The sequence below is a fragment of the Betaproteobacteria bacterium genome (assembly GCA_016713305.1).
Lineage (GTDB): Bacteria > Pseudomonadota > Gammaproteobacteria > Burkholderiales.
Genome location: JADJPK010000005.1, coordinates 53,665 through 284,350, shown reverse-complemented (window position 1 = coordinate 284,350; position 230,686 = coordinate 53,665). Strand labels below are relative to the sequence as shown.

At 66.9% G+C, this 230,686-nt stretch carries 171 protein-coding genes, 1 tRNA gene and 19 pseudogenes (1 of these 191 cut by a window edge); 83 read left to right on the top strand and 108 right to left on the bottom strand.

All coding sequences use genetic code 11. From position 1 onward, the window contains the following. From dusB to IPK20_06240, 6 genes and pseudogenes are all read left to right on the top strand, one after another. Nucleotides 1–185, top strand: partial view of a tRNA dihydrouridine synthase DusB gene (gene dusB, locus IPK20_06265; protein ID MBK8016355.1) — the 3' portion only. 823 nt of this gene lie to the left of the window's left edge; the window shows 185 of its 1,008 coding nt (coding positions 824–1,008); the start codon falls outside the window, past its left edge; the stop codon is at nucleotides 183–185. Further along, on the top strand, nucleotides 158–418 hold the full coding sequence (locus IPK20_06260; GenBank protein ID MBK8016354.1) for a Fis family transcriptional regulator: 261 nt from the start codon (nucleotides 158–160) through the stop codon (nucleotides 416–418). Before dusB ends, IPK20_06260 begins: the two co-directional genes overlap by 28 nt. Before the next feature lie 38 nt (nucleotides 419–456). Further along, entirely contained in the window at nucleotides 457–2,022 is a 1,566-nt protein-coding gene (gene purH / locus IPK20_06255; GenBank protein MBK8016353.1) for a bifunctional phosphoribosylaminoimidazolecarboxamide formyltransferase/IMP cyclohydrolase, read from the top strand. Between the two features lie 84 nt (nucleotides 2,023–2,106). After that, nucleotides 2,107–3,390, top strand: a pseudogene (purD, locus tag IPK20_06250) (phosphoribosylamine--glycine ligase). Then, nucleotides 3,387–4,307 carry an oxygen-dependent coproporphyrinogen oxidase gene (gene hemF, locus IPK20_06245; GenBank protein MBK8016352.1) on the top strand — a complete coding sequence of 307 codons (921 nt, stop codon included), beginning with the start codon at nucleotides 3,387–3,389 and terminating at the stop codon, nucleotides 4,305–4,307. Before purD ends, hemF begins: the two are co-directional and overlap by 4 nt. A gap of 207 nt (nucleotides 4,308–4,514) precedes the next feature. Then, the gene (locus IPK20_06240; GenBank protein MBK8016351.1) at nucleotides 4,515–4,988 is read left to right on the top strand and encodes a hypothetical protein; all 474 of its coding nucleotides are present in this window, start codon (nucleotides 4,515–4,517) and stop codon (nucleotides 4,986–4,988) included. A 39-nt stretch (nucleotides 4,989–5,027) separates the two neighbouring features. On the opposite strand, the gene IPK20_06235 is transcribed toward IPK20_06240, so the two are convergent. The 21 genes and pseudogenes from IPK20_06235 to IPK20_06135 all read right to left on the bottom strand — a co-directional run bounded on the left by IPK20_06235 (nucleotide 5,028) and on the right by IPK20_06135 (nucleotide 26,265). Continuing rightward, nucleotides 5,028–5,738: an ABC transporter ATP-binding protein gene (locus tag IPK20_06235; protein MBK8016350.1), complete on the bottom strand. Its 711-nt coding sequence runs from the start codon at nucleotides 5,736–5,738 to the stop codon at nucleotides 5,028–5,030. Continuing rightward, nucleotides 5,735–6,553 (bottom strand): ABC transporter ATP-binding protein, encoded by an 819-nt coding sequence (locus tag IPK20_06230; GenBank protein MBK8016349.1) that lies wholly within the window; start codon nucleotides 6,551–6,553, stop codon nucleotides 5,735–5,737. The genes IPK20_06235 and IPK20_06230 overlap by 4 nt, the downstream gene beginning before the upstream one ends. Beyond that, a complete protein-coding gene (locus IPK20_06225) occupies nucleotides 6,550–7,620 on the bottom strand; it encodes an ABC transporter ATP-binding protein (GenBank protein MBK8016348.1) in 1,071 nt (356 codons plus the stop codon). The genes IPK20_06230 and IPK20_06225 overlap by 4 nt, the downstream gene beginning before the upstream one ends. Before the next feature lie 21 nt (nucleotides 7,621–7,641). Then, nucleotides 7,642–8,634 (bottom strand): branched-chain amino acid ABC transporter permease, encoded by a 993-nt coding sequence (locus IPK20_06220; protein MBK8016347.1) that lies wholly within the window; start codon nucleotides 8,632–8,634, stop codon nucleotides 7,642–7,644. 103 nt (nucleotides 8,635–8,737) lie between these two features. After that, nucleotides 8,738–9,991: a branched-chain amino acid ABC transporter substrate-binding protein gene (locus tag IPK20_06215; protein MBK8016346.1), complete on the bottom strand. Its 1,254-nt coding sequence runs from the start codon at nucleotides 9,989–9,991 to the stop codon at nucleotides 8,738–8,740. Nucleotides 9,992–10,101: 110 nt separating this feature from the next. Then, complete coding sequence (locus tag IPK20_06210) at nucleotides 10,102–10,425, bottom strand: c-type cytochrome (protein MBK8016345.1); 324 nt, start codon at nucleotides 10,423–10,425, stop codon at nucleotides 10,102–10,104. Nucleotides 10,426–10,812: 387 nt separating this feature from the next. Beyond that, entirely contained in the window at nucleotides 10,813–11,715 is a 903-nt protein-coding gene (locus IPK20_06205; GenBank protein ID MBK8016344.1) for a hypothetical protein, read from the bottom strand. Between the two features lie 76 nt (nucleotides 11,716–11,791). Beyond that, the gene (locus IPK20_06200; protein MBK8016343.1) at nucleotides 11,792–12,154 is read right to left on the bottom strand and encodes a hypothetical protein; all 363 of its coding nucleotides are present in this window, start codon (nucleotides 12,152–12,154) and stop codon (nucleotides 11,792–11,794) included. A 152-nt stretch (nucleotides 12,155–12,306) separates the two neighbouring features. Continuing rightward, nucleotides 12,307–13,095, bottom strand: a complete 789-nt coding sequence (locus IPK20_06195) for an aldolase (protein MBK8016342.1) — start codon at nucleotides 13,093–13,095, stop codon at nucleotides 12,307–12,309. Between the two features lie 171 nt (nucleotides 13,096–13,266). Further along, complete coding sequence (locus tag IPK20_06190) at nucleotides 13,267–14,118, bottom strand: 3-hydroxybutyryl-CoA dehydrogenase (GenBank protein MBK8016341.1); 852 nt, start codon at nucleotides 14,116–14,118, stop codon at nucleotides 13,267–13,269. A gap of 133 nt (nucleotides 14,119–14,251) precedes the next feature. Further along, nucleotides 14,252–15,097, bottom strand: a complete 846-nt coding sequence (locus IPK20_06185; protein ID MBK8016340.1) for a caspase family protein — start codon at nucleotides 15,095–15,097, stop codon at nucleotides 14,252–14,254. 234 nt (nucleotides 15,098–15,331) lie between these two features. Further along, complete coding sequence (locus tag IPK20_06180) at nucleotides 15,332–16,336, bottom strand: toll/interleukin-1 receptor domain-containing protein (protein MBK8016339.1); 1,005 nt, start codon at nucleotides 16,334–16,336, stop codon at nucleotides 15,332–15,334. 280 nt (nucleotides 16,337–16,616) lie between these two features. Beyond that, nucleotides 16,617–17,819 carry a 3-oxoadipyl-CoA thiolase gene (gene pcaF, locus IPK20_06175; protein ID MBK8016338.1) on the bottom strand — a complete coding sequence of 401 codons (1,203 nt, stop codon included), beginning with the start codon at nucleotides 17,817–17,819 and terminating at the stop codon, nucleotides 16,617–16,619. An 81-nt stretch (nucleotides 17,820–17,900) separates the two neighbouring features. Further along, nucleotides 17,901–18,550 (bottom strand): annotated as a pseudogene (locus tag IPK20_06170) (CoA transferase subunit B). Then, entirely contained in the window at nucleotides 18,547–19,263 is a 717-nt protein-coding gene (locus IPK20_06165) for a 3-oxoacid CoA-transferase subunit A (protein MBK8016337.1), read from the bottom strand. Before IPK20_06165 ends, IPK20_06170 begins: the two are co-directional and overlap by 4 nt. Before the next feature lie 50 nt (nucleotides 19,264–19,313). Next, nucleotides 19,314–19,991, bottom strand: coding sequence for an OmpA family protein (locus tag IPK20_06160; protein ID MBK8016336.1), 678 nt, complete (start codon nucleotides 19,989–19,991; stop codon nucleotides 19,314–19,316). Nucleotides 19,992–20,050: 59 nt separating this feature from the next. Continuing rightward, nucleotides 20,051–21,267 (bottom strand): annotated as a pseudogene (locus IPK20_06155) (AmpG family muropeptide MFS transporter). A 61-nt stretch (nucleotides 21,268–21,328) separates the two neighbouring features. Continuing rightward, the gene (gene metW, locus IPK20_06150) at nucleotides 21,329–21,976 is read right to left on the bottom strand and encodes a methionine biosynthesis protein MetW (protein MBK8016335.1); all 648 of its coding nucleotides are present in this window, start codon (nucleotides 21,974–21,976) and stop codon (nucleotides 21,329–21,331) included. Beyond that, the gene (locus IPK20_06145) at nucleotides 21,973–23,112 is read right to left on the bottom strand and encodes a homoserine O-acetyltransferase (GenBank protein MBK8016334.1); all 1,140 of its coding nucleotides are present in this window, start codon (nucleotides 23,110–23,112) and stop codon (nucleotides 21,973–21,975) included. Before IPK20_06145 ends, metW begins: the two co-directional genes overlap by 4 nt. Next, nucleotides 23,109–23,621, bottom strand: coding sequence for a hypothetical protein (locus IPK20_06140; GenBank protein MBK8016333.1), 513 nt, complete (start codon nucleotides 23,619–23,621; stop codon nucleotides 23,109–23,111). Before IPK20_06140 ends, IPK20_06145 begins: the two co-directional genes overlap by 4 nt. A gap of 28 nt (nucleotides 23,622–23,649) precedes the next feature. Further along, nucleotides 23,650–26,265, bottom strand: coding sequence for a leucine--tRNA ligase (locus IPK20_06135; GenBank protein MBK8016332.1), 2,616 nt, complete (start codon nucleotides 26,263–26,265; stop codon nucleotides 23,650–23,652). 179 nt (nucleotides 26,266–26,444) lie between these two features. On the opposite strand from IPK20_06135, the gene IPK20_06130 reads away from it, so the two are divergent. Further along, nucleotides 26,445–27,323 carry a FecR domain-containing protein gene (locus IPK20_06130; GenBank protein MBK8016331.1) on the top strand — a complete coding sequence of 293 codons (879 nt, stop codon included), beginning with the start codon at nucleotides 26,445–26,447 and terminating at the stop codon, nucleotides 27,321–27,323. A gap of 22 nt (nucleotides 27,324–27,345) precedes the next feature. Here the strand turns inward: IPK20_06130 and xth are convergent, their stop codons facing one another. Further along, complete coding sequence (xth, locus tag IPK20_06125) at nucleotides 27,346–28,116, bottom strand: exodeoxyribonuclease III (GenBank protein ID MBK8016330.1); 771 nt, start codon at nucleotides 28,114–28,116, stop codon at nucleotides 27,346–27,348. 6 nt (nucleotides 28,117–28,122) lie between these two features. On the opposite strand from xth, the gene pyrE reads away from it, so the two are divergent. The 3 genes from pyrE to vanZ all read left to right on the top strand — a co-directional run bounded on the left by pyrE (nucleotide 28,123) and on the right by vanZ (nucleotide 33,415). Further along, nucleotides 28,123–28,779 (top strand): orotate phosphoribosyltransferase, encoded by a 657-nt coding sequence (pyrE, locus tag IPK20_06120; GenBank protein MBK8016329.1) that lies wholly within the window; start codon nucleotides 28,123–28,125, stop codon nucleotides 28,777–28,779. Further along, nucleotides 28,776–29,405, top strand: coding sequence for a DUF4124 domain-containing protein (locus IPK20_06115; protein MBK8016328.1), 630 nt, complete (start codon nucleotides 28,776–28,778; stop codon nucleotides 29,403–29,405). The genes pyrE and IPK20_06115 overlap by 4 nt, the downstream gene beginning before the upstream one ends. A 122-nt stretch (nucleotides 29,406–29,527) precedes the next feature. Continuing rightward, nucleotides 29,528–33,415, top strand: a complete 3,888-nt coding sequence (gene vanZ / locus IPK20_06110; GenBank protein MBK8016327.1) for a VanZ family protein — start codon at nucleotides 29,528–29,530, stop codon at nucleotides 33,413–33,415. A 21-nt stretch (nucleotides 33,416–33,436) separates the two neighbouring features. On the opposite strand, the pseudogene gatB reads toward vanZ, so the two are convergent. From gatB to gatC, 3 genes and pseudogenes are all read right to left on the bottom strand, one after another. After that, a pseudogene (gene gatB, locus IPK20_06105) lies at nucleotides 33,437–34,873 on the bottom strand (Asp-tRNA(Asn)/Glu-tRNA(Gln) amidotransferase subunit GatB). Nucleotide 34,874: 1 nt separating this feature from the next. Beyond that, nucleotides 34,875–36,344, bottom strand: coding sequence for an Asp-tRNA(Asn)/Glu-tRNA(Gln) amidotransferase subunit GatA (gene gatA / locus IPK20_06100; GenBank protein MBK8016326.1), 1,470 nt, complete (start codon nucleotides 36,342–36,344; stop codon nucleotides 34,875–34,877). 38 nt (nucleotides 36,345–36,382) lie between these two features. Then, nucleotides 36,383–36,670 carry an Asp-tRNA(Asn)/Glu-tRNA(Gln) amidotransferase subunit GatC gene (gatC, locus tag IPK20_06095; GenBank protein MBK8016325.1) on the bottom strand — a complete coding sequence of 96 codons (288 nt, stop codon included), beginning with the start codon at nucleotides 36,668–36,670 and terminating at the stop codon, nucleotides 36,383–36,385. Nucleotides 36,671–36,812: 142 nt separating this feature from the next. On the opposite strand from gatC, the gene IPK20_06090 reads away from it, so the two are divergent. The 9 genes and pseudogenes from IPK20_06090 (at nucleotide 36,813) to IPK20_06050 (ending at nucleotide 46,318) form a co-directional block, all read left to right on the top strand. Beyond that, nucleotides 36,813–37,853, top strand: a complete 1,041-nt coding sequence (locus IPK20_06090) for a rod shape-determining protein (protein MBK8016324.1) — start codon at nucleotides 36,813–36,815, stop codon at nucleotides 37,851–37,853. A gap of 115 nt (nucleotides 37,854–37,968) precedes the next feature. Continuing rightward, complete coding sequence (mreC, locus tag IPK20_06085) at nucleotides 37,969–38,901, top strand: rod shape-determining protein MreC (protein MBK8016323.1); 933 nt, start codon at nucleotides 37,969–37,971, stop codon at nucleotides 38,899–38,901. Next, nucleotides 38,898–39,434, top strand: coding sequence for a rod shape-determining protein MreD (gene mreD / locus IPK20_06080; GenBank protein ID MBK8016322.1), 537 nt, complete (start codon nucleotides 38,898–38,900; stop codon nucleotides 39,432–39,434). The genes mreC and mreD overlap by 4 nt, the downstream gene beginning before the upstream one ends. A 202-nt stretch (nucleotides 39,435–39,636) precedes the next feature. Then, a pseudogene (gene mrdA / locus IPK20_06075) lies at nucleotides 39,637–41,554 on the top strand (penicillin-binding protein 2). Next, on the top strand, nucleotides 41,547–42,641 hold the full coding sequence (gene rodA, locus IPK20_06070) for a rod shape-determining protein RodA (GenBank protein MBK8016321.1): 1,095 nt from the start codon (nucleotides 41,547–41,549) through the stop codon (nucleotides 42,639–42,641). Before mrdA ends, rodA begins: the two are co-directional and overlap by 8 nt. An 11-nt stretch (nucleotides 42,642–42,652) precedes the next feature. After that, on the top strand, nucleotides 42,653–43,606 hold the full coding sequence (locus IPK20_06065; protein ID MBK8016320.1) for a septal ring lytic transglycosylase RlpA family protein: 954 nt from the start codon (nucleotides 42,653–42,655) through the stop codon (nucleotides 43,604–43,606). A 36-nt stretch (nucleotides 43,607–43,642) separates the two neighbouring features. Then, nucleotides 43,643–44,578, top strand: a complete 936-nt coding sequence (locus IPK20_06060) for a carbohydrate kinase family protein (GenBank protein MBK8016319.1) — start codon at nucleotides 43,643–43,645, stop codon at nucleotides 44,576–44,578. Between the two features lie 185 nt (nucleotides 44,579–44,763). Beyond that, nucleotides 44,764–45,528, top strand: coding sequence for a GNAT family N-acetyltransferase (locus IPK20_06055; GenBank protein ID MBK8016318.1), 765 nt, complete (start codon nucleotides 44,764–44,766; stop codon nucleotides 45,526–45,528). Next, the gene (locus IPK20_06050; GenBank protein MBK8016317.1) at nucleotides 45,512–46,318 is read left to right on the top strand and encodes a 1-acyl-sn-glycerol-3-phosphate acyltransferase; all 807 of its coding nucleotides are present in this window, start codon (nucleotides 45,512–45,514) and stop codon (nucleotides 46,316–46,318) included. The genes IPK20_06055 and IPK20_06050 overlap by 17 nt, the downstream gene beginning before the upstream one ends. Here IPK20_06050 and IPK20_06045 read toward each other — a convergent pair. Together IPK20_06045 and IPK20_06040 are read right to left on the bottom strand one after the other, a co-directional pair. Next, nucleotides 46,254–47,065, bottom strand: a pseudogene (locus IPK20_06045) (symmetrical bis(5'-nucleosyl)-tetraphosphatase). The gene IPK20_06050 and the pseudogene IPK20_06045 overlap by 65 nt on opposite strands. Nucleotides 47,066–47,170: 105 nt before the next feature. After that, nucleotides 47,171–47,650 carry a cytochrome c5 family protein gene (locus tag IPK20_06040; GenBank protein MBK8016316.1) on the bottom strand — a complete coding sequence of 160 codons (480 nt, stop codon included), beginning with the start codon at nucleotides 47,648–47,650 and terminating at the stop codon, nucleotides 47,171–47,173. A gap of 486 nt (nucleotides 47,651–48,136) precedes the next feature. Here IPK20_06040 and IPK20_06035 point away from each other — a divergent pair, with 486 nt between their 5' ends. The 6 genes and pseudogenes from IPK20_06035 (at nucleotide 48,137) to IPK20_06010 (ending at nucleotide 58,438) form a co-directional block, all read left to right on the top strand. Continuing rightward, nucleotides 48,137–48,925 (top strand): NYN domain-containing protein, encoded by a 789-nt coding sequence (locus IPK20_06035; GenBank protein ID MBK8016315.1) that lies wholly within the window; start codon nucleotides 48,137–48,139, stop codon nucleotides 48,923–48,925. Continuing rightward, a pseudogene (locus IPK20_06030) lies at nucleotides 48,922–50,767 on the top strand (SAM-dependent DNA methyltransferase). Before IPK20_06035 ends, IPK20_06030 begins: the two are co-directional and overlap by 4 nt. A gap of 8 nt (nucleotides 50,768–50,775) precedes the next feature. Then, nucleotides 50,776–52,143: a restriction endonuclease subunit S gene (locus IPK20_06025; GenBank protein MBK8016314.1), complete on the top strand. Its 1,368-nt coding sequence runs from the start codon at nucleotides 50,776–50,778 to the stop codon at nucleotides 52,141–52,143. Then, nucleotides 52,140–53,995 (top strand): annotated as a pseudogene (locus tag IPK20_06020) (DUF262 domain-containing protein). The gene IPK20_06025 and the pseudogene IPK20_06020 overlap by 4 nt, the downstream one beginning before the upstream one ends. A 151-nt stretch (nucleotides 53,996–54,146) precedes the next feature. Next, nucleotides 54,147–55,323 (top strand): annotated as a pseudogene (locus tag IPK20_06015) (Fic family protein). Beyond that, nucleotides 55,320–58,438, top strand: a pseudogene (locus tag IPK20_06010) (type I restriction endonuclease subunit R). The pseudogenes IPK20_06015 and IPK20_06010 overlap by 4 nt, the downstream one beginning before the upstream one ends. Nucleotides 58,439–58,588: 150 nt before the next feature. On the opposite strand, the pseudogene IPK20_06005 reads toward IPK20_06010, so the two are convergent. Both IPK20_06005 and glgC read right to left on the bottom strand, forming a co-directional pair. Beyond that, nucleotides 58,589–60,324 (bottom strand): annotated as a pseudogene (locus IPK20_06005) (glycoside hydrolase). A 7-nt stretch (nucleotides 60,325–60,331) separates the two neighbouring features. After that, nucleotides 60,332–61,606 carry a glucose-1-phosphate adenylyltransferase gene (glgC, locus tag IPK20_06000; GenBank protein MBK8016313.1) on the bottom strand — a complete coding sequence of 425 codons (1,275 nt, stop codon included), beginning with the start codon at nucleotides 61,604–61,606 and terminating at the stop codon, nucleotides 60,332–60,334. Nucleotides 61,607–61,834: 228 nt separating this feature from the next. Here glgC and glgB point away from each other — a divergent pair, with 228 nt between their 5' ends. From glgB to larB, 6 genes are all read left to right on the top strand, one after another. Further along, nucleotides 61,835–63,997: a 1,4-alpha-glucan branching protein GlgB gene (glgB, locus tag IPK20_05995; protein ID MBK8016312.1), complete on the top strand. Its 2,163-nt coding sequence runs from the start codon at nucleotides 61,835–61,837 to the stop codon at nucleotides 63,995–63,997. After that, on the top strand, nucleotides 63,922–65,433 hold the full coding sequence (gene glgA / locus IPK20_05990; GenBank protein MBK8016311.1) for a glycogen synthase GlgA: 1,512 nt from the start codon (nucleotides 63,922–63,924) through the stop codon (nucleotides 65,431–65,433). The genes glgB and glgA overlap by 76 nt, the downstream gene beginning before the upstream one ends. 308 nt (nucleotides 65,434–65,741) lie before the next feature. Beyond that, nucleotides 65,742–67,067, top strand: a complete 1,326-nt coding sequence (locus IPK20_05985) for a DUF2088 domain-containing protein (GenBank protein ID MBK8016310.1) — start codon at nucleotides 65,742–65,744, stop codon at nucleotides 67,065–67,067. A gap of 135 nt (nucleotides 67,068–67,202) precedes the next feature. After that, entirely contained in the window at nucleotides 67,203–68,468 is a 1,266-nt protein-coding gene (locus IPK20_05980; GenBank protein ID MBK8016309.1) for a LarC family nickel insertion protein, read from the top strand. Next, nucleotides 68,465–69,289 carry an adenine nucleotide alpha hydrolase gene (locus IPK20_05975; GenBank protein ID MBK8016308.1) on the top strand — a complete coding sequence of 275 codons (825 nt, stop codon included), beginning with the start codon at nucleotides 68,465–68,467 and terminating at the stop codon, nucleotides 69,287–69,289. The genes IPK20_05980 and IPK20_05975 overlap by 4 nt, the downstream gene beginning before the upstream one ends. Beyond that, the gene (gene larB / locus IPK20_05970; protein MBK8016307.1) at nucleotides 69,286–69,993 is read left to right on the top strand and encodes a nickel pincer cofactor biosynthesis protein LarB; all 708 of its coding nucleotides are present in this window, start codon (nucleotides 69,286–69,288) and stop codon (nucleotides 69,991–69,993) included. Before IPK20_05975 ends, larB begins: the two co-directional genes overlap by 4 nt. A 10-nt stretch (nucleotides 69,994–70,003) precedes the next feature. Here the strand turns inward: larB and IPK20_05965 are convergent, their stop codons facing one another. After that, nucleotides 70,004–72,634: an EAL domain-containing protein gene (locus IPK20_05965; GenBank protein MBK8016306.1), complete on the bottom strand. Its 2,631-nt coding sequence runs from the start codon at nucleotides 72,632–72,634 to the stop codon at nucleotides 70,004–70,006. A gap of 274 nt (nucleotides 72,635–72,908) precedes the next feature. Between IPK20_05965 and IPK20_05960 the strand changes: the two genes are divergently transcribed. After that, nucleotides 72,909–73,787 (top strand): MBL fold metallo-hydrolase, encoded by an 879-nt coding sequence (locus IPK20_05960; protein MBK8016305.1) that lies wholly within the window; start codon nucleotides 72,909–72,911, stop codon nucleotides 73,785–73,787. A 169-nt stretch (nucleotides 73,788–73,956) separates the two neighbouring features. Here the strand turns inward: IPK20_05960 and IPK20_05955 are convergent, their stop codons facing one another. The 4 genes from IPK20_05955 to IPK20_05940 form a co-directional block, all read right to left on the bottom strand. Next, nucleotides 73,957–74,682 (bottom strand): ABC transporter ATP-binding protein, encoded by a 726-nt coding sequence (locus tag IPK20_05955; protein ID MBK8016304.1) that lies wholly within the window; start codon nucleotides 74,680–74,682, stop codon nucleotides 73,957–73,959. Between the two features lies 1 nt (nucleotide 74,683). Beyond that, nucleotides 74,684–76,453, bottom strand: coding sequence for a branched-chain amino acid ABC transporter ATP-binding protein/permease (locus tag IPK20_05950; protein ID MBK8016303.1), 1,770 nt, complete (start codon nucleotides 76,451–76,453; stop codon nucleotides 74,684–74,686). A 79-nt stretch (nucleotides 76,454–76,532) separates the two neighbouring features. Next, nucleotides 76,533–77,408, bottom strand: a complete 876-nt coding sequence (locus IPK20_05945; protein ID MBK8016302.1) for a branched-chain amino acid ABC transporter permease — start codon at nucleotides 77,406–77,408, stop codon at nucleotides 76,533–76,535. Nucleotides 77,409–77,629: 221 nt separating this feature from the next. Further along, a complete protein-coding gene (locus IPK20_05940; protein MBK8016301.1) occupies nucleotides 77,630–78,757 on the bottom strand; it encodes an ABC transporter substrate-binding protein in 1,128 nt (375 codons plus the stop codon). 112 nt (nucleotides 78,758–78,869) lie between these two features. Here IPK20_05940 and IPK20_05935 point away from each other — a divergent pair, with 112 nt between their 5' ends. The 4 genes from IPK20_05935 to IPK20_05920 all read left to right on the top strand — a co-directional run bounded on the left by IPK20_05935 (nucleotide 78,870) and on the right by IPK20_05920 (nucleotide 82,132). Further along, the gene (locus IPK20_05935) at nucleotides 78,870–79,667 is read left to right on the top strand and encodes a class I SAM-dependent methyltransferase (protein ID MBK8016300.1); all 798 of its coding nucleotides are present in this window, start codon (nucleotides 78,870–78,872) and stop codon (nucleotides 79,665–79,667) included. A gap of 302 nt (nucleotides 79,668–79,969) precedes the next feature. Continuing rightward, nucleotides 79,970–80,440: an EF-hand domain-containing protein gene (locus IPK20_05930; protein ID MBK8016299.1), complete on the top strand. Its 471-nt coding sequence runs from the start codon at nucleotides 79,970–79,972 to the stop codon at nucleotides 80,438–80,440. Between the two features lie 148 nt (nucleotides 80,441–80,588). Further along, nucleotides 80,589–81,284, top strand: coding sequence for a GntR family transcriptional regulator (locus IPK20_05925; GenBank protein MBK8016298.1), 696 nt, complete (start codon nucleotides 80,589–80,591; stop codon nucleotides 81,282–81,284). 77 nt (nucleotides 81,285–81,361) lie between these two features. Then, nucleotides 81,362–82,132 carry a sterol desaturase family protein gene (locus tag IPK20_05920; protein ID MBK8016297.1) on the top strand — a complete coding sequence of 257 codons (771 nt, stop codon included), beginning with the start codon at nucleotides 81,362–81,364 and terminating at the stop codon, nucleotides 82,130–82,132. A 46-nt stretch (nucleotides 82,133–82,178) separates the two neighbouring features. Here IPK20_05920 and IPK20_05915 read toward each other — a convergent pair whose 3' ends face one another. Continuing rightward, nucleotides 82,179–82,559 (bottom strand): GFA family protein, encoded by a 381-nt coding sequence (locus tag IPK20_05915; protein ID MBK8016296.1) that lies wholly within the window; start codon nucleotides 82,557–82,559, stop codon nucleotides 82,179–82,181. Between the two features lie 215 nt (nucleotides 82,560–82,774). Here IPK20_05915 and IPK20_05910 point away from each other — a divergent pair, with 215 nt between their 5' ends. From IPK20_05910 to IPK20_05890, 5 genes are read left to right on the top strand one after another with little or no spacing between them, the layout of a single operon-like run. Further along, nucleotides 82,775–83,986 carry an efflux RND transporter periplasmic adaptor subunit gene (locus tag IPK20_05910; protein MBK8016295.1) on the top strand — a complete coding sequence of 404 codons (1,212 nt, stop codon included), beginning with the start codon at nucleotides 82,775–82,777 and terminating at the stop codon, nucleotides 83,984–83,986. Continuing rightward, on the top strand, nucleotides 83,983–85,209 hold the full coding sequence (locus IPK20_05905) for an ABC transporter permease (protein ID MBK8016294.1): 1,227 nt from the start codon (nucleotides 83,983–83,985) through the stop codon (nucleotides 85,207–85,209). The genes IPK20_05910 and IPK20_05905 overlap by 4 nt, the downstream gene beginning before the upstream one ends. Then, the gene (locus IPK20_05900; protein MBK8016293.1) at nucleotides 85,202–85,912 is read left to right on the top strand and encodes an ABC transporter ATP-binding protein; all 711 of its coding nucleotides are present in this window, start codon (nucleotides 85,202–85,204) and stop codon (nucleotides 85,910–85,912) included. The genes IPK20_05905 and IPK20_05900 overlap by 8 nt, the downstream gene beginning before the upstream one ends. Next, entirely contained in the window at nucleotides 85,909–86,925 is a 1,017-nt protein-coding gene (locus tag IPK20_05895) for a DUF481 domain-containing protein (protein MBK8016292.1), read from the top strand. The genes IPK20_05900 and IPK20_05895 overlap by 4 nt, the downstream gene beginning before the upstream one ends. Beyond that, nucleotides 86,925–87,482: an acyloxyacyl hydrolase gene (locus tag IPK20_05890; protein ID MBK8016291.1), complete on the top strand. Its 558-nt coding sequence runs from the start codon at nucleotides 86,925–86,927 to the stop codon at nucleotides 87,480–87,482. The genes IPK20_05895 and IPK20_05890 overlap by 1 nt, the downstream gene beginning before the upstream one ends. A gap of 28 nt (nucleotides 87,483–87,510) precedes the next feature. Here the strand turns inward: IPK20_05890 and IPK20_05885 are convergent, their stop codons facing one another. From IPK20_05885 to IPK20_05835, 11 genes are all read right to left on the bottom strand, one after another. Beyond that, nucleotides 87,511–87,834, bottom strand: coding sequence for a helix-turn-helix domain-containing protein (locus IPK20_05885; protein MBK8016290.1), 324 nt, complete (start codon nucleotides 87,832–87,834; stop codon nucleotides 87,511–87,513). Nucleotides 87,835–88,120: 286 nt separating this feature from the next. After that, nucleotides 88,121–88,444: a 4Fe-4S dicluster domain-containing protein gene (locus tag IPK20_05880; protein MBK8016289.1), complete on the bottom strand. Its 324-nt coding sequence runs from the start codon at nucleotides 88,442–88,444 to the stop codon at nucleotides 88,121–88,123. After that, nucleotides 88,441–89,313 carry a UbiA family prenyltransferase gene (locus tag IPK20_05875; protein MBK8016288.1) on the bottom strand — a complete coding sequence of 291 codons (873 nt, stop codon included), beginning with the start codon at nucleotides 89,311–89,313 and terminating at the stop codon, nucleotides 88,441–88,443. The genes IPK20_05880 and IPK20_05875 overlap by 4 nt, the downstream gene beginning before the upstream one ends. Then, on the bottom strand, nucleotides 89,310–90,512 hold the full coding sequence (eboE, locus tag IPK20_05870) for a metabolite traffic protein EboE (GenBank protein ID MBK8016287.1): 1,203 nt from the start codon (nucleotides 90,510–90,512) through the stop codon (nucleotides 89,310–89,312). The genes IPK20_05875 and eboE overlap by 4 nt, the downstream gene beginning before the upstream one ends. Continuing rightward, a complete protein-coding gene (locus IPK20_05865; protein MBK8016286.1) occupies nucleotides 90,509–91,753 on the bottom strand; it encodes a 3-dehydroquinate synthase in 1,245 nt (414 codons plus the stop codon). The genes eboE and IPK20_05865 overlap by 4 nt, the downstream gene beginning before the upstream one ends. After that, nucleotides 91,750–92,676: a TatD family hydrolase gene (locus IPK20_05860; protein ID MBK8016285.1), complete on the bottom strand. Its 927-nt coding sequence runs from the start codon at nucleotides 92,674–92,676 to the stop codon at nucleotides 91,750–91,752. The genes IPK20_05865 and IPK20_05860 overlap by 4 nt, the downstream gene beginning before the upstream one ends. A gap of 22 nt (nucleotides 92,677–92,698) precedes the next feature. Then, nucleotides 92,699–93,559 carry an EboA domain-containing protein gene (locus tag IPK20_05855; GenBank protein MBK8016284.1) on the bottom strand — a complete coding sequence of 287 codons (861 nt, stop codon included), beginning with the start codon at nucleotides 93,557–93,559 and terminating at the stop codon, nucleotides 92,699–92,701. Further along, nucleotides 93,556–94,962, bottom strand: a complete 1,407-nt coding sequence (locus tag IPK20_05850) for an alkaline phosphatase family protein (protein ID MBK8016283.1) — start codon at nucleotides 94,960–94,962, stop codon at nucleotides 93,556–93,558. Before IPK20_05850 ends, IPK20_05855 begins: the two co-directional genes overlap by 4 nt. After that, nucleotides 94,959–95,960, bottom strand: coding sequence for a type 2 isopentenyl-diphosphate Delta-isomerase (locus IPK20_05845; protein ID MBK8016282.1), 1,002 nt, complete (start codon nucleotides 95,958–95,960; stop codon nucleotides 94,959–94,961). The genes IPK20_05850 and IPK20_05845 overlap by 4 nt, the downstream gene beginning before the upstream one ends. Before the next feature lie 168 nt (nucleotides 95,961–96,128). Next, nucleotides 96,129–96,491 carry a cytochrome c gene (locus tag IPK20_05840; protein ID MBK8016281.1) on the bottom strand — a complete coding sequence of 121 codons (363 nt, stop codon included), beginning with the start codon at nucleotides 96,489–96,491 and terminating at the stop codon, nucleotides 96,129–96,131. A 91-nt stretch (nucleotides 96,492–96,582) separates the two neighbouring features. Then, nucleotides 96,583–97,872, bottom strand: coding sequence for a PQQ-dependent sugar dehydrogenase (locus IPK20_05835; protein ID MBK8016280.1), 1,290 nt, complete (start codon nucleotides 97,870–97,872; stop codon nucleotides 96,583–96,585). A gap of 475 nt (nucleotides 97,873–98,347) precedes the next feature. On the opposite strand from IPK20_05835, the gene IPK20_05830 reads away from it, so the two are divergent. Both IPK20_05830 and IPK20_05825 read left to right on the top strand, forming a co-directional pair. Then, nucleotides 98,348–99,766, top strand: coding sequence for a PQQ-dependent sugar dehydrogenase (locus tag IPK20_05830; GenBank protein MBK8016279.1), 1,419 nt, complete (start codon nucleotides 98,348–98,350; stop codon nucleotides 99,764–99,766). Nucleotides 99,767–99,830: 64 nt separating this feature from the next. Then, nucleotides 99,831–100,316: a c-type cytochrome gene (locus IPK20_05825; GenBank protein ID MBK8016278.1), complete on the top strand. Its 486-nt coding sequence runs from the start codon at nucleotides 99,831–99,833 to the stop codon at nucleotides 100,314–100,316. Nucleotides 100,317–100,367: 51 nt separating this feature from the next. On the opposite strand, the gene IPK20_05820 is transcribed toward IPK20_05825, so the two are convergent. The 3 genes and pseudogenes from IPK20_05820 to IPK20_05810 all read right to left on the bottom strand — a co-directional run bounded on the left by IPK20_05820 (nucleotide 100,368) and on the right by IPK20_05810 (nucleotide 102,842). Continuing rightward, a complete protein-coding gene (locus IPK20_05820) occupies nucleotides 100,368–101,159 on the bottom strand; it encodes an SDR family oxidoreductase (protein ID MBK8016277.1) in 792 nt (263 codons plus the stop codon). A 71-nt stretch (nucleotides 101,160–101,230) separates the two neighbouring features. Further along, nucleotides 101,231–102,441, bottom strand: a pseudogene (locus tag IPK20_05815) (MFS transporter). Beyond that, on the bottom strand, nucleotides 102,438–102,842 hold the full coding sequence (locus IPK20_05810; protein MBK8016276.1) for a PaaI family thioesterase: 405 nt from the start codon (nucleotides 102,840–102,842) through the stop codon (nucleotides 102,438–102,440). The pseudogene IPK20_05815 and the gene IPK20_05810 overlap by 4 nt, the downstream one beginning before the upstream one ends. Before the next feature lie 191 nt (nucleotides 102,843–103,033). Between IPK20_05810 and IPK20_05805 the strand changes: the two genes are divergently transcribed. Both IPK20_05805 and IPK20_05800 read left to right on the top strand, forming a co-directional pair. After that, nucleotides 103,034–103,639 (top strand): TetR/AcrR family transcriptional regulator, encoded by a 606-nt coding sequence (locus IPK20_05805; GenBank protein ID MBK8016275.1) that lies wholly within the window; start codon nucleotides 103,034–103,036, stop codon nucleotides 103,637–103,639. 79 nt (nucleotides 103,640–103,718) lie between these two features. Continuing rightward, a complete protein-coding gene (locus IPK20_05800; GenBank protein ID MBK8016274.1) occupies nucleotides 103,719–104,648 on the top strand; it encodes a glyoxylate/hydroxypyruvate reductase A in 930 nt (309 codons plus the stop codon). A 52-nt stretch (nucleotides 104,649–104,700) separates the two neighbouring features. On the opposite strand, the gene IPK20_05795 is transcribed toward IPK20_05800, so the two are convergent. The 7 genes from IPK20_05795 to IPK20_05765 all read right to left on the bottom strand — a co-directional run bounded on the left by IPK20_05795 (nucleotide 104,701) and on the right by IPK20_05765 (nucleotide 121,752). After that, nucleotides 104,701–106,308: an FHA domain-containing protein gene (locus IPK20_05795; protein MBK8016273.1), complete on the bottom strand. Its 1,608-nt coding sequence runs from the start codon at nucleotides 106,306–106,308 to the stop codon at nucleotides 104,701–104,703. Between the two features lie 324 nt (nucleotides 106,309–106,632). Further along, nucleotides 106,633–107,964, bottom strand: coding sequence for an HlyD family type I secretion periplasmic adaptor subunit (locus tag IPK20_05790; GenBank protein ID MBK8016272.1), 1,332 nt, complete (start codon nucleotides 107,962–107,964; stop codon nucleotides 106,633–106,635). Between the two features lie 4 nt (nucleotides 107,965–107,968). Next, nucleotides 107,969–109,678, bottom strand: coding sequence for a type I secretion system permease/ATPase (locus IPK20_05785; protein MBK8016271.1), 1,710 nt, complete (start codon nucleotides 109,676–109,678; stop codon nucleotides 107,969–107,971). Between the two features lie 3 nt (nucleotides 109,679–109,681). Next, nucleotides 109,682–111,766 (bottom strand): class I SAM-dependent methyltransferase, encoded by a 2,085-nt coding sequence (locus tag IPK20_05780; GenBank protein ID MBK8016270.1) that lies wholly within the window; start codon nucleotides 111,764–111,766, stop codon nucleotides 109,682–109,684. Between the two features lie 15 nt (nucleotides 111,767–111,781). Next, a complete protein-coding gene (locus tag IPK20_05775) occupies nucleotides 111,782–112,447 on the bottom strand; it encodes a methyltransferase domain-containing protein (GenBank protein ID MBK8016269.1) in 666 nt (221 codons plus the stop codon). Further along, the gene (locus tag IPK20_05770; GenBank protein ID MBK8016268.1) at nucleotides 112,444–117,588 is read right to left on the bottom strand and encodes a tetratricopeptide repeat protein; all 5,145 of its coding nucleotides are present in this window, start codon (nucleotides 117,586–117,588) and stop codon (nucleotides 112,444–112,446) included. The genes IPK20_05775 and IPK20_05770 overlap by 4 nt, the downstream gene beginning before the upstream one ends. 165 nt (nucleotides 117,589–117,753) lie before the next feature. Further along, complete coding sequence (locus IPK20_05765) at nucleotides 117,754–121,752, bottom strand: hypothetical protein (protein ID MBK8016267.1); 3,999 nt, start codon at nucleotides 121,750–121,752, stop codon at nucleotides 117,754–117,756. A 32-nt stretch (nucleotides 121,753–121,784) separates the two neighbouring features. Between IPK20_05765 and IPK20_05760 the strand changes: the two genes are divergently transcribed. Then, nucleotides 121,785–123,164, top strand: a complete 1,380-nt coding sequence (locus tag IPK20_05760) for a hypothetical protein (GenBank protein ID MBK8016266.1) — start codon at nucleotides 121,785–121,787, stop codon at nucleotides 123,162–123,164. Here IPK20_05760 and IPK20_05755 read toward each other — a convergent pair. Beyond that, on the bottom strand, nucleotides 123,070–133,347 hold the full coding sequence (locus IPK20_05755) for a hypothetical protein (protein MBK8016265.1): 10,278 nt from the start codon (nucleotides 133,345–133,347) through the stop codon (nucleotides 123,070–123,072). The genes IPK20_05760 and IPK20_05755 overlap by 95 nt on opposite strands. Before the next feature lie 405 nt (nucleotides 133,348–133,752). On the opposite strand from IPK20_05755, the gene IPK20_05750 reads away from it, so the two are divergent. Together IPK20_05750 and IPK20_05745 are read left to right on the top strand one after the other, a co-directional pair. After that, nucleotides 133,753–133,828, top strand: a tRNA-Ala gene (locus IPK20_05750). A 193-nt stretch (nucleotides 133,829–134,021) separates the two neighbouring features. After that, a pseudogene (locus tag IPK20_05745) lies at nucleotides 134,022–135,348 on the top strand (tyrosine-type recombinase/integrase). Nucleotides 135,349–135,919: 571 nt separating this feature from the next. On the opposite strand, the gene IPK20_05740 reads toward IPK20_05745, so the two are convergent. The 26 genes and pseudogenes from IPK20_05740 to IPK20_05615 all read right to left on the bottom strand — a co-directional run bounded on the left by IPK20_05740 (nucleotide 135,920) and on the right by IPK20_05615 (nucleotide 165,298). Then, nucleotides 135,920–136,327, bottom strand: coding sequence for a hypothetical protein (locus IPK20_05740; GenBank protein ID MBK8016264.1), 408 nt, complete (start codon nucleotides 136,325–136,327; stop codon nucleotides 135,920–135,922). A gap of 1 nt (nucleotide 136,328) precedes the next feature. Further along, entirely contained in the window at nucleotides 136,329–137,036 is a 708-nt protein-coding gene (locus IPK20_05735; GenBank protein MBK8016263.1) for an ABC transporter ATP-binding protein, read from the bottom strand. Further along, nucleotides 137,029–137,796 (bottom strand): ABC transporter ATP-binding protein, encoded by a 768-nt coding sequence (locus IPK20_05730; GenBank protein ID MBK8016262.1) that lies wholly within the window; start codon nucleotides 137,794–137,796, stop codon nucleotides 137,029–137,031. Before IPK20_05730 ends, IPK20_05735 begins: the two co-directional genes overlap by 8 nt. Further along, nucleotides 137,793–138,806 carry a branched-chain amino acid ABC transporter permease gene (locus tag IPK20_05725; protein MBK8016261.1) on the bottom strand — a complete coding sequence of 338 codons (1,014 nt, stop codon included), beginning with the start codon at nucleotides 138,804–138,806 and terminating at the stop codon, nucleotides 137,793–137,795. Before IPK20_05725 ends, IPK20_05730 begins: the two co-directional genes overlap by 4 nt. Next, the gene (locus tag IPK20_05720; protein MBK8016260.1) at nucleotides 138,799–139,683 is read right to left on the bottom strand and encodes a branched-chain amino acid ABC transporter permease; all 885 of its coding nucleotides are present in this window, start codon (nucleotides 139,681–139,683) and stop codon (nucleotides 138,799–138,801) included. The genes IPK20_05725 and IPK20_05720 overlap by 8 nt, the downstream gene beginning before the upstream one ends. A gap of 10 nt (nucleotides 139,684–139,693) precedes the next feature. Then, on the bottom strand, nucleotides 139,694–140,869 hold the full coding sequence (locus tag IPK20_05715; protein MBK8016259.1) for an ABC transporter substrate-binding protein: 1,176 nt from the start codon (nucleotides 140,867–140,869) through the stop codon (nucleotides 139,694–139,696). A 28-nt stretch (nucleotides 140,870–140,897) separates the two neighbouring features. After that, the gene (locus IPK20_05710) at nucleotides 140,898–141,887 is read right to left on the bottom strand and encodes a tripartite tricarboxylate transporter substrate binding protein (GenBank protein ID MBK8016258.1); all 990 of its coding nucleotides are present in this window, start codon (nucleotides 141,885–141,887) and stop codon (nucleotides 140,898–140,900) included. 32 nt (nucleotides 141,888–141,919) lie between these two features. After that, nucleotides 141,920–142,732: an enoyl-CoA hydratase/isomerase family protein gene (locus IPK20_05705; GenBank protein ID MBK8016257.1), complete on the bottom strand. Its 813-nt coding sequence runs from the start codon at nucleotides 142,730–142,732 to the stop codon at nucleotides 141,920–141,922. A gap of 22 nt (nucleotides 142,733–142,754) precedes the next feature. Further along, a pseudogene (locus IPK20_05700) lies at nucleotides 142,755–144,225 on the bottom strand (aldehyde dehydrogenase family protein). Between the two features lie 10 nt (nucleotides 144,226–144,235). Then, nucleotides 144,236–145,009 (bottom strand): SDR family oxidoreductase, encoded by a 774-nt coding sequence (locus IPK20_05695; protein ID MBK8016256.1) that lies wholly within the window; start codon nucleotides 145,007–145,009, stop codon nucleotides 144,236–144,238. Then, nucleotides 145,009–145,791 carry a fatty acid hydroxylase family protein gene (locus IPK20_05690; protein MBK8016255.1) on the bottom strand — a complete coding sequence of 261 codons (783 nt, stop codon included), beginning with the start codon at nucleotides 145,789–145,791 and terminating at the stop codon, nucleotides 145,009–145,011. The genes IPK20_05695 and IPK20_05690 overlap by 1 nt, the downstream gene beginning before the upstream one ends. A gap of 16 nt (nucleotides 145,792–145,807) precedes the next feature. Continuing rightward, a complete protein-coding gene (locus tag IPK20_05685) occupies nucleotides 145,808–146,515 on the bottom strand; it encodes an ABC transporter ATP-binding protein (protein MBK8016254.1) in 708 nt (235 codons plus the stop codon). Next, nucleotides 146,515–148,263, bottom strand: a complete 1,749-nt coding sequence (locus IPK20_05680; protein ID MBK8016253.1) for a branched-chain amino acid ABC transporter ATP-binding protein/permease — start codon at nucleotides 148,261–148,263, stop codon at nucleotides 146,515–146,517. The genes IPK20_05685 and IPK20_05680 overlap by 1 nt, the downstream gene beginning before the upstream one ends. A 47-nt stretch (nucleotides 148,264–148,310) precedes the next feature. Continuing rightward, nucleotides 148,311–149,177, bottom strand: coding sequence for a branched-chain amino acid ABC transporter permease (locus tag IPK20_05675; protein ID MBK8016252.1), 867 nt, complete (start codon nucleotides 149,175–149,177; stop codon nucleotides 148,311–148,313). Between the two features lie 22 nt (nucleotides 149,178–149,199). Then, nucleotides 149,200–150,402, bottom strand: a complete 1,203-nt coding sequence (locus IPK20_05670; protein MBK8016251.1) for an amino acid ABC transporter substrate-binding protein — start codon at nucleotides 150,400–150,402, stop codon at nucleotides 149,200–149,202. A gap of 38 nt (nucleotides 150,403–150,440) precedes the next feature. Then, nucleotides 150,441–151,043 (bottom strand): UbiX family flavin prenyltransferase, encoded by a 603-nt coding sequence (locus IPK20_05665; protein MBK8016250.1) that lies wholly within the window; start codon nucleotides 151,041–151,043, stop codon nucleotides 150,441–150,443. Then, on the bottom strand, nucleotides 151,040–152,485 hold the full coding sequence (locus tag IPK20_05660) for a UbiD family decarboxylase (protein MBK8016249.1): 1,446 nt from the start codon (nucleotides 152,483–152,485) through the stop codon (nucleotides 151,040–151,042). The genes IPK20_05665 and IPK20_05660 overlap by 4 nt, the downstream gene beginning before the upstream one ends. Nucleotides 152,486–152,500: 15 nt before the next feature. Then, nucleotides 152,501–154,048, bottom strand: a complete 1,548-nt coding sequence (locus IPK20_05655; GenBank protein MBK8016248.1) for an AMP-binding protein — start codon at nucleotides 154,046–154,048, stop codon at nucleotides 152,501–152,503. Continuing rightward, a complete protein-coding gene (locus IPK20_05650) occupies nucleotides 154,041–154,562 on the bottom strand; it encodes a (2Fe-2S)-binding protein (GenBank protein ID MBK8016247.1) in 522 nt (173 codons plus the stop codon). Before IPK20_05650 ends, IPK20_05655 begins: the two co-directional genes overlap by 8 nt. Beyond that, a complete protein-coding gene (locus IPK20_05645) occupies nucleotides 154,559–155,392 on the bottom strand; it encodes an FAD binding domain-containing protein (protein MBK8016246.1) in 834 nt (277 codons plus the stop codon). The genes IPK20_05650 and IPK20_05645 overlap by 4 nt, the downstream gene beginning before the upstream one ends. Then, a complete protein-coding gene (locus tag IPK20_05640; protein ID MBK8016245.1) occupies nucleotides 155,389–158,538 on the bottom strand; it encodes a molybdopterin-dependent oxidoreductase in 3,150 nt (1,049 codons plus the stop codon). Before IPK20_05640 ends, IPK20_05645 begins: the two co-directional genes overlap by 4 nt. A gap of 67 nt (nucleotides 158,539–158,605) precedes the next feature. After that, nucleotides 158,606–159,493, bottom strand: a complete 888-nt coding sequence (locus IPK20_05635) for a helix-turn-helix transcriptional regulator (protein ID MBK8016244.1) — start codon at nucleotides 159,491–159,493, stop codon at nucleotides 158,606–158,608. 329 nt (nucleotides 159,494–159,822) lie between these two features. Then, nucleotides 159,823–161,352, bottom strand: a pseudogene (locus tag IPK20_05630) (IS3 family transposase). 81 nt (nucleotides 161,353–161,433) lie between these two features. After that, nucleotides 161,434–163,152, bottom strand: a complete 1,719-nt coding sequence (locus IPK20_05625) for a dihydroxy-acid dehydratase (GenBank protein ID MBK8016243.1) — start codon at nucleotides 163,150–163,152, stop codon at nucleotides 161,434–161,436. A gap of 294 nt (nucleotides 163,153–163,446) precedes the next feature. Continuing rightward, nucleotides 163,447–164,506 (bottom strand): annotated as a pseudogene (locus IPK20_05620) (EamA family transporter). A gap of 327 nt (nucleotides 164,507–164,833) precedes the next feature. Beyond that, nucleotides 164,834–165,298 (bottom strand): CBS domain-containing protein, encoded by a 465-nt coding sequence (locus IPK20_05615; GenBank protein MBK8016242.1) that lies wholly within the window; start codon nucleotides 165,296–165,298, stop codon nucleotides 164,834–164,836. A 148-nt stretch (nucleotides 165,299–165,446) separates the two neighbouring features. On the opposite strand from IPK20_05615, the gene IPK20_05610 reads away from it, so the two are divergent. From IPK20_05610 to IPK20_05600, 3 genes are all read left to right on the top strand, one after another. After that, nucleotides 165,447–166,415, top strand: a complete 969-nt coding sequence (locus IPK20_05610) for a glycosyltransferase family 2 protein (protein ID MBK8016241.1) — start codon at nucleotides 165,447–165,449, stop codon at nucleotides 166,413–166,415. After that, the gene (locus IPK20_05605; GenBank protein MBK8016240.1) at nucleotides 166,412–167,152 is read left to right on the top strand and encodes a hypothetical protein; all 741 of its coding nucleotides are present in this window, start codon (nucleotides 166,412–166,414) and stop codon (nucleotides 167,150–167,152) included. The genes IPK20_05610 and IPK20_05605 overlap by 4 nt, the downstream gene beginning before the upstream one ends. Before the next feature lie 109 nt (nucleotides 167,153–167,261). Further along, nucleotides 167,262–169,034, top strand: a complete 1,773-nt coding sequence (locus tag IPK20_05600) for a B12-binding domain-containing radical SAM protein (GenBank protein ID MBK8016239.1) — start codon at nucleotides 167,262–167,264, stop codon at nucleotides 169,032–169,034. On the opposite strand, the gene IPK20_05595 is transcribed toward IPK20_05600, so the two are convergent. After that, nucleotides 169,021–169,677 (bottom strand): acetyltransferase, encoded by a 657-nt coding sequence (locus IPK20_05595; GenBank protein ID MBK8016238.1) that lies wholly within the window; start codon nucleotides 169,675–169,677, stop codon nucleotides 169,021–169,023. The genes IPK20_05600 and IPK20_05595 overlap by 14 nt on opposite strands. A 288-nt stretch (nucleotides 169,678–169,965) precedes the next feature. Between IPK20_05595 and IPK20_05590 the strand changes: the two genes are divergently transcribed. Together IPK20_05590 and IPK20_05585 are read left to right on the top strand one after the other, a co-directional pair. After that, nucleotides 169,966–171,096 (top strand): trypsin-like peptidase domain-containing protein, encoded by a 1,131-nt coding sequence (locus IPK20_05590; GenBank protein MBK8016237.1) that lies wholly within the window; start codon nucleotides 169,966–169,968, stop codon nucleotides 171,094–171,096. Nucleotides 171,097–171,250: 154 nt separating this feature from the next. Beyond that, nucleotides 171,251–172,465, top strand: a complete 1,215-nt coding sequence (locus IPK20_05585; GenBank protein ID MBK8016236.1) for a hypothetical protein — start codon at nucleotides 171,251–171,253, stop codon at nucleotides 172,463–172,465. Nucleotides 172,466–172,484: 19 nt separating this feature from the next. On the opposite strand, the gene IPK20_05580 is transcribed toward IPK20_05585, so the two are convergent. Then, nucleotides 172,485–172,787, bottom strand: coding sequence for a tetratricopeptide repeat protein (locus tag IPK20_05580; protein ID MBK8016235.1), 303 nt, complete (start codon nucleotides 172,785–172,787; stop codon nucleotides 172,485–172,487). Nucleotides 172,788–172,832: 45 nt separating this feature from the next. Continuing rightward, nucleotides 172,833–174,782 carry a potassium transporter Kup gene (locus IPK20_05575; protein ID MBK8016234.1) on the bottom strand — a complete coding sequence of 650 codons (1,950 nt, stop codon included), beginning with the start codon at nucleotides 174,780–174,782 and terminating at the stop codon, nucleotides 172,833–172,835. Between the two features lie 135 nt (nucleotides 174,783–174,917). Here IPK20_05575 and IPK20_05570 point away from each other — a divergent pair, with 135 nt between their 5' ends. Both IPK20_05570 and recG read left to right on the top strand, forming a co-directional pair. After that, nucleotides 174,918–175,295 carry a RidA family protein gene (locus IPK20_05570; protein ID MBK8016233.1) on the top strand — a complete coding sequence of 126 codons (378 nt, stop codon included), beginning with the start codon at nucleotides 174,918–174,920 and terminating at the stop codon, nucleotides 175,293–175,295. A 27-nt stretch (nucleotides 175,296–175,322) separates the two neighbouring features. Beyond that, complete coding sequence (gene recG, locus IPK20_05565) at nucleotides 175,323–177,389, top strand: ATP-dependent DNA helicase RecG (GenBank protein ID MBK8016232.1); 2,067 nt, start codon at nucleotides 175,323–175,325, stop codon at nucleotides 177,387–177,389. A gap of 89 nt (nucleotides 177,390–177,478) precedes the next feature. Here the strand turns inward: recG and IPK20_05560 are convergent, their stop codons facing one another. Together IPK20_05560 and IPK20_05555 are read right to left on the bottom strand one after the other, a co-directional pair. After that, nucleotides 177,479–177,811 carry a PEP-CTERM sorting domain-containing protein gene (locus IPK20_05560; protein ID MBK8016231.1) on the bottom strand — a complete coding sequence of 111 codons (333 nt, stop codon included), beginning with the start codon at nucleotides 177,809–177,811 and terminating at the stop codon, nucleotides 177,479–177,481. 216 nt (nucleotides 177,812–178,027) lie between these two features. Then, on the bottom strand, nucleotides 178,028–178,273 hold the full coding sequence (locus tag IPK20_05555) for a hypothetical protein (GenBank protein ID MBK8016230.1): 246 nt from the start codon (nucleotides 178,271–178,273) through the stop codon (nucleotides 178,028–178,030). Nucleotides 178,274–178,723: 450 nt separating this feature from the next. Here IPK20_05555 and IPK20_05550 point away from each other — a divergent pair, with 450 nt between their 5' ends. The 4 genes and pseudogenes from IPK20_05550 to IPK20_05535 all read left to right on the top strand — a co-directional run bounded on the left by IPK20_05550 (nucleotide 178,724) and on the right by IPK20_05535 (nucleotide 182,882). Further along, the gene (locus tag IPK20_05550) at nucleotides 178,724–179,137 is read left to right on the top strand and encodes a hypothetical protein (protein MBK8016229.1); all 414 of its coding nucleotides are present in this window, start codon (nucleotides 178,724–178,726) and stop codon (nucleotides 179,135–179,137) included. Further along, the gene (locus tag IPK20_05545) at nucleotides 179,068–179,898 is read left to right on the top strand and encodes a hypothetical protein (protein ID MBK8016228.1); all 831 of its coding nucleotides are present in this window, start codon (nucleotides 179,068–179,070) and stop codon (nucleotides 179,896–179,898) included. Before IPK20_05550 ends, IPK20_05545 begins: the two co-directional genes overlap by 70 nt. Before the next feature lie 31 nt (nucleotides 179,899–179,929). Then, a pseudogene (gene hyfB / locus IPK20_05540) lies at nucleotides 179,930–181,935 on the top strand (hydrogenase 4 subunit B). After that, nucleotides 181,932–182,882, top strand: coding sequence for an NADH-quinone oxidoreductase subunit H (locus IPK20_05535; protein ID MBK8016227.1), 951 nt, complete (start codon nucleotides 181,932–181,934; stop codon nucleotides 182,880–182,882). The pseudogene hyfB and the gene IPK20_05535 overlap by 4 nt, the downstream one beginning before the upstream one ends. A 177-nt stretch (nucleotides 182,883–183,059) precedes the next feature. On the opposite strand, the gene IPK20_05530 is transcribed toward IPK20_05535, so the two are convergent. Then, a complete protein-coding gene (locus tag IPK20_05530) occupies nucleotides 183,060–183,386 on the bottom strand; it encodes a hypothetical protein (GenBank protein MBK8016226.1) in 327 nt (108 codons plus the stop codon). A gap of 152 nt (nucleotides 183,387–183,538) precedes the next feature. On the opposite strand from IPK20_05530, the gene IPK20_05525 reads away from it, so the two are divergent. The 8 genes from IPK20_05525 to IPK20_05490 all read left to right on the top strand — a co-directional run bounded on the left by IPK20_05525 (nucleotide 183,539) and on the right by IPK20_05490 (nucleotide 192,976). Further along, nucleotides 183,539–184,990, top strand: coding sequence for a hydrogenase 4 subunit F (locus tag IPK20_05525; GenBank protein MBK8016225.1), 1,452 nt, complete (start codon nucleotides 183,539–183,541; stop codon nucleotides 184,988–184,990). A 2-nt stretch (nucleotides 184,991–184,992) separates the two neighbouring features. After that, complete coding sequence (locus IPK20_05520; protein ID MBK8016224.1) at nucleotides 184,993–186,540, top strand: NADH-quinone oxidoreductase subunit C; 1,548 nt, start codon at nucleotides 184,993–184,995, stop codon at nucleotides 186,538–186,540. Nucleotides 186,541–186,542: 2 nt separating this feature from the next. Then, nucleotides 186,543–187,055 carry an NADH-quinone oxidoreductase subunit B family protein gene (locus IPK20_05515; GenBank protein MBK8016223.1) on the top strand — a complete coding sequence of 171 codons (513 nt, stop codon included), beginning with the start codon at nucleotides 186,543–186,545 and terminating at the stop codon, nucleotides 187,053–187,055. A gap of 37 nt (nucleotides 187,056–187,092) precedes the next feature. Further along, nucleotides 187,093–187,956 (top strand): 4-hydroxybenzoate octaprenyltransferase, encoded by an 864-nt coding sequence (gene ubiA / locus IPK20_05510; protein ID MBK8016222.1) that lies wholly within the window; start codon nucleotides 187,093–187,095, stop codon nucleotides 187,954–187,956. 14 nt (nucleotides 187,957–187,970) lie between these two features. Then, nucleotides 187,971–188,759 (top strand): SDR family oxidoreductase, encoded by a 789-nt coding sequence (locus tag IPK20_05505; protein MBK8016221.1) that lies wholly within the window; start codon nucleotides 187,971–187,973, stop codon nucleotides 188,757–188,759. Nucleotides 188,760–188,763: 4 nt separating this feature from the next. Then, the gene (gene ubiD, locus IPK20_05500; protein MBK8016220.1) at nucleotides 188,764–190,227 is read left to right on the top strand and encodes a 4-hydroxy-3-polyprenylbenzoate decarboxylase; all 1,464 of its coding nucleotides are present in this window, start codon (nucleotides 188,764–188,766) and stop codon (nucleotides 190,225–190,227) included. A 185-nt stretch (nucleotides 190,228–190,412) separates the two neighbouring features. Next, nucleotides 190,413–191,957, top strand: coding sequence for an acetolactate synthase large subunit (locus IPK20_05495; protein ID MBK8016219.1), 1,545 nt, complete (start codon nucleotides 190,413–190,415; stop codon nucleotides 191,955–191,957). Between the two features lie 245 nt (nucleotides 191,958–192,202). Beyond that, a complete protein-coding gene (locus IPK20_05490) occupies nucleotides 192,203–192,976 on the top strand; it encodes a hypothetical protein (GenBank protein ID MBK8016218.1) in 774 nt (257 codons plus the stop codon). 54 nt (nucleotides 192,977–193,030) lie between these two features. On the opposite strand, the gene IPK20_05485 is transcribed toward IPK20_05490, so the two are convergent. Next, complete coding sequence (locus IPK20_05485; protein ID MBK8016217.1) at nucleotides 193,031–193,957, bottom strand: alpha/beta hydrolase; 927 nt, start codon at nucleotides 193,955–193,957, stop codon at nucleotides 193,031–193,033. A 309-nt stretch (nucleotides 193,958–194,266) separates the two neighbouring features. On the opposite strand from IPK20_05485, the gene mpl reads away from it, so the two are divergent. From mpl to IPK20_05455, 6 genes are all read left to right on the top strand, one after another. Then, nucleotides 194,267–195,616, top strand: a complete 1,350-nt coding sequence (mpl, locus tag IPK20_05480) for a UDP-N-acetylmuramate:L-alanyl-gamma-D-glutamyl-meso-diaminopimelate ligase (protein ID MBK8016216.1) — start codon at nucleotides 194,267–194,269, stop codon at nucleotides 195,614–195,616. After that, a complete protein-coding gene (locus tag IPK20_05475) occupies nucleotides 195,609–196,460 on the top strand; it encodes a PhzF family phenazine biosynthesis protein (protein ID MBK8016215.1) in 852 nt (283 codons plus the stop codon). The genes mpl and IPK20_05475 overlap by 8 nt, the downstream gene beginning before the upstream one ends. Then, on the top strand, nucleotides 196,384–197,415 hold the full coding sequence (gene rarD, locus IPK20_05470) for an EamA family transporter RarD (protein MBK8016214.1): 1,032 nt from the start codon (nucleotides 196,384–196,386) through the stop codon (nucleotides 197,413–197,415). Before IPK20_05475 ends, rarD begins: the two co-directional genes overlap by 77 nt. A gap of 70 nt (nucleotides 197,416–197,485) precedes the next feature. Continuing rightward, the gene (locus tag IPK20_05465; GenBank protein MBK8016213.1) at nucleotides 197,486–198,493 is read left to right on the top strand and encodes a DUF3617 family protein; all 1,008 of its coding nucleotides are present in this window, start codon (nucleotides 197,486–197,488) and stop codon (nucleotides 198,491–198,493) included. Nucleotides 198,494–198,495: 2 nt separating this feature from the next. Further along, complete coding sequence (locus tag IPK20_05460) at nucleotides 198,496–199,344, top strand: D-alanyl-D-alanine carboxypeptidase (GenBank protein ID MBK8016212.1); 849 nt, start codon at nucleotides 198,496–198,498, stop codon at nucleotides 199,342–199,344. 8 nt (nucleotides 199,345–199,352) lie between these two features. Beyond that, nucleotides 199,353–200,717, top strand: a complete 1,365-nt coding sequence (locus tag IPK20_05455) for a tetratricopeptide repeat protein (GenBank protein MBK8016211.1) — start codon at nucleotides 199,353–199,355, stop codon at nucleotides 200,715–200,717. 21 nt (nucleotides 200,718–200,738) lie between these two features. Here the strand turns inward: IPK20_05455 and IPK20_05450 are convergent, their stop codons facing one another. The 3 genes from IPK20_05450 to IPK20_05440 all read right to left on the bottom strand — a co-directional run bounded on the left by IPK20_05450 (nucleotide 200,739) and on the right by IPK20_05440 (nucleotide 203,827). Beyond that, nucleotides 200,739–201,896 carry a twin-arginine translocation pathway signal protein gene (locus tag IPK20_05450; protein ID MBK8016210.1) on the bottom strand — a complete coding sequence of 386 codons (1,158 nt, stop codon included), beginning with the start codon at nucleotides 201,894–201,896 and terminating at the stop codon, nucleotides 200,739–200,741. A gap of 283 nt (nucleotides 201,897–202,179) precedes the next feature. Then, nucleotides 202,180–202,416, bottom strand: coding sequence for a hypothetical protein (locus IPK20_05445; GenBank protein MBK8016209.1), 237 nt, complete (start codon nucleotides 202,414–202,416; stop codon nucleotides 202,180–202,182). An 85-nt stretch (nucleotides 202,417–202,501) separates the two neighbouring features. Beyond that, on the bottom strand, nucleotides 202,502–203,827 hold the full coding sequence (locus tag IPK20_05440) for an acetamidase/formamidase family protein (protein ID MBK8016208.1): 1,326 nt from the start codon (nucleotides 203,825–203,827) through the stop codon (nucleotides 202,502–202,504). 207 nt (nucleotides 203,828–204,034) lie between these two features. Here IPK20_05440 and IPK20_05435 point away from each other — a divergent pair, with 207 nt between their 5' ends. The 8 genes and pseudogenes from IPK20_05435 to IPK20_05400 all read left to right on the top strand — a co-directional run bounded on the left by IPK20_05435 (nucleotide 204,035) and on the right by IPK20_05400 (nucleotide 213,341). Continuing rightward, nucleotides 204,035–204,625, top strand: a complete 591-nt coding sequence (locus IPK20_05435) for an esterase (protein ID MBK8016207.1) — start codon at nucleotides 204,035–204,037, stop codon at nucleotides 204,623–204,625. A gap of 77 nt (nucleotides 204,626–204,702) precedes the next feature. Then, the gene (locus tag IPK20_05430) at nucleotides 204,703–206,541 is read left to right on the top strand and encodes an RNB domain-containing ribonuclease (GenBank protein ID MBK8016206.1); all 1,839 of its coding nucleotides are present in this window, start codon (nucleotides 204,703–204,705) and stop codon (nucleotides 206,539–206,541) included. 63 nt (nucleotides 206,542–206,604) lie between these two features. Continuing rightward, nucleotides 206,605–207,525, top strand: coding sequence for an energy transducer TonB (locus IPK20_05425; GenBank protein ID MBK8016205.1), 921 nt, complete (start codon nucleotides 206,605–206,607; stop codon nucleotides 207,523–207,525). Continuing rightward, nucleotides 207,522–208,337: a shikimate dehydrogenase gene (gene aroE, locus IPK20_05420; protein ID MBK8016204.1), complete on the top strand. Its 816-nt coding sequence runs from the start codon at nucleotides 207,522–207,524 to the stop codon at nucleotides 208,335–208,337. The genes IPK20_05425 and aroE overlap by 4 nt, the downstream gene beginning before the upstream one ends. 4 nt (nucleotides 208,338–208,341) lie before the next feature. Next, entirely contained in the window at nucleotides 208,342–209,037 is a 696-nt protein-coding gene (mtgA, locus tag IPK20_05415; protein ID MBK8016203.1) for a monofunctional biosynthetic peptidoglycan transglycosylase, read from the top strand. 83 nt (nucleotides 209,038–209,120) lie between these two features. Further along, nucleotides 209,121–209,920, top strand: a pseudogene (locus tag IPK20_05410) (prolipoprotein diacylglyceryl transferase). Nucleotides 209,921–210,094: 174 nt separating this feature from the next. Continuing rightward, entirely contained in the window at nucleotides 210,095–211,519 is a 1,425-nt protein-coding gene (locus tag IPK20_05405; GenBank protein ID MBK8016202.1) for a methyltransferase domain-containing protein, read from the top strand. Nucleotides 211,520–211,556: 37 nt separating this feature from the next. Then, nucleotides 211,557–213,341, top strand: coding sequence for a tetratricopeptide repeat protein (locus IPK20_05400; GenBank protein MBK8016201.1), 1,785 nt, complete (start codon nucleotides 211,557–211,559; stop codon nucleotides 213,339–213,341). Nucleotides 213,342–213,535: 194 nt separating this feature from the next. On the opposite strand, the gene IPK20_05395 is transcribed toward IPK20_05400, so the two are convergent. The 14 genes and pseudogenes from IPK20_05395 to IPK20_05330 all read right to left on the bottom strand — a co-directional run bounded on the left by IPK20_05395 (nucleotide 213,536) and on the right by IPK20_05330 (nucleotide 229,197). Next, the gene (locus IPK20_05395) at nucleotides 213,536–214,213 is read right to left on the bottom strand and encodes an FHA domain-containing protein (GenBank protein MBK8016200.1); all 678 of its coding nucleotides are present in this window, start codon (nucleotides 214,211–214,213) and stop codon (nucleotides 213,536–213,538) included. 240 nt (nucleotides 214,214–214,453) lie between these two features. Then, nucleotides 214,454–217,012 (bottom strand): alpha-glucan family phosphorylase, encoded by a 2,559-nt coding sequence (glgP, locus tag IPK20_05390; protein MBK8016199.1) that lies wholly within the window; start codon nucleotides 217,010–217,012, stop codon nucleotides 214,454–214,456. 406 nt (nucleotides 217,013–217,418) lie between these two features. Then, nucleotides 217,419–218,756 (bottom strand): ATP-dependent protease ATPase subunit HslU, encoded by a 1,338-nt coding sequence (gene hslU, locus IPK20_05385; GenBank protein MBK8016198.1) that lies wholly within the window; start codon nucleotides 218,754–218,756, stop codon nucleotides 217,419–217,421. 58 nt (nucleotides 218,757–218,814) lie between these two features. Next, the gene (hslV, locus tag IPK20_05380; GenBank protein MBK8016197.1) at nucleotides 218,815–219,354 is read right to left on the bottom strand and encodes an ATP-dependent protease subunit HslV; all 540 of its coding nucleotides are present in this window, start codon (nucleotides 219,352–219,354) and stop codon (nucleotides 218,815–218,817) included. 115 nt (nucleotides 219,355–219,469) lie between these two features. Continuing rightward, complete coding sequence (locus IPK20_05375; GenBank protein MBK8016196.1) at nucleotides 219,470–220,501, bottom strand: STAS domain-containing protein; 1,032 nt, start codon at nucleotides 220,499–220,501, stop codon at nucleotides 219,470–219,472. A 127-nt stretch (nucleotides 220,502–220,628) separates the two neighbouring features. Further along, nucleotides 220,629–221,261, bottom strand: coding sequence for a histidine phosphatase family protein (locus IPK20_05370; GenBank protein MBK8016195.1), 633 nt, complete (start codon nucleotides 221,259–221,261; stop codon nucleotides 220,629–220,631). A 13-nt stretch (nucleotides 221,262–221,274) separates the two neighbouring features. Continuing rightward, complete coding sequence (locus IPK20_05365) at nucleotides 221,275–222,588, bottom strand: class I SAM-dependent methyltransferase (GenBank protein ID MBK8016194.1); 1,314 nt, start codon at nucleotides 222,586–222,588, stop codon at nucleotides 221,275–221,277. Nucleotides 222,589–222,730: 142 nt separating this feature from the next. Continuing rightward, a complete protein-coding gene (gene boxA / locus IPK20_05360) occupies nucleotides 222,731–224,011 on the bottom strand; it encodes a benzoyl-CoA 2,3-epoxidase subunit BoxA (protein MBK8016193.1) in 1,281 nt (426 codons plus the stop codon). A 1-nt stretch (nucleotide 224,012) separates the two neighbouring features. Continuing rightward, nucleotides 224,013–225,440 (bottom strand): benzoyl-CoA 2,3-epoxidase subunit BoxB, encoded by a 1,428-nt coding sequence (boxB, locus tag IPK20_05355; GenBank protein ID MBK8016192.1) that lies wholly within the window; start codon nucleotides 225,438–225,440, stop codon nucleotides 224,013–224,015. Between the two features lie 61 nt (nucleotides 225,441–225,501). Further along, a pseudogene (locus IPK20_05350) lies at nucleotides 225,502–227,159 on the bottom strand (benzoyl-CoA-dihydrodiol lyase). 199 nt (nucleotides 227,160–227,358) lie between these two features. Next, entirely contained in the window at nucleotides 227,359–227,841 is a 483-nt protein-coding gene (locus IPK20_05345) for a hypothetical protein (GenBank protein MBK8016191.1), read from the bottom strand. A 70-nt stretch (nucleotides 227,842–227,911) separates the two neighbouring features. Then, nucleotides 227,912–228,295: a VOC family protein gene (locus IPK20_05340; protein ID MBK8016190.1), complete on the bottom strand. Its 384-nt coding sequence runs from the start codon at nucleotides 228,293–228,295 to the stop codon at nucleotides 227,912–227,914. Between the two features lie 50 nt (nucleotides 228,296–228,345). Further along, entirely contained in the window at nucleotides 228,346–228,753 is a 408-nt protein-coding gene (locus IPK20_05335) for a DUF1801 domain-containing protein (protein MBK8016189.1), read from the bottom strand. Between the two features lie 3 nt (nucleotides 228,754–228,756). Then, complete coding sequence (locus IPK20_05330) at nucleotides 228,757–229,197, bottom strand: helix-turn-helix domain-containing protein (protein MBK8016188.1); 441 nt, start codon at nucleotides 229,195–229,197, stop codon at nucleotides 228,757–228,759. A 75-nt stretch (nucleotides 229,198–229,272) separates the two neighbouring features. Here IPK20_05330 and IPK20_05325 point away from each other — a divergent pair, with 75 nt between their 5' ends. Further along, nucleotides 229,273–229,764, top strand: coding sequence for a DUF2938 domain-containing protein (locus IPK20_05325; protein ID MBK8016187.1), 492 nt, complete (start codon nucleotides 229,273–229,275; stop codon nucleotides 229,762–229,764). A 54-nt stretch (nucleotides 229,765–229,818) separates the two neighbouring features. Further along, nucleotides 229,819–230,043 carry a DUF2798 domain-containing protein gene (locus tag IPK20_05320; protein MBK8016186.1) on the top strand — a complete coding sequence of 75 codons (225 nt, stop codon included), beginning with the start codon at nucleotides 229,819–229,821 and terminating at the stop codon, nucleotides 230,041–230,043. A gap of 10 nt (nucleotides 230,044–230,053) precedes the next feature. Here IPK20_05320 and IPK20_05315 read toward each other — a convergent pair whose 3' ends face one another. After that, nucleotides 230,054–230,620, bottom strand: coding sequence for a hypothetical protein (locus tag IPK20_05315; GenBank protein MBK8016185.1), 567 nt, complete (start codon nucleotides 230,618–230,620; stop codon nucleotides 230,054–230,056). Nucleotides 230,621–230,686 lie beyond the last annotated feature (66 nt).

The following is a 230,686-nucleotide window of genomic DNA, read 5'->3' as shown; positions in this document are numbered from 1 at the left end:
GCTGCCGTGTGGCCCGCAAGCACATCGGATGGTACTCACGGTCCCTCGCTGGCGGAGACGCCCTGCGGCGCAGCATGAATCAGCTCGAGGACCCTGTGGCGCAGCTCTCCACGGTGGACACTTTCTTCAACCAGCAAACCACGCTCGCCGGAAAATCATGGCCAACAGACCAGCGCGCCGCGTAGAGAACGAGAACGACATCGGGCGCTGCGTTCGCAGGGCCCTCGACGCGTATTTCCGCGATCTTGACGGAGAACGTCCCGCACCGCTGCACGACATGGTGATGGCGTGTGTCGAGATGCCACTGCTGGAGTACGTCATGGCGCAGGTCGAAGGCAACCAGACGCTGGCCGCGGAGATCCTCGGCATGAACCGCAACACCTTGCGCAAGAAGCTCAAGTTCTATGGCCTGATCTGAACCCTCGGGCCGCAATCACCATTCAACGAAGCGTTCCCATGACTCAACTGCGACAAGCCCTCATCAGCGTTTCCGACAAGACCGGTATCGTGGATTTCGCCCGAGATCTTCACCGTCTCGGAGTGGCGATCCTTTCCACGGGCGGCACCGCCAAGCTCCTGTCGGATGCGGGCATACCGGTGACGGAGGTCGCGTCCTACACCGGATTTCCGGAAATGCTGGACGGTCGGGTGAAAACGCTGCATCCGCGCGTACACGCCGGAATATTGGCGCGCCGTGATCTTCCCTCCCATGTCGATGCCATGACCCGGGAGGGAATGGGCTACATCGATTTCGTGGTGGTCAATCTGTACCCGTTCCAGCAGACGGTCGCCAACCCCGATTGCACGCTGGAAGACGCCGTCGAGAACATCGACATCGGCGGCCCGACCATGGTGCGTGCAGCCGCGAAGAACCATCGCCACGTCGCGGTCGTCACCGATCCGGCAGACTACCCTGCGGTCCTCGCGGAGATGAAATCCACGGGGGGACGCGTGGGGCTGGAGATGCGTTTCGATCTCGCGAAGAAAGCCTTCTCGCACACCGCCCGGTACGATGGCGCGATCAGCAATTACCTCACGGCGCTGGGCAAGGACGGGGTGCGGCACGAGTTCCCCGACCAGCTGAATCTGTCGTATTCGAAAGTGCAGGATCTTCGCTACGGCGAGAATCCTCACCAGAAAGGTGCGTTCTACCGCGATGCTGCGGCTCCTGCGGGAAGCCTGGCCGGGTACCGTCAGATCCAAGGGAAGGAACTCTCGTACAACAACATCGCCGACGCCGATGCCGCCTGGGAATGCGTGAAGACGCTCGAGCGCTCGGGTTGCGTGATCGTGAAGCATGCCAATCCGTGCGGCGTCGCCGAGGCGGCGAGCGCGATCGAGGCGTACCGGCTCGCCTATGCAACGGACCCCACGTCAGCGTTCGGCGGGATCATCGCCTTCAACGGCAAGGTCGACACGGAGACGGCCAAGCAGATCGTCGCGAATCAGTTCGTGGAAGTGGTGGTCGCCCCCGGCTACTCCGACGAAGCGGTGCAGGTATTCGCTGCGAAGGCAAACGTGCGGCTGCTGGAAGTGGCGCTCGCCAGGGAACCCAACGCCCAGGACATAAAGCGGGTGGGCGGAGGCGTGCTTGTGCAAAGTCCGGATGCCCGGAACGTATCGCTGGCCGAACTGCGTGTCGTCACCAGACTGGCGCCGACGCAGGAGCAGCTGCACGATCTTCTCTTCGCCTGGCGTGTCGCGAAATTCGTGAAGTCCAACGCCATCGTGTTCTGCGGTCGCGGAAGAACGCTGGGCGTGGGAGCCGGCCAGATGAGCAGGATCGATTCAGCACGCATCGCCTCGATCAAGGCCCAGAATGCAGGACTTTCACTCCAGGGGTCCATGGTGGCGTCGGACGCCTTCTTCCCCTTCCGCGACGGACTCGACGTGGTCGTGGACGCAGGGGCCGTCGCGGTCATCCAACCGGGTGGAAGCATGCGGGACGACGAAGTGATCGCCGCCGCGGACGAGCGCGGCATCGCGATGGTCTTCACCGGCACCCGCCATTTCCGGCACTGAGGTTCTCACCATGGACTCGCCCAGACTGCAATCGCTCCGAGAATCAACCATCACGGTGTCCCGGTCACGGAGCGGGAGGAAAGCATGAATCTCCTTGTCATCGGTTCGGGCGGACGGGAGCACGCCATCGCGTGGCGCCTGGTGCAGTCTGCGCGTGTCGCGCGGGTCTACATCGCGCCCGGCAATGCCGGAACTTCGCGTGAAGACGGCCTGTTCAATGTCGATGTCTCCTAGGTGGAAGACCTGGTGGAATTCGCCAAGAGGGAATCCATCGCGCTCACGGTGGTGGGCCCCGAGGCCCCCCTAGCCGCCGGCGTCGTCGATGCCTTCCGCGCTGCCGGACTCAAGATATTCGGCCCCGTGCGGGCAGCCGCCCGGCTGGAATCATCGAAGGACTTCGCCAAGGAGTTCATGGTCCGGCATCGCATTCCCACCGCGAAGCACCGCACTTTTTCAGACGCCCGGGAAGCGCACGCCTACATCGATGCGGAAGGTGCGCCCATCGTCATCAAGGCTGACGGGCTCGCAGCCGGCAAGGGCGTGGTCGTGGCGATGGAGGCACAACAGGCACATGCCGCAGTGGATTCCATGCTCGTGGACAATCGCATGGGCGATGCGGGTGCGCGCGTCGTGATCGAGGAATTCCTGGAAGGCGAGGAAGCAAGCTTCATCGTCATGGTGGACGGCAGGCATGTCCTGCCCCTGGCATCGAGCCAGGACCACAAGCGTCTGCTGGACGCCGATCAGGGCCCCAACACCGGCGGAATGGGCGCCTATTCGCCGGCGCCCGTCATCACACCGGAGGTCCACGCCCGGGTGATGCGCGAGGTGATCCAGCCCGTCATCCTGGGCATGGAGGCGGAAGGCACGCCCTACACGGGTTTTCTGTACGCGGGTCTCATGATCTCCCCCAAGGGCGAGCTTCGTGTGCTTGAGTTCAATTGCAGGCTGGGGGACCCGGAGACGCAACCGATCCTCATGCGTCTCAAGAGCGACCTGCACACTCTGGTGGAACACGGCGTGAACGGAACCCTGGACCGGGCCGATGCCCAGTGGGATCGCCGCTTCGCGCTGGGAGTCGTGCTCGCCGCTGCCGGTTACCCCGATGCCCCGCGCAAAGGAGATGTGATCACCGGTTGGCCGCGCAACGCCGAAGACGTCCACGTCTTTCATGCCGGCACCGCGGCACGCGACGGCGCGGTCGTCACCTCGGGAGGAAGGGTTCTCTGTGTGACCGCGCTTGGCGACACGGTTCGAGTGGCGCAGCGACGCGCGTACGAGGTGGCTGACCAGATCCAGTTCGATGGAAGGCAGATGCGCCGCGACATCGGCTATCGCGCCATCGGTGCGCGCCGGAGTCCGCTTTGACATCCACCTTGCCGGACCTGGCGGAGGCCAAAGGCTTCTTCCTCGACCTTCAGACCCGTATCGTGGCGGGCCTGGAATCGGAGGATGGCACCCCGTTCCGTCGTGACGACTGGGAACGGCCGGAAGGCGGGGGCGGCCGCTCCTGCCTCGTCGAGGAGGGCGGTCTTTTCGAACGGGCCGGCGTGCTCTTCTCCCATGTGCATGGCAAGAGCCTGCCGCCTTCCGCCTCCGCGAGCCGCCCCGAACTGGCAGGCCGCGGATTCGAAGCCATGGGGGTATCGCTGGTACTCCACCCGCGCAATCCCTATGTCCCGACAGTTCACCTCAACGTGCGCCTGTTCGCTGCCCTCAAGACCGGGGAAACGCCCGTGTGGTGGTTCGGTGGCGGGATGGATCTCACGCCCTATTACGGCTTTGCCGAGGATGCCCGGCACTTCCACGAAACCTGCAATCGTGCACTTGCACCGTTTGGTCCCGATTGCCATCCCCGTTTCAAGGACTGGTGCGACCGGTATTTCTTCCTGAAGCACCGGAACGAGCCGCGGGGCATCGGAGGCATCTTCTTCGACGACCTCTCGGCTCCGGACTATTCCACCTGCTTCGCCCTGACGCGCAGCGTCGGCGATCACTTCCTGGACGCCTATGTGCCCATCGTCCAGAGGCGGCGCATGTTGCCGTTCGGCGACCGGGAACGTGACTTTCAGGCCTATCGCCGTGGTCGCTACGTGGAATTCAACCTCGTCTTCGATCGCGGCACGCTATTCGGCCTGCAGTCCGGCGGTCGTACCGAATCCATCCTCCTTTCCATGCCGCCCCTCGTCCGGTGGCGCTACGACTGGCATCCCGAGCCGGGAAGCCCCGAAGCGGCGCTGTACTCGGAGTTTCTGAAGCCCAAGGACTGGCTCGCTGCCTCCTGACCGGCCAGCGGTCCGGGTATGCACTTTTGCATATACCCGGCTTCTGGCATGGACTTGGCTATTTCGTCAGAACAATTCACGCAATAAATTCTCAATCTCTTGGCGGCCGAGCCGTCACTGAGAGTTCGACACAACAGTATTGGATTGATCATGGGCGACCCATCGATGCTCAACTGGATGAAAGCCCCGGAAGATCACCGGCAGACGATGAGCAACGAATCAGAAGAGCAGAAACGGATCATCGAGAAGTTGCGCGCCCGGGTCGCGCGGCTCGAGTACCTGCTCGGCACCCATCACATTCCGGTCCCTCCGGAGGACGAAGCCGGCGGGATCCCCGTGGACTCTCATCTCGCATTTCCCGAACTGGACTTCTCCGAGCCGGAAAGAAAACCCGCGGAGAAGATCGAAACCCGCGCTGCCCTGGAGGAGTTCCCCCATATCGCAGCGGCTCTGACCGGGCTATGGGGACGTGACGGTTTCGAAGAGTATCTTGGCAAGCTGATCGTGGACGAACGGGGAAACCGCAAGGGATTCAGCATGGACGCCATGGAAGAACTGCTGCTGCTCGCCCGGGTGGCACGGCAGCGCAAGGCATATTTCGGCTTCGGCGCCGACGGAAAGCCCGGCGACGTCTGGACCGAGATCCGCGAAGTCAGCCGGCGCGCGGCATCTGCTACCTGAGAATCCGGTCAGACGCGGGCGACATACGCCCGACGGTCGTCACTGTCCAAGGTAGGCCTGACGCACCTGGGGGCTGGCAAGCAGAGCCGGCCCCGAATCCTCCAGCGTGATCACCCCCGATTCCATCACGTAACCACGCGTCGCAGCCTGCAAGGCCAGCAGCGCATTCTGTTCGACAAGCAGAATGGTGACACCCTGGGCCGCGATCGACTGGATCACCTCGAAGATCTTGCGCACCATGAGCGGCGCCAGACCCATGCTGGGTTCATCGAGAAGCAGCAGCCTCGGCCGGCTCATCATGGCGCGTCCGATCGCAAGCATCTGCTGCTCGCCGCCGGAGAGTGTCCCCGCCACCTGTGCTCGCCGTTCGCCCAGCCGTGGAAAGAGTTCCAGCACCCGGTCGAGGTCTTCCTTCACCGCCCCCCGATCGTTCCGGATGTAAGCGCCCATCGCGAGGTTTTCCTCGACGGTGAGGCGAGAGAAGACACCACGGCCTTCCGGTACCAGCGCCACGCCCTTCCGGATCAGAACGTGCGACGCAAGCCCGGTGACGTCTTCGGACTTGTAGCGGACCGAGCCTGCCACCGGGCGCAGCAATCCGGCCAGCGCCTTGAGCGTGGTCGTCTTGCCGGCGCCGTTGGCGCCGATGAGGGCGACGAGTTCTCCCTCTTCCACTCGAAGATCGACCCCACGCACAGCCTCGATCCCGCCGTAGGCGACGGTGAGCCCCCGAATGTCTAGCAGGCTCAAGAACTCCCCTCCTGCGCTTCCTCTGCTGGCGTTCCGAGATAGGCGGCAATGACAGCCGGATCGCGCTGCACGTCTTTGGGAACACCTTCCGCGATCTTCTTGCCGTACTCGAGCACGGCGACGCGGTCGCAGATGCCCATCACCAGTTTGACGTCGTGTTCGATCAGCAGAACGGTCGTGCCGTCTGCCCGGATCCGCGCGATGAGCTGTCCCAGCGCCTGTCGCTCGGTGGGATTCATGCCGGCCGCCGGCTCGTCGAGAGCCAGCAACTTCGGCCTGGTCGCAAGCGCCCTCGCGATCTCGAGCCGTCGTTGATCGCCGTAGGGAAGGCTGCGCGCAAGCGTGTTGGCGTGACGATCCACCCCCACGTATTGCAGCAGCTGGTGCGCCGTGGCGACGACCTCGGTCTCTTCGGCGACCGTCCGCTTCGTGCGGAATATGGCGCCGAAGATTCCCGCACGCGTCTGGAGGTGCTGCCCCACCATGACATTCTCGAGCGCCGTCATGTTGCCGAACAGCCGGATGTTCTGGAACGTGCGGGCGATACCGCTGCGAGCGCATCGATACGGTTTGAGCCCGGACAGCTCTTCGCCGTCGAAGCGGAACGAACCTCCTTCGGCGCGATAGAGCCCGGTCAGGACATTGAAGAGGGTCGTCTTGCCGGCGCCGTTCGGACCGATGAGCCCGTAGATCTCTCCGCGCCGGATCGTGAGCGAGACTCCCGAAAGCGCGGTCAGACCTCCGAATCGTTTGTCGATATCGACGGCCTCCAGCAGCACGGCCGTCGGCTTGTCGGCGAGGTGCGGCGCGCTCATTGCCGGGACACGAGTTCGCGCCGGCGGGTCTTGGAGGGCCACAGGCCGGCCGGCCGGTAGAGCATCATCAGCACGAGCGCAAGGCCGAACAGCAGCATGCGGATGACCTCGGGTTCCACGATCATGCGGCCGAACACGGCCTTCTGCAGCGGTTCCACGGTGTAGCGGAGGATCTCGGGCACGAAAGACAGCAGGATCGCCCCGAGGATGACGCCCCAGATGTTGCCCATGCCCCCGAGCACGACCATGGCCAGGACCATCACGGATTCCACCAGCACGAAGCTCTCGGGACTGATGAAACTCTGCATGGCTGCGAACATGCCCCCTGCGATGCCGCCGAAACTTGCTCCCATGGCGAATGCGAGCAACTTCACGTTGCGGGTGTTGATTCCCATGGCCTGGGCGGCCGTCTCATCCTCGCGAATGGCCACCCACGCACGACCGATGCGCGAGTCCTGCAGTCTGAGGTTCACCACGATGACCGCAAGCAGGACCAGCAAGAGCAGGTAGTAGTACTTGATGGGGCCGCTGATCACATGGTCACCAAGATGCTGTGTGCGGCTCAAGTCCCACCCAGCCACTCGAAAGGGATCGATGCGCGAGATCCCCTGCGGGCCATTGGTGATGTTGATCGGCTGGGAGAGATTGTTGAGAAAGATCCTGACGATCTCGCCGAACCCGAGCGTGACGATCGCGAGATAGTCACCGCGAAGCTTGAGCGTCGGCGCGCCAAGCAGCACACCGAACACGCACGCGAGCAAGGCGCCGATCGGCAGGATCACCCAGAACGGAAGATGCAGTCCCAGATGGGGCGAAGCCAGAAGTGCGTACGTATATGCGCCGACACCGTAGAACGCGATGTAGCCCAGATCCAGCAGACCGGCGAACCCGACGACGATGTTGAGCCCGAGGGACAGCAAGGCAAAAAGGATGGCGAGATTGGTAATTCGAACCCAGGCGGTCCCGACCGACGCGAGCGCGAAGGGGAGCACGGCCAGGACGCAGGCGATCACCACCATGCCGGCCCACGCGCCGGGCCGCCCTCTCAGACTGGCCATCGGCATCATGTGCTCTCGGGTTTCCGGCGGTCAGGCACGGTCGCTCACCCGTTCGCCCAGCAGACCCGACGGACGAAAGACCAGCACGAAGATGAGAACGATGAAGGCGAAGACATCCTGGTAGTTGCTGCCCATCAGGATCATGTGGCCACCGTTGGCGCACCGTTCGGTCAGCGCCGTGGAAATCCAGCCGATGTTGCAGAGGTCCGTCGCCTCGCCGATATACCCGGTTCCCAGCGCCTCCACGATACCCAGGAGCATTCCCCCCAGCATTGCGCCGGCGAGATTGCCGATGCCTCCCAGGACCGCAGCGGAGAAGGCCTTGAGCCCCAGCAGCGCACCCATGGTGTAGTGCGCGATTCCGTAATAGGTGCCGACCATCACCCCGGCCACCGCGCCCAGACCGGCCCCGATGATGAACGTGACGGAGATCACCCGGTTGATATCGATACCCATGAGCCCGGCGATCTGAGGATTCTCGGAGGTGGCGCGCATGGCGATTCCCAGCTTGGTCCGATACACCAGAAGCGTGAGACCACCCATCATGAGGAGAGAGAGCGCGATGATGGCGATCTGCACCGCGCTGACGGTGGCCCCGGCGATCTCGTAGATGGGATTCGCGATGATCTGGGGAAACGACATGGGATTGCGGCTCCACACGAGCATCGCGACGTGCTGCAGGATGATGGAAATCCCGATCGCCGTGATGAGCGGAGCGAGGCGAGGCGCCCGCCTCAGCGGACGATAGGCCACGCGCTCCATGGCATAGCCAACGGCCATGCAGACGGGAATCGCGCAAAGAGCGCCCAGAACCACGATCGCGACAGCCGGTAACGGCGTTCCGCTGCCAGCGAGGGTCGTGATGACCCACAGGGCCACCATCGCTCCGATCATCACGACTTCGCCGTGGGCGAAATTGATGAGTTGTACGATGCCGTAGACCATCGTGTAACCAAGCGCCACGATGGCATAGACGCTGCCCAGCGTAAGGCCGTTGATGATCTGCTGAAGGAAGATGTCCACGAATGAGCGCGCAGGCGCCGGTTCTCGCTTGCAGGAAAGAAAACAGCACCGCTTGGGTGCCGTTTTCTCGCCGATGGGGCTGCCGCGTCCGGGCCGGAGGGAGTTACTTGGCCTCGCCCGCGAGCGACTTCACGAAGTCCTCGTATTTCACGGTCTGGCCGCTCTTGATGATGGCGACGGGCTCGATCTTGCCGCCTTTCATCGTGAAGATGGTCATCTCGGCATCTTTCCGGTCACCCTTCTCGTCGAACTGGATCTTTCCGCTGGCACCGTTCAATTCGATCGCCTTCAGTGCCGGCAGGTATTTCGCGGGATCGACCGAATCCGCCTTCTGCATGGCGGCGATCAGAAGATTCGTGGCGTCATAGGTGAACGGCGCATAGATGATCGGATCGGCGTTGAACTTTGCCTTGTACGCATCGAGAAACGGCTTGCTGGAGGCCTGGGCCGGAATGCCGGCCTGGGAACACACGAGCCCTTCGGCTGCGTCGCCGGCGAGTTCCTTCATCTTGTCCGAACAAGCGCCGTCACCGAATGCGAAGACCGCCTTCAGTCCCAGTTCCTTCCCCTGTTTCATCAGGGGTCCGGCGGCCGCGTCCATGCCGCCGAAGAAGATCGCATCGGGCTTCTTGCCGCGAAGCTTGGTGAGCACCGCCTTCCAGTCGTTCTGCTTGTCCGTGCCTTTCTCGCGCGGCAACACGGTGACGCCGGCGGCCTTCAACGTCTTCTCGACCTCGTTCGCCAGGCCTTCTCCGTATGAAGTTGCATCGTCCACCACTGCCGCGACCTTCGGCTTGTGTTCGGCGACGAGATAGCTCGCAATCGCGGGCCCTTGCTGATCGTCCCGGCCGACTGTCCTGAAGGTGACGGCGAAGCCCTGTTCCGTCAACTGGGGGTTCGTGGCCGAACCGCTGATCATCGGAATGCCTGCCTGGTTGTATACCGACGAAGCCGGAATCGTCACGCCGGAATTGAGGTGTCCCACGACGCCGGCCACTTTGGCGTCGGCAAACTTCTGGGCGATGATGGGCCCCTTGTCCGGTTTGCCTTCATCGTCCTCGCTCAGCATTTCGAACTGGACATTCTTGCCGCCGATCGAGATTCCCTTGGCGTTCGCCTCGTCGATGGCGAGCTTGACGCCACTTTCGTTGTCCTTTCCGAGATGCGCGATGCTGCCCGTGAGCGGCGCCGCGTGCCCGATCTTCACCGTGATCTGTTCGGCCGCCGCCTGAGCTGCGGGCGCGGACGCTGCTTGCGGGACATGGAGTCTCCTCGAGCAGTGGGAGTTTTTGGGGTCTGACCGTGTGACCGGCCGGGGCCGCCCCGGGGCGGCCGATACGCATGGCGAGCATGAAATTATTCACCCTCCCCAAAACCTCGTCAATTCGAGGGGTTGCGGGGTGAGATCGAAGAACGCCACAAAAAAAAACCGGCCTGATCGGCCGGTTCTGCAAGCGGTACTGACGCTCAGTGCAGGGAAAGGATCCACTCCACGATCGTCTTGACGTCTTCATCCTTGAGATTCGGATGGGGGGTCATGGGAATCGCACCCCAGTTGCCCGAACCGCCCGCCTTGACCTTCTTCACCAAGGTGTCGGTCACGCTCTGACCCTTGTACTTCTTGGAGATTTCCTTGTAGGCGGGACCGACCAGCTTGGTGTCGGGGGAATGACAGGCAGCGCAGTCGCTGCCCTTGATCAGAGCCTGCGCCTTGGCAGCGTCGGCAGCGTGTGCGGCACCGGTGAGCGCAAGGCCAGCGACGGCTGCAGCGATCAGGTGAGAGAGCTTCATTGTTTCTCCTTGATGGTCGATCGGTACGGTCGGAACTGCGCCATTCTAGGACTTTTCCCTGTGATTGCAACACGGCCCGGCTTGCTGCAGGGAACCTGTCGCCCGCTGGCCCTGCTCATTTGCGGATCACCGTCGCACCCGGTGACGATGGCCAGAACGCCGGGGACTGCGCCTTCGTTGACGTTCGTTCGGCCATCTTCCGGGAACAATCCGTCCGCCCCGGCACCCGGTTCACCCGTAGAACCCGGGCGCGTCCACCGTCCCGGTCGCTTCTGCATGGAAAGGACGGGAAGAAGTCCGGGGTTCTTCTGCCCGAACCGGTCCGGCTACGAGGAACCCGACGACGATCGCGAGAACTGCTGCAAGTGATTTCATTCGATCATCTCCTCACTGTGCGTGCTTGACGAGATCGTGCAGCGTGTCCAGCAGCCACCGGTCGAGCCGGCTTACCGCCCGCCTGCGCTCCCTGTCCTCTTCGACAAGATCGGCGAGGCAGGCAAAGACGGCGCTCGCTCGAATCCGCTCCAGCGCCACCGTCTCCATTCCATGCTGCGCGATGCTGACTGCCCACGCGGCCGGCCGGCTGCGGGCCGCACGGCACAGGCTCAGCAAGGACTCGTCCCGCGCAAGGTCGTTGCCCATCAGCGCCGCGTACTCGAGAGCATCGCGGTGCACCTCGACCCACCACGGACAGTCCATCGCGGCCGAACGGCAAACCTCGTAGCCATGAGCGAAGAATGCATCGTCGAGCCGATTCTCGGCCGCCAGTATCTGGAATCGGGCACTGGAATGGTTCACCCGGGCCAGATGGAACCAGACGCTGTGCTCCCCGTGCACGCGCTTCGCCAGTGACATCATTTCCTCGCCCAGCGCGCACACGTTGTCCAGGTACCGTCCGTGGCTGCCCTCCCCGTGAGCATGGGGGCGCGCGAGACGGAAGCACCCGGTCATGGCGATCCACAGATACTGGAGCCTCACGCCGTCTTCCCTTCCGGAGTCACGACCGAGCGCCTCGGCCTCCCGGGTCCGATCGATCAGTTGCTGGCCCACTGGGAGAAACAGGATCCCTTCCTCCGGAGAGACGTCCTCGGCGAGATCTCGCAGCCGTTTGCGGGAGAAGATGTGGAGCTGGGATACGCTGCGAAGGCGCTCCCGAAGCTCCGGCGGCGTCGGCTTGTCGCCCTTCGCCAGTTTCAGGACATAGTCCGGATCGTAGGTGGGGAGCGAGAGCTGGGCGGCGGCCTGCGCCGAGGCGCGCTCCGCGATCGCGAGGTAGAGGGTATCCGGCATGTCTTTGCCTCCGGGGGGTGTGCGGTTTGAAGCGTAAGGGGGAGTATCGGTTCCGGACCCGGAAAACTTCGGGGTCTCAGTGTTCCCGTGTCGCGAACGGCAGGGAGGCGATGTCTTCGCTGGCGATGCGGATCGTGACCGCCCCGCCCTCAGGGAAACCGGCGCGGATGCGGGCGAACCCCAGGACGGGAAAACAGGCCTGCCCGCGGTACACCCTGCGTTCGGGCTCTCCCATGCTCGTCTTCCACATCCGGACCGCGCCATCCTTTCCTTCGTCGTTCTTGATGGAAAAACAGACGGTTCCCGCCGTCCACGCATAGCTGCCGACGGTGATGCGATCGTTTCCTTCCAGGCGCCACGCCGCAGGGGCGCCCATTGCCGACAAAGCCATCCCGGCCAGAACGAGCCCGACGCAACCGGTTCCCAAGAATCGATTCATGCTGCACCTCCTCGGTCGAACGTCAACGCGACGCATGCCGGAAGTGTCGACCCGCGGAGAGATTCCGGTCCGGCTCGATTGAGCCTGAAAAATTCCGTCCGGCCGGGCAGCGGATCGCTGCAGCGGCCGATCGGACCGCGATGAGGCCTGCCCTAGACGCCCTCGAAACCGCGGACGAGCTGGGCCCGGGCGTGGCCGCCCTGCAAGAGGAGCGAGAAGTCCGATCCGGCCAGCACCAGCTGCACCCCCATCTCGATGTGGCGCTGCAGGAGTTCGGGGGTGTACAGCCCTCCCATGCCGGGGAACTTTCCGTGCTTGCGGCACGCGGCAATCATCCTGCGGTAGGCCTCGATCACTCTCGGGTCGTCGAACTCCCCGGGGATGCCCATCTCGAAGCACAGATCGTTGGTCCCGATGAGAATCGCATCGATTCCGGGAACCGCGGCGATGGCCTCGCAGTTCTCGATGCCGCGGGGCGATTCCAGCATCACCACCACGAGTGTCTCCTCGTTGACGGTCCGCGCGAGATCGCCGACGGGCATGGGCGCGAAGCCCACCTGCTGCAAACCGCCGCCCATCGAGCGCCGGCCCACGGGGGGGAATCGGCAATGATCGGCGATACGCCTGGCTTCGTCGGCGGTCTCCACGTGGGGAACCACGATGCCCTGCGCGCCGTTGTCCAGCATCCGCGACGCATGATAGTGCTCGTATCCCGGCACGCGCACGAGGGGCGTGATGCCTACCGCGAGGGACGCGGCTGCGATCTGCGCAGCCGTGTCCGTGTCCATGGAGTTGTGCTCGCAATCGATGAAGAGCCAGTCGAATCCGCACGTCTTGGCCAGCTGGGCGATATCCACGGTCCTGGCTTGCCGCAGACCCAGGCCGATCGCCAGACGGCCGGCCTGCAATTGCCTCTTGGCATGGTTGACGACCACCGTCATGTCGATCCTCCCTTTCCGGGCGCGCGCGTCCGGTTCGTCAGGCGTTCACGGTTGAAGATACTCGCACGCCGCATGCCGCCCGCCCGGCGCCGCCCCGAAACGCCGTGATGTCGTTCGGCGACAGGGGCCGATCTGCAGAGCCGACGCCACAGGGCTTCGCGCACCGAAAGATCACGCGTACCGGTGGAAACCCCGCCCGGTCTTGCGCCCGAGATAGCCTGCCTCGACCATCTCCACCAGCAGAGGCGCGGGCCGGTACTTCGGATCCTTGAACCCTTCGAACAGGACCTGCATCACGGCGAGCTGCACGTCGAGGCCGATGAGATCGCACAAGGCCAGCGGCCCGATCGGGTGGTTGCACCCCATGCGCATCCCGTCGTCGATTTCCTGTGCAGTCGCCAATCCCTCCGACAAGGCGAAGATCGCCTCGTTGATCATGGGGCACAACAGCCGGTTGACCACGAATCCCGGCGAATTGCGCACCTGCACCGGCGCCTTGCCGATCGCCTTGGCCAGGGCTTCCACGGCGGAATACGTCGCGTCGTCCGTCTGCAGGCCGCGGATGATCTCGACCAGCTGCATGACCGGGACGGGATTGAAGAAGTGCATGCCGATCACTTGATTCGCACGCCTGGTGGCGGCGGCAAGCTTGGTGATGGAGATCGAGGAAGTGTTCGACGCGAGTATGGCGTCCTGCTTCATGATCGCGTCGAGCCTGGCGAAGATCTCGAGCTTGAGGCCGAGGTTCTCGGTGGCGGCCTCGATCACGAGATCGACGTTGCCCAGACCGGCGAGATCGGTCGTGGCGGTGATCTTGGTCATGGCGGCCGCTTTGGCATCGGCCGTCATCTTCTCTTTCTTGACCAGCCGATCCAGGCTGCCGTCGATGGTCTTCAGCGCGCGGTCGAGCGCGGGCTGGGCGACGTCGGTCATGGTCACGGAGTAGCCGGCCACGGCCAGCGTCTGCGCGATCCCGTTGCCCATGGTGCCGGCGCCGACGACGCCGATTGTGCCGATCTGCATTGATGTGTCTCTGCTGAGTAGGGTGGGGAAGGAATTCTAGCGGACCCCGCGTCCCCTCCGCAGCGCGCCTGCCCCGCCGATCACGCACCTCCTCATCGCGCCTCCCGGCCGGCGCCCGGAGTGCCGGCCCGTATCAGATCGAGGGAGCAAAGATGGCTCGCCCGAGATTCTCCTTTCTGCCTTCCAGCTGGGGAACCTGATCGAACGCGCCCTGCTTGAGCCTGGCCAACGTGAGGGCGTGCAGTTCCCGGTACGAAAGCTCGCCTTTGCGTTCCCGTATCGCCTCGGCAAGGCTGTACGTCAGCGCACCATTGAACGCGCCGCCGATATGTGCGTCCGCGGACGTCTGCGTGTCGCGGCAACCGGTGACGAGCACCTCGGGGATGTCCACCTGGACGATGTCGCTGCGGCGACGGGCAGCCTTGCTCGACGCACGCATGCCCGCGCGTACCGACCCTCGCAGCTTTCGGCCCGACTCCGTCGCGACGAGATCCCAGGGATTCGGCAGATAGCGGGGAATCGAAGGGGCATCGGGCGCCACCGGCGCTCGCGTGTTCGTACCGGAATGACAGCAGTCCATGACGACCGTGAGGCTGACCCCCGCCTTGAGCCGGTCGAAGGTGGTTCGCAGCCAGTCGTCCGTCAGAGGGTCCTTCCAGTCCAGATCGGTGGGACAGAGAATCTCGTCCCGGCGATCGGCCTCGTCGCCATCGGCATCCGGCACATTGGCGCCATGGCCGGAATAGTGAAGCAACAGCACGTCTCCCTTGCGGCCACTGCTCACGAGGGACCGGATGCCGGATTGCATCGCCTTCTTGGTGGCGCCGAAATCGGTCAGTACGGCGATGTCGGACTTGCGGAATCCGCAGAACTGCACGAGTACTCGCTGCATGTTCGTCACGTCGTTCACGCAGCCGCGAAGATCGGCCCCCGGAATCCGGTAACGATTGATGCCGATGAGAAGTGCGCGCTTGGCCATGTGGTCCTCCCTTGTCATCTCCGATCCCGATACCGGGACAGTATCACTCCCGCCGAAGAAGAAGCGATCCGCGTGGCGCCCCGTTTCCTGCCGCCTGCCTGGTTGGCGCCTCTCGTCGGCCACGAATGCCGGGAAGGAGAGAACGGTGCGTGCACCCTGGACGGGAGAGGCGGATCTCCTGGCCTGCGCTCCGACGCCGCACCTGGCGGCCTCGATACGGGCCGAAAAGGTCGGTCAGTTCTTCGCAGGGTCCGGGCGCCATCGCTGCGGAAGATCCTCGCTCGCGGCGGTAAGCGCCGGGACGCTCTGCCGGCCGCCACTTTCCGGATGCTCCGCGACACCTTGTCCGGCCCGGGTGCCGTTCCCGACGGCCATCGCTTTGCCGCGAGGCTCTTCGAAGCGCAATCTCGCACCTTCCGCCGGCTGCCCTGGACTCGAAGTATCGACGAGGCTCCGGTGCGAATCGTGCCGAAGGGGGAAAGGAATACGGATGCGATCACCCTCGCCCTCTCGCCGAGAGTCATGGATTCCGGTTGCCGTCCGCGTTTCACGCGGCGCGTTCGCGAAGGGCAGGACGTTCCATGAGAGTGCCGGCTCCGGGGCAGGCTCGGTCGATGGGGACTTCACCGGCCTGCCGGCTGCAGGGGGCCGTTCGAATGCTCCCAGAATGCCGGCGGCCACGACGGCCGCGAGCGTCCCGGCCGCGAACCTGAAGAACGTTCCCGCGTCCCGAGCTTCTCTGACATGCGGCTCCGTCCGCGAGGAAACATACGCGGAAACGCCGGCGATCTTCTCGATCCGGCGGCAAAGCTGCTCCACGTCGTAGTCCCAGCGCAGGTCGGACAGTTCCAGCGCACGGCGCCCGGCCAGAGCCCGGATGTCATCAGGAAGATCGTCAGCCCGCGGCGCGGCCGCGCCATCGACCAGGACAGGGATGATCCACAGGCCCAGCCGCAGAGCGGAAGCGATCTCCTGCCGGACGATCGCCTCCGGACCTTCAGCGTGTCCTGCATCTTCCGCTCCCTTGGATTCGAGCCAGCGAGGACAGATGACGGCGAGCACCACCGGGGCGAGACGCAGGGCATGCTCGATTGCGTCGATGCAATCCGCACCTGCCTCGATGGATTCGACGTCACGGAAGACCCCGAATTCCGGAAACCGCTGTTCGAGGTCGTCAGCCAGCCGGCCGCAATAGCCGGCGGAATCGGTACGGCGGTAACTCAGGTATATGCCGGCCATGGTCGTCCTCTGCCCGATCGGTCACGGACGGAGCGGGACCTGCGCGCTCACGCGGGCACCCCTCGCGGCATCGGACGTTCCGGCGCGGCCTCGACACTGCGGCGGTCCGATGGTCCGCGCGGGCAGCCAGCCTTGCATGTCCGGCAGCCCGCAACTTGCCGGAAGCATATGCGCGGCCCCCCGGTTCCTGCTGTAGTCCGAATCTCATAGATCCGAACGGGGGCTGCATCACGTGCTGGCAGGGTCTGCCGACCCTCCGGGGCCCGCGAGAGAACCCGGATCAGACCCTCTCGAGAACCGCAGCGATGCCTTGACCCACGCCGATGCACATGGTCGTCAACGCGTAGCGCTCACCGCGTTCCGCAAGCTCGTGAGCGGCCGTGGCGACAAGACGGGCTCCGCTCATTCCGAGCGGATGCCCCAGCGCGATCGCGCCACCGTTCGGATTGACTCGGGCGTCGTCGTCGGCGACACCCAGCGCCCGAAGGACGGCCAGGCCTTGTGCCGCAAAAGCTTCGTTCAGTTCGATGACGCCCATCCGGTCGACGGCAAGACCCGTTCGTGCCATGAGCTTCTGCGTGGCGGGAACCGGACCGATGCCCATGACTCTCGGGGCACAGCCCGCGGTCGCCACCCCGACCACACGGGCGATCGGAATCAGCGAATGCCGGCGGACAGCGGCCTCGCTCGCGATCAGCACGGCGCAGGCGCCATCGTTGACACCCGATGCGTTGCCGGCCGTCACCGTGCCTTCCGGCTTCACGATGGGCTTCAGCTTCGCGAGAGCGTCGAGAGACGTTTCGCGCGGATGCTCGTCGCGGTCGACCGTCTGCGTATCGCCCTTCCGTCCGGCCAGCGTCACGGGCACGATTTCCTTGGCCAATCGTCCGCTCTTCTGTGCTGCAAGCGCCTTGGTCTGCGAGCGCAGGGCGAAGGCATCCTGGTCGGTCCGGGCCACCCCGTACTCCGCCGCGACGTTCTCCGCGGTCTCGGGCATGGAGTCGGTCCCATAGAGCTGCTTCATGGCCGGATTCACGAAACGCCAGCCGATGGTCGTGTCGTACACGGCGTTGTTGCGGGAGAAGGCCGTGTCGGCCTTGGGCATGACGAACGGCGCACGCGACATGCTCTCGACACCGCCTGCGATGGCCAGGTCCATTTCTCCCGCCTTGATGGCTCTCGCGACGATCGCGACCGCGTCCATGCCGGAGCCGCACAGCCGGTTGATCGTGGAAGCAGGAATCTCCTGGGGCAGTCCGGCAAGGAGCAGTGCCATTCTGGCCACGTTGCGATTGTCTTCGCCGGCCTGATTGGCGCAGCCGAAGACCACATCGTCGACGGCGGACCAGTCGACGCCAGCGTGCCGTTCGACGAGCGCCTTGAGGGGCACGGCCGCGAGATCATCGGGCCGCACGGACGAAAGCGAGCCGGCATACCGGCCGATAGGGGTGCGCAGACCCGCGCAGATGAACGCTTCAGGCATGGTGTCGATGTCTCCGGTGACAGGTTGAGTCCGGCGAACGCGGGCGAAGCCGGGGAAGCGCGCGGTCGCGACGAACGGGAATCACGTTGGATCCGAGGCCCCGAGCAGCGGCACCTTGGTCAGATCGCGAAGAGTCGCCAGATCCATCCCCGTCACCATGTCGGCCACGACCAGCCCCCGGGGCGTGACATCGATGACGGCGAGATCGGTATAGATCCGGCTCACGCAGCGCACGCCCGTCAGAGGATAGGTGCACGTCTGCACGATCTTGCTTTCTCCCGCCTTGGTCAGGTGTTCCATCATCACGAACAGGCGCTTCGCGCCGATCGCGAGATCCATGGCTCCCCCACTGCCGGGATGGCGTCGGGAGCGCCGGTGTGCCAGTTGGCGAGGTCCCCGGTGACGGAAACCTGAAAGGCGCCGAGCACGCAGATGTCGACGTGGCCTCCGCGCATCATGGCGAACGAGTCGGCGTGGTGGAAGAAGCACCCGCCCGGCAAGAGCGTGACCGGCTGCTTGCCCGCATTGATGAGATCGGGGTCCTCCTCTCCCGGCGCCGGGGCGGGGCCCATGCCGAGCACCCCGTTCTCGCTGTGCAGGATGATTTCCCGGCCGGCGGGCAGATGATCTGCCACGAGTGTCGGCAGTCCGATGCCGAGATTCACGCAAGCCCCGTCGGGTATATCCCGCGCGAGCCGGGCCGCCATGTCCTCGCGGTTCATCCGCCTCATCGATCTTCTCCGTCACCGGTCCCGCGTACCGCCACCGCTGCACCGTGTGCGCCGCCGGTCCGCAGCACACGCTTGACGAAGATGCCGGGGGTCACCACGGCCTCGGGATCCAGGGTCCCGAGTTCCACGATCTCGTCCACCTGCGCGATCGTGCACGCAGCCGCGGTGGCCATCACCGGTCCGAAATTCCGGGCGGTCTTCCGGTAGACGAGATTGCCCCAACGGTCCGCCTGGCGTGCCTTGACGAACGCGAAGTCCGCATGGATCGGAAACTCGAGCACGAAATCGCGGCCGCCGATCCGGCGGGTTTCCTTGCCCCGCGCGAGTTCGGTTCCAAATCCGGTCGGAGTGTAGAAGGCGCCGATACCCGCACCGGCGGCGCGGATGCGCTCTGCCAGATTGCCCTGCGGAACCAGTTCCAGTTCGATCTCGCCAGAACGGTAGAGCGCATCGAAGACCTGTGAATCCGCCTGCCGCGGAAACGAACAGATGATCTTGCGAACGCGGCGTTGAGCCATCAATGCCGCGAGCCCCGTCTCGCCGTTGCCGGCATTGTTGCTGACGATCGTCAGATCGCGTGCGCCCTGCGCGATCAGCGCGTCGATCAGTTCCGCCGGCTGGCCGGCCGACCCGAAGCCGCCGATGAGAATCGTGGCTCCGTCGTGGATTCCGGCGACGGCAGAAACAGGATCGGAAACAGTCTTGTCGATCATCGTGAGAGTCAGGAACGCGTGAAGGCGCATCGCCTCGCGGCTGGGCCGGATCATTGTGCCCGAACGGGCTCCACGAATATCTCCACCCGCCGGTTGGCTCGCCGGCCTGCCTCGGTCTTGTTGTCCGACACGGGCTCGGTTTCACCCTTGCCCACGGCGGCAAGCCGCGCGGGATTGACGTTGCGGGACTCGAGGTACTTCTGGACGGCAGCGGCGCGACGCAGTGAAAGCCCCTGATTGTTCTCCTTCGAGCCTTCGGCATCGGTGTGGCCGACAATGGTCAGCGATGTCTTGCCGTACCGGATGATGACATCGGACAGCTTGTCCATGGTGCTGCGGAAACCTGGTTTGATCTCGGCCTCGCCCACATCGAAGGCGGTCTGGGCCGTCATCGTGATCTTGACGACATCGTTCGCGAGCTCCTGCACGGTCACCGCACCCGAGTCTCGCTCCGTGCGCAGATTCTTCTCGAGATCCTGCTTCTGCCGGTCCATGTAGTTGCCGACGGCCGCTCCCGCAAGACCGCCGCCCACGGCACCGATCAAGGCGCCCTTGCCCTTCTTGTCGGCCACGGCTGCACCCACCACGGCCCCTCCGACAGCACCGATCACGGCGCCCTTCTCGGTATTGGTCATCGATCGCTTGCCGTCGGTGCTGCCTTGGGACGCGCAGCCGGAGGCCACCAGTACGCACGAACACAACAATGCCGTCAGGGAGGGTCCTTTCATGATGCTTCTCTCCTTGCATGCGCTCGCGCATTCCGCGCGCGAGTCGGCGAAACTCCGCTTCACACCGCTCGATTCTCGCGCCATGGCGCCACGCGCAGGAGCAGGGCCATGCCCGGAAGCGCGAGTCCCACGCACAGCCAGAAAAAGCCGGACCACCCGAGACGCTCCACCAGCCAGCCCGTGATGGCATTGATGAAGGTTCGGGGCATGGCCGCCAGGCTCGTGAAGAGCGCGAATTGTGTCGCCGTGTACGCGGGATGCGTGGCTCGCGCGATGTAGGCCACGAAGGCGGCGGTGCCGAGCCCCACGCCGAGAGCCTCGCCGCTGATCACGATGGCGAGTGCGGTTCGCTCGAAAGCGCCCACCGCGGAAAACGGACCGAGATTGGCCAGCCAGACGAATCCCAGAATGCTCACGACCTGCACCACGCCGAACAGCCACAGGCCACGATTCACGCCGAGTTTCACCAGCCACAGCCCGCCGAGCAGACCTCCGGCCACGCTGGGCCACAATCCCGCGTTCTTGGCGATCAACCCGATGTCGGACTTGCTGAACCCCATGTCCAGATAGAACGGTGTCGCCAGCGCCGTGCACATGCTGTCGCCCAGCTTGTAGAAGAAGATGAAGGCGAGCACGAGGATGGCACCATCGGCGCCGCTGCGGGTCCAGAACTCGTGGAACGGTTCCACGACCGCTTCGCGCAGTGACTTCGGCACCGCTGCCACCGCCGGCTCGCGCACGGACAGGGCCATGACCATGCCGGGCAGCATGAAGCAGGCAGTGATGGCGAACACGGTCGACCACGGGAGGTGGTCGGCAAGGATCAGCGAAAGCGATCCGGGTACGAGACCTGCAACGCGATAGGCATTGACGTGCACCGCATTGCCAAGGCCCAGTTCCGAGTCCGCAAGCAGTTCGCGCCGGTAGGCGTCGAGTGCGATGTCCTGGGTCGCGCTCAACAGGGCGACGGCTGTGGCCACGTAGACGATTCCAGCGAGGTCTTCGCCCGGGGAGAGCCGCCCCAGCCAGGCGACGAGGCCGAAGAGGCAGATCTGGGTCGCGAGCATCCAGCCTCGCCTTCGGCCCAGCCGCGGGATGGCGTAGCGGTCCAGGAACGGCGCCCAGAGAAATTTCCACGTGTGGGGAACTGGATGAGGGCCATCGCGCCGATCGCCTTGCGACTGATGCCTTCGGTGCGCAACCACGCGGGCACCAGGTTCAGCAGCAAGTACAGCGGCAGGCCCGAGCTGAATCCGGTGAAGACGCAGATGAGCATCCGGCGCGTGAACAGCGCCGACCACACGGACGGCCGCTCCGTCATGCGGGCCGTGCGCCTGTCAAGGGTCGACCGGTGCAGCGCCGGCCACGTGGTCCAGGCGATAGACCGCCAGTGCGCCCAGTAGGTTGGGAAACGACGTGACGGCCGCACCCTCCGTCAGCACCACCTTGTCCAGGATCCTGATGGCGTGGCCCCTGCAGAACGTCTCGAAGTCGGCGAGAGTGAAGAGGTGAATGTTGGGCGTGTCGTACCACTGATAGGGCAGCTCGTGCGACACCGGCATGTTCCCCGCGAGCAGTTGCAGACGGACACGCCAGTAGCCGAAATTGGGAAAGCTCACGATGCCTTCCCTGCCGACACGCAGGATCTCCTTCAGCAGCCGCTCGGTATGCTTCATCGCCTGCAACGTCTGGGACAGGATGACGTAGTCGAACGATCCCGATTCGAATCCCGACAATCCCGCTTCGAGGTCGCTCTGCAATACGTTCACGCCGTTCGCGATGCAGGCGGCCACGTTGTCGTCCGAGATGTCCACTCCGTAACCGGACACGCCTCGCGTTTCCTTGAGAAAGCGAAGCAGCGAACCGTCGCCGCAGCCCAGGTCGAGTACCCGTGCGCCTTGCGGCACCCATTGGGCGATGGCATCGAAATCGGGCCGGCGCGGCCGCGCCGGGGCGGCGCGATGGAGGGTGTTCGCAGTACTCACGGCGCGATGTTCTCCATGTAGGCGGCGATCACACGGTGGTAGCGGGGATCGTCCATGAGAAACGCATCGTGGCCATGGGGCGCGTCGATCTCCGCGTAGCTCACGTCCAGGCGGTTGTCGAGCAGCGCCTTCACGATCTCGCGCGATCGCGCCGGCGAGAAGCGCCAGTCCGAGGTGAACGAGATCACGAGGAATCTCGACCGCGCCACCGCGAGAGCTGCCGCGAGGCTTCCGCCATGAGGAAGCGCCGGATCGAAATAGTCGAGCGCCTTGGTGATGCGCAGATAGGTGTTCGCATCGAAGTAGGTGGCGAACTTGTTGCCCTGGTGGCGCAGGTAGGATTCGATCTGGAACTCCACGTCGAAGCCGAACTTGTACTTGCCCTCCCTGAGCTCACGGCCGAACTTCTCCGCCATGGCATCGTCGGACAGGTACGTGATGTGACCCAGCATGCGTGCGAGACGCAGTCCGCGCCGCGGGACGACGCCGTGCTCGTAGAAATTGCCGCCGTGGAAGTCGGGATCGGTGGTGATCGCCTGTCTCGCGACCTCGTTGAAGGCGATGTTCTGGGCGGAAAGACGGGGAGCGGCCGCGATCACCAGACAGTTTCGCGCACGCTGCGGAAAACTGATGCTCCACTGGAGCGCCTGCATGGCGCCGAGACTGCCACCGATGACCGCCGCGAAAGTCTGGATGCCCAGGCGATCGGCCAGACGTGCCTGCGCATCGACCCAGTCCTCGACGGTCACCACGGGAAAATCGGCACCCCACGGTCTGCCCGTGGCCGGATTGACGCTGCCAGGACCCGTGGAACCGTGGCATCCGCCGAGGTTGTTGACGCCGATGACGAAGAAGCGATCCGTGTCCACCGGGCGTCCGGGTCCGATCAGGTTGTCCCACCAGCCGACATCCCGGGGGTCGTTCTCGTACCATCCCGCCACATGATGCGAAGCGTTCAGCGCGTGGCACACCAGGACGGCATTGGTGCGCTGCGCGTTGAGCGTGCCGTAGGTCTCGTAGCGCAGACTGTAGCGGGGCATCACGGCGCCCGACTTCAGCGGCAGCGGCTCGTCGAAGTCCATGTCGAGCGGACGCACCACGCCGACCGATCCCTGGGTCTTGCTTCCGGACGTCATTCTTCCGGCTCCGTGCTGGCGCCGCGAATCGCCTGGATCCGGCGCAGCACCTGCTGCACGGCGTCGTTCTGCATTTCCTTGAACAACATCTGGGCTTCGCCTTCCTTCGCGAGAATCTGGGTGTCGTCGTACGTCATGTCGCGCAAGACGAGGACTTCGGCCGGTGCCAGCCAGACTTTGCCCGCAGGGTCCGTCACCCTGAAGGTCAGGCGGTAGCGGAGCTGCATCTCCCGCACACGGCCTGCTCCGGACACCGCGAGAATCGTGCGGTCCTGCGCTTCCGACATCAGGTAGACGATGGCCGCCGCATCCTTGGTGGTCGCCGACAGCCTCGTACCGCCGCTCGCGGCAATGCTCCGCTTCAACTGCCCGGTGAAGGGCGAGTAGGGCATGCCCTCCACGAACAGGGTGTCGAACGGCAGATCGATGGTGCCGCGCAACTGGAACCCGCAGGCAGCCAGGACGGCGGCGGCCGGCAATGCGATGAGCGTTCGGCGGCGGAATGGCATGGCGGTCGGCGGCTCTCGCTCCCGGAGCTCAGACCACCACGTTGACCAGCCGGCCCGGCACGACGATCACTTTCCTGGGAGTCTGCCCTTCGGTGAACTTGCGCACTTGGGGGCTGTCCAGGGCCAGCCGTTCTATGGCGGCGCGATCGGCGTCCTTGGCCACACGCATGCTTCCCCGCAGCTTGCCGTTCACCTGCAGCACCAGCTCGACCTCATCCTGAGCGAGCGCTGCCTCCAGAGGCTCGGGCCAGCCGGCACTCAGCAGATCCTCGCCGAATCCGAGTTCCTTCCAGAGGTACTGGCACACGTGAGGTGTCACGGGCGACTGCAGGCGGAGCAGGATGGACAACCCCTCCTCGGCGACCTGCGCGTGGGATGCCGTGTCGTCCGCGGGAGCCCGCTCGAGCGCATTCAGGATCTTCATGCACGCCGAGGCGACGGTGTTGAACTGGTTGCGCTGCATGTCGAACGTCGCCTGCTTGAGGTTCGCGTGCACTTCCCGCCGAGCCTCCGCCAGCCCGGGGGCCGGCTTGAGCTCTGCGAGCGTGCGAGGTTCGGGCAGCGCCGCACGAATGGACTCCGCATAGCGGTGAGCGAAGGCCCACAGACGCTTCAGGAACCGGTAAGAGCCGTCGACGCCCGAATCGGACCACTCGAGCGTCTGTTCCGGCGGGCTGGTGAACATCATGAAGAAGCGTGCCGTGTCGGCGCCGTATTTCTCGATGAGCGCCTGCGGATCGACCCCGTTGTTCTTGGACTTCGACATGGTGCCGATACCGCCCGATTCCACGGGCTCGCCGTCCGACTTCAGCACTGTGCCGAGACGCACCCCCTTGTCGTCCGTGCGCACCTCGACATCTGCCGGATTGAAATACTGGATCCGGCCGGTCCCGCCCTTGCGGAAGAAGATCTCGTTCAGCACCATGCCCTGCGTCAGCAGATTGGTGAAAGGCTCGTCCATGGCGAGCAGGCCGAGGTCGCGCATCACCTTCGTCCAGAAGCGCGAGTAGAGCAGGTGCAGGATCGCGTGCTCGATGCCGCCGATGTACTGGTCGACGGGCAGCCAGTAGTTGACCCGTTGGTCCACCATGGCCGCCGGGTTGTCCGGACAGGCGTAGCGCAGGTAGTACCAGGACGAATCCACGAACGTATCCATGGTGTCCGTCTCGCGCCGTGCCGCCTTCCCGCACTTCGGGCAATTCACTTTGAGGAACGACTCGCGCTTGTTCAGGGGGTTGCCCGAACCGTCCGGCACGCAGTCCTCGGGCAGCACGACAGGCAGCTGATCGTCGGGCACCGGCACGGTGCCGCACGCATCGCAATGAATGAGGGGGATCGGTGTCCCCCAATACCGCTGGCGCGAGATGCCCCAGTCACGCAGGCGCCATGTCGTCTGTTTCTCTCCCAGATCCAGCCCGTTCAGATCGGCGGCAATGGCATCGACGGCCTCGCGATAGGGAAGGCCGTCGTACTTGCCGGAGTTCACGCAACGCGCGCCGTCCTTTTCCGCGTACCACTCCTGCCAGGCGTCGGTGGAGAAAGCGGCATCACCCACCGCGACGACCTGCTTTATCGGCAGACCGTATTTCTTCGCGAAGTGGAAATCCCGCTCGTCGTGCCCGGGCACTGCCATCACCGCGCCTTCGCCGTACCCCATGAGGACGTAGTTGCCCACCCAGACTTCGACCGTTTCGCCGGTGAGCGGATGCGTCACCGAGATGCCCGTGGGCATGCCCTTCTTTTCCATGGTCGCAAGATCGGCTTCCATCACGGAGCCCTGCTTGCATTCCTCGATGAACGCGGCGAGCGCGGGATTGTCCCGGGCAGCCCGCGCAGCGAGCGGATGCTCGGCGGCGACAGCGCAGAACGTCACACCCATGATCGTGTCCGCCCGCGTCGTGAAGACCCACAACTTTCCGCGCTCTCCGTCCAGCTCGTACGGGAACGCGAATCGCACGCCCTGGCTCTTGCCGATCCAGTTGGCCTGCATGAGACGCACGCGCTCCGGCCAGCCGGACATGCCGTCGAGCGCGGTCAGGAGTTCGTCCGCAAACGCCGTGATCCGCATGTAGTACATGGGGATCTCGCGCTTCTCCACGACAGCGCCCGTGCGCCAGCCACGCCCGTCGATCACCTGCTCGTTGGCCAGCACCGTCTGGTCGACCGGGTCCCCGTTCACCACGCCCGTCTTCTGGTACACGATGCCCTTTTCCAGCATCCGCAGGAAGAGCCACTGGTTCCAGCGGTAGTAGTCGGGCTTGCAGGTCGCCAGCTCGCGCTCCCAGTCGATGGCGAAACCCAGCGACTGAAGCTGCTTCTTCATGTACGCGATGTTGTCGTACGTCCAGCGGGCCGGAGGCACGCCGTTGGCCATGGCGGCGTTCTCCGCGGGCAGACCGAAGGCATCCCATCCCATCGGCTGCAGCACGTTGTAGCCGCGCATGCGGTGATAACGGGTCAGCACATCGCCGATCGTGTAGTTGCGCACGTGTCCCATGTGCAGCTTTCCCGAAGGGTAGGGAAACATGGAGAGGCAGTAGTACTTGGGCTTGCCGGGGATCTCGACGGCGCGGAAAGCGTGGGTCGCGTTCCATGCCTGCTGTACTGCACGTTCGACTTCGGTGGGACGGAATTGGGGATCCATTCTGGCGGCCGGTTGCGGTGTTGTCTCACCGTGAAAAGCAGGGGATTATAGAGAAGGAACACCCTTCCTGACCCGCTGCTGACCGGCTTTCCGTCGCGCCGCCCGGGCCCCTGTCCATCCGCCGCGCCTTCCGGCACGTACAAGGAGCCGGGGATCACCGTGCATCCCGAGGACCGTTCATGAGATATCCGCTCGTCTTCATTGCTGCATTCCTTCCCGCGCTCGCCGCCCTGGCCGCCGACGTCCACGATGCGACGGTCGAACGGGTCGTCTCGCCTGCATGGGTCATACGGGACGGCGCGAAGCTTCCCGTCGCTCCCGGTACGCGGCTTCGGACCGGCGAAGTCCTGCAGACAGGGGAAGGAAGCCGCGCCGAGCTTCGTCTTCCCGACGACAGCGTGGTGAAGCTGGGCAGCCAGTCCCGGTTCTTCGTCGCCCAGTCGGAGTGGAAGACTTCGGGCACGCCACTCCTCACTGCGACGATGCGCGTGCTGACGGGCGCGTTCCGCTTCACCACCTCGGCGCTGGCCAGGAAGACGACAACGCGAGACATCACCATCCGGCTGCCGACCGTGACGGCGGGCATCCGGGGCACCGATCTATGGGGCAAGGCTTCCGCCGACCGCGAGTTCATCGTCCTGATCGAGGGAGCCATCGACGTCCGTGGAGACGGATCCGCGCCGGTGCGGATGGACGTGCCACTCACCGCGTTCGATGGGCCCCGCAAGGACGGTGCGGCAGGCATCAGCAGGATCACTCCGGCTGAACTGGAGACATACGCGAGAGAAACGGAGATCGGCGGCGGTTCGGGGGCGCAGACTCGTCGCGGCCCATGGAAAGTCACCGTCGCATCGACGGAGGATTCCGGCGCGGCCCTCCAGTCGTGGGACAGGCTGAGGGATGCCGGCTTCGCAGCGGTCATCGAACCTTCGGGATCGCGGCAGACCCCCGTCTACAGGGTGAGGATCGCCGGGCTCGCCACCGAGGCGGATGCCAGGTCCGTGGCGGCGCACGTCGAAGCCACGCTCGGCGTGACCGGCGCCCGCGTTTCAAAGTAGGCGCGCGGCCGCGCGGAGAACGTCACCAGTCGTAGTCGATGGTGAGCGGCGCGTGGTCGGAGAACCGTTCGGCCTTGTAGATCGCCACCGCTCGTGCACGGCTGGCGAACGCCGGCGTCGCGAGCTGGTAGTCCAGCCGCCAGCCCACGTTCTTGGCCCACGCCTGTCCCCGGTTGGACCACCAGGTGTATTGCTCCGGACGGTCGTCCAGCCGGCGAAACACATCGACAAAGCCCAGCACGTCGATGACCCCCGAGAGCCACGCGCGTTCCTCGGGGAGAAATCCGGGATTTCGCTGGTTCGACCGCCAGTTCCTGAGATCGATTTCCTTGTGGGCGATGTTCCAGTCGCCGCAGATCACCACGTGGCGCCCGCTGCGGGCCAGTTCGTCCAGCCGGCCGATGAAACGTTCCATGAACGAGAACTTCGCGGCCAGCCGCTCTTCCGAGCTGGAACCCGAGGGGAGGTAGAGAGAGACGACCGACAGCTCGCCGAAATCGACCTGCAGGAAGCGGCCTTCGGCGTCGATGTCCTCGATCCCCAGACCGGTCACGATCCGGTCCGGCTGCCGGCGGCAGTACACCGCGACGCCGCTGTAGCCCCGCCGTTGCGCCGGATGAAACACGCCGGTCATCCCGGCGGGAAAGCGCATCGACTCGTCCATGTCTGTTTCGTGCGCCTTCAGTTCCTGCACGCAGACGACATCGGCCCCGTGCCCCTCCAGCCAGCGGAGAAAACCCTTTTTCGTCGCCGAACGGATACCGTTAAGATTGAGCGTCACTATTCGCAGCATGATGTCATGAGACAGGAAGAGGGGTATCGGGAGGAATTCGTGCGCTTCGCGATCGCGAAGGGCGTGCTGCTGTTCGGAGAGTTCAAGACCAAGGCGGGCCGGCTTTCGCCCTACTTCTTCAATGCCGGTCTGTTCAACGACGGCGAGAGCCTGCGTCAACTCGGCCGATTCTACGCGATGACCCTGCAGGGCTCCGGGGTGGCCTTCGACATGCTGTTCGGCCCCGCCTACAAGGGCATCCCGCTGGTCGCGGCCACCGCTGCGGCCCTGGCGGACGCGGGCCGCAACGTGCCGTTCGCCTTCAACCGCAAGGAGGCGAAGGATCACGGCGAAGGGGGGACCGTGATCGGCGCACCCCTCAAGGGAAAGGTCATTGTGGTCGATGACGTGATCTCGGCGGGGACCTCGGTGCGAGAGTCGGTCGAGATCATTCGCCAGGCGGGCGCGGAGCCTGCCGGCGTCGTGATCGCCCTTGACCGGCAGGAACGTGGCCAGGGAACCCTGTCCGCAGTTCAGGAAGTGGGAGAGAACTACGGCATCCCGGTGCTGAGCATCTCGACGCTCGACGACGTCCTCGCGTATCTGGCCCGACGCCCCGAACTGGCAGCCTCGTTGCATGCCGTCGAGGAATATCGTCGGCACTACGGAGTCACGACACCATGAAGACAGTGCGGTATCTCGCCGGCGCCGCGGCCACCGGCCTCCTCCTGGGGGCAGGGGCGGCCCACGCCGGCAAGCTATACAAGTGGGTGGACGACAAGGGCATCACCCACTATTCGGAAACCATACCGGCGGACCAGAAGGACCGTAGTTCGACCGAAATCGACAAGAAGGGGCGGGTCCTCAAGCAGAACGAAGCGGCGCTCACCAAGGACCAGGTCCAGGCGATCCAGGAAGAACGGATTCGCAGGAAGTCCGAGGAAAAGCAGGTCGAGGAACAGCGGCGCCGGGACAACGCGCTGCTCAACACCTACACCACCGAGTCGGAGATCGATGATGCGCGGGTCCGCGCGATCGCGGGGGCCACGCAGGCCAAGCAGGCGATCGAGGCGCGATACAAGACGGCACTGTCCCGGTCGACAGGACTGAGGAAGCAGGTCGACGGTCTTGTGAAGACCGGAAAGCCGGTGCCGGAGGCCGTCCGGGAGGAACTGACGACATCGGAGCAGGACACCGCAAAGATCGCCGGCGAACTGAAACTCAAGGAAGCGGAGATCGCCAACCTCCAGCAGAAGTACGACTACGACAGGACACGTTTCAAGGAACTGATGGCAGGAACCCGAAGGTGAGACACGGTTGCGGCGTCTCATCTTCATGATTTTCCAGACATCGGTCCGCACGCCAGCGGCGCGCAACGCGCGATGACCGCAGTCCGTCGTCCGGATGCGGAGCGGCATCCGGCGCATCTTCGATGACGTCGGCGGCCCAGGATCACCGCGCGCGGTTGGGGGACCGTGATGCCCCTTCAGCCCCCCTTCCACACGATCGAACCGTTCCCGCCTGGCCGGCCCTGGCGTATCTGGCGCTGCTGATCTACGGCAGTCTGCTGCCCTTCGATCTGCAACCGCGTTCCGCTCCGGAGGCATGGGCCGCCTTCACCCGGCTCTCGCAGGAGACTTCCAGCCTGGTTTCCTGGTCGGACTGGGGGCTCAACATCGCCTTGTACGTGCCTCTGGCCCTTCTGGCCTTGTGCGCCCTTCCCTTGCGCCGCCACTGGGCGCGGTTTGCAGGTTCGCTGGCGGTGGTGATCGCCTGCATCGGGCTGAGCGCGTGCATCGAATTCGCACAGATGTTCCTGTCCAGCCGGACGCCGTTGTTCCGCGACATCGTGGCCAATGCGCTGGGCGCCGGCATCGGCGCCCTGCTTGCACCCGTGGCCGGGCCCGGACTTGCCGGACTTGCGGCGCTCGTCCGGCGTTCCGCCGCCAGGACGTACGGGCCGTTTCCGCTGCTTCGTGCGGTCCTGATGGTGGCCGTGGTTCCCTATCTCCTGCTGCTGAGTTGGGGAAGCGGCTGGATCTCGAGGGAGTGGCTCGCGCCGGATGCCGCACTGGCACGACTGGGCGGCATGCCGCTCCTGCCGTTCCAGCGCGCGTATTTTGCCGACACGCTCTTCGCCATTCGCAGCGCCACGATCGTCGTGGTTGCCTTCATACCCATGGGTATTTTCGCCTGGCTGCTTCGCTGGGCACCCGCGTCCGGGCGTGGCCTCATGCGCCGGGCCTGGGCCATCTCCGCCCTGGCCTCGTTGGGACTGGAGGCGGGAAAGCTCTTCATCGCGGGTCGTCAACCCGACGCTGGCAACCTGCTTCTCGCCCTTGCCGGTGGGACCCTCGGCGGATGTGCGGCCTGGTTCCTGAGCCGCGCCCGCGTATCCGGCAGCGAGGCCGTGCCGCCGGTGGAAGTGCGGACCGAAATCCGCTGGACCTGGCGCGCGCTGGGATTGGTCGCGCTGGCAGCCAGTGCCTATGTGATCGGGACATTCCCGATCGCCCGCCCCGCTCTTCTGACCGGGGCACTGATCTACGCCGTCTTGCTGTGGAGATATCCCAACGCCTGGCTGCTGGTGGTGCCGGCGCTGCTGCCGGTATTCGACCTGGCGCAATGGTCGGGACGGTTCTTCCTGGACGAGTTCGATGCCGCCGTGCTGCTCACCCTGGCCGTCGGATACTGGCGTCTCGCAACCCGGTCAGGTTCCCTGGCGGCATTGCCGCGAGCCAGCACGGTCCTGCTGCTGATATTCGGTGCATCGCTCGCCGTCAGTGCGGCGGTCGCCCTGCTTCCCCCCGGCCCCCTCGACGCGAACGCGTTCAGCCACTACTACAGCCCCTACAACGCGCTGCGGGTCCTGAAGGGATATGCGTGGGCCGTGGCGCTGTTTCCCCTGGTGGCGACACCGGCTCCGTCGCGAACGCCCGTCGGCCGGTTGTGGTGGATGGGCATGCTCCTGGGACTCGCGGCGGAGATTCTCGCCATCCTCTGGGAACGGATCGTCTTTTCGGGGCTGGGCGATTTCTCGCGGGATTTCCGTGTGTCCGGTTACATGTCGAGCATGCACACGGGAGGGTCGCACGTGGAAGCCTATCTCGTGCTGACGATACCTTTCGTGCTCGTGATGAGCAGGGGCCGCCTCGGCTGGCAGGGTGCCCTCTGGCGGACGGTCATGTTCGGTGCCGCGGCCTATGCGCTTGCAGTGACGTTCGCGCGGGGCGGATACATCGGGCTCGTGATCGCGCTTGCCGTCCTTCTGGCCGGATGGCTCGCGCGGCGTAACGGGGCCCGCGAAAGCGCCACACTTCCATTGGCCGTCACCGCGAGCCTCGTCGCGGCCATCGTCGCGATCCCCGTGCTGACGGGCTCGTTCGCGCAGTCGCGCATGGAATCGAGCCGGCAGGATGCAGGGGTGCGATTCGATCACTGGCGGCATGTGCTGGAGATCCGCGACACCGATGCCCTGAGCGCGTTGACCGGCATGGGACTGGGCCGCTTTCCCGTGAGCTATTTCTACCGCAGCCCGGCCGAGCGGCGGCCGGGCTCCTACAGCTTCCAGAATCGTGAGGGGAATCCCGTGCTGGCGCTCGGCGCAGGCACTCCGATCTACATGGAACAGAAGGTGCCGGCGCGGCACGACACGCCCTACAGGCTCGACGTCGTCGCACGAGGCATCACCGGAGCCGCCGTGCTGAACGTGCTGCTGTGCGAGCGGAACTTCTTCGACTCCTTCGGTTGCGCATCCGCCACGTTCGGTCTGAACGGCGACTGGAAGTCCTATCGTTCGGTGCTGGAGATGAAGTGGCCGGAACGCCTCGGCCGGCCGGTCACGCTCTCCCTGGAGAACGCCGGGCCCGGCAGCCTCGCAGAGATCCGTGAAGTGCGGTTGGAAGCGCCGGATGGCGCCGATCTGGTCGCGAACGGAACGTTCGCCCAGGGAGCCGACCGGTGGTTTCCCTGGGTGTTCGATCACCTGCCCTGGCACATCAAGAACATCTGGATCTCATTCCTCTTCGAACAGGGGTGGCTGGGACTCGTCGCCTTCATCCTGCTTTTCGGACACACCCTGTTCGTGCTGGCGAAACGCTTTCTCGGGACCGGCGATCCGCTGCTGCTTGCGATGATCGCGGGAATGGCGGGCTTCATCACCGTGGGCGGCGTCGATTCTCTCTTCGAAGCTCCGCGCATGACGCTCGCGTTCTTCATGACCTTGGGCCTGGCGTTGCTCGTGCCGGCGGCAGAACGGGCCACCACGCGGATCACCGCAGCGGCAAGGGAACCGGCACGCGAAATCGCCCCGGCGCTCCGTCCGCAGAATGCCTCCCGACCAGCATCCGTCCGCGACGACCCGATCGCGGCAGGCTCACCGCACGCGGGACTGGACGTGGCCGGCTTCGCCTGGGGTGCCGCGGCAGGCATGGCGGCCGTGGGCCTCGTCGCCGTTTCGCTCCCCCACATTCCAGGGCTGCCCTACAACGTCCGGGAACTCCTGTATGCCGGCAGTCCCCTCATGTCGGCAGCGTTGCTGGCCATCTTCTGGTTCTGGCTGGCGGGCGTGCCGGCCGGACTCGCTCCGCTCCTGCGTTCGAATACGGCCAAGATTGCGTATCTGCCTGCCGTGGCAGCGCACGCCTTCGTCACATCGCTTCTCGTCACGCTGGCGGTGCCCTCCGAGAGTGTCCACGACATCGTCGGCTCGCCCATCTTCGACTGGCCCGGCCGCACGGAGGATGTGGTGCGCCTCTCCGCCGTCTTCGCACTCGCCTCGATGGCCCTCACCGGCGGTGCGCTGCTGACCAGAAAACTGGCGGGGGAAGCCGCCAGGAGCGGCATTCGCACCTGGCTGCTGACGACGCTCGCCGTTCTGGGGATCGGCCACTGGGTCATGGTGACGGAAGCGGCCACCGACAACATCACGGAACTGCTCGCACAGGGCGGAAGCCTTTGGGCCTTCGCGTCGCTGTTTCTGGCCGGGCTGGCCGTGTGCCTGGCGGGCAGTGCATTGGCTTCGTTCGCTGCCAGGGCCGGAACGCGCGGGCACGAGGTGCTGATCGCCCTGGCGGCGGGAGGTCTTGCGGCATTCGGGCTGATCCACGCGGGAACCGAATCGCACGTGTTCAAGTACGGGCAGAGCTTCTCCGCGATGCAGTTCCTGCTCAGCATCGACCGGTCGCACCTGGCCACGGGTTCCGGCCTGATCGCCCGATTCGCGGTTGCCTATCTGGCCGCCGTGGGCGCCGTCGCATTCGCCCAGCGGCCCTTCTTCGTGCTCTTCGCCAACCGCAGGACAGCCACCAACGGCCGCTGACCGCCGTCGGAGTCCGGACGTCTATCCCAGCCGCTTGCGCAGCAGATCGTTGACCTGCTGCGGATTGGCCTTTGCCCCTGGTGGCCTTCATCACCTGGCCCACGAGGGCGTTGAACGCCTTCTCCTTGCCCGCCCGGAACTCCTCCACGGACTTGGGATTCGCCGCAAGCACCTCATCGACGATGCGCTCGAGTTCTCCGGAATCGGAGATCTGCCTGAGCCCCCGCTGCTCGATGATCTGATCGGCCTCGCCTTCGCCGGCCCACAGCGCATCGAAGACTTCGCGGGCGAGCTTGCCGGACAGCGTGCCGTCGGCGATCCGCCGCAGCAGCGCTGCCAGTCGCGCCGCGCTCACGGGCGCCTGGGCAAGGTCGATCTGTTCCCTGTTGAGCCGTGCGGCCATCTCGCCCATCAGCCAGTTCGCGCAGAGCTTGGGTTCCGCCGGCAGGGCCGTCACGAGCGCCTCGTAGTAATCGGCCATTTCCCGGCTGGCCGTCAGAGTGGCGGCGTCGTACTCGGACAACTGGTAGGCACTGGAGAAACGCGCGCGCCTGGCTCCTGGCAGTTCGGGCATCGCATCGTGGACGGAGGCCACCCACGCTTCGTCGATCTCGAGCGGCAGAAGATCGGGATCGGGGAAATACCGGTAGTCCTGCGCGTCTTCCTTCGAGCGCATGGCCCGCGTCTCGTTGCGGTCGGGATCGTACAGGCGCGTTTCCTGGGAGATGGTGCCGCCGTCCTCCAGGACCTCGATCTGTCTCGCCATCTCGTACTCGATGGCCTGCTCCAGGAAACGGAAGGAATTGAGGTTCTTGATCTCGCAGCGCGTACCGAAGCGCTCTTCGCCCTTGCGCCTCACCGACACGTTCGCGTCGCAGCGGAACGACCCTTCCTGCATGTTGCCGTCGCAGATCCCGATCCATCGCACGAGCGAGTGCAAGGCTCTTGCGTAGGCCACCGCCTCGGCGGAAGAGCGCATGTCCGGTTCCGTGACGATCTCCAGCAGCGGCGTTCCCGCGCGGTTGAGATCGATGCCGCTCATGCCGTGGAAATCTTCGTGCAGGGACTTGCCGGCATCCTCCTCCAGATGCGCCGCGTCAGCCGCACGCGCTTGGCCGCATCCCCGACTCGAATGTCGAGGTGTCCGCCGAGCACGACGGGTATCTCGTACTGGCTGATCTGATAGCCTTTGGGCAGATCCGGGTAGAAGTAATTCTTGCGCGCGAAGATGGAACGGCGGTTCACCGTCGCCCCCACTGCGAGGCCGAACCGGATGGCGCGCTCGACGGCCCCGCGGTTGAGCACCGGGAGAACCCCGGGCAGGGCCAGGTCCACGGCGCACGCCTGCGCATTGGGCTCGGCCCCGAAAGCGGTGGAGGCTCCCGAGAAGATCTTCGATTGCGTCGACAGCTGGGCGTGAGTCTCGAGCCCGATCACGACTTCCCACATGGCGTTCATCTCATGCCTCGCCGAAACCGGCAGGCACGCGCCGGTGCCAGTCGGTCGCACACTGGTACTGATGGGCGACGCCCAGCATGCGCGCCTCGTCGAAGTAGTTGGCCATCAGCTGCAGTCCCACGGGCCTGCCCTTGTCGCCGAAGCCGCAGGGGATACTCATGCTGGGAATGCCGGCCAGGCTGCCCGGCACCGTATAGAGATCGGCCAGGTACATGGATACCGGGTCGGCAGCCTTCTCCCCGAATCCGAAAGCGACACTGGTCGTGACCGGTCCGGCAATGACGTCGCACTGCGCGAAGGCGCGCTGGAACTCGTCGGCGATCAGCCGCCTCACCTTCTGCGCCTTGAGGTAGTACGCATCGTAGTAGCCGTGCGAAAGCACGTAGGCTCCCACGAGGATCCTGCGCTTCGGCTCGGGCCCCAGTCCTTCCGCCCGCGAACGCTTGATCATGTCCGTCAGGTCGCCGTAGTCCTTGGCCCTGTGCCCGTAACGCACGCCGTCGAACCGGCTCAGATTGCTCGAACATTCCGCCGGAGCGACCACGTAATAGACAGGAATGCCCAGATGCGCATTGGGCAGCGAGATGTCGACGAGCGTCGCACCCAGCTTCTCGTACGTGGCGAGCGCCGCGCGGATCGCGGATTCCACGTCCGGAGCGAGCCCCTTGCCGAAGAATTCCCTGGGGACGCCGATGCGCACCCCCCTCACCGGGGCGTCGAGGAGTCGCGCGCAGTCCTCCGCCGGCCTGTCCACGCTGGTGGAGTCACGCGGGTCGTAGCCCAGCATGGCCGAGAGGACCAGGGCGGCGTCCTCGGCGGATACTGTCATCAGGCCCGCCGTGTCCAGACTCGACGCGAAAGCGATCATGCCCCAGCGGGAGGGACGGCCGTAGGTGGGTTTCGTGCCCGTGATACCCGTGAACGCGGCCGGTTCGCGGATGGAGCCACCCGTGTCCGTCGCCGTGGCCACCGGCGCGATCCGCGCAGCGACCGCCGCGGAAGAACCGCCGGAACTGCCTCCCGGGACCGCGCCCTTGTCCCACGGATTCAGCACGGGTCCATAGGCACTGTGCTCGTTGGACGAGCCCATGGCGAACTCGTCGCAGTTGAGCTTGCCCAGACACACCATGCCCGCGCGCTCGAGCTGCTCGACAACGGTGGCGTCGAACGGGCTCATGTAACCCTCGAGCATCCGGCTGGAGGCGGTGCTGGCCCACCCGCGCGTCACGAATATGTCCTTGTGGCCCAGCGGCACTCCCAGCAGCGGCGCCGATTCGCCGGCGGCCAGACGGCGGTCGGCCACTTCGGCCTGGCGCAGGCTCACCTCGGGGCGCACGTCGAGAAAGGCGTTGAGGTCGCGGTGACGGTCAATCCGGTCGAGAAAGAGCCGGGTGAGTTCCACCGAGGAGACTTCCCGGCGGGCCAGCAGGCGGCCGAGTTCGGCCACCGGCGCGAGGTGCAACTGGGTCACGGAGTGTCCTTGCTACGGATGAAGGCGGAGCGGGCGGGTCATTCGACCACGCGGGGAACGAGGAACAGACCCTCCTGCTGCTCCGGCGCGTTTCGCATGTGCGCGGCACGGTCCACATCCTCGGTCACGCGGTCGTCCCGCAGGCGCTGGGCGCCGCCGAGCGGGTGTGCCATGGGCTCGACGCCCGACGTGTCCACGGCCTGCATCTGCTCGATCATGGCGAAGATGTCGTTCAGTTGCGAAAGCGTGCGCTCCGCCTCTGCCTGAGAGATGTGGATTCGGGCAAGATGCGCAATGCGTGCGACATCTTCGAGCGTCAATGCCATGGAGGTTTTTGCCCTTGGAAATTCGACGAATCGGTGACGAAACGCCTTTGTCAATCAAGCCTCGTAAGGTACCATATCGCCCCATTTCGGCACCACCCGCCGCATTCCCGACAATCTAAGTCCTCCCACGGGGCACTCTCGCATGTTCGGTTTTCTAAGTGGTTACTTTTCCAATGATTTGGCCATCGACCTCGGCACTGCCAACACGCTCATCTACGTGCGTGGCCAGGGCATCGTGCTGGACGAGCCTTCGGTCGTTGCCATCCGCCAGGACGGGCCGAACGGCAAGAAGGTGATCGAGCAGGTCGGCCTGATGGCGAAGCAGATGCTGGGCAGGACCCCCGGCAACATCACCGCCATCCGGCCCATGAAGGACGGTGTCATCGCCGACTTCACGGTCACGGAGCAGATGCTCAAGCAGTTCATCAAGAAGGTGCACGACGCCCGCCTGTTCAGTCCGCAGCCCCGGATCGTCATCTGCGTCCCCTGCGGTTCCACGCAGGTGGAGCGGCGCGCCATCAAGGAGTCCGCCTTCGGCGCGGGCGCCCGCAAGGTCGAACTCATCGAGGAGCCCATGGCGGCCGCCATCGGTGCCGGGCTCCCCGTGAACGAGGCCACCGGCTCCATGGTCGTCGACATCGGCGGTGGCACCACCGAGGTCGGTGTCATATCGCTCGGCGGCATCGTCTACTCCGCCTCGGTGCGGGTCGGCGGGGACAAGTTCGACGAGGCGATCATCAACTACATCCGCCGCAACTACGGCATGCTGATCGGCGAGACGACCGCCGAGGAGATCAAGAAGGAAATCGGTTCGGCGTTCCCGGGGTCGGAAGTCCGCGAGAAGGAAGTCAAGGGACGCAATCTGGCCGAGGGCATTCCGCGCAGCTTCACGATCTCGTCGAACGAGATTCTCGAGGCGCTCACCGACCCGCTCAATTCCATCGTCAGCGCGGTGAAGTCCGCGCTGGAGCAGACGCCGCCCGAACTGGGCGCCGACATCGCCGACCGCGGCATGGTGCTCACCGGCGGCGGTGCGCTGCTGCGGGAGATCGACCGTCTGCTCATGGAGGAGACCGGCCTGCCCGTGATCGTCGCCGACGACCCGCTCACCTGCGTGGTCCGGGGGTCCGGCAAGGCGCTCGAACACATGGACAAGTGGACGAGCATCTTCACGAACGACTGAACCGGGTGACCGGCCCTTCCGCCGGCTCCGGGTGGCCGGGGGCCGGCACCTTCACGCGTGGCCCGGTTCGGACGAACCGGGCGAACGCGGATATCGCGGACATTAGAGTCACCTGATGCAAGCTTCCGCGCCGCCGATCTTCAAGCGCGGCCCGAGTCTGATCGTACGGCTGGCCTTCTTCGCCATCCTTTCGCTGGTACTGCTCGTGGCGGACGCCCGCTTTCGCTACCTCGAAGAGATCCGCGCCGGCGTTTCCGTCGTCCTTTTCCCGCTCCAGGAAGCCGCATCGGTCCCCTCGACGCTGATCAAGCGGGTCGGCGAGTTCTTCGTGACCCAGGCGGCGCTGTACCGCGAGAACGAGCAACTGAAGCGCGAACGGCTCCTGAGCGGTTCGGACGTTCAGCGCATCCGTGCCCTCGAATCCGAGAACGAGCAGCTCCGGCGCCTGGTCAACGCGCCCCCCATTCCCGGCCGCACCCGCACGATCGCGGAGATTCTCTACGAGACGCGCGACCCGTTCACCCGCAAGGTCGTCATCGACCGCGGAATGATGCATGGGGTGAAGACGGGCCAGGCCGTGGTGGATCACCTGGGCGTGATCGGCCAGGTGACCCGCGTCTTTCCGCTCGTGGCCGAGGTTTCCCTGCTGACCGACAAGTCGCAATCGGTGCCGGTACAGAGCGTGCGCACCGGTGTCCGCTCCATCACGTTCGGCCTCGGCCCCGAGGGCATGGTCGAGCTGCGCTTCATGCCCGTGAACGCCGACGTGAAGAGCGGAGACGCGTTCGTGACGTCCGGCATCGACGGGACCTACCCGCCCGGTCTGCCGGTCGCCGTGGTCACCAGCATCGAGCGGAACGCAACCTCGTTCGCGCGCATCCTCTGTGTTCCCGCGGCGGGAGTCTCCAGTTACACGCGGGTGGCGGTGCTGTCCGATGGACCGGACCGGCCCGAGAACACCCTCGCATCGCCTCCTGCATCGCCGCCCGCGTCGCCTCCTGCGTCGCCGGCTGCCCCCCCGAAGGAAAGGACGGAAACCCCGCAATGAGCCTGAGCGGACTGGGAGACAACATCCACGGCGGCGAGATCCTCCTGCCGGTGCGGGGCGGATACATCATCGTGACGATGCTGCTCGCCCTGCTGCTGAATCTCATTCCCCTGCCCGGCTGGCTGTCCAGCGCCACCCCGGACTTCGTCGCCGTGATCGTCCTGTACTGGAGCGTGTTCCAGGCACATCGCGTGGGGCTGTGGCCCGCCTGGGTGCTGGGACTGCTGATGGACGTGGCCGACGCCAGCCTGTTCGGCCAGCACGCGATCTCGTACTGCGTCGCCGCCTTCGCCGGCATCTTCCTGCACCGGCGCATCCAGATGTTCCCGATGAGCTATCAGATCGCGCACGTGCTGGCGATTCTCGCGGGGCAGCAGGCCCTGCAGCTGCTCATCCGGCTCATCGCCAACGCGGATCCGCCGGACATGCTCTATTTCGTGTCCAGTCTCACGGGAGCGGCCCTCTGGCCCGCGGTGGTGGGCATCCTTCTGGTGCCCATGCGCCGGCGCACGAAGCTGGAAGAAGTCGGCTGACCGGGACGTCAGCCGCCGCACCCGCCGAATGCTCCTCCGCCTGCCCTCCAAGATGAAGTTCGGGCGAAGCCGCGCCGGCTTCCGGCCCAAGCAAAGGGGCGTCGAACTGCGTCACGAGGAATCGCGCGTGCGTGCCTGGCTCGCACGGCTCACGACCGGCCGGCCCAAGGCCGGATTCCGGCCGCAGGCCCATGGCGTGGAAATGCGCGACCTGGGCCGGGAACTCGAACGCTTCCACTGGCGCCTGGCAGTCTGCGCGGGCGGCGTCCTGTTCCTGTTCTTCGTGCTGCTGCTGCGGTTCTTCTGGCTGCAGGTGATGCAGCACGACTACTACCTGACGCTGGCCGAGGCCAACCGGATCTCCATCGTGCCGGTCGTGCCGAACCGGGGCCTGATGATCGACCGCAATGGCGTGGTCCTGGCACACAACTATTCCGCCTTCACGCTGGAGATGTCGCCCAAGGAGGCCGGACCGGTCGAGCCGCTGCTGGACGAGCTCTCCGAGTTCATCGACATCGCCCCGCGCGACCGCAAGCGGCTGCGCAAGCTGATCGAGGACCGCAAGGAGCTCGACAATCTTCCCATCCGCACCCGCCTCACCGACGAGGAGGTCGCGCGATTCTCGGTCAACCGGTACCGCTTTCCGGGCGTGCACATCAACGCCAGGCTCTTCCGTCACTACCCCAACGGGGAGATCGCCTCCCACCTGATCGGCTACATCGGACGCCTGAGCGAGAAGGAGATGGCCAGGCTGGAGGAGAAGGGCCTGGCCGCCAACTACCGCGGCGCCGACTACATCGGGAAGGTCGGGCTGGAAGGCAGTTACGAGCGGGACCTCCACGGCGTTGCGGGGGTGGAGGAGGTGGAAACCGACGCCGGAGGCCGTGCCGTCCGCACGCTCCGCACCACCCCGTCCGTCTCCGGCAACAACCTGCACCTGGCCGTCGATCTGCGCATCCAGGAGATCGCGGAGCAGGCTTTCGGCACGCGCCGTGGCGCGCTGGTCGCGATCGAACCCTCCACCGGCGGCGTGCTGGCTCTCGTGTCCCGCCCGGGGTTCGATCCGAACCTCTTCGTGGAGGGCATCGATCCGCAGAACTGGGAGATGCTCAACAACTCGCCCGACAAGCCGCTCAACAACCGGGCACTCCAGGGCGTGTACCCGCCCGGTTCCACCTTCCAAGCCCTTCATGGCGCTGGCCGGCCTCGAGCTGGGCAAGCGCTCTCCCGAGTACACCATCTCCGACCCCGGCTACTTCGTTCTGGGCGGAGCCGGGCACGTGTACCGGGACTGGAAGAAGGGCGGGCACGGCATGGTGGACCTGCACCGGTCCATCGTCATCTCTTGCGACACCTACTACTACGGCCTCGCCCAGGAGCTGGGCATCGACAACATCCACCGCTTCATCGGCCAGTTCGGCCTGGGCAAGCCGACAGGCGTCGACATCCCTGGCGAGTCGGGAGGCCTGCTGCCGTCGCAGGAGTGGAAGATGCGGCGGTTCAAGCAGAAGTGGTTCGGGGGAGACACGATCTCGGTCGGCATCGGTCAGGGATACAACCTCGCCACGCCGATCCAGCTCGCGTTCGCCACGGCCGTCCTGGCCAATCGCGGCGTCGTCTACCGGCCCCACGTGGTCCGTCAGGTGGAGGACAGCCAGTCCGGCGACCGGCGCACGATCGAGCCGCAGCCCTTCAACACCTTCCCGATCAGCGACGACAACTACGTGCGCGTGCGCAATGCGATGGTGGATGTGAACAAGCCGGGCGGCACGGCGGCCCAGGCGTTCTCGGGGGCGGAGTACGCCGTTGCCGGGAAAACCGGTACGGCGCAGGTGATCGGCATGAAGCAGGGCGAGAAGTACGACGAATCGAAGATTGCCGAGCGCTTCCGCGATCACGCGCTCTACATCGCGTACGCGCCCGCGGAAAATCCCAAGGTGGCACTGGCGATCCTCGTGGAGAACGGCGGCCACGGGGGCTCCGCGGCAGCACCGATCGCCCGGGCGGTCTTCGATTTCGCGATCCTCGGCAAGCTGCCCAAGCCGCCGAAGGAGAAGGAACCCGAGCACGCGCAGCCGGCTGGCACCGCAGCACCCGCGCAGGAAGAGGAAAGTGATTAACCGGATATTCGGACTCTTCGTAAAGCACCTGGATCCGTTCCTCATCACGGTCGTCGCCGTGCTGCTGTCCATCGGCATGGTGGTGCTGTACAGCGCGTCCGGCCAGAATTTCTCGCGCGTGGGCGGGCAGATCGTCAACATGGGAATCGCCGTGTCGGTGATGTGGGTGGCAGCCAACGTCCCGCCCCAGCACATGGCCCGGCTCGCGCTCCCCGTGTACGTCCTGGGCCTGGGACTGCTCGTGGGCGTGGCGCTGTTCGGAGAAGTGAGCAACGGCGCGCGGCGCTGGCTCAACATCGGCGTCACGCGAATCCAGCCGTCGGAGATCATGAAGATCGGCGTGCCGCTGATGCTCGCGTGGTATTTCGACCGCTACGAGGCGATCCTGCGGTTGAAGGACTTCGCCATCGGCGCCGTGGTGCTCGCCGTGCCCGTGGGACTCATCGCCAAGCAGCCGGACCTCGGAACCGCGCTTCTGGTGGGCGCCGCGGGCTTCTATGTGCTGTTCCTCGCCGGACTTTCCTGGAAGATCATCATCGGCCTGGCCATCGCCGGCGGGTCGATGCTGCCGGTGCTGTGGGGCATGATGCACGACTACCAGCGCCAACGTATCCTCACCATGATCGACCCCTCGCAGGATCCGCTGGGCACCGGCTATCACACCATCCAGTCCACCATCGCCATGGGCTCGGGCGGGCTGTTCGGCAAAGGCTGGCTAAACGGTACGCAGGCCCGCCTCGATTTCCTGCCGGAACGCACGACCGACTTCGTGTTCGCCGTCTACTCCGAGGAGTTCGGCCTGTTCGGCAATCTGGTGCTGCTGGTGCTGTTCGTGCTCATCATCGGACGCGGCCTGTACATCGCCGCGAACGCCTCCGTGCTCTTCTCGCGCCTGCTCGCGGGTGCCGTCACCCTGACATTCTTCACCTACGCATTCGTGAACATGGGCATGGTGAGCGGGGTGCTCCCGGTGGTCGGCGTGCCCTTGCCGCTGATCAGCTATGGCGGCACGTCGCTCGTCACTCTGCTGTTCGGCATCGGGATCCTGATGAGCATCCATACGCACAAGCGTCTGGTGAAAGGCTAGTCACCGTGAAGATCCGTCCGCGATTCCCGAGCATCGTTCCGCTTCCGGCCCTCTGCGTCCTCGTCGCCGCCGGGCTCCTGGCCGCGGGATGCGCCAGTACCGAGATCGGGCCGAACGAGCGCAGACCGGCGGCCGCGGGCACCCCGTCCGGAACGAAGGCGGCCGCGCCTGCGACGACGGCGTCCGGCAAGGGCGGCTACTACCTCGACGACGGCCCGGGCGCAGATCCGCCGCCGGACCTCGACAGCATCCCCGATGCGACGCCACGCGCGGAACCGCTGCATCAGGCATCGCTACGCCCCTATTCGGCGCTGGGGCAGGACTACGCGCCTCTCACGCGGCTCACGCCCTACAAGGCGCGCGGTGTCGCCACCTGGTACGGCCGCCGCTATCACGGCAAGCCCACCTCGACCGGCGAGCGCTACGACATGTACGCGATGACCGCCGCGCATACCATCCTTCCGCTGCCGAGCTACGCGAAGGTCACGTCGCTCGCTTCAGGCAAGTCGGTCGTCGTGCGCATCAACGACCGAGGCCCGTTCCGCAAGGACCGCCTGATCGATCTCTCCTACGCGGCGGCGCACCGGCTCGGTCTGATCAACGACGGCAGCGGCATGGTCGAGGTGGAAACCCTGCTTCCGGGAGCCAGCGCGTTGACCGTAGCCGATCCGGAGCCTGCGCCACCGCCCGTTCGCGTGCAGAGCGATCCCGCGCTGACGCCGCTCCCGCCCACCAACGGGATATTCCTGCAGCTCGGCGCATTCTCCGAGCCCGGCAACGCGGAGGACTTTGCCCGCAAGATGCGGACGGAGCTTTCCGATCTTCCGCACCCGGTCACCGTCGTGTCGGTATCGGGCCTGTACCGCGTGCAGAGCGGCCCGTTTCCCGACAGGAACACGGCGCGAGGCGAAGCCGAGCGCGTGGCATCACGACTCGGTTCGCGGCCCTTCGTCACGGTGCGCTGACCCGACCCCTTTTCCCAACGCATCCACCGACTCCCGATGACTACTCTGATCTGCGGTTCCATGGCCTACGACACGATCATGGTGTTTCACGATCGTTTCAAGCATCACATCCTGCCCGACCAGCTGCACATCCTGAACGTCTCGTTCCTCGTTCCGGACATGCGCCGCGAGTTCGGGGGCTGCGCCGGCAACATCGCGTACTCGCTCAAGCTGCTGGAGGGCGAGCCGCTCGTCATGGCGACGGTGGGCCAGGACTTCCAGCCCTACGCCAACAGGCTGGATGCGCTGGGACTCGCCCGCACCCACGTCACCGAAGTGCCGGAGTCGTTCACCGCCCAGGCGTTCATCACCACGGATCTCGACGACAACCAGATCACCGCCTTCCATCCGGGCGCGATGATGCAGTCTCACCGCAACTCGGTGGCCGACGCGAAGGGCGTCGAGCTCGGGATCGTGTCCCCGGACGGCCGGGACGGCATGCTGCAGCACGCGCGTGAATTCCACGAGGCCGGCATTCCGTTCGTGTTCGATCCGGGCCAGGGACTGCCCATGTTCAACGGCGACGAGGTCAAGGCGTTCATCGCCAAGGCCGCCTACGTCACCGTGAACGACTACGAAGCGAGGCTCGTGGAGGAGAAGACCGGCGAGACGGTCGAATCGCTTTCGCGGCGCGTCAAGGCGTTCATCGTGACCCGCGGCGGATCGGGTTCCACCGTGTGGCAGGACGGCAAGTCCGTCGACATCCCGAGCGTCACTCCGGAAGCGGTCGTCGATCCGACGGGATGCGGGGACGCCTATCGCGGCGGAATCCTGTACGGCATCGTCAACGGGCTGGACTGGGCGCTCACGGGCCGCCTCGCTTCGCTGATCGGCTCGCTGAAGATCGCCCGTCGCGGCGCCCAGAACCACTCCTTCACCCGGGACGAGATCGCGACCCGCTTCAAGGAAAGCTTCGGCATGCGGCTCTGGTGATGGCTTCGGATCTCCGCCCGGCGTCCGCCGCGACGGAACGATGACTCGATGGATGCACGCAAGCGCGCACGTCGATCCCGCATTCCGTGACCGGACCTTCCTTAACGGTCGCGTAACCATCGCGTAACCGACGCGTCACTGCCCTTTCCTATGCTGGAATCTTCTCGACTCTCCGAGAGGATTCCATGCTTGGACTGGAAGAACGCCGCGTCGGCGGCAGGACTGCGCCGCTGACCGTGGGCCTTGCCCGCACACCCGGGCAGATTCGCGAGGCCCAGAGGCTCCGCTGGCGGGTATTCGCGGACGAACTCGGGGCGCGGCTGTCCTCGAACGAGCCGGGCGTGGACCGCGACCTGTTCGATGCACACTGCGAGCACCTGGTGGTGCGCGACGAACGTTCCGGCGAGACGGTGGGAACGTACCGGATTCTTCCGGGCGCGCAGGCGCGGCGCCTGGGTGGCTTCTATGCGGACGAGGAGTTCGATCTGACCCGTCTTTCGCATCTGCGCGATCGCACCGTGGAGATCGGCCGTTCGTGCGTCCACCCCGACTATCGCAACGGCGCGACGCTCGCGCTGCTGTGGTCCGGGATCGCCCGCTACATGACGTCGCAACGCTACGAGTACCTCGTCGGCTGCGCTTCCGTGAGCATGGCCGACGGTGGACACTCGGCGGCGAGTCTTTACAATCGGCTCCAGGACACCAGCCTGAGTCCGATCGAGTACCGCGTGTTTCCGCGCTGCGCCCTTCCGCTGGACCGTCTGGACGGTGGGCGCGCCGTCGCCGTTCCTCCGTTGCTGCGCGGATACCTGCGCTGCGGCGCCTGGGTCTGCGGCGAGCCGGCGTGGGATCCGGATTTCAACGTGGCGGATCTGCTCATGCTGTTGCCTCTGTCCCGGATGGATGTCCGGTACGCGCGGCACTTCATGAAGCATGCCCCCATCGAATAGCGCACTCGTTCGCAACACCCGCATCGCGCTGCTGGCGACGCACGTCGCGGTCGGACTCTTTCTGAGCGGCGCGGTCTTTCCGTGGCTGGGAAGGCGTGGCCGCGCGGCCTGCTTTCGCTGGTGGTCCCGGCGGATCCTCGCGATCCTGCACGTGCGCCTCCGGCATCTTGGAATCGCCGCGCCTGTGAAGGCGAGGCCCCTGCTGGTGCTGTCCAATCACGTGTCGTGGCTGGACATCTTCGTCATCCGCAGCCACATCGAATGCCTGTTCGTCGCCAAGTCGGAGATCCGCGGCTGGCCGCTGGTCGGATGGCTGGTGGCGAAACAGGGAACGGTCTTCGTGCAACGTGCCCGCCGTCACGACACCTCCCGCGTCAACTCGGCACTGGAAACGGCACTGACGGAGGGCCAGGCCATGGCGGTGTTCCCGGAAGGCACGACCACGGACGGAACCGAGGTGAAGCCGTTCCACGGCTCGCTGTTGCAGCCGCTCGTGCAGTCCGGCGGGTACGCGCTTCCGCTGGCGCTGGGCTATCGGTATCCGGACGGACGCCCGAACGACAAGGCGGCCTACGCCGGCGACCGGTCCCTCTGGGAATCCACGGTCCTGCTCGCCTCGCAGCCGGAAATCGTCGTGGAACTGCACGTGCTCGAGCCGGTACACGCGCAGGGCAAGCATCGCCGCGATCTCGCCGAGTTCTGCTCTGCGCGAATTGCAGAAGCCCTCAATCTGCCTCCGCCCGGCAGGCGACGTGGAACGCCCGGCGGTCTTCCAGCCGCAACGCCGTAAGACTGCGTCCCCAGAGGCACCCGCTGTCGAGCGCGACGTAATCCGGACCGATCCGGTAACCCAGCGCGGACCAGTGGCCGAAGAGAAGCGTGTGCGTCCGGCTGCACCGGCCCGGCACTTCGTACCAGGGCAGATAGCCCGGGGGGATGTCCTCGAGTTCGCCCTTGTGGCGGAACTCCATGACGCCTTGCGGCGTGCAGACGCGCAGACGCGTCATCGCATTGACGATCACACGGGCGCGATCCCATCCCTGAAGGTCATCGTCCCAGCGATCGGGCTTGTTGCCGTACATCGAGCGCAGGAATTCGTCGCACCTGTCCGACTGGAGCAGGGCCTCGGCTTCCGCCGCCAGGGCGCGGGCCTTCTCCACGGTCCACTGCGGCAGCAGTCCTGCATGGACCAGCGCCCACGGTCCTTCGACGTGGAACAAGGGACGGTGCCGCAGCCAGTCGAGCAATTCGTCCCTGTCCGGTGCCGCCAGGACATCCTGGAAGGTGTCGCCTCGATGCAGCGGGGCGTGCCCCCGCCGGCGACCAGAAGGTGCAGATCGTGGTTGCCGAGCACGACGGTGGCGCGATCGCCAAGTCCACGAACGAAGCGAAGAATTCCGAGAGAGTCGGGCCCTCGATTGACGAGGTCACCCACGCACCAGAGACGATCCCGCGCCGCGTCGAAGCCACAGTGGTCGAGCAGCCGGACGAGCGGATCGAGGCAGCCCTGGAGATCACCGACGACGAAGGTGCTCATGGGTTCTTCAGAAGGGAGGCAGGCAAGGCACCTGACCGCCTCGCCTTCCCGACGGGCGGGCCGACGGCACGCCCGTCACGCAGGAGAAATCGCCAATGCGCGCTGCTACTTGACCATCGCGGTCATGGCATCGACCGCGGCCTTCACTTCATCGTCGGACAGCGCAGCATTGCCGCCCTTTGCCGGCATGGCGCGGATGCCCTTGATCGCGTGCTCGTACAGGACGTTCTTGCCCTGGCCGATGCGGGGTCCCCACGCCGCCTTGTCGCCCGCTTTCGGCGCGCCCGCGATACCGGCCCCGTGACAGACCGCGCAGACCTTGTCGTACACGGCCTTGCCGTCCTGCTTCGCCGCCGCGGCGGGGGCGGGGGCAGCCGAGGGAGCGGGTGCGGGGGCTGCTACTGCGGCTGCAGGTGCCGCGGCAGGCGCGGATCCGCCTGCCATCACGATTTCACCCACCGGTTGAATGCGCTTTCCGATCGCCTCCGCCGACTGGCCGGCATCGCTGGGAGCGGTCCTGAGACCGCCCATGACGAACTGCGAGACCAGGACGATGATGGCGATCGGGATCGCAAAGGCGAGCATCACGACCACCACGAGCTGCTGCGGATTCTTGATTGCCGACTCGTGCGATTCGGCGCGAAGTTCTTCGGCCATGGCTACCTCGAGGGAAGATCGGAAAGCGCCGGATTATAGGAGAGGCAAAGCACCTATTGCTGCTTGCTTCAGATCAGAAAATCGTTTTCGCACTGAGCCGGCCGCCTTGACAAGCAGCCCCGTCACGGGTGCCTTTCGGCGCCTCCGGGCTGGCAAGACTCGCCGACGCGCTGCGGCCACCCCCAACAGAACGCAAACCCGATGAAGATCTTCTTCTTCGCCTTCGCTACATTCTGAGTGGAACAGTCACTTTCTTGAGTTGCCAGGCGAGAATTCCGGCAGCAGAGCGATCCGGCAGATCTGTCGAGCACAACCGTTGGAAGAAACTCACTAATATCGACGGGTGGATGTTTTGTAGCGAAATGGCGCCGCATTAGACGCTCAGCACATCAGTCCGCACGGCAGGGAGGCAAGTTGCAGCCACAAATCTCAGACCTCGACACAAGAGTTGCGGTACTGGTCGACTGCGAAAATACAGACCCGGACATCCTGGAGTATGCGCTGCGGGTGGCCGCCCAATTCGGACGCGTCGTACTTCGCCGCGGGTTTGGTGGGTACAGCGCGCTTGCCAACAAATGGCAGACTGTCCTGGTGCAACAGGCCTTCACCCCTTCCTTGCAGTATTCGTATGCAGCCGGCAAGAACACCTCAGACATCGCTCTGGCCATCGACGCCATCGAAGCACTGTTTGACCAACGCGCCGACACCTTTTGCCTTGTGACCAGCGACTCCGACTTTGCCGGCCTGTGCCGCAACCTCGGGGAACGAGGCGCCACGGTTCACGTCATCGGAGAAGCCAAGACGCCCGAGGCGCTGCGCAATGCGAGCGACCAGTTTTTCCAGTGGTCGCCTCCGCCATCCCCCCTCCTGGCGGAAGCATCGCCACCTTCCGCCAAGGGACAGTCCGCTGCAAGACCGAGACTTCGCCCGAAGTCCGTGGTCAGCGCCGTCAGGCTTCTCGCCGCCGACTCCCCCGATGGCCGGGTGCACGTGGGAGGATTAGGCCCATACCTACGCCGTACAGACCCATCTTTTTCGCCCCAGACATACGGCCACGCGGGTCTCGTCAGCATGCTCAAGACCTACGACCTCCTCGACCTGCGACAGGAGCCAGGCGGTCACTGGACGGTGGCAGTGGCTGCTCCGGCCATGGAGTCCGCGAACGGAGCTGAGCCGGCTGGCCAGACAACCAACGAAGAATGAATCACCAAGCGCTCTCTTCCTTCATCTGGTCCGTCGCCGACCTCCTGCGCGGCGACTACAAACAATCCGAGTACGGCAAGGTCATTCTCCCCTTCACCGTGCTGCGCCGGCTGGACTGCGTGCTGGAGTCCACCAAGCCTGCCGTGCTGGCCGAGTCAGGCCAAGACCCGCGCCGGCCTGAACCCGGACCCTTTCCTGCTGCGCAAGGCCGGTCAGAGCTTCTACAACACGAGTCCTCTCGACCTCGGCAAGCTTCTGGGCGACCAGGACCACATCCGGCAGAACCTGTACGCCTACCTCCAGGGCTTCTCCCCCGCGGCCCGGGACATCTTCGAGCGCTTCGACTTCCACACGCAGATCGAGCGGCTGGCCAAGGCCAACCTGCTCTACCTGGTCGCCGAGAAGTTCGCCAACATCGACCTGCACCCGGACACCGTCAGCAACGCCCAGATGGGGCAGGTGTTCGAGGAGCTGATCCGCAAGTTCGCGGAAATCAGCAACGAGACCGCCGGGGAGCACTTCACCCCGCGCGAGGTCATCCGGCTGATGGTGAACCTGCTGTTCATCGAGGACAACGACGTGCTCTCACCCGGCAATGCCGTCGTGCGCACCCTCTACGACCCCACTGCAGGCACCGGCGGCATGCTCTCGGTGGCGGGCGAATATCTGCTGGAGCACAACCCGCAGGCCCGGCTCACCCTGTACGGGCAGGAACTCAACGACGAGTCCTACGCCATCTGCAAGGCGGACATGCTCATCAAGGGCCAGGATGTCGCCAACATCGTTGCCGGCAACACCCTGAGCGACGACGGCCACCCGCAGCGCCGGTTCGACTACATGCTTTCCAACCCGCCCTTCGGCGTGGAATGGAAGAAGGTAGAGAAGGCTGTCCGGGACGAGCACGAGAAGAAGGGCTTCGACGGCCGGTTCGGCCCCGGCCTGCCGCGGGTGAGCGACGGATCGATGCTGTTCCTGCTGCATCTCATTTCCAAGATGCGCCCCGCCGTCGATGGCGGCAGCCGCTTCGGCATCGTGCTCAACGGCTCGCCGCTGTTCACCGGCGGCGCCGGCAGCGGCGAGAGCGAGATTCGCCGCTACATGCTGGAGAACGATCTGGTCGAAGCCATCGTCGGCCTGCCCACCGACATGTTCTACAACACCGGCATCGCCACCTACGTCTGGGTGCTGTCCAACCAGAAGCCGGACACCGGAAAGGGCAGGTGCAACTCATAGACGCCAGCGGCTTCTGGCAGAAGATGCGCAAGAGCCTGGGCTCCAAGCGTAAGGAGCTGAGCGAGGACCACATCGCCACCGTCACCCGCTTGTTCGGCCGGTTCGTCGAGGCCGAGATGGTCACCGCGCTGGACGCCAAGGGCCAGCCTATCGGCGAGCCCCCCGCCCCCGGCGCTCATCATAGGGCGATCCCCGCCCTCCGCGCCGGAAGGCGACCGGCTCAAGCGCGTGCCCACCTCGCGCATCTTCCGCACCCGGGACTTCGGCTACACGACCATCACCGTCGAACGCCCCCTGCGCGACGAAGCCGGCAACGTCGTGCTGGCCGAACGCGGCAAGCAGAAAGGCAAGCCCGTCGCCGACAGCGCGCTGCGCGACACCGAGAACGTGCCGCTGTCGGACGACATCGCCGCCTACTTCGCCCGCGAAGTCCTGCCTCATGCGCCCGATGCCTGGATCGACGAAGAGAAGAGCAAAGTCGGCTACGAGATTCCGTTCAACCGGCACTTCTACGTGTTCGAGCCGCCGCGGAGTCTGGAGGCGATCGACGAGGAGCTGAAGGCGGTGTCGGCGCGCATCGTGGGGATGTTGGGGGAGTTGGCGGAGTGAGACTTGGGATGTATCCGGCGTACAAGGAAAGCGGCGCAGTCTGGCTCGGCGTCATACCGCAACACTGGCGAGTCGGAAAACTCAAAAACCTGATTGATCCTACGAGACGGATCACCTATGGCATTGTTCAGGCCGGCCCGGATACGTCTGGCGGAGTGCCTTACATTCGACCCGCTGACATGACCAACGAGCAAGGCGTCACCGATCCAAACGCTTTGCTTAGAACGACTCGAGAGATTGCTGAGGAGTATCGACGCAGCTTGGTACGCGCTGGCGACCTCGTGTGTTCGATCGGACCCAGTTTCGGAAAGCTCATGGTCGTTCCCGGGTGGCTTGATGGGGCAAATCTCACGCAGGGAACCGCACGGATAGCCGTCGAAGCGCCGAACGTCGCGAGGTTCGTATTCTGGGCACTTCGCGCGCTACCCTCAGTTTCTCAATGGGAGGCGAGCATAGGCGGCGCGACGTTTCGTGCGCTCAACTTGGAGCCCTTAGCGAATACATTGATCACCATTCCACCGACGTCGGAACAACGACTCATCGCGGGATTTCTCGACCGCGAAACCGCCAAGATCGATGCGCTGATCGCGGAGCAGGAGAAGCTCATTGCCCTGCTGACCGAGAAGCGGCAGGCCACCATCTCCCAAGCTGTCACCCGCGGTCTTGATCCCGATGTGCCGATGAAGGACTCTGGCGTGGCGTGGGTCGGACAGGTCCCGGACCACTGGGAGATCGGAACAATCAAGAAGTGGTTCGTGACGAGTAGCGGTGGGACGCCCGACACTGCCCGACAGGACGAGTTCTATGCTGATCGAGGTGGGTATCCGTGGATACGCACAACTGACCTTGGAAACGACCGGTTGGCGACGTATGAAGTAGCGATTACGGAAGCGGCCATCAATGCGAGCGCATGCGCGATCTTGCCGAAGAACAGCGTGCTCGTCGCCATGTATGGGGGAGAGGGAACAATCGGCAAGAACGCGTTGCTGCTCTTTGAGTCATGCATTAATCAAGCCGTGTGCGCTTTGCTTCCGAACGAGGATTTCGATAGCCGGTACGTGTGGCGATTCATTCAGTTCTTCAGGCCGTACTGGATGATCGGCGCGGAGAGTTCGAGGAAGGACCCCAACATTAGCCAAGCGCTGATTCGGAACGCAGTGATGCTGAGGCCGCCGCTCCACGAGCAACTTGCGATTGCTGACTATCTTGACGTCGCGGGAGCAAAGCTGGATGCCCTCGAGCAAGATGCTGAGCGTTCCATTGCGCTCCTCCGTGAACGCCGCTCCGCCCTCATCACCGCCGGCGTCACCGGCCAGATCGACGTGCGCGGTGCCGTCCAGATGGCTCACGAAGCGCCCGAGGGAGTCACCGCATGAAGACCATCGACGGCAAGGCCCGTACCGTCAGCGAAGTCCTCAAGGGCAAGCGCTACGGCATCGACTACTACCAGCGGGAGTATCGCTGGCAGCGCAAGCAGGTGAAGGAACTGGTCGACGACCTGACCTCGCACTTCCTGCAGTCGCACCGGCCCGGGAACCCGCGCGGTGCAGTCGCACAGTACGGCAACTACTTTCTCGGCTCCATCATCCTCAGCGAGCGGGACAACCAGCTGTTCATCGTGGACGGCCAGCAGCGGCTGACGACGCTGACCCTGCTGCTCCTGCTGCTGCACCGCCGCCAGGGACAGCGGCCCGACCGGGTCCACCTGGAGGACCTGATCTACTCCGAACGTTTCGGCGAGCGCGCGTTCAACATCGCCGTGGAGGACCGCCGGACGATCATGACTGCGCTGTTCGGCGGCGAGGTCCCCGACACCACCGATGCCTCGGAGTCGGTACAGAACATCGTCGCCCGCTACCAGGACCTGGACGACCTGCTGCAGGAACTCGGCGACGACATCGACGACGCCGCGCTGCCCTACTTCTGTGACTGGCTGACCGAGAAGGTGTACCTCATCGAGATCCGCGCGGCGTCGGACGAGGACGCCTACACGATCTTCGAGGCGATGAATGACCGGGGCCTGTCCCTATCGCCCCTGGACATGCTCAAGGGCTACCTGCTCGCCAACATCCGGGACATCGGCCAGCGCAACGAGGCCGCACGGCTCTGGCGGGAGCGGATCGAGGCGCTGCGCAAGCTCGGCAAGGACGAGGACACGGATGCCGTGAAGGCGTGGCTGCGCGCCCGCTACGCCACGAGCGTGCGGGAACGCAAGAGCGGCTCCGAGAACAAGGACTTCGAGCGAATCGGGACGGAGTTCCACCGCTGGGCCGCCCAGCACGCGGAGGCGCTTGGCCTGCGTACGGACGACGACTACTTCCGCTTCGTGTGCCAGGACTTCGTGTTTTACACGCGGCAGTACCAGCGCATCCGTGAGGCGTCCCTGAAGCCCGTGGAAGGGCTGGAGCCGGTGTACCACGTGGCGTGCTTCAACTTCACGCTGCAGTACCCGCTGCTGCTCGCGCCCCTGCTGCAGACCGACCCGGCCGATGTGGTCACCCGGAAGATTCGCGCGGTCGCGATCTTCCTGGACATCCTGCTTGCCCGCCGCGCCGTGAACTACCTGACCATGACCTTCTCGGCGATGTCGTACGCCGCGTTCACGATCCTTCGAGACATCCGGGGCAAGTCGCTCGGGGAACTCGTGTCGGTCCTGATCAAGAAGCTCGAGGAGCAGGGGTGCGATTTCGACGGGACAAGTGAGAGGCACAGGGAGGCTTTCGGACTTCGGTCTCAACCAGTGGTCCGGGCGCTACATCAAAGGTCCTGCTCGCTCGCATGACCGCGCACCTGGAGGCGGCATCCGGCATGCGCAGCCAGACGAGCGACTACCTCGTGGACGGGCGCGGACGCTTCGAGATCGAGCACATCTGGGCCGCGCACTACGACCGCCATCGCGACGAGTTCGAGTCGGAGGCGGACTTCTGGTACGCCCGGAACACCATCGGCGGGTTGCTGCTCCTGCCCAAGTCGTTCAATGCCAGCTACGGGGACCTGACCTACGAGGAGAAGCGCCAGCACTACGTGACCCAGAATCTGCTCGCCCGATCGCTGCACGAACAGTGCTACGAGCGGAATCCCGGGTTCATGGAGTACATCCGGCAGGCCCAGCTCCCTTTTCGGGCCATGGCCACCTTCAAGAAGGCCGACCTCGAAGAACGCCAGCGCCTGTATCGCCAATTGGCGGATCGCATCTGGGATCCGCAGTTGCTGGTGCGGGAGGCGTAGGCTGACTGACGGATGCGGGCATGGGCTGGGTGTAGTGGAACCCTGGGAGCTTGCGCAAGCCTGCCTTGAACAAGGCCGACTCTAGCGCTCATAATAAAGCTTGCCTAATGTATGCGCCTCGTCACGGGGTGCAGTAAAGGGAGCCTTTCGCATGCCAGACGGCGAAGGAACCGCTCGCGCCGGACGCTACGTGCGTCAACCTACCGGCTACCGGGCCTTCATGCCCGCTCCACTCCCGCCCCGCCCCCCTCTGGCGATGAGCGGCGAGCTCCAGGCGCTGCTCTCACAGGCCGACCGCGCCCTAGGGCGGCTGGACGGGTCGGTGCTGACCTTGCCCAACCCCGATCTCTTCGTGTTCATGTACGTGCGCAAGGAGGCCGTGCTGTCGAGCCAGATCGAGGGGACGCAGAGCTCTCTGCACGACCTGCTGGCCGCCGAAGCCGATCTGTTCGACGAGCAACGCCCGCGCGACGTGGACGAAGTCGTGAACTATGTGCGCGCCATGAATCACGGACTCGCGCGACTCGAGGAGCTACCCGTGTCTGTGCGCCTGGTCCGCGAGATTCACGCGGAGTTGCTGCGGGGCGTCCGCGGTGGACGACTCACGCCAGGAACTGCGGCGCAGTCAGAACTGGATCGGACCCGCCGGTTGCACGCTGAACACCGCGACTTTCGTGCCGCCACCGCATGAGGAGGTGCCGCAGGCACTGGGTGACCTCGAACGATTTCTCCACGCCGACGACGATCTGCCACCGGTAGTCAAGATCGCCCTCGCCCATGTTCAGTTCGAAACCATCCACCCCTTCCTCGACGGGAACGGGCGTGTGGGCAGGTTGCTCATCACATTTCTGCTGACCGAGAGGGGGGTGCTTCACAAGCCAGTGCTGTATCTCTCCCACTACTTTCGCAAGCACAGGCAGACCTACTACGACCACCTGCAAGCCGTTCGTGATCACGGAACCTGGGAAGCGTGGCTGAAGTTCTTCTTGAGCGGTGTATGCGAGGTCGCGCAGGAAGCGGCGGAGACCGCGCGAAACATTCAGCTCCTTCGGGAACGTCATCGTAGCGCCATCACAGAGAGACTTGGGCGCGCGGCAGGCAACGGCCACCGGGTCCTGGAAAGTCTGTTCAAACGCCCCATCGTGACCGTCTCCGACGTAAAGGCACTCACGGGAACCACCTATGTGGCGGCCAATGCCTTGGTGGCCCGCCTGGCCGATTTGGGTCTTCTCGTCGAAATGACGGGCTACGCCCGTAACCGCCGCTTCCGCTACGACGCCTACGTGCGCTTGTTCACGGATGAGGAGCGTCCGGAGGCCACCGCATGACGCTCCACCAGGAAAGAAAATTCGAAGACGAAATCTGCCAGCACCTGGGTGTGCAGGGCTGGTGGTACGAACCGAACGCCGCGAAGGACTTCGATACGGCCCGCGGACTCTTTCTCCCCGATCTGGTCGCCTGGTTGGAGGTCGCACAGCCTGACGCCCACCTGCGCCTGACGAAGACACACGGCGCCCAGCTGGCGGGCGTGCTCGCCGACCGGATTCGAAAGAGTCTGAACGAGCGCGGGACGTTGGAAGTCCTGCGCCGGGGTGTCGAGATGCTGGGCTTGAAGGAGCCGCTGCAACTCGCGCAGTTCAAGCCGGCGCTGGGCCTGAACCCTGCCATCCAGACCCGGTACGAAGCCAACCGCCTGCGGGTACTTCGCCAAGTTCACCACTCCCCGAACCAACCCGGGGAATCCATCGATCTGATGCTGTGTCTCAACGGCATCCCGGTGGCGACGGCGGAGCTGAAGACGAACTTCACGCAGAGCGTGCGCGACGCCGTGGACCAGTACCGCTTCGACCGGCACCCCCAACCCAAGGGCGGTGTCCTGGAGCCTGCGCTGGGCTTTCCGGGCGGAGCGCTGGTGCACTTCGCGGTCGGCCAGAGCGAAGTGATGATGACGACCCGACTCGCAGGGCCGGGGACGCAGTTTCTGCCGTTCAACCGGGGCAATGAGGGCGGCGCAGGCAATGCGCCAAACCCCGAAGGCTTCGCGACCGCCTATCTGTGGGAAGAAGTCTGGGCGCGCGAGAGCTGGCTGGACATCCTGCATCGCTACCTCGTCGCCAAGCGCGACGACAAGAAACAGCTGCAGGCCGTCATCTTCCCGCGCTATCACCAGCTCGATGCCACGCGCAGGCTCGTGGCCGACGTCCTGGCGCATGGCCCGGGTCAGCGCTACCTGATTCAGCACTCGGCAGGCTCCGGCAAGACGAACTCCATCGCCTGGACCGCACACTTCCTCGCGGACCTGCACGATGCGCAAAACCGGAAGCTGTTCGACAGTGTTCTGGTCGTGAGCGACCGCAACGTGCTGGACGCCCAGCTGCAGGAAGCCATCTTCGACTTCGAGCGTACGACCGGCGTCGTCGCGACGATCACCAACGAGTCCGGCAGCAAGAGCGCCCAGCTGACCCAGGCGTTGAAGGACGGCAAGAAGATCATTGTCTGCACCATCCAGACCTTCCCGTTCGCACTGCAGGCCGTGCAGGAGCTGGCCGCGACTGAAGGCAAGCGCTTCGCCGTCATCGCCGACGAGGCCCACAGCTCCCAGACCGGCGAGGCGGCCGCAAAGCTGAAGCAGCTGCTGTCCGTCGAGGAATGGAACGACCTCCAGGACGGGGGTGGGGTGGACACTGAAGCCCTCCTCGCGGCGCAGATGGAGGCCAAGGCGTCGACGAAGGGACTCACCTACGTCGCGTTCACCGCCACGCCCAAGGCCAAGACCTTGGAGCTTTTCGGCCGCCCCGGGCCGGACGGGCTGCCGCAGCCTTTCCACGTGTACTCCATGCGCCAGGCCATCGAGGAAGGCTTCATCCTCGATGTGCTGAAGAACTACACGAGCTACAACCTCGCATTCCGGCTGGCGCACGAGGGCCGGGAATACGACGAAACCCAGGTCGAGCGCAGCGCCGCGATGAAGGGGATCATGCAGTGGGTTCGCCTGCACCCCTACAACATCGCGCAGAAAGTACAGGTGGTGGTGGAGCACTACCGGGAGAATGTGCAGCCGCTACTCAACGGGCGAGCGAAAGCGATGGTGGTCGTGGCCAGCCGCAAGGAAGCCGTGCGGTGGCAGAAGGCCATGCGCGCCTACATTCAGAGCCGCAACTACCCGCTGGGTGTGCTCGTGGCGTTCTCGGGCGAGGTGCACGACCAGGACAGCTTTCCCGAGGCCGTGACCGAGACCAGCCCCCTCCTGAATCCGGGACTGAAGGGTCGGGACATCCGCGACACCTTCGCCGGGCCGGACTACCACCTCCTGCTGGTGGCCAACAAGTTCCAGACGGGCTTTGATCAGCCGCTCCTGTGCGGCATGTACGTGGACAAGCGACTCGCCGGCATCCAGGCCGTGCAGACGCTCTCCCGGCTCAACCGCGCCCTGCCAGGCAAGGACACCACCTACAGTCTCGACTTCGGCAACGACCCCACCGAGATCCTGCAGGCGTTCAAGACCTACTACGAGACGGCCGAGCTGGAGAGCGCCACCGACCCGCACCTGGTCTACGACTTGCGGGCCAAGCTCGATGCGGCAGGCCACTACGATGACTTCGAAGTGGAGCGCGTGGTGAAGGTTGAACTCGATCCGCATGGCACGCAGAAGGAACTGGATGCCGCCATTGCCCCTGTGGCGGACCGACTGCTCAAGCGCTATAAAGCCGCGCAGACCGAGAAGGGCAATGCCGAGGCACTGGATGACGACAAGGCCGCCAAAGCGTCTACGGACACGCTCCACGCCCTGGTGCTGTTCAAGAGCGACATGTCCTCCTACATACGTCTGTATGCCTTCCTGAGCCAGATATTCGACTACGGCAACACCGACATCGAGAAGCGGTACGTCTTCTTCAAACGGCTGCTGCCGCTATTGGAATTCGGGCGCGAGCGTGTAGTAGTCGACCTATCCAAGGTAGTGCTGACTCACCACACGCTCAAGGCCCGGGGGCAACAGGCCATGACACTGGGCCCCGATGGCACCTACAGGCTGCCCCGATCGACGCTGTCGGCAGTGGTGCAGTGCAGGAGAAGGAGCGGGCCTACCTCAATGAGATCATCGAAAAGGTCAATGGCTTGTTCGAAGGCGAACTGACCGACGACGACCAATTGGTCTACGTGAACGGCGTGCTCAAGGGCAAGCTGCTGGAAAACGAGACTCTTGTGCAGCAGGCAGCCAGCAACAGCAAGGAGCAATTCGCCAACTCACCGGACCTCAGCAAGGCACTGATGGACGCAATCATCGATGCGTTCGAGGCTCATCAGGCAATGAGTTCGCAGGCGTTGGGGTCGGCGAAGGTACAGGCGGGCCTGAAGGACATTCTGCTGGGGCCAGCGCAGTTGTATGAGGCGCTCAGGGCTCGTTCCGCAACCGGACCTGCCGCGCCCGATGCTGGAGCATAGTCTTGTTCCCGAAGAGAGGGCCTCGCTGGATCATTGACGAAGCCAAACAGGCTCGATGCCCCCTTTCCATTCCAACGATTTCTCAATGCGTCGGTTCTTGACACGCGCCTTTGGCTGCCCTCAGCAGAGTCGGTTCCACAGCGTCCATTCTCACGCCGACCGCCGCATCGCCCCCACCGTGCTTCCGTGCGCCGCTCCACCCCGGCTCACCGGCACATCCAGCGCGGCGGGCACCGGCAGACCCAGCAGCACGTACAGCTGCGCCAGGCTCGCGCGGTAGACCGCGTCGATCGCCGACACCGATTCGGGCGGGTTGTAGTCGCCGAACCACCAGCACCAGTCGGACCCTTCGCACACGCCCAGCTGGCGCGACGCCTGTTCCTGCTGCATGGGGCTGAGCCGCCCGCTCTCGATCACCAGATCGTATTGCTGCTTGGCTTCGCACAGCAGGTCCCACGCACGGTTCTTGTCGGGGTGCCCGATCCAGGTGGAGAGATTTCCGTAGACCCAGCTCCCGGACACGAGCCGCTCTAGACGTCCCGTCCGCGTCGCCGGATCGCTCAGCACGTCTGCGTACGTTGTCGTCCGGATGGCGGGGTGGTCCTCCAACAACCCGTACAGATCGTCGAGGAAGTAGAAACCGTTGTAGGGGTAGTACTCCCACGCATTTTCGCCGTCCAGGATCACGGAAACGACGGGTGCGCTGTCCGGGGCGCCGATCCCGCGATGCGTTCCAGTTCCGCCACGAAGTCTGCCGCCGCATCGCGTCCGTGCCAGCGGGAGTACTCGAAGCCGATCCGGTCGGAGAGCTGATCGTCGCGGAAGAAACAGGTGACGCCGGAGCCCCCGGCGACATAACCACGGTACAGGTACTCCGACTTGGGAACGGTGGCGTCCACTCCCAGCGAAGCCACCAGCACGCCCTGCCCGCTCGCCGACCAGGCGATTCCCGCGGCGCCCAGGAGATCCACGAACGCCGGCGATACGGCGCCCTCCGCAGGCCACATGCCCGCAGGCGTCGAACCGAACCGCCCGGCATGAGAGTGCAGCGCCCATTCGATCTGGGCCGTGAGCCGTTGCCGTCCGCCCGGATAACGTGAGGCATAGGGCAGCGTCACTCCGGGCTGGGTTTCGCGCGCAGCGGCGAAATCGAGCATCAGCGGACCGATGGGGTGGAAGTGCGGCGTGGACGAGATCTCCACCTGTCCGCGTGCGGCCAACGCGCGCCAGCGCGGAACGATCGAACGCACCACGTCGGCGATCACGTCCAGCAGAGCCCGCCGGTCTGCAGCGCTGAACTGCCCCCCCTTGGTCATGAGATTCGGGATCAGCGCGAATTCCCGCCGCACGGTCTCGCCGGTCCACGCGAGGTGATACCAGGTCAGCAGATCGGCAATGTACTGGGCCGACAGATACTCGAGGGGCGCGCCTTCCTGGGTGTCCACGAACCGGAACAGAGCCTTCAACCGCGCATACGCCGGGAAGGGTTCGATCATCTTCACGTGGTTGGCGCGAAAGCAGCGATCCAGCACCAGTTCCCGTTCGGCCGCCGTGATGTCCTGCAGATCTTCACGGGCGAGCAGGGCCAGCAGCGGGTCGCGCAACGTGCCCGAGTCGAACTGCGTGACGTAGTCCTCGAGCTGGTCGACAAGAACAGGGACGAAGTTCACGACGGCCCGGACGCCCGGATGGCGCTCCAGATGCGATGCCATGTCGGAGTAGTCCTTGAGCGCATGCAGATACACCCAGGGCAGCCGGAACTCTCCGGTCACGCAGTCGCGGAAATCGGGCTGGTGCATGTGCCAGAGCAGCACCAGCCGGAGCGCTGGCGTGGCAACGGCTTCTGACGGCGGCTCGTCGGGCGGCACCCCGGGGGCGATCGGCATGCGTCGATCAGCGCTGATGGAAGACCTGCTGTCCCAGCATGTCCGGTGTCACGAGGGTGATGCCGTTGTCGCTCACATAGAACCTCTTCGCGTCTTCCTCGGGATCGAACCCGATCTCGATGCCGTCGGGGAGCATGCTGCGCTTGTCCACGACGCACTTGCGCAACTTGACCCGCCGGCCGACCACCACGTCCGGGAGCAGCACGGAATCCTCGATCTCACCGTAGCTGTGCACGCGCACGTTCGAGAAAAGCACGGAGCGCGCCACGCGGGAACCGCTCACGATGCACCCGCCCGACACGAGGGAATCGACCGCGTAGCCGCGCCGCCCTTCTTCGTCGAAGACAAACTTCGCCGGCGGAAGCTGCTCCTGGTGCGTCCAGATCGGCCACTTCGTGTCGTAGAGATTCAGCTCGGGGTCCACGCGCGAAAGGTCGAGATTGGCTTCCCAGAACGCCTCCACCTCGCCGACGTCCCGCCAGTACGGCACCCCGTCCTTCACCGCGACGCAGCTCTCGATGAAGTTGTGCGCGAAAACCTTGGCATTGCCCACGAGGTAGGGAATGAGGTCCTTGCCGAAGTCGTGGCTGGAATCCTTGAGCCGGGTGTCGATTTCGAGCTGTTCGTACAGGAAAGCCGCGTTGAAGGCGTAGATACCCATGCTGACGAGCGCCTTGCCGGGTTTGCCGGGAACCGATTCGGGATTCGCGGGCTTCTCGACGAATTCGCGCACCCGCCAGTCGGCGTCGATGCCCATCACTCCGAACGCGGTGGCCGTCTCCACCGGAACCTCCAGGCACGCCACCGTCACGTCGGCTCCCTTCAGCACGTGATCCGACAGCATCTTGCCGTAGTCCATCTTGTAGATGTGATCCCCGCCCAGCACCAGTACGTACTCGGGATGGTAGGAACGCAGGATGTCGAGATTCTGGTACACCGCGTCGGCAGTGCCCTGGTACCAGGACTCGTCGGAGGTCCGCTGCGAGGCGGGCAGCACGTCGACGAATTCCTTGAAGCGCCCATCGAGGAAGCTCCAGCCCCGCTGGATGTGCCGGATCAGGCTGTGGGCCTTGTATTGCGTCGCCACGCCGATCTGCCGGATGCCCGAATTGACGCAGTTCGAGAGCACGAAATCGACAATCCGGAACTTGCCGCCGAACGGCACCGCCGGCTTTGCGCGCCAGTCCGTGAGATTGCGCAGGCGGCTGCCCTTGCCGCCCGCAAGCACCAGCGCGTAAGTGTTCTTGGTGAGTCTGCTGACGAAACGAGGATCGTTTTGCATGGTGGTGACGCCACTTCCGAAGAGTCGGAGCGACCGGAACACGGGGCTCCGGCATCGTGCCTTTCCGCCGCCAGCCGGTTCGCCCGGCCGGTGCGGCTGACGGCTGTTCAATCATACCCGCCCGCATCGCGGGCCTGGACGACGGAATGCAAGCATCCGGCGTGCACCGGATCGCCAAACCGGCCGCGTTGCTTCATCATCCATCTTCATGCATTGAAGACAAATCTCATGACAGATTCGCGTCTGCCCCTGCTGCTCGAGGGAAGGCTCCATGATCCGCATGCGGTGCTCGGCGCACACGCCGCCGGCGGCAGATGGCACATTCGCCACATCGATCCGCATGCGGTCGCCGTGTCCGCGCTGTTCGCCGACGGCTGGAAACCGCTGCATCGGCAAGGGCCGGGCCTGTTCGAATCCACCGGCAGCGACGTTCCCCTCCGGCCGGTGCGGCTGCGCGTCGACTGGTCCGGCTCGCAGCAGGAGATCGTCAGCCCGTGGTCGTTCCCGCCCGATATCGGCGAACAGGACCTGTATCTGTTCAACGAGGGCCGTCTGCTGCAGGCCTGGCGCATCCTCGGCGCCCAGCCTCATTCCCGCGATGGCGTCGACGGCGTTCGGTTCGGCTGCTGGGCGCCGAATGCGGAACGCGTCAGTGTGGTCGGGGACTTCAACCGCTGGGACGGCCGGTGCCACCCCATGACGAGCCGGGGCTCGAGCGGCGTATGGGAGCTTTTCATCCCCGGCCTCGCCCCCGGTGCGCTGTACAAGTTCGAGATCCGGCAAGTCGGCACCGGCGCGCTGCTGACCAAGACCGATCCCTACGCGCGGCGTTTCGAGTTGCGGCCCGGGACGGCCGCCCGCGTATGCGGCCCCGGGGAGCATCGCTGGAACGATGCGGCGTGGATGGAGCGACGCAGCCGGTCCGACTGGCTTCACGGACCGCTCAACGCCTACGAGGTCCACGCCGGTTCCTGGAAACGCCATCCCGACGGACGCTTCTACAGTTATCGCGAACTGGCCGGGCATCTGGTGCCGTACGTGCGCGACATGGGATACACGCACATCGAGATGCTTCCGCTTTCGGAGCACCCGCTGGACGAATCGTGGGGTTACCAGGCCACCGGCTACTTCGCCGCGACCAGCCGGTTCGGGACCGAAGACGACCTGCGCTTCTTCGTGGATACCTGTCACGGCGCGGGGATCGGCGTCATTCTCGACTGGGTGCCGGGCCACTTTCCCCGCGACGACTGGGCGCTTGCACGATTCGACGGGTCCGCACTCTACGAGCACGAAGACCCGCGGTTGGGACTGCATCAGGAATGGGGCACCCACGTCTTCAACTACGGGCGCAACGAAGTCCGCAGCTTCCTGCTGTCCTCCGCGGTGTATTGGCTGCAGGAGTTCCACGTCGACGGCCTGCGCGTGGACGCCGTCGCTTCCATGCTGTACCTCGACTATTCGCGCCGTGACGGCGAATGGCTTCCCAACCGGTTCGGCGGCCGCGAGAACCTGGAAGCCATCGACTTCCTCCGTGAACTGAACACCGTGGTCCACCGCGATTTTCCCGGCGCCCTCACCTTCGCCGAGGAGTCGACTGCCTGGCCCATGGTGTCGCGGCCCGCCTATGTGGGCGGGCTGGGCTTCTCCATGAAATGGAACATGGGCTGGATGAACGACACGCTCGCCTACATGTCGCTGGACCCCGTGTACCGGCGGTTCCACCAGGACAAGCTGACGTTCGGACAGATCTACGCCTACAGCGAGAACTTCCTGCTGCCCCTGTCCCATGACGAGGTGGTGCACGGCAAGCGTTCCCTGCTCGACAAGATGCCGGGCGACGCCTGGCAGAAGTTCGCCAACCTGCGCCTGCTGCTCGCCTGCCAGGCCGCATCGCCGGGCAAGAAACTGCTGTTCATGGGCGGGGAGTTCGGCCAGGGCCGTGAATGGCGCGTGGGCGGCGAGCTCGACTGGGGGTTGCTCGAATCGCACTGGCATCGCGGCGTGCAGGCCTGCGCGCGCGATCTCAACGTGCTCTACCGGGATACGCCCGCGCTGCACGAACTGGACTTCGACGCCGCGGGGTTCCAGTGGATCGACTGCCACGATGCCGATCAGTCCGTGATCTCCTGGATCCGGCGCGACCGGCACGGCGGCTTCGTGGTGATCGCGGCCAACTTCACGCCGGTACCTCGAAGCCCCTATCGCATCGGCGTTCCCCGTCCGGGCGCCTACCGGGAACTGCTCAATACCGATTCCTCCTTCTACGGCGGGTCGAACCAGGGCAACGGCGAGGGGCTTCTCACCGAATCGCGGGAATGGATGGGCCACGGACAGTCGCTCGTCCTCACCCTTCCGCCGCTCGGTCTCGTGGTACTGGCGCCGGCGGCGTGAAGATCCTCTTCGCCACCTCCGAGGCCGTGCCGCTGGTCAAGACCGGCGGACTGGCCGACGTGAGCGGCGCGTTGCCGCTGGCTTTGCGCCGGGAGGGTGCCGATGTCCGGCTGCTGATGCCCGGATACCGGTCCGTCCTGACCGGCGCGGGCGATGGTTGGGAAACCGTGGCCGATCTGGCTCTCCCGCCGTTTCCACCGGCTCGCCTTCTCGCCACGACATTGCCCGGCGGCCTGCCGCTGCTCGCCATCGAGTGCCCGCCTCTTTTCGACCGGGAAGGCGGGCTCTATCAGAGACGGGCGGGCGAAGATTGGCCGGACAACGACATCCGCTTCGGCCTGCTTTCACGCGTTGCCGCTCTCCTGGCCCAGGAATCGTCGCCTCTCGGCTGGCGGCCGGACCTGCTCCACTGCAACGACTGGCAGACCGGCCTGGCTCCCGCGTTCCTGGCCGCGTCGGGCGGCGGAGCCCCCACGCTGCTGACGATCCACAACCTTGCCTTCCAGGGCATCTTCCAGACCGGCACCCTGGCCCGTGTCGGGCTGCCCTGGGACTTGTACCGGGTCGACGGGGTGGAGTACTACGGCAACATTTCATTTCTCAAGGCCGGCATCCAGTTCGCGACCCGGCTCACGACCGTGAGCCCCACCTACGCCCGCGAAATCCAGAGCGAGCCGCTGGGTTTCGGTCTTCAGGGCCTGCTGGCCTGGCGATCGCGGGATCTCACCGGAATCCTGAACGGCATCGACGAGCAGACCTGGGATCCCGCCCGGGATCCGCATCTGCCTCGCCGCTACGACGCCACATCGCTTCCGCGCAAGGAGGCCAGCAAACGGGCGCTCCAGGTTGCGCTGGGGCTGGATGCCGATCCGAAGGCCCCGTTGCTGGGCGCGGTGAGCCGCCTCACGCACCAGAAGGGGCTCGACCTCCTCATCGCCTGCATCGAACCATTGCTGGAATCGGGCCTTCAGCTCGCCGTGCTGGGTTCCGGAGAACCGGAGTTGGAAAGCGCTTTCACCGGCCTCGCGCAGCGGTATCCCGGCAGGGCCGGCGTCCGGCTGGGGTTCGACGAAGCCTTCTCGCACTTGGTGGAAGCAGGCGCTGACTTCTTCGTCATGCCTTCGCGCTTCGAGCCCTGCGGTCTCAACCAGATGTACAGCCAGCGCTATGGCACTCCCGTGGTGGCCCGTACCACCGGGGGCCTGGCCGACAGCATCACGGACGCCGGAGCGGGACCCGGGACGGTCCCGGACGCGACCGGATTCCTCTTCAGGGATCCCACGCCCGAGGCGCTCGCGGAGGCCCTCGACCGCGCCGTGGGCGCATTCGCCCACCGGCGCGTATGGCGCCGCATGCAACGCGCGGGCATGGCCCGCGACTTTTCCTGGGACGCCGCCGCGAGAACCTACCTGGAACTCTACCGGTCCCTGGTGTAAGGAGGCCGGATCGGCATGCTGCGCGCTCGGGACGCAGACGTTCCCGGCTGCCGATGACCCGCGGGGCGGGGCCGCTCCCGTCCCGCGGCTGCCTTCACACCGTGGCAGCGCGCCGGTGATCCGAATCGTTCCGGGTGTCCCTCGGGCCCCCCGCGCGAACCCGGTCATCGCCTCGGCCCGGCGGTCCGCCCCGCATCGGAGGCGCCCGAACGAGTCAGACACTGGTCAAAGATGGCACAATCCAAGGGCTTCGCCGGGCACCGCCGTACCCGTCTGCCGGCGGCAACCATCACGCATCGGAGGATCCCATGATCGGAGACAGAATCGAGGTCAACATTGCCGGCGGACTGGACGTACCGCTGCCCCGCATGGTCCATGTGCGGCAGAAATTCGCGCTGCCGCGCGTCGAGAATGTCTCCAGGACGGTGGCCGCGGAGTTCCTCCGCCCCGAAGTGCGTGCCAAGGTGAAGCCGGGCATGACCATCGCCGTCGGCTGCGGCAGCCGCGGCATCAACAACATCGCGGAATGCGCCAAGCAGGTCATCGCCGAACTGAAGGCGCTGGGCGCCAAGCCCTTCATCTTCCCCGCCATGGGCAGCCACGGCGGTGCCACGGCCGAAGGCCAGCACGAAGTGCTGGAAGGCTACGGGATCACCGAGGACTTCGTCGGCTGCCCGATCCGCTCCCAGATGGACGTGGTGGAAGTGGGCAAGCTGCCGGACGGCATGCCGGTCTACATGGACAAGCTGGCATCCGAGGCCGACGGCGTGGTCGTCGTCTGCCGCGTCAAGCCGCACACCAATTTCCGCGCACCGATCGAATCCGGCATCGTCAAGATGCTCACCATTGGCATGGGCAAGATCGTGGGCGCGACCGAACTGCACACGCAGGGCATGGACAAGTTCGGCGAGCTGCTTCCGGCCGCGGCCAGCCTCATCATGGCCAGGAAGAACATCCTTCTTGGCGTCGCGATGGTCGAGAACGCGGCCGACGAGACCGCCATCATCGAGGCGGTTCCCGCGGAGAAGATTTTCGAACGCGAGCCCGTGCTCCAGGCAAAGGCCAAGGAAATGATGGCCCGGCTGCAGTTCGACGAGATCGACGTGCTGGTCGTGGAACGGATCGGCAAGAACATCTCGGGCTCGGGCATGGACCCCAACATCACCGGCCGCAACTGCCGCCTGGTGGAGTGGAACATGAAGCCGTTCGTGAAGAAGATCGCCGTGCTGGGACTCACGCCCGAAACCCATGGCAACGCGACCGGCATGGGCGCCGCAGACGTGATCACGATGCGCCTGTACAAGGATCTGGACATCGCCAAGACGTACGCGAACATCATCACCTCGACGTACCTGGACGGCGCGGGCATTCCGCTCATCATGAATACGGACGCCGAAGCCATCCAGCTCGCGGTGAAGACGGTCGTGCGCGTGAAGCCGCAGGACACCAAGGTCGTGCGCATCGCCAACACGCTGGAGATCATGGACATCCACGTGTCCGAACCGATGCTGCCCTTCATCAAGGCCAACCCGTCGATGTTCGAGGTGATGGGCGAACCGGAGCCGTTCAAGTTCGATGCGAAGGGAACGCTGTACCCCATGCTGGGACGCCATCACGAACACGCCACGGCGTAGGTTCGCCGCGCGGGACTCCGGCATGCCGGAGTCCCCGCTTGCCTCGCACGCGTTGCCACGCTGCCCTGAAGACCGTGTTCCACGAGACTGCCGGGAGCCGCTGAAAGCGGTCGTCCTGCTGCCCGCCCCGCGTTCATGCTGATTCATCTCGACCCGGTCGGCGGGATCGCCGGCGACATGTTCATCGCTGCCGTCACGGACGCTTTTCCGCAGTTGCGCGAAGGCATGCTGACGGCGATCCGGGCGGCCGGCCTGCCGGAAGACATCGACTGCCGGTTCGAGCCGCACGAGGATCACTCTCTCACCGGCAGCCGTTTCATCGTCGACATTCCGGGACAGGGCGACAGCTATGTTCCGGTCGCACCCGCCGAGGGTCACTTGCTGCGGCAGGGCGCGCATGCCCCCCATACGCATCGCGATTTCGCGGACATCCGCACGCATCTACTGGCCTCCACCCTGACGCCGGAGGTCAAGCATCACGCGATCGGCATCTTCACCGTACTGGCCGGGGCGGAATCGAAAATCCACGGCCATCCGGTCGACGACGTGTCGTTCCACGAGCTGGGCGAATGGGATTCGGTGGCCGACATCGTCGGTGCCGCCTATCTCATCACCGCGCTGGATGCCACGGAATGGACCATAGGAACGCTTCCCCTGGGCTCGGGATTCGTCAGAACGGCCCATGGGCGCCTGCCCGTCCCCGTGCCCGCCGCGGCCGCGATCCTCGAGGGTTACGCCTTCATCGATGACGGCGTGGAGGGCGAGCGCATCACTCCCACCGGCGCTGCGATCGTCCGGCATCTCGCCTGCCATCAGCAGCGGCACTCCAGGAGCCCGAGCATCCTCAGGCACAACGGCTACGGTTTCGGCACGAGGCGCTTTCCCGGAATGGCCAACGTGCTGCGCCTGCTCGCGTTCGAGCCGCAGGCGGCGCGCACATCGCTGGAAGACTCCGAGGCCGCGGTGATCGAATTCGATGTGGACGACCAGACGCCGGAGGATCTCGCCATCGGTCTGGACAGGATCCGCTCGCTGGCGGGTGTCCTGGATGTCCTGCAGATGCCGGCCTACGGCAAGAAGGGACGCGTCGCCGCGCACGTGCAGGTCCTGACGGAGCCCGAAGCGCTGGCACGCGCGGTGGAAGCCTGCTTCCTCGAGACCACCACCATCGGTCTTCGCTATCACACGGTGCACCGTCACCGCCTGCCGCGCGAGATGAAGGTCGTACAGGTGGGCAACCATTCGATCCGGGTGAAGATCGCACATCGTGCCGACTCGGTCACGGCCAAGGCGGACAGCGACGACGCGCTCCACTCGCGCGGCACCGCGGGCCGCATGCAGACACGTCACGACGCCGAGACTTCCGGCCTCGATGGCGAAGAGGAACGAAGCCAGAAATGAATGCCCCACTGAACCTGCTCGAACGGCTCGAAGCCGTGCTCGCCGCCATGCCGCGCGTCGCCTGCGCCGTGAGCGGTGGTATCGACAGCCTCACACTGGCCACCGTGGCGCACCGCCGGCCGGGCCGCGAAGGCGTCGAGATGTTCCATGCCGTATCGCCCGCGGTGCCGCGCGAGGCCACGGAGCGCACCCAGGCGATCGCGCAGCAGGAAGGCTGGTCGTTGACGATCATCGATGCCGGCGAATTCTCCGATGCCCAGTATCGCGCCAATCCGTCGAACCGCTGCTACTACTGCAAGACCAGCCTGTACGGCGCCATCCGGCCGGCCACGACGGCGCAGATCGTGTCCGGCACCAACACGGACGATCTGGGCGAGTACCGGCCGGGACTGGAAGCGGCGAAGGAGCACGACGTCCGTCATCCTTTCGTGGAGGCCGGCATCGACAAGAACGGCGTGCGCGTCATCGCCCGCGCAGTGGGGCTGGGCGAGATCGCCGAGCTTCCCTCGGCGCCGTGCCTGTCGAGCCGCATCGAAACGGGGATCGGCATCGATCCCGCCATGCTGGCCTGCGTGCACGCGGGCGAGAATCTGGTGCGGGAGAAGCTGGGAGCGCGCACGGTGCGGTGCCGCGTGCGTGCCAACGGCGTCGTGATCGAGCTGGATGCACAGACGCTCGCCCTGCCCGAAGAACTGCGTACGCCGGTCGCGCAGGAAGTGGAGCGCCTGTTCCGGGAGGGGGGATTCCCGGGCAGCGTCGCGTTCGCCCCCTACCGGGTGGGCAGCGCCTTCCTGCATCCGGTGAAGGTGCACGCCCGATGAATGCGCACCTGGACATCCGCCTCGATTTCGATCGCCGCAGTCGCATGGGGCTGGAGGAAGCGATCCTCGCCGGCAGCAAGCCGGTCGCGCATCTGGCTGCCATCCTCGATCAGGCCGCGCAGCGCAACGCGCGCCTCCTGCTCACCCGCCTGAGCGAGGAGCAGATGTCGCAGTTGCCGGAGCATCATCGCGCCGCCGTTGCGTACGACCCGCTGTCCCGGACCGGCTACTTCGGAGCCCCGGAGCCGCTGCGGACGGCGACACGCGTCGCTGTCGTTGCCGCGGGCACCTCCGACATCCAGGTGGTCCGCGAGGTCTCCCGAACGCTCCACTGGTACGGCGAACCCACGTTGGAGGTCACCGACGTGGGCGTGGCCGGCATCTGGCGGCTCATGGAGCGCGTGGAGGAGATCCGCCATCTCCCCGTCGTCATCGTCGTCGCCGGGATGGACGCCGCGCTGCCGACCGTGGTCGGCGGACTCACACCGGGGGTCGTGATCGGCGTGCCGACGTCCGTGGGCTACGGCGTGGCCACCGGAGGACACACGGCGCTCCACTCCATGCTGTCCAGCTGTGCGGCCGGCCTGCTGGTAACGAACATCGACAACGGCTTCGGGGCCGCCTGTGCGGCGTTGCGCGTGCTGGGCTCGCATGTCCTGCCCGCTCCGGGTCCGGCCGGAAACGCAGACGCCGCGAAGACCTGACAGGCCCTCCTCAGCACGGCGCAACACCGCGCTGCAGACAGTAGTCCGCCACGGCATCGGCGGGCAGGGGGCGCGCGAACCAGTACCCCTGGCCGATCTCGCAACCGATATCCAGGAGCTGCCGCGCGATCCCCTCGGACTCGATTCCCTCCGCGATGACGAGGAGGCCCAGATTGCGCGCGAGATCCACGACGGAGTGCACGATCGCCTGATCGGCATGGTGGTCCGCCATGGAGATGACGAAGGACTTGTCGATCTTGAGCGCCCGGATGGGCATCCGGCGCAGATAGGACAGGGACGAGAAGCCGGTGCCGAAGTCGTCCATGGCGAGCGACACGCCGAGCGCGCGCATGCGGCCGAGCAACGTGAGTGCCCTTTCCGGATCGTGCAGGAAGGCACTTTCGGTCAGTTCCAGTTCCACGAAGCCGGGCGGAACGCCGTGCTTGTCCAGGGCATCCCCCAGATCCAGCAGGATCGCGTCGTCCACCAGGCTGCGAGGCGACAGGTTGACGGCGACCGGCAGACGCAGGCCGCCTGCGGCCCAGCGTGCCCACTGGGCCAGGGCCTCGTCGATCACCAGGGACGTGAGCGGCCGGATGAGATCGCCCATCTCCGCGAGCCGGATGAATTCGTCAGGCGGCACCATGCCGTGCTCGGGATGCTGCCAGCGGCACAGGGCCTCGAGCCCGCACACGCGGCCATCGCGCAACATCACCTTGGGTTGATAGTGCAGAACGATCTGCCGCGTGCGGATCGCCGTGCCCAGCTCGCTCAGAAGGTTGAGCCGGCGCACGCTGTGACGATCCTGCTCGGCCCGGTAGAAGGCATAGCCGCTGCGCGAGCGCTTGGCGTTGTACATGGCGATGTCGGCGCGCCGCAACAGGCTGGCCGCATCGGTCCCGTCGTCGGGAAAGACGCTGATGCCGATGCTCGCGCCGATCTCCAGACGCGCACCTTCCAGGCTGAACGGCTGCCGGATTGCCGAGAGCAGCCGCAGCGCCAGCGCCTCGGCATCGTGAATGCACGACGGGCTGCGCAGCACGATCGCGAACTCGTCTCCGCCCAGCCGCGCGATCGTCTCGCGGTCGCTGTCCAGGGACGACTGCAGACGCGGACCCAGCGCGCCCAGCAGCGCGTCGCCGATCGGATGTCCGAGCGTGTCGTTGATTTCCTTGAAGTGATCGAGATCGATCACCAGCACCGCGAAGCGGCCTTCGATCTTGCGGCACGTCTCGATGGCGTCGGCCAGATCCGCAGCGAAGCGGGTCCGGTTGGGGAGATCCGTCAGCGCATCGTGCCGTGACTGATGCTCCAGAGCCGCCAGCGCAACACGCCGGTCGGTGACATCGCGCCACGTCCCCCAGATGCGCGTCAGCAGGCCGTCCTGCCGCACCCCGATGAGCGACACCGAAAGCCAGCGGGCGGCGCCCGCGCGATCCTGCGTCTGCACTTCGAAGTCGCGCAACCGGCCGCCCGCGTCCAGCCAGGTCTCGAGAATGGCCCGCGTCCTGCGCTCGCCCACCAGGCTCGCCATGGGACGCCCCACGATGCTTTCGCAGGATTCGAAACCCAGCATGCGTGCAAGCGCGAGATTGCACTCGGCGAGCCTGCCATGCCTGACCAGGCGGTCGATCTGTTCGGCGGGCGACGCCCCAGCAGGGATGGGGTCCGTCACGTCCACCCGCCAGATGGCCTCGGTGCTTTGTTCCACGAAGGCGCGATAGCGCTCCTCGCTTCGGCGCAGCGCGTCCTCGGCGCTCCTGCGGGCATCCCCTTCCAGCAGTTCCGCCACGAGGTCCGCCACGGACGCCGCGAAGCCCTGCTCGTCCAGCGTCCAGGCCCGTGCCGGACCGCTGTACTCGTGACACACGACGCCCACGTTGCGACCTTCGCGCCGGATCGCCGCGTCGAGCAGCGCCGAGATGCCGAGCGGCGCCAGATAGTCCTGCGCGAGCTCGGACGATCGCGGGTCCGACTGCGCATCCGCGATGGCCATCGCTCTCGAGTCGCGAACGTGGCCGAAGTACTGGGGATAGCAGCCCTTGGACAACGACGGGACGGGGCTGTGCCGGTCCTCCCGCCGGTCGAACAGCTCGAGGCAGTCGAGCCGGGTGTCGGTTGCGTCGAACAGCCAGATACCCACCCTCTGCACGTCCAGCGTTTCCGCAGCGACCCGGGCCACGACTTTCAGGGATTCCGGGAACGGGCCTGTCCGCAGTTCGGGACGGGTCGCCAGCCACAGCAGCGCATCCTGCTGCCGGCGCATGCGCCGGTCCGCCACGGCCGACGGGCTCAGCTCCTGCATCGTGCCGGCGAGGTGCGAAGGCGTCTCCGCCGTGCCCGCCAGCATTTCCGCCTGGGCCGCGAACCATCGGTACTGACCGTCGCCCGAAGCGACGCGGAATTCCAGTGTCAGCGTTCGCGTGCCCCGCCGGATGTCCTCCAGCGCATCGCGCACGCGGACCGCATCGACCGGATGCAACAGACCCAGGAAGGCCGCAAGGCTGCCGGGAAAGCTGCCCGAAGGGAACCCGAGCAGGGTCTCGAGATAGGGGGACAACCGTACGCTCTGGGACAGATTCCAGTCCCAGATTCCGGCCCCTGCCCCCAGGGCGGGGGAATAGCGGGTGCGGTCGTTCATCGGCGCCGGGGGATTGCGCGCGGCTGCGTCATCGGCTGTCCGATCGCCAGGAGTGGCGCTCTCATTTTCACCTGCGACAATGCATCCGCGACGGACGCTTGTCCAGTATGAGAATCGGCAGTGTCCCGCCCGATGACACCGGGTTTCAGCGGACGCATGTGCGCGGCCGCTGCGTACGCCCGGGCCCGTCTTCGCCTCCCGACTTGCCATCGTCCGTTTCCCGTTGCGACGCGATCCGCGTACATTGGCCGGACCTTCCCTGGAAACGGTATCGATGCTGCAGGAGATCAAGGCAGGACAGCTGACGGTAAGGGGCGTTTCGGTGGGCGGCATCCACACCGCCCTGCACGTCCCCCAGTACGGGATCGGTCTGGATGCGGGCATGGCACTGCGTTCGTTCGCCGGCGTCCGGACGCTGCTGCTCACGCACGGGCACGTCGACCACGCCGGTGCGCTGTCCGCGCTCCTGGGCATCCGCGCATTGAACGGAATGCAGCGGCCTCTGCGTGTCGTCATGCCGGCCGAGATCGTGCCGCACGTGAACGCCGCGCTGGAAGCCATGAGCGTTCTGCAGCACTGGCCGCTCACCATCGAGGCCGTCGGGCTGCGCGCCGGCGAGGAGTGCCCGCTGGAAGGAGATCTCGTGATCCGCGCCTGCCAGGCGTTCCACGTCGTCCCTTGTCTCGCCTACCAGATCGTCAGGCGGGTGCGGCGGCTCAAGGCGGAGTTCCACGGGCTCGGCGGACAGGAGATCCGGCGACGGTCCGCCGCCGGCGAAGATCTCTTCGCCCTGCACGACATCGCAGAGTTCGCCTACGTCACCGACACGCTCGTCTCGGTGCTCGATCACCACCCCGAATTGCTCGACACGAAGGTGCTCGTGATCGAGTCTACGTTCCTGGACGGGCGCAAGTCGCTGGAAGCCACGCGGGCGGGCTGTCACATTCACCTGGACGAACTGATCGAACGGGCCGACCGCTTCCGCAACGAGCACATCGTGCTCATGCACTTGTCGCAGATGTACGCCCCGGGCGAGGTGAATGCGATTCTGGATGCCCGCCTGCCCGAAGGGCTGCGGCGGCGGACGCAGGCTTTGCTGCCCTCACAGGACCGCATGGGGACCGGGAAGCCTCGTGAGTCAGCGAACGGATAGGGCAACCGGCAGGACGAACGGCACGCCGACGCTGGCACCCAGGCACCAGGCACCATTGATTGGGTCTTGCGAGACTCTCTTGTTCCGGTCGGCGCGTCGCGGGCGGGACAGGTGACGCGCGCCTGGCGCTGCTTCCGCCAACGGAACGGGAGCGGCGACGCGCCAGTGCTCAGCCGTGGTGGCCGCCCAGATAGGCGGCGCGCACTTCCTCGTTGTCCAGCAGGTCCTTGGGCGAACCTTCCACGGTGAGCTGGCCGGTCTCCAGCACATAACCACGGTCCGCCACCGACAGCGCCATGTTCGCGTTCTGCTCCACGAGCAGGATCGTGGTGCCGCGCGAGCGGATCTGACGGATGGTGGCAAACAGGTTCTGCACGATGAGCGGCGCGAGCCCCAGCGACGGCTCGTCGAGAAGCAGCAGCTTGGGCTTGGCCATGAGGCCGCGTGCCACGGCCAGCATCTGCTGCTGGCCGCCGGAGAGCGTCCAGCCGAGCGCGTTCTCGAACGGCCTGATCTCGGGAAAGATCCCGAACATCTCGTCGGCTTCCTGCTCGAGCTGCGCGCGGCGCACACCCTTGCGATTGGAGGCGCCGAGCAGGATGTTCTCCCGCACCGTGAGTCCGGGAAAGATTCGCCGCCCTTCGGGCACGTGGCTGATGCCCATGCGCGCGATGGCCTCGGGCGCCGTGCGCTGCAGCGATTGCCCCTCGAAGAAGACTTCACCGCGCGACGGCTGCACCAGGCCCGATATGGTCTTGAGCGTGGTGCTCTTGCCGGCGCCGTTCGCGCCAAGCAGCGTCACCAGTTCGCCCTGTTCCACGCGCAGGCTCACGCCCTTCAACGCATGGACGTTGCCGTAGTAGCTGTGGACGTCGCGCAGTTCGAGCAGAGCCATGTCAGTTCACCGGTCCGGAAGTGCCCAGGTAGGCGGCGATCACGTCCGGATTGCGCAGGACTTCCTGGGGCGAGCCTTCCGCGATCTTGCGGCCGAAGTTGAGCACCGTGATGCGGTCGGAGATCTTTTCCACCAGGCCCATGTCGTGATCGATGAGGAAGATGGTGAGACCGTGCCCGCGCAACCGCTTGAGCAGTTCCACGAGTTCCATCTTCTCCGTCTGATTGAGACCGGCGGCCGGTTCGTCGAGCAGCAGCAGCTTGGGATGGCCCGCGAGCACCCGGGCGATCTCCACCAGCCGCTGATGCCCGTAGGGCAGGTTGCGCACGATCATGTGCGCGCGATCCGCGAGCCCGACGAACGACAGCGCGGACATCGCCCGCGCCCTCAGCGCCTTGTCGCCCGAGGGAATGGGGTTGTTGTCCCGCTGCGCACCGACCATGACGTTCTCGAGCGCGGAAAGGGTCGAGAAGAGCCGGATGTTCTGGAACGTGCGGCCCACGCCCTTGCCGGCCCGCTGGTGCGGGCGCAGCAGCGAGACGTCCTCGCCTTCGAACACGACCCGCCCCTCGGTGGGCTTGTAGATTCCGCTCACCACGTTGAGCGAGGTCGTCTTGCCCGATCCGTTGGGGCCGATGAGCGCGTGGACGGTGCCGCGTTGCACCTCCATCTCGATCCCGTCGACCGCCTTCAGGCCGCCGAAGTGCTTCGCCAGCCTGTCGAGCTGCAGCAGGGCGCCCCCCTTGCCCGCCTGAACATCGAAGTCGAGCGGCATCACCCCGGAAGTGTCGGTCGTCGGAGCTTTCGCGAAACGCGCCCGCCCTGCCTTGATGAGGCCCCAGATGCCTTCGGGCAGGAACACCATGATCAGGATCACGCCCAGGCCGTACACGGCCAGGTAGACGTCCTTGATGAACGACAGTGCCTCCGGCAGATGCTTGAGCCATTCGGGCATCTGCACGATCAGCACGGTGCCGATCACACCGCCGAAGGGCGACTGGGCACCGCCGAGGAGAACTGCGGTGAGAAACTCGATGGACCGCGCGAAGTTGAAATTGTCCGGGCTGATGTAGGCGAATCCCGCGGCGTACAGGCCGCCACCGATCGCACCCAGAAGCGCCGACAGCGCGAAGGCGACCACCTTGGTGCGCAATGTGTGCACGCCCACCACCTCGGCCGCCAGCTCGTTCTCGCGCACCGACCGCATGCCCCGTCCCAGACGGGTGTTCGGCAGCCACCACACGGCGAAGACGAGCAGGTAGAGGACAATTGCGCAGAACAGCAGGTAGGCGCGGTCGTCGGCGAGTTCGAATCCGAACAGCGAGGGACGTCCGATGCCCGCGATTCCGTCGGGTCCGTGTGTGACCTCGATCCAGTTGACCAGCACCAGGTCGAAGATCTGCTGGAAGCTGATCGTGATCATCGCGAGGTAGTGACCGCCCAGGCGGATCGTGGTGAGCCCCAGTGCGAGCCCCGCCACGGTGGCTGTGCCGACGCCCAGCGCCAGCGAGATCCAGAAGCCGAGCGAACCGCTCGCCATTCCCAGCGCCACACCGTAGGCACCGAACCCGAAGAACGCGGCCTGCGCCAGGTTGATCTGCCCCGTATAGCCCAGCACCACGACCATGCCCAGAACCGCAATGGCGTAGGTGACCGCCTGCATGAACATCTGCACGACGTACTGGCTCACTTCGAACATGTAGGGAACCACGGCAGCGGCGACCGCGAGCGCAGCGATGACGATCAGGGTCGGAAGATGGAGTCGTCGCATGTTCAACGGCGCGGTGAGGGCGTGGCGCGGCAGGCGCAGGCAGACCCGCCCGGGGCGGATCCGTACGGGGGCGGTGTCTTCATGCTTTCTCCGACACCTTCTCTCCGAAGATGCCGGATGGGCGGAACAGCAGGAAGATGAACAGGGCCAGGAACGCGTAGGCGTCCTTGTAGGGCACCGAGATGTGATAGGCCGCGAGGCTTTCGATCACCCCCAGCAGCAGGCCTCCCACAATGGCACCCGTGACGTCGCCGAAGCCGCCAATGATGGTGGCGGCGAACGCCTTCAGCGCGATGATCGATCCCATGCCGATGGAGACGAAGAGGATCGGCCCCACCAGCACGCCGGCGATCCCGCCCAGCACGGCACTGTAGATGAACGTGATGGAGATCATCAGCGCGACGGGAATCCCCAGAAGCCGTGCCATGTCCTTGTCCTGGGAGGTGGCCTGGAGCTTCTTGCCGATCAGCGTGTGCTCGAAGAAGAGGAAGGTGAACAGCACCAGCGCCACCGTCACGCCGAGAATCACCAGGTACTGCGAGTCCAGGAACACGCCGCCTACCGTGATGCCGTCCGCGTCGAGCACCTTGTCCAGCGGCTTGGGCTGGGGTCCGAACACGGCCAGCACGGTGTTCTGCAGGAAGATGGATGCGCCCAGCGTGCTGATGAGCACCGGCAGGAACGGCCGGTTGCGCAGCGGGTAGTACACGCCGAGATTGAACAGCACGCCGAAGATCGACATGGCGACGAGCGCGCCGATGAACGCGAGCCAGTAGGGCCACGACAACCCGGTGAAGAAGAGCACCATCGCGTACGCACCGAGCATCGCGAAGTCGCCCTGGGCGAAGTTGACGACGTTCGTGGCGCGGATGATGAGGACGAACCCCAGAGCCACCAGCGCGTAGATGCTTCCCAGCGCGAGGCCCTGGAAGAGGACCTGCAAGTTGTCGAACAGTATCTGCACGTGCCCGCTCTTGCCGTTGCGTTGTGTCCGGACCCGCGACCCTGTCTGCGAGCGCTGCGCACTCCGTGCAGCCCCCGCGAACCGGCCATCGAATCCCGGCTCCCCCCGGGACAGACTGTCGCCACCGGATCCCTCGATCCGGTCCGGCGGCGAGTCCTCCTCCCCCTCTTGTCGTGCAAACGAAAACGCGGGCAGCGCCCGCGTTTTCGTGATCAGTCCTTGAAGTCGATGTGCTTGATGAAGGACACCTTGCCGCCTTCGTTCTTGACGACGTTGTAGCCGCGGAGTCCGTCACCCTTGTCGTCGAAGTTGTAGGTGCCTTCGACCCCCTTCCATCCATGGATCGCGACGATCGCCTTGCGGATCGCTTCCGGCTCCGTGCTCTTCGCGTTGCCGATGGCAAGCGCCAGCACCTTCATCGCATCGTACGCCCAGCTCGAATAGACATCCGGGTCGAGCTTGAACCGCTCCTTGTACTTCGCCGTGTACGCCTTGGACTCCGCGGAGGCCTCCGGCGTGAAATCCGCGATGCCGTAGACGCCATGCAGGGCAGGGCCCGCGAGCTTCATCGCGGTGTCGGTCACCACGGACGGCGAGCCGACCCACTCGGCCTGAACGCCCAGCTGCTTCAGCTGCTTGGCGAAGATGCCGACGTCGGGCGAATTGGTCATGTATGTCCCGATGACGTCGGCGCCGGACTTCTTGATGGCGAGGACGACAGGCGTGAAGTCCTGCGAATTGTTCGTGTAACCCTGCACCAGCACGGGCGTCACGCCCAGCGTCTTCAGCGCGGCCGCGAGCGCGTTCATGCCGCCCGAACCGAAGGCGTCGGTCGAGTGGATGATGGCCCACTTGGTCTTCTTCAGGGTGTTCACGCCGAAATCGGCGATGACCCGCGAGGAGTAGGAGTCGTTGGGCCGGGCCCGGAAGAGCCAGCGGTTGTTGACCTTGGTAAGGCTGGGGTCGGTCCCGCCGATCATCGTGGGAATGCCCGCCTTGGCGACGGTGGGAGATGCGGCCTGGGTCTGCGTGCTGCGGATCGGCCCGATGATGGCCGCGATGCCCTTCTCCGCGAAGAGCTTGGAGAACGCGAGCACGGTGCCGGGATTCGTGCTCTGGTTGTCCTCGAGCTTCAACTCGAGCTTCTTTCCCATCACGCCGCCGGAGGCGTTGATCTCGTCGAGCGCGAGCCGGGCGCCATTCACCGTGTAGCTGCCCGCTTCCGCGTTGGGGCCCGTGGTTTCGTTCACGAGGCCGATCTTGATGGTGTCCTGCGCGTGCGACGAAAGTGAGACCGTCATCGCTGCGGCCACGATGACCGAGTTGATCCAGTACCGCATGACTCCTCCGACTTTTCGACGGGCCGCACGATCCGATCTGCGCCGGACGCGCACTGCCAGTGGGCTCCGTCTCGATCGGAGCGGACGGTATGCTATGTTCCGGCCAAGAACGATGTCAACGAGAGATTTCCCCGTCGTGACCCCGACCGCCGCCACCGTCAGATTCGGAAACCGCGTCGCCGATTACGTGCGCGCGCGCCCTGGTTACCCGCCGCAACTCGTCGATGTTCTGCGTTTGCACTGCGGTTTCGTCCCCGGCATCGAGGTGGCCGACGTCGGCTCCGGCACGGGGCTCTTCACCCGGCTGCTGCTGGAAAACGGCGCGCGCGTTCGCGCGGTGGAACCCAATCGCGAGATGCGCGAGGCAGGCGAGGAACTGCTCGCCGGGCTGGCGGGATTCACCAGCATCGCCGCGCCGGCGGAAGCGACGGGCCTACCGGAACGAAGCGTGGACATGGTGACGGCCGCGCAGGCGTTCCACTGGTTCGACCGGCCCCGCGCGCGCATCGAGTTCGCGCGCATCCTCCGCCCTCGCGGAAGCGTGGTGCTTGTCTGGAACGACAGGAGACTCGACACCACGGAGTTCCTTCGCGGCTACGAAGCCCTGCTCGTGCAGCACTGCCCCGAATATCTTCAGGTCGTGCACCGCAATGTCACGGACGAGGTGCTCGCGGAATTCTTCCATCCGCGCGGCTTCGAGGCGGTCGTGCTCGACAACGTGCAGGTCTTCGACTGGGATCTGCTGGTGGCGCGGCACGATTCGCAATCCTACGTGCCGAAGGAAGGTCCGCGGCGCGATGCCTTGCTCGGGGAACTCCGGGCGCTGTTCGACCGGACGGTGTCGCCAGAAGACACGGTCGCCTTCGAATACGACACGCGGGTCTACATCGGACGGCTGACGGGCGACTGAAGCGGCGGCGTCCCCGCCTCCGATCGTCCGGTTCTTCGCCGGGCCGCCGGGGTGCCGGCGAATGTGGTCATGGCCATGCTCGCGTTTCTTCCGGGTCCCCGCTCGCCCTTGCCCAATGACCACGATGTCAGCGGTACCGGCGGCTGCGCGTTGACCTTGGTCAGCTGCCCGGCAAGCCGGAACCCTGTCTGTTCCGCCAGGTCCGCGCGGCTGCTCGTGCGCTCTCGTGCGCGAGGCATCGGGCTCAAACCGCCCGAACGACGGCCGGCCGTCCGCCGGTCAACCCATCGAAGGAGAATCGCGTGAACGAATCCCGAATCGCGGCCGCCGTGGCCGCTGCGTTGCTGTCCCTGGCCGCCACCTCCGCTCTGGCGGATCACCACGAGGGCGGGCACCACGAAGGCATGGAAGCGAAGTTCAAGAGCGCCGACAAGGACGGCGACGGAACGCTGGACCGGGAGGAAGCGAAGGCGATGCCCCGGATCGCCAAGAACTTCGACCGGCTGGACACGGACAAGAGCGGGACAGTGTCCATGGAAGAGCTCTCGGCCGGAGCGAAGCGGATGATGGGCGGCATGAAGCGCATGCATCAGAAGGGCAAGGCTGCATTCGAGGACGCGGACAAGGACAAGGACGGCACGCTGGACAGGGAGGAAGCGAAGGCGATGCCGCGCGTGTCGGAGAATTTCGAAGCGATCGATGGAGACAAGGATGGCACCGTCTCCATGGAGGAAGTCCATGCCTACATGAAGCAGAAGCGGATGCCGAAGTAGGTCACCTTCGCGGCGGCTCCCTGCGGGGCCGCCGCGCTTGCCGACCGCTCGGTCCGGCCCGCCCGGCGGTATCCTTCGGCCGCACGTCCCGCATGTGTGCGGGTCGCCGGAGGTCATGAACAAATCCATTCCGAAGACGGCTGCACGCATGCCGCGCAGCCGGAGAACCGTTGCCACTCGGGCAGCACCCGTGCCGGCCGAGGCCGCATCGCTGACGGATGTGGCGTATACCGCGCTCGAGGAGATGATCGTCCGGCTGGAGCTGGCACCCGGGACCGTGGTCTCCGAGACCATGCTCTCCGAAGCGCTGGGCATCGGCCGCACTCCCATCCGCGAAGCGCTGCAGCGCCTGGCGCGGGAGAAGCTCGTGCAGATCCTGCCCCGGCGCGGCATCGTGATCTCCGAGATCAACGTGCGCACGCAGTTGCGGCTGCTGGAACTGCGCCGCGAGGTGGAAAGGCTCGTGGCCCGCAGTGCTGCCCGGCGCGCCACCGCCGAGGAGCGCAACGCCTTCTCGCAGCTGGCGAGGCGGTTCGAAGCTGCGGCGGCCGGCAACGACGACGTGGCCTTCATGCGCACCGACCGCGAGTTCAACGACCTGTGCCTCGTCGCCGCGCGCAACGAGTTCGCCGCCGCGGCGATGGCCAACATGCAATCGCTCGCCCGGCGCTTCTGGTACCACCACTACCGCCAGGCGGCGGACATGCCGGAGGCCGCGAGACTGCATGCCGACGTGGCGCGCGCCATCGCGGACGGCAAGGAAGCCGCCGCCGCGGCCGCGCTGGACACCCTGCTGGACAACATCGAAAGCTTCACCCGGGCCACGGCGTCCGCCGAACCCTGACGCAGGCTCCGCCTTGCGCATCTGATATATCAGTCGTACATTAGCCGCTCGCGAAAGACACGTTCCGGAGGTCCACCATGATGAGCGAGCGCCAGCGCCAGTTCCGCGCCGGGTACCAGGCCGAGATCAGCCCCTACTACCACGGCCTCGTGCACGTCGGCGTGATGTACGCGGTGGGCATCTCCGTCATTGCCTGGTGCCTGTCCCGCATGGCCGGCGCCTCGTGGGAATGGCTGCTGGTCGTGCCGGTCTTCGCATTCTCGAACCTGTTCGAGTGGTGGATCCACAAGTACGTGATGCACCGGCTGATCGACGTGTGGGCGCTGCGCGCGATCTACGACCGTCACACGCGGCAGCACCACCAGTACTTCACCAACAACGAGATGACGGTCGACTCGACGCGCGAGTTCCGGATCATCTTCTTTCCCTGGCGCGCCCTGTTCACGTTCATGGGCATGGGGACTCCGTTCGCGCTGCTGCTGGGCACGCTGATCAATCCGAACGCGGGGTATGTGCTGATGGTGACGATCGTCGGGCAGTATCTGCTCTACGAGACCTTCCACTACTGCTGCCACGTCCACGAGAACTGGTTCGTCCGCAACATTCCCTTCGTGAACACGATCCGCAGGCATCACACGGCACATCACAACCAGGGAATCATGATGGACCTCAACATGAATCTCACGTTTCCCATCGCCGACTGGATGATGGGCACGAGCGACCTGGACCGCGGGCTCCTGGGCCACATCTTCAACGGCTACGACGAGCGTCACATCAAGCCCGAACTGAAGCCGGTTCTCGCGCGCCACACGCTGTCCGGGTCCGAACCGGCGCAGCAGCCCGCCTGAAGGACGAGCCGGTCCGGCGGGACGACACGGCGCCGCGCTGCCCGGCTCAACGCCAGGGCACGTGGCTGCTCATCGCCCGTTCCCAGTTGCGCCCGTCGAAGGCAGCGGGCTCCAGCTCGTCCAGATTCACACCCTCCAGACAGCGCACGTTGACGTCGATCCTGTCGGGATCCGACCGCGGAACATAGTAGGAGTGGATGCCGCAGTGCCTGCAGAACAGGTGGTGCGCCACTCCCGTGTTGAACCGGTAGTCGGCAAGATCGTCGGCGCCCGACAGCAGGCGGAAGGCTTCCTTGGGCACGATGAGGTGCACGAAGCCCTTCTTGCTGCAGATCGAGCAATTGCACACGGTGGCTTTCGAGAGGTCGCCGGCGACCTCGAACCGCACGCGTCCGCAGTGACAACCCCCCTGGTATGTCCGTTCCATCGCTTCGCTCCCGTGCTGCAGACTCCATCGCGCCCCAAGGCCGGTCGGCTGCACGTTCCAGAGTCGGACCGGAGCGTGGCGATTCCTTCCGGAGACGCCTCCGGAACACCGCGCCATCGACGGCGGCCCGTTGAGCGACCGGAGCGCAGCGGGCCGACCGGGCCGCCATGCCGGTAGAATCCGCCGTCTCCCGTCCCTTCGCAAGACTCCATTCGATGCTTCGCGCACGGTCCCTGCTCCGGCCCTGGACGGTCGTCCTGGCTGTGCTCGTCGCCGTCGCGACCCTCTTCGCGGTGCGCACGTTCTCCGGCACCGAGGTCCGCACGGCCCGGGTAACCCGCGGAGACCTGATCCAGTCGGTCGTGGCCACGGGGCGGATCATCGCGCAGTCGCGCGTGGAGATCGGCACCCAGATCGCCGGCGTCGTTGACCGCGTGAATGTGCGCGAGGGTGATCGCGTCACGGCCGGCACTGTCCTGGCCACGCTGCAGGATGCGGAACAGGAGGCTGCGGTCGAGCAGGCGAGGGCGGCGCTGGACGAGGCGAAGGCCCGTCTCGCCCAGCTCGGCATCACGACGCTGCCGGTGGCGGAGCAGCAGCTGAGACAGGCAGATGCCAATCTGCAGCTCGCCCGCAGCGAGCACGTGCGCGTCACCGATCTTCACGCCGCGGGCTTCTTCAGCCAGGCGCGCCTCGACGAGGCACGCCGCAATCTGGAATCTGCCGAGGCGCAGAGGCGCGCCGCCTTGAAGCAGACCGAGGCTGCCCGCCCGAAAGGCAGCGAGGCATCGCTGGCCTACGCCCGCGAGGCCCAGGCTCGTGCGGCGCTCGATGCGGCGCGTTCGCGCCTGACCCACACGCGCATCGTCACCCCCGTGGCAGGCGTTGTGCTCCGCAGGGGGGCGGAACCAGGCGACCTGGTCACCGCCGGAGGCCGGCTCTTCAACGTGGGCGCGGGCGAGACCCAGGCCCAGGTCTTCGTCGACGAGAAGAACCTCTCGTTCCTGGCGCCGGGGCAGGAAGCGCGCATCCTGGCCGACGCCTTTCCCGGACGTCCGTTCTCCGGGCGGGTCTTTCACATCGCCCCGAACGTGGACGTCCAACGAGGCACCGTGGAGGTGCGCCTGACGCTGCCCGAAATCCCGGACTTCGCGCGGATCGACATGACGGTTTCGGTGGAGATCGTCGCAGGCAGGAAGTCGCGCGCCCTCACACTCGCTTCGGATGCGGTCCGGGACGCCGCCGGATCGGCCCCGTGGGCGCTCGCGGTCCGCGCAGGCAGGACGGTCCGTGTGCCGTTGCGTCTGGGATCGCGGGGAACCGGAACCGTGGAGGTGATCGACGGGCTGGCGGAAGGAGAGTCCGTGGTGCTCGCGTCCGAACCGGGTATCCGCGAGGGCATGAGCGTCAGACCGCGCACGCCATGACCCGTCTGCCCTTTGCCTGGATGGTCGCGTTGCGATTCCTGCGCGAGGGCCGGATGCAGACTGCGCTCATCCTGAGCGGCGTCACGGCCGGTGTCGCGGTGATCATCTTCCTCACGGCGCTCATCACGGGCCTGCAGGCAAGCATCATCGCCCGCACGCTGGGCACCCAGGCCCACGTCGTCGTACGTCCGGCCGAGGACACGACGCGGCAGGTGCTCGACCGCGACACCGTGGCCGTGAGCGCCCGCGTGGACAAGCGTGCGCAGCGTCTCCGCTCCATCGATCAGTGGGAACGCATCCTGCCGCTCGTCGAGCGCGCACCCGGCGTCGTGGCCGCCTCGCCCATGGTATCCGGCCCCGCATTTGCCGTGCGGGGAAACGCTGCCAAGTCGGTGGCCCTGCTGGGGGTGGACCCCGACCGGTATCTGCGCATCGTCCGGATGACCGACTACGTGGTGGCCGGTCATTTCCGTGTGACGGGCACCGAAGGCGTCATCGGAATCGAACTCGCGAAGGATCTCGGGGTCGGTCTGGGTGACAAGCTGCGTCTGGTGTCGCCGGAGAACCGGGACGACGTGATCACCGTGGCCGGCATCGTCGACGTGGGCAACAAGGATCTGAACAGGCGATGGATCTTCATCACGCTGCGCCTCGCGCAGAACCTGCTGGATCTGGCGGGAGGCGTCTCGAGCATCGATGCGACCGTCGAGAGGCTCTTCGAGGCCGAGAGCGTGGCGCGCGTCATCGAGTCGCGGACGGGGCTGCTCTCCGAATCGTGGATGCAGACGAATGCCCAGCTTCTGGCCGCGCTGCGCAACCAGTCGCTCACCAACCGGCTGATCCGCGGCTTCGTGATCCTGATCGTCGCGCTGGGTATCGCGAGCGTCCTGGTCGTCTCGGTGGTGCAGAAGCGAAGTGAGATCGGCATCCTGCGTGCCATGGGCGCGAGCCGGCGCGGCATCATGTCCGTGTTCCTGCTGCAGGGTGCGCTGTACGGGCTGCTGGGATCGCTGCTCGGCTCGGCGGGAGGCGTGGGCCTGGAGGCCGCCTTCGCCGGCGTGTTCCGCAACGCCGATGGAACGGCGCTCTTCAAGCCCGAAGCCGACGTGGGAATGATCGCAACGGCCTGCCTCACGGCGCTGGCCATCGGCATCGTGGCTGCGGCGGTGCCGGCCCGGCGAGCGGCGCGCCTGGACCCCGTGACGGCGATCCGCAATGGCTGAACCGGTGCTGCGGCTCGCGGACGTGCGCAAGACCTACAACGCCGGAAGCGCGTTGGAGGCGGAGGTGCTGCACGGCATCTCGCTGGAACTCGCGCCCGGCGAGTTCGCGGCCCTGGTCGGACCTTCCGGCTCGGGGAAGAGCACGCTGCTCAACATCGTGGGACTGCTCGAAAGGCCCACGCACGGGACAGTTCACGTGGCGGGAAACGAGGCAACGGCCCTGGACGAAGCCGGGGTCACCCGCCTGCGCGGCCGCACCATCGGGTTCGTCTTCCAGTTCCACCACCTCATCCCCGCGTTCACGGCGCTGGAGAACGTGATGATGCCGCAGATCATCGACCACGGCCGGCCCTCGGACGCGATGGCCGCCAGTGCGCGGGACCTGCTGGCCCGTGTGGGTCTCTCGGGCAAAGAGCGAAGCCGTCCCCAGCAGCTGTCGGGCGGACAGCAGCAGCGGGTGGCGATCGCGCGGGCGCTGGCGGGACATCCGGCGCTGGTGCTGGCGGACGAACCCACGGGAAATCTCGATTCGAAGACCGCGGACGAGGTCTTCCACCTCATGAGGGAATTCAACATGCAGCAAGGATCGGCCTTTCTCCTGGTCACGCACGATGCGCGCCTCGCGCGCCGCTGCGATCGCGTGATCGAACTGTTCGACGGACGGATCGTCTCCTCCGGCGCAGCGCTCGCGGAATCCCCATGATGCTCAGAACGGCCGCGGGCGCGCTGATGGCCGCATGCCTTTCGTTCCACGCGTCGGCGGACACGGTGCTGCTGACCAACGGCGACCGGATCACCGGCACCGTGCAGCGCCTGAAGTCATCGAAGCTGGAGGTCGCCACGCCCTACGCGGGAACGATCGGCATCGACGTCGATTCCATCGTCTCCATTGAGACGGAGGGCGACTTCACGGTCATCCTCAAGGATTACAGCCGCCACGCCGGGCGCCTCGTGCAGGGTCCCGCGGGACAGCTTTCCGTGCTTCCGGAAGCCGGCGCGGCCCCGATTCCGGTGTCCCCCGACCGGGTGACCGCCCTTCTGCCTGGCCGGCTCTCGGAGCAGGACTGGCGCGTCACCGGCCGCGTGAATGCGGGGTACACCAGCACCTCGGGGAACACCGAGGTGACGCGGGCGACGCTGGACAGCGAAGTGATTGCCCGGCGGCACCTGGACCGCTGGCTGCTGACGGCGCGCGGTACCGAAGCGACGGAGCGCAACGACGAAACGGAGGCCAATGCCACGGTCGGCATCAAGTACGACCGATTCATCGACGAACGCCGGTACGCGTACGCCGGCTCGACGTTCGAACACGACCGCTTCAAGGATCTGCGCCTGCGGGTGACCCTGGGCGTCGGAGGGGGCTACCAGGCCATCGATCGCGCCACCACTCATCTCGCGCTGGAAAGTGGCCTGGATCGGGTGCGCACCGATTACTTCGCCACGCCCGACGAGGCCAACACCGCGCTCCGTCTCGCGGCGCGCTTCGACCACTGGCTTTTCAAGGATGTGGCGCAGTTCTTCCACAACAGCGAGATGTTCGCCAGCCTGGACGACATCCGGGAGACGTTCGCACGCACGCAGACCGGCTTGCGCGTTCCCCTCAAGGGTGGCTTCATCGCCTCGGCCCAGATCAATGTCGATTGGGACGGCGACCCGGCCGCCGGCCGCCGCAGCATCGACCGGACCACGATCCTGAGCCTGGGTTACAAGTGGTGATGCCCGGACTGCGGCGCGTTCTGGCGTGGCACGCGGCAGCGGGGTTGCTGACCTGCATGCCGGCCCTCGCACCCGGAGCGGATCTCGCGTTCAGGGCAGGCGAGGGAGACCGCGTGCGAAGCGCGGCAGCGGCGATGCAATGGGCGCTGCTCGATTCGCTGCCCTGCACCGCGGCTTGCACGGCGAGACTCCATCTGCAAGGCGGCGTGGGCTACTGGTGGCTGCCCTACGACTCTTCCGGCGACAGTCTGTGGGACTGGAGCCTCACGCCCATGCTGATCATCGCCAACGGCAAGGTTCCGGCGCCGGTGGCGCTGGAACTCGGGGTGGGGGTGCACTACTTCTCGCACGACGCGCTCGCGAGCATCCGGAATTTCGGCTCGCGCTGGCAGTGGGGCGAATTCATCGGCGCCGCCTTCCCTCTGGGCGAGGATCCGGGCAAAGCGCTGACCGTCAGACTGGAGCACGTATCGAACGGGGGATTCGCGGCCCCCAACAACGGCGTCACCTTCCTGTCCGTCGGACTGCGATTCCGCCTGGGCGGCGCGGGACCGTGACGGGTTGCGGAGAGGCGGCGCGATCGCGTCAGTCGCGGGCGGCCGCCATGGAAGCCGGCGTGAGCGCGGCCCTGAGACGGCAGATCTGCGCGTCACTGTAGCGCACGTCGAACAGGGCCTCGACCAGAAGACTCATGCGGGCGATGGTCATGCGGCCGCTGTCGTGTCCGGCGTCGCCCGCGAGCCGCAGGATCTCCGACAGGGACTGTTGCATGCTGGGCGTGAGCCGCGGCGGCCGCCCGCGCGACGATGCCTGCAAGCCGGCTTCCCCATCCCGCTTCAGACGGCGATTCCACTCGCACACCGTGGAACGGGCAACACCGACGCGTCGCGCGACTTCGTTCTGCGGCACGCCTGCCTTCCGCCAGCAGGCGCGCGGCCGCGAGCCGGCGCTGTTCCAGAGCGTCGCGGGCAGGGGAATCGGGAGATCTGTCTTCGGTCATGACGAAACGGACGCCGTGGCAACTCGTGGGAGATGAACGGAGGCTAGTGGATCGCCGTTGACCGCTCCACGGAACCAAGCCCGATGGAGCCTGGACGCACTCCCGAGGACACCCCGGAGATTTTCCGTGTGGCCGCGCAAGCCGGTGAGCAGGGTCCGATCGATGCGCGTGGCCGCGACATCGATCGGGGCTGACTCAAGTCGCGGCAGGCAGGAGGCGGATCGCCTGTTCGGGACAGGACCGCACGCAGAGTCCGCAGGCGTGACAGCGATCGGCCGCCACCACCTGGGCCTGGCGCCCGCCGTGGACCCAGGACTTGAGACGCCCCCTCCACGACATGCCCGCGCGGACGTCGGCATCGACGGGACGGATCTCGAACACGCCGTAGGGGCACACTCGCACGCAGTCACCCTTGGCCTCGCATCGATCCGGATCGACGGAGGGCCGGACCCGCCCCGGTTCGGGCGCGCAGGGTACGGAAGGATCGACGCCGGCCGATGTCGCCGGTACAGCGCTCACGTGCCTGCCACCCAGCGCTGGAGATAGAGCACCAGCACGAAAGCGCCGAGCGCGAAGATCATGGCGGGCATCTGACCGTGGCCGGCCAGCAGCACCGCATCCACCAGCGTGATGCCGGCAAGAAGGCTGACGACGGCCTTCGGCACGTCCCCGGGCGCGCGGCGCATGAGGCGTCGCACGGCCAGGACGCCCCAGCCGAGCAATATCGCCCACGGCAACAGTACGAGAGGGTGGTCGATCGCCAGGATCGCGCCGTAGATCGCGGGTGCCGCGAGGAACACGAGCGGCCAGGCATGATCGAGGCGATTGAGGTGCTCGTTCTTGGCCGCATACGTCACGCCCACGAGATAGCTGAGCAGGGTGATTGCGCCGTAGGCCACGTCCGCGGCAAGCGATCCCGCGACGGCCAGCGCCGCCGTGACGTAGACGAGCATGCGGCACGACCCCATCAGCAGCGGGCTCAGGGGGTTGTTCTTGTGCCACGCGTCGTAGAGGACGATGGCGCCGGCGAGCAGACAACCTCCGAGCAGAGCGGGGCCGGCATTCGCCTGCGCCAGCCAGAGCGCCGGCGCGACGAGCAGCAGGGCGCCGAGCGCGAGCATCCCGAAGCCGTAGCCGAACACCGTCGTCGCCGTCACTTCGCCCGAGGGGATGGGACGCTCCGGCCGTGAACGCGCATCGAACTCGCGGTCGAACGCGTCGTTGAGGAACATTCCACCGATGTAGAACAGCGAGATTGCGACAAGCAGGAAAGGGACGTGCGCATCGGTCCAGTCGCTGCCCGCGAGCGTCGCTCCGGTGAGCACGTTGGTCCAGACGGTCGGCAGCAGCGATATGCGCGCAAGACGCAAACCGGTCGACAGTCTCATGCCTGCAGTTCCTGCAGCAGCACCCATTCGAACTCCCGTGCAATGGCTTCGTCCACGGCCGATGCGCGCAGGGCTTCGGGCAGGACTCCCCAGGTGTACGTCTCGATCTCGAGGTGGTCCGACACCGCCTGGCTCCGCTGGCGGGCGAGCGCCTTCGCGATGAAATCGCGAGTGGAACGGAAGCGGCCCAGATCGTCGTGGAACACCGGCACGTGGAAGTGCACGCGCCACTCGCGCGGGGTCGCCCCGCCGGCGAGACTGGCGAACGCCTCCGGAAGATCGACGAACCGGCGCAGGCCCTCCGGGCCGTCTTCCACCACCTGGTGCAGGTAGACCGGATCTTCGTATGCACGAAGCGCCGACAGGGTGTCCGCATCGAACCGGTCGATGCGCAACCCCGCACTGATCTGGACCTTGAAGATGCTCACGCCGGTGTCCGCCAGTTTCGCGAGTCCCGCATCGAGGTCCTCGAACTCCACCGCCGCATGGCACAGGTCCAGGCACAGTCCCAGATGCCGCCGCAGCGCCTGACCGGCTTCGATGCGGTCCAGTCCCGTCAACGAACCCAGCAGTCTCGTCGAGGCTGGCGTGAAGACATGGCGGCGAAAGAATGCGACGGTCTCGTCGATCGTTTCCAGCATGCAGCAGGGCTCGGGCTCGAGGGCGGTCGCGATGATCCGGCCGGTCCGGCGCTCCAGTTCCACCAGGTGAGCGACATGGCGAACCAGGTTCTGGGCAATCGCGTCGACATCGCCTTCGCCGCGCAGGTCCTCCTTGAAGGCGCCCGGCACCGTCGAGAGGCTGCCGGTCATCGCGGTGTCGGCGGGCAGCAGCCGCGCGAGCAGATCCGCCAGCCCGTTCGTGTAGCGCAGGCGCTCGGGGTCGCGCCAGTCGGGACGGTAGACCTCCGACTTGACCGGCACGCCATGGAAGGGTCCGTAGGGAAATCCGTTGAGCGTGAAGACGTAGAGACCGTTCGCGCGCAGGAATCCGAGCAGTTCGTCCAGCGCCGTGCCCGCGCCCAGTTCGTCTGCCGCGCGTGCGGACAACCTGAGCCCGATGCCGAAGAGCTTCCCCGGGGCAACGCGGTCGCGCACACGAGGAACGAACGTCTCCAGATTCCGCCTGACCTCGGGCCAGGTCTCGCCGGGATGGATGTTGCTGCAGTAAGTGAGGTGAATGCCCTCTCCAGCGATCATCGCCCTGTCTCGCGCCGGCGCAGCCAGGCCATGGCCTGGAGGATCTCGTCGGCATCCATGTGATGGACTTCCTCTCCCACGCCGATGTCGCGCAGCAGCGTGATGGTGAGTTCGCCGCCAAGATGCTCCCGGAACTCCTCCAGACCTCGCAGCAGGCTCCATTCGCCCGCCGTGGTCCGCGTCTCCATGGCCGCATGCCACAGGAAGAACCCCAGGCTCTTCAGCAGGCGGTGGACGCGGTCTTCTGCGCCGCGCTGGAGCATGCCCGTCTGGACGGAATAGCGCGTGTCCAGCGCGAGGCCGATCGCGACCGCTTCGCCGTGACGCAGTTCGTGCGCGGTGAGCGCCTCGAGCTTGTGAGCGGCCCAGTGGCCGTAGTCCAGCGGGCGCGCGCTGCCCCGCTCGAAGGGGTCGCCTCCGTGAGCGATCTGGCGCATGTGCAGCTCCGCGCAGCGCCGGATCATGTAGGAAGTCGCGTCGGGCTCGCATGCCTGCAGTGCTGCCGCGTTCGCCTCCAGCCATTCGAAGAACTGCCGGTCGCGGATGAGCGCCACCTTCACGGCCTCGGCCACGCCGGCGATGCGATCGCGCGGCTGCAGCGTGCGCAGGAATTCCAGGTCGTTCAGCACGGCGAAGGGCGGCGCGAACGCGCCGACGAGATTCTTGATGCCGAAGGCGTTGACACCATTCTTCACTCCGACGCCCGAGTCGTTCTGCGCGAGCACGGTGGTGGGCACGCGGATGTGCCGCAGTCCGCGATGGGTGGTGGCGGCGACGAATCCCATCATGTCCAGGAATGCGCCACCGCCGATGGCAACGACGAACGAATGGCGGTCGATGCCCATCTCGGTCAGCTGGCGCTGCAGCTGCGCGACCAGTTCGGGGTTGTTCTTGACCTGCTCGCCGCCGGCGATGATCTCGGGACGGGCGACGAGCTGCATGCTGTCCGAGTGCGCCTCGGCGTAGGCCGCGATGTCGTGCTGCAGGGTCGGCCAGCTCGCAGCGACGTTCGATTCGATGTATGCCACGAAGCGGTGCCGCTTCCCCGCTTCCTGCCGGGTGATCGTCTGCAGGAAGACCGGATTGCTCCGGTCGAACAGCCGTTCGGTGAAGTAGACCGGGTACTCGTAGCTGACGGCAAACCGCTGAAGGTAGACGGCTTCGCGCGGCGCGCCGGCCGTCGCGACCGCGGCGGGGCCGGCCGAAGACGCTTGCCGTTCCGAATGCGTCGGTGCCGTCACTTGATCAGCACCTCTTCGTTCCCGATGCCGACCGGCGCGAGCGATCCGACGCGCGGCGCCTGGCCACGCAGCACGGAGTTCCCTTCGAACATGGTCGACTGGTCCATGACCGGTCCGCCGCTCCAGTCCGACTCTTTCATCTGGCCGCTCTGCTCGTAGGCACGCAGTGCATTGCCGTAGCAGATGGCCTCGACGTGCGCCGCCGGAATGCCCCGGTCGAGCATGAGGCGCGCGGTCTTCGGCACGGCCAGGGGATCGGAAATGCCCCAGTCCGCGCTGGAATCGATGAAGATGCGCTCGGGACCGTACTGACGGGCGATCTCCACCATGCGTTCGCTGCCCATCTTGGTGTTCGGATAGAGCGTGAAGCCGGCCCAGAAGCCCCGGTCCAGAACCTCGCGCACCGTTTCCTCGTTGTTGTGATCGATGATCACCCGCTCCGGCTTCATGCCCATCTCGATGGCCACGTCCATGCTGCGGCTCGTGCCCGCCTTCTTGTCGCGATGGGGGGTGTGGACCATGACCAGCATGTCCAGCTCCACGGCCAGCGCCAGTTGCGCGCGATAGAAGCGATCCTCGGCAGGCGACTGATCGTCGTAGCCGATCTCGCCCACCGCGACGACGCCGTCCTTCAGCAGATAGCGCGGCAGGATCTCCATCACCTGCTCGGCCAGCGCCTCGTTGTTGGCTTCCTTGCTGTTGAGGCCGATGGTGCAGTAGTGGCGGATGCCGAACTGCGAGGCGCGGAATCGCTCCCACCCCACCAGTGCCGACAGGTAGTCGATGTAGGCGCCCACCTGGGTTCGCGGCTGGCCGAGCCAGAAGGCGGGCTCGATGATGGCGACGATGCCTGCCGCCGCCATGCGCTCGTAGTCGTCGGTGGTGCGAGACTGCATGTGGATGTGCGGATCGATGAATCGCATGGAAGTCTCCGGGATCTGGGAATCAAACGGTCGCGGCGATCGAGCGCCAGGAGATCGAGCCGTCGCTCACGCGCGCGGCAAGAGAGGGATACGTGCCCAGCAACGCGCTGGCAGCCGGGTCGGGGGAGCGCGAAAGCGCCAGCGCCGCGGCTTCCTTCTGCCGCGTGTCGCCTTGTTCAAGCGCCCGGCGCAAATCGTCCAGCATGGTTCCCGTGGCGAACGGACCCACGCATCGCCACAGTTCCGGGCTCACGGGCCGCCCGGCGGACCAGCGCTCGTGCGCGTAGTCGCAAAGCATGCGGGCCAGCGCGGCATTCGCGCGCGCGTCGAGGCCGGCGATCGGGTCCAGCGTGCTGCCCACGAAGAGCGCCTTCAGCACGAGCTGGTTCCACGGGCCCTCTTCCAGTTGTTCTGCGGGATAGGGATTGCCGTGAGCGACCGCCTCGAACACCGAGCGCATGTTCGTGCGCACACCCTCCGCGGCGCGGAGCCGGTGCCGCTCCGCATGGGGGTACAGGGGCAGGCCGCGGTAGAGAACCACGAGTTCGGCCACGTCCGCCGTCGCGCACAACTGATCGAGGCGGCGGCAGAACGCGTCGGCATCGCCACCGGCCGCGAGCAGCAGGTAGATCCGCGCCGCCTGATCGACGGTCAGGGACGCCGGCTTCCATCCCGGCCGCGCGGCATCGGCCGCCGCAAGTTCGGCGGGCATGAGCCCCAGAACGCCCTTGCCGCACTTGCGCGGCACGAGACTGAAGGCGAGATAGAGGTCGCCATCCTTGGCGGACGATCGCACCGATGCCGCGGTGCCGGACAGCCAGGCGCCGGCAGGCGGGGCCAGTCTCGCCTGCAGCCAGTCGTGGAGGAGCGCTTCCGGTGTCATGCCACGAGTCTCTCGAGAGGTTGATCGCCCGTGCGGCCGAACAGGTGCCGCAGCAGGAGCGGTTTGACCGATGTTGCCGCCACGGGACCTTCGTCGAGCAGCGCGGCCTCGGAACTGATGAAGAGCGGCCCGTCCTCGGCACGGTCGGTGGGGCGGCCGTGCGAGCCTTTCACCAGCGTGGCGTCGAGCGAGATCAGGTCCATCAGCGTGCGCATGCCGATCGCCTTGCGGGCGAGCTTCGCCGCGATGCGTAGCTTGGGGAGGATGATCTGCGGATCGATGAACAGTTCCACCGGGTCGTAGCCGGGCTTGCGGTGGATGTCGACCGTGCGCGCAAAATCCGGTGCGCGCGATTCGTCAAGGAAGTGGTAGTACGTGAACCAGCTTCGCGCGTCCGCGATCGCCACGAGTTCGCCGGAGCGCTCGTGATCCAGTCCCAGGGCGCGCTTGCCCTCCGCATCGAGGACCTTCTCGACGCCGGGCAGCGCCGCGACGATCCCGGCCACGGCATCGATGTCGGAGGGATTGCGCACATAGATGTGCGCGATCTGGTGATCGGCCAGGGCGAAGGCGCGCGAGGCGCCTGCGTCCAGCAGCTCGCGCCCGAGTTCCTCCCGGACGGCCAGCAGGCCGGCCTGACGCAGCGCGCGATTGACGTGGACGGGGCGATCGACGGCCGTGATGCCGTACTCCGACAGGACGACGACCCGCGCGTCCATCCCGCGCGCGGCGGCGATCAGTCGTCCGCACAGGGCGTCCACGTCCGCCACGTCCTTCGCGATCGCGGGATCGTCCGGTCCCAGGCGCTGAAGGTTGTAGTCCAGATGCGGGAGGTACACGAGCGTGAGCGTGGGACGCTGCCGCTGCAGGACATCCAGCGCACACTCGGCGATCCAGCGCGTCGACACGATGTCCGCGGCGGGGCCCCAGAAGCGGAACAGGGGAAACTGCCCGAGACGTTCCTGCAGCTCGTCGCGCAGACCGGGCGGCTGGGTGTAGATGTCGGGCAGCTTGCGCCCGTCGGCCGGGTACATGGGACGCGGGGTCACCGACCAATCCGCGCTCGTGTACATGTTGTACCACCAGAAGAGCTGCGCGCAGGTGAACTCCGCGTCGAGCTTGCGGGCGGCGTCCCACACCATCTCGCCGCTCACCAGACGATTGCTCTGACGCCACAGCAGGACTTCCGAGAGGTCGCGGAAGTACCAGCCATTGGCCACGATGCCGTGATCACGCGGCAACATGCCCGTGAGGAACGTGGACTGGACCGTGGTCGTGACCGCGGGCGTCACCGTCGTCAACGGTCGCATGGCGCCTTCGGCCGCCAGCCGCGACAGATGCGGCGCATGACGCAGGAGGGCGGGTGTCATCCCCACGACGTTCAGGACGACGGTGCGGTTCACGCGAAGCTCCTTTCCCGGGCCAGCGTCCCGCGCAGGCCAGGAATGTCGGCCGCCCCGGCGCCGAACATGCACACGCGCAATTCGGTGAGCGTCGCCTCGATGAATGCGTCGAGAGCCTGCTCGCCCTCCGTCGCCTTGACCAGGAAGGGCCGCGCCATGGCGGCGACATCCGCGCCCAGGGCCAACGCCTTGGCGACATCGATGCCGTTGCGCAGGCCTCCGGACGCGATGAGCGGCACATCCGGGCTCGCACAGCGGACGTTGAGGATCGACCGGGCGGTGGGAATGCCCCACTCCCCGAAGCGCAGACCGAGTTCGCGCCGCTGCGGCGACTGGGCGCAATAGGCTTCCACCTTCGCCCACGACGTTCCGCCGGCTCCCGCACAGTCAAGCCCCGCCACGCCGCAGTCGATCAGTCTGCGCGCCGATGTTTCGCTCAGGCCGAAGCACACCTCGCGGGCGAATACCGGAATGCCATCGGACGCAAGATCCCGGCACAGGGAAGCGAGGCCGCGTGCCAGATCGCGGAAATCCCGGTCGCCGCCCTGGATGGCCTCCTGTACTGCGTTGCAGTGGATGAACAGCGCATCCGCGCCGATCATCGACACGGCGCGGCGGCCCTGCGCGGAACCCCAGCCCCGTGCGACCTGCCCCGCACCGAAGTTCGCGAAGAGATGCACGTCGGGGGCGACGTCGCGCACCCGGAAGAACGGTTCGAGATCGCGCTGTTCGATGGCGAGGCGCTGACTGCCGACGCCCATGGCGAGTCCGTGCCGCTGAGCCGCGGCGGCCAGCGTGCGATTGATCTGGAGACCCTGGAGCGTCCCCCCGGTCATGGGAGCGATCATCAGAGGCGTGGGCAGCCGCTTGTCGCCCAGCGTGGCGGCAATGTCCGCATCGGCGAGCGACACGGGGGCCATCGCCTCGTTCACGAAGGCATAGTCATCCAGTCCTGTGGATTTCACGTACTCCACGGGACCGTCGAGGCACGCCTCCACGTGACGCAGCTTAGACTGAGGATCCCGGCCTCCCGACGGAGGCCGTTCGGCGTGCGGCAGCCTGACCGCGACGCGCTCCGATGTTCCAATCACGTCCTGTTCCCCTCGTCCCGCGCGGCGATCTCCCGCGCACGCGAGCTCCGTGAGTTCGGCAGCGTCTGTGCGCCGCTAGTTCGAGAATTCCTTGCTGAGGACGTAGACGACCACCCCTTGGCGTTCCTTCTCGGTGAACTGCTCCTTGAAGGACGGCATACCGCGAAAACCGTTGGTCACGCGATTGAACACGAATTCGGGGGTGTAACGCGAGGGGTTCAGCTTGGGAGCTTTTCCTGGATATGCACTTTTGCCATGACAGAACTTGCATATCTGGGTGAACACGCCCTTGCCGATGTCGATGTACTCCTTCTGACCCAGCAATTCCGCAGGAAACGGCGGAGGCTCCTCCTCGTCCGCCCGAGCGGGCGAGCCGGAGACAAGTCCGGTCATCAGGACGACGCCGGCGGCGAAGTGACGCAGCTTGGTGTATCGCATCTTGGCACTTTCAAAACGACTCGCCGGAGCGGGAGTTCCGCCCCGGCGAGGGTCAACCATGGCGCCGATGCTGCCGGCGCCCCGGAGATCGTCAGGGAACGATCTTGTAGATCTTGTCCTGCTCGCCGTTGGGACCGCGGGCGCGGGTTCCCATCACATAGACGTTACCCTGGTTGTCCTGGCCGAAACCGAGGATGAAGTCCTTGAACCCGGGAATGTTCGTGACGTTGACGGTTTCCTTCGTCCACTTGTCGCCCGAGCGCTTGCCGGCGAACAGCACGCCTTCGGCCACCATGAACGACTTGCTCCAGTCGCCGAAGAAGTAGACGCCGTCCCAGGCCTTGTTCGGGCCGCGGTAGACATAGCCGCCGGTGATGGAGATGCCCTCGCAGTCGCCCTTGGCGGCGAAGTTGGGGTTCGAGCAGTTCTTGTACTCGATGATCGGATCGGTCATGCCGGCCTTGTTGCAGCTAGCCGGATGGCTGTTCGGGTTGACGTAGTCGAAGCAATGCGTGCCTTCCATCGCGCGCCAGCCGTAGTTGCCGCCCTTCTTGACGATGTCGATCTCCTCGAAGCTGTTCTGGCCGACGTCACCGCAGAACAGTTCGTGGGTTCCACCCATGTCGAAGGAGCAGCGCCAGGGGTTGCGGAAACCCATGGCCCAGATCTCGGGCGCGTAGTCGCTCTTGCCGACGAAGGGGTTGTCCTTGGGCACGGTGTAGGGCTCGCCGCGCACATCGATGCGCAGCATCTTGCCGTTCAGGGATGTCTTGTCCTGCCCGTTGCCGAGCGTCACGTTGTGGCCGATACCCCAGTCGTTGGCGTATCCGCCGTCACCGGTGGAGATGTACAGCATGCCGTCGGGACCGAAGGCGATCCAGTGGCCGTTGTGGTTGAACTGCGGCCAGTCGATGTAGTGCACGATGCGTTCGTAGCTCGTGTCCGCCTTGTTGGGGTCGTCCTTCGAGACGCGCATCTCGGCCACCACGTTCGTGTGCGCGTACCAGAGCTGCTTGCCCAGATCCGCATCGCCGCGCAGCTGCGCCGTATAGGAGATGTAGAACTTGCCGGTCTTCTTGAAGTCGGGCGGGAAGGCGATGCCCAGCAATCCTTCCTCGTCGAATTCCCACTTGAGAGGCGGCAACTTGTGCTTGATGTTGAGGAAGTCGCCATCCATGAGCTTGCCGTCGGCACCGAGGATCTTGATGGTGCCGCTCTGCTCCACGATGAACTTGCGGTCGTCTCCCGGCGGAGAAACCATCGTCATCGGATGAGTGAGACCTTCGGCAACGACCTCGAGCTTGACGTCCAGCGCGGCGGCCGGGAATGCGGCCGCGAGAGCGGCAACGGTTCCTGCCGCAAGAAGACATTTCTTGAGCACGTTTTTCCTCCACTGTGTAATTGGATCGGCCCCGGCTGACGCCGTGTGCCGCGAGCGTGCCGCCCGCGCGAATGGCGGAACGGCACCGTGGTCCGCGCAGGCCGCAATACCGAGCCCTCCGAGGACCGACCGCGGGAGTATGGGTAGCTCACACACACGCGCGTTAGGGCGAAACTCCCGTTGTGCCCGCCCGGACATCCCGCCATGACACAGGATGTTTTCCCTGTTCAAGCAAGACATTCCGCCCGGCGGGGCCTATGCCGTGGCCGGGCCGCGCAAGTACGTCGGATTCTCGCGCTGAACGGGAACGATTCATGACATGTGCGTGAATGAATCCCCGTTCCGTTCCGGCATTTGTCCGGCGCGTACGAGGGTGGGAGAACAAGAGAATCGCCGCCGGACACGAAGACCGCGATCGCCCGGCGCTCACGGCATCCGCGTTCCGCCCACGACGAAAATCAACAGGAGGAAGCACATGCTGAAGCCGTTCACCGTTGCAGCGGCCACCGTCGCGTTCGCTCTCGCGAATGCGGCGTTCGCACAGACGCTGCCGCAAACCCCGCAGGATGTCGCCCATCCCGGCGGCAAGCTGCCGGGCAATCCCAAGGTCGCGTTGGTGAAGATCGCGGACGGATTCCAGGATCCGACCAACGTGAAGTCCGCCTACGACGGCAGCGGCCGGCTGTTCGTGGTCGAACGCACCGGCAGGGTGAAGATCGTGACCAAGGACGGGAAGGTGCTCTCCGAGCCGTTCCTCGATCTCACCAAGACCAATCCTCTCGGCAGCGAGGTCCAGACGGGCTTCGTGGAACAGGGACTCTGGGACATCGCGTTCCATCCCAACTTCAAGCGGAACGGCTACGTGTACGTGCACTACGCATCGCTGCCGTTCAACGGAGCCTCGATGATCGCGCGCTACACCGTCGACCCGTCAAGCCCCAACCGCATCAGCAACGAACGCGCGAGCCAGACCGTCAAGGTCATCATGCTGATCCCGCAGCCGTACTACAACCACTACGGCGGCGGCCTGGAGTTCGGTCCCGACGGCATGCTGTACATCGGCAAGGGGGACGCAGGATGGGAGGGCGACCCTCTCGACGCCGGCCAGCGCCTGGACACCCATCTGTCCAAGATGCTGCGTCTGGACGTGGACACGACCGACGGCGTGGCGTATTCGGTTCCCCACGACAATCCGTTCGCGGACGCCTCGAAGGACCGCATGATGACGCTCTTCGGCGTGACCGAGGAAGGCTTCTCCAAGATCAAGATGGGGTCCAAACCCGAGATCTGGGCGTACGGTCTGCGCAACCCCTACGAGTTTGCGTTCGACCGCGCCACCGGCGACCTGTGGATCTCCGACGTGGGGCAGAACCACTGGGAAGAGATCAACTGGCAGCCGGCGAACAGCAAGGGCGGCGAGAACTACGGCTGGAAGCACAACCAGGGCTCCAAGTGCCATCCGATGACGGGCCCCAACGACAAGTGCCCGATCGTGGGCGTGCTGCCGGTGGCGGAGTACCCGCACCAGGAACCCTATCCCGGCGCGCAGAAGCTCAAGGATGACTGGGGCTGCTCGGTGCAGGGCTTCGGCGTGGCGAACTACGGTGGCATGAACGGCGTGTACGTGACCGGCGACTGGTGCTCCGGCCGCGTGTTCGGCACCGGCTGGGATGCCGGCGCCAACAAGTGGCAGATGCAGGAACTGCTGCACACCACGCTCCAGTTCACCGCAGGCGGCACCGACGAAGACGGTTCAGTGCTGGCCGTGAACTGCCACTGCTTCTACCTCGAGGACAAGGGTCCCACGGCGAACAAGCCGGGCTCCCTGTGGCGTCTGATGCCGGCCGACAAGGTTCCCGCGGGAGCCGAAGTCGCCCGTACCGTCAAGAAGTAGGTCTGCCGTATCGCAGCCCGGCGGCACGTCGTGCCGCCGGGCTGTTTCGTTCCGGAGAACCGAAATGAGATTGGAATTGCCCAGGATGAGCGGTCGCGTCGTCGCGCGAGCCGTTGTCGTGCTCGTCGCGCTTGCCCCCTTTCCCGCGGTGACGCACGAGGGCGCCGGCTCACCCATCGTGCTCCGCAGCGCCGTGGACGACGAGCCGCTCGACATGGCGGCTCTGCAAGGCAGCGACGTGCCGCCGGCCGTCTCCGAGTTCGTGCGGACCGGCCGCAACCCCTACATCGGGAACGCACAGGCGGCGGCCGACGGAAAGCAGCGGTTCGAGCAGTGGTGCCAGATCTGCCACCTTGCCGACGCCTCGGGCCGGATGGGTCCGAGCCTAGTCGACGACGTGTACAACTACAAACGTTCCCATACCGATCTGGGCATGTTCGAGATCGTCTACGGCGGCGCGGCGGGCGCCATGCAGCCCTTCAACGAGCGAATGACGCCGGACGAGATTCTCAAGGTCATCGCCTACGTGCGATCGCTGCGTCCGAAGTGATTCGCGGTGGCCCGGGGAAGATCGCTCCTGGCCGGGCGATGCCCGGACCCCTCAGCCGAAGCAGGCTCGCACCACGCCGCCTTCCACACGCAGCGCTGCGCCGTTCGTCGCTGACGCGAGCGGGCTGCACACGTACGCGACCATCGTCGCCACTTCCTCGGGGGTCGCGTAGCGCTTGAGCAGCGAACTGGGGCGGACACGTTCGAAGAAGTCCTTTTCCACCTCGGGGATCGTCTTGCCGGGCGCGCGCTTCGCGATCGCCGCGCGATTTCCATCCGAGAGCGTGGGACCTGGCAGCACGGTGTTGACGGTCACGCCGGTCCCGACGCAAGTCTCGGCCAGCCCGCGGGAGATGGCCATCTGCGCCGTCTTGGTCATGCCGTAGTGGATCATGTCGGGCGGAATCTGGATGCCGCTCTCGCTGCTGATGAAGACGACGCGTCCCCAGTTGCGCTCCTTCATGCCCGGGAGGTAGACGCGCGACAGGCGCACGCCGCTCATCACGTTCACGTCGAAGTATCGCTGCCAGTCTTCGTCGGCGATCTGCTCGAACGGCTTGCGTTCGAAGATGCCGAGGTTGTTGACGAGGATGTCCACAGCCGGGATGCGCCGCGCCGCTTCATCGGCTCCCTGCGCGGTGGACAGATCCGCGACGAAGCCTTCGACCGCTGCGCCGGGCGCGCTGTCGCGCACGCCCTGCATTCCCGAGGCGACGGCTTCGTCGGTGCGCCCGTTCACGATCACCTTGCAGCCTTCTGCCGCGAGCACCTTGGCGATGGCCAGACCGATGCCCTTGCTGGAACCGGAGATGAAGGCGGTCTTGTCCTGGAGCTTGAGATCCATGGCACTGGGTCCTGAGAAGTCGGGGGACGCCGATGATAGTCCGGCGCACGCGCCGGACTATCACCCGGTTCTCACGCGTGCGCAGGTGTGCGGCGGGCCAGGGGCCGCTCGTCGATGGGAAGATTCACCAGACCGGCCAGGATCGACAGTCCGATCGCGCCCCACCAGACCAGGTGGTAGGACCCCGTCGCGTCGTACAGATAGCCGCCGAGCCAGACTCCCAGGAAACTTCCGACCTGGTGGCTGAAGAAGACGATGCCGAAGAGCGTGGCCACGAACCGCACACCGAAGATCTGTCCCACGAGACCGTTGGTGAGTGGCACCGTGCCCAGCCAGAGAAAGCCGATTCCGGCGGCGAAGGCGTAGACGGTCCAGGGCGTGAGCGGGAACCACAGGAAAAGACCGATCACCACGGCACGCGCGAAGTAGATGCCCGACAACAGCAGTTTCTTGCTGTAGCGGCCGCCCAGGGCACCGGCCAGGAACGACCCTGCGATGTTGAACAGACCGATGAGCGCGAGCGCCATGGCGCCGACCGACGCAGCGAGACCCGAGTCGATGAGGAAGGCGGGCAGATGCACCTGGATGAAGGCCACCTGGAATCCGCAGACGAAGAAGCCTGCGACGAGATACCAGAACCCCGGCTCTCGGCTCGCCTCCCGCAGCGCCTCGCCCAGCGACTGCTGTCTGGCCTGCGCATCGTGGGGCGCGCGCCGCTCGACGAGCGACACCGCCAGCGGAACGATCACCAGCACCACGGCCGCCAGCGCGTACAGCGCGCCCTTCCAGCCCATGGACGCGATGAGCCACTGGGTGAGGGGCAGCATGACGAACTGGCCGAACGAGCCGCCGGCAGTCGCCACGCCAAGCGCGAAGCTGCGGCGCTCGGGCGGATAGGCGCGCCCGATCACGCCCAGGATCACGCCGAACATCGTCCCCGAAAGGGCGAGCCCGATCAGGACTCCCGCGCTCAGATTCAGCAGCAGGCGGTATCGGATGCCGGCATCAAGGCGAGGCCCACGGCATACAGCACCGCGCTCGCGGCCACCACCCGCGCGGCTCCCAACCGGTCGGCGACCGCGCCGAACACGGGCTGGAATACGCCGGTCAGCAGGTTGGACAGGGCCATGGCGAAGGAGAACGTCGTCCGGCCCCAGCCGAACTCCTGCACCATGGGCTGGAGGAAAAGACCGAAACCCTGCCGGGTGCCCATGGCAACGGTCAGGATGATCGCGCCGCACGCAAGAACGGCGGCAGGGGTGCGCCAGTGGCCCGCGGTCATGATGCGAACACCATGCAGGTGGTGGTGCCGTGGGCCATCAGCCGTCCCTGGCTGTCCCGCAGAAAACCCTCGGCCGTGGCGACCTGACGGCCCGCGTGCAGCACACGCCCTTCGGCGGTGACAGGCCCCGTGCGGTCGTTCATGGCGCGAACGTAGTTGATCTTGATCTCGAGCGTCGTATGCCATTGGCCCGGCGCCAGCGTGGTGTGCACGGCGCACCCCATGCAGGAGTCGAGCAGAGTGGCCGCATACCCTCCGTGGATGGTGCCGATGGGGTTGTAGAAGCGTGCGTCGGGCGCGCCCGCGAAGACGACGCGCCCCGGTTCCACCTGGGAGATGTCGAAGTCGAACACCTGGCCGATGGGCGGGGCCGGAAGCCTGCCCTCGGCCCAGCCCTGCATCCACTCGAGGCCGGAAAGTGTCCGTGCCTGCTCCGGAGGTACCACACCGTAGATTCGCTGTTCGGGAGTCACCGCGCCGCCGCCTGTAGGGAGAGAAACACCCGGCACCGGACGGTTCGTCCGCCGTCGCGCTTGCACCGGATTCTTTTTACATTATGATCATCATCTATTCTAGAGCGCAAGGATCCATCATGCGACGTTCCAGGGAGCAGACAGCGAACACGCGCGAGACCATCGTCGCGGCGGCTGCGCGGCGCTTCCGCAGCCGCGGCATCGACGCCACGGGAGTGGCCGATCTCATGGCGGAAGCCGGGCTCACCCATGGCGGTTTCTACACCCACTTCAGGTCCAAGGACGAATTGGTGGCCGAGGTGTGCGGACGTGCGCTGGCGGGGATGGCGGCGTCGATGGAAGCGGCGGCAAACCGTCCCGGCGCGGGCGAGCCGCTCGAGCGCCTGCTCGGCCGGTATCTTTCCCGTACCCACCGCGACAACCCGGGGGAGGGATGCCCGCTGCCGACGCTGGGCCCGGAGATGCGGCGGCAATCGGATGAAGCGCGGGCCGCCTTCACGGCGGGACTCGAAAGCACGCTGGCGCTCCTGGCGCGGCTCCTGCCCGGCGAGACGGACACGGCACGGCGTCGACGTTCGTTGGGGCTGCTGGCTCTCATGACCGGAGCGCTCGCGCTGTCCCGCGCGGTGGCGGATCCGCGCCTGTCGGACGAGATGCTCGCCGCGGCCCGGGCCGCCGCGAAGGAACTGACGGACGCGGGCACGGCGGAACCGCCTCCGGCCTGAAGCTCGGGCGGTCCCGCGAGAAGGCGGCGGTCTTCTCGGTATGCTTCGGTCCTTCGTCCACCTCCCCGTTCCGACCGCCATGCATCTGGTGTTCTACAGCAAGACCGACGATCCCGGGCCCTGGCGCGATGCCATTGCGGCCGCCTGTCCGGAAGTGAAGTTCGACGTCTGGCCGGACATCGCCGATCCGGGAAGCGTCGACTGCACCCTGGTCTGGAAACCGCCGAAGGGCTGGCACGGGCAGTTCCCCCGGCTGCGGGCGATCCTCTCGCTCGGAGCGGGCGTCGACGCGCTGCTGGAGGATCCGGATCTTCCGCAGGGCGTGCCCGTCACCCGGATGGTGGACGCCGGCATGGGCCGGCAGATGGCCGAGTACGCCGCCTATGGCGTCATGCATTTCCACCGGCGCATGCACGAATATTCGGCGTTCCAGCGCGAGCGGCGCTGGCTGCCGCTCGAACCCGTCATGGCGGGCGATTTTCCTGTCGGCATTCTGGGGCTGGGCGTGCTGGGCCGGCAGGCCGCGGAGCTGCTGCGGGCGCTGGGCTACCCGGTGCACGCCTGGACCCGCACACCGGCAACGGTCCCCGGCGTGACGAATCATTGCGGCGCCGGGGCACTGGACGGTCTGCTGCGAACGGTGCGGTCGCTGGTGAATTTCCTTCCCCTCACGCCCCAGACGCAGCGGATCATCGACCGGCGGTTGCTGGATCGTCTGCCCCGCGGAGCGTTCCTCGTGAATCTCGCCCGCGGCGGACACGTCGTGGAAGAGGACGTGCTGGCGGCGCTAAACGACGGGCAACTGGGGGGAGCCATGCTGGACGTGTTCGAGACCGAACCGCTGCCGGCGGGTCACCCGCTCTGGACCCACCCGCGCGTGGTGGTCACGCCGCACATCGCGGCGGTCACCATGGCCGCCGATGCCGCCGGTCAGGTGATCGCCAATCTTCGCCGGCTGAGCGCGGGACAGGCCTTGTCGGGCGTCGTGGACCGGTCCCGGGGCTACTGAAACAACTGCGGCGCCATGAGCGCCGCAGGGAATGCCACCGTACGCGCGAGGTTCAGGCCGCGAACTCGGGCGAGCGTCCGGCCGTTTCGGTGGAAGGACCGGCCGATCCGCGCCGGTTCCGGCGGCGGATGGGAATCAGGTACTCGTCCCCGGATGCCGCATCGCTCCCGGCCGCCGGAGCCACCCGCTGCAGCACCAGCACGATTTCCGGCTCGTCGGCCTGGGCTGCCGCCGAATGGTCCGGCGCGGCCGCCGAAGCGTCGCGCCACACTTCCAGGACGGAGTGCGCGCCGCGCTGCCGCCGGCGGCGCACGACGCTGCCCAGGGATTCCGCCGGTTCCGACGGCGGCTCGTCCGCCTCGATGCCGGACTCCTCATCCGGGGCTGCGGGCGAGGCGGATACCTCGGCCCCGGAATCGCCGCCGACCGGGCCGCTCTCCGCGCCTGCCGCCACCGCATCCTCGCCGGAAAACGCGACCATCGCCGCGGGGCTGGGATCCGGCATCTCGTCGTTGCCGCCGGAGTCCGGCACTTCGACAGCCTGCTCGGACGCTGAAGGCGTCTCGCGGGATTCCGGCGACCGTTCGCCGACGGCAGCCGCGAGCAGGTGGCCGAAGCGCTCGGCCGGACCGATGGCGAAGTCGGCGGCAGGCGCAGAAGCGGTCGCGGGAAACGAAGCGACGTTGGAGACGTCCACGTTCCCGTCGGGCATTGCGGCGGGCGGCTCTTCCCGGGCAGGGGCCGCGGGCGCCTCGGGAGACAATGCCGCGGGGGCGGTGCCGCCCTCCTCCCAGACCGCCGGCATGAACGGTTGGTAGGCCTGGTCCGTCTTGGCTTCGAGGCGCCTCGCAAGGAGCTCGAAGGTGGAGTTGGGCGCTTTCGTCCGGCGCGGCTTGCGCGCGGGCTTCTCGTCCGCCGCAGCAGAGACGGCTTCCGTTGGCGTGCCCATGGCCGCGTTGGGCGCGAATGGGGTCGAAGGTTCTGCCGGAGCGGGCGGCGGTTCCACTGGCGCGGCCGTCGCGCTTTCCACCCCGGGATGAACGACCTCGACCACGGGCGGGATCGTCTTGTCGGCGCGTCTGCTCTTGCGAGACGGACTCCGCGGCTTGGTTTCCTGTACGGCGGGCGCAGGTTCAGGAGCGACAGGCTGCGGGGCGGGTTCGCTGCCCGCGTCCAGCACGATATCCACCGGCGTCGCGCCGTCTCCGCCCAGGTCAGTGATGGTGAAGGAATGCGCCGCCTCGGTCAGGGAGGGCTGCCGCGCACGTCTCGGCGCCGGCGACTGAGCGGCCCGTGCCGCCACCGCCCTGTCGAAGGGATTGCTGCCGCGCATGGCGATGTCCCAGGCCGTTTCCATTTCCTGGACCCGCATGCCGAAGGGGCCGATCTGCAGCTCGTCGCCCTCGCAGACGGGCGCTTCCAACCCGTAGCCGACCCGCATCCCGTTGACGCGCACCGGCAGGAAGGAACCCTGGTCGTGCAGGATGAACCCCTGCGGAGTGCACGCGATGACGGCGTGGATGCGGGAAACGTGCCGTTCCTTGTCGGGAATCACCAGGGTACAGTCGACCCGCCGGCCGATGGTCCCGCCCCGGTCGTCGAAGACCGCGACAGGTCCGTCGAAGGGTTTGCCTCCTACCGACACGATCTTGATGGTCATCCGCATGGCTTCGTTCGCCGCTCGTTTGATTGAGGTGAATACCACGGATCGAGGCAGGGCCACGCATCGACCATGCCAAAAGATGAGCGTTCGTTGACGTTCACGCTCCTGCCGGAGTTCCAGCCTGTCGTCGGCCCCGCCTGGGCATTGCACGATTCCGGCGGCAAGGCGACCCGCATGTGTTGACCGGACCTTCCCCCAGGGCGCACCGATGTGACACCCTGCATTATGCCGCCCCGACCCCCCGGACGTCATGGCCGGCGTGCCTGTCGCCGGGCCGCGACGCTGCGGGCAATCCGCGGACCGCCCCCCTTCCGTGAGCGTTCAGGCCGGTTCCCGGAAGGCGGAGCGCATCGAATCGATGAGCGGCTCGAGGAGGTAGTCCAGAATCGTCTTGGCCGGCGTGCGCACATACACGATGGTCTGCATGCCGGGTTTGAGCGGTTCCGTCTCGCCCTTGCTCATGGGTTTCTGGATCTTGAGCCGGACGATGTAGGCCGTCAGGTCGTCGCGAACCCGCATGACGTCGGCCGAGATGTAGTCCACCGACGCCTCGAGCATGGGCATCGTGCGGCGGTTCCAGCCGGAGATCTGCACGTCCGCGCGACCGCCGATGTGCACGTACCGGATGTCCCGCGGCTGGATGGGAATCTCCACGAACAGCGAGTCGTCGGAGGGCACGATCTCCATCACCGTCTGCATCGGCGCGATCGCCGTCCCCACCGACAGCGAGCGCATGTTCATGACGGTGCCCTCGACGGGCGCCGTGATGGTGTCGCGCTGCACTTCCGTCTGCTGCGCCGACATGCTCTGCTCCAGCTGGTGCAGGCGGTCGTCGCTCGCCTTCAATTCCTGGGCCACGCCCTCGAAGAACTGATTGCGCAGTTCCGCCACCCGGCGGTCCAGCTCGGCCAGGCGCTGGTCGGCTCGCAGCCGGTCGGCTTCCAGCTGCCCCGCGCTCGCCTGCTCGGACACCTGGGCGCGCTTGAGTTCCAGCATGCGCTGCCGCGACACGAAGCCCAGGGCCACGAGATCCTCGTTGGCGGTGAGCTGTTCGGTCGCGAGGCTGACGGCTTCCTTCTGCGTGCGCGAGCGCTCGTTGAGCTGGACCCGTTCCTCGCGGATGAGCGACATCTCGCGCCGCATCGCCTGCTCCGCCATGAGCAGCGCGTCGCGGCGGTTGCGGAACACCGTCTCTTCCTGCTGGACCATCTGCGCGACCTCGGGATCCTCCGCCCGGCCCAGGACCGTGGGGGGAAACACCACGCTCGAGGACAGCATCTGCTCCGAACGCAGGCGGGCATTGCGCGCCGTTTCGGAGATGTGCTGGTAGCGGATCGACTGGAAGCCCGCCAGCCGTGCGGGCTCGGAGATCTCGAACAGCGACTGGCCCGGGCGTACCGACACGCCGTCCTTGACCCGAAGCGCGCTCACGATGCCGCCCTTGGGATGCTGGACCGGGATGCGCTCGTTGCGCACCTTGACCACGCCTTCGCTCACGACCGCGCCCTCGAGCGGCGCCATCGCCATCCAGGCGAGGCCGCCGAAGACGAACACGCCGATCAGCATGAAGCCCCAGCGCAGGATCGGACCGGGATCCTCGGGCGGCTTGCCCGGGGTGCCGATCCGGAAGATGAAGTGAAGGGGCGATTTCACCGGCTCAGGCCGCCTGCTGCACGGGCGGCTTGGGCGCGGCGGCGGGCTGCGGCACCGGCGTCGGGCCGGTGTACTGGCCCATGATCTCGTGGCGTGGAGCGAACTTCTCGACCATGCCGTCGCGCAGGACCAGGATGCGGTCGACGTTCGACAGCACCGAGGGCCGATGCGCGATGATGAACGTGGTCACCCCGCGGGCCTTCAGCTCGGCGAGCACGGTCTGCAGCATCGCTTCGCCTTCGGAATCCAGATTCGAGTTCGGTTCGTCGAGCACCACGATGCGCGGTTCGCCGAACAGCGCCCGGGCCAGCGCGATCCGCTGCTTCTGCCCACCCGACAGACCGCTGTTGCCGTCTGATACCTTGGTCATGTAGCCCTTGGGCAGGTGAACCACCAGATCGTGCACGCCGGCCTGGGTCGCGGCCTTCACGACTTCCTTCGCGTCCACCTTGCCCATGCGTGCGATGTTCTCGGCGATGGTGCCGGAAAAGAGTTCGATGGTCTGGGGCAGATAGGCGATGTGCTTGCCCAGGTCGTCCTGGGACCAGTGATCGAGCTCGGCGCCGTCGTAGCGGACCTTGCCGGCGGTGGGGGACCACAGCCCGACGAGCAGGCGCGCGAGCGTGGACTTGCCCGATCCGGAAGGGCCGATGATGCCGATGGACTCGCCGGGCCGCACGTCGAAGGTGACGCCCTTCAGCACCGGCTCGGGCCGGCCGGGCACGACGAACACGAGGCGTTCCACGGAAACGGTGCCCTTGGGCGCTTCGAGAGTGACGCGATCTTCGTCGCGCTTGCCCGTGCGCACCAGGAAGTCGTCGAGACGGCCGTAGGCCGCCCGGGCCTCGGCGAACTGGGTCCAGCTGGACAACAGCATCTCGACCGGCACCAGCGCCCGGGAGGCGATGAAGGTGGCGGCCATCATGATGCCCGGGGAGGTGTCCTGCTCGAGGATGAGCCACGCGCCCACGCACAGCATCATGATCTGCACGACCTGGCGGACAAGCCGCGTGAGACTGATGGTGGAGCCGACCACGTGGGCCGTCACGGCCTGGTGCGACAGCGACTGGTCGTTGAGCTCCGACCAGCGGTTGCGCACATTGCCCAGCATCCCGAGCGTGAGCACGCTTTCGGCATTGCGCGACACCGTGTCCACGAACCGCGAGGAGCTGGCCATCTCCTTGTGCATGGTCTCCAGTGCATTGCGGGAGAGCTTCTCGTTGACCCAGCCCACGGCCACCAGCACGCACACGCCGCCCAGGGCGAACAGGCCGAGCGACTTGGAGAACAGGAAGATGATCAGGAGGTAGATCGGCAGCCAGGGCGCGTCGAACAGCGCGAAGATCCCGGTGCCCGTGATGTAGTTGCGGAAGGTGTGCAGATCGCGCATGCCTTCCGGATAGGCGGGGTGCTCCGGCCGGCCGCCCTGCGTGACCAGGGCGTCGAAAATGACGGGCGCCACCTTCTTGTCGATCCACACGGTGATCACCACCAGCAGCCGGGACCGCAGAATCTCCAGCACCATGATGAGCAGCAGGGTGCCGGCCACACCGAGGGTCAGATAGAACAGCGTCGCCTCGCTGCGAGACGTCATGACGCGGTCGAAGACGGCCATCCAGTAGAAGGACGGCACGAGCTGCAGCAGGTTCACGAAGAAGCTGAACACCGCGACCGCGTAGAAGAGTCGCCGGTGCGACCACAGGAGTTCGCGCATGTGTCAGGTCAGGTCTGCTCGGTCGGTTCTTGGTTGCTCGGCGCCGGGAAGTCCGCGGTAGCCCCTGCGGACCAGCGTGACCAGGATGTACCCAGCGCGAGGTGCGCATCGCCGAACACGGTGAACGACCGCTCCGAGAACGCCCGGCGGGTTCGCGGGTGCTCCCAGGCCCCCACGGACAGATCGTGTGGGACGCGCAGCTTCATCCTGCCGCCGAAGCGCAGCAGCCGTGCGCAGTCGTGCATGAACCCTTCGAAGTCGTGCACGCGGGTGGGCCAGCTGCCGGCGTCGATGAGGTCGAAGCCCTCCGTTTCCAGCAGGACACGGCCGTAGCGCAGCGTGTCGCGCACGCGCCCGACCGGCAACGAATGGCCGGCGCGCAGGACGATGTCGGCGGATGCATTGCCTTCGTCCACGCAGAGCCAGCCGTCCAGCGGCACCTGGAAGCCGCCGATCCTGAGTTGCCGGGGCACGGGCGCGACCCGGTCCAGACGACGTTCCCGGGCGAGCCGCTCCAGTTGCGGAGCGAGACTGGCCGCGAAGCTTCGGCGCGTGATCCACCGGTAGCCGGCATAGGCGAGCTGCGCGCGTTCCGCCGGACGGTTCACCAGTTCCAGACAGGCGTCGACCAGCTTCTCGTAGGGTGCGAGCCGCACCGCGTTCTCCACGCCCGGCTCGACGGCCGAATCGGCGTCGCACTCCGCGACGACGGCCTTGTGGTTGGAAAGCAGATACGACACGCGGACCTGCTCGAAGATCTTGGCCGGATACATGTGCAGCGTGAGGACGACCTTGGCGCGCGCGATATAGGCGTCGCGCTCCCGACCGTAGACCCCGAAGAGCGACACCACGTTGAGGCCGCGGGCCTTGAGTTCGTCCAGCACCGCGCGGCGCCTGTCGTTGAGCGAGCCGTAGAAGAGCACGTCGATGTCTTCGTCCGGAGAAGCGGCGATGCGCGTAAGTTCGGGCACATAGCCGACCGGCACGTGAATGACGGGCCGGCTGACGCCCAGCCGCGCGAAGGTCTCGATGTTGCGCTCGCTGTAGTCCCAGGTCTCGCAGCGGGAGACGAGCGCCTGCAGTCCCTGGTGCCACCACTTGGACGTCGCGTCGATCTGCTCGAGGTTGTAGATGATCGAGCCTTCGGGAATCTCGCCGACGGCGGACGGGCCCACCAGATTGGAACCGAGCACGATGTGGATGGCGCCGGCCGCGAAGCGGTTGTACTCGACGCTCGCGGGGTAGCCCAGCGAGCGGATGGCGTGGTAGAGGCTTTCCGCCATCTCGTGAAAGGCGGCGGCGTGCCGGTATCCCGGCGGGGAGATGACGACGACGCGGAAGGTGGCCGTCATTTCCGGAGGCGCTGGACACCCGGGAAAGCACGAACAGGAAGCGCTGGGTGGAAAGCTCCATCGCCATCTGGGCGTCTACGTCGTGCAGGGCGAACCACTTGTCCATGATCGTGACCGGCGCGCGGAAGGGCCCGTCGAGCTGCACACGGGGATCCCGCACTGCCCCGACGGCCTCCACGCGGTAGCCGGTCTCGGCGAACATCCTGCGGCACTCGCTCAACGTGAAGAAGCGAAGCTGCGTCACGTCCAGCAGGCCTGACGGCTGGTAGGTCCAGTGGCCTTTCACCAGCTCGGAGATGACCCGGTAGTTGCGTGCGTTGGGTACGGAGGCGTAAATGCGCGCGTCCGGTTCGAGCAGTCCGGAAAGACGCATGAGGGTGCGCCAGGGATCGCGCAGACCGGCGAGCACATCGGACAGGAACAGCGCATCGAAGGGCTCTGCCAGCTCGGGCTGCGTCTCGAGATCCAGCGTCTCCACATCGGCGGTGACAACGCGGTCGAGACGCTCCCGCGCCGCCTCGGCGGTCACCGGATTCAGTTCGATGCCGGTGCAGTGAAGGCCCGGAAAACGCTGCTTGAGCGCAGCGCCCAGCGCGCCCCGGTGACATCCCACATCGAGCGCGCGCCGCGGCTCGCCGGTGACGAGGTCCACCAGTTCAGGCCGTGGCGAATCGCCCAGATGGGCGGCTTCCCCGTTGGCGGTCAGAAGTTCCCAGACGAAGCGGATGCGGTCCATGCGGATTCCTTCGGATCAGACCGTTGCCGGCAACGCCGCCGGCCGGCCGGCCGGGGCGAACTGCGTGCCCATGGCCCGTTCGAGCAGGCCGACGTCCGCCTGCATGGGCTGCACCGAGGCGACGGCCCACAGGTCGAAGGCGTTGCCCGGACGGATGGCCACGGTGGCGAACCCGGCGGCGAGAAGTTTCGCGCCGAGACTCCGGGCAGTGAATCCTGTCCGGTGTGCCATGTAGGTGCGGCCCCGTTCGATCCACCAGTCGTGGCCGTACATGATGTCCAGCGCGGAGATAGCCGGGCCCTCCTCGCCATTGATGCGGGTGCGCATGAGCACGGCATCGGGCCGGTCCTCGGCCACGACGCGGGCCACGGCCTGCAGGTCCGGCAGGGTGATCAGCAGGAAGCCGTCGGGCTTCAGGACCCGCCGGAACTCGCCCAGCGCCTTGGGCACTTCGAAGGCGTAGAGATGTTCCAGGTTGTGCGACGACCACACGGCGTCGCAGGTGCCGCTCGCGACGGCGCTCATGTCGACCAGCGACGCGACGACGTCCGGCTCCACGCCGGGGTCGATGTCCAGCCGCAGTTCCCTCCAGCCGGGCCGGCGGAAGTCCCCCGGCAGCTTGTCGGGGACGCGCGGGCCGCAGCCCACGTTGAGAATGACCTTGTCCGCAGCCGCCGTCATGCCGGCACCCGTTCGCGTTGCGTGGGCCGGGTCGCCGTTTCCAGCGCCTTGCCGACGCGGCTGACCACCTCGTCCCACGCGCCGGGAGCACGCTGCCGGAAGGCCCGCAGTTCCGGATACCACACGGTCCCCTCGCCTTCCATCCAGCGCCAATCGGCGGCGTAGTGCAGCAGCGCCCAGGTCGGCACGCCCAGCGCGGCGGCAAGATGCGCCGTGGAGGTGTCCGAACTGATCATCATGTCCAGAGAATTCATGATGGCGCCCGTGTCGGCGAAATCGCGGACTTCCGGGGCGATGTCCAGGACGTCCCCTTCGGGACGAAGCGCTTCCAGATCGCGCCGGCCGTCGCCCTGCTGCAGGACGATCCACTGAATGCCGGGAATGCGGATGAGCGGCAGCAGCGGCTTCAACCGGGGCGATCGCACCCGATCGCTGCGCACGTTGGGATTGCCGCCCCACACCAGCCCCACGCGCAGCGGCTTCTCCTTCCGGCCCAGGCGCAGGCGCCAGCGGGCGGTCAGTTCCGCCGGAACGGACAGATAGGGAATCCGGCTGGGCAGACGGCCTGCATCGAGCCCCAGACGCGCGGGCACCGAGATGAGCGGCGCGTGGACGTCGAAGGGCGGAAGCGTTTCTCCTGCGTCGAACACCGCCTCCACGCCCGGCAACGGCGCGGCGAGGGTCTTCAGTCCGGCCTGCAGTTCCAGGACGATCCGCGCACCGCGCTCCGCGAGCAGCGGCAGGAATCGGAGAAACTGCAGCGTGTCGCCGTACCCCTGTTCCCAATAGAGGAGGATCCGCTTGCCCGCGAGCGATTCGCCCCTCCAGGCAGGTTGCGCATAGGTGCGCTCGCGCAGGTCGGGCTTCTGCAGCCGCCATTCGTACTCGCGGAAACCTTCCTCGAACTGGCCGAGCGTCAGCAGCGCGGTCGCCAGGTTGTAGTGCGCGTTCACCTCGGCCGGCTTCGCCGCGAGGATCGTGCGGTAGCACTCGATCGATTCCACCACGTGTCCGGCACGTTGCAGTGCCACACCCTTGTTGTAGTGCGTTTCGGCCGGGGGATTGGGCAGTTGCAGTGCACGTTCGTAACACTGCGCGGCTTCGTCGAAGCGCTCCAGATCGTTGAGCGCGTTGCCCAGATGGCCCCACGCCTCGGCGAACTCCGGCTGGGTGTCGACCGCCGTGCGCGCGAGCCTTTCGGCGGCAGGCAGGTCCTGCAACTCGCGCATCACATCCGAGAGCAGGCTCAGCGCCTGCGCGTGGGCCGGCTGCTGGCGAATGACTTCCTCGTAGGCGGCCTTTGCCTGCTCCAGCCGCCGGGCGCCGCGGTGCAGGTTGCCCAGGTTGAACCAGGCATCCCCATAGCCAGGCAGAAGTTCGATGGCCTTGCGGTAGGCGCGCTCGGCGGCTTCGGCATCGCCAAGCGCACGCTCCACGACGCCCAGCAGACACCAGGCATCCGGACGCTGCGGGTGCGTGCCGAGGGCCGCTCGTGCCGCCATGCGCGCGAGGTGCGGGCTGCCCTTGCGGTACAGCGCGAACGCTTCAGCCAGCATGGGGGGAACCTCCTCCGCGGTGGTGGCGGGCGACGCATGCTTGCGCGGCACCTTCGGTTTCGCGACATCGAAGGTATCCAGCAGCGCGTCGCGCACCTGCTTCACGACGCCGTCCCAGCGCGCGTACTGGGCCTGCCGGAACAGACGGGCCTGCGGGTACCACGGCGTGGAATCGCCGAGCCCCCAGCGCCAGTCGGACGCATAGTGCAGCAGCACCCACGTCGGGCAGCCCAGCGCCGCCGCGAGATGAGCGGTCGAGGTGTCGGAACTGATGACCAGATCCAGCTCGCTCATGATCGCCGCGGTGTCGGCGAAGTCCTTCGCCTCCACGCCGAAGTCACGGACATTCGAGGGGAGCCTGAGGCCTTCCAGATCCTTCCGTCCGTCCCCCTGCTGCAGCAGCACCCAGTCGACGTCCTTGAAGTCGAGCAGAGGCAGGAGCGGCGACAGCCGGGGCGAGCGCAGCCGGTCGTTCTTCACGTTCGGATTGCCAGCCCATACCAGTCCGATGCGGGGACGGGTCGACTTCGCGCCGAGACGCTTGCGCCAGTGGACGCGCAGGTCGTCGGGCGCGTGGACATAGGGGCACTCGGCCGGCAGTGTCGTCTCGTCGATGCCCAGCACGAGCGGCACGGACAGCAGCGACTGCCAGACGTCGAAGGCGGGCGGCTGGGCGGGGGCTTCGATCACGTCGACGACCCCGTCGATGCCAGACACGAGGCGCTTGAGTCCCGGCTGCACTTCGAGGACCACCTGGCCGCCGGCGGCGACCACCAGCGGCACGAAGCGGAGGAACTGGATGACGTCGCCGTAGCCCTGCTCCCAATGGAGGAAGATGCGCCGCCCGTGCAGCAGTTCGCCCTTCCAGAGCGGCTGCGGATACTCGCGCTTGGGCGGCTGGTTGCGGCGGTAGCGCCACTCGTATTCCTGCAGCCCGTCGCGCAGCCGGCCCATCATCAGCAGGGCCAGCGCCTTGTCCCAGTGCGTGTCGGGATTGTCCGGCTCCAGGTCCTCGGCCACCGACAGCGCCATGAGTTGCGGTTCCGGACGCCCGTAGGCAGCCAGCGCGGCCGCCAGATTGGTGAGCGCCGGCCGGTTCCTGGGCGCGAGACGCACGGCCTCGCGGTAGAGCGGCAGGGATTCCTCGATGTGGTCCTGCTCGCGCAGCAGATTGGCGTAGTTGCCGATCATCTCGGCGTAATCGGGCTTGAGTCCGATGCCACGGCGGTAGGCCAGGGACGCGAGGTCGAACCGCTTCTGGCGGCGCAGCGCCACCGCATAGAGGTTCCAGGCGTCCGGGCGGTCGCAGCCGGCATCGAGCAGGGGCTCCAGCGCCGTCACGGCCTGGGCGTTCTCGTCCCGGTCGAGGGCCTGCAAGGCGCCCATCATCAGGGCTTCCTCGCGTTGGCGGCGTTCGCGGTCGTCCTTCGCTACCGGAGCGACTTCGACCAGCCGCGCTTCCCAGTCCCGCACGAAACCCGCCGTGTCGAAGAGCGGGGCCGTCAGCCGGCGCGCGGCGAGGGTCTCGCGCAATGCATCGCGGCGCTTGCGGTCCCTCGCCAGGTCCACGGCCATCCGGACGTAGGCATCGAGATCGGGCGCGATCAGTTCTTCCAGACCGCACGCCTTGAGCAGGCTCGCGCCCACGCGGCGGGCGAAGGTCTGGCCCGGGCAGGTGATCGCCGGAAGTCCGGCCCACAGGGCGTCGCTCATGGTCGTGTGGGCGTTGTAGGCCCAGGTGTCCAGGAACAGGTCGGCCAGCCGATGCCGCGCCAGGTGCCTTGCCTTCTTCTCCCTGGGCGCGAAGATGAGGCGCTTGGGGTCCACGCCGGCCGCTTCGGCCGCGGCGCGCAGGTTCCGGCGCGCGGCCTCGTAGCCGTCGATCAGCCACAGCACGCTGCCGGGAACCGCCTTGAGAATGCGCATCCAGGCGTCGAAGATCGTCGGGTCGATCTTGTAGTGCGCGCAGAAGCAGCAGAACACCAGGGCGCGCGCCGGCAGACCCGCGTCCGCCCGCGTGGGAACGTCGGGGTCGATCGCCTGCTCGTCGTCGTTCACCTGGTAGGTGTGGGGCATGTAGAGCAGGCGCTCACTGTAGTGGACCTGCTGCGATGGCGGGACCACCGTCGCGTCCACCAGGGCGTAGTCGATGTAGGCGGCCCCCATGCTCCCCGGGTAGCCGAGCCAGGCCACCTGCACCGGCGACGGGCAGTAGGCCAGGATGGCCGTCCGGGCTTCGCGCGTGTATCCCTTCAGGTCGACCAGCACGTCGATCTCGTCCGCATGGATGCGGCGGGCCGCATCCCGGTCGGTGAGCGGCGCCAGATCGACGAAGTGTTCCACCTCCGCCTTGATCCGGCGGCGATAGTCAGAGCCGTCCTCTATGCCGTACGAGTAAGCGAATACTTCGAAACGGCTCTTGTCGTGGCGCTTGAACATGCCCAGCATGAGATGCGCCGTGGCATGGTCGTGGAAGTCGGCCGACAGATACCCCACCCGGATCCGCTTGTGCGTTCCGGTCCAGGGGTGGCTCTCGAACGGCACGATTCCGCGGGACACGAAGGCGGCGAAACGCCTCGCGATCACCAGCTGCTGCGCCTCGTCGATGGGCCCCGGATAGGCTGTCAGCGGAAACGGCAGCGCGGGATAGGCATCCGCCTTGGCAGGGGCCAGCACCGGATCGAGCAGCCGTTCCTTCAGCGTGTCGTGGCCGCGCCAGTCGCACAGCTTCTGTTTGAGCGCGAACGTGTACACGTATGCGCTCGGATCCAGGTGGTATTCGGGCACCGCCTGTTCGAGATAGCGCAGCGCCTCGTCGACCTGGTCGAGCCGCGCGAGCGCCGTTCCCAGGTTCACGAACAGGGCGCGCTCCTTCAGACCCAAGGCCTCGGCCTCGCGCAGAGGACCGATGGCGGCGCTGTTCTGCTGGATCCGCAGCCGGTTCAGACCCAGATGAAACTTGACCAGCGCGTTGCCGGGCTGGAGCTGGTCGAGCCGTTCGAACAGCACGGCCAGCGCCCGGTAGTCCCCCCTGGTGCTCCAGGACCTGCGCCCTTCCATGAGGAAGCCGGCATGCTCCAGCCCACGTGGCAGCGAGCCTTGAAAGAGAGTGAGCGCTTCGTTCCAGCGGCCTGCCTCGCGCAGGCTGCGAAGTCTCGAAGTGAGGATGTCGACGTTGTCCGGTTCCAGCGCCAGCAGCTTTGCCGTCGCGGCCTCGGCCACGTCTGCGCGTCCGAGGATTCCCGCCAGGCGGACGATCTGCTGCAGTGCGCGCGAATGGTCGGGCTGGCGCGCCACGGCTTGAGCGAAGGCTTCGAGCGCCGGAGCCTGCTCCTCGCAGTCCAGCAGCGCGTTGCCCAGATTGAACCAGACGTCCGCGTGGGCGTCGTGAGTGACCAGCGCCCGCCGGTAGCTCTCGGCGGCGGCCCGGGGATCGCCCAGTGCGCGCTCCGCGATGCCCAGGAGGAACCAGGCCTCGCCGTCGGTCGGATGATCGGCGAGGCGGCTGCGCGCGCGCTGGGCCGCAAGCGGATGATCGCCCTGTTCGAGCGCTTGGAAGATGTTGTGGACCCCGGATTCGGCCATGCGACGGACACCCCACGATGGATCGATTCGGGTGCGGCCGCCCATGGACGAACGCACCCCCCGCCGCCGTTTACGGCTGCGGGGGGCAGGGTCTTTAGGAGGCAGGGTCGGCGGGCGGCGGCACCGGACCGGTGAACCGGCCCGGGAAACCGCCCGGACAACCCGTTACCAGGCGATATCGTTGGAGTTGAGGCCGTTCACCGCCACGCCCGGCAGGTTGATCTGGATGTCGGTCGAGCCGTCGCCGTCCGTGTCGACCTCCAGCACGCCCGTCGTCCGCACGATCGCCTGGCCACCTGATCCACCGGTGCCGGCGTCGTACGTTCCCGAGACCGTCTGCAGCGTGCCGGAGCTGGTGATCGCGCTGAAGTCCAGCACGTCCGCCGCGCCAGCGCCCGCCGAGAAGCCCGTGATCGTGTCCGCCGCCCCCGAGGTCGAGTCGCTGTTCGACGTGAAGATGAAGGTGTCGTTGCCGGAGCTTGCCGTATAGGAGTCCGCCCCGCCGCCACCGGTCACCGATACGCCGGTGCTGCCGGTGAAGACGAAGGTGTCCGCGCCGGAGGTACCGACGGCCGTCTCGACGTTGGACGTCGTCAGCGTTCCGGAGGCCAGCAGGGTGACCGAATCGGCGCCCGCGGAACCGGTGACCGTCTCCACGTTGCTCACCGAGATGTCGTCCGCCGCGGCCATGGTGACCCGGTCCGTGCTGGCCGAGCCCACCACCGACTCGATCGCCGACACGGAGACCGTGCCGCCGCCGATCATGTGCAGGACGTCGGAGGTGCCGGTCGTACCCGTCACTCCCTCGATCGCACTGACCGACAGCGTTCCGCCTGCCAGCATCGACACCGTGTCGGTGCCCGTGCTGCCGATGACCGTCTCGACCGCCGAGACTGCCGCCGTCTGGGCACCCAGGAGGCGCAGGACGTCGTCCGTCGAGGTGGAGTTGGAGCCGACGATCGTCTCCACCGAGCTGACGGCCATGGTGCCCGCCCCCAGCATCGACACCGTGTCGGTGCCGGTGAAGCCCAGCACCGTCTCGACGCCCGATACCACCAGGTCGCCCGAGGCCAGGAGCCTGGTGATGTCCGTACCGCCGCTGCCCAGCACCGACTCGACCGCGGAAACCGCCGTCGTGCCGGCACCCAGCAGGGTGACGGTGTCCGTCCCGGTGAAGCCCACCAGAGTGTCGACCGCGCTGACCGCCATGTCGCCGGAGGCCATCATGGACACCGTCTCCACGCCGCTGCTGCCGATCACCGACTCGTAGGCGGATACCGCGAGGCTGCCCGCGCTCAGCATCCGCAGCACGTCGTCCGTCGACGTGGAGTTGGAGCCGATGACCGACTCGACCGCGCTGACCGCCATGGTGCCGGCCGACAGCGTCGTGATGGTGTCCGTCCCGCTGGCACCCAGCACAGTCTCGACCGCGGAGACCGTGAGGCTGCCCGCCGTCAGCATCGACACCGTGTCGGTGCCGGCACTGCCGAGGACGGATTCGACCGCGCTCACCTTCATGGTGCCGCCTGCCAGCATCGTGACCGTGTCCGTACCCGTATGGCCGATCACCGTGTCGATGGCGCTCACGGAGAGATCTCCGCTTGCCAGCATCTTGACCACGTCGGTGCCCGCGACACCCACCACGCTCTCGATCGCCGAGACCGAGACCGTCCCGGTGCTCATCAGACGCAGGACATCGTCCGTCGTCGTGGAGTTGGTACCCACCACGGATTCGACGATGCTCGCGGCCAGCGTGCCGGCCTCCAGCATGGTCACCGTGTCGGTGCCCGAAGTGCCCGTGACCGTTTCGACCGCCGACACCGTGAGGGCGCCGCTGCCCAGCATGGCCACCGTGTCGGTGCTGGCGCTTCCGGTCACGGTCTCGATCGAGCTGATGCGCATCGTGCCCGCGCCCAGCATTTCGGCCGTGTCCGTGGCCGCCGTCCCGATGAGCGTCTCGACGCTGGACACCGCCATCGCCGTGCCGCCCAGGAGCGTCACGATGTCGACACCGGAGCTGCCGATCACCGACTCGACGCGCGACGCGGACAGGCTGCCCGCGCCCAGCATCGTGATGGTGTCCGTACCCGTGTGGGCAACCACCGTCTCCACCGAGGAGATGGCGAGGTCACCGCTGGCGAGCATGTTCACCGCGTCGGCCACGGACGAACCCAGGACCGTCTCGACATCCGTCACGTTGGCCGTGCCGCCGCCGATCAGCCGCAGTACGTCATCCGTGCTGGTGGACGCGCTGCCCACGATCGACTCGACCGCGCTGGTAACCAGCGTGCCCGCGCCGAGCATGGTGACCGTGTCCGTACCGGTGAAGCCCAGCACCGTCTCGACCGCCGACACCGACACCGAACCCGAGGCCAGCATCCGGGCGATGTCGCCGGTGGACGTGTTGCCCACCACCGATTCGATCGCCGACACCGCCGTCGTTCCCGCGCCCAGCAGCGTCGCCGTGTCCGTGCCCGTCGTGCCCACCAGCGTGTCCACCGCAGACACGCTCAGGTCGCCCGCCGCCAGCATCGTCACCACATCCACCGCCGTGCCGCCCACCACCGATTCGATCGCCGACACCGCCGTCGTTCCCGCTCCCAGCAGCCTCAGCACGTCGTCCGTGCTCGTCGAATCCGAGCCGATCACCGACTCCACCTTCGACGCCGCCAGCGTTCCCGCCGCCAGCATCGTCACCGTGTCCGTCGACGTGCTTCCCAGCACCGTCTCCACCGCCGACAGCGACAGTCCGCCCGCACCCAGCATCGACACCACATCGCCGCTGCTCGTGTTCCCCACCACCGTCTCGATCCGGCTCACCTCCACCGTACCCGCTCCGAGCATGGTCAGGGAGTCCGTCCCGCTGCTGCCGATCACCGTGTCGATCGCCGAGGCCGACACATCGCCCGCCGCCAGCATCGTCACGGTCTCGTCCGCCGTCACCCCGATCACCGTTTCCACCGCCGAGATGCCTGTCGAGCCCGCACCCAGGATCCGCAGCACGTCGTCCGTGCTCGTCGAGTCCGAACCCACCACCGTCTCCACGTTGCTCGCCGCCAGAGATCCGGCATCCAGCATCGTCACCGTGTCCGTCCCCGTGCTTCCCATCACCGTCTCGACCGCCGACACCGACGTCGTCGTCGCTCCCAGCAGGCGCAGCACGTCGTTCGTCGTCGTCGAATCCGAGCCGATCACCGATTCCACCGCACTGGCCGCCAGCGTTCCGGCTCCCAGCATCGTCACCGAGTCCGTGCCCGTTCCACCCAGCACCGTCTCCACCGCCGACGTCGCCAGCGCGCCGCCACCCAGCATCGTCACGATGTCCGTCGCCGCCGCACTTCCCGTCACCGTCTCGACCGCAGACACGGACATGGAGCCCGCGCCCAGCATCGTGATGGTGTCCGTGCCCGTGTTGGCAATCACCGTATCGACCGCGGACACCGCAAGGTCACCGCTGGCCAGCATGCTCACCGTGTCGGTCGCGGTGCTGCCCAGGACACTCTCCACCGCGGAGATGGAGGCGGTACCGCCACCCAGCACCCGCAGTACGTCGTCGGTCGTCGTGGAATCCGAACCGATCACGGATTCGACGGAGCTTGCGGCAACCGTGCCCGCGCCGAGCATGGTGACCGTGTCCGTGCCGGTGAAGCCCAGCACCGTCTCGACCGCCGACACCGACACCGAACCCGAGGCCAGCATCCGGGCGATGTCGCCCGTCGACGTGTTGCCCACCACCGATTCCACCGCCGACACCGCCAGTGTTCCCGCTCCCAGCATCGTCGCCGTGTCCGTGCCCGTCGTGCCCACCAGCGTGTCCACCGCAGACACGCTCAGGTCGCCCGCCGCCAGCATCGTCACCACGTCCACCGCCGTGCCGCCGACCACCGACTCGACCGCCGACACCGCCGTCGTTCCCGCTCCCAGCAGCCTCAGCACGTCGTCCGTCGTCGTCGAATCCGACCCGATCACCGACTCCACCTTCGACGCCGCCAGCGTTCCCGCATCCAGCATCGTCACCGTGTCCGTCGACGTGCTTCCCAGCACCGTCTCCACCGCCGACAGCGACAGTCCGCCTGCACCCAGCATCGACACCACATCGCCGCTGCTCGTGTTCCCCACCACCGTCTCGATCCGGCTCACCTCCACCGTACCCGCTCCGAGCATGGTCAGGAGTCCGTCCGCTGCTGCCGATCACCGTGTCGATCGCCGAGGCCGACACATCGCCCGCCGCCAGCATCGTCACGGTCTCGTCCGCCGTGACACCAATCACCGTTTCCACCGCCGAGATGCCCGTCGAGCCCGCACCCAGAATCCGCAGCACGTCGTCCGTGCTCGTCGAGTCCGAACCCACCACCGTCTCCACGTTGCTCGCCGCCAGAGATCCGGCATCCAGCATCGTCACCGTGTCCGTCCCCGTGCTTCCCATCACCGTCTCGACCGCCGACACCGACGTCGTCGTCGCTCCCAGCAGCCTCAGCACGTCGTTCGTCGTCGTCGAATCCGAGCCGATCACCGATTCCACCGCACTGGCCGCCAGCGTTCCGGCTCCCAGCATCGTCACCGAGTCCGTGCCCGTTCCACCCAGCACCGTCTCCACCGCCGACGTCGCCAGCGCGCCGCCACCCAGCATCGTCACGATGTCCGTCGCCGCCGCACTTCCCGTCACCGTCTCGACCGCAGACACCGCCGTGCTTCCGGCTCCCAGCATCGTCAACGTGTCCGTACCCGTCGTGCCCACGACCGTGTCGACCAGGGAGGTCTTCAGATCGCCCGCGGCAAGCATGGTGACCACTTCGGTCGCCGTTCCGCCCAGCACCGTCTCGATGTCGGAGACGCTCACGCTTCCGCCGAGGACACGTACCACGTCGTCGGTCGCGGTGGAGCCGGAGCCCACCACCGATTCGACCGCCGAGACGGCGACCGTACCCGCGCCGAGCATCGTCACCGTATCGGTGCCCGTTCCTCCGACAACCGTGTCGATGGACGACACCTCGAAGGCGCCGCCGCCCAACAGCGAGACCACCTCGACCGTGGCCGTGCCGCCCACCACCGATTCCACCGCCGACACCGCCAGCGTTCCCGCTCCCAGCATCGTCGCCGTGTCCGTTCCGGTCGTGCCCACCAGCGTGTCCACCGCAGACACGCTCAGGTCGCCCGCCGCCAGCATCGTCACCACATCCACCGCCGTGCCGCCCACCACCGATTCGACCGCCGACACCGCCGTCGTTCCCGCTCCCAGCAGCCTCAGCACGTCGTCCGTGCTCGTCGAATCCGACCCGATCACCGACTCCACCTTCGACGCCGCCAGCGTTCCCGCCGCCAGCATCGTCACTGTGTCCGTCGATGTGCTTCCCAGCACCGTCTCCACCGCCGACAGCGACAGTCCACCTGCACCCAGCATCGACACCACATCGCCGCTGCTCGTGTTCCCCACCACCGTCTCGATCCGGCTCACCTCCACCGTACCCGCTCCGAGCATGGTCAGGAGTCCGTCCCGCTGCTGCCGATCACCGTGTCGATCGCCGAGGCCGACACATCGCCCGCCGCCAGCATCGTCACGGTCTCGTCCGCCGTGACACCAATCACCGTTTCCACCGCCGAGATGCCCGTCGAGCCCGCACCCAGAATCCGCAGCACGTCGTCCGTGCTCGTCGAGTCCGAACCCACCACCGTCTCCACGTTGCTCGCCGCCAGAGATCCGGCGTGCAGCATCGTCACCGTGTCCGTCCCCGTGCTTCCCATCATCGTCTCGACCGCCGACACCGACGTCGTCGTCGCTCCCAGCAGGCGCAGCACGTCGTTCGTCGTCGTCGAATCCGAGCCGATCACCGATTCCACCGCACTGGCCGCCAGCGTTCCGGCTCCCAGCATCGTCACCGAGTCCGTGCCCGTTCCACCCAGCACCGTCTCCACCGCTGACGTCGCCAGCGCGCCGCCACCCAGCATCGTCACGATGTCCGTCGCCGCCGCACTTCCCGTCACCGTCTCGATCGCCGACACCGCCGTGCTTCCGGCTCCCAGCATCGTCAGCGTGTCCGTATCCGTCGTACCCACGACAGTTTCGATCGCGGACGCGGAGATCGCACCTGCCGAGAGCATCACGGCGGTATCGCTCGTCCCCGTCGTCCCGAGCACCGACTCGACCAGGCTCACGCGGATCGATCCGGCCCCCAGCATCGTCACCGTGTCGGTGTCGCCGCCGCCCAGCACCGTCTCGACGGCACTGACGCGCACGCTGCCACCGCCCAGGACCGTGACGGTATCGGTACCCGTACCGCCCAGCACGGTGTCGACATTCGACACCGTGAGATCGCCGCCGCCCAGCATGCGGGTCACGTCCGCCGAGGTCGTCGAACCGATCACGGTCTCGACATTCGACAGGGCCGTCGTACCGCCGCCGAGCATGGTCAGCGTGTCGCTGGAACTCGTGCCCACCACTGTCTCGATGGACGAGATGGTCAGTTCGCCTTCCGACAGCATCGCCAGCGTGTCGCTGGCCGAACCGCCGATCACCGTCTCGATACCGGAGATCGACGTCGTACCGCCGCCGATCTTCGTAAGTATGTCCGTGCCCCCCGTGCCGAGAACCGATTCGACCGCACTCGCCGCCAGAGAACCGGAAGCCAGCATCGTCACGGAATCCGTGCCGGTGCCACCCACGACCGTCTCGACCGCCGACAGCGCGACCGCGCCGCCGCCGAGCAGGCTCACCACGTCGTTGGTCGTCGTGGAGGCCGATCCGATCACCGATTCGACGCGCGACACGGCAAGGCTGCCCGCCCCGAGCATCGTGATGGTGTCGGTGGAGTCACCGCCGACCACCGTATCGACTCGCGAGACCGCCAGGTCGCCGCCGCCGATGAGTACGGCGGAGTCGACGGCCGTGCTGCCGAGGATGCTCTCGATCGCCGACACGGCGACGGTGCCTGCTCCCAGCAACGTGAGCACATCCGCATCGCTGCCACCGACGACCGTTTCCACGCCGCTCGTCGCCAAGGAACCGGAAGCGAGCATCGTGATCGTGTCGGTCGCCGTGCCGCCGATCACCGACTCGATGGCCGAGACCGACGCGTTCGTCGCGCCCACCAGACGCAGCACGTCGTTCGTCGACGTGGAATCCGAGCCCACCACCGACTCGATGGCCGACGCGACCAGTGTGCCGGCGCCGAGCATCGTCACGGTATCGGTACCCGTTCCGCCGACGACCGTTTCGAGCGCCGACACCTTCAGTTCGCCGCCACCCAGCAGAACTGCCGTTTCGTTCGCGGCGCTTCCAATCACGGTTTCGACGCGCGACACGGCCGCGGTGCCCGCACCGAGCATCGAGATGACGTCGGTGTCGCTGCTGCCCACCACCGTCTCGACGCTGGAGATGCCCAGGCTGCCGCCCGCCATCATGGTCACCGTGTCGGAGGCTGTGCCGCCCAGCACCGTCTCGATCGCGGAGACCGATGCAGCGCCGCCCAGCATTCTCAGCACGTCGTTCGTGGACGTCGAATCCGTGCCGACCACCGATTCGACGCTGCTGGCCGCGAGGGTGCCTGCCGAGAGCATGGTGACCGAGTCGGTGCCCGTGCCGCCCAGAACCGTTTCGACGCCGGAGAGCGCGACCTCGCCGCCTCCCAGGATCGCCGCGGTGTCCGTGGCCGCGCTGCCCAGCACGGTCTCGACGCTGGAGACGCGCATCGTGCCGGCGCCCAGCATGGTGACGACATCCGTCGTGGTGTTGCCCGTGACCGTCTCGACCGACGACACGGAGAGGTTGCCACTTTCGAGCATCACGACCGAGTCGGAAGCCGTACCGCCCAGAACCGTCTCGATGGAGCTGATTCGTGCCGTCCCGCCGCCAAGCATGGTGAGCGTATCCGTGTCCGCCGCGCCGATCACGGTTTCCACCGCGCTGGCTGCGATGGAACCGGACGCCATCAGCGTGACCGTATCCGAGGCCGTGCTGCCGATCACCGTTTCTATGGCGCTGATGGAGCTGCTGCCTGCGCCGAGCATGCGAAGCACGTCCGCCGTGCCCGTCGTTCCGGTGACCGATTCCACGCTGCTCGCGGCGAACGTGCCCGCCGTCAGCATGGTCACCGAGTCGGTGGCCGCGCTGCCGATGAACGTCTCGACGCCCGACGCGAGGACTGCGCCCTCGCCCAGGACGATGACCGTGTCGCTGCCGCTGGAGCCCACGACCGTCTCGACGTTGGACACGCGCATCGTGCCTGCACCGAGCATCGTCGCGATGTCCGTTTCCGCGCCACCGACCAGCGTCTCGACGCTGGACACGGAGATGTTGCCGCTCTGCATGAGGACGACCGTGTCGGACGCCGTGCCGCCAAGAACGGATTCGATGGCCGATACCGAGGAAGTGCCTCCGCCCAGCATGCGCATCACATCCGAGGTGCCCGTGGTACCGAGGACGGACTCCACCGCACTGGCGGCAAGCGTGCCGCCGGCAAGCATGGTGATCGAGTCCGTGCCCGTGCCGCCGACGACGGTCTCGACGCCGGTGATGGCGAGCTCGCCACCGCCCAGCAGAGTTGCCGTGTCGGTGCCGGCGCTGCCGACGAGTGTTTCGACCGCAGACACCTTGGTGGCACCCGCGCCGAGCATCGTGATCACGTCGCTGCCGGAGTTGCCCACCACGGTCTCGACCGACGACACCGCGAGGCTGCCGCTCTCCAGCAGGGTCACCGAATCCGAGCCGGTGCTGCCGAGCACGCTTTCGACGCCGCTTACCTTGACGGCACCCGCTCCGATCATGGTCAGGGTGTCGGTGCCCGTGGAACCCACGAGAGTCTCGACCGCGCTCGCCGCGATGCTGCCCGAAGCAAGCATCGTGACGCTGTCCGTGCCCGTTCCACCGACCACGGTCTCGACCAGTGTCACGGCGAGATCGCCGCCTCCCAGCATCTGTGCGGTATCGGTCCCGGACGAACCCACGACCGTCTCGATGCGGGACACCGCCGCGCGTCCTGCGCCCAAGAGGGTCAGGACGTCGGCGTCGGCGCTGCCGACGATGGTCTCGACCAGCGACGTGGCGAGATCGCCGCCGCTCAGCATGGTGACAGTGTCGGTGGCGCTGCTGCCGATGACCGACTCGACACCGCTGATGCGGGCATTCGAGGCACCGAGCAGTGTCAGCGTGTCGGTGTCGCCGGCGCCCATGACCGTCTCGATACTGCTCACGGCCAGGCTGCCCGAGGCAAGCATCTCGACGCTGTCGCTGGACACCGAGCCCAGCACCGATTCGATGGCCGACACGGACGTCGTGCCGCCGCCCAGCATTCGCAGAACGTCGGTGGAACCCGTCGTGCCCTCCACCGATTCCACTGCGCTCGCGGCAACGGTGCCGCCCGACAGCATCGTCACGGAATCCGTGACGGCGCTGCCCTGAACCGTTTCCACTCCGGAGACCGCGAGTTCGCCACCGCCAAGGATCGCCGCCGTGTCGCTACCGGAGCTGCCCAGCACGGTTTCGACGCCGCTGACGCGCATCGTGCCCGCACCCAGCATCGTGGCGACATCGGTATCGCTGCCGCCCACCAGCGTTTCGACGCTGGAGACGCTCAGGTTGCCGCTCGCAATCATCGTGACCGTGTCGCTCGCCGCGCTGCCGAGGACCGATTCGATGGCAGACACCGACGCGGCACCGCCGAGCACGCGCAACACGTCCGTGGATTCCGTCGTGCCGACGATGGATTCCACGGCGCTGGCCGCGAGGGTGCCAGACGACAGCATGGTCACGGAGTCGGTGCCCGTGCCCCCCTGGACCGTTTCCACGCCGGAAATCGCCATGTCGCCGCCACCCAGGATCGCGGCGGTGTCGGTGCCGGAGCTGCCCAGCAGCGTTTCGACGTTGCTCATCCTCGTGGTGCCCGCACCGAGCATCGACACGACGTCCGTTCCCGTGTTGCCGGCCACGGTTTCGACCGAAGAGATGGCGAGGCTGCCACTCTCCAGCATGGACACGGTATCGGAGGCCGTGCCGCCCAGAACCGTTTCGATGCTGCTCACACGAACCGTGCCGCCATTCAACATGGTCAGCGTGTCGGTGTCACTGCCGCCGATGACGGTTTCCACGGTGCTGGTGGCGAGGCTGCCCGAGTCGAGCATCGTCACGGAATCAGTCGCCGCGCTGCCGATCACCGATTCGATGGCGGATACGGAGGCGCTGCCGCCACCGAGCATGCGAAGCACGTCGCTCGTGGACGTGGAATCCGTGCCGACGACCGTCTCGATGCGGGAGGTCGTCATGGTGCCGGCTCCGAGCATCGTGGCCGCGTCCGTGTCGGAACTCCCCACCAGAGTTTCCACGGACGATACGGCGATCGAGCCGCTGTTGAGCATCGTCACCGTGTCGCTGGACGCGCTGCCGATGACCGTCTCCACACCGCTCACGCGTGCGTTGCTCGCGCCGATGAGAGTCAGCGTGTCGCTGTCGCTCGCGCCCATGATCGTTTCGACCGCGCTTGTCGCCAGGCTGCCGGAAGCCATCATGGCGACCGCATCCGTGCCCGCGCTGCCGACGACCGATTCGATCGCGGAGACGGAGGTCGTGCCAGCCCCCAGCATGCGCAGGACGTCGTCGGTCGAGGTGGAGTCCGAGCCGACGACCGACTCGATATTGCTTGCCGCGACGGTCCCGGCGGAGAGCATCGTCACCGAGTCGGTAGCCGTTCCGCCCGTGACCGTTTCGACGCCGGACAGCGCAACTGCGCCTCCGCCGACGATGCCGACCGTGTCTGTGCCACTGCTGCCCAGCACCGTCTCGACACTGCTGACGCGCGTCGTGCCGGCGCCGAGCATCGTCACCACATCGGTGTCGCTGTTGCCGACCACCGTGTCGACCGCGGAAACACTCAGGTCGCCGCTGGAAAGCAGGGACACCGTTTCGGAAGCCGTGGAACCCAGCACGGTCTCGATGCTGCTCACGCGGGTCGTGCCCGCGCCGATCAGGCTGAGCGTGTCCGTGCCCGTATTGCCCAGTACCGAATCGATGGCGCTGGTCGCGAGAGAGCCCGACGAGAGCATCTCGACACTGTCGGTCGCGCTGGTTCCGACCACGGTTTCGATGGCGGACACGGAAGCCGTCCCGCCGCCCAGGACTCTGAGAACGTCATTGGTCGTGGTGGAATCGCTGCCCACGACCGTTTCGACTCGCGACGTTGCCATCGTGCCGGCGCCCAGCATGGTGGCCGAGTCGGCGTCGGCGCTGCCGACGAGGGTTTCGACGGTCGACACGGCGATGGAACCGCCCGAGAGCATGGTGACCGTGTCGCTCGACATACCTCCAATGACGGTCTCCACGCCGCTCACGCGCGCGCTTCCACCACCCAGGATCGTCAGCGTGTCGGTGTCCGCACCGCCCACGACGGTCTCGACGCTGCTCGTGGCGAGACTGCCGGAGGCGAGCATCGTCACCGAGTCGCTCGAGGTGCTGCCGACGACGGTCTCGATGGACGAGATCGACGTGTTGCCCGCACCCAGCATGCGCAGGATGTCGCTGGTGTCGGTGGCATCGGAACCGACGAGGGTCTCGATGGCGCTGCCGGCCACGGTTCCCGCGGACAGCATGGTGAAGGAATCGGTGCCCGTGCCGCCGAGCAGCGTCTCGACACCCGACACGGTGAGCGAACCGCCGCCGAGCACGCCGACCGCATCGGCCGCGCTGCTTCCCAGCACCGTTTCCACGCCGCTCACGCGGGTCGTGCCTGCGCCGAGCAGTGTCGCGACATCGGAGTCTCCGGTGCCCACGAGGGTTTCCACGCGCGATACGGCGATGTCGCCGCCGGCAAGCATGGTGACGGTGTCGCTGCCGGTGCTTCCGATCACGGATTCGATGCCGCTTACCGACGCGGAGCCGGCGCCCAGCATGGTCAGCGTGTCCGTACCCGATTCACCCACCACGGACTCGACGCTGCTCACGGCGAGAGAACCGGACGCAAGCATGGACACGGAGTCCGTGGCAGTCCCGCCCAGAACGGTTTCGATTGCTGAGATGGAGGCGGAGCCGCCGCCCAGCATGCGCAGAATGTCGCTGGCGTCCGTGGCGGCAGTGCCGATGACCGTCTCGATGCGGGACGCAGCCATGGTGCCGGAACCGAGCATCCTGGCGACATCGGCGTCGGCGGTACCGACGAGGGTTTCCACGGCAGACACGCCGAGCGTTCCGGCATCGAGCATGGTCACCGTGTCGGATCCGGTGCTGCCCAGCACGGTCTCGATGCCGCTCACCCGCGTGGCGCCCGCACCAAGCATCGTCAGGGTGTCGGTATCGGCCCCACCGACCACCGTTTCAATGGAGCTCGCGGCCAGACTGCCCGAGGCCAGCATCGTGACCGTGTCGGAGGACGTACTTCCCAGCACGGATTCGATAGCGGAAATGGACGTGTTTCCGGCACCGACCATCCGCAGGACGTCGCTGGTCGTGGTGGAATCGGTGCCCACCACCGTCTCGACGTTGCTCGCCGCCAGCGTGCCGGCTCCGAGCATGTTCACGGCGTCCGTGCCCGTTCCGCCGAGCACCGTTTCCACATCGGTCACGGCCAGGGTTCCGCCGCCGATGATTCCGGCCGTGTCCGTGCCGCTGCTGCCGACCACCGTTTCGATGGCGCTCGTGCGCATGGTTCCGGCGCCGAGCATGGTGGCGACATCGGTGTCGGCAGTGCCGACAAGGGATTCCACGCTGGACACGGCGAGATTGCCACCGGCCAGAAGGCTCACCGTGTCGCTGGCCGCGCTTCCCAGCACGGTTTCGATGGCGGACACCGAGGCGGCACCGCCCAGCATGCGCAGCACATCCGTCGTCTCTGTCGTACCGACGACGGACTCGATGGTGCTGGCCGCGACGGTTCCTGTGGCGAGCAGGGAGACCGAATCGGTGCCCGTGCCGCCTGTCACAGTCTCGATGCCGCTGATCGCCAGTTCACCGCCACCGATGATGCCTGCGGTATCGGTGCCGGAGCTCCCGATGATGGTCTCGACCCCGCTGACGCGGGTCGTGCCTGCGCCAAGCATCGTGACGACATCGCTGCCGGAGTTGCCGGTGACCGATTCGACCGAAGATACGGCCAGATTCCCGCTCTCCAGCATGACGACCGAGTCCGAGGCCGCTCCGCCCAGGACCGTCTCGATGCTGCTCACGCGTGCCGTGCCGCCGCCCAGCATGGTGAGGGTGTCGGTGTCGGCAGCGCCCACGATGCTGTCAACCAGGCTGGTGGAGAGGGATCCCGATGCCAGCATGTTCACCGTATCGGTGGTGGTGCCGCCCACCACCGTCTCGATCGCGGAGACTGCCGTCGTGCCACCGCCCAGCATCCGCAGGGCGTCCGTCGACTCCGTCGTTCCGACAACTGTTTCGATACGCGAGGTCGAGACGGTGCCGGTTCCGAGCATCTTGGCGACGTCCGTGTCGGCGCTGCCCACCAGGGTTTCCACGGCGGACAAGGCAATGTCACCGGCGCCGAGCATGGTGATGGTGTCGGACGCAGAGCTTCCGATCACCGTTTCGATGCTGCTCACGCGCGCGTTGCCAGCGCCCATCAGAGTCAGCGTGTCACTGTCGGCACCGCCGATGACCGTCTCCACCGTGCTCGCTGCAAGCGAACCGGAAGCCATCATGGTGACCCCGTCGACGCCGACGCTGCCGATGACGGATTCGATGGCGGAAACGGATGTGTTGCCGGATCCGAGCATCCGGAGGACGTCGGCCGAGTCCGTGGTACCCACGACGGATTCGACGCTGCTCGCCGCGACGGTACCGGCCGACAGCATGCTGACCGAGTCGGTTGCCGTGCTGCCCAGCACGGACTCCACTCCGGAGACGGCAAGCTCCCCGCCACCCAGGATGCCGGCGGTATCCGTGCCGCTGCTCCCAAGCACCGTCTCGACGTTGCTCAGGCGCGTCGTACCCGCACCCAGCATCGACACCACGTCGGTTCCGCTGCCACCGACGAGGGTGTCCACAGCGGACACGCCGAGATCACCGCTGTCGAGCATGGTGACCTTGTCGCTGCCTGCGCTGCCGATCACGGACTCGATCGCACTCACGTTCGTGTTAGTGGCGCCGAGCAACGTCAGCGTGTCGGTTCCGGTGTTACCCGTGACCGATTCCACGCCGCTGACCGCGAGCGAGCCCGATGCGAGCATGTCGACCGAGTCGCTGCCGGCGCCGCCAATGACGGATTCGATGGCGGAAACGCCCACGGTGCCGCCGCCGATCATGCGCAGCGCATCCGTGGACTCCGTGGTTCCGATGACCGTTTCGATGCGCGACTGCGCCAGTGTGCCGGTGCCCAGCATGGTGGCGACGTCCGAATCGGCACCGCCGACAACGGTTTCGACGGCGGACAACGCGATGCTGCCGCTGTCCAGCATGGACACCGTGTCGCTGCCGCTGCTTCCCACCACGGTCTCGATGCTGCTCACACGCGCGGCGCCTGCACCCAGGAGGGTGAGGGTATCCGTGTCGGCCGCACCGACCACGGTATCCACGGCGCTCGTTGCGAGCGCGCCGGAGTCCAGCATGGTGATGGTGTCGTTGCCTGCGGCTCCGATCACGGATTCCACGGCGGAAACCGACGTGCTTCCCGCGCCAAGCATGCGCAGCACATCGGTTGTATCGGACGTGCCGACCAGGCTTTCCACGCTGCTGGCCGCAACGGATCCACCAGACAGCATCGTGAACGTGTCGGTAGCCGTGCCGCCCAGAAGGGTTTCGACGCCGGATACGGCGAGCGAGCCGCCGCCGATGATCCCGGCCGCGTCTGCGCCGCTGCTGCCCAGTACCGTCTCGACTCCGGAAACGCGCACCGTCCCGGCACCCATCATTTGCGCGACGTCGGTCCCGCTCGTACCGACGACCGTGTCCACCCCGGAAACAGAGATCGTCCCGGTGTCGAGCATGGCGACGCTGTCGGCGCCGGCACTGCCGATGACACTCTCGATCGCGCTCACGGAAGCCGCACCCGCGCCCAGCATGCGCAGGGCGTCGCTCGTGTCCGTCGAACCGATCAGCGTCTCGATGCTGCTGGCCGCGATGGACCCGGCGTCGAGCATCGTGACCGTGTCGGTTGCCGTGGTGCCCGTGACGGTCTCGACCGCCGAAACTGCGGTCGGCGTGCCGCCCAGGACGGTGACGGTGTCGCTTCCCGAACTGCCGATGACCGTTTCCACCGTGCTCACGCGAAGCGTGGCGGCGGCGAGCATCGTCGCGATGTCGGTGTCGGAACCTCCAACCAGTGTTTCCACGCCGGAGACGGCCAGCGTGCCTCCGCCTTCGAGCGTCACGCTGTCGATTCCGCTGCTGCCCACCACGCTCTCGACGTTGCTGACGCGCATGGCGCCGGCGCCGAGCCGGTTGACGATGTCCGTTCCCGAAGTGCCCAGCACCGATTCCACCGAGCTCACATTGAGCGTGCCAGCCGCGAGCAGGCTGACGGTATCCGATCCGGTGCTTCCGAGGACCGTCTCGATCGCCGAGACAGAAGTGTTGGTTGAGCTGAGGAGCCTCACGACATCGCCATCGGCCGATGAACCGACGACCGATTCGACCGCGTTCATCAGCAGCGTCGTCGCAGACGAGTCGAGGAGCACGACATGGTCCGACGTGCCCGTGGAACCGAGCACCGATTCTATGGACGAAAGCGACGCCCCCCCTCCCTCACCCAGCAGTGTGACTCTGTCGGTCGTGCCAGACGTCCCCAGAACGCTGTCGTTGTCGAGGGTCGTCACTCCACTGCTCACGGAAAACGTGGTCATGCCTTAACTCCTAGGTGGCTCCCGGCTGCTCGCGCCGGAACGCTCGGATAAGTCGGTTCATGTAAGGCGGTGCTACACCGCGGGAGATCGCATGCGTACTTCATGACATGCGATTCCGCTCCAGTCGCGCGACAGATCGACGGAACCTCAGCTACGCCTTCGCGGTAACGACCAAACCTCTTACTTCTTGAATTTCAACGGCCTTGTGAAAAGGGTCTTCCGCAAGGTGTCGCAGGAAGGGGATGAAAGATCTCGCACAGGGAGTGCGCGAAGGCGCAAAGCGCTGATCGAAATCGGCCGTAAAACCTAATGCGGCCGGCATCCCCGGCCGTTATTGGCGGCCTGATTGTTGGCGTCTGCGAGTTCGGCTAGAATCTCGCTCCCGCGCGAACACCGCGCGGCCGTGGGGACGTAGCTCAGCTGGGAGAGCGTCGCGTTCGCAATGCGAAGGTCGGGAGTTCGATCCTCCTCGTCTCCACCACCGGTCCATCCGAAGGTGTTCCAGGCAGTCCCGGAACAGCCCTGAGGTAGCGAAAAAGCCCTAGAGAATCAACGCTCTAGGGCTTTTTCTTGTCCGGAGCGAACCCGGGACGTGCCACCGGGTCCGAGTTCACATTGCAGGAACTCCCGCAGTAACCTCAAAATTTCGCAGGAATTGGCTGCGGAGTTACTGCATGGCGCACCACCTCATCGCCTCGAACACCACGATCAAGTCGATCAAGCCGGGTGACTCGCGACGTCGCCTGAGCGACGGCGCGGGCCTCTACCTGCTGCTGTTCGTGAAGGGCGGATCGCACGGCTGGCGCCTCCACTACAGCATCCGTGGCCGCCGCAAGACGCTCAGCCTGGGCACCTACCCGAGCACGGGCCTCAGCCTGGCTCGCCAGAAGGCCGAGGAGGCACGAAAGCTCGTCAGCGCAGGCGTGGATCCGAGCGAGGTGCGCAAGGAGGCCAGGGACGCCGCCGCCGTCGAGCGAGACACCGAACAGCGGATCGCAGCCGGCCTGCCGCTGGCCGGCAGCTTCGAAGAAGTTGCACGCGAGTGGCACGCCAAGTTCGCCCCGACCTGGGCCGAGTCGCACGCCACCAAGATCATCCGACGGCTGGAGATGGACGTCTTTCCGTGGATCGGCGCCAAACCGGTCGGCAGCATCAAGCCAATGGACCTGCGCCCTGCTCAAGCGCGTCGAGGAACGAGGTGCCATCGAGACCACGCACCGCGTCCAGCAGAACTGCGGCCAGGTCTTCCGCTACGCCGTGGCGACAGGTCGCGCCGAGAGCGACCCGAGCCGCGACCTGCGGGGCGCCCTGACGCCCTGGAAGCCCGAGCACTACGCCACCCTGGTCGACGCACGCGACATCGGCCAGCTGCTGCGCGACATCGACGGCTACGACGGCGGACTCCTCACCCGATGCGCGCTGAAGCTGTCGCCGCTGCTGTTCGTGCGACCTGGCGAGCTGCGTCGCGCAGAGTGGAGCGAGATCAATCTGGACGCCGCTGAGTGGCGCATCCCGACCGCGAAGATGAAGGGCCGCGTGATGCACATCGTCCCGCTGGCTCGTCAGGCCATCGAGATCCTGAAGGATCTGCAGCCCCTGACCGGCAAGGGCCGCTGGGTCTTTCCCGGCGTGCGGACGAACGGTGAGCCCATGAGCGAGAACACCGTCAATGCGGCGCTTCGACGACTCGGCTACGAGAAGGCAGACATCACGGCGCACGGCTTCAGGGGCATGGCCTCGACGCTGCTGCATGAAGCCGGTTGGCCATCGGACGTGATCGAGCGGCAGTTGTCGCACGCCGAGCGTAATGCAGTGAAGGCGGCCTACAACCATGCAGAGCACTTGCCTGCGCGGCGGACCATGATGCAGGCTTGGGCGGATCAGTTGGACAAGCTGCGCGGATTGGGAGCGGAGGTTCCGGTTGCTGTCTCGCGCGTCGAAGGGGACGACGTTGAGCCGAGCGAGACGATCGACTGGTCAAGGGCGTCAGCGCACCATTGAGGCGGCAGTTGGAGCCCAAACTGCTCCTTGGAAGTCACGTTCAGACTGTCTGCGGCCGATCAGTCTCGGCCGTTGAACGACGGCATGGACCGGAACCGGTCGCTCACGGGGCAGCGCCTCGGATGACCGCTGCGCCTCCTTGACCGGCCGCTCGATCGATACTGCTTGCGTCACGGTCCACGAACGACTGCTTCTGCCTGAGACGACCGTCTGAACCCGACCCATCTGCGAAGTTCGTCTCGCCTGATCAGGCGCCCAAAAGCCGGCGTTCGAAAGGTCAGGCTGGCGCGATTTCGCAGGTGTCCCGGGCAACTATGCGGCAAGCGCGTCACCTAAAGCGCCCGCAGGAGCCCGGGACACGGTTGCGATGCGGCGTTCTGCAGGCTGATCCACCGGTTAAGCCATCTACGCCACCAACTCGGCCATTGCGCACACGGCCCCGACTTGTCGCTCACGCTCGCTCGCGCGTGAAGTCATCGACTCTACGGTGGTTGGTGCCGCTCCCAGACCGTCGGCCGAGCAGCATCTTTGCCTTCCATAATCGGCTGCGTCCACCGAAAGATCCGAGAAGCTAGTGGTCAGACTCCCCGTCGCGCTGGTCCAGATCTCGTACGAGCGCACGGGCCGTTGCCAGCAGCGATTCAGCACGAGTTAGGCCCTCGCAGCTCACGCATAGGATCAACCCATCGAACCCGTCGCGCGAGAGTGCATGCGCCTGCGCTCGGCGTTCCGCCTGCCCGAGGGGGACGGTGAGCCGGTAGTGCGCCGCCTCGTCGAGGGCGATGCATCGCATGCCCAGGCGCGTTGCCTCAGCACGAATGTCATGCCCGATATCGCTGGTCGAGAGTGAAGGGCTCATCGCCACGGCGACGAATCCTGCTTCCGCGCCCACAGACAGGCAAGCAATCGCCTCGGCGCCCTCGCACTCGAGCGCCTCGGCTGTCGGCAGCCATGCGATGCGCGCGTCGCTTGCCGTCATGTCAGACCGCCAGCTGCCGCACCAGCGCTTCGCGGTGCGAGGTATTGCCACCATCGCCTTCGAGCACGACGGCGCCGCGCTCCAGTACGTAGAAGCGCTGCACGATGCCGATAGCGCGGTGCATGTTCTGCTCCACCAGCAGGATCGGGATGCCATCGCGGCGCAGCCCTTCCATCAGCCCGAAGATCTCGTCGACGATCTTCGGCGCCAGCCCCTCGGTCGGCTCGTCGATCAGCAGCAGCCGGGGCGCCCCGACGAGCACCCGCGCCATGGCCAGCATCTGCTGCTCGCCGCCGGACAGCGTCGTGCCCATCTGGCCTCGCCGCTCGCTCAGGCGCGGAAAGCGCGTGTAGATGGCATCGAGGCTGCGCCGATCTTCCGCGCGGCTGCGGCCGGGCTGCTGCATGAAGCCGAGCACCAGGTTCTCCTGCACCGTCAGGCCCGGGAAGATGCGCCGGTCTTCGGGCACGAAGCCGATGCCTCGGCGGCAGATGCGCTCCGGCGGAACTCCGCCGATCGCCTGCCCCTCCAACTGCACCGTTCCGCGGCTTGGCGCCACCCAGCCGGCGATGGTCTTCATCACCGTGGTCTTGCCCACGCCGTTGCGGCCGAACAGGCCGACCACTTCGCCGGCATTCACGTGCAGGCTCACGCCCTGCAGCACATGGCTCAGGCCGTAATGGGTATGGATGTCGCGCAGCTCAAGCATGGGCAGCCTCCCCGAAGTACGCAGCCTGTACGGCTGGATCGGCGCGCACCGACTCCGGCCGGCCTTCCGCGAGCTTGGCGCCCTGGTGCATGACGACCACGTGGTCCGACAGGTTCATCACCAGGTCGACGTCGTGTTCGACCAGCAGGATGGACAGTCCCTCGTCGGCCAGCCCGCTGATCAGCTCGGCGGTGTCCTGCGTGTCGGCATGGCTCATGCCCTGGGTCGGCTCGTCGAGCAAGAGCAGCCGCGGCCGGGCGGCCAGCGCGACGGCGATCTCCAGCCGGCGCTGCTCGCCATGCGACAGGAAGCCAGCGAGCTCGTCGGCGCGGGCCTGCAGCGAGAAGCGCTCGATCAGCTCCTCGACCCGCTGCTGCGCCGCGCGGCTGGCCGAGACGTGGCGCAGCAGGCCGTGCCCGGCTTCGACGAACTGAGCCGCCAGGCGCAGGTTCTCGCGCACCGGCAGTTCGAAAAAAAGGTTGGTGATCTGGAACGATCGCGACAGCCCGGCGGCGAGCATCCGGTCGGGGCTCGCGCCTGTCACGTCGTGGCCTTCGAGCAGCACCTGGCCGGCGCTGGGCCGGATTGCGCCGCTGATCAGGTTGAACAGGCTGCTCTTGCCGGCACCGTTGGGGCCGATCACCGCGGTGATATGGCCACGCTGCGCGTCAAAGCCGACACCGTCCACGGCCACCAGCGACCCGAAGCGCACGGTCAGGCCGCGCACCTGCAGGATCGCCTCGTCGGTCGTCGGCTTCATCGGCGACTCCACAGGCGCTCCAGGGCCGGCGCGAGGTAGCCCACCAGACCCTTGGGAAAGAAGATCACCGAGACGACGAACAACGCGCCGATCACGATGGCATGGTGGGCGGTGAAGGAGCCGACCACGGACTTGAGCGCCGTCAGCAGCGCCGAGCCGTACAGCGCACCGACGAAGGTGCCCGTGCCGCCGACGATCACGTTGATCACCGCGTTGCCGGAGACCTGGAAGAACATCAGCTCGGGCGAGACGAAGCCGCGCAGCATGGGGTAGAGCGCGCCGCTGAGCGCGGCGATGTCGGCGGCGAGCACGAAAGCCGCTAGCTTGTAGCGCCAGGGGTCGAAGCCGAGGAAGGCCAGACGGTGCTCGTTGGTGCGGATCGCGTCGAGCTGGCGCCCGAAGGGCGTGTCCATCAGGCGCATCAGCAGCGCCAGCAGTGCGGCCATGCCGGCCAGCACGAGCAGGAAGAAGCTCGGCGCATGCGCCGTGTCGAGGCTCGCCACACCGAGGTTAATGATCGGCGCAGGCACGCCGATCAGCCCGTCCGACGCGCCCAGCTCGCGGGTGTTGAAGACGATCTTGCTGACCACCTGGGCCAGCCCGAAGCTGATCAGCGCGAAGTAAACGCCCTTGGCACGGATCGCGATCAGCCCGCCGACCAGCCCGACCAGCGTGCCGCTGACCAGCACCACCGCCAGCGCCAGCGGCAGCGAGGGCGCGAGATGCTTGAGCGTCAGCGCCGAGACGTAGGCGCCGAAGCCGAAGAACAGCGCCTGCCCGAGCGGCAGCAGGCCCGTGCGCCCGAGCAGCAGGTCGACGCTGAGCGCCAGCCCGCCAAAGATCAGCGACTCGGTGGCCAGCCGGAAGAAGAACACGTCACCCAGCGCGGCCGCCACGGCCGCGAACAGCAGAGCGATCGCGAAGAAGGCGTAGCTCAACCAGCGCACTGCGGAACGCCGCGCGCCGGCCGTCGGGGCGGGTGCCCGGCCGAGGGTCAGAACGTCAGCCATGGCCGAGTCTCCCGAAGAGACCGTGCGGGCGCCACATCAGCACCAACACCATGATCCCGAACAACAGCGGATCGCTCCACACCGGCGAGATGACCAAGCTCGAGATCGACTGCACCTGGGTCAGCAGCAGCCCGGCGATCACTGCTCCCTTGATCGAGCCCATGCCGCCGATGATCACCACGCTGAAGGCGATCAGCACGAAGTCGCGGCCCATGGTCGGGAACACCGAGTAGATCGGCGCGAGCAGCACACCCGACAGGCCGGCCAGCGCCACGCCGAAGGCAAAGGTACCGGCGTAGACCACGCTCACCGGCACGCCCAGCGATGCGGCCATGTGGCGGTCGAAGGCAGCGGCGCGCACCATCGCGCCGAGCCGGGTGCGGAACACGAGCAGCCACACCGCCGCGATGACCGCGGTGCCCACCGCCATCAGGAACAGGCGGTAGTTGGGGAAGAACAGTCCGAACATCTCGGTGGCCCCGGAGATCGGCTGCTCGATGCGCAGCGGATTCGCGCCGAAGACGATCTTCAGGATGTCTTCGAGGATGATGGCGATGCCGAAGGTCAGAAGCAGGGTCAGCGTATGGCGGTCCTTGCTGTGGAATACACGCTCGATCAGCGCTCGCTCCGTCGCGTAGCCCACCGCCGCCATCAGCAGCGGCGTCAGCGCCAGCGCCCACCAGAACGGCAGGCCCACGCCGATCAGTGCCAGCGCCGCATAGGCGCCGATCGCGTAGAACTCGCCGTGCGCCATGTTGATGACGTCGAGCAGGCCGAAGATGATCGTCAGCCCGAGCGCCATCAGCACCACGGCGACGCCGATCGACAGGCCGTTGATGACCTGTGGCGCCAGCACGAACTGCAGCCAGTCCAGCATGGTGCCGTCCTCAGAACCGGGCGCAGGTGTCGGGCCCGATCGCCGCCTCGGCAGCAACCTTGCCGACGATCTGGAACTGGCCGCCCTCGACCTTCACCGCGTACATGTCCTGCATCGCCTGGTGGTCGCCGGCACGCATGGTCTTGGTGCCTTGCGGGGTGGCCCATTGCAGGCCACGCATCGCCTCGCGCACCTTGTCGGTGTCGGTGCTCTTGGCCTTCTCAACCGCCGCCTTGTAGAAGAACAGAACGCCATAGGAGTCGGCGCCGTACAGATCGGGCTTGGACTTGTTCGCTGCCTCGAAGTCGGCGACGAACTTGCGGTTCTCCTGCGAGTCGATGCTGGACGAGTAGCCGACACCGGTGACGAAGCCGTCGGCAGCCTTGCCGATGGCACCGAGGTTCTGCGAGGTCACCGTGCCCGACGCGCCGACGACCTGCACGTTGCGGTTGACGCCGAACTCGGCCATCTGCGTGAACAGCCGAACCGTGTCGTTGCCCGCCACCGAGGTGTAGATCACCGTCGGACGCGCGCCGCGAATCTGGCCGAAGTAGGGCGAGTAGTCCTTGTTGTCCAGCGGCGCGAACACCTCGCCGGCGGTCTTGGCGCCCTTGCCCTCCGCCGCCGCCTTGAAGGCCGCCACCGTGCTGCGGCCCATCTCGTAGTCGGGCCCAAGGTAGAAGACGTTGGCATTCTTCTGCGTCGAGGCCATCCAGTCGGCCAGCGCAGCGCTCTGCATGCCCGCGCGCGCATTGACGCGGAACACGTTGGGGCTGCACTTGTCGGCAGTGATCGAGTCGGCGAACGACACCGTGGTCGCAATCAGCCGGTTGTTGCGCTCTGCCACCTGGCCCACGGCCAGGGTCGAACCCGAGTTCACCGTGCCGGTGAGGAAGTCGACCTTGCCGACCTGGAACAGCTTCTCGGCCTTCTGCGTGGCCACGGCCGGGTTGGCTTCCTCGTCCTCGTAGACCAGCTCCAGCCTGCGTCCCATCACGCCGCCGGCCGCGTTGATCTGCGCGGCGGCGAGGTCCAGGCCCCACTTCACCTGCTGGCCGATGCCGGCGTAGGTGCCCGACAGCGGGGTGACGACGCCGACACGGATCGGTCCGGTCTGGGCGGATGCAGCCAGGGGTGCGGCGATCGCGAGAGTGGCGGCCAGCGTGTTGAGGTGATGTCGGTTCATGGTCTGTCTCCTGGAGTTGTGTTTGGGTTTACTCGGCCTTGATCCCGTGCTGTTCGATGACGCGCTTCCACAGCGTCATCTGTGCGGCAATGAAGTCGCGCAACACTGCCGGTGAGCCACCGTCGGGGGTGACGCCCTGAGCCGCGAACGCGCGCTGGACTTCTTCGGTGGAAAGGATTCGGTCGATCTCGCGATTGAGCTTGTCGATTGCAGGCTGCGGCGTACCCGCCGGCACGACGAAGCCGTGCCAGGACGACACCTCGTATCCTGGCAGGCCGACTTCGGCAGCGGTCGGCACATCCGGAAGCAGGGGTGATCGACGCCGGCTTGCAATGGCCAGCGCGCGCGCCTTGCCGGCCTGAATGAACGGCAGCACTTGCGGCAGCAGGTCGACGGCAAGCCCGACATGCCCCCCAGACAGGTCGGTCATCAGCGGAGCGCTGCCCTTGTAGGGCACGGGGTTCATGCGCACGCCGGCCTGGCTCTCGAACAGCACCATGGCCAGATGATTGGACGAGCCGGCACCCGAGGTGCCGTAGTTGATCCTGTCCGGAGTGGCGCGCGCCGCGGTCAGCACATCGGCGACGGCGCGATAGGGGCTGCCCGCATGGGTGACCAACACCATGGGCGAGCGCCCGGCCAGGATCACGGGGGCGAACGCGCGTTCGGTGTCGTAGGGCAGCTTGTAGAGCCAGGGATTCGAGGCGAACGGAAACTGGATGACGAGCAGCGTCTGGCCATCGGCCGGGGCCGTGGCCACGGCCTGCGTACCGATCACAGTCCCGGCACCCGGCTTGTTGTCCACCACGGCGCTCACCTTCCACGCCGCGGACAGCTGCTTCGCGATCAGTCGTCCGAGCGTGTCGTTGAACCCACCCGCCGGGTAGGGCACGACGATGCGAAGCGGTCCGCCGGGATAGTCGGCGGCGCGCGCCGGCGCGATCCACGGCGCCGTCAGCGCAGCAGCGCCGGCAGCCAGCGTCAGCGCGCGACGCGATCTCGAGATTTCGTTGACCATGCAGCCTCCTTGCAGGCGGTGGATTGACCTGATCAGCGGCCGACGAAGGCCGGCTTGCGCTTGCTGTGGAACGCCTCGACGCCTTCACGGAAGTCTTCCGAGCTGCGCAGGCGCGAGTAGCAGTGGCCCTCCAGCTCGATGGCGATGGACAGCGGGGAGTCCTCGGTGTCGTTGAGCAGCTTCTTGGCGGTGCGCTGCGCGATCGGCGAGAACGCGCGCAGTTCTTCCACCAGCGCATCGGTGGCCCGATCGAGCTCGGCGTCGGGCACGCAGTCGGTGGCCACGCCCCACTCAAAGGCCTGGCGGCCAGTGATGCGCCGCGAGCGCATCACGATGTCCTTGGTGCGCGTGATGCCGACCATTTTTTGTAGCCGGGCCGAACCGCCGGATCCGGGAATCTGGCCGAGCTTCTGCTCCGGCAGCGCATAGAGCGTCGTCTCGGTGGCCAGGCGGAAGTCGCAGGCCAGCGACAACTCGAAGCCGACCCCGAAGCAGTAACCGCGGCCTGCGGCGATCACCGGCTTGCTGCAGCGCGCAGGAGCCGCGACGTTCCAGGCCAGCTTGCTGACATGCTCGGGCGTCGCCGCGAGAAAGCCCTTGATGTCACCCCCGCTGGAGAAGTGTTCGCCGGCGCCTCGCAGCACGATCACGCGAATCCGCTCGTCGGCATCCAGTGCTTCGAACGCGATGCGAAGCTGATCTCGCGCCAGCATGCTCACGACGTTGAACGGCGGCCGGTCGAGCACGATGTCGGCGCGCTCCTGCTCGGGCTTGAGCTCGATGCGGAAGCCGTCGAGCTCGGCGGGCAGTACGGCGGCGGGATGGGCGAGTTCGTGAAGTTTCATGGCAGTTCCTCGGATGCAGGGGTCAGGCGCCAACGACGCCCACGTTCTGATAGATGTGCTTGATCTCGGTGAAGTCGACGAGTGCATCGACGCCGTGCAGTCGACCCAGGCCGCTGCGCCGGTATCCACCGGTCTCGGCCTCGGCAAAGAGCTTGTTGTGGTCGTTGATCCACACGGTGCCATTGCGCAACGCCCGCGCCACGCGCATCGCACGCGCACCGTCGTGCGTCCACACGCTGGCCGCCAGCCCGTACTCGCTGTGATTGGCGCGCGCGACAGCCTCGGCCTCGTCCTCGAAGCGCTCGATGACGACCAGCGGGCCGAAGATCTCTTCTTGCAGAAAGAAGGCACCGGTATCTCGGTGTGCCACTAGCGTGGGGGGTCAGGAAGCAGCCGGCCGCCAGGGCCCCCCCGGGCCGGCCGCCTCGCAGGACCACTTCGTCGGCCTCAGCCAGCGAGCGCTCGATCTGCGAAGCGACTCGCTCGCGCGAGGCAGCATCGATGAGCGGGCCGACCTGCGCGCCGGGCGAGTCTCCCGGAGCCACTACCAGCGACGCCAGCGCACGCGACAGCGCCACCTTCATGGCGTCGAATTTCGAGGCGTGCACCAGCACGCGCCGCGCAGCCGTGCACTGCTGGCCGGAGATGATGGTCGCGGCGGCGGCCAGCTGACCCGCCACGCGCTCCACGTCGACGTCGTCGAACACCACGCAGGCCGCCTTGCCGCCGAGTTCCAGCGACAGCTTCTTCATCGTCGGCGCGGCCGCAGCCATGATGCGTGCCCCGGTGGCATTGCTGCCGGTGAAACTGATCACGTCCACCTCGGGGGAAGTGACGAGGGTCTGGGCCACGTCGTGGCCGCGCTCGCTCACCAGGTTGACGACTCCTCGAACCCTGTCGCCCAGCGGGGCGAGCACGGCGTGCAGTTCGGCGATCACCGCTGCGGTGATCAGCGCGGACTGCGGCGCCGGCTTGATCACCACAGTGCAGCCGGCCGCCATTGCAGGCGTCAGCGCACGGATGAGCAGCACCACCGGAGCGTTCCAGGGAATGATCAGGCCGGCCACCCCGGCCGGTTCCTTGATCAGGGTGGAGAACACACCCGGCTCGACCTCGAACACGTGGCCGGGGTAGGTGCGCGCGAGCCCGGCGTAGTAGCGAATCTCCGAGATCGCACCGGCCATCTCCCCGCGCGACTGCGCGAGCACCTTGCCGTTCTCCAGCGTCAGCAGCCGCGCCAGTTCGTCGCTCTTGCGCTCCAGCGCATCGGCCCAATGGAGCATGACCTGCTGGCGCAGCCGAGGTGCCTGGGCCCAGTCGGGTCGTTCGAAGGCTCGGCGGGCTGCGGCGATCGCGCCATGTGCATCGGCCAGGTCGGCGGCGGCGTAGCAGCCGATGGTCTCCCCGTTGGCGGGATTGACCGACGCCGCGGTCGCCCCGCCCTGCGCGGCACGCCACGCGCCATCGATCAGCAGTTGTGCATCGAGTGTCATGTCAGCCTCGTCAATGCATCACCGAGCCGCCGTCGACCACGATCACCTGACCGGTGACGAAGTCACTATCCGCGCTGGCGAGATAGACCAGCGTGCCGCACAAGTCCTCGGGGGTGACCTCGCGCTTGATCGCGCGGCTGGCGATGTTGTTGGCGCTCACCGCCCCCTGCCAGGCCGGATTGGCCAGCGTGTTCTCGCTGGCGGTCAGCCCCGGCGACAGCGTGTTGACGCGGATGCCGGCATCGCCGAGCTCGCGTGCCAGCGCACGGGTCATGGCGGTCACGGCCCCCTTGGAGGTCACGTAGTGCAGCAGCATCGGGGCGCCCTTGAACACGGTGCCAGATCCGATGTTGACGATCTTGCCGTAGCCCTGCGCGCGCATCTGCGGTGCGACCGCCTTGGCACACTCGAAGCTGCCTCGCACGTTGACCGCCATCACCCGGTCCCATTCGCCGCCGTCGATCTGGTCAAACGGCTTCATGGCCAGGTTGGCGAACAGTCCGGCGTTGTTGACCAGCACGTCGATGCGACCGAAGGCCTCGAGCGTGGTCGCCGCCATCGCGCGCGCCGATTCGGAGGACGTGACGTCGACGCGCAGTGCGATCGCGCGCCCCCCGGCATCACGAATACGTGCTGCCACCGGCTCGGCATCGAGAACGTCGCAGCAGGCCACGGCAGCGCCCGCGGCGGCCAGTGCGGCGGCGTAGCGTGCACCGATGCCCTGCGCTGCGCCGGTCACGATGGCGACCCGGCCTTCCAGCCGTGCCTCGGAAAGAGAGGGCATCACAGACTCCTGGCGGCAGCGCGGCCGCGTTCACTTTGCTGCGCCTCGACACGGGCGCGGTCCTCGGGCTTGCGGGCTGCGTCGGACATGCCGTTGAACAGCGTGCCGATCACGCCCTTGTCCAGGTCGCTGGTGGCGAACAGCGCATCGCAGATCGGAAAGGTGAGATTGAAGTTGCGGGTGTGCATGAAGTCCGGGTTGTGATGCAGCACGTGCATGCGCCGCACGGTGTTGACGAGCGGCAGGCGGTCGCGCAGCGGATGTTCGATGTGGGACAGCGTGTGCAGCCCCTCGTACATCAGGAAGTACGCGGCCATGGTCAGCATCGCGATGTAGCCGGTGTTGGGAGTCCATACCGCGCCCAGAAGCAGGGCAGGCGGAAGCGCCGCCAGCACGAACAGCACCGGGGCGAACGGGGGGAACAGCAGTGCCCGCCAATCCCGATGGCCGTGGTAGTCCAGCGTCTTGTGCGAGAAGAACTGGTGGTGCGTGTTGACGTGGCGCTTGTAGGCCGACTTCAGCAGACTCTTCGGGCTGTGCAGCAGGTAGCGGTGCGCCGCCCATTCGGCCCAGTTGCCAAACAGGAACATCGGCAGCACCACGCCGACCCACTCCAGCCACGAGGGCTGCTGCAGGCGGGAGGCGCAGTAGAGGATCACGCCGAAGGTGAACACCAGCGTGAAAGCCAGATGCATTTCGCCGCGGTACCAGGCAGGCGTGTCGGCGCGGTACTGCGCACGGAACGCATTCGAGCGCGCGACGATCTCTTCTTCTCTCGTCATTGAAGTGTCTCCAGGTTCATTCGAGGCCCAGGAACTTGGCGGCAAAGGCCGGGTCGCCGAGCAAGACCTCGCGGCTGCCCTCCAGCACGGTCCGTCCGTTCTCGAGTACGTAGGCGCGATCGACGAAGTCGAGTGCGCGATGGGTGTTCTGCTCGACGAGCAGCATGGTCACGCCCTGCTCCGCGATGCGGCGCAGCGCGGCCAGGATCTCGTCCACCAGCAGCGGCGCCACGCCGATGAAGGGCTCGTCCAGCAACAGCAGGCGCGGGCGCGACATCAGCGCGCGGCCGATGGCCACCATCTGCTGCTGGCCGCCGGAGAGTTCACCCGCGTTCTGCGCCGCCTTCTGGCGCAAGATCGGAAAGAGGCCGAACACCTGCTCCAGGGGTTCGTCGAGTGCACGCCGGGACGCCGCGGCGTAGGCGCCCATGGCCAGGTTCTCCTGGACGGTCATGCCGGGAAACAGCCGCCGTCCTTCCGGAACCAGTGCGATGCCGCGGCCGACGGTTTGCGCGGTGGAGGCGCGCTGCAACGGTGCGCCATCGAACTCGATGCCGCCGGATGCCACGGCGTACAGACCGACGATGGCACCCATCGCCGTGGACTTGCCCGCCCCGTTGGCACCAAGCAGGGCGACACGTTCACCATGCCCCACGTGCATCGAGACGTCCCACAGCGCACGCAGCTTGCCGTGATCGACGGCGAGTCGGGTCAGGCTGAGCATCAGGCAACTCCTCGAATCAGCATCGGTGGCGCAGAGGCCTGGGGGGCCGTTGCGGCGGCGCCCAGATAGGTGGCGAGCACCCGCTCGTTCCTGACCACAGCGTCGAGGGGTCCGTCGGCGATCAGTACGCCTTGCTCGAGCGCAATCACGCGGTCGACGACCTGCTCCAGCGCCGAGAAGATGTGCTCGACCCAGATCACGGTGATGCCGTAGCGGTCGCGCACATGGCGGATGTGCTCGACGAAGCGTTTCACCTCGGCGGGTGTCAGGCCCGAGGCGACCTCGTCCACCAGCAGCAGCCGCGGCCGGCAGGCCAGCGCGCGCGCGAACTCGAGCGCCTTCTTCTCCTGCACCGACAACGCGTCGGCGCGGTCGTACAGCCGCGGGCCGAGTTCTGCGTAGTCGACGAAGGCCCGCGCCTCTCGAAGCGCATCGCGCGGCGACAGTGGATTCGCGCCGAACATCAGAGGGATGGCGATGTTCTCCTGCACCGTCAGGTCGGAGAACGGACGCGGGATCTGATACGTGCGGCCGACGCCAAGGCGGGCGATGCCATCGCGCCCCAGGTCCGCCAGGTCCTGTCCGTCGAACAGCACGCGCCCCGCGGTGGGTGTGTAGACCCGGGAAATGCAGTTGAACAGCGTCGTCTTGCCGGAACCGTTGGGACCGATCAGCCCGACGATCTCGCCGGCGCGGATGGACAGGCTGATGTCGTTGACCGCCACATTGCCACCGAACTGCATGCGTACGCCTTGTAGTTCGATGAGAGGCCGCGCCCCGGCGACCTGCGGAGTCGGCAGCGGAAGTGCGCCGCCGGCCTGTCCAGTCGCCTGCATGGCGGAGGCCGTCGCATGTTCGTGGTGCTCGCGGCCGAACTCCGCGAGACCCGGAACGCGCCGCACCCATTTCGCGCGCAGGAAGCCGCCGGGCATGAAGCGGCCGATGAGTAGCAGGGTCGCGCCATACAGCGTGGCCTGGAAGCCCTTGACGCTGACCAGAAGCCATTGCTGCATGGAGGCGAGCAGCAGCACGCCGATCAGCGGCCCGTAGCGCAATCCCGAGCCGGCGAACAGCACCATCGCGATCGGTGCCAGCGCGACGTTCAGTCCGAAGACGGTGGCCGGGTCGATGTAGCTCATCTGCCAGGCCTGCAGAGCGCCCGCCGCGGCGCCGAACAGGCTGGAGAGCACCAGCACGCGGCGCTTGACCGGCGCGATGCGCACCCCCACCGTCTCCGCCACCTGCTCGTCGTTGCGAATGCTCTTGAGCGCGTAGCCGAAGCGCGCGCCGTGGATGCGCAGCGTGACGACAAAGGTGATCAAGCACACGGCCAGCGCGATGAGATAGGCCGGCTTCAGCACCTGCGCCACCGGCAGCACGATGCCGTCGGCGCCTCGCGTGATCGGCGTCAGGTTGTAGGCGAGCACCTCCAGCAGCGGCAGCAGCGCGAGCGACGCGAAGGCGAAGTAGTCGCCGTGCAGGCGGAACAGCGGCACCGCGAGCAGACGCGCGGCGATGGCCGTGACGCCCAGCGCCGCCACGAAGGCGAGCCAGAACGGCGATCCGCCGACGAGCACGATCGCGAAGGCGTAGGCACCGATGCCGTAGAAGGCATAGTGGCCCAGGTTGACGTAGCCCATCTCGCCGGCCACCCAGTCCCAGCTCTGGCCCAGGATGTAGGCGATCAGCACCGTGAAGGCGAACGTGGTCAGGTAGGCATTGCCGCTGAACGGCAGCGCCACCAGCACCGCGACCAGGCCCAGTCCCAGTAGCGGGGGTAGACGGAGCAGCGCCTTCATGCCGTCCTCCCCAGTCCCTTGGGCCAGACGACCAGGATCAGCAGCATCGCGATCACGCTCAGCGCCGGTGCCCACTCCGGCTTCCAGTACAGGCCGGTGAGCCCCTCGGCCACGCCGAGGAACACGCCGGCCAGCAGTGCACCCGGCAGGTTGCCGATGCCGCCGACGACGATGATCGTGAAGGCCTTCACCGTCAGGCCGAAGCCCATGTACGGATCGACCGGGAAGGACAGCACGTAGAGCACCGCCGCCACCGCGACGGTGGCCGAGCCGAAGGCAAAGGTGAGCGCCTTCATGTGCACGCTGCGCACGCCGCAGATCTGCGCGCCGACGGCGTCCTGGGTCACCGCCCGCACGGCCCGGCCGAACCAGGTGTGCTTGAGCAGCAGGTGCATGACGATCGTCAGCACGACGATGCCGCCGAGGATCAGCATCTGCGTGCTGGAGACGACGATCTCGCCGAACTCCAGCGCCGGCAGTCGCAGCGGGATGTTGCGCTGGGTCGCACCGGCCGCCTTGGCGGTCAGGTCCGACAGGATCATCAGCGTGCCCACCGTGACCAGCACCGTGCCCACGGTTCCTTCGAAGTGGTTGCGAGAGGCCAGCGGACGCAGCAGCAGGTGGTAGTAGGCCCAGGCGAAGGCAAACAGCAGCGGCGCGAGCAGCGCCGCAATCAGCGCCGGGTGCATCTGCCAGGCCGAGAAGGCCAGGCTCGCCGCCACGCCGCAGACCGCCAGCAGCGTGCCGTGCGCGAAGTTGAGGATGCGGACGACGCCGTAGATCAGCGAGAGACCAAACGCGACCAACGCGTAGAGTCCGCCGAGCAGCACGCCGCCGATCAGTACCTGAAGCAGGACTTCCATGATGGATGTGCGTGCCCTGGCGTCACTGCTGCCAGCTCGGCGAAGGCCAGGCCAGCTTTCCGGTGGCGACCTCCGGCGGCCACACCACGTTGACCTTCCCGTTCTGCATCTGCACGGTGAAGGCGCCCGTGTTCGGGAAGCCGCGCTCGTCGAAGGTGACGTCGCCAGCCGGGCTCTTGATCGTCGCCTTGAAGAGTGCCTCGCGCACCTTCTCGCGATCGACCACGCCGGCCTTCTCGATGCCCTGCACCATGGCCAGGTACGAGGTCAGCCGACTGAGCGTCCAGATGTAGTCGAACATCGTGACGTTGGAGCGCTGCATCACCGTCTCGACCAGCTCGCTGTAGGCCCCCTTCACGCCGGGGTACCAGCTCAGCTCGCCGGTCATGCCCTCGATGTCGGCCCCCACCTGGCGCGCCAGCGCGCCCGTCAGCATCGTGTGGTGCACGTCCATCGCGCGCACCTTCAGCTGTCGCATCTGCTGCACCAGCGGCACCGACGCGTTGTCGTAGGCACTGATGTAGATCACGTCGGCCTTGGCGGCGCGCACCTTGGCGATCAGCGCGGTGAAGTCCTTCAGCTCGGGGCTGAAGGTCTCGTTGCCCAGCACCTTCAGGCCCTGCGCCTCGGCCTTCTTGCTCCAGGTCGCCGTGATGCCCTTCATCACCGGGTTGTCGTGGGTGATGAAGTAGATCGACTGCGGCTTCGGACTGACCTTGCCGAGCATGTCGAAGTAGCGCGCCGACCAGTTGGGAACGACGGGGAAGGGCGTACCCCAGGTGTACTTGAGGCCGCGGTCGTACAGCGCCGGCGTGGCCACGTTGGCCATCACCATCGGGATCTGGTACTTGTCGGCGATCGGCGGGACCGGGCCGCCGATCGAACTCCAGTCGGGACCGACGAAGAAGTCGACCTTGTCGACCGTGGCCATCTTCTCGTAGAGCTGCACGGCCGTGGCCGGCACGCTCTGGTCGTCGTAGATGACGAATTGCAGCGGCAGCTTCTTGTTGCAGGCCTTGACGGCGATGCCGCCGCTCTTGTTGATCTCCTCCGCGAAGACCTCGGTCATCTTGCGCCAGCGGTCCGCCAGCGTGGAGAAGGGGCCGGTCTCGCTGAGCGTGGTGCCGAACACGATCGGCCCGTCGCAGGAATTGAGCTTGGCGGCGGCCGGCAGGCTGGCCAGCACGGTGGAGGCGGCTGCGGCCGCGAGGGCGATGATCTTCATTCTTGTCTCCTGTCTGATGTGGTCTGATGTGGCGAGAGTCATGCCGACGCCGACGGGGCGAGCCCCGACCAGCGGCGCACGGCGAGGGGGGACGCAGCGGCCGCGCTTTCGCCGAGGCCGAACAGGTCGAGCACGCGCACGCAGGTGTGCTCGACGACCTCGTCGAGCGACTGCGGGCGTTGGTAGAAGGCAGGCACCGGCGGGCAGATCACGCCGCCCATCTCGGTGACCGCCAGCATGTTGCGCAGGTGCGCCTGGTTCAGCGGTGTCTCGCGCGCCAGCAGGACCAGGCGGCGCCGTTCCTTGAGCACCACATCGGCGGCCCGACTGACGAGGTTGTCGGCCAGGCCGAGCGCGATGCTGGCCAGGGTCTTCATCGAGCACGGCGCCACCACCATGCCTTCGGTGACGAAGGAGCCGCTGGCCACCGACGCGCCGATGTCGCGTGGGTTGTGCACGACGTCGGCTAGCGCTTCCAGATCGCTGCGCGTGATGTCCAGTTCCTGCGCCAGCGTCAGCCCGCCGGCCTGCGACAGCACGAGGTGCGTCTCCACCTGCGGCACGGCGCGCAGCAGCTGCAGCAGCCGCACCCCGTAGACGGCGCCGCTGGCACCGGTGATCGCGACGATGAGGCGCTTCATTCGGCCTCCAGCGGCGTGCCGACCAGGGCGGCGGCGCCGGTGGCCGCCACGAGCTGGGCAAGGTCGACATCGCGTTCGCCGGGAATCCGCACGCGCGTGAAGACATGCTCGGCGCTGGCCAGCGGCTTGGTCGCGTCGAGCCCCATCTTGGCGCCGTAGCCCTGCCATTCGGGCGAGGGCTTGTTGCCGGCGAAGCCGACCGTGGTCGACGGATCCAGCGCGGAGCCCTGCGCACCGGCGATCACGACGAGGTCGCGGTCGGCCTGGAAGCGGGTGGCCACGGCCCACTCCACTTCGTTCGCATCGTGGATGTCGACATCCTCGTCGACCACGATCACCTGCTTGACGTCGTAGTGCCCGGCGAAGGCGCCGAGCATGACGTTCTTGGCCTGCCCTTCGCGTGTCTTCTTCAACTGCACGACGAGGTGGTAGCGCGCGACGCCGCCGACGGTCAGGTGCACGTCGGTCACGTTCGGGAAGCTGCGCTGGAGGTGCGCCAGCAAGGTGGCCTCGCGCGGGATCGCGCCCAGCAGCAGGTGTTCCATCTCGGCCGGCACGATGGTGTGGAACACGGGATCGCGGCGATGGGTCACCGCATCGATGGCGATGACCTCGCGTTCCTCGCGGGCGCTGTAGTACTTCGGGAACTCGCCGAACGGACCCTCGGGCTCGCGCACGTTCGGCAGGATGCGGCCTTCGATCACGATCTCGGCCTCGGCCGGCACGCGCACCTGGTTGGTCACGCACTTCACGACTGGCAGTGGCTGGCCATGGAGGGCTCCCGCGATCTCCAGCTCGTCGCAGTCGATCGGGGCGATGGCCTGCGAGGCGAGCGCCGTCAGCGGGTCGACGCCGATCGCGATCGCCACCTCCAGCGCTTCGCCCTGCGCTTCCGCGGCCGCGAAGAAGGCATGCAGGTGGCGGGGCAGGATCAGGATGCCGAGCCGGTCCGGACCGTGGATCTGGATTCGATTGATCGAGACGTTCTGCACGCCTGTCTTCGGGTTGCGTGCGATCACCAGGCCGGCGGTGATGTAGGCGCCATGATCGTGTTCGCTGTGCGTCGGCACGGGCAGCAGCGAGCGGATGTCGGCGGCGCCGCCGGCGAAGCGGTGCACGATCTGCTGCACCGGCGCTTCGGCCACGTCCACCTCACGCCAGCCGAGCGGCTTCTCGGCGGCCGAACGGAAGTGCTGCAGCAGTCGAGACTCGGGGACGCCCATCGCTTCGGCGATCCAGGCGCGCCGTGACATAAAGCCGGAGACCACCGGGATCGAATGGCCGCCCGGCTGCGCAAACAGCGCCGCCTGTCGTCCGTCGAGGCGCTTGGCGATCGCGGCGAGCTCGTGTTCGAGCGCCACGCCGGGCCGGATGGCGGCGAGGCGGTTGCTGGCGGCGAGGTGGCGGAGCCAGCCTCGCAGGCTGGTGTGGGCAGCGGTCATGACGGCGAGTGCTCCTCAGGCGGGTGGAATGGCGGGCAGCGTGGTGTCCAGCGGCTCGTACTCGCCGGACTGCAACTTGCGTCGCAGCACCTTGCCCACCGGGCTCTTGGGGATCTCGCGCACGAAGACGTAGTCGCGCGGGCGCTTGAAATTGACGAGGTCGCTGTCGCGGCAGTGCGCGTCCAGCGCCAGCGCGTCGACCGGCTGGCGCACCTTCACGAACGCGACGACCTTCTGGCCCCAGCGTTCGTCCTGCAGACCGGCCACAGCCACCTCGTCGACGGCCGGGTGCAGCGACAGCACGGACTCGATGTCGACCGGCGAGATGTTCTCCCCGCCGCTGATGATCATGTCGTCGACGCGGCCGGTGACGAACAGATCGCCCTCGGGGTCGACGTAGCCGGTGTCGCCGGTGAAGTACCAGCCGCGGTGCAGGCTCTTCGCATCGGCATCGGGACGCTTGTGGTAGCCCTCGAAGGCTTCGTCGCTGCGCAGCTCGGCGATGATCTGGCCCTCTTCCATCGGCGCAGCCAGGCGCTCCGGGTCGCGCTGGTCGAGCTTGACGACACGCAGCCGTGTGTTGAGCCCGGCACGTCCTGCGCACCCGGGCTTTTCGGCTGCACGCTGGTTGATCGAGAAGGTGTAGATCTCGGAGCTACCGTAGTGATTGACGAAGAGCTCCGGCTGGAAAGCAGCCTGCAAGCGCTGCAGCAGCGCGTCGTGCATCGGCGCACCCGCAAAGCCGAGCTTGCGCACGCTGCGGGTGTCGGTGCCGGCGAAGTCGGGGTGCGACAGCAGGTCGTGGTAGAGCGTGGGCACCAGGTAGAGATGCGTCACCTGCTCGTCGCGGATCGCCGCCAGGGCGCGCGCGGCGTCGAAGCGCGGGATGCAGACGATGCGCCCGTCGATCAGCGCCAGCGACAGCAGCGAACGCACGCCCATCGTGTGGTACAGCGGCATCACGCCCAGCGTGCACTCGCCCACCGCATAGCGGTTCTGCGCCACATGGGCCAGCGCGGCGATGCGCTCGGCGCGCTGGCGTCGTGGCACGCCCTTGGGCCTGCCGGTGGTGCCGCTGGTGTAGAGCATCAGCGACCAATCCGACGCCTCGGCCTGCGGCATCGGCTCGTCTGCTGCGGCCATCCAGTCCTCGAAACGCAGCGTCGCGCCATGCACCTCGTTCACGCCGATGCGCAGCGCCTGGCTCGCCGCCGAGGACGCGGCCACCGCGGCGTCCGCAACCGGCTCCCAGACGATCGCCTTCGCCTCGGCATCGGCCAGGCAGTAGTCGATCTCTTCCGGTTTGGCGCGCCAGTTGAGCGGCGTCATCACGATGCCGGCGAACTGGCAGGCCCAATGCAGCGTGGCCATCTCCCAGCGGTTCTGCAGCACCACGAGCAGGTGGTCGCCTCGCACGAGGCCGGCGTCTGCGAGACCGCGCTGCACGGCGCCGATCCGGCCTGCCCACTCGAGGTAGCTCAGGCGCAGGCCACCGTCGACGATCGCGATCTGCCGCGGGCTGCGCTCGACGCTCTGCAGGAAGGTGCGCCCGAGGTCAAGCATGAGAGGCCCCCTGCGCGGCGCGCGCACGCGCCACGTCCATCACCGCCGCGACGATGGGGGTGTAGCCGGTGCATCGGCACAGGTGCCCGGACAGCATCTCGCGCACCTGTTCTTCGTCCGGCACGCCACGGCCGGCAATGCGCGAGAGCCAGTCCGCGCACGACATCAGGATGCCCGGCGTGCAGAAGCCGCATTGCAGGGCATGGTGGCGCTTGAAGGCGGCCTGCAGGTCACTCAGCACGGCGTCGCCCTCGGCCAGTCCTTCCACCGTGCGGACCTCGCGGCCGTCGACCTGCACCGCCAGCGTCAGGCAGGCCCGCTGCGCGACGCCGTCGATCTGCACCGTGCAGGCACCGCACACGCCGTGCTCGCAGCCGACGTGGGTGCCGGTGGCGCCGAGGTCGTGGCGCAGGAAGTCCGACAGCAGCCGGCGCGGCGATGCGCTGGCACGTCGCTCGCGGCCGTTCAGCGTGAGGCGCACCGGATGTTCGGCGCGGGCGTCCAGCACGGTCATGCAGGTCTCCGGGTGGTGAGGGCCCGATCGGCAGCGCGGCGGCCGAGGCGGCGGACCAGCTGGCGCCGCAGCGCCGCGCTGGCCTGCGGCTCGTCGCGCACGTCGAGCGACCAGGCGAGTTCGTTGAGGGCGTCGTCGAGTGCGGCGCCGTCGAGAAGCGGCAGATCACGCGCTACCGGGCGGTCGGCGACGCCGCCGACGGCGATGCGCAGCCGGCGCGCATCGGCCACCGCCGCCACGGCGCAGATGGCGAAGTCGCCATGGCGCACCGCGAACTCCTCGAATCCGTGGCCCTGGCCAGCCGAGGCGAGCGGGAAGCGCACGGCCTCGACCAGTTCGTCGGCCCGGCGCGCGGTCAGCAGCATGCCGGTGAAGAAGTCCTGCGCCGCCACCCGGCGAGCGCCCCGCGCGCTGCGCAGACAGACCTCGCCGCCGACTGCCAGCAGCACCAGCGGCAGCTCGGCCGAAGGGTCGGCGTGCGCGATGCTGCCGGCCACCGTGCCGCGATTGCGGATCTGGAAGTGCGAGATGTGCGGGAAGGCCAGCGCCAGCAACGGGAGTTCCTGCGCCAGTCCCGGCCGCCACTCGAGCATGGCCTGGGTGACTGCCGCGCCGACGTGCAGCATGGCGCCGTCGACGCGCAGTTCGGCCAGTGCCTTCGATCGCGAGATGTCGACCAGGCGTTGCGGCCGGGCCAGGCGCATGTTGAGCACCGCCATCAGCGATTGCCCGCCGGCGAGGATGCGCGCCTCATCGCCGAGCTGCGCGAGCACCGCCGCGGCTTCCGCGGCCGTCTCGGCACGCTGGTACTCGAAGGCTGCCGGCTTCATCGCGCCACCCCCAGCCAGGCCATCAGACGCCGCCACCACGTCGCCTTGCGCACCGCGGCGTCGCCGGCGGCCTGGCGGCCGAGCGACTCGAACAGCTGGGCCAGCACGATGCGCGCGGCCCCTTCGAGCATGCGGCTGCCCACGGCGGCCACCTTGCCACCGACCTGCGCCGCATAGTCGTAGTGCAGCCGGGTGCCGGCAGCCGTGGCCTCCAGGCGCACCGTGCCGCTGCCGGAGCCCGTGCCCAGCGACGACTGGCCCGAGCCGGCCAGCCGCAGGCTGCGCGGCGCATCGATCTCCGACAGCTCGATGCGGGCCTCGTAGCGCGCCTTCACCAGCCCCACGCCGACGGTGACGTCGGCCCGGTAGCGATGCTCGCCGTCGCGCTGCAGCGCGTGGCATCCCGGGATGACGCGCGCCAGCGCCGCCGGATCGAGCAGCACGGCGAACACCTTCTCCGGTGGCGCGGCGATGTCCACGCTGCCCTGGGCCTGCAGCGCGAGGCCGCCGGCCACTCTGGGAGGTTCCGCCGTGCGGCCGAGCCCTGCGGGCGGCGCCGGCTCGGCCAGGCCGCCTTCTTCGCCGATCAGCGAGAGCACGCGCGACGGCATCAGCGGCAGGCGCACGTCGGCGAGATCGCGCAGCGGCCGCAGCGCATCGGCGAAGGCATTAGCGATCACCACCGGCGTGCTCATGTTGTTGCCTTCGCCGAGTCCCTTGGCGCCCAGCGGCGTGAACGGGCTGGGCGTCTCCAGGTGAACGATGGTCGGCTCTGGCACCTCGCAGGCGGTCGGCACCAGGTAATCGGCAAAGGTTCCGCTCTGGAAACTGCCATCGGCGCCGTAGCGGAACTCCTCCATCAGTGCCGCACCCAGCCCCTGGGCGAAGGCGCCGCGGATCTGGCCGTCGGCGAGCGCCGGATTGAGCAGCCGCCCGGCATCGTGGCCGGTGATGTAGCGATCGACGCGAACGCGGCCGGTGGCCGGATCGACCTCGAGGCCGCAGACGTCGAACACGAAGCCGTAGGCGGCCGAGGTGTTGACGCGGTCCTGCGCGTCGGGCGCGGCCAGGGTCGGCGCGGTCCAGAACGCGGTCTCGCGCAGCCCGGGCGCTTCGCCCTCGGGCAGCAAGGCCGGCGCCCAGTGCGGATTGGCGGCGAGGCGCGCAAAGGGCTGGCGACGCTCGGGCATCTGTTCATCGAACACCATGCCGCCCTCGAAGCGCAGCCGCTCGGCCGGGCAGCCGAACTGCAGCGCCGCGATGCGCGCCAGCTTGTCGCGCAGCCGCTGGGCCGCCAGATGCACCGTGCCGGCAACGGCGCCGGCGAAGCGGCTGCTGTAGTTGCCGGCCGCCACGCTCCAGGCGTCCTTGGCGGTGTCGAACTCGACGTTCACCACCACCTGCGCAGGGTGCAGGCCGAACACATCGGCCACCACCTGGGCGCACACCGTCATGTGGCCCTGCCCCGCAGGCGCCGACGCGACCACCACATTGACGCCGCCGAGCAGGTCGATGGCCACTGTCGCGCTGGCGATCGCGCCGTTCTTCGGCCCGGCCTTGGCACGCTGCTCGGGCGTCAGCACGGTGCTGATGTAGCCCATGTTCGACACCGAGGGCTCGACGATCGCCGCCACGCCGATGCCGTAGAGCCGGCCGGCAGCACGCGCCGCGGCCTGGCGCTGCCACAGGCCCTGCTCGCGCGCAGCGGCCATCGCCATCGCGGTGAGGCGGTGGTAGTCGCCCGAATCGAGCACGGCGCCAGCCGCCGCGGTGTAGGGGAATTGCTGCGGCCGCACGTAGTGGCGCAGGCGCAGCGCGACCGGGTCTTCGCCCAGCTCGACGGCGATGCGATCCATCAGCCGCTCGAGCGCGTAGTAGACCTGCGGCCCGCCGAAACCGCGCACCAGCCCGGTGGGCGTCTTGTTGGTGACGACCACGCGGTTGCGCACGGCGAGGTTCGGGATGTCGTAGGCGCCGCTGAGCGCGCCGTGCATGCGGTAGAACGTGGCCGGCTCCGGCGCACGCAGGTAGGCGCCGACGTCGTCGCGCTGGTCCCAGTCGAGCGCGGTGATGCGGCCCTCGCCGTCGAGCGCGGCGGTGATGTGGGTCAGCCGCGCCGTGGCCGAGGTGGCGGCGCTGAGGTGCTCGAGCCGATCCTCCACCCACTTCACCGGCGCGCCGGCCTTGCGCGAGGCCAGACACATCAGCACCGCATAGGGCAGCACGGCCTGCTTGACGCCGAAGCTGCCGCCGCTGTCGCGCGGCACCCGGTGACGCAGCTTGTTGGCCGGCACGCCCAGGGCCAGCGACATCACCGAGTGCAGCGAGAACGGGCCCATGAAGTTCGACAGCACCTCGTAGCCGTGGCCGCCGTCGGCTTCGGGCTGGTGCTCTGCCACCACGACGCCGCACTCGATCGGCGTGCAGCTGTTGCGCGGGTAGTGCACGGTGAGGGCAACGCGGCGCGAAGCGCCCGCGAAGGCCTGCTCCGGATCGCCGTAGCGGAAGAAGCGCTCGTTGACCACGTTGCTGCCCACCGCTTCGTGCAGCACCGGCGCACCGGCCTCGCTGGCCTCGGCGATATCCACCGTCGCGGGCATCGCCCGGTACTCGACGCGGATGGCATCGAGCGCGTCCTCCGCCAGATAGCGGTCTTCGGCGATCACCACCGCGACCGGCTCGCCGCTGTAGCGAACGCGGTCCACCGCCAGCGCCCAGTGCTGCATCGGCGCCTTCACGCCCACGACGAAGGGCTGCGACCAGCGCTTGACGTCCTCGCCGGTCAGCACGGCGCGCACACCCGGCATGGCCAGCGCGGCCGTGGCGTCGACCGACAGCAGATCGGCATGCGCGTGCGGGCTGCGCAGCACGGCCGCCTGCAGCGTACCGGGCGCATCGCCTAGGTCGTCCGCAAAGCGACCTCGGCCGGTCAGCAGGGCAGCATCTTCATGGCGCTCGATCGGTTGCCCGAGGTGACGGGGGGGCAGGGCCTTGGCAAGGTCCGGGTCGCTGTGCAAGCCTGTCTCCTGCTTGTCGTTCTGCTGTGGGACGCAGTGTCGACAGGCGCGGTGGGAGGGCGTGAACGCAAACGTCCGGCGAAGATCCGGATCGTCCGATCGCTGACCAAAAGGTCTGGCCAGTTCCATGCTGCTTTGCAGCAACGCCCCGGAACGGCAGCAATGACAACGGGCCCGCGAGGGGCCCGTTGCGACGTCAGATCACCGGCGGCTGGCCGGGGCCGGCATCGTCCGGCGGCTCGAAGAGGTTGACGGCGCGGCGATAGTCCGTCGGGGTGATGCCCAGGTGCTGCCGGAAGAAGCGCGCAAAGTGGCCGGGCGCCGAGAAGCCCAGCTCGTGCGCCACCGCGCTGACCGGCTCCTGCCCCCGCGACAGGCGCTGCACCGCCGCCTCGAACCTCAGCACATTGGCGTAGACCAGCGGCGTGACCTGCGTGTCGCGCTGGAACAGTGTGAAGAAGTGGGCCCGCGACAGACCGCTGCGCGCAGCCAGTGCATCGACGTCGAGCTCGTGCGCGATGTCTTCCCGCATCAGCGCAATCGCACGGCGCACGCGCGGGTCCATCGCCACCGGCGGTCTGGCGCGCAGCAGCGAGACCAGGTCGCGCCAGCCGGAGTAGCTCTCGATCACCGCGATGATGAGGTTGAAGAGCAGTTCCTCCATTCGCGCGGGCGACACCTCGTCGGCCCACCACATCTCGAGCACGAATTCCTCGGCGATGCGCTTGGTCTGCGACGTGATCGCCACGCACTTCTGCGGGAAGAAGCGCGGATGGGCCGACAGCGCGAGCGAGCGCTGCAGCTCCGCCAGCCAGTTCGGCTCGATATATAAGGCCAGGATCAGCGTGCGCTGTCCCGGGGGCGCATCGTGCTCGTAGGCGTGATGCTCCCAGGCGTTGACCAGCACGGCCGACTCGTCGGTGAGCGGCGCGCGCTCGCCGCGCACGCTGAACGCGCTGTCGGCGCCGCCGGCCTTGATCAGGATGTGGCAGTGGTGATGCGCATGGCCGACCAGGGGCGCGTCCATGTCGAGCAGGGCGACGCGGCCGAAGCGGCCCTGGAAGATCTTGACGGCAGACGACAAGGCGAACTCTTGCTGATTGATTGGGACTGCCCTGGAAGTGTGAACGTACCGTCAGCTTGCCGCAATCAGGTGACTTGCCAGTGGGAAGGACAAAGGCACCTCGACACAACGAGGCTCAGCCGTTTCCAGCTCAGTAGGCGCCGCAAGGTGCAGACCTTCCATTGGCCGTTAGCTTCTCGCGCTCAACGAGGTTCTGCTGAGCGCAATTAGCGCTTGGTTCGTAGGTCTGACCTACTCCCGCCGTGGGTATGGTCAACGGGATGAGCTGATTCTGTAGCACGCATCCGGCATAAAGGGCACAGGGGGGTGCGGACAAAAACTTGGACCGGTTACACCGCGATCCCCAGGCTCCGACGGTGCACGGCCGGACTTCGGAAGCCGAGAGAACGCTTGATCCTCGCCTCGTTGTACCAGCGGATGTAGGCATCGACGGCCGAGACGAATTCGTCGATTGTCGTAGAGAGCCAATCCCGGGCGTAGAACATCTCGTTCTTGAGCTGACTGAAGAAGCCTTTGCATGCGGTGTTGTCTGGCGAACACCCCTTGCGTGACATCGATCGGACCAGCTTCGCATCAGCGATTCGGGTCAGCCAGCCCGGCCACCGGTAGTGGCCCCCTCGATCCGAATGCACGACGGGGCGTTGACCGCTGATCGCGACCTTGTCGATGGCAGCGTCCAGCATGGTGTTGACCAGTTCGGCGTTTGGCCGCGTCCCGATTGACCAGCTGACGATCATGCCGTCGAAGCAATCGATCATCGGTGAGAGATACACCTTGCCCGCCGGGATCTGGAACTCGGTGATGTCGGTCAGCCACTTCTCGTTGGGCGCACCAGCGCTGAAGTCGCGGTTCAGAACGTTCTCAGGAGCCGGACTGAGCTCGCCCATGTACGAGCCATATCAACGACGCTTGGTCGCAGCAGCTACCAGGCCCCCTTGCCTCATGAGACGGCGTACGACCTTCTCGGAGATGTTCACCGCTCGATCCGTGAGGGAAGCGTGGATGCGCCGGTAGCCATAGCAGCGGTAGTTGCGCTCGAAGATTTCGGTCATGACCTGGCGAACCTCGGCGTACTTGTCGCCAGAAGCGATCCGGGCTCGATGGTAGAAGTACGAGCTGCGCGGCATGCCCACTTCGCTGAGCAGTTCTGCCAATGCATAGGTCGGTCTCAGGGCATCAACCAGCTGTGCCTTCTCCCGATTCGTCAGGGGCTGCTGGTCGATGCCCAGTTCTTTTTTTAGTACTTCGTTCGCCTTCTTCAACAGGTCCTTCTCGAGCTGCAAGCGTCGGATGTCTGCTCGAAGCGCGTCAAGCTGCTGTTCGAGTTCGACGCGATCGGCGCTCGCCGGGACAACTTGCTTGCGCTTCATGGGTGCCGATGCGTTGTGGCCGAGCAGCTGATTCTTCCATTTGTACAGCGACGCTCGAGACACTCCCACCTCGTCAGCCACGGCCTTCGCACTACCAGGCCGAATGCACAAGGAGATGACTGCGGACTGCTTGGTCTCGGGTGTCAGTTGCCGGAACTGGCCAATGACGCGCACACGTTCCTGAGGATGAAGCTCTTGCAGCCATCTGGCCAGCAGCGTCCTCGAGGGATATCCCAGCTCCTTGACCGTCGCTGCGATGCAGCGCCCATGTTCAAGGTAGTGCTCGACCGCACGCTCCTTGCACGCTGGTGTGTACTCGGTTGGCGCACATAGCCTGCCGGAAGGTCTCGGCTCTGCTCGTACTGCGGCACCACGCCTTGAGCGCGTTCTTCGTCGGATAGCCAAGCTGACGGATGGTCAGACCGGACCCGCTTTGCCCAGCTTGATGTAGAGCCTCACGGCTCGCAGCCGGTCCTCGTATGAGTACATGAACTACCTCCAGGTAGTCCAAGAAATCGTCCGCACCCCCGCGTACCCCTGTCGTCCTCGGGGTCTGGGCCTTTCGCGTCCCTACAGCACACACCCGTAGTGCGCCGTCGAAACCAGCCGGATGTACTTGTCGTGGACACTCCCGGGCCGCACCCGTCCCGCGAGATCCGGCGCCTTCCAGTCGGCCATGCGTCGCGCGATCTCCTCCGCGGGCACGTCCAGGTCCAGCGTGCGGGCGTGCGGATTGATGACGATCGTGTCCCCTTCGCGTACCGCGGCGATGGGGCCGCCGCGCGCGGCTTCGGGGGAGATGTGACCGATCAAGATGCCGTGCGACACCCCGGAGAACCGGCCGTCGGTGATGAGCGCGACGCTTTCGCCAAGTCCGGCGCCCTGCAGCTGAATCGTCAGCATCACCATCTCGGGCATGCCCGGCCCGCCGACCGGCCCCACGTTGCGCACGACGATCACGTCCCCCGGGACGATGCGGCCCTGGCGGATCGCCTCCATGGTGTCGGCCTCGGACTCGAACACGCGCGCCGGGCCCCGGAACTCGCCCTTCTCCAGGGTCTTGCCCGACAGCTTGAGCACGCAGCTCTCGGGGGCGATGTTGCCCCGGAGCACGCTGATGTGATTGTTGGGCGGGGCGATGGGCCGACTCACCGGGAAGACGAGGTTCTGCGGCCCCAGTTCTTCCAGGGTCGGGGTCGCCTCGAGATTCTCGGCCAGCGTCCTGCCGGTCACGGTGAGGGCATCGCCGTGCAGGAAGCCGTGGCGCAGGAGTTCCTTCATCACGACCGGCACGCCGCCCAGCGCATGCAGGCTGGTCATCGCGTACCTGCCGTGCGGCTGCAGGTTGGCGATCAGCGGCACGTGCTCGCCGATCGCCTGGATACGGTCGATGGTGATCGGCACCTGCGCTTCCCGCGCGATCGCCAGAAGGTGCAGGTACATGTTGGTGGAGCCGCCCATGGCGTAGACGGTGGTGATGGCATTCTCGAAGGCGCGCTCGGTCATGATGTCGCGCGGCCGGATGCCCTGGGCCATGAGCCGGTACAGCGCATCGACCGATGCGCGCGTCTGCGCCCGCACGTCGTCGTGCATGCGGCTCTTGGCATCGTAGTCGGCAGGATGGGACGCGCCGCGCGGCAGCATCATGCCGATGGCCTCGGCCACCGTGCTCATGGTGTTCGCAGTGAACATGGCGCCACAGGTTCCGCTGCCGGGCATCACGTTCGTCTCCAACTCCAGGTACTGCTCACTCGAGAGTCGCCCGGACTCGTGCGCCGCCCGCCCTTCGGCCCAGTCCATGATCGTGATGTTCGTACCCTTGCTGGCATAAGGCTCGAAGGACACCTTGCCGGGTGAGCTCGTGCCGGGGTAGAGCACCAGCCCGAAGGCGTTCGTGCGCGCCAGCGGCATGAGCGCCGCAGCGCCGGTCTTGTCGCAGCCCGAGATCACGATCATCGCCTCGCCGTGGTGGGCGTAGTGGCCGATCTCGAAACAGTCGGCGGCCACGTCGCGAGATACCAGGCTGTACCCCGCGGTGGGGGTGCCCTGCGTGAGGGCGTCGGAGACGGCAGGCGCGCCGACGATGAGGCCCTGTCCGCCCCGCTCGCCAATCAGCTCGACCAGCAGGTCGGTAATCTCGCGCACGCGGTTGTTGCAGCGATGCGCATTCGTGTAGGCGCTGGCGATCGTCACGATTGCGTTGAGCTTGTCGCCGCGGTCCGGGTCGAACCCGGCAGCGCGGAGTTCCACGCGGTTGCGCTTCCAATAGATGGGGCTGTCCTGGGCCATGCTTCTCCTCACCGTTGTTTGCCTGTCTGAACTGATGCTGCATCCTCCCAGCAGCGATTTCTTGATCCGCAACAACTCCTGCCGGCTTGGGCGCCGGACGCGCCAGGCGGATGACCACGAGGCCGCTGCGTTCCCGACCGGAACTCCGGGGTGAATCGGGTTTGCGCGCCACTGGGGTCGGCGCAGTCGTTGGAACTCCCCGACCGGTCCGAGATCGCTTGGGAAAGAAGGGCGCCCTCAAACGGCTCTGCCCTCCAACACGCCGAAGGGCGCCACCGGCACCCTTCTCCATTTCTAGTGCACATGCCGGTGGTGCGCGTCCGGATAGTGAGCGTGCGAGTGCCTCAATTCGCCATGGTCGTGAGTGTGGACATGGCGGGTGCCCGGGGCGACCGGCGGTTCGTGGAGATGGTCGTGATGGGTGTCACCGTCCCCGTGAACGTGTTCGTGCTCGTGCGTCACCGGCTCGTGCAGATGTTCGTGGCTGTGATGCTCGGTCAGATGCAGGTACACGCCGATCCCCATGAGGACCCCGGCGACGAGCAAGGCCCCCGTTACCGGCTCGTGGAGCAGCCATAGCGAAAGGACGGCGCCGAAGAAGGGGGGCGACCGAGAAATAGGCGCCGGTCCTCGCCGTGCCCAGGTCACGCAAAGCAACGACGAACAGCGCGAGGCTTGCGCCATAGCTCAGGAAGCCGACGATCCCGGCACCCAGCGCCGAAGCGGTCGAGGGAACCTGCGCACCGAGGATGAACGCCAGGGTCAGATTGGTCGCGCCGGACGAGAGACCCTTGACCATCGCGATCCAGGTCGCGTCCGACAGGGCCACCTTGCGTGTCAGATTGTTGTCGATCGCCCACGCCAGACAGGCCGCCAGAACGGCCAGCGCGGGCCAGACGAGCGTGATGCGCCCCTCTTCGCTGTAGGGCCAGCTGAGCACCACCGCCCCCGCCACGATGGCCAGCATGCCCAGGGCGATGCGGCGATCGAAGTTCTCCTTGAACACGAACCAGGCAAGCAGTGCCGTGAGTACGCCTTCCATATTGAGAAGCAACGACACCGTCGACCCGGCAAGCGCCGACAGGCCCGCCATCAGGAGTACCGGGGCGACCACGCCTCCCACGGCGATCGCTCCGATCAGCCATCGGAGTTCGCCCGGGGCGATGCGAACGGAGGGAGATCTGCGCACCATGCGCAGCAGCCACAGCCCGCACCCGGAACCGGCGTACAGCATCCCCGCCAGAATCCAGGGGCTGGTCTCGCCCAAGAGGATCTTGGCCAGCGGTGTCCCTGCCCCGAAGAGCGCGGCCGCGGCCAGTGCCGCCAGGACGCCCCGATTCATTCTTGCAGGCATGTGCTCGTTGTCCCGGACTGCGGATTGCGGGTGGAAGCCCGGATGTTTCCGTGCCCCCTTTGTGACGGTCCGACCCGGCGTGCACGGCGAGGAACTCGCTCGTACGCCGTCCCGGACGGGTCTCGATAATGTACGCGGATCGCGGGGCTGCCGGAAACCGGCGAGAGCGGTAGCGGCGCTACAGGGGACGAAAGGAATCCGGCCCCACCTCGGCGGCCCAATCGGGCCCTGGAGATGCGGCCGGGTTCATACGGCAGGTCGTTTCTCACGGTTCGCCGCGCATGCCCTGTCCTGCGGCCGGCGACGGCGAACGCGTCAAGTCATTCTTCAGCTCCGGCCGGACTCGATGGACGGACTGCCCGACCGGTCGGGGGTGGAGGGAGTCGAGATGCCTTCGAGCGCATCACCCGCGAGTTCCTCGTCGGCCTTCGTGGCGATGTCCCCGAGAGACAACATGCCCACCAGGTGCTTGTCGCGATCGAGGACAGGCACCCGGCGGATCTGCATGTCGCGCATTTCTTCCGCGACTTCCTCCACCGACTGGTCCTCGTAGCACCACATCGCGTCACGGCTCATCACGTCGGAAAGCGGCGTCTCTTCGACCTTGCATCCCTGGGCAACGCCCCGCAGCACGATATCGCGGTCGGTGACCACGCCGATGAGCGACTCGCCGTCGCACACGGGAATCACGCCCACATCGAGTTCGTCCATCGCCTGCGCGGCCTTCATGATCGATTCGTCCGGGCCCATGGTCCGGACACCCCGGGTCATCACTTCGGAAACCTGGTTCATCATTTCCTCCTTCGCTCGGTCGAGCACATGTCCTCGACGAGCGGCAATCGGAATTCCCGGAGGCAGCGCCCACGCGGGGGGGCGGGATGCGATACATTCCAGTGTCTTCGGCAACCGGTGTTGCGGCGCATCGCCGCACCGTCCCCGCATGCTGTCCATCGTCGCATCGCTCTATCGATCGGAATCGACGCTGCCTGCGTTTCATGAGCAGGTGAGCATCGCGGCGCGGCGCCGCGCCGGCGACGACTACGAGATCGTGCTCGTGAACGACGGCTCACCCGACGGCACGCTCGATCTGGCACTGCGGATCCAGGAAGCGGATCCGCACGTCGTCCTCGTGGATCTTTCCCGCAACTTCGGCCATCACCGGGCGATGATGACGGGGCTGCGGCAGGCGCAGGGAACGCGGGTCTTCCTGTTGGACAGCGATCTTGACGAAGACCCGGCATGGCTCGATGAGTTCGCCGAGACCATGGATCGCGAACGCTGCGATGTCGTCTATGGAGTGCAGGACCGACGGCGGGGAGGGCTGGCGGGCCGGTGCCTGGCCGCCACCGGCTATGCGCTGTTCCGGCGAATCACCGGCGTCGATGTCCCGCCGAATATCGTCACGGCCAGGTTGATGACGCGGCGCTACGTCGATGCGCTGTTGCAGAGGGACGCCCCCGACAAGGTCATCGCGGTGCTTTGGCACGAGGCGGGGTTTCGACAGCTGCCTCATCCCGTGAAGAAGGGGACGTCCGGGCGTCCGGCCTACACCTTCGTGGAACGCTTCGCCGTCGCGGAGAGTCTGCTGGCCACTTTCAGTGCGCTGCCCTTGAGAGTCGTCTGGATGGCAGGGTCGACCATGGCCGTTGCGGCGGCGGTCGGAATGGCTTGGGTGATCTCCCGCTGGTTCCTCGGGACAGGGACCGGGACTCTGGCATGGGCCACGCTGCTTTCCGTCTGGTTGCTGGGGGGCCTGGGACTCACCGTGATGGCGTTCGTCGGAACGATTTCGGCAAAGGCGCTCGCGGCCGCCCGGCCGGTGGAAGCCGTGATCCGGCAGATCCACGGCACCCGGAACGACGCACGGGCGCACCGCGACAGCCACGGGGGCTCGCCCGCTTCGCCATGACCATCACTGCCCCGCCTTCTCTTGAAAGGATCGCCGTGGTCATCGGCATGCCTCGCGCCGGGACCACCTGGCTCTACGAGAACCTCAAGCATCATCCCGACCTGTGCGCGTCCGACTACAAGGAGATCAACCGCTATCTCCGCGCCATGTCCGACGCGCAGTATCTGGACCATTTCCGCGGGTGCGAAGGACGCATCATGCTGGACATCAGTCCGGCCTACTACTTCGACCGCGCCGCCCTCGGCGAGATCGCCGCAAGGCATCGCTTCGTCATCCTGCTCGTTCGCGAACCGGGGGAATGGATCGAAAGCCTGGCGGCCCACATCGGCCGCTACGACAGAAAGGCGGACCGCATGGCCAGCGAGGGGCGTTATCGCATGGCGATCGACAGGGAGAGGTCCATCACCTTCGATCACAACACGTACGACCACGAGCGCCATCTTGCCGAGGTCCGGACCCTCCTGGGATCCAGGCTGCTCGAGATCCCGTTCGCGCTGCTCCAGTCCGATCCGCTCCAGGTGTTGAAGCGGATCGAGCGCTATCTGGGCGTGTCCGACCATTTCGCTCCCGGCAACTTCACCGAAGCCAAGGTCAATGCGCGGGGCGGGCGCGTCTCGCCGCTGTACGCGTTTCTGGTGAGGCATGGCGTGCTCACGGCCGTGGCGCCCATCGTGCTCATGCTCCTCCCACGGAAACTGGTGCACTGGCTGCGGCGGCGTTTCGTCTACGGGCAATGAGCGGCGTTGCCGCCGAGGACGTTTCCCCGGTCCGCGCAAAGCGCGGAACAGGGTGTATCGTCGTACGGAACACCGTGCTCGCCAGCTTCCGTGGCAAGGGGAATGGACCATGACCGGGAACTCGCCGCACGAACCGGCGGAATCCACCAGGCGGAATCGCTCGACGGCCGGGACTTGCGATGGCCCACGGAAGCTCTCCATCGCGCTCGTCAATCCGCGTTTGCCGCCCGGGTTTCACGGCTTCGACTTCGCGTTGCCCATCATCGGCAACGGAGTGCGCGCCGCGATGGCACCCCCCGCGCTGCCGCTGCTTGCGGCCCTCGTGCCGGCCGGCCACGAAGTCGTGCTGTTCGACGAAAACATCGAAGAAGTCGCGGCGGAAACACTGCGCCCATTCGACATCGTGGGCATCACCGGCATGCTGGTGCAACGTCCCAGGATGCTGGGCCTGCTGCAGGAGCTGCGTGATCTGCCCGGCTTGCTGGCGGTGGGGGGCCCCGCCGTCACGGCCGACGAGACGCCCTTCGAGAATCACTGCGACGTTCGCTTCATCGGCGAGGCGGAACGGACCTGGCCGGAATTCATCGAATGCGTGGCCGCGGGCGAGCGGTCCGCCGGACGCTATGAACAGGATGGGCGAACCGACATGTCCAGTGTTCCGGTTCCCCGGTACGACCTGTTGCGGAAGGGCGCCTACTGGCGCGCGGCAGTGCAGTTCTCGAGAGGCTGCCCCTTCCTGTGCGAGTTCTGCGACATCATCACCCAGTTCGGACGTCGTCCCCGGCTCAAGTCTCCTGACCAGGTGCTCGCCGAGTTCGAAGCGGTGCTGGACGCCGGGTTCTCCAGCTGTTTTCTGGTCGACGACAATTTCATCGCCAACAAGAACCAGGCCAAGGCACTTCTGAAGGAGATCGTTCGCTGGCAACGCGAGCGGCGTTATCCGTTGCGCCTCACGACCCAGGCAAGCCTGAATCTCGCCGAAGATCCAGAGCTGATGGAACTGATGGCGGAGGCGAACTTCTCCGCGGTCTTCATCGGGATCGAATCGCCGCGCCAGGCTTGTCTCGAGGAAGTCCGCAAGAACCAGAACATCCACTCCATCGACATGCTGGAGCGGATCCGCCGAGTCCGCGAACACGGTCTCGTGGTGCTCGGCGGATTCATCGTGGGTTTCGATCACGACGACGCGGGCATCTTCGACGAACAGTTCGATTTCATCGAGCGCTCCGGCATTGCCCAGGCGTCGATCGCGATCCTGCAGCCGATCCCTTCCACACCCCTGCACGCGCGCCTCAGGGATGCCGGCAGGTTGTCCGGGGCCGTGCGGGGCGTCGAATTCCGTCCGCTGAGAATGTCCGCGGAGGAGCTCGTCCACGGATACGAAGGGCTCATCCGCAGGCTATACGACCCCTGCGTGTACTTCGGCAGGCTCTATCGCGGCTATTGCGAATCGGAGAAGTTCCGGCAGCGGCAGCGTGCGATGGGGGCTACCGGACGCAAGCGTTCGCTGATCGGCACTTTGCGGGGGGCCGTAGCGACGGCCACGCTCCTCTGGCGCCTCATCGGACATCTGCGGAGCAAGGGCCGCCTCAAGGCCCTCGGGGCGGCGTACCTGGCCATCTACTGGAGGCAGAACCGGCCGCTCGGCAGGCAGGCCCTCTCCCTCCAGCAGTTCCTGTCGCAATGCGCTCAGCACTGGCACTTCACGCGGCTGTTCGAGCAAGATCAGATCCGTTTCCTGTCGCACGACGGCCCGCAGAGGGCGGGTTCGGATCGAACGGTTCCGGAGCAGGAAGAGCCGGGGATGCCCATGGCGTTTCGTGCACAGCCCCTCGCGGCGGCCGGCAGGAACGCCGCGCCGCGTGCCATCAGCGAAACTTGAGGCGCTTCAACCTGGCACTCGAGTAACGGGCCGGCCTGTCGTGGGGGCCGGGAACGACGCTTTCGTCGGCAAGATCCTGTTTGACGATCGCTCCGGAACCAATGAAGCTGGCACGGCCAATGGTCAGACGACTCTCTATGCCGACCTGCCCCGCCACGAAGCACCGCTCGCCCAGGCTCGTGCCACCTCCGATGGCAATGTGGGAAGCCAAGAAGCAGAAGTCCCCGACGCTCGCGTGATGGCCGATGTGGTTGCCGCTCCACACCAGCGCTCCCACGCCGATGTCGACGAACGGCTGGATCACATTGTTTTCGAGGATGAAGCTGTTCTCGCCGATTCGTGCCGCATGGACGTGGGAACCGGGGTGCACGAAGGAAGCAAATTCATAACCTCTCCGCTTGCCCTCCAGATAGCGCTCGGCCCGCAGATCGTTCATGCGCGCGTAGCTCAGCGGACCGAGAAGCCGTACGTTCTCGGGCGGGAACCGCTCGTCCAACCGCTCCCAGTCCACGAGCGGCAGGGACAGGAACGTATCGGAGCCGCGATAGGCCGCGTCGACCGTGAATCCCACCACCCTATCCCGTGCGTAGAGGTCGAGGTACGCCTTGGCAACCTGGGCAACCTCGCCTGCTCCGAAAATCACGATATCTGCCATGCATCCGAACCGCGTTGCTTCCTCGAAACCGCTCCGTGCCCTGCGGCGGCCGACCACTGCCTTCCCCGATCTGCGCACCGGTGCAGGATGCCCGAGTTCCCCGGGATGCCCCGACCGTGCGATCCATGCCGCAGAGCGCGGGTATATTACTCCGGCACCTGCGGCACGCCCCGGGTGCTTTCGGGGGGCGAGCCGGGAGGTTCCGGGCAGGCCCCCGCTTCGGGCCGCGGCACCGCTGTCGCCCTTACCCGCTGACATCGCCCGTTCCTCGATCTCATGCCGACCCTGGACCGCTTCTTCTTCCGCCTCGCGTGGGTTTTCATCGCCGCAGCCTTGCTCATGGTGCTCTGGCGATGGCTCCCCTATCTCGAATCGCTGTTCATCCGCGCACCGGACGCAACGCCCCGGGCGGTACTGGCGCGTGGCGAACTGGCGTCGGACGAACGCAGCACGATCGAGCTGTTCGAGCGCACGCGCGATTCGGTGGTGTTCATCAGCACGGCAAGCCAGGTGAGGGATTTCTGGACACGCAATGTCTTCACGGTGCCGCGCGGGACGGGGTCGGGATTCATCTGGGACGAAGCCGGCCACGTCGTCACCAACTTCCACGTGATCCAGTCGGCAAGCCAGGCGACGGTGAAGCTCGCCGACGGGCGCAACTACAACGCCGCCCTCGTAGGAGCCTCCCCGTCGCACGACATCGCCGTACTGCGCATCGGCGTGGGCTTCAAGCGGCCGCCCCCGGTGCCGATCGGCGAGAGCCGGGGGCTCAAGGTGGGGCAGAAGGTCTTCGCCATCGGCAACCCCTTCGGTCTCGACTGGACGCTCACCACCGGCATCATCTCGGCCTTGGACCGGGCGCTCGCGGGCGAAGCCGGACGGCCCATCGAACACCTCATCCAGACCGACGCCGCCATCAACCCCGGAAACTCCGGCGGCCCGCTGGTCGATTCCGCCGGCCGGCTCATCGGCATCAACACCGCCATCTACAGTCCCAGCGGCGCCAGTGCCGGCATCGGCTTCGCCGTCCCGGTGGACACGGTGAACCGGGTGGTGCCGCAACTCATCGCGCAAGGCAGGTACGTGCGCCCCGGCCTGGGCGTGCAGATCGACGAGGAGCTCAACCGCCGCCTCTCGCGGTTGCTGGACATCGAGGGCGTGGTGATCCTGCGGGTGGAGCCGGGTTCGGCCGCCGAGCAGGCCGGGCTCAAGGGCGTGACGGTCACGCAGAGCGGCACGGTGATCCCCGGAGACGTCGTGGTGGCCCTCAACGGGCAGCCCGTGGATTCGGTAAACCGGTTGCGCAGCCGCCTGGACGAACTGCAAGTGGGGGATACCGTCGAGCTCACCGTCCGGCGCGATGGACAGGAGCGCAAGGTGGCGGTGGCGTTGCAGCCCGGCACGTGACGAAGGGCCGGCGCCGGTCCCCGGAGTGACCCTGCCATGTCGCTATGCAATAATTCCGCCGTTCCTCCTTTTCTGGCGCGCGCGGTTCCATCGGCCGCGCCAGTTCCAACCGCGGACCGGCATTGCGGTGCGTGTACCCCGCTCGAACAGGCCCATGGCTGAAGACGACTATCTCGAACCCGAAGACGAATACGGTTGCCGGCAGATCCTGCGGGTGAACGGCGACACGGCCGATATCGCGCAATTCCGCCGCGACCTCGAAGAAAGCGAACGCTGGGGCAACGAACTCGACTGGTTCCTGCGCTTCGGCGATTTCGATCCCGTTCCCGATCCGCTCTTCACCGACTCCGCCCGCACCATGGGCCGGCTGTGCGCCTACTTGCGCGAACGCTGGGGCGACTACGCCGATTCCAGCCACCCGGTCATCATCGTGTCCCAGGCCGATGACAGCGTGGCCTACGAGTTCTTCACCAGCCGCACTCCCCTGCTGGGCCTGGTGCGCATGCTCTCCGCGGAGTTCACCAAGCTGCGCTTCTCGCTGGAATACGGCTATCCCGACGGCAATGGCTACGACGGGCAGGTGGTCTACGAGCGCGGGGAGATGAGCGACGGGCTGGAGGAGACCTACGAGTACATGTCGCATTCTGACTTCGAGGAATTCGCGGGGTTCGATGTGGGCGACGGCAAGCTCAAGATCGTCTGCCAGTCGAAGGGCGGGACGGAAGCCGAAGTCGGCGACCTCAAGTCCGGGCGCTGGGACCTCTCCTTCGCCGTGGAGACCGCTTTGAAGTGGGGCCAGGCCGCGGTGAGCTTCTTCGTCTTCCACCACGAGGCCTACACGTGCGACATCGAGTCGTACCGGGGCATGGACTCGTTCGTGGTGAACGTGGGTTTCGAGCGGACCGAACTGGGCGAACCCGCGCGTCCCGTGGTGGTGGGCGTGCTCGAACAGACGCATGCTTCGCGCGCTCCGGACTTCCAGCGCGCGGTTCAGGGGACGGAACATCAGGCGCGACGCATCCTGCTGGCGTCGGGCGGCTTCCTCATGGAACTCGCGCTGCGACAGGCTGGCCGACCCTTACTGGCACATCGATCAGCTGAAGCTTCGCTGCTACCGCGACGCCTCGAAGAAGGTGATCGCCATCGTGTTCGACGCCGCGGCGGACGCCACGAGCCGTCCCGCTTCGACGCCGCAACCGCGCATGAAGGGCGGCAAGGTGTACATGTTCCCCGATTCGAAGACACGCCACTAGCGCCTCGACGCAGACGAATTCTTCATCGCCGCGCTTCCGGCGGGTTCGCGCGGCAGGGCCCCTGCGGTGGCAGTCCTGCTGGCGGGAATGCCGCGCATACCGCAACGTCCCGATGATGCCCCGGCGGCGCTTCCCTCAGGAGACGCGTTTCAGAAAGACGGACATCTCCCGCGAAGCCTGCTTGTCGCCGTTGGCGTCCGCCACCTGGATGCCTTGGCGGTAGGCATCCGCGGCGGCGGACTTCTGCCCTGCCGCCTCCCACGCCTTGCCCAGCAGTTTCCACGCCGCGGAGTAGTGCGGGTCCAGTTCGACCGCCTTCCGGAGATGTGCCGTGGCCGCGGCCGCATCGCCGCGCTTCAGATGTTCGCTGCCGAGACTCAGGCGAAGCATCGCCGAATCCTTGCCTGCCGCCAGCAGTTTCTCCAGCCGTTCGAGCATCGCCTCCCCTTCGCAGGCCCACCGCCGCCATCGCGGCGATAACGATCAGATCTCGATCTGCGTGCCGAGTTCGACCACGCGGTTGGTGGGAATGCGGAAGAAGTCGGTGGCGCTGCCGGCATTGCGCGACATGGCCGCGAAGAGTTTCTCGCGCCACAGCGCCATGCCGGGGGCGTTCGTCGGCACGATGGTCTGGCGCGACAGGAAGAACGAAGTGGTCATCATCTGGAACTCCAGCCCCAGGGTGTTGGGGAGTTGCAGCGCGGCGGGGAGATCGGGTTCGTCCTTGAATCCGTAGCGCACCGTGAGCCGGTAGAAATCGTGGCCCAGGGACGCCCCTTCCAGCCGCTGCGATTCGGGGACGAACGGCACGTCTTCCGTGATGACCGTGAGCAGCACCACACGCTCGTGGAGCACCTTGTTGTGGTTGAGGTTGTGCAGCAGCGCGTGGGGAACACCTTCCTTGCCCGCCGTGAGGAAGACCGCCGTGCCTTCCACACGCGGCGGCGGGCTGATGGCCAGGGAGTCGATGAACGGCTCCAGCGGAATCGCGCCCGGACGCAGGCGCGCGAACAGGATCTCGCGCCCGCGCCGCCACGTGGAGATGAACGTGAACACGACGGCCGCGATCGCCACCGGGAACCAGCCACCCTGCAGCAGCTTGATCGAATTGGCGCTGAAGAACGCGAGGTCTATGGTGAGGAAGAACCCCGAAACGGCGAGCGCCAGCAGCTTGTTCCACTTCCACAGGCGCGTGAACACGAAGAACAGCAGCACCGAGTCGATGGCCATGGTGCCCGTCACCGCAATCCCGTACGCGGAAGCGAGCGCACTGGACGACTGGAATCCCAGTACGAGCGCAAGCACCGCCGCGAGGAGCACCCAGTTGATCCAGGGCATGTAGATCTGGCCCATCTCCTTCTCGGAGGTGTGCCGGACAGCCAGACGTGGGCAGTACCCGAGCTGGATCGCCTGGCGCGTGAGCGAATAGGCACCGGAAATCACCGCCTGCGAGGCGATCACCGTGGCCATGGTCGCCAGGATCACCATGGGGTAGAGCGCCCAGGACGGAACCATGCGGAAGAAGGGATGTTCGACTGCGCCGGGGTCGCGCAACAGCAGGGCTCCCTGGCCGAAGTAGTTGAGCACCAGCGCGGGCGCCACGAACGTGAGCCAGGCGAGACGGATGGGCTTCTTGCCGAAATGACCCATGTCCGCATAGAGCGCCTCGGCGCCGGTCACGGCGAGGATCACGGTGCCCAGCGCGAGAAAGCCGATCATCCGGTTGTCAGCGAAGAAGCCCAAACCGTAGGCCGGATTCAGAGCCAGCAGCACGTGCGGATTGAGGACGATCTGCGCGATGCCCAGCGCGGCCAGGACGATGAACCACAGGGCGGTGATGGGCCCGAAGAACGCCCCCACGGCAGCCGTGCCCTTCGCCTGGACCAGGAAGAGCCCGATGATCACGACGATGGTGATCGGCAGGATGTACGGTTCGAAGACCGGCGTGGCGACGTTGAGTCCTTCCACGGCGGAGAGCACGGAGATGGCCGGGGTGATCATGCTGTCGCCGTAGAACAGCGCGGCGCCGAACATGCCCATGGTCATGAGGAGCCAGCGGCTGCGGGACCCTGCCCGCGTGGTCCCCACCACCAGCGCCATGAGGGCCATGATGCCGCCCTCACCCCGGTTGTCGGCGCGCATGACGAGCGTGACGTACTTGAGTGTCACGATGATCATGGACGACCAGAAGATGAGGGACAGCACGCCCAGCACGTTGTCGTGGCTGAGTCCCACGGCGTGCGGGCCGCCGAAGGCCTCCTTCATCGTGTAGAGCGGGCTGGTGCCGATGTCGCCGAAGACCACGCCGATCGCGCCGAGAGCGAGCGCGGGGAGACTGCTCTTGTGGGCGTGGCCGCAGTCGAGTGGTTCGACGGGTGCGGGAGCCGCGGGCGGGACGTCTTGCCCGGGCGATTCCTGAGAAGGATCCGACATGCAGTCTCCGTGGACTGGGCAGCGGGGCGCGATGTTAGCACCAAGGTTCTGCCGCGTGTTGCGCCGCCGCATCGCCGTTGAGGTGCCTGCGCGTTGCGCATACCATCGGCGCCAGACACCCGTCATGGAGGCAGCATGCGTACCAGAATCCACACGACCGGCGCACCGAAGGCGCTGGGCACCTATTCGCAGGCCATCGCCGCCTCAGGCGCGATCTACCTCTCGGGTCAGATAGGACTCGACCCGGCCACCGGCGAACTCGTTCAGGGCTTCGAGAACCAGGCCCACCGGGTGTTCCGCAATCTTGCCGCAGTCGCGGCCGAAGCAGGCGCATCGCTGAACGACGCCGTGCGGGCCACCGTCTTCATCCTGGACTTCGCGGATTTCCCGAAGCTCAACGAGATCATGGGCCAGTACTTCAGCGAACCCTACCCTTCGCGCTCCACCGTGCAGGTGGCGGCCTTGCCGAAGGGGGCGCTGATCGAGATCGATCTGATCCTGGCGAAGCCCTGACCGTCCCGCGGGCGAGCGGGCGCGCGAATGCCGTCGACGCAGAAGGCCGCAGGGGAAGGCGATCTGCCGGGGTTCGCACCGGCACTCGCCGGCAAGCTTTCGAAGCTGGGTGTCCGCCGGGCCTTCGATCTCGTACTCCATCTGCCGCTGCGCTACGAGGACGAAACCCGCGTGCTGCCGATCGCACGGGCGCCGTCGGGGCTCGCGAGCCAGATCGAGGGCGTGGTGTCGGATTGCGATGTGAAGTACCGGCCTCGCCGGCAGCTCGTGGCCCGGGTGCGTGACGACTCCGGCGAGGTTGTCGTGCGCCTGCTCAACTTCTATCCGAGCCAGCAGAAGCAGCTTGCGCCGGGCAACCGTGTCAGGCTGTGCGGCGAGATCCGCGGCGGCTTCTTCGGCGCCGAGATGATTCACCCGCGCATCCGGGTCGTGACGGAGTCGACGCCGCTGCCCGACCGGCTCACGCCCGTGTACCCCACGACCGCCGGGCTCTCCCAGTTCGCGCTGCGCCAGGCCGTTCATCGCAGTCTGGACGAGGCCGATCTTTCCGATACCCTGCCGGCGGCCCTGCTTCGTTCGATGGGCCTGCCCGGCTTCGAAGCATCGATCCGGCTGTTGCATGATCCTCCGCCCGATGTGCCGCTCGAGCGGCTCGAGTCGCAGGAACATCCGGCGTGGCGGCGGGTCAAGTTCGACGAACTGCTGGCCCAGCAGCTATCGATGCGCCTCCATCGCCGCAAGCGGGACACCACCCGCGCCCCGCGGCTCAAGCCCGGTTCCGACCTGGCCGGGAAGCTCCGCGAGAGGTTGCCCTTCACCCTCACGGGTGCGCAGGAGCGAGCGCTGGCGGAGATCCTGCACGACCTCGCGCAGCCGCTTCCCATGCAGCGGCTGCTTCAGGGCGACGTCGGCAGCGGCAAGACCATCGTGTCCGCACTCGCGGCGCTGGCCGCCGTCGATGCCGGCTATCAGGTCGCGGTGCTGGCACCCACGGAGATCCTCGCAGAACAGCATTTCGCGAAATTCCACCAGTGGCTCGCGCCGCTGGGACTGGAAGTGGCCTGGCTTTCGGGCAGTCTGGGCGCCAGGGACAAACGCGCTGCGCTCGAGGCGGTGGCGACGGGCCGTGCGGCCGTCGCCGTCGGCACCCACGCGTTGTTCCAGCAGCAGGTGGCGTTCGCGAATCTCGCGCTCGCCATCGTCGACGAGCAGCACCGTTTCGGGGTGCATCAGCGGCTCGCCCTGCGGCTCAAGGGCGCGGCAGGCGACGAGCTTCCGCATCAGCTCATGATGAGCGCCACCCCCATTCCGCGCACGCTCGCCATGAGCTTCTACGCCGATCTCGACGTGTCGGTGATCGACGAGCTGCCGCCGGGGCGTACGCCGATCGTGACCAAGCTCGTGTCCGAATCGCGGCGGGACGACGTGCTCGGACTGGTCCGCTCCACCTGTCTTGCTGGCGGACAGGTCTACTGGGTCTGCCCGCTCATCGAGGAATCCGAGCAGTTGCAGTTGGCGACCGCCGTGGAGACTCACGCGACGCTCTCCGCGACGCTGGAGGAACTGCGTGTGGGGCTCGTGCACGGCCGTCTTTCCGGCACCGACAAGGCCGCCGTGATGGACGCGTTCAAGCGGGGCGAAGTACAGCTGCTGGTGGCGACCACCGTGATCGAGGTCGGGGTGGACGTCCCCAACGCCTCGCTCATGGTGATCGAGCACGCGGAACGCATGGGTCTCGCCCAGCTGCACCAGCTGCGCGGACGGGTGGGACGCGGCAGTGCGGAATCGGCGTGCGTGCTGCTGTACCAGCAACCGCTGTCGGAGACGGCGCGGGCAAGGCTGCGGATCATCTTCGAGAACACCGACGGATTCGCGATCGCCCAGGAGGACCTGAAGCTGCGTGGTCCCGGGGAGCTGCTGGGTGCCCGGCAGAGCGGAACGCCCATGCTGCGCTTCGCGGATCTGATCGCCGACGTGGACTTGCTGGAAGCGGCTCGCGACCGTGCGGAGTCGCTGCTGCGCGAACATCCCGAGACCGCGGCACGCCACGTGGACCGTTGGCTGGGCGGGAAGGAAGAACTGCTGCGGGTGTAGAAAAAGAGCGAGCCGGCAGAGGGGGTCCCTGTGCCGGCTCGCGTCAGCCGCGCGTCATGTCACTGCGCGGCCGAGGGGGTGGATCGGCTTCAGGCGGCCTTCGCGCGGCGACGGGCGACGAAACCCAGGATGCCCAGGCCCAGACCCATCATGGCGTACTCGGAAGGCTCCGGAACCGCAGCCACGGCGAGCACGTCGAGACGGCCACCATTGGCGTTGTTGATGGGAGTGCCCCACCAGTTGGAGTTGTCCTGAGCGATGCCCTGATTGGTCGAGCGGATCTTGATCCAGGCGAACGCGTCGGGAAGGGAAGGATCGTTCGTGTTGTTCACCTGGTTGGCCAGCAGGCTCGCCACGGAGATGTTCGTCGTTCCCGGTGCATTGAAGAGATCGACTACCGTGGTACCGGTCGACTGGTTCATGGTTCCGGAGTTGCCCCAGTTCAACTCTTGCTCGAAGGACGGATCGCCCTGTGCTGCGCCCCATCCGTTCGTGGCGCCGTTCTCTTCCCATTCGATGCCTCCGCTCAAGGGAACACCACTCACGTTGGCGAAGGTGTAACGGGTCGCTGGACACGTCGAACCGTGCCGGGAAGTTGAGCTCGAACGCAGAAATGAAGATCGTGACCGCCGACCGCGTCAGCGTCGGCGAACTGGCTCAGACCGTTGGGCAGCAACTGAAATGTGGCGCGCACCGGCATCGTTGGCCAGATCTTCCAGATCCAGGCGGGCGACGGGAACCGCGGTGCCACCCGAAGCCGTCGCGAAGTCGCCTTTCAGGTTGGTCGCCATGTAATTGAAGATGAACGAGGTGCTGTCCGCGCTGGCGGCGGAAGCGGCGGCGCCCAGGGTCAGGGCGAGAACTGCGGCTGCGGCTTTCTTCATCGTGAGGTCCCTCTAGGTTCGTTGAGGCGTCGGTCCTCGACCGGCGCCGCGACGCGGCCCATCGTGAAATCTTTCAATCCCGTGACTTCCGTCGATCGCCCGGCAAGACTATGTGCGCGGCCCAGAGGGAAACAGAGTGCGAGTCCTGGGCGCGATCGGGATTCCTTCCTGCATGCGATATGAATGATTCCCGAGTAGCGGAGGACGCGACCCGCCGATGGCAGAAAGGGCGCGGGTGCTATCATCGATCGCCGAATCAGCAGACTCGCCAATGCCAGACTCGTTCGCGAAATCGCCGGCGGATCGGTCCGACCGAAACCGCTGGTGCGCCGATCCCATCGCCGGGGTGTCTGCCGCGCGTGACCATCCCGCCTCCCTGACCGGCAGCCGATTCCCGCATCCGCACCCATCGAGCACAGCCAGCACGGCGCGTGCAACCACCGCGCCCACATGACCACGACCGAGTTCCGCCTGTTCCCCAAGGCCCTGGTGCTGACCAACACGCACCACTTTGCCGGCACCGACATCATGGCCCGCAGCCTCGCCGCGGGCCTCGAGGCGAACGGGTTCGACACCTCCATCGCCAATGTCTACGACAAGGACTCGCAGGCGATGGTGCAGGCGCTGCTGGACCCCGAGACTGCGCTCATCATCACGACGGGAACATTGCCGCTGCTGGTGCGGATCAACGACCAGCCGATCTGGCGCGCGATTCCCGACCACCGCAGTTCGTCACCTACATCATCGACCAGTGGCCCTACGACCACGTGCGGGTCGAGCCTTTCCGCCAGTTCATGGCGGACTGGGAGGCGAAGGCCCCCAACCTGCACATCGCGAGCCTCGAATACAACAACGCGAAACTGATCGGCGACCGCGCGTACTACTTTCCGACCGGGGCATACGGGGCCCCGCGGCGCACCGCGCCCAAGCACTACCCTGACCGCCTGATGATCTGGGCCTCCGTGAAGACGGAACTGCACGTCACGCCCGTCCACGACGAGTTCGAACCGACCCTGCGGGACAACAATCACTGGGGGTTCGACGAGGACCGCATCAGGCGCATCGTCGAGGCCGTCCGGCACACGGCCACCCCGCACAGCCTCACCGCGTTCGCCGAGGCCTTCGAGCAGCCGGTGGAGACGCTGACGGTCAAGGAAGCGCTGCCGGCGCTCTCCGCGCTGGACGCATGGATGAAACGCTACCGGCGGGTCAAGGTGGTCCGCGCGCTGCGCGGCATGCCGGTGGACATCTACGGCAAGAACTGGGGACCGTACATCGAGGGCTCGAAGACCATGCGCCTGCTGACGCCGGTTCCGGATCACAACCACTCGTTCAGCCACATCTGCCAGCACTATGCGGGGCTGGTCAATTTCGATCCCAATTTCGGACACGGGACGAACGAGCGCGTGGTGACCGCGCTGCGCCTGGGCGTGCCTTCCGCGAACAACTTCAACGTGCGCACCGACGGTTCCGCCGGCTGCTTTCCCTACGTGTTCAGCGACGAGTCCATATGCTTCGCGGCGGAACAGGTGCTGCGCTACCGGGGAGAGGTCCCGCCGGATGCGACACTCACCTGGGAGCACGTGATCGACCGGCTGCTCATCGACATGACCCGTCGCCCGTGAGGCGGATGGCCCCGCGACCCTGCCCGCTCTCATGACTCCGCTCCCGGTATCGGCGCTGTCCGGAATGCTGGGAGTCTGCGCGTTCTGGCTCGCCCTGGGCGTGCTGGGGCTGCTGCTGAGCAAGGATCGCGATGGCGTCCGCCTGCTGTTCCCGGCGAGCGCGATCGCCGGCGCGCTGATGGCGTGGATCGCCGGCACTGCGCTGGGCCAGGCCCCCATGACGGTGACGCTCCCGGCGGGACTGCCCGGACTGCCCTTTCATCTGCGCCTGGACAGCCTGTCCGCCTTCTTCCTGCTCGCGCTGGGCCTCGCCACCACGGGCATCTCGCTCTCCAGCACGGGCTATTTCCGGGCGGGGACCACGTCCAGCCCCGGGGCCACCTTTCTCCAGTACCACCTGTTCGTCGTGGCGATGGTGTTCGTGCTGCTGGCCGACGATGCCTATGCGTTCATGGTGGGTTGGGAAACCATGGCGGTCGCCTCGTACTTCCTGGTCACGACGGATCACCAGCACGCCGAGATCCGCAGCGCCGGATTCCTGTACCTGCTGATCGCGCACGTCGGGGCCGTGGCGCTGCTGCTGTGCTTCGGCGTGCTGCGCGGCGACGGGGCCTATACGTTCGATTCCATGCGTGCCGCCGGCCACACCCCCGGCTGGGCCACGATCGCCTTCGGACTCGCGCTCTTCGGATTCGGCGCCAAGGCCGGCTTCCTGCCGCTGCACGCCTGGCTGCCGGAAGCGCATCCGGCAGCGCCGTCGCCCGTGTCCGCCCTCATGAGCGGCGTGATGCTCAAGACGGCGATCTACGGTCTGCTGCGGGTCACCTTCGACCTGCTGCGCGTGCAGGGCACGGGCTGGGGAGTGGCGGCCCTTGCGGTGGGATTGGCAGGGGCGCTCTTCGGAGTGATGTTCGCCGCGGTCCAGACGGACATGAAGCGGCTGCTTGCCTATTCGTCCATAGAGAACATCGGCATCGTGCTCGCGGCGACCGGTCTCGCCATCGTCTTCCGTTCCTACGGCATGACCGCGCTCGCCGCCCTCGCGTTGATGGCCGGGCTGCTCCACTGCCTCAACCACGCCCTCTTCAAGAGCCTGCTGTTCCTCGCCACGGGGGCCGTCATGCACTCCCGTCGCAGCGCAGCCTGGGTCGCCTGGGGGGGCTCATCCACCGCATGCCCTGGGTCGCCGGTGCCGCGCTCGTGGGCACGCTCGCCATAGCGGGGCTGCCGCCGCTCAATGGTTTCGTTTCCGAATGGATGCTGCTGCAGGCCTTCCTGCTGTCGCCCGAGTTGCCCGATTCGTACCTGCGCATGCTGGTCCCGGTCGCCACGGCCGCGCTGGTGCTCGCCGCGGCGTTCGCGGCATACGTCATGGTGAAGTTCTACGGCGTGGTCTTTCTGGGACAGCCGCGCGAGGAGTCGCTGCTGGACGCGCACGATGCCGATCCCTGGCAGCGGGCGGGCATGGTGTTCCTTGCCACATGGTGCATCTTCATCGGGCTCGCGCCCACACTCGTCCTGAGACGTGTCGACGCCGTGGCCGAGTTGCTGCTGGGAGAAGGTCTGGGCGAAAAGCTCGGCAGCGGCTGGCTCTTCCTCACACCGATCTCGGCAGAGCGCGCCAGCTACAGTCCGGCCCTGTTCATGGGGGTGGTGGGCGGCGTCGTGTTCGCCACCTACCTGTTCGTCCGCCTGCGCTACCGCACCCGCACCCGACGCGGACCGGCCTGGGATTGCGGCTTTCCGGCACAGACCCCGCGCATGCAGGACACTGCAGAAGGCTTCGGCCAGCCGGTCAAGCAGATCTTCGAACCTTTCTTCCGCATCGAGCGGGTGATGCCCGAGCCATTCGATCCGGCGCCCCGTTACTGGTCTCGGACCGGCGACCGGCTCTGGCACGCGTTGTACCTGCCCATCGGACGCGCGGTGGAGCGCATCTCCACGCTGATCGCGCGGCTTCAGCATGGCCGCATCCAGTGGTACCTGGTCTACAGCTTCGTCACCCTGCTGGCGTTGCTCGTGGTGATCCGGCTATGACCCTCTGGCATCCCCTCGCCCACCAGATGCTCGAAGCGCTCGTCGCGCTGCTGCTCGCGCCGCTCGCGATGGGGTGGGTCGCGCAGTGCCGGGCATGGCTGCAGAACCGCACCGGACCCGGCGTCATGCAGCCCTACCGGGTGCTCGCGAAGCTCCTGCGCAAGGAGGCGGTGGTCGCCCACGGCGCCTCGGCCCTGTTCCGTCTCACGCCCTACGTCGTGTTCGCATGCCTCGTGCTCGCTGCCAGCATCGTTCCCATCCTCGCCACCGGCCTGCCCTTCGCACCGGCGGCCGACGTGATCGCGCTCGTGGGACTGCTGGCCCTGGCCCGGGTCTTCATGGCACTCGCGGCCATGGACGTGGGTACCGCCTTCGGTTCGCTGGGCGCCCGCCGCGAGATGCTGGTCGCGGCGCTCGCCGAGCCTGCGCTGCTCATGGTGTTCTTCATGCCTTCGCTGATCGCACGGTCCACATCGCTGACGACCATCGTCGAAACCCTGGCCCACCGCCCGTTCGCCCTGTACCCGAGCCTCGCCTTCGCGGCCGTGGCCTTCGTGATGGTGCTGTTGGCGGAGAACGCGCGCATCCCCATCGACAATCCGGCCACGCACCTCGAGCTCACCATGATCCACGAGGCGATGATCCTGGAGTACTCGGGACGGCACCTCGCGCTGATGGAATGGGCGCACGCGCTCAAGTTCGTCGTGTACGCCACCATCGGCATCGCGCTGTTCCTGCCGTGGGGGATCGCCGAGGCGGGCGACATGCCGCGCCTGCCCCTGGCCTTTGCCGCGCTGGTCGCCAAGCTGGCGGCAGGCGGGGCGGCGCTGGCCGTGGTGGAGACCGTCTCGGCCAAGTTGCGCATCTTCCGCGCGCCGGAGTTCCTGGCCGCCGCTTTCCTGCTGGCCGTGCTGGGCATGCTCACGCACGTACTCCTGGCCGGATGAGGCGCGTGCGATGAACCAGGTCATCAACTTCCTCGCCGCGCTGCTCCTGCTGGTCTCGTTCGCCATGCTGTCGCAGCGCCGCGTGCTGGGCCTGGTGCAGCTCTTCGCCACGCAGGGCCTGCTGCTGGCGGCCGCCACGCTGCTCACGGGATGGGCGACCGGTCAGACGCACCTGTACTACTCCGCCGCGCTCACGCTCGCGCTCAAGGTCGTCGCGCTGCCGCTCATCCTGCGCCGTCTCGTGCGCCGTCTGGAGATGGCCGGTGGCGTGGAACCGGTGCTGAACATCCCCGCCACCATGCTCGTGGGCGTGGCGCTGGTGATCGTGTCGTTCAACGTCGCGCTGCCGATCTCGGCCTTCGCCGGCACCGTGACGCGGGGCACCCTGGGCATCGCCACCGCCTGCGTGCTGCTCGCCTTCCTCATGATGATCACGCGGCGCACGGCGCTGGCCCAGGTGGTCGGGTTCCTTTCCATGGAGAACGGGCTCTTCTTCGCGGCCACCAGCGTGACCTACGGCATGCCCATGGTGGTCGAACTGGGCATCGCCCTGGACGTGCTGGTGGGCACCTTCGTGTTCGGTGTCTTCTTCTTCCGCATCCGCGAGACCTTGACACCCTGGACATCGGGCGCATCGAACGGCGGGAGGAGCGCTGATGTCCGAACTGGTCTTCGTCCTCGGCATTCCCCTGCTCGGCGCCGCCGCCCTCGCCTGGCGCGGCTCGGTCTACCGCGCGCCGGAGATGAACGCGATCCTGTGCGGACTCACGTTCCTCGGCGCGTGCGCGCTCACGCTGCGGGTGATGTCGCAGGGGCCGCGGCTGGCCTTCCACGAACAGTTCTTCGTGGATGCCTTCAATGTCTTCCTGGTCACGCTCACCGCGTTCGTCGCCTTCACGACGGCGATATTCAGCCGGCCCTACATGCGCATCGAGGCCGACCGCGGCAAGGTCGGCCCGGTCGCTCTGCGCCTGTACCACAGCGTCTATCAGCTCTTCGTCTTCACCATGCTGGTCGCGCTCACGACCAACAACCTGGGCATCCTGTGGGTGGCGCTGGAGGCCGCCACGCTCGCCACGGTGCTGCTGGTGAGCCTGTATCGCACGCCCGCGAGCGTGGAAGCCGCGTGGAAGTACTTCATTCTCTGCGGCGTGGGCATTGCCCAGGCACTGTTCGGCACGATCCTGCTGTACCTCGCCGCGGTGAAGGCCACGGGAGCCGGCGGCGACGCGCTGCTGTGGACGCATCTGGACAACGTGAAGGACCAGCTCGAACCGTCCGTGATGGGCATCGCGTTCGTCTTCCTGCTCGTGGGCTACGGCACGAAGGTGGGCCTGGTGCCGCTGCACAACTGGCTGCCCGACGCGCACGCGGAGGGCCCCACGCCCATATCCGCCGTGCTGTCGGGCCTGCTGCTCAACGTGGCGCTGTACGCCGTGGTCCGGTGCAAGGTGCTGGCCGATCCCGCCATCGGCGCGCACGTGACGGGCAACCTCATGATGGGCTTCGGACTGCTGAGCGTCGTGGTGGCCGCCTTCTTCCTGTTCCGACAGAAGGACGTGAAGCGGCTGTTCGCGTACTCGTCCATCGAGCACATGGGGCTCATCACGTTCGCGTTCGGCATGGGGGGAATCGCTGCGAATTTCGCCGGCCTGCTGCACATGACCGTGCACTCTCTCACCAAGTCGGCCATCTTCTTCGCCGTGGGCCATGCCACCCAGAAGGCCGGCACGCAGAACATCGATGACATCCGCGGACTCGTGCACCGCAGCCCGGCGGTGGGCTGGGGTCTCATGATCGGCACCCTGGCCATCCTGGGCCTGCCGCCGTTCGGCGTGTTCTCCGCCGAATTCCTGCTGCTCACGACGGCCATGCTGGAGCATCCGTGGACGACTCCGCTGCTGCTGCTCGCGCTCGGCCTCGCGTTCGCCGCCATCTTCGGCAAGGTACAGCAGATGGTCTTCGGCGTGTCCGATCTGCCCGCACTGCCGCACCGGCCGGCGGGCATTCCGGTGTACGTGCATCTCGCCCTGGTGCTGCTGCTGGGGCTTTACATTCCCCCATATCTCGCCGCGTGGTATCGCGAAGCGGCAAGGATGATCGGCTGACCATGCTCGTCGCCGATCTTCGACTCGACGCGCGTCCCGTACCGGGCGAGGTCCGTGCGTACGCCGTCGACGTGGGCGCCATCGCCTGGCGCGACTGCGCCAGGCGCGTGCGCGAGGGGGGCGGCCGGCTGGTCGCGCTGTGGGGCGCGGACCGGCGGGATCTGGCCGAGGGATTCGAGGTGCGGGCGGCCTACGAGCTTTCCGACGCCCTGCTGTGCGTTCGTCACGCGATGCCTGCCGAGTCGCCGCGCTATCCGGGCCTCGACGCCTGGTTTCCAGCCGCGGCACGCATGCAGCGCAGCGTCCGCGATCTCCTCGGCATCGCGGTTCTCGACGCGCAGGACAGCCGCCCGTGGCTGCGCCACGGTGCCTGGCCCGAAGACGTGCATCCCCTGCGGCGCGACGTGCTGCCACATTCGGCGTTCGAGCCGCACGCGGACCGCTACCCGTTCGTCACGGTGACCGGCGAAGGCGTGCACGAGATCCCGGTGGGGCCGGTCCACGCGGGCACCATCGAGCCGGGACACTTCCGCTTCTCCGTGCTGGGCGAGCGGGTGCTGCGCCTGGAGGAGCGGCTGGGTTACAAGCACAAGGGCATCGAGAAGCGCTTCGAGTCGCTGACGCTCGCGGAGGGTGCCCGGCTGTGCGGCCGGGTGAGCGGCGACTCGACGGTCGCGTACACGTGGGCCTATTGCATGGCGCTGGAGGCGGCCGCGGGATGCACGGTGCCGGCCCGTGCGGCCTGGTTGCGGGCTCTGGCGCTGGAACTGGAGCGCATCGCCAATCATCTGGGCGATCTGGGGTTCATCGGCAACGACGCCGGTGTCGCATTCGGGCTCGCGCAGTTCTCGCGGCTGAAGGAAGACCTGCTGCGCGCGAACGCGGCGTGGACAGGACACCGCTACCTCATGGACTTCGTGGTCCCGGGTGGTGTGGCCCGCGATCTCGACCCGGCGGGCAGGGGGCTTCTCCTCAGGCAACTCGATCTTCTCGAACCGGAACTCGCCCGCCTGCGGGAGATCTACGGCGAACATGCGGGATTGCAGGACCGCCTTCAAGGCACCGGCCGGGTGCCCCCCAGGACGGCAGACGAACTGGGCCTCATCGGGCTCGCGGGCCGGGCCAGCGCACAGCCCCACGACCTGCGGGTGCGGCATGCCGGCGCACCCTACGACACGCTGCGGGTGAATCTCGTGCTGAGACAGGAGGGCGACGTGGCAGCGCGCACCGCCGTGCGCTTCGACGAGGCGCTCGAATCCCTCCGGCTCGGGCGCACCCTCATGGAACGCTTGCCGGAGGGACCGGTGGCGGCGGAATGCGGCGATGCCCCGGCAGGCGCCACGGGCGTCGGATGGGTCGAGGGCTGGCGGGGCGAGGTCTTCGTGTTCCTCGAATGCGGCGACAACGGCAAGGTGCGTGCGTGTCATCCCCACGATCCCTCATGGCAGAACTGGCCGTTGCTGGAACTCGCGGTGCTGGGGAACATCGTTCCGGACTTTCCGCTCATCAACAAGTCGTTCAACCTGAGCTACGCCGGGGTGGATCTGTAGACATGTGGAACCTGCTTCGCCAGATCGCCCGGGTGGGCGTCGTCACCGAACCCGCACCCGTCGCCGATGCAGCACTGCGCACGGCGGCCGAGCGGCTGAAGGCCGCGGTCCTGCGTTCGTTCGATGGCGCGCTGACGATCCGCCACGTCGACGCGGGCTCCTGCAACGGCTGCGAACTCGAGATCCACGCCTGCAGCAATCCGTACTACAACCTCGAGGGGCTGGGCATCCGCTTCGCTGCGAGTCCGCGCCACGCCGACATGCTGCTCGTGACGGGGCCGGTGTCCCGCCACATGGAAGAAGCGCTGAGGCGCACCTACGACGCCACGCCGCATCCCAAGCTGGTGGTGGCCGTGGGTGATTGCGGCTGTACGGGTGGCATCTTCGGCGAGAGCTATGCGAGCTGCGGCCGCGTCGCGAACGTCATTCCGGTGGACGTCCAGGTGCCGGGCTGCCCGCCCACGCCTCTTGCGATCATGCAGGGCATCCTCGCCGCCATCGCTCCGGAGCAATGAAGTGAGCACGTCCCTTCCGGAGCCGGCTCCGCTGCGCATGCCGATGCGGGAACGCCTCGCGCTCTATGCACGCCTTGTCCGGCTGGACAAGCCGATCGGCACGTTGCTGCTGCTGTGGCCCACGCTGTGGGCGCTGTGGATCGCAGGCGAGGGCCGGCCCGACTGGGCGGTGGTCGCGATCTTCGCCGCCGGCACCGTGCTCATGCGCTCCGCCGGGTGCGCGATCAACGACTTCGCCGACCGCGACTTCGATCCGCACGTCAAGCGCACGGAACAGCGTCCGCTCGCAGCACGGCGCATCTCCCCCAAGGAAGCGCTGCTGGTCGCGGCCGTCCTCAGCCTCGTCGCGTTCCTGCTCATCCTGCCGCTCAACGCGCTGGTGATCGCGCTGTCGTTCCCGGCGCTCTTTCTCGCCGCCAGCTATCCATTCACCAAGCGGTTCCTCGCGCTGCCGCAGGCCTACCTGGGCATCGCCTTCGGCTTTGGCATCCCCATGGCGTTCGCCGCGCTCGACGGTGCGCTGCCTGCCATGTGCTGGTGGATGCTGCTCGCCAAGATCTTCTGGACGATCGCCTACGACACCGAGTACGCCATGGTCGACCGCGACGACGACGTGCGGATCGGCATCCGCACCTCCGCCATACTCTTCGGCCGGTACGACATCGCCGCCGTGGCGGCGTGCCACGCCGCGTTCGTGGCGATCATGGCGGCGATCGGAGCGCATGCGGGCCTTGGCGCGTGGTATTTCGCGGGCCTCGCCGCCGCCGCGGTGCTGGCGGGCTGGCAGGTGTGGCACATTCGCGGCAGGGATCGCGGTGCATGTTTCCGGGCGTTCCTGCACAACAACTGGGTGGGAGCCGCGGTATTCGCGGGCCTGCTGCTGGATTCGGCGATCGGATAAGCGGGGAACGGCACTTGGAACTGGAACTGGCGGAGAAGGTGGTCGTGGTGACGGGAGGCAGCCGGGGCATCGGCTTCGCGTGCGCGTGCGCGTTCATCGAGGAAGGCGCGCGCGTGGCCATCGTAGCCCGCGATCCACAGCGTCTGCACCATGCCGCCGCCCGCCTGCACTCGGCCGGCGAGTATCCGCCGATCTCGATCGCCGCCGATCTCACGCGGCCGGACGAGGCAAGACGCATGGCGGACGAGGTGACAGCACAGCTCGGGCCGGTGGACATCCTGGTGAATTCCGCCGGCGCGGCGAAGCGCTACCTGCCCGAGGATCTCGATGCCCAGGCGTGGCATGCCGCCATGGATGCGAAGTACTTCACCTACATCCACGCCATGGACGCACTGGTTCCTGGCATGACCGCGCGGGGCAAGGGGGCGGTGGTGAACATCGTGGGCATGGGGGGAAAGGTCGCCACGCCCATTCATCTCCCCGGCGGGGCCGCCAATGCCGCGCTGATGCTGGCGACGGTCGGACTCGCACATGTGCACGGACCCAAGGGCGTGCGGGTCAACGCGATCAATCCTGGCGCCACCCTGGGCGAGAGGCTTCGCGAGGCGTTGCGCCTGGAATCGCAAGCCCGGGGCGTGAGCGAGGAGGAACTGCTGCGCCAGGGCACGGCGCGCGTGCCGCTGCGGCGTTACGCCACCGACGAGGACATCGCGCAGGTGGCGCTGTTCCTCGCCTCCGATCGCGCCGCCTACGTGACAGGCGCCATCGTCCCGATGGACGGCGGTCTCAACCCGGTGCTCTGACCCCATGCGCTACGCCGACCTGCGCGATTTCATCGCGCAACTGGAACAGCGCGGAGAACTGAAGCGCGTGCGCGCCGAGGTCTCGCCGCGGCTGGAGATGACCGAGATCTGCGACCGTGTCCTGCGCGCACAGGGGCCCGCGGTGCTGTTCGAGCGGCCGGCAGGACACTCGATGCCGGTGCTCGCGAATCTCTTCGGCACGCCGCGCCGCGTGGCGCTGGGCATGGGCGAGGAATCCGTCGACGCGCTGCGGGAGATCGGCAAGCTGCTCGCATATCTCAAGGAACCGGAACCGCCACGCGGGCTGAAGGACGCCTGGGACAAGCTGCCGGTGCTGAAGCAGGTGCTCAACATGGCGCCGAAAGTGGTGTCCTCCGCGCCCTGTCAGGAACAGGTGTGGGAGGGTGCGGAGGTCGACCTCGCGCGCTTGCCCGTGCAGACCTGCTGGCCCGGCGATGCGGGGCCGCTCATCACGTGGGGTCTCACCGTCACACGCGGCCCCAACAAGCCGCGCCAGAATCTCGGCATCTACCGCCAGCAGGTCATCGGGCGCGACAAGGTGATCATGCGCTGGCTCGCGCATCGCGGCGGCGCGCTCGACTTCCGCGATCACGGCATCGCGCGGCCCGGGGAACCGTTCCCCGTGGCGGTGGCCCTCGGTGCGGACCCCGCGACGATCCTCGGCGCGGTGACACCGGTGCCGGACACGCTGTCGGAATACCAGTTCGCCGGTCTGCTGCGGGGTGCGAAGACCGAACTGGTGAAGTGCCTCGGATCGGACCTCCAGGTGCCCGCCTCCGCCGAGATCGTGCTGGAAGGCCACATCGCTCCGGGCGAGACCGCGCTGGAAGGTCCGTTCGGGGATCACACCGGCTACTACAACGAGCAGGACCGCTTTCCCGTCTTCACCATCGACCGCATCACGACGCGGCGCAATCCCATCTACCACTCCACCTACACGGGCAAGCCGCCCGACGAGCCGGCCATCCTCGGCGTGGCGCTGAACGAAGTGTTCGTGCCGCTGCTGGTGAAGCAGTTCCCCGAGATCGCCGACTTCTACCTGCCGCCGGAAGGCTGCTCCTACCGCATGGCCGTGGTCTCGATGCGCAAGCAGTACCCCGGTCACGCCAAGCGCGTGATGTTCGGCATCTGGTCCTTCCTGCGCCAGTTCATGTACACCAAGTTCATCGTCGTGACCGATGACGACGTGAACGTGCGCGACTGGAAGGAAGTCATCTGGGCGATCACCACGCGCGTCGATCCCGCCCGCGATACGCTCCTGGTGGAAAACACGCCCATCGACTATCTGGACTTCGCCAGCCCGGTGTCGGGCCTGGGTTCCAAGATGGGCATCGACGCCACGAACAAGTGGCCGGGCGAGACCCAGCGGGAGTGGGGAACGCCCATCGCCATGGAGGCCGGCGTGAAGAGCCGCGTCGACGCGATGTGGGGCGAGCTGGGGTTGTAGCGCGCGTTCGCCCCTCCGGCTCCCTGCACGAGGCGCCGGCTGGCGAACTCGGACCCGCCCGGCTGCACCGGGTGCGCCCCCCTCTGGCGCCTTCGGGCGGTGCCACCCTGCGTCCCTTGCCGGGGTCGGCCCCGCGGAACATCCGTGCTAGCCTCCGGCGCTTCATTCACCGGTCAGGGAACGTCATGAACGGCGCCGAAAGCCTCGTCCGCACGCTGCTCGCGAGCGGCATCGACACCTGCTTCGCCAACCCGGGCACCTCGGAGATGCACTTCGTCGCCGCACTCGACCGCGTCGCCGGCATGCACTGCGTGCTGGGGCTCGCGGAGACGGTCGTCACCGGCTGCGCGGACGGATACGGGCGGATGGCGGAGAAGCCCGCTGCGACGCTGCTGCACTGCGGCCCGGGGTTCGCGAACGGCATCGCCAACATCCACAACGCCCGCCGCGCGAACTCACCGATGGTCAACATCGCCGGTGACCACGCCACCTATCACCGTCCGCACGACGCACCGCTCACGGCGGATCTCGAGGGGCTCGCACGGGCCTCGTGCCATTGGGTACGCACGAGCGCCTCGTCGAGCCGCGTGGCCGCTGATGGGGCGGCTGCCGTGCAGGCGGCCCTGACCCCGCCGGGACAGATCGCAACGCTGATCCTTCCTGCTGACACGGCCTGGTCGGAGGCAGACGGCCCCGCGGAACCATTGCCCGTGCCAGCGAGAACCCTGGTGGCGCCGGAGACCATCCGTGCCGTCGCGATCGCACTGCGGAACGGACAGCCCGCCTTGCTCTCGCTCACCGGACACGCACTTTCCGAAGCGGGATTGCGCGCGGCGCATCGCGTGGCTTCGGTGACCGGCGCCGCCCTGCGCGGCCCGACGCAGACGCCCCGCATGGCGCGAGGACGCGGCCGCCCGCCCGTGGACCGCATCCCCTACGTCATCGACAACGCGCTCAAGGTGATGGCCGGCATGCGCACCGTGGTGCTGGTGGGTTCGAAACCGCCCACGGCGTTCTTCGCGTACCCCGGCAAGCCGAGTCTGCTGTCCCCGCCCGACGCCAACGTGATGGTGCTCGCGCGGCCCGAGCAGGATGCGGTCGCCGCGCTGGACGCGCTGGCGGACGAACTGGGTGCGCCGCGCAACGTGCCGATTCCCGATGTGCCGCTGCCCGATGGCGTTCCGCGCGGAGCGTTCGCCCCGGACACCTTCGCCGCCCTGTTCGCCACGCTCATTCCGGAGAACGCCATCGTGGTCGAGGACGCCGTCACGTCGGGCCGCGCGCTCTTCGCGCCGACCTTCGGCGCCGAACCGCACGACTGGCTGCAGATCACGGGGGGCGCCATCGGCTGCGGCTTTCCTTGCGCGACGGGCGCTGCCATTGCACAGCCCAACCGCAAGGTGGTGTGCCTCCAGGCCGACGGTGCCGGCATGTACACGGTTCAGGCGTTGTGGACCCAGGCACGCGAAAAGCTGGACGTGGTGAACGTCGTCTTCGCGAACCGCGTGTACAAGATCCTGCACGGCGAACTGCTCGCGGTGGGCGCCAAACCGGGGCCGGCTTCGAACGAACTGTTCGACCTGTCGCGTCCCGACATCGACTGGGTAGGTCTCTCGCAGAGCCTCGGCGTGGAGGCCGTGCGGGTGGATACGCTGGAAGCGTTCGCGGATGCGTTCCGGTCGGCGTCCAGGCAGCGCGGACCCCGTCTGATCGAGTTCCGCATCGGCTGAGGACCGCTCTTCGCGGGTACGAGCGAACGAAGACGCTCGCGCCTGCCATGTCAATATTGCCGGGTAACGACGGGTCCGGACCTCCAGGGTTCTTCGAAACGTTTCATCGATGGCCCTTTTCAGGCGCGCTATCGTTTCTGTCCGACTCGCTGGTCCATGCGCCACTGCAGGGAGTGCCGCGACATGTCCGGCACCTCATGCCGTGCCGGACGCTTCGTCACGTCTTTCCACAGGAGGGACACCCAATGCAGAGTTCGCGCTCGAATCCGCCCAAGCCCCGGCACCCCGCCCGCGCCGCCGCAGCCCTCGTTCTCGCATGCGCCGGTCTTGCGACGGTTCCGGCCTTCGGCCTCACGCTGAACGAAATCCGGACGGCCAGCCTTTCCGGCGACGCCGACGAAGCGTTCTTCGAGCTTGCCGGGTCGCCCGGCCAGAGTCTCGACGGGCTCACCTATGTCGTGATCGGCGACAGCGCGAACTCGTCCACGGGCACGGGAGGCGTCATCGAGTCGGTCACCAGCCTGGCGGGACTCACGATCCAGTCCGACGGCTACTTCTTCGGCGCACGGGCGGGATTCCTGCTCGGAACCCCGGACGCTGAACTGACGTTCACGTTCGAATCGAACGACAACGTGACCCACCTTCTGGTGCAGGGCTTCACCGGCAGCTTCGGCCAGGATCTCGATGCCGACGACGACGGAACGATCGACACCATGCCCTGGACCGGGATCGTGGATGCGGTGAGCATCGCCCACAAGTCTCCGGGCGACACCGGTTTCGACCACGTCTACGGCACCGCGCTGGGCTTCTCGACCGTGGGCCCGTCCGGCTCCACGATCCTGCGGATCCTGCGCGATCCCGATGCCACCGGCCCCTGGATCGTGGGCGAAGCCCCGTTCGGTGAACAGGACTCGCCGGGAGAGATCAACACGCCGGTCCCGGAACCGATGACCGGGTGGCAATTGCTCGCGGGTCTCGCGATCCTGCCCGCCCTGGTGCGGCTGACTCGCCGGCGTTGAACGCCCATGGCCGGCGGGAGCGGAGCGGTCCGCTTCCGCCGGCAGGGCCCCGTGTCACTGCTTCATGAAGTCCCGCACGATCGCGTTGAACTTGGCGGGGTTCTCCATGAACATGAAGTGCGCGCCGCCTTCCGATTCATCGAAGACTTCCAGGCGCGAGCCCGGAATCTGCGACTGCATCCACTGCAGTGCCGATACCTTGAAGAAGCTCGCCTTGCCGCCGAAGATGAGCGTCGGCACGTCGATGGTCTTGTAGAGGTCCCGCCAGTCGGTCATGCAATGGTGGAGCACCAGCCGTGCCGCCGGGTCGCGGGGGAACTTCATGTTCTCGTCCACCGCCCAGGCGAGTTCGTCGCGCGAATAGGCCTTGGTGAACATGCCGCCCAGCAGTCCGGCGGTGAACTCCCTGTCGGACGCGGCGATCTTGTTGCCCAGGTCGTACCACTGGTCGGGATTCATCATTCCGCCTGCCTGGTTCTTCTGCTCGTCGGTCCAGCCGGGGTTGTTGGCACAGGCAGGCACCTGGTCCACCACGATCATCCGCGCCAGGCGTTCCTTGCGGTAGAGGTCCCAGTAACCCCACATGACAGACGCGCCCATGGAATGACCCATGAGCGTGACGTCGCGCAGATTCCTGCGCACGAGGAAGTCGTGCACGTCCTTGGACAGGCGGTGCATGCGGTAACCGTAGTCACCCTTGCTCGATTCACCGTGGCCGCGCATGTCGAGGGCGATGACGCGGTAGCCGTCGGCCAGTTCCATCTGGTGCTTCCACATGGCCGCCGTTTGCGACCAGCCCGGAATCATCACGATGGTCTCGCCGCTGCCTGCCTCGAGATAGTGGAGCTTGTATCCGTCGTTCGTGCGAAACCATCCCTCCTTCACTTCCACCGCCGAAGCGGTTCCATTGCACAGGCTGGCGGTCACGAGCGTGACTGCGGCTACCGCACGTGCCAGCGAACGTCCGATTGCGATTCCCATGTTTCCTCCCTTTGAAGTGTCGGCCCGGTCCCGAGGTGAGCGGAGCCGTTCGCAGTTTATGCCTGCCACTATTGGGAAGGCATCCCGATCCGCCGCGTCCGCGAGGGCATTGGGGATGCGGAAGGCCACCGGGGCGAGCCGGCCCGCGCAGCGGCCCGGTACACTCGCGCCTTCTCCGTTTCCCTTGAGGAAGGCCTGACCGGTCCGTACGGCCGCGGCCGACGTCCATTTCCGTCGCCCCCGCGTTCGCGTCGCCCCTCCCCGGCGGCAACGCGATCCGTGCTCGTCGTCCGGACCTTCCCTGGCACCATGCACATCCACATCCTGGGCATCTGCGGCACCTTCATGGGCGGCATCGCCGTCATCGCCAAGCAGGCCGGCCACACGGTCACCGGCTGCGACGCGAACGTCTATCCGCCCATGAGCACCCAGCTCGAAGCGCAGGGCATCCGCCTCATCGAGGGCTGGGATCCCGCGCAGATCGATCTCGCGCCCGATCTGTTCGTGATCGGCAACGTGGTCACGCGCGGCAATCCGCTCATGGAGGAGATCCTCGACCGCGGGCTCGACTACGTCTCCGGCCCGCAGTGGCTCGCGGAGAATGTCCTTCGGGGCAAATGGGTGGTCGCGGTGGCCGGGACGCACGGCAAGACCACGACCAGCTCCATGGCCGCGTGGATCCTCGAGGATGCGAAGCTCGATCCCGGATTTCTCATCGGCGGCGTTCCGCTCGATTTCGGGGTTTCCGCCCGGCTCACGTCTTCCCCGTTCTTCGTGATCGAGGCGGACGAGTACGACACGGCGTTCTTCGACAAGCGTTCCAAGTTCGTGCACTACCGCCCGCGGACCGCAGTGCTCAACAATCTGGAGTTCGACCACGCCGACATCTTTCCCGACGTGGGCGCCATCGAGACCCAGTTCCACCACCTCGTGCGGACCGTCCCGCGCAACGGTCTCGTCGTGGCGAACGCCGGAGAGGCGGCCCTGGACCGCGTGCTTGCCCGGGGGTGCTGGACTCCGGTCGAACGTTTCGGGGGCGATTCGGCCTGGCAGGCGGCTGCGCCCTCTGCGGAGGGGGCATTCGATGTCGTGCTCGCCGGGACGAAGCAGGGTCGCGTCGCATGGGACCTGCTGGGACACCACAACCGGATGAACGCGCTCGCGGCGATTGCCGCCGCGCGTCATGCGGGAGTTCCGGTGGCAACGGCCATCGACTCGCTCGGCCGCTTCCGCAACGTGAAGCGCCGCATGGAGAACCGCGGCGCGGCGCGGGGCGTGACGGTCTACGACGATTTCGCGCATCACCCCACGGCGATCGCAACCACCGTCGAAGGGCTCCGCCGCAAGGTGGGCCCCGGCAGGATCCTCGCCGTGCTGGAGCCCCGCTCCAACACCATGAAGCTCGGCGTCATGAAGGCGCAGTTGCCCGGCAGCCTCGCCGATGCGGACCGCGTGTTCTGCTATACGGGCGGGCTGGGCTGGGATGCGGCGGATGCGCTGGCGCCGCTCGGGGCGAAGGCTTCCACGCACGAAGAACTCGTTGCGCTGGTCAACGCCATCGCCGCCGAGGCACGGGAGGGCGATTCGGTGCTGGTCATGAGCAACGGCGGCTTCGGCGGCATCCACGGCAAGCTGCTGGAGGCGCTGGCCCGTGGCTGAACTCCGCTATCGCCTGGTCAACGTGTTCGCGGCACAGCCGGCGCTCTCCGGAAATGCATTGTGCGTGTTCGAGGATGGCCGTGAGCTGGGCACCGAGACGATGCAGGCCCTCACGCTGCAGTTCAATCTCTCGGAGACCACCTTCCTCCTGCCGTCGGACCGGGCCGACGCCCGCGTTCGGATCTTCTCCCCGGCGGGCGAGATGCCGTTCGCGGGACACCCTACCCTGGGCACGGCCGCCGTCGTGTCCTCGATGCGCGGTGGTCTGCGGCGCGTGTCCCTGGAGATGCAGGCAGGCGTGATTCCGGTCGAGGTGGACGGAGACCGTTACACACTCACGGCGAATGCGCCGACATCGCGACCCGCGGGGGCCGGCCGTGACGAACTCGCCGCCATGCTCGGGCTGGACGCGAGCGACATCGCCGAGGGCGCGTGCTGGGTCAGCACGGGCATGGAACAGCTCCTCATCCCGCTCGTCTCCGGGGACGCGCTCGAACGTGCCGCGCCGGTTCCGGCGATCGCGGCCCGCTGGGCGAACGACCGCGGGATGATCAAGCTCTATTGCTTCGTCGAAGGTGACACCCCGGAGATGCCGGTGCGCTTCTTCTTCGGCAAGCAGGCCGCGATCGCCGAGGATCCCGGCACCGGTTCGGCCTGCGCCAATCTCGGCGGCTGGCACCTCCTGCGGGGCGGACCGCTGCCGTGGTCCCGCGTTCTGCACCAGGGCGACCGGCTCGGGCGGGCCTGCAGGCTGCACCTCGACGTGGATGCCGCAGGCGCCATCCGCGTGGGCGGCCGCGTCGTGGATCTCGGCGCAGGCGTGTTGCGCGTCGGCACCGCGTGACCGGCACGACCTTGCCGAAGGCGCCTCTTGTCCGCGTGCGTCCCGCAAAGCTTCCGTCCGGCGGCACGCGTTGAGCAGGGCTTCGCTCGGTATCACCTACGGGCTTTGCGCCTACGTGCTGTGGGGGCTGTTCCCGGTCTACTTCCACGCCGTGTCCAGCGTTCCGGCGCTGGAACTGCTCGCCCAGCGCGTCGTGTGGTCCTTCGTGTTCGTGGGCGGCCTCATCGCGTGGCGGATCGGCTGGCAGTGGGTCCCGGGCGTGGTGCGCAGCCCCCGGACGCTGGCGGTCTTCACCGCGAGCGCCGCCATGGTGTTCGTGAACTGGGGCGTCTACATCTTCGCCGTGAGTCATGGCCGGATCGTCGATGCGACGCTCGGCTACTTCATGAGTCCGCTCGTCAACGTGTTGCTGGGCGCGGTGTTCCTGCACGAGCGCCTGCGCTCCCTCCAGTGGATCGCCGTGTCGTTCGCGGCAGGAGGCGTGCTATGGCTCACGGGGTACGCCGGAACGGTGCCGTGGATCGGTCTCGCGCTCGCCGCCGCGTTCGGACTCTACGGCCTGCTGCGAAAGATCGCCCCGCTCGGCGCGTTCGAGGGATTGCTGCTGGAAACCGCCCTGATACTTCCGGCGGCCGGCGTGTACCTCGCCTGGATCGACCACCGCGGCGAATCGGTGTTCTGGAGCGCATCGGCCGGCCTGCAGTTGCTGGTGCTCGCGAGCGGTCCGGTGACGGCCATGCCTCTGCTGTTCTTCGCGGCATCCGCACGACGCATTCCCCTGAGCACGCTGGGCCTCATCCAGTATCTGGGTCCCAGCATCCAGCTCGTGCTGGCCTTGAGCTTCTACGGGGAATCCCTGCCGGCCGCGAAGCTGTGGGGTTACGTCGCCATCTGGGCCGCGCTGGTGCTGTACTCCGCCGAAGGGCTGTGGCAGAACCGCCGGGCAGCCGCCTGACCTCTCCGCTTGCGCCGTGTCCGGCCGCGTGGCAACGTTCGCCGTATCGTCCACTGCAGCGATCCCTCCGATGAAATCCCTTTCCCGTCTTGCCGCCTGCGCGCTTCTCGCCATTGCCGTGCCGTTGTCCGCGACCGCCGAACAGGGCCAGGACGAACTGTGGGAAACGACCATGGCCATGGAGTCCGAAGGCATGAAGATGCCGGCCATGACGCAGACGAACTGCACGCCCAAGGGTGCGCGCGAAGAGCAGCGGATGATGGACAAGAACTGCCGCGTGCTCGAATCGAAGCAAAGCGGCAAGAAGCACATCTTCAAGTTTGCCTGCGAGGACGGCGCCGACAAGTGGACCGGCACCGGCGAGATGGAATCGCTCGGCAAGGACGCGTGGCGCGGCACGATGTCCGCGGCCGGAACGCGCGAAGGCCAGAAGTTCTCCATGAAGATGGACATGTCGGCCAAGCGCAAGGGCAATTGCACCTACGAGGATCCGCGCAAGAAGGTCGAGGCGATGGTCGGGCAGCAGAACGCGATGCTGGCGAAGGAATGCGACAAGATGATCGCTGAGCTCCAGCCCGCCATGTTCTTCGGTGCGCAGGGGCTGCCCGAAGAGTCCCTGTTCTGCAAGGACCGCAAGGCGGACTTCTGCGCCAATGTCACCAAGGTGACGTCCACGATGCGCGACCCGAAGGGCTTCCGCGAAGGGCAATCGAAGTACGACACGCGCTGGCGGGATGCGGCGCAGGCCTGCGGCATCGACCCCGCCTCCATCAGCGGTCCCGTGTGCAGGAGCGCGATCGACGGCAAGGACTGGAACTTCGTCTCGTCCAGTTGCCCCGCGGAAGCTGCGGCGCTGCGCAAGGAGAACTGCGCAGGGCGCACGTACACGTCGGTGGCCGCCAATTTCCGCGAGATGTGCTCGACGCTGGGCGGCCTCTCCTACACGGCCGATCGCGCCGACGCGGCGAAGGCCGCGCCGGCCGGGGGCGAGTCCGCCCCGGCCGAGCCGAAGAAGAAGAGCGCGACCGAGATGCTGAAGGAAGGCGCCGGCAAGCTGAAGAAGTTCCTCAAGTTCTGAACGTGCGGGGCCGCAGCCGGCGCGTTTCCGGGGCGGCCCTTCTCGCGGCGTTCGCCGCGCTGTGGAGCGCGAGCACGGCGGTCCGCGCCGACGCCGACGCATTTCCCGGAATCGCCACGGCCTATCTGGTCCGGGTGAACGGCGAAACGCCCTGGAGCCGCAACAGCGCCAGACCGCTCGCACCGGCGAGTCTCACCAAGCTGATGACCGCGCTGCTCGTCGACGAAGCAGACCAGCCGGACAGCATCGTCACCATCACGGCCCCGGCCGCGGCCGCCACCGGATCCCGGCTGGGAGTGCGCACGGGCGAGCGCTATCGCGTCTCGGCACTGCTTTCCGCCGCTCTCGTTGCATCGGCCAACGACGCCTGCCTCGCCTTGGCGCTCTGGCGTGACGGGACAGAGGACGCGTTCGTGGCCCGCATGAATGCCCGGGCGCAGCAACTGGGTCTTCGCGACACGCGCTTTCGCAACGCGTGCGGCCACGACGCCGCGGGACACGTGTCGACGGCCGCGGATCTGCTGCAGCTCGCGCAGGCGGCCATGGCACGGGAAGCCGTCGCACGCGAGGTGCGGCGTGTCGACGCGGAGATTGCGACGGCCGACAGCGCGCGGCGCACGCGCGTGACCAATCGCAATGCGCTCGTCGGACGCTATCCCGGCGCGATCGGCGTCAAGTCCGGCTTCACGTCGAAGGCCGGCAAGTGCGTGATCGCCCTGGCCCGGCGCCGCGGCGTGGACGCCTGGGTGGTGCTGCTCGATGCGCGCAACCGCTGGTGGGATGCCCACTCGCTGCTCGACCGCGCGTTCGAGTGGCACGCTCGCCGGGCTGCCGCCCCGTCAGGGCCATGACGCCGGCCGTGTCTCCAGACTCGTCACGGCTGCGCACCGTGTCGCTGCTGATGCTGGTGGCGGCCGTCTACGCGGGATCGCTCGGGGCGAGCTTCCAGTTCGACGACTGGAACGTGATCGTCGACAACCCCGGGGTCCATACCTGGACGGCGTGGTGGGATCGGATGCCGGGCATCCGGCCGCTCCTCAAGGCAACGTACGTCGCCAGCTGGGCCGCGGACTGGGGTCCCGCCGGCTTTCGCGCCGTCAACATCGCCCTGCACGCGATCAATGCGTGGCTCCTGCTCCTGGCGGTCGGGCGCGTGCTCCTGCTGTGCGGCTTGCCCGGAGACAGAGCGCGGTTCGCGGCATGGTTCGCGGCGGCAGTCTTCGCGCTGCACCCCGCGCAGACGGAGACGGTCACCTACATTTCAGGGCGATCGGGCGGACTCATGACGACGTTCCTGCTGCTCGCCCTGCTTGCGCACCTGAAGCGCGACGGTTCCCGGCGGCCCGCGGCGTGGACCGCCCTGGCAGTCGCCGCGTTCGTCTGCGCGTTCGGCGCGAAGGAGAACGCCTGGACGTTTCCGTTCACGGTACTGGCGATCGAAGCGGCGCGCACGCAGCGCGGGTCGAGCAGCCCGTGGCGCGCCAGCCTGCCGTACTTCGCCGCACTTCTGTGCGGCGCGCTGGCCGCCATGAGCATCCCGGGATACCGGGCGCTTCTCGGGGCGAGCCTCGAGACGCGGACCGCCGTGGAAAACCTGCTGACGCAGATCGACGGCCAGTTCTACCTGCTGACCCGTCCGCTGCTCGCCCTGCAGACCAATGTGGACCCCGATCTTCCGGTCCGCCGCGGCTGGACGCCGGATCTGTGGCCGGCCGCACTGACGCTTGCCGCTGCAGGCCTCGCGGCCGTGTGGCAGTGGCCGAGGCGGCGCTGGCTTTCGTTGGGAATCATCTGGTACTTCGTGCAGCTCGCGGCCACCAATTCCGTCGTGCCCAGATTCGATGTCGCGAACGATCGCCAGCTCTATCTGGCGCTCGCGGGGCCTGCGTGGATGCTGGGCGCGGCACTCGGCGTCGTGCGCGCCCGCGGTCTTCGCACCACCGCGTGGGTGGCCGTGTTCACCGCGCTTGCCGCCGCGACCGTCTCGCGCAACGGCGAGTACCGCACGGAGACGAGCTTCTGGGAGTCGGCGGCGCGTGCTTCGCCGCGCAAGGCACGGGTGTGGAACAACCTCGGATACGCGCGCCAGACCTCGGGGGACATCCCGGGAGCACGGCAGGCGTACGAACACGCCCTGGAACTGGACCCCGAACACATCAAGGCACGCATCAATCTGTCGACGCTCGAGGTTGCGGCACCCGCCGCCGTCTCGCCGATGCGCTGAAGCTCCGGCGGGCTGCGCCGCTCAGGCGCGCAGAATGTCCTCGAGCGGACGGCGCGGCGACGGCGGCGCGGGAATGGCATAGCCCAGGCGCGCCAGCATCTGCACCGTGAGCCGCGCAGGATCCAGCTTCACGGTGTCGTAGAAGGTGCGCTGCAGCGAGGCCATCTCGGGGTACTCCTGCAGCACCTGGCTCATCGGCTGGAGGGCGAGGCCCCGTGCGGTGGCCTCGAGATGCAGCCGCACGTACGCGCGCCCGGCCTCGACCTGCTGCGTGCGCCCGTTTCCCTCCGTCACGAGCCACATCCAGGCGGCCGCGGTCTGCGCCTGCTCGGAGCCCATCTGCAGAATGCGCTTGAAGGCCGAAGAGCCCGGATCGAGCGGCGCCCTGGGATCGTAGGCGCCGATCGACCGGGCGATGACCGGCATGGCATCGGCGATGGAAATGCCGTCGCGGTGCCTGCGGATCTCGTCCGCGCCCACCCGGGTCAGCATCGCGCTCTCCTGCCACACGCGCGGCGTGCTCACTTCCACCGACCAGGCGGATCGCGCGATCGTCACGACGGCATCGCGGAGCGCGCCGGGCCCGGCGCTCTGCGCCGTGATGCCGTGGACGCTCGCTGCTTTCGCGACGGCGGCGAGATCGTCCGGGTCTGCCGGGCGATCGGATTCGAAGGGACTGCGGTTCGTGTGCCGTCTGCGCACCTGCGCGAACAGCGGGTCGCGCTCGACGCCGGCTTTCCGGGTCAGTGCGATGACCGCAACGGGACGCGTGTCGGGACGAGCGCCGAATTCGCCCTGGGGAAACCACCGCAGGGAAGGTTCGATCCCCCTTTCGCGCAGCGCCATCGCGGCCAGTTCGACAAAGGCGCCGCACCCGATCAGGAGCTGTCGGTAGTACGGATCCGTCTCCTGAAGCGAGCGGGTGAGATCGTAGTGGAGCGCGATCTCGCCGGGGGTGCGGATGTCGGCGATCCACGGCTGCATGTTGTGGGGATTCGGCGCGAGCAGCGCGTGGCTCAGCGCCCAACGGCGCACGTCTGCCTCGTTGTCGGGCGGACCGTTCCATGCAGCGACGGTCTCTCGCGGCATGCCTGCCTGACAACCCGGAACGAGCGCGCCGACGCACAGGACGGCGCCGCCGCCGGCAAGCCGGATGAATCGTCTGCGCACTCTGTCCATGCCTCGCTTCCCTGGCTATCGTCGACGCGACGTTAGCCACAGGACGGCGACATTTCAAGCCGGCGCTGCCTTCGGAAAGAGGGCGATCGAGTGGCGCGGAGCCGGTGGTGGCCGGAACGGGGGAAATTCAGGGTATGACGCCCGGGCCGCGGACATGCCGTCGCGGGATGCGCGAATCGAAAGCCGCCGTGCGGGCGGAGAGCACCGATTGCAGACCGGCGAGCCGCGTCCGGCGGGCAGCGCGACGATTCGCGAGCCGTCCGCGGGACGCGGATGAAGCGGATTACTTCTTTTCGGCGGGCGCGGCAGCCGGGGCGGCGGCATCGGCGGGCTTGGCTTCTTCCGCCTTTGCCTTGGCCTTTGCCTTGGCCTTGTGCTTCTTCATCGGCTTGGCGTCGGCGGGCTTGGCGTCGGCCGCAGCGGGTTCCGCCTTGGCAGCTTCCTCGGCCGCCTGGACGGCACCGATACCGAATGCAAATGCGACAGCCGCGAAGGCGGCAAGCAGCTTCTTGATGCTCATGGAGTTCTCCGAAAAGGCGATCTGGCAGTTCCACCCGGCAAATGACGGGTGGAACGAACGCTAACGCGGGGACCTTACTCGAAGCTTAAGAACGCCTCTTTTCCACCCAGATCGACTTCGGCAGCAGGCAGTGCACCTGCATCGCACCCGCTTCGACGCGCCCGATCCGCGCATCCATGGCAAGGCTCGCCAGCGCGTAGGCGTCGATGCGCTGCATGGACTTGCGATCCGCCACCAGGTCGATCATGCGCATGGCCGCCTGGTTCATCGACTGCATGAGATCGGGGTCCGTGGCGTGCGTCACGAGGTACTTTCGCGTCTCGCCCGTGGGGCGGATACCCGGTTTCGCGCGGGGCCGCTTGGGCAGCATGCAGTACACGCCTTTCACCTGGTTCACCACTTCCGCCACGCGGCAGTCGCCGAACCTGTCCATGAACGAGCGCGCGTCGCCGCCGCTCATGCCCCGTTCGTCGACGAGGAACCGCAGGGTCTCCTCGACGAGGATCTCCAGCGCGCGGTTGAGGTTGCGGTCGTAGCCCACGGTGATCCAGTGCGTCGGCGACTCGATGCGCGGCCACGCCAGCGTCTTGCCCTTGACGACTTCCACCGTGAGGTTGAGTTCACTGAAGGCGGTCTCGATCGCCGTGAGGTTGATCTCGCCGTTGCCCTGCGCGGCGTGGGAATCTCCCGACCACAGCAGCGCGCCGTCGACGAAGACCGGCAACGTGAGCGTCGTCCCGGCGATCAGTTCGCGGATATCCAAGTTCCCGCCGAAAGGGCCGGGCGGCACCGTGCTGTAGCGGCCGCTTTCCGCCCGCGCCACGCCGACGATGCCCGGAAAGGGACGCACCGGAATCTCGATCCCCGGCGCGAACTCGGTGACGCCGCGCTGCAGATCGAGGTAGAAGTGCTTGACCTGCGGCACGGGGAACGCGTCGGGGAACTGACCCAGCTTGAGTTCGCCGGGCAGGTTCCAGTTCGAGCCGTAGTTGCGCGGCACGATGCGATTGATCCTGATGCGCAGCGCATCGCCCGGCATCGCACCTTCCACGAAGATCGGTCCGGTGATGCTGTGCGGGCCGCGGCCGGGGTGTTCCACCCGCAGACGCGTGATCTCTTCGATGGGTACGCCAGGAAGCACCTGGTTGAGCGAGGCCATCATCGTTTCCATGACGACGGTGTCGCCGGAGCGGATGCGCGCCCGGGGCGTCTCGTTCTGGTCGAACCAGCCCCACTGCACGGTTTCGGACGTGGCGGGGAGCAGATACACGCCGCCCTGGTACTGCCCCACCGTGCCGGCCTGCAGCGCCCGGATCTCCGGGCGGGGCGAGGGTTCTTCCGCGGCCCTGGCAGCCCATGGCACTGCTGCGGCGGCGGCGATGCTGCCCAGAAAGCTCCTGCGGTTGGTCATGCAGTTCTCCTGTGACCGGGTGACGGAACGCCCGGTGCGTGCGCAAGCTCCGCGCCACGCCCGTGCATCGGCCCCTGCGCGGGGCGCACCTCGGGCACGCATCGCCGATGCGGCACGATTTTGTGCACCGGATTCGCGGGGCGCACAATCCCGGTGCCCGATCCGGTGTGCCCGGCGCCGGACAAGGTCGTCGAACAGGGAGATGACATGTACCTCTACGTCCACGGATTCAACAGTTCGCCGGCTTCGGTGAAGTCGCGCCAGCTGCACGCCTGGCTGGAAAGCCGTGGCCGCGGCGGGGAGTTCCACTGCCCCGCCCTGTCGCACTGGCCCCGGGAAGCCATGCATCAGCTCGAGGCCCTCGTGCATGGCGCGGACCCCGCCTCGGTGGTGCTGGTGGGCAGTTCGCTGGGGGGGTTCTACGCCACCTGGCTCGCGGAGCAGCACGGTTGCAGGGCCGTTCTCGTGAACCCCGCCATCACGCCGCACATCGGCCTGGAGGCGTTTCTCGGTCCCCAGACGAATCTCTATTCCGGTGAACGGTACGAGCTCACCCGCGAGCACCTGGCGCAGATGGGGGCGTACCACGTCGCACGCCCCACGCGTCCCGAGCGCTATCTGCTGGTCGTGACCACCGGCGACGACCTGCTGGACTACCGCATCTCCACGGCGCACTACGCCGGGTCGCCGCACATCGTCGTGCAGGGCTCCGACCACGGATTCCCCGAGTTCGAGCGCTACATCGACGACGTCGCGCGCTTCGGCGACGCCCGGATCGGGGCGGACCGGCCGGTATAATCGCGCTCCCCTTCCGGCGCTGGTCCGGACCGGAGCGCCGCGGCGCCCGCGGCACTCCAACTCGGTACAGGCTTCACGTGAATGTCTTCTACGAAGAGGACGGCGGCTTCAAGGCCGGGACCGTCCTCGTCGACAACAACACCTTCCTGCAGGTCGAAACGGCGCACGGCAAGCGCAGCAAGGTGAAGGCCAACGCGGTCCTGCTGCGCTTCACCACCGCCAATGTCCTGCAGTTCCTGGATGCCGCGCAGGCCGTCGCGGCGGACATCGATCCCGGCTTCCTCTGGGAAGTCGCGCCCGACGAGGAGTTCGAGTTCCTGGCTCTGGGCCGCGATTACTTCGGCCACGAACCCAAGGCCGAGGAGGCCGCCGGGCTGCTGCTGCGCCTGCACGGCTCGCCCATGCACTTCTACAAGAAGGGCAAGGGCCGCTACCGGGCGGCACCGGAGGATGCCCTCAAGGCCGCACTGGCCAGCGTGGAACGCAAGCGCCTGCAGGCGCTGCAGCAGACCGAGTTCACCGAGAAACTCTCACGGTTCGAATTGCCCGAGGAGTTCCGGCCGAAGCTGCCGGAACTGCTCTACGAACCGGACCGGAACACCATCGAGGTCAAGGCGCTCGAAGCGGCAGCGGCGGCCACGGGACTCACGGCGGTGCATCTGCTCGAGAAGTGCGGCGCGATCCCGTCCAGTTGCGACTACCACCTGAACCGCTTCCTGCGCGCGAACTTCCCCAAGGGGACCGGCTTCGGCAACCTCTCCGCCGCGCCCGCGCTGCCCGAACTGGCCGTTGCCGACGTCGAGGCCTTCAGCATCGACGATTCGACGACGACGGAAATCGACGACGCCTTCTCGGTGGCGCCGCTGCCTTCGGGCGGGTGGCGCATCGGCATCCACATCGCGGCGCCAGCGCTCGGGATCGCCCCGGGAAGCGACGTGGATGCGATCGCGGCCCGCCGGCTGTCGACCGTGTACATGCCGGGTCGAAAGATCACCATGCTTCCCGACGACGTGATCGACCGGTTTACGCTCGCGGAAGGCGGGGAGCGTCCCGCGGTGTCCCTTTACGCGTTCCTCGACGACGATCTGCAGCCCATCGGCTTCGAGACCCGGGTGGAACGGGTGCCCATCAAGGCCAACCTGCGCCACGACACGCTCGAGGCGCTGTTCAACGAGACCACGCTCGCGGAGGGCCGCCTGGAGTTTCCGTTCGGGCAGGAACTCGCACTGCTGCACCGGTTCGCGCGGTCGCTGGAGGTCGCGCGCGGCAAGGCCGACACGGTCCAGGAACGGCAGGACTACAGCTTCTACGTCGACGACGACCGCATCCGCATCGTGGAGCGCCGGCGCGGCGCGCCGGTGGACAAGGTCGTGGCCGAACTGATGATCCTGGCCAATGCCGAGTGGGGCAAGCACCTGGTGGAGTATGGAGTGCCGGGCATCTACCGCGTTCAGGGCGGTGGCAAGGTGCGCATGTCGCTGCAGGCCGGTCCGCACGAGGGTCTCGGGGTGGAACAGTACGCGTGGTCCAGTTCTCCCCTGCGGCGCTACGTGGATCTGCTCAACCAGCGGCAGATCATCGCCACGGCGCTGAACGAGCCGGTGCCCTACGACGAGGACTCCGACGCCATGGTGATCGCCATGCGCGACTTCGAGGCGGCCTACGAGGCCTATGCCGACTTCCAGAGGGTGATGGAACGCTACTGGTGTCTGCGCTGGCTGCTGCAGGAAGGCGTCACGCGCACCGGCGCCGTGGTCCTGCGCGAGAGCCTCGTGCGCCTCGAGCGCATTCCGCTCTTCGCCCGCACCCCCTCCCTGCCGCCCGAGGCCGCGCCGGGTCAGCGGGTGGAAGTGGACATCGCGGATATCGATCTGCTGGGGCTGGAACTCGACTGCCGGTTCGCCGGGCGGGCATGACCCTATGACCGCCGCGGAGGGACCGATAGAATTCGCCGCGCGAATGCCCGCGGCCCTTCCGAATTGAACACGACCGTTCTCGCGCCTTCCCCGGCAGCCGTCGTCCCCCCGCGCTACACCCTGCCCGAACGCGCCCGCAGCCATCTGCTGCCCATCGCCATCGCGCTGTCGCTCGCCGTGCATTGCGTCGTGCTGGTAGTGAAATTCATCCCGCCCGACGCCAGGCTGCTGGAGAACGTGACGCCGCCTCTGGAGGTGGTGCTGGTCAACAGCAAGTCGATCCGCAAGCCGAACCGGGCCGATGCCATGGCCCAGGCGAATCTCGACGGCGGGGGCAACACGGAAGCGAACCGCCGGGCGAAGAGCAACCTCCCTGTCGTGCCGGACGAGACGGATACCGACGAGGTCACGCTGGCGACCCAGCGCGTGGCGAACCTCGAAGCCGAAATGAAGCGGTTGCTGACCCAGTCGAAGTCGCTGACGCCCGTCGACTCGCGGCAGGACAGTCCCGCGCCACTGGAGGAGCGGAGCGACGCCGTGACCAAGGCAGAGTCCGTGCAGGCAAACACGAAGATCGCGCGGCTGGAAGCGCAGATCGCCCGGGAATGGGACCAGTACCAGAAGCTGCCCAAGCGCAAGTTCATCGGCGCCCGCACGGAAGGCGTCGTGTATGCGCAGTACGTGGACGACTGGCGGCAGAAGATCGAGCGCATCGGCACCCACAATTTTCCGGAGGAGGCGCGCCGGCGCGGCCTGTACGCGACATTGCTGATCACCGTGTCGATCCGTTCCGACGGCTCGGTCGAGAAGGTCGACATCGACCGCTCGTCGGGCTCTCCCGTGCTCGACCGCGCAGCGCGGCGCATCGTGGAGCTTTCCTCGCCATTCGCCCCGTTTCCTCCCGCCATCCGCCGCCAGTACGACATCCTCAGCATCACCCGCAACTGGGCCTTCACCCGAACCGACGAACTGGTGACCGAATGACCGACCGCTACGCCGTCATCGGCAATCCCATCGCCCACAGCAAGTCTCCGCTCATCCACGCCGAGTTCGCCCGGCAGACCGGCCAGGACATCGTGTACGAGCGCCTTCTCGGTCCGCTGGGGCAGTTTCGCGAGACCGTCGAGTCGTTCCGCCGCGAAGGCGGATGCGGACTCAACGTCACGCTGCCGTTCAAGCTCGATGCGTTCGAGTACGCCGGCCGGCGGACCGAGCGCGCGCAGGCGGCAGGCGCCGTGAACACGCTGCGGTTCGATGCGGACGGCGTGCTGGGCGACAACACCGACGGCGCGGGGCTGGTGAACGATCTCGCGCGGAACCTGGGCGTGAAGCTCGCCGGCGCGCGCATCCTGCTGCTGGGTGCGGGTGGCGCCGCTCAGGGCGTCGTCCTGCCGCTGCTGGGCCAGGCGCCCGCAGGCCTCGTGATCGCCAACCGGACGGCCGGGAAGGCGCTTTCGCTGCAGCAGAAGTTCGGCAGCCGCGGTCCCGTGGAGGGTTGCGGGATGGATGCGCTTGCGGGCCGGGCGTTCGACGTGGTGATCAACGCGACGTCGGCCGCCATCGGCGGCGAAGCGCCGGATCTTCCGGATGGGCTCTACGCGCCCGGCGCAGTCGCATACGAGATGATGTACGGCAAGGGCGACACGCCGTTCCTTGCGCACGCGGCCGCGGCGGGCGTGACACGCCGGGCGGATGGATTGGGCATGCTCGTGGAACAGGCCGCGGAATCCTTCCACCTGTGGCGCGGCGTGCGGCCGGAGACGGCCCCCGTGCTCGCGATGCTGCGCAGGGGTTGATCCCATGAAGACGGCCCTGCGGCTCGCCTGGCGCGCGCTGGCGGTCTTCGCCGTCCTGCTCTTCGTTTATCAGATCTGGATCTTCGGTCACGTGGTCTGGTGGATCTGGTTCAACCCGTCCACGTCCGCGTTCATGGAAGACCGTCTCGAGATCCTGCAGGAGAAGAACCCGGACGCGGAACTGCGCCACCGCTGGGTTCCGTACGACCGGATCTCGCGCAACCTCAAGCGCGCCATCGTGGCCGCGGAGGACGGCAAGTTCCTCGATCACGACGGCTTCGACTGGGATGCCCTGCAGAAGGCCTACGAGAAGAATCTCAAGAAGGGAAAGATCGTCTCGGGCGGATCCACCATCAGCCAGCAGCTCGCCAAGAATCTGTTCCTGTCGTCCAAGCGCACGCCCTGGCGCAAGCTGCAGGAAGCCGTCATCACGGTGATGCTGGAGACCGTGATGGACAAGCGGCGCATCCTCGAGATCTATCTCAACGTGATCGAGTGGGGCAACGGCGTGTTCGGCGCGGAGGCCGCCGCGCGGTACTACTACCGGACCAGCGCGGCGAACCTGGGCCCCGAGCAGTCGGCACGGCTGGCCGCCATGGTTCCCAACCCGCGCTTCTACGACAGGCACCGTTCCACGCCCCACCTGGACCGCAAGACGGGAATCATCCTCGCCCGGATGAGCGCCGCCGACGTGCCGTGACGCCGGCATGGGAGACCTGTCGCGGATCGCGTCCGCGCAGCCTCGCGCCCGTATAATCCGCGCTCCTCAGATCCGGGTCCCGCATGTTCGTCCATCCGCAGTTCGATCCCATCGCGCTCAAGCTGGGCCCCGTCGCCGTGCGCTGGTACGGGCTCATGTATCTCGCCGGCTTCGTCACCGGCCTGCTCCTGGGCCGGTACCGCGCCAGAACCCGTCCCGACCTGGGCTGGACGCACCGCGACGTCGACGACCTGCTGTTCTTCGCCGTGATCGGCGTGGTCCTGGGCGGGCGCCTGGGGTACGTGCTGTTCTACAAGTTCGCCGACTATCTGCAGGAACCTCTGCGGATCTTCTTTGGTGGGAAGGCGGCATGTCCTTCCACGGGGGCTTCCTGGGCGTGATCATCGCCATGGCCCTGTTCGCAGGGCGCCGGCACAAGCACTGGTTCTCGGTGACGGACTTCATCGCTCCCCTCGTGCCTGCAGGCCTGGGCTTCGGCCGGATCGGCAACTTCATCAATGCGGAGCTCTGGGGACGTCCGGCAACCGTGCCCTGGGCCGTCGTCTTTCCCAACGTCGACGACCTGCCGCGCCACCCGTCGCAGCTCTACGAAGCCGCGCTCGAAGGCCTGGTGCTGTTCGCCATCCTCTGGATCTTCTCCTCTCGCCGCCGGCCGCTCGGAGCGGTGTCGGCCGTGTTCCTGATCGGCTATGGCTGCCTGCGCTTCGCCGTGGAGTTCACCCGCGAACCGGACAGCTTCCTCGGCTTTCTCGCCATGGGCTTCACGATGGGTCAGTGGCTTTCTCTGCCCATGGTCCTGGGCGGCATCTTCATGCTGGTGTGGTCCTACCGCCGCAGGCCGGGGCTGTTCGGCACGCCCTGATGCGCCGGCCGCCATTGCGTCCGCCCAACTGACCCGCGGCGTTCCGAATCCCGGGCCGGCCTGGCGAAGCACTGATTGATTTCAGACCCTCCCTAAATCCCCGGTCGGCAACGCCGTTAATCCCCCCGTCCGGGGCCCTGCATCGGGGGCCCCTTCAACCGAATGGGGGTGTCCTTGTCCGCCCGACCCGCGCTGGATCAGGTGACGCTGTGCTGCATCGACTGCGTGAACGTTCCGCTCGCGCTGCAGGCCATGCAGCGGTCGCGGGAGGCGTGCGAGTTCTCCCGCGCCCTGTTCTTCACGTCCAAGGACGTCGAGGCACCCGAAGGCATCGAGGTGATCCGGATTCCGGAGATCCGCAGCAAGCGGGACTATTCGCGCTTCCTGGTGAAGTTCATGCCCGCCCACGTGCACACGAGCCACATTCTCGTGATGCAGTGGGACGGTTACGTGGTGCGGCCGGACGCGTGGGATCCGAAGTTTCTGGACTGCGACTACATCGGCGCGCCCTGGCCGCCGGATCTCAGCCCGGAACCGGTCGGCAACGGCGGCTTCTCGCTGCGGTCGCGAAAGCTGATGGACGCCCTGCTGGACCCGTCGTTTCCCGAGGACGCGATCGTCCACGAGGACCAGGCGATCTGCGTGCACTTCCGCGAGCGCCTGCAGTCCGATTTCGGCATCCGCTTCGCGCCGGTCGATCTCGCCAGCCGGTTCTCCCACGAGACCGTCCGCGATGGCAAGCCGACGTTCGGGTTCCACGGGCCGCAGAACCTGTGGATGTACTGGAACGACCGGGATATCGACCTGTTCCTGCGCACCGTCTCCCGGCCCGCGCTCAAGGCCCCGGAAGTGACCTGGCTTGCCCGGCACCTGTACTCCGCCGAACGCGTGGACGAGGCGGCGAAGGTGGCGGGCGCCGCGCTGGTGGAACGTCCCGGCGACACGGAACTGCTCGACATCCTCGCAGGCATCCGCGACCGCCTGAAGCCGCACGACTACAAGGCGCGTTCGGAGCAGCGCTTCATGCTGGGGCTGCTCAAGCGGCAGCTCCCCGACTACTTCCGCCACCGGCAGGTGCTGGAGATCGGTCGGCCCGGCGCCACCGCGGCCACCCAGGAGTGGTTCGATCAGTGCCGCATCGTGACGCCCAACAGCTCGGCCGCCGCCAACGCGGACGCCATGGAATCGTATCCCGCCACCGGCCAGAGCTTCGACACGATCGTGAGCTGCGAATCGCTGGAGCACCTGCCGCAATGGCGGGACGCGTTCCTCAACGCCATGCGGGTGATGAAGTCCGCGGGTCTCATGTTCGTGAGCTGCGCGGGGCACGGACGGCGCCAGCACGAGACGAAACGCTATCCCTCCGGCGAACACGGCAGCGACGAGTACTACCGCAATCTCGCGCCGGAGGACTTCGCGGGCATCGACTTCGACCGCTGCTTCCGCACGTGGGCCTTCATCGAGGACCACACCGTGCACGACCTCTACTTCATGGGCCTCGGCCGGACCGCGCAGGACGAGCATGCCGCCACGCTGGAACGCGTGATCGACGACACCCGCTTCCTGCTCAAGCGCAAGCAGGTCTTCGGATTGTACTGAGCCGGCCCGGCATGAGTTCCCCGTCTCCTTGACCGCCGTGAGTTCCGCCCTCGAATCCGCCTTCGCCGCGTATCAGCGGGGAGATGCCACTGGCGCCCTCGCCACGCTGGAACGGGAACCGGACGCCTGGCGCAGCCGCCCGGACGGATGGCTCATCCGGGGCGTCGCCTCGCGGGCGCTGGGGCGGGTGACCGACGCAGAGTCGGCGTACCGGGAAGCCATCGCGCTCTATCCCGACTATCCGGATGCCTGGCAGAACCTCGGCAATCTGCTCGCGGCGACCGGCCGCTTCGCGCATGCCGCGGACGCCTACGAGCATGCGGCACAAGGACGTCCGACCGCGGCGGAGAAGGCGAACGTGCTGGTACTCCTGGCGGGCGCCGCATTCTCGGCCGGAGAGGTGAAGGCCGCGCTGAGCGCGCTCGAACGCGCGGTCGCACTGGCGCCGGAATCCGGCGCTGTCCACAACCAGCTCGGCAAGGTGCTGTGGGAACTGGGGCACACCCAGGCGTCCATCGATGCGTTCCGCAAGGTGGCGCACTGTGCGCCCGCCGATGCCCTCTACGCCACCAATCTTCTTCTCGTCAGCCAGTTCTCGGAGACGGCCACGGAGCCGGAGCTTTCGGCCCTCGCGAGGATGGCGGCCGAGCGCGTGGAGCAAGGCGTTCCCGCCGCGCTCAAGGAAAGCTTCGTGTCCCCGGCCTGGAAACCGGGGGAACGGATTCGCGTGGGCTACGTGTCGTCGGACTTCCGCGTGAGCGCCCCCGGGTTCTTCATCGACAGCATTCTCGCCGGCCACGACCGGTCGCGGTTCGAAGTGTGGGCACTGGCCACCGCCGCGGTGACCGACGAATTGAGCCAGCGGATGCGAGGCCGGGTGGACCAGTGGCAGGACGTGTCCGGGATGTCCGCCGCCGACCTCACGGCCTGGGCACGCGAACGGAAATTCCATGTGCTCGTCGACCTCAACGGATTCACCGGCGGGCACCGGCTGGGCGTGTTCGCGGCCCGGGCAGCGCCGGTGCAGATCACCTGGCTGGGCTACGAAGGTCCCACGCGGCTCGACGGCATGGATGCATTTCTCGGCGACCCGAACGTCACGCCGGACACCACGCTGGACTGCTACTCGGAACGGGTGCTGCGTCTGCCGTTCGACTTTGCGTGCTACGCGCCGCCGTCCTACGCGCCGCCCGTCGCGCCGGCGCCTTCGCTGAGCACCGGCTGCATCACCTTCGGATCCTTCAACAAGCTCGCCAAGCTGGGGCCGGCGACACTCGAACTCTGGGCGCGCGTTCTCGGGCAGGTACCCGGATCGCGATTGCTCGTGAAGTGGCGGCACGCCGATCAGGCGTTCGCGCGCGAAAGGATCGCGTCCGCGCTGGCCGGGCACGGCGTCGCCGGATCGCGCGTCGAATTCCGCGACGCGTCGCCCCACCCCGACATGCTCGCGCAGTATGCGGACGTGGACATCGCGCTGGACCCGACGCCTTTCTCCGGGGGAGCCACCACATGCGATGCGCTGTGGATGGGTGTTCCGGTCGTCACGCTCCGCGGACACCGCTTCGCCTCCAACCACACGACCAGCCATCTCCAGGCGGCAGGTTTTCCCGAACTCGTCGCCCGGTCCGCGGACGACTACGTCGCCATCTGCGTGCGCCTGGCGGCGGACATTCCCGCGCTCGAACGGCTGCGTCAGGGGATGAGGGCGCAGCTTTCCGTCTCGCCCCTCTGCAACGCCGCGCTTTTCATGCGGCCGGTGGAACGGCACTACGAATCGCTGGTGAGGGAGCGGGTGGCCGGCCTCCGAGCGCTGGAACCCTGACGATCCTCATATGGGAAAGATCAGAGGCCCGGGAGAGGATCCGGCCATCGAACTCCACTGGCGGGCTTCGATCCGACACTCGGCATCGAACCGAGGAGACCTCCCCAGAAAAAGAGCCGGGCCCCACCAAGAGGGCCCGGCTCATTTTTTGAGTTGTGCCTGCAGCGCGAGACGAGACGCGCGTCCGCAGTCCCTCAGCTTCGCCAGTTGAACAGTTTGCGTGCGGTTTCTGCCAGGGGAACGATCTTGTCCCGCACGGCGCCGGATTTGGCGCCTTCGGCGGCGGGATCCGGGGCGGCCGCGAGCGGCTCCTGAGGTGCCGCCGCAGCCGATCGCCGAGGTTCCACACCCTGGGTCGCGCTCGCATCGAAGGGTGATTCCGTCTCGGCGGTCTCTCGCTTGGTCAGCGTCAATCCCGCGGCCTTGGCCGCCGCCAGGCGCTGCTCCAGCAGTTCGAACGTGAGTGCTTCCTCAGCTGCACGGGCCTGCTCCACGGGCTCGTCGTTGCGAGACGACACGACCGGCGCCGGGCGGGACGGCGTGACGGCCACCTGATCCTCGACGGCCGAGACCAGAAGCGTATAGGGTCCGATCTGAACACGGTCCCCGGGGCGCACGGTCATGTCCCGCTGGAAACCCACCCCGTGGCCATTGACGTAAACCGGCAGGAACGAGCCCTGGTCGCGCACCTTGTACACGCCCGCCTGGCAACTCACCATCACGTGCACGCGGGACACCCGCCGACTCTGATCGGGGATCACCAGCGTGTTGTCGGAGCGTCTGCCAATGGTGCCGCCGCGCGGCCCGAAGACGGCCCGCGGGCCGTCGATGGGACGGTCTGCGACGCCGATGATCTGGATGGAAATATTCACGGTGTCTCCTTGCCCCCGGAAAACAGGGACGGGCCCGGACGAGCGCATCTGCCGGTTCGAAGCCGACCGTGTTGCATCCTCCGTGCCCGCCGCCGGGCTTCGCCGGCAAAGGGGGCCGGTCTCCCGAGAATACGCCAGGATGACCGCGGGAGTCCTTGCGATCGGCGGGATGGCAGCGCCGCCGCCGTCAACCGGCCGCCGGACTCCGGTGGCGATCCGCGCACACCGATCGGACTTTCCCTAGAGCCACAGCATCATCCCCATCTCGTGCGGATGGGTGAGGAGTTCGTGGTGCGGATACAGGCGGATGCGGTATTCCAGCTTGCCGCAGAGCTCGGGCGTGAGTTCCAGCACGTAGCGGTGCTCCCCCTCGGCGCTGAAGGTGCCGTCGAATTCGAAGCGGTAGTTCGAGCGGTGCTTGTGACTCTCGAGAGACGTGTGCCGGGCCAGGATCATCTCCAGAACGACATCGTCCGGCTTGAGCCCGTCCAGGCGAACGCCGATCTCGAAACGCACGCCGGCACCGAAGGGAATCCGCTTGGGTGCCGCGTCGAGGCGGCGCATCTTCACGTGTTCCCAGGCACTGCGGACATGCTCCTTCCACTTCGCGAGCTGCCCGGCCGCCGTGAAGGCGCCTTCCGAATAGCGGCGCCACTGCCGGGTCGCCGGCAGGTAGAACTTGGCCACGTACTCGTTCACCATGCGGGCGGAGTTGAAGCGCGGGAGCAGGGTCGCGATGGAATTCTTGGCCATCCGCACCCATTCCGGCGAATACCCCATCTCGTTGCGCTGGTAGTACGTGGGAATCACGTGATCCTGCAGCAATTCGTACAGGGTGTTCGATTCCTCGACATTGCGGCGGTGCTCGTCGAGGCTCTCCGACACCGGCTTGATGGCCCAGCCGTTGTGACCGTCGTAGCCTTCGTCCCACCAGCCGTCGCGCACCGACAGGTTGATCACGCCGTTGATGCCCGCCTTCATTCCCGAAGTGCCGCTCGCCTCCAGCGGGTACACCGGATTGTTGAGCCACACGTCCACGCCCGAGACCAGGCGCCGGGCAAGCCGCAGGTCGTAGTTCTCCACCACCAGGACCCTGCCCTCGAACTCCGCCGTCCGGGCGATCTGCGTGAGGCGCCGGATGAGGTCCTGCCCCGGCACGTCGGCGGGGTGTGCCTTGCCGGCGAAGACGAAGACCACGGGCCGCTCGTCGTTGCAGACGAGAGACTTCAGCCAGTCGAGGTTCTGCAGCAGCAGCGTCGCCCGCTTGTAGGTGGCGAATCGCCGTGCGAACCCGATGGTCAGCACGTTGGGGTTGGCCGGATCGGTGAGCTTGAGCAGGCGGTCGAGATGAGCCTCGGATCCGTTGTTGCGGAAGTGCTGGTTCGAGATCCGGTGCCGGATGAGGTGCAGCATCTGCGACTTGAGCGACTGGCGCACGCTCCAGAACAGGTGGTCGGGAATCGACTGCACGTTCTTCCAGAAGCCCACGTCGGAGACATGCTGGCTCCAGTCGAAGCCCAGATAGCGGTCGAAGACATCCCCCCACTCCTGCGCGAGGAACGTCGTGACGTGCACGCCGTTGGTGATGTAGTCGATCGGATTGTCCTCGGGCTCGATCTGCGGCCACATGGACGAGAGGATCCGCGAGGACACGCCGCCATGGATGCGCGACACGCCGTTCTGGAAGCGTGAGCTGCGCATGGCCAGCGCCGTCATGTTGAACTCGTGACCGCCTTCGGTGCGGCCGAGCGCGAGAAACTGATCGCGCGAAAGCTTGAGATCGCCGTAGAACCGCTCGAAGTAGGCGGTCATCATGTCTTCGGCGAAGTGGTCGTGACCTGCAGGCACCGGCGTGTGGGTCGTGAAGACCGTGTTCGCCGCCACCGCTTCCAGCGCCGTGGAAAATTCGTAGCCCTGCGCAACGAGTTCGCGCATGCGCTCCAGCACCAGGAACGCGGCGTGTCCCTCGTTGATGTGCCAGGCCGTCGGCTTGAGGCCCACTGCCGCCAGCGCCCGCACGCCGCCGATGCCCAGGATGATCTCCTGCTCGATGCGGTCCTTGCGGTCGCCGCCGTAGAGACGGTGCGTGATGCCGCGATCGTGCGCGGCGTTCGCCTCGATGTCCGTGTCGAGCAGATACAGATCGACGTGGCCCACGTGCGCCTTCCACACCTGGACGGCCACCGTGCGGCCCGGCAGGTCCACGTGCACGATCACGGGGGCGCCCGCGTCCGTGGTGACGGGCGTGACCGGGAGATCGTCGAAATCGTTGTCGGCGAACGAGGCGTGCTGATTGCCGTCGGCATCGATGAACTGGGAGAAATAACCCTGTCGGTACAACAGCCCGATGCCGACGAAGGGCAGGCGCATGTCGCTCGCCGCCTTGCAGTGGTCGCCCGCGAGAATGCCCAGGCCGCCGGAATAGATGGGCAGGGATTCGTGGAATCCGAACTCCGCGCAGAAGTAGGCGACCAGATCCGACTGTCGCAGCCACTCCGAACCGTTACGGCGCAGCGGCTCGTTGTGATACGTGTCGTAGGCCGACAGGACGCGGTTGTAGCTGTTCAGGAAGACGGGGTCGTCGGCGGCATAGAGCAGACGCTGCTCGTCGACGCGCTTGAGGAAGGCCTTGGGGCTGTGGCCCACGGCATCCCAGAGACCGGTGTGCAGCCGCGCGAACAGCGTGCGCGTGGGACGGTCCCAGCTGTACCAGAGGTTGTTCGCCAGTTCTTCGAGCCGGGCGAGTCGCTTGGGGAGCTTCGGATTGACTTCGAGCAGGTACGTGGTGCCGGTGGGCATGGCGCTGTCGATCCCTGTCTTGTTGGTCGGCGGATTGTAGCGCCGCGAACTCCGTCGTCATGCAATGCGTCGACGATCGTGCCTCGTGCACCAGCGCTGTGCGTTATATCGGCACGCGCGGCGATCGCCTCAGGGTGGCGTGAGCACAAAGATCGCAGACCCGCTGCCGATGACCCCATCGCGGCGCGGGTCGCGGGGATGGAAGGATCACGCGGACGGACAGGCCGTGAGCATGCGGATGCGGGGCGCGCCCGGGCGGTGGCGTGACCGGGGCCTCCGGGAAGAGCGGGTGCAGTGGAATGCAGACGGGTGAAGGATCGAGGACGCGAGGGGCCGCGCGCACGCTGCCGCACGGACCGCGTGCGATCGCCACGCAGGCGTGGGCAGTGCCCCGGACGCGCTCCCGTCAGAGCACGTAACGGGCGAGATCCTCGGTGGCGGCCAGTTCTCCCAGGCGGCTGTCCACGTAGGCGGGGTCGATGGTGAGTTCCTGCCCGGAGCGCTTCGACGCGTCGAAGGAGACTTCCTCCAGCAACCGCTCCATCACCGTGTAGAGCCGGCGCGCGCCGATGTTCTCGGTCTTCTCGTTCACCTGCCAGGCAATCTGGGCAAGGCGGCGGATGCCCTCGGGTGTGAACTGCAGCTTGACCCCTTCCGTGCCCAGCAGAGCTTCGTACTGGCGCGTGAGGCACGCGTCGGTCGAGGTGAGAATGCGCTCGAAGTCGTCCACGGAGAGCGACTCCAGCTCCACCCGGATGGGGAACCGGCCCTGCAGTTCCGGAATGAGATCGGAGGGCTTGGAGAAGTGGAATGCGCCGCTGCCGATGAACAGGATGTGGTCGGTCTTGATCATGCCGTACTTGGTGGTCACGGTCGTGCCTTCCACCAGCGGCAGAAGGTCGCGCTGCACGCCCTGTCTCGACACGTCCGCGCCCTGGTACTCCGAACGCGTGGCGATCTTGTCGATCTCGTCGATGAACACGATGCCGTTCGATTCGACGTTCTCCAGCGCCTTCGTCTTGAGATCCTCGTCGTTCACCAGCCGCGCGGCTTCCTCTTCCACCAGCAGCTTCATCGCTTCGCTCACGCGCAGCTTGCGTGTCTTGCGGCGGGCCCCGCCGAGGTTCTGGAACATGCTCTGGATCTGCGAGGTGAGGTCCTCCATGCCCGGGGGCGCGAGAATCTCCATGCGCGAGGACGCCTGGGCGACGTCGATCTCGATCTCCTTGTCGTCCAGTTCGCCTTCGCGCAGCTTCTTGCGGAACTTCTGCCGCGTGGTGTTCTGCTTCTCGTCGGGTTCTGCGGCGGTGCCGAAGCCGGCGTCCCGCGCCGGCGGCAGCAGAACGTCCAGGATGCGCTCCTCCGCAGCGTCCTCGGCGCGATGCTGGACCTTCTTCATCTCCTGCTCGCGCGTCTGCTTCACGGCCGTCTCCACGAGGTCGCGGATGATCGTGTCGACGTCGCGGCCGACGTAGCCCACCTCGGTGAACTTGGTCGCCTCCACCTTGATGAAGGGGGCATCCGCGAGACGCGCGAGCCGGCGGGCGATCTCCGTCTTGCCCACGCCGGTGGGGCCGATCATGAGGATGTTCTTGGGCGTGATCTCGTGGCGCAGCGGCTCGGACACCTGCTGCCGGCGCCAGCGGTTGCGCAGGGCAATGGCCACGGCCTTCTTCGCGCTGTTTTGGCCGACGATGTACTTGTCCAGCTCGTGGACGATTTCCTGCGGAGTCATGGCGGACATGTTCGGATACCGTGAAACGTGAGGCAGGGCGCGCACTTCCTCGCGCCGGCGGGCCGGATCAGCCCAGTTCCTCGATAGTGTGATGCTGGTTGGTGTAGATGCACAGGTCTCCGGCGATGGAGAGCGCCTTGGCGACGATCTCGGCCGGAGGAAACTCCGTGTTGTCGAGCAGGGCGCGTGCGGCGGACTGCGCGTATGCGCCACCGCTACCGATGGCGACGAGACCGAGTTCCGGCTCCAGCACGTCGCCATTGCCCGTGATGATGAGGGAGGCCTCCCGGTCCGCCACCGCAAGCATCGCTTCCAGCCGGCGGAGGATGCGGTCGGTCCGCCAGTCCTTGGCCAGTTCCACTGCCGAACGGACCAGGTGTCCCTGATGCTTCTCCAGCTTGGCTTCGAAGCGCTCGAACAGGGTGAACGCGTCCGCGGTGCCGCCGGCGAAGCCGGCAAGAATGCGGTCGTGGTACAGACGTCGGACCTTGCGTGCGGTCGCCTTGACGACGATGTTGCCCAGCGTCACCTGGCCGTCGCCCCCGAGGGCGACGCGGTTTCCGCGACGGACGGAAAGAATGGTCGTGCCGTGGAACTGCTCTGTCATGGATGAAAACTCAGGCTTCGATTTGTCTGGGAAGGAACGGAGGACGCCGCGGCGCCGCAGCGCGGGGGCCGGCGGCATCTGTCCGGCGATGGCGCTCCGCAAAGGGGCACATGGATCAGACCTTGTCCATGACGATGGCGGCACAGCTGCCGAGATTCAAGATCTCCAGCAGCGCACCTACCAGCTGGTTGGGACGGATGAGGCGCACGGTATGCCCGGCGCCGGAGGCGGCGCTCACGATGTCCGACAGCGCGGTGGCTGCGGGCAGGGAGATCCGCTCCAGCCGCGAGAGATTCAGGTTCACGTAATCGGCCTCGCCGGCAAAGCGGGCGGCAGCGGCCATCTGCGGGTCGTCCGGCCGGACGACCACGCCGGCAAGCTCCAGCACCTCCCGGTTGCCGTAGCGCGGCTGCGTACGCCGCTCGCGCCCGCCCGCGGCCGTGGGCTGGGGCAGCAGCAGCGGTTCCCAGGCAGGCGGTTCGACGTTGGCCAGCAGCGCGAACTCGGCGGCATCGCGCTCGAACGCGGCGCGGTCCTGATCGAGACGGCGCAGGAGAAGCAGCAGATCCCACGTGCTCTTCTGCGCAGGCTGGGAGACGCCCAGCCTGTGCAGCAGACGGACGAGATGGTCCGCCCCTGTCAGCACGATGCCGTTGCCGGCATCGACGAGATCGTTGATCGCGCTGGCGAGGAGCCGGCTGCCGACCATGTCGACGCTCTCCACGCGGGCGACGTCCAGATGCACGACCGTGTGGCGGGTCGCGGCGGTGCGAATGGCCACCATGGCCTGCATTGCCTGGGCGTCGAGGATTCCGCCCAGCGACACGCAGCCGGTCCCGCCCATGCGCAGTTCCTCCGGCAGGTCGGACTCCCGCGCGAGACGCTCGCGCTCGGTGGGAGGCTCCTCGCCGAAGCGGATGCGGTAGCGCGCCACCAGCGTTTCGTAGCTGCGCCAGCGACGCTGCAGGCGCTCCAGATCGAGCAGCATCAGCCAGTCGCGCCGGGCACCGGAATCGGCCGCGATCGCGGACTCGAGAAGGCTCCGTGCGGCATCCGTATCGGCGTCGGCGTATCGCAGCGCCGTCTCGCGCGTGGCCGGCGGCAGCGCGCCATCGAGTTCGGTCACTTCGAGTTTGTCCGAGGTCATCGGGAGAGATTCCATCCGGGCGGATGGGCCGAGGTTAGGGAAGGTCCGCGGACGGACCTCCGGCAAGAGTAATCGGGACCGGGGGGGCGATCAATCCCGCCCGTTCCGCAGGCACGGGCAGCGCCCCTCAGAACTCGGGCGCATCGCCGCGATCGCCGTGATGCGAGATGTCGCCCCACAGATCGAGCGCGAGCCGGCCCTGCGACCAGCGCAGACGGTTGATCGAGGCATTCTCGACGTCGAAGGTGCGCTGCGCCTCCAAAGGCATGCCCGTGGCCAGCCGGTAGATCTGGTCCAGCACGCCGCCGTGGGTGACGATCAGGACGGTCATGTCCGCGTGAGCGGTGGCGATGGCCGCGAGCGACTGCGCGATGCGGTCCCGCATCTGCACCAGGGTCTCGCCCGTCTCCATGTTCTCCGCGAGATCGCGCGCCTTGAACCGGGCGAACCGCTCCGGATGCGCCTGCGCGGCTTCGGTGAACGTGAGGCCCTGGAACACTCCCAGCTGCCGTTCCCGCAGGCGCAGATCCGTCGAGACGGAAAGTCCCAGCGCGCGCGCCGTCGGCGCGGCCGTGTCGCGCACGCGCCCCAGATCGCTTGCGTAGATGGCACCGATGGGTTCGCCGGCGAGACTGCGCGCCAGCGCGTCCGCCTGCGCGCGTCCCGCAGCCGTGAGCGGGCTGTCGAAGTGTCCCTGGATGCGGCCCTGCGAGTTCCATTCGGTCTCGCCGTGCCGCACGACGATCAGCGTGGTTTCCATTCGTGTGCGTTCCTCAGACGATCTCGCAGACGAGACCCTTCAGATACTCGCCTTCGGGGAAGGCCAGACTCACCGGATGGTCCGGCGCGGCGCTCAGGTGCCGCAGGACACGCGCGTCCACGCCCGCGTCCACGGCGGCGCCGGCAACGATCTTCTGGAAGAGATCCCGCGACACTCCGCCCGAGCACGAGAACGTGAACAGCTGCCCGCCCGGCCGCAGCAGTTTCATGGCCCACAGATTGATGTCCTTGTACCCGCGCGCGGCGCGCTCCGCCGCTGCAGCCGTCGGCGCGAACTTGGGCGGATCGAGCACGATCACGTCGAACTTGCGCGCCTGGTCGCGATACAGGCGCAGTTGCGCGAACACATCGGCTTCCGTGAGCTGCGCACGGGACGCGGGCAGACCATTGGTTTCGATCTGGTCGCGCAGTACAGCCAGCGCATCGGCGGAGCTGTCCACGGACGTGACGCTCGCGGCACCGCCGGCAAGTGCGTTCAGCGAGAAACCGCCGGTGTAGCAGAAGCAGTCGAGCACGTCGCGGTCTTTCACCGCATCGCGCAGCAGTGCCCGGTTGTCGCGCTGATCCAGATAGAAACCGGTCTTGTGGCCTTCGCGCACGTCGACGCCGAAGCGAACGCCGTTCTCCTCGATGACCACCGGCCCCGGCGGCGCATCGCCTCGCAGCGGGCCCGTGGAGGGCGCCAGCCCTTCGAGATGCACGACATCGGCGTCGGAACGCTCGAATACGGACGTCACACCGGCCGTTTCAGCGATCGCATCCGCGATCGCATCGCGCCAGCGCCAGGCACCCGCGGTGGTGAGCTGCACGACGGCCACGTGCGCGAACCGGTCGACGATCACCCCTGGCAGCCCGTCCGCCTCGCCGTGCACGAGACGGACCGCGCCCTGCGGCGATTCCCCGAAACGGGCACGCCGCTGTTCCGCGGCACGGCGGATGCGGGCAGTGAAGAATCCGACGTCGATCCTGGCGCTCTCGTGAAAGTCCCACACGCGGGCGAGGATCTGCGACTGAGGGCTGTAAGCCGCCCAGCCGAGAAAACCGCCCGACGCGGAGCGCACTTCCACCGTGGCGCCCGATTCCGGCGCGCCCTCCACCCGCTCGACGCCGCCGGAGAAGATCCAGGGGTGCCTCCGCTGCAGGGATCGTTCGCGCTCCGGCCGCAGCACGATGCGGGGGACCGTGCCGGCCACGACGCGGGGAATCTGGTGATCGTCGGCTGCAGGGGGCCGGGTTCCACGTTCGTCACGCGCGCGCGACGAACGGTCCGCGCCGCGCGGACGCGAAGGCTTGTCTCGAGAACTCATGAAGGATGTGCCATGCGGCGCAGGTGACCATGCCGCCGCGGAGGAATGAAAGCGGGCAAGGATACCCTGCCCGGGGGAGATCCGGCCAATGCGCCCGGATCGACGGACCACCACTGCCGGAAGAGGGCCGTGGCGCGGCTGTTCAGTACGTTTCGAGGTGCAGGCGGCCTTCGCGCTTGAGGGCGCCCGCGAGCGACGGCCAGTCGATTCCCCTCTGCTCCGCGACGTCCCGCAGTGCCAGGATCACGCCTTCTTCCATGCTCTTCAGCCCGCAGACGTAGACGAACGTGTCGGGCGAGGCGAGCAGTTCGCCGAGATCCGGCGCACGGCCGCGCATGAGGTCCTGGACGTACCGGCGGGGCTGTCCGGGTTCGCGCGAGAACGCGAGATTCACGTCGATGAAATCCCTGGGCAGGTTCATGAGCGGGCCGAAGTAGGGCAGCTCCTGCGGCGTGCGTGCGCCGAAGAACAACATGAGCTTGCCGCCTTCGAACTTGCCGCCCGCCCGAAGACGCCGCCGCCATTCCGTCATGGCCCGCATCGGGGCCGAACCCGTGCCCGTGCAGATCATGACGATGTGCGACCGCGGATGATTGGGCATGAGGAACGACGCGCCGAACGGCCCGACCACCCCGACCTTGGCGCCGACGGCCAGATCGCAGAGGTAGTTGGAGCACACGCCGCGGATGGGGTGCCCCTGGTGGTCGGCGGTGACCCGCTTCACCGTGAGCGACACGTTGTTGTAGCCGGGCCGTTCGCCGTTGCGCGGACTCGCGATGGAGTATTGCCTGGCGTGGTGCGGTCTTCCCGCAGCATCCGTCCCGGGGGGAACGATGCCGATCGACTGCCCCTCCAGCACCGGGAATGGCATGGCGCCGAAATCGAGAACGATGTGATGCGTGTCGCTTTCCGTACCCGCCTCCGTCACGCGGAAGTTGCCGGTCACGGTCGCCATCGTGGCGTTCTTCGTGCTGTAGAGGTTGAGATAGGGATGTGCGGCGGACCATGGCGGCAGGGTCGCGCAGTACTGCGCCGTGCTGAACGCCTGAACCCGGGGTTCCTCGGCCGCGGCCAGTACCCCGGCCGGACCCGCTTGTTCCGCTGGTCCGGCTGCAATCTCCGAACCGCCAGCCGCGAGCTCTTCGCGGCTGAGTTCGGCGGGCAGTTCGTCCCACAGGAGCTGTGCCTCGATCGGGTACGCCGCGGTGCGCGGTACCGACCGCCAGTTGTCGATGGCGCCCGTGGGACAGGGGGGCACGCACGCCATGCAGAAATTGCAGACGTCGGCCTTGACCACATAGTTGCGGTCGTCGTGCGTGATGGCACCGATGGGACACGTCGCTTCGCAGGTGTTGCAGCGGATGCAGATCTCGGGGTCGATGAGATGCTGCCGCAGCGTGTCCCCCTGCACGGGCATGTCCATGTCAGTTGAAGCGCACGTACTCGAAGTCGACGGGCTGGCGATTGATGCCCAGGGCGGGGGGCGCGATCCATCCCGCGAACTTGCCGGGTTCGGTGACGCGCCCCATGAGCGACGCCACGAATGCACGATCGGACGCGGAGGGCAGCCACAGGTCCTGGCTGGCGTCCCATTCGGCCTGAGTCACGGGACGGCCATCGGGCGAGATGCGCACGTTCGACAGGGTGCCGATCTTGCGGTTGAAGGCCTTGTGCGGCACCGACAGACGGAAGGAAATGCCGGCCTTCTCCATGACCTTGTTCCAGCGCTGCACGCCCCCCATGGAATCCTTGATGAAATCGTCGCGCAGCACTTCGTTGAGCGCGTTCAGCATGGGCACCTCTTTCTCGCCGAGACCCCCCGCCTGCACTTCGAGGATGCGGTACGTCCCGTTCGTCAGCACGTGATCGTCGTCGCGCTTGCCTTCCTCGAACCGGCCCTTGAGTCCGGCGCTGTAGAAGATGGCTGCGTTGGAGGACTGGTCGGCGCCGAACAGGTCGATCGTCACGCTGAAATGGAAGTTGAGGTACCGCTGGAGCGTCGGCAGGTCGATGGCACCGGCGGCCCGGATGGCGGCAGGATCGTCAGTCCCGAGCTGGTTCATCACCTCGCACGTCCGTTGGAGCACGCGCGAGACGCCGGATTCGCCCACGAACATGTGATGGGCTTCTTCCGTGAGCATGAACTTGGCGGTGCGTGCCAGGGGATCGAAGCCGGATTCGGCCAGCGCGCAGAGCTGGAACTTGCCGTCCCGGTCGGTGAAGTACGTGAACATGAAGAAGCTGAGCCAGTCGGGCGTCTTCTCGTTGAACGCGCCGAGGATGCGCGGGTTGTTCGCATCGCCCGAACGGCGCTCGAGCAGCGCCTCGGCTTCCTCGCGGCCGTCGCGTCCGAAATGCCGGTGCAGCAGATAGACCATGGCCCAGAGGTGCCGGCCTTCCTCCACGTTCACCTGGAACAGGTTGCGCAGGTCGTAGAGCGATGGCGCGGTGAGCCCGAGGTGGCGCTGCTGCTCGACCGAGGCCGGCTCCGTGTCGCCCTGCGTGACGATGATGCGTCGCAGATTGGCGCGATGTTCGCCGGGCACGTCCTGCCAGGCGTCCTCGCCCTTGTGGGCGCCGAAGTGAATCTTGCGGCCGGCTTCGCGCGGGTTGAGGAAGATGCCCCAGCGGTAGTCGGGCATCTTCACGTGGCCGAACTGGGCCCAGCCCTGGGGATCCACGCTCACCGCCGTGCGCAGATAGACATCGAAATTCTGGGAGCCGTCCGGCCCCATGTCGCTCCACCAGTCCAGGTAGTTCGGCTGCCACTGCTCGAGCGCCCGCTGCAGGGCCCGGTCCTCCGAGAGGTTCACGTTGTTGGGGATCTTCTCGCCGTAGTCGATGCTGCTCATGGGAACTCCTCGAAGGATGGACGGGGACCCTGCGGATCCCGTTCGTGGTGTGCCTTCCTGGTCAGACGCGGTCCGGATCGAACTGCGCTTTCTCGCCCTTACCGTAGACCTTCAGCGCGCCTTTCTCGCCCACGGCGCTGGGCCGGTTGAAGATCCAGTTCTGCCACGCGCTCAGGCGGCCGAAGATGCGCGTCTCCATGGTCTCCCTGCCGCTGAAGCGCAGATTCGCCTCCATGCCGGACAACGCATCGGGCGACATGGCGGCACGTTCCTCGATGGCAATGCGCACTTCGTCGGCCCAATCGATGTCGTCGGGGGTGGCGGTCACCAGCCCGAGCCCGGTCGCAGCGGAGGCGTCGAGCATGGTGCCGACGACATCGCGCACCGCGTCGAGCGGCGCTTTCTCGCCATGGAACCGCCGTTCCAGTCGGGTCTGTCCGTTGACCATCGGATAGGCCTCGAAATTCAGCGGGGACAGCGCGATGTGAGGTGCGCGTTCGGGCTCGTCCGGCAAAGCCAGCATGTAGCTCCGGTCGGCCGCAAAGGCGAGTTCGGCCAGCGTGCCTGCGAAGCAGGAGCCCGGCTCGATCAGCGCGAAGAGGGACCGCGACGAAACGTCCAGGCGCGCGAGCGTCCGCCGGAGGAACCCGGTCACCTCGCGCACGAACCAGTGGCCGCGATGGGTCCGGAGCGACGCGTCCGCCGCGAGCACCCGGGCGGCATCTCCCTGGGTGCGGATCAGCCACGTTCCGATCGCAAGCTCGTTGGTGCGCAGGCAGAGAATGGCATCGTCCAGTTCGCGAGCCATCTGCAGGGGCCACCAGCGCGCACCAGCGGAGACGATGCCGTCGATGTCTTCCGGCTGGCCGCGGACGGGCCCTTCACCGTGATGCTGGCCGTACGGGCGGCGCGATCGATGGCAATGTCCACGAACTCGTAGCGAAGCGCGTCGCCCTCGATCGTTCGGTCCAGCTTCGGGAGAGAAACACCCGTCGCAGTCGCCGGCCGGTCGCTCGATTCCGCGAGCCGGGCAGCCCGCTCCTTGACCGTCTGTGCGAACTGGGTCGGCTTGGCGATGGCGTCGACGAGCCGCCAGTCCAGAGCGCGCTGACCCCTTACCCCCTCGGTGGTTGTGCAGAAGATGTCGGCCAGATCGTGCCGCACGTGCCGCTTGTCCGTGACTCGCGTCAGACCGCCTGTTCCGGGCAGCACGCCCAGCAGCGGCACTTCGGGCAGCGATACCGAGGACGAGCGGTCGTCCACCAGCACGATGTCGTCGCAGGCCAGCGCAAGCTCGTAACCGCCGCCGGCGCATGCGCCGTTCACGGCGGCAAGGAACTTGATCCCGGAGTGCCGCGACGAATCCTCGATGCCATTGCGCGTTTCGTTCGTGAACTTGCAGAAGTTCACTTTCCATGCGTGCGAGGAGGTGCCCAGCATGAAGATGTTGGCGCCGGAGCAGAAGATGCGGTCCTTGAGGCTGGTCACCACGACGCACCGCACCTCGGGGTGTTCGAAGCGGACGCGGTTGAGCGCGTCGTGCAGTTCGATGTCGACGCCCAGGTCGTAGGAGTTGAGCTTGAGCTTGTAGCCGGGGCGGATGCCTGCGTCCTCCGCCACGTCCAGGGCCAGCGTTGCCACCGCTCCGTCGAACGAGAGTTTCCAGTGGTGGTAATGCGATGGATCGGTCTGGTAGTCGACCCGGAAGATGTCAGCCATGGGCAGAAACCTCGGAGCCATGCACGATCGTGCATGCACATCGAATCAGGGATCTGCACCATAGTGCACGGCGCGGCGACTGGTCAAGGACGGCGGCGAAAGGTCAAGGCAGGGGAAGGATTCCGGGAACGCGCGCTCGGGGGCCGGCTTCCGGGCGAAGGAGAATGGATGCCGAGGTCCCCTGGGTCCCGGGCTCCCGTCAGGCGGTCTGTTCGCCGCTCGTGGCAGACGCGGCAGCGCCCGCCAGCCCGATCCAGCCGACGGCCCAGGCGACAAAGGCGCTCACGTGGCCGAATTCCCAGCGCGATCTCAACGCTTCATACGCGGCCACGAACTCCGGCGATCCCGGGATTCCGGACGATGCCCACCCCGCGTTCACCGGCGCGACGAGCGCGCCCCATATGAGCAGGGACGCGACCAACGCCCCGTCGGCAGCCAGTAACAACCCGGCTATCCGCGCGCGCCTGAGAAACACGGCGAGCAACCCGACCGCGATGATGGCCCCCACCTGGACCGCTCCCCCCGCAAAGCCGAACCACGCGTAGAGGGTGCTCGTCACATCCGCATAGAAAGCCGGGGGATAACCCAGCTTCACCGGCAACTCTAGGACGTGGGCTGCCCCGGGCGCCAGGCCCAGGGCGGTCAACGTCAGGGCAGTGAACCAGAGGATGCGGGAAAGCATGCGGGTGGCGGGCAATGGGCATGCCGATGCCGGGGCGCGGGAGGGACGGTGTCCGCGCCTGGCGGGCCGGTCACTCGACCTTGGTGGCGATCCACCATGTCACGCCGCAGCCGTCGCGAACCCCGCCCCGCTTGTCTTCGTCCTCCTTCCTTATCGGCGTCTGGACCGGCTCGCCGCCTGCGGCGAGTGCCCGCGCATAGACGGCGTCCACGTCGTCGACGTAAACGTGCACGTGGCAGGCGATGGCCGGCCACGACGGGAGCGCATCGGCGAACATGATGACCGTGTCGTCGAGCTTCGCTTCCGCGTGGCGCAGACGCCCGTCGTCCGCTTGGACGATCCTCAACGGCACGGCACCGAAGACGGCCTCGAGGAAGCGCAGCGTCGCCCGGGCATCCGGGACCACCAGGTAGGGGGAAGCGCTGTTGTAGCCGACAGGCTTGAATGGCGTCATGGCAGTGATCTCCTTCTGTCTGGAGCCGGCAAGCCGAGTGCCCTGCCGCGTCATGGGGGATGCCCGTCCTTCAGTCGCACCGCGATATCGCGATACGCGGAGTCGATCAAGGCTTCCAGTCCGGCCTCGTCCAACCACGATCCGGGCTTCAACTTCGCGTGACGCATGCGCTTCCCCGAACCTTCCAGGAGTCCTGCCGGGTCCGCAAGCGCCGCGCCCTGGAAGAAGCCGACGTTGAGGTGCGTCCGGTAGACGCCGACGTACGCGAAGGGAGCATTCTCGATACAGGCGGTCGCACAACCGTCGTGCATGAGTTCGCGAACGTCGGGCCCGCATGCGCGTATGCGGTCGAACCACCGCTTCGCCAGCACGCCGAGGTGTGCCGGATGCGAATCGAGCCACAGGTCGATGGCCGGATCGCGCTCGACGGCGCCGTCGAATCGAAGCACCGCAGCCATGGTTCAGCGTTCGTTCGTGTCGCGACCGATCTTTCTGCCTGCCTTTCGAACGGTGTCGCGAGCCGCGATCGACAAGAGCCTCTTGAACTTGGGGCATTCCATGTGGCTGGGTGCGCGGCATTCGGCGGCGTGACGCAGTCCGTCCCGCATGGCCACGAGCTTGCGGATGGTGCGATCCAGTTCATCCACCTTGTCGGTCAGGAGACGGCGATCGATGCGGACCCGCTGTCCCGGCGCGAACATGCGCGCGATCTCGTCGAGCGTAAAGCCGGCGGACCGGCCCAACGAAACGAGCGCCAGCGTGTCCAGCACGCTGGCCGGAAAGACGCGGCGCAATCCGCGCCGGCCCACCGATCGGATCAGACCCCTCTCCTCGTAATAGCGCAGCGCAGAGGCCGCAATGCCCGAGCGCTTCGCCACCTCGGAAATATCCAGAGCATCCACCCTCTTGACCTCAAGTCGACTTGAAATGGCACTCTGCCATCCATGCCGGCCTGCGGCAAGTCGAAGGAGACGGAAATGGACTTTGTTGTTGACGCGTTGATCACGGGAATCGGAGCGACGGCGGTGATGGATCTCTGGGCGATTGTTCGACGGCGGCTCTTCTCCGTGCCGCTGCCGAACTACTCGATGCTCGGCCGCTGGGTGGCCCACATGTTCCGGGGCACTTTTCGACACGACGCCATCGGGGCCGCAGCCGGGGTCCCGGGGGAACGGTGGCTCGGCTGGACGGCGCATTACCTCACCGGGATCGTCTTCGCGGCAGGTTTGCTGATGCTGTCCGGTGTCGAGTGGATACAGCGGCCTGCCTTGGGGCCGGCACTGCTCTTCGGCATCGCCACCGTCGCGGCCCCCTTTCTACTCATGCAGCCGGGGATGGGCATGGGAGTCGCCGCGGCGCGGACGGCGCGCCCTGGCCGCGCGCGAATGCAAAGCCTCGTCACTCATGCGGTGTTCGGCGCGGGACTGTACGGGTCCGCCTGGCTCGCCGGACTGATGCAAGGCCAATGAGCGCGGGGCAAGCCGCCGTCTGCGCTGCTTCGGAACCCCTCTCAGGAGAACGAAATGAAGATTCCCGCCCGCTATGCGCCATTGGTGTTCGGAGGCGTGCTGTCGGCCATCATGGTCACCATCGTGTCGGCGTTCGTGCTGATCACCACCCAGGGCCTCCACCCGGGGCTCGGAGGGCAGTGGCTGCGCAGTTGCGCGACGACCTGGCCCGTTGCATTCCCTACGGTGACGTTCGTCGCGCCGTGGGTGCGGCGATTCGTGGGACGCCTGACCGCCTGATGGCGAGCGGTCAGGGTTGTTTGCGTGCGGACAACAGGTGACCCAGTTCCGTCCTGGCGAGCACATGATTTGCCGGCCACAGCAGCGACGCCTGTTCGCCGCGCCATTGAACTTCGTCGGCCGGCATCCCGCGGCGTCGCGTCGCCCACCGGCGCCAGACCGTCACTCCGGCAGACCACCATGCCCATGCAAGGACAAAACCCAGGAGCAGGGCCGCGACGGAAGCCGCTGGCGCTCGAACGCCCAGTCCATAGTGGAGAAACGCAAGCGGCCCCACCATCCAGGGAATGATCAGGACGTTCACGCACACCACACCCACCGATACCGTCACCACGGGCGATGGCAGTCCCGGCGCCGGCTGAGAGAACCGGATCTCCGGCTCCAGGTCGGCCAGCCAGGCACGCTCGTCCGGCGGCAGCGCCGCCACCTGTCCGCGCAGATGCCGGCGAACAAGGGCCAGCATCAGCGCAAGCGGCAGATAGGCAAGGATCAGGGCCATCAGCATCGCCACCTTGAAATCCACGCCCAGCCACCGGGCGATGATCCAGGCGCCCGCCATGCACAAGGCAAGCACCACGAAAATGCTCGCCCACCTCCCACGGCGGGGGCCACCACGGCCGGGGTCAGGTCTTGTTTTTTGCCT

What these genes read in the sequence shown, in the direction of transcription:
- IPK20_06260 (MBK8016354.1), top strand. Translation starts at nt 158, where the DNA reads ATGGCCAACAGACCAGCGCGCCGCGTAGAGAACGAGAACGACATCGGG.
- purH (MBK8016353.1), top strand. Translation starts at nt 457, where the DNA reads ATGACTCAACTGCGACAAGCCCTCATCAGCGTTTCCGACAAGACCGGT.
- IPK20_06240 (MBK8016351.1), top strand. Translation starts at nt 4,515, where the DNA reads ATGAGCAACGAATCAGAAGAGCAGAAACGGATCATCGAGAAGTTGCGC.
- IPK20_06230 (MBK8016349.1), bottom strand. Translation starts at nt 6,553, where the DNA reads ATGAGCGCGCCGCACCTCGCCGACAAGCCGACGGCCGTGCTGCTGGAG.
- IPK20_06225 (MBK8016348.1), bottom strand. Translation starts at nt 7,620, where the DNA reads ATGATGCCGATGGCCAGTCTGAGAGGGCGGCCCGGCGCGTGGGCCGGC.
- IPK20_06210 (MBK8016345.1), bottom strand. Translation starts at nt 10,425, where the DNA reads ATGAAGCTCTCTCACCTGATCGCTGCAGCCGTCGCTGGCCTTGCGCTC.
- IPK20_06205 (MBK8016344.1), bottom strand. Translation starts at nt 11,715, where the DNA reads ATGCCGGATACCCTCTACCTCGCGATCGCGGAGCGCGCCTCGGCGCAG.
- IPK20_06200 (MBK8016343.1), bottom strand. Translation starts at nt 12,154, where the DNA reads ATGAATCGATTCTTGGGAACCGGTTGCGTCGGGCTCGTTCTGGCCGGG.
- IPK20_06195 (MBK8016342.1), bottom strand. Translation starts at nt 13,095, where the DNA reads ATGACGGTGGTCGTCAACCATGCCAAGAGGCAATTGCAGGCCGGCCGT.
- IPK20_06190 (MBK8016341.1), bottom strand. Translation starts at nt 14,118, where the DNA reads ATGCAGATCGGCACAATCGGCGTCGTCGGCGCCGGCACCATGGGCAAC.
- IPK20_06185 (MBK8016340.1), bottom strand. Translation starts at nt 15,097, where the DNA reads ATGGCCAAGCGCGCACTTCTCATCGGCATCAATCGTTACCGGATTCCG.
- IPK20_06180 (MBK8016339.1), bottom strand. Translation starts at nt 16,336, where the DNA reads ATGGCCGGCATATACCTGAGTTACCGCCGTACCGATTCCGCCGGCTAT.
- pcaF (MBK8016338.1), bottom strand. Translation starts at nt 17,819, where the DNA reads ATGCCTGAAGCGTTCATCTGCGCGGGTCTGCGCACCCCTATCGGCCGG.
- IPK20_06165 (MBK8016337.1), bottom strand. Translation starts at nt 19,263, where the DNA reads ATGATCGACAAGACTGTTTCCGATCCTGTTTCTGCCGTCGCCGGAATC.
- IPK20_06160 (MBK8016336.1), bottom strand. Translation starts at nt 19,991, where the DNA reads ATGAAAGGACCCTCCCTGACGGCATTGTTGTGTTCGTGCGTACTGGTG.
- IPK20_06145 (MBK8016334.1), bottom strand. Translation starts at nt 23,112, where the DNA reads ATGACGTCCGGAAGCAAGACCCAGGGATCGGTCGGCGTGGTGCGTCCG.
- IPK20_06140 (MBK8016333.1), bottom strand. Translation starts at nt 23,621, where the DNA reads ATGCCATTCCGCCGCCGAACGCTCATCGCATTGCCGGCCGCCGCCGTC.
- IPK20_06135 (MBK8016332.1), bottom strand. Translation starts at nt 26,265, where the DNA reads ATGGATCCCCAATTCCGTCCCACCGAAGTCGAACGTGCAGTACAGCAG.
- IPK20_06130 (MBK8016331.1), top strand. Translation starts at nt 26,445, where the DNA reads ATGAGATATCCGCTCGTCTTCATTGCTGCATTCCTTCCCGCGCTCGCC.
- xth (MBK8016330.1), bottom strand. Translation starts at nt 28,116, where the DNA reads ATGCTGCGAATAGTGACGCTCAATCTTAACGGTATCCGTTCGGCGACG.
- pyrE (MBK8016329.1), top strand. Translation starts at nt 28,123, where the DNA reads ATGAGACAGGAAGAGGGGTATCGGGAGGAATTCGTGCGCTTCGCGATC.
- IPK20_06115 (MBK8016328.1), top strand. Translation starts at nt 28,776, where the DNA reads ATGAAGACAGTGCGGTATCTCGCCGGCGCCGCGGCCACCGGCCTCCTC.
- vanZ (MBK8016327.1), top strand. Translation starts at nt 29,528, where the DNA reads ATGACGTCGGCGGCCCAGGATCACCGCGCGCGGTTGGGGGACCGTGAT.
- gatC (MBK8016325.1), bottom strand. Translation starts at nt 36,670, where the DNA reads ATGGCATTGACGCTCGAAGATGTCGCACGCATTGCGCATCTTGCCCGA.
- IPK20_06090 (MBK8016324.1), top strand. Translation starts at nt 36,813, where the DNA reads ATGTTCGGTTTTCTAAGTGGTTACTTTTCCAATGATTTGGCCATCGAC.
- mreC (MBK8016323.1), top strand. Translation starts at nt 37,969, where the DNA reads ATGCAAGCTTCCGCGCCGCCGATCTTCAAGCGCGGCCCGAGTCTGATC.
- mreD (MBK8016322.1), top strand. Translation starts at nt 38,898, where the DNA reads ATGAGCCTGAGCGGACTGGGAGACAACATCCACGGCGGCGAGATCCTC.
- IPK20_06060 (MBK8016319.1), top strand. Translation starts at nt 43,643, where the DNA reads ATGACTACTCTGATCTGCGGTTCCATGGCCTACGACACGATCATGGTG.
- IPK20_06055 (MBK8016318.1), top strand. Translation starts at nt 44,764, where the DNA reads ATGCTTGGACTGGAAGAACGCCGCGTCGGCGGCAGGACTGCGCCGCTG.
- IPK20_06050 (MBK8016317.1), top strand. Translation starts at nt 45,512, where the DNA reads ATGCCCCCATCGAATAGCGCACTCGTTCGCAACACCCGCATCGCGCTG.
- IPK20_06040 (MBK8016316.1), bottom strand. Translation starts at nt 47,650, where the DNA reads ATGCTCGCCTTTGCGATCCCGATCGCCATCATCGTCCTGGTCTCGCAG.
- IPK20_06025 (MBK8016314.1), top strand. Translation starts at nt 50,776, where the DNA reads ATGTATCCGGCGTACAAGGAAAGCGGCGCAGTCTGGCTCGGCGTCATA.
- glgC (MBK8016313.1), bottom strand. Translation starts at nt 61,606, where the DNA reads ATGCAAAACGATCCTCGTTTCGTCAGCAGACTCACCAAGAACACTTAC.
- glgB (MBK8016312.1), top strand. Translation starts at nt 61,835, where the DNA reads ATGACAGATTCGCGTCTGCCCCTGCTGCTCGAGGGAAGGCTCCATGAT.
- glgA (MBK8016311.1), top strand. Translation starts at nt 63,922, where the DNA reads ATGGATGGGCCACGGACAGTCGCTCGTCCTCACCCTTCCGCCGCTCGG.
- IPK20_05985 (MBK8016310.1), top strand. Translation starts at nt 65,742, where the DNA reads ATGATCGGAGACAGAATCGAGGTCAACATTGCCGGCGGACTGGACGTA.
- IPK20_05980 (MBK8016309.1), top strand. Translation starts at nt 67,203, where the DNA reads ATGCTGATTCATCTCGACCCGGTCGGCGGGATCGCCGGCGACATGTTC.
- IPK20_05975 (MBK8016308.1), top strand. Translation starts at nt 68,465, where the DNA reads ATGAATGCCCCACTGAACCTGCTCGAACGGCTCGAAGCCGTGCTCGCC.
- larB (MBK8016307.1), top strand. Translation starts at nt 69,286, where the DNA reads ATGAATGCGCACCTGGACATCCGCCTCGATTTCGATCGCCGCAGTCGC.
- IPK20_05965 (MBK8016306.1), bottom strand. Translation starts at nt 72,634, where the DNA reads ATGAACGACCGCACCCGCTATTCCCCCGCCCTGGGGGCAGGGGCCGGA.
- IPK20_05960 (MBK8016305.1), top strand. Translation starts at nt 72,909, where the DNA reads ATGCTGCAGGAGATCAAGGCAGGACAGCTGACGGTAAGGGGCGTTTCG.
- IPK20_05955 (MBK8016304.1), bottom strand. Translation starts at nt 74,682, where the DNA reads ATGGCTCTGCTCGAACTGCGCGACGTCCACAGCTACTACGGCAACGTC.
- IPK20_05950 (MBK8016303.1), bottom strand. Translation starts at nt 76,453, where the DNA reads ATGCGACGACTCCATCTTCCGACCCTGATCGTCATCGCTGCGCTCGCG.
- IPK20_05940 (MBK8016301.1), bottom strand. Translation starts at nt 78,757, where the DNA reads ATGCGGTACTGGATCAACTCGGTCATCGTGGCCGCAGCGATGACGGTC.
- IPK20_05935 (MBK8016300.1), top strand. Translation starts at nt 78,870, where the DNA reads ATGTCAACGAGAGATTTCCCCGTCGTGACCCCGACCGCCGCCACCGTC.
- IPK20_05925 (MBK8016298.1), top strand. Translation starts at nt 80,589, where the DNA reads ATGCCGCGCAGCCGGAGAACCGTTGCCACTCGGGCAGCACCCGTGCCG.
- IPK20_05920 (MBK8016297.1), top strand. Translation starts at nt 81,362, where the DNA reads ATGATGAGCGAGCGCCAGCGCCAGTTCCGCGCCGGGTACCAGGCCGAG.
- IPK20_05915 (MBK8016296.1), bottom strand. Translation starts at nt 82,559, where the DNA reads ATGGAACGGACATACCAGGGGGGTTGTCACTGCGGACGCGTGCGGTTC.
- IPK20_05910 (MBK8016295.1), top strand. Translation starts at nt 82,775, where the DNA reads ATGCTTCGCGCACGGTCCCTGCTCCGGCCCTGGACGGTCGTCCTGGCT.
- IPK20_05905 (MBK8016294.1), top strand. Translation starts at nt 83,983, where the DNA reads ATGACCCGTCTGCCCTTTGCCTGGATGGTCGCGTTGCGATTCCTGCGC.
- IPK20_05900 (MBK8016293.1), top strand. Translation starts at nt 85,202, where the DNA reads ATGGCTGAACCGGTGCTGCGGCTCGCGGACGTGCGCAAGACCTACAAC.
- IPK20_05895 (MBK8016292.1), top strand. Translation starts at nt 85,909, where the DNA reads ATGATGCTCAGAACGGCCGCGGGCGCGCTGATGGCCGCATGCCTTTCG.
- IPK20_05890 (MBK8016291.1), top strand. Translation starts at nt 86,925, where the DNA reads ATGCCCGGACTGCGGCGCGTTCTGGCGTGGCACGCGGCAGCGGGGTTG.
- IPK20_05875 (MBK8016288.1), bottom strand. Translation starts at nt 89,313, where the DNA reads ATGAGACTGTCGACCGGTTTGCGTCTTGCGCGCATATCGCTGCTGCCG.
- eboE (MBK8016287.1), bottom strand. Translation starts at nt 90,512, where the DNA reads ATGATCGCTGGAGAGGGCATTCACCTCACTTACTGCAGCAACATCCAT.
- IPK20_05860 (MBK8016285.1), bottom strand. Translation starts at nt 92,676, where the DNA reads ATGCGATTCATCGATCCGCACATCCACATGCAGTCTCGCACCACCGAC.
- IPK20_05855 (MBK8016284.1), bottom strand. Translation starts at nt 93,559, where the DNA reads ATGACACCGGAAGCGCTCCTCCACGACTGGCTGCAGGCGAGACTGGCC.
- IPK20_05840 (MBK8016281.1), bottom strand. Translation starts at nt 96,491, where the DNA reads ATGCGATACACCAAGCTGCGTCACTTCGCCGCCGGCGTCGTCCTGATG.
- IPK20_05830 (MBK8016279.1), top strand. Translation starts at nt 98,348, where the DNA reads ATGCTGAAGCCGTTCACCGTTGCAGCGGCCACCGTCGCGTTCGCTCTC.
- IPK20_05825 (MBK8016278.1), top strand. Translation starts at nt 99,831, where the DNA reads ATGAGATTGGAATTGCCCAGGATGAGCGGTCGCGTCGTCGCGCGAGCC.
- IPK20_05820 (MBK8016277.1), bottom strand. Translation starts at nt 101,159, where the DNA reads ATGGATCTCAAGCTCCAGGACAAGACCGCCTTCATCTCCGGTTCCAGC.
- IPK20_05810 (MBK8016276.1), bottom strand. Translation starts at nt 102,842, where the DNA reads ATGCAGGGCTGGGCCGAGGGCAGGCTTCCGGCCCCGCCCATCGGCCAG.
- IPK20_05805 (MBK8016275.1), top strand. Translation starts at nt 103,034, where the DNA reads ATGCGACGTTCCAGGGAGCAGACAGCGAACACGCGCGAGACCATCGTC.
- IPK20_05800 (MBK8016274.1), top strand. Translation starts at nt 103,719, where the DNA reads ATGCATCTGGTGTTCTACAGCAAGACCGACGATCCCGGGCCCTGGCGC.
- IPK20_05795 (MBK8016273.1), bottom strand. Translation starts at nt 106,308, where the DNA reads ATGACCATCAAGATCGTGTCGGTAGGAGGCAAACCCTTCGACGGACCT.
- IPK20_05785 (MBK8016271.1), bottom strand. Translation starts at nt 109,678, where the DNA reads ATGCGCGAACTCCTGTGGTCGCACCGGCGACTCTTCTACGCGGTCGCG.
- IPK20_05780 (MBK8016270.1), bottom strand. Translation starts at nt 111,766, where the DNA reads ATGGACCGCATCCGCTTCGTCTGGGAACTTCTGACCGCCAACGGGGAA.
- IPK20_05775 (MBK8016269.1), bottom strand. Translation starts at nt 112,447, where the DNA reads ATGACGGCGGCTGCGGACAAGGTCATTCTCAACGTGGGCTGCGGCCCG.
- IPK20_05770 (MBK8016268.1), bottom strand. Translation starts at nt 117,588, where the DNA reads ATGGCCGAATCCGGGGTCCACAACATCTTCCAAGCGCTCGAACAGGGC.
- IPK20_05765 (MBK8016267.1), bottom strand. Translation starts at nt 121,752, where the DNA reads ATGCTCGGAGCGGGTACGGTGGAGGTGAGCCGGATCGAGACGGTGGTG.
- IPK20_05755 (MBK8016265.1), bottom strand. Translation starts at nt 133,347, where the DNA reads ATGACCACGTTTTCCGTGAGCAGTGGAGTGACGACCCTCGACAACGAC.
- IPK20_05740 (MBK8016264.1), bottom strand. Translation starts at nt 136,327, where the DNA reads ATGACGGCAAGCGACGCGCGCATCGCATGGCTGCCGACAGCCGAGGCG.
- IPK20_05735 (MBK8016263.1), bottom strand. Translation starts at nt 137,036, where the DNA reads ATGCTTGAGCTGCGCGACATCCATACCCATTACGGCCTGAGCCATGTG.
- IPK20_05730 (MBK8016262.1), bottom strand. Translation starts at nt 137,796, where the DNA reads ATGAAGCCGACGACCGACGAGGCGATCCTGCAGGTGCGCGGCCTGACC.
- IPK20_05725 (MBK8016261.1), bottom strand. Translation starts at nt 138,806, where the DNA reads ATGGCTGACGTTCTGACCCTCGGCCGGGCACCCGCCCCGACGGCCGGC.
- IPK20_05720 (MBK8016260.1), bottom strand. Translation starts at nt 139,683, where the DNA reads ATGCTGGACTGGCTGCAGTTCGTGCTGGCGCCACAGGTCATCAACGGC.
- IPK20_05715 (MBK8016259.1), bottom strand. Translation starts at nt 140,869, where the DNA reads ATGAACCGACATCACCTCAACACGCTGGCCGCCACTCTCGCGATCGCC.
- IPK20_05710 (MBK8016258.1), bottom strand. Translation starts at nt 141,887, where the DNA reads ATGGTCAACGAAATCTCGAGATCGCGTCGCGCGCTGACGCTGGCTGCC.
- IPK20_05705 (MBK8016257.1), bottom strand. Translation starts at nt 142,732, where the DNA reads ATGAAACTTCACGAACTCGCCCATCCCGCCGCCGTACTGCCCGCCGAG.
- IPK20_05695 (MBK8016256.1), bottom strand. Translation starts at nt 145,009, where the DNA reads ATGCCCTCTCTTTCCGAGGCACGGCTGGAAGGCCGGGTCGCCATCGTG.
- IPK20_05690 (MBK8016255.1), bottom strand. Translation starts at nt 145,791, where the DNA reads ATGACGAGAGAAGAAGAGATCGTCGCGCGCTCGAATGCGTTCCGTGCG.
- IPK20_05685 (MBK8016254.1), bottom strand. Translation starts at nt 146,515, where the DNA reads ATGCTCAGCCTGACCCGACTCGCCGTCGATCACGGCAAGCTGCGTGCG.
- IPK20_05675 (MBK8016252.1), bottom strand. Translation starts at nt 149,177, where the DNA reads ATGGAAGTCCTGCTTCAGGTACTGATCGGCGGCGTGCTGCTCGGCGGA.
- IPK20_05670 (MBK8016251.1), bottom strand. Translation starts at nt 150,402, where the DNA reads ATGAAGATCATCGCCCTCGCGGCCGCAGCCGCCTCCACCGTGCTGGCC.
- IPK20_05665 (MBK8016250.1), bottom strand. Translation starts at nt 151,043, where the DNA reads ATGAAGCGCCTCATCGTCGCGATCACCGGTGCCAGCGGCGCCGTCTAC.
- IPK20_05660 (MBK8016249.1), bottom strand. Translation starts at nt 152,485, where the DNA reads ATGACCGCTGCCCACACCAGCCTGCGAGGCTGGCTCCGCCACCTCGCC.
- IPK20_05655 (MBK8016248.1), bottom strand. Translation starts at nt 154,048, where the DNA reads ATGCTTGACCTCGGGCGCACCTTCCTGCAGAGCGTCGAGCGCAGCCCG.
- IPK20_05650 (MBK8016247.1), bottom strand. Translation starts at nt 154,562, where the DNA reads ATGACCGTGCTGGACGCCCGCGCCGAACATCCGGTGCGCCTCACGCTG.
- IPK20_05645 (MBK8016246.1), bottom strand. Translation starts at nt 155,392, where the DNA reads ATGAAGCCGGCAGCCTTCGAGTACCAGCGTGCCGAGACGGCCGCGGAA.
- IPK20_05640 (MBK8016245.1), bottom strand. Translation starts at nt 158,538, where the DNA reads ATGGAACTGGCCAGACCTTTTGGTCAGCGATCGGACGATCCGGATCTT.
- IPK20_05625 (MBK8016243.1), bottom strand. Translation starts at nt 163,152, where the DNA reads ATGGCCCAGGACAGCCCCATCTATTGGAAGCGCAACCGCGTGGAACTC.
- IPK20_05615 (MBK8016242.1), bottom strand. Translation starts at nt 165,298, where the DNA reads ATGAACCAGGTTTCCGAAGTGATGACCCGGGGTGTCCGGACCATGGGC.
- IPK20_05610 (MBK8016241.1), top strand. Translation starts at nt 165,447, where the DNA reads ATGCTGTCCATCGTCGCATCGCTCTATCGATCGGAATCGACGCTGCCT.
- IPK20_05605 (MBK8016240.1), top strand. Translation starts at nt 166,412, where the DNA reads ATGACCATCACTGCCCCGCCTTCTCTTGAAAGGATCGCCGTGGTCATC.
- IPK20_05600 (MBK8016239.1), top strand. Translation starts at nt 167,262, where the DNA reads ATGACCGGGAACTCGCCGCACGAACCGGCGGAATCCACCAGGCGGAAT.
- IPK20_05590 (MBK8016237.1), top strand. Translation starts at nt 169,966, where the DNA reads ATGCCGACCCTGGACCGCTTCTTCTTCCGCCTCGCGTGGGTTTTCATC.
- IPK20_05585 (MBK8016236.1), top strand. Translation starts at nt 171,251, where the DNA reads ATGGCTGAAGACGACTATCTCGAACCCGAAGACGAATACGGTTGCCGG.
- IPK20_05580 (MBK8016235.1), bottom strand. Translation starts at nt 172,787, where the DNA reads ATGCTCGAACGGCTGGAGAAACTGCTGGCGGCAGGCAAGGATTCGGCG.
- IPK20_05575 (MBK8016234.1), bottom strand. Translation starts at nt 174,782, where the DNA reads ATGTCGGATCCTTCTCAGGAATCGCCCGGGCAAGACGTCCCGCCCGCG.
- IPK20_05570 (MBK8016233.1), top strand. Translation starts at nt 174,918, where the DNA reads ATGCGTACCAGAATCCACACGACCGGCGCACCGAAGGCGCTGGGCACC.
- recG (MBK8016232.1), top strand. Translation starts at nt 175,323, where the DNA reads ATGCCGTCGACGCAGAAGGCCGCAGGGGAAGGCGATCTGCCGGGGTTC.
- IPK20_05560 (MBK8016231.1), bottom strand. Translation starts at nt 177,811, where the DNA reads ATGAACCAGTCGACCGGTACCACGGTAGTCGATCTCTTCAATGCACCG.
- IPK20_05555 (MBK8016230.1), bottom strand. Translation starts at nt 178,273, where the DNA reads ATGAAGAAAGCCGCAGCCGCAGTTCTCGCCCTGACCCTGGGCGCCGCC.
- IPK20_05550 (MBK8016229.1), top strand. Translation starts at nt 178,724, where the DNA reads ATGACCACGACCGAGTTCCGCCTGTTCCCCAAGGCCCTGGTGCTGACC.
- IPK20_05545 (MBK8016228.1), top strand. Translation starts at nt 179,068, where the DNA reads ATGGCGGACTGGGAGGCGAAGGCCCCCAACCTGCACATCGCGAGCCTC.
- IPK20_05535 (MBK8016227.1), top strand. Translation starts at nt 181,932, where the DNA reads ATGACCCTCTGGCATCCCCTCGCCCACCAGATGCTCGAAGCGCTCGTC.
- IPK20_05525 (MBK8016225.1), top strand. Translation starts at nt 183,539, where the DNA reads ATGTCCGAACTGGTCTTCGTCCTCGGCATTCCCCTGCTCGGCGCCGCC.
- IPK20_05520 (MBK8016224.1), top strand. Translation starts at nt 184,993, where the DNA reads ATGCTCGTCGCCGATCTTCGACTCGACGCGCGTCCCGTACCGGGCGAG.
- IPK20_05515 (MBK8016223.1), top strand. Translation starts at nt 186,543, where the DNA reads ATGTGGAACCTGCTTCGCCAGATCGCCCGGGTGGGCGTCGTCACCGAA.
- ubiA (MBK8016222.1), top strand. Translation starts at nt 187,093, where the DNA reads ATGCCGATGCGGGAACGCCTCGCGCTCTATGCACGCCTTGTCCGGCTG.
- ubiD (MBK8016220.1), top strand. Translation starts at nt 188,764, where the DNA reads ATGCGCTACGCCGACCTGCGCGATTTCATCGCGCAACTGGAACAGCGC.
- IPK20_05495 (MBK8016219.1), top strand. Translation starts at nt 190,413, where the DNA reads ATGAACGGCGCCGAAAGCCTCGTCCGCACGCTGCTCGCGAGCGGCATC.
- IPK20_05490 (MBK8016218.1), top strand. Translation starts at nt 192,203, where the DNA reads ATGCAGAGTTCGCGCTCGAATCCGCCCAAGCCCCGGCACCCCGCCCGC.
- IPK20_05485 (MBK8016217.1), bottom strand. Translation starts at nt 193,957, where the DNA reads ATGGGAATCGCAATCGGACGTTCGCTGGCACGTGCGGTAGCCGCAGTC.
- mpl (MBK8016216.1), top strand. Translation starts at nt 194,267, where the DNA reads ATGCACATCCACATCCTGGGCATCTGCGGCACCTTCATGGGCGGCATC.
- rarD (MBK8016214.1), top strand. Translation starts at nt 196,384, where the DNA reads ATGCCGCAGGCGCCATCCGCGTGGGCGGCCGCGTCGTGGATCTCGGCG.
- IPK20_05465 (MBK8016213.1), top strand. Translation starts at nt 197,486, where the DNA reads ATGAAATCCCTTTCCCGTCTTGCCGCCTGCGCGCTTCTCGCCATTGCC.
- IPK20_05450 (MBK8016210.1), bottom strand. Translation starts at nt 201,896, where the DNA reads ATGGACAGAGTGCGCAGACGATTCATCCGGCTTGCCGGCGGCGGCGCC.
- IPK20_05445 (MBK8016209.1), bottom strand. Translation starts at nt 202,416, where the DNA reads ATGAGCATCAAGAAGCTGCTTGCCGCCTTCGCGGCTGTCGCATTTGCA.
- IPK20_05440 (MBK8016208.1), bottom strand. Translation starts at nt 203,827, where the DNA reads ATGACCAACCGCAGGAGCTTTCTGGGCAGCATCGCCGCCGCCGCAGCA.
- IPK20_05435 (MBK8016207.1), top strand. Translation starts at nt 204,035, where the DNA reads ATGTACCTCTACGTCCACGGATTCAACAGTTCGCCGGCTTCGGTGAAG.
- aroE (MBK8016204.1), top strand. Translation starts at nt 207,522, where the DNA reads ATGACCGACCGCTACGCCGTCATCGGCAATCCCATCGCCCACAGCAAG.
- mtgA (MBK8016203.1), top strand. Translation starts at nt 208,342, where the DNA reads ATGAAGACGGCCCTGCGGCTCGCCTGGCGCGCGCTGGCGGTCTTCGCC.
- glgP (MBK8016199.1), bottom strand. Translation starts at nt 217,012, where the DNA reads ATGCCCACCGGCACCACGTACCTGCTCGAAGTCAATCCGAAGCTCCCC.
- hslU (MBK8016198.1), bottom strand. Translation starts at nt 218,756, where the DNA reads ATGTCCGCCATGACTCCGCAGGAAATCGTCCACGAGCTGGACAAGTAC.
- hslV (MBK8016197.1), bottom strand. Translation starts at nt 219,354, where the DNA reads ATGACAGAGCAGTTCCACGGCACGACCATTCTTTCCGTCCGTCGCGGA.
- IPK20_05375 (MBK8016196.1), bottom strand. Translation starts at nt 220,501, where the DNA reads ATGACCTCGGACAAACTCGAAGTGACCGAACTCGATGGCGCGCTGCCG.
- IPK20_05370 (MBK8016195.1), bottom strand. Translation starts at nt 221,261, where the DNA reads ATGGAAACCACGCTGATCGTCGTGCGGCACGGCGAGACCGAATGGAAC.
- IPK20_05365 (MBK8016194.1), bottom strand. Translation starts at nt 222,588, where the DNA reads ATGAGTTCTCGAGACAAGCCTTCGCGTCCGCGCGGCGCGGACCGTTCG.
- boxA (MBK8016193.1), bottom strand. Translation starts at nt 224,011, where the DNA reads ATGGACATGCCCGTGCAGGGGGACACGCTGCGGCAGCATCTCATCGAC.
- boxB (MBK8016192.1), bottom strand. Translation starts at nt 225,440, where the DNA reads ATGAGCAGCATCGACTACGGCGAGAAGATCCCCAACAACGTGAACCTC.
- IPK20_05345 (MBK8016191.1), bottom strand. Translation starts at nt 227,841, where the DNA reads ATGCTTTCCCGCATCCTCTGGTTCACTGCCCTGACGTTGACCGCCCTG.
- IPK20_05340 (MBK8016190.1), bottom strand. Translation starts at nt 228,295, where the DNA reads ATGACGCCATTCAAGCCTGTCGGCTACAACAGCGCTTCCCCCTACCTG.
- IPK20_05335 (MBK8016189.1), bottom strand. Translation starts at nt 228,753, where the DNA reads ATGGCTGCGGTGCTTCGATTCGACGGCGCCGTCGAGCGCGATCCGGCC.
- IPK20_05325 (MBK8016187.1), top strand. Translation starts at nt 229,273, where the DNA reads ATGGACTTTGTTGTTGACGCGTTGATCACGGGAATCGGAGCGACGGCG.
- IPK20_05320 (MBK8016186.1), top strand. Translation starts at nt 229,819, where the DNA reads ATGAAGATTCCCGCCCGCTATGCGCCATTGGTGTTCGGAGGCGTGCTG.